The organism is Agrococcus sp. ARC_14 (assembly GCF_022436485.1).
GTDB lineage: Bacteria > Actinomycetota > Actinomycetes > Actinomycetales > Microbacteriaceae > Agrococcus.
Genome location: NZ_JAKUDO010000001.1, coordinates 2,409,957 through 2,639,144, shown reverse-complemented (window position 1 = coordinate 2,639,144; position 229,188 = coordinate 2,409,957). Strand labels below are relative to the sequence as shown.

Sequence of the window (229,188 nt, the reverse complement as noted above, 5' to 3'; positions counted from 1 at the left end):
CGCGTGGCGCTCGCCCAGCTGCTCGCCGGCGACTGGGATGTGCTCTTCCTCGACGAGCCCACCAACCACCTCGACGTGCAGGGCATCGCCTGGCTCGCCGACCACCTGAACGCCCGCTACGTAGGCGGCCGCGGCGCCTTCGTGGCCGTCACGCACGACCGGTGGTTCCTGGATGCGGTCTGCACGGGCACGTGGGAGGTGCACGACCAGCTCGTCGAGCCCTTCGACGGCGGCTACGCGGCCTACATCCTGCAGCGCGTCGAGCGCGATCGGATGGCCGCCGCGTCCGAGTCGAAGCGCCAGAACCTCATGAAGAAGGAGCTCGCCTGGCTGCGCCGCGGCGCGCCGGCGCGCACGGCGAAGCCGAAGTTCCGCATCGACGCCGCCAACCAGCTGATCGAGGACGAGCCGCCCGCCCGCGACCCGATCCAGCTCGCGCAGCTCGCCGCCACCCGGCTCGGCAAGGACGTCGTCGACGTGCTCGACGCCTCGGTCGAGCTCGGCGGCCGCACGATCCTCGACGACGTCACCTGGCGCATCGCTCCCGGCGAGCGCGCCGGCATCCTGGGTCGCAACGGCGCGGGCAAGTCGACCCTGCTCGCCCTCATCGCCGGCCGCATCCGCCCCACCTCCGGCCGCGTCAAGACCGGCAAGACGGTGAAGATCGCCGAGCTCACGCAGGAGCTCGCCGAGCTGGCCGAGCACGAGAACGACCCCGTGCGCGTGGTCGTCAGCCAGCTGAAGTCGAGCTACGAGACCGGCGGCAAGGAGCTCACGCCCGGCCAGCTGCTCGAGCGCCTCGGCTTCCGCACCGGCGAGCTCTCGACGCTCGTGAAGGATCTCTCGGGCGGCCAGCGCCGCCGCCTGCAGCTGCTGCTCATCCTGCTCGACGAGCCCAACGTGCTGATCCTCGATGAGCCCACCAACGACCTCGACACCGACATGCTCGCCGCCATGGAGGACGTGCTCGACTCCTGGGCCGGCTGCCTGATCGTCGTCAGCCACGACCGCTACCTGATCGAGCGCGTCACCGACCACCAATTCGCCATCGTCGACGGCGGGCTTCGGCACATGCCGGGTGGGGTGGATGCGTATCTGGCGCTCTCGGGGAAGGGCTCGGTCGCGCGCACGGCCGCTCGCGCGACGCAGCCGCAGCATGCGTCGGGGGCGGCACCCGAGGCATCCGCCGCCGGGGCGGCCGCGCCCTCGGCGCTCTCGGGTGCCGAGCGCCGCGCGCTCGAGAAGGAGGCCGCGAGCCTGGACCGCAGGCTCGAGAAGTCTGCCAAGGAGCGCGAGTCGGTGCTCGAGCGCTTCGAGACCGTCGACCACAGCGACTTCGACGCGCTCGCAGCGCTGCAGGCGCAGCTCGCCGCGCTCGACGAGCGCCTCGCGTCGCTCGAGGAGGCATGGCTCGAAGCCCACGAGGGCCTGGAGGGCTGAGCGCCCTTCGACACGCTCCGTCGCCTTCGGGGGCGGAGCGGCTCAGCCAGCGGGGAAGCCGCTCGGATACAGTGGCGAGAGCCGCGCAGACGCGGCATCCGGGGCAGACCCGGGGCCCGCACGAAGGGAGCGCCCATGTCGGAGCAGACGATCCTCGTCGTCGACGATGACCCTGCGCTCGCCGAGATGATCGGTATCGTGCTCGCGGGCGAGGGATACGCGCTCGAGTACTGCGCCGACGGCGGGCAGGCGATGGGCCGCTTCCATGAGGTGCGCCCCGATCTCGTGCTGCTCGACCTCATGCTGCCCGGCAAGGACGGCATCCAGATCTGCACCGAGATCCGCGCCGAGTCCGGCGTTCCCATCATCATGCTCACCGCGAAGGGCGACCCGACCGACATCGTGGTCGGCCTCGAGTCCGGTGCCGACGACTACGTCGTGAAGCCCTTCAACCCGAAGGAGCTCATCGCTCGCGTGCGCACCCGCCTGCGCCCGCAGCGGGCGGCGGACACGGGCACGCTGAAGGTCGCTGACCTCGAGATCGACGTCGATGGCCACCAGGTCGCGCGCGCCGGTGCGCCGATCGCGCTCACGCCGCTCGAGTTCGAGCTGCTGGTGACGCTCGCCTCCAAGCCCACGCAGGTGTTCTCGCGCGAGATGCTGCTCGAGCAGGTCTGGGGCTACCACTACAAGGCCGACACGCGCCTCGTGAACGTGCACGTGCAGCGGCTGCGCTCCAAGGTCGAGCGCGATGTCGACAACCCCGTGGTCGTGACGACCGTGCGCGGGGTCGGCTATCGCGCCGGCGCGCCACAGGGCTGAGCCAGCGGTGGCCGCACGACGCCTCCCGCTGTGGGAGCAGGCGACCGGCATGCTCCGCCGCTCGCTGCAGGCGCGTGTCGTCGCCGCCAGCATGGTGCTCTCGACGCTCGCCCTCGTCGGCGTCTTCGGCTACATGTCGGCATCCGTCGGGCAGAACCTGTTCGAGACCCGCCGCGACGATGCCCTCGTCGAGGCGGCGCAGGCGACCGGCCAGATGCAGCAGATCTTCCTCGAGGCCGTGACCGAGAACCTCACGAGCGGTGAGGTGGATGCGCTGCAGGAGACGGCGCTCGACGCGATCTCCGACATCATCTCGACCCGCTCCACGACCGAGTACGCGATGCTGCGCACCGATGGCCAGGTGGAGACGCTGCTGTCGATGAACGACGTGCAGTCGCAGGCCTTCGGTGCCGACCTCCTCACCCCCGAGCTGCGCACGGCCGTGGCCGACGCATCCGAGAGCCCGCACTACCAATCGGTGCGGATCCCGACCGCGAACGGCGGCGAACCGGGGCTCATCGTCGGCACGGTCGTCGACGTGCCGCTCACCGGGCAGTACGAGCTCTATCTGATGACGAGCCTGCAGTCGACGCAGGAGACGCTCGACTTCATGCAGCTGACGATGGTGCTCGGGGGTCTCGCGCTCATCGCGCTCATCGGCCTCATCACCTGGATGGTCGCGCGGCTCATCGTCGGTCCCGTGCAGACTGCCGCCGAGTCGAGCGCGCGCATCGCCGCCGGCGAGCTCGACGTGCGGATCCCGGTGCGCGGCGACGACGAGCTGGCGAAGCTGGGCCGCTCGTTCAACGACATGGCCGACTCGATCTCGCGGCAGATCAACGAGCTGGCGACGCTCTCGACGGTGCAGCAGCGCTTCGTCTCGGATGTGTCGCACGAGCTGCGCACGCCCCTCACGACCATCCGGCTCGCGGGCGACGTGCTGCACGACCGGCGCGCGTCGTTCGACCCGGTCTCGAGTCGCACCGTCGAGCTGCTGCACGCGCAGATCGAGCGCTTCGAGCAGCTGCTGGCCGACCTGCTCGAGCTCAGCCGCTTCGACGCGGGAGCCGCGCAGCTCGAGATCGAGCCCACCAACCTCGTACGGCTCGCCGAGCGCGAGATCGCCGCGGTCGAGCCGCTCGCCGCCGAGCGCGGCACCGAACTGCGACTGGTGGCGCCGGGCGGGCACTTCGAGGCGGAGGTCGACCCGCGCCGCATCCGCCGGATCCTGCAGAACCTGCTCGGCAACGCCATCGACCACGGCGAGGGCAGGCCCGTCGTGGTGATCGTCGACTCGTCGACGGATGCGGCGGCGATCGCCGTGCGCGACAACGGCGTCGGCATGACCGAGGAGGAGGTGGGCCGCGTGTTCGACCGCTTCTGGCGGGCGGATCCGTCGCGACAGCGCCGCACGGGCGGCACCGGCCTCGGGCTCTCGATCAGCCGCGACGACGCGGCGCTGCACGGCGGCTGGATCGACGTGTGGTCGCTGCCCGGCGAGGGCACGCAGTTCCGGCTCACGCTGCCGCGCGCGGGGGCGCGGGCGGTCGCCTCGCCGATCGAGCTGGCGCCCGACGACACCCAGCCGCTCGTGCTGCCGGTCGCGATGCCGAACCAGCGCCAGGAGTCAGCGCCCGAGCCCGAGCCCGAGGGCGCGCCGATCGCGCTCGTCGATCCCACCGTCGAGACCACCACAGAGGAGGTCGACCGATGAAGCGCACCGCGCTCGCGCTCCTGGCAGTGCTCGCCCTGGTCGGCTGCGTCGCCATCCCCGACGCCGGACCCGTCGTCGAGGGGCAGGTCGACACGAGCGAGCAGACGAACGACCTGGTCTTCCTGGCGCCGGAGCCGCAGCCCGGCGCCACGCAGGAGGAGATCATCCTCGGCTTCCTCGCGGCCGCCATCACTCCGGGAGAGGACTACGCGATCGCTCGCGAGTACCTCTCTGAGGAGGCGGCTGACGGCTGGGATCCCAGCGCGCGCGTGATCGTGCGCTCTGGCGCACCGCCGGAGCTCTCGCTCACCGGCGACACCGCGGCGAACGCGGTGGTGTCGGGCCTCTCGGAGGTCGACGCGAGAGGCGCGCTGCAGCTCACGGGTGACGACCGCATGCTGGAGTTCGCGCTCGAGATGGTCGACGGCGAGTGGCGCATCGCCGAGGCGCCGGACGGCATCGTGCTCACCGCCTACTACTTCAACGCGCTCTTCCGTGCGCACACGCTGCACTGGCTCACCCAGGACGGCACCCGCACGGTGCCGGAGGTGCGGTGGTTCGCGCGCACCGCCACGACGCTCTCCGAGCGCATCATCGACGCGCTGCTGGCAGGGCCGTCCACCTGGCTCTCGCCCGCAGTCTCGACCTTCGGCGCGGTGGAGGCGTCGCGCGTCGGTCAGTCGCGCGTCGACGGCACCACCATGACGATCACGCTCAACAGCCCACAGGTCGACCAGCTGGGGCCAGGCAGCCTCTCGCCGCTCGCCGCGCAGCTGGCGCTGTCGCTGCGCGAGGTCGGTGTCCGCGAGGTGCTGGTCGAGGTCGAGGGACGCGAGGGGCTCGTCGCCTCGAGCGCCGACGCCGCGATCATTGACGAAGGCGACGTCGACCCGCAGCCGCTCGTGCTCGAGGGCACGAGCCTGCACCCGGTCGGTGGCAGCGCCCCCGTGCCAGACGACGTGGGCGCAACGCTCGCCGCGATCGGGGCGACGAGCTACACGGTCGGCGCAGAGGGCGGCGTGGCGCACACCGGCACGACGGCTGCCTGGATCCTGCCAGGAGCAGAGCCCGTCGTCATCTCGACGGACGCGGGCGTCGCCCCGACTGTCGACGACAGCGGCTGGGTGCTGCTGCAGGAGGTCGCGGCTGCTCCGCGCCTGCTCGCCTGGCGCGGCGGTGAGCGCACCGAGCTGCCGCTGCCGCCCGGGCTCGCGCGCATCGCGGCGATGGAGCTCGCGCGCGACGGCTCCCGGCTCGCGCTCGTGACCGGCGAGGAGGGCGACAGCCGGGCCTGGGTGCTGGCGGTCGTGCGAGACGCGAGCGGCAGGCCCGTCGCGCTCGGCGAGCCCTACCCGCTGCCGGCGATCGAGGGCGCGGCCAGCGACGTCACATGGGTGAGCCCGACGCAGGTCGCGGTGCTCTCGAGCGCCGACGACCAGGCGCAGATCGCCATGCTCGCCGTGGGCGGCGTGTCCGAGCAGCTGCCTGCACCGGGCGAGCCGGTGCAGGCGATCGCCGGCGGCAGCCAGGGCATCTCGACGCTCAGGGCGCTCAGTGCCGACGGCGCGCTGCTGTCGCTGCAGGGTCGCGTCTGGAGCCCAGCCGCAGGGCTCGAGCCGCTCCGGCTCATCGCCACCCAGCAGTAGCCAGGCGGGCTTCTCCACAGGCGGGGTCTGTGCTCGAGCGCGCCCGCGCATCCGCCCGGCATGCTCCCGACATGGAGCTCACCGCGGCGCTGCGCGAGGCGGCGAGCGTGCTGTGGCCGGTCGCGTGCGCCGGCTGCGACGCGCTCGACGTCGCCGTGTGCGCAGCATGCAGGGCGCTGCTGCTGGCCGGTCCGGTGCGCGAGGTGCTCGACGGGCTGCCGCTCGTGGCCGCCGCCGAGTACGCGGGGCCGGTGCGCTCGCTGGTGGTCGCGTGCAAGGAGCACGGCGCGCGAGCGGAGGCGCGGGCGCTCGCGGCGGGGCTGCAGCTGGTGCTGGCCGTGCTGCCGGAGGCCGAGCTCGTGCGCGTGCCGTCGAGTCGGGCGGGGATGCGTCGGCGCGGGTTCGACCCTGTCGCGCTCGTCGTGCGGGCGGCCGGGCTGCGTTCGATCGCACTCAGGAGGGGAGGCGCTGCGCGGCGGAGCGGCGCGCAGAAGGAGCGCACGGTCGCGGAGCGCGCGCTGGCGGCGCAGGGCTCGCTCGTGCTGCCTCCGCGCGCAGTGCGGGCGCTCGGCGGGCGACCGGTCGTGGTGGTCGACGACGTCGTGACGAGCGGGGCGACCGTGCGCGAGGCGGTGCGTGCGCTGCGTGCGGCTGGGTGCGAGCCGGTCGGGATCGCCGCCGTCGCGAGGACACAGCGAAGGGTGGTGGAACCGCTGGCGTGAGCCAAGGTCGGCGGGGGTAGAGTGACGGCACGCAAGTCGGCCCAGCAGCCACTGCGCCGACGCCGATCATTCCGGGAGGCCACGATGGACATCACGTTCGGCGCCAAGGGCGCAGACATCACAGACCGATTCCGTGCGTACGCCGAGGAGAAGCTGACGAAGGTCACCCAGCTCTTGCCGCGCGCCACCGCTCTCGATGTCAAGCTCACCCGGCACGCGGTTCCTCATACGTCGGTCGCCGGCGGCCGCGTGGAGATCACCGTCCACGGTCCTGGCTCCATCATCCGCGCTGAATCCGATGGACCCGACAAGTACATGGCGTTCGACTCCGCCTTCCACCGCGTCATGGAGCGCGCGCGCCGCGTGCACGACAAGCGCACCGACCACAGCGCCCGCCGCCGCACGCCGCTCCACGATGCCGTCGCGAACGGCTTCGACCAGGTCGACATCACGCCTGCAGACCCCGCGGTCGTCGAGGCCGTCCGCACCGGATCGATCCCCACCGTCGAGGCGCAGCACGAGGCCGAGAACGAGTGGTCGCCCGTCGTGATCCGCCAGAAGCGCTTCCCCGCGAAGCGCATGAGCGTGCGCGATGCCGTCGATCAGATGGAGCTCGTCGGCCACCCCTTCTACCTCTTCATCGACGATGCCAACGGTGAGTGCGCCGTCGTCTACCGTCGCAAGGGCTGGTCCTACGGCGTCATCACCCTCGACGACGAGGTGTCCGAGCCGGTCGTCGAAGCCGAGCGCGCTGCGTCCTGAACCCCTCCCAGCTGGGCCCTGGACGCATCCGGGGCCCCGCTGGGTTTGCGTTGTTAGGATGAGCAGTCGGTTACCGAACCGTCATCTTTTCCCCTGAACACGGGAGGCACTGCACCGTGGCCAATATCTTCGAGAACATGCTGCGAGCCGGCGAGGGCCGGCTCCGGCGCCGACTTGAGCGCATCGCCAAGGACGTCACCGCGCTCGAGGACGCCTTCGAAGAGCTGTCCGACGACGAGCTCGCCGGCGAGACCGACGAGTTCCGCCAGCGCTTCGCCGACGGCGAGACCCTCGAGGATCTGCTGCCCGAGGCCTTCGCGGCCGTGCGCGAGGCCGCCAAGCGTACCCTCGGCATGCGGCCGTACGAGGTGCAGGTCATGGGCGCCGCGGCACTGCACCTCGGCAACATCGCCGAGATGAAGACCGGTGAGGGCAAGACGCTCGTCGCGCCGATCGCCGCCTACCTCAACGCCATCTCCGGCAAGGGCGTGCACGTCATCACGGTCAACGACTACCTCGCGAGCTACCAGTCGGAGCTCATGGGCCGCGTCTTCCGCGCGCTCGGCATGACCACCGGCTGCATCCTCGCCGGTCAGACGCCCGAGGTGCGGCGCGAGCAGTACGCCGCCGACGTCACCTACGGCACGAACAACGAGTTCGGCTTCGACTACCTGCGCGACAACATGGCGCACTCGAAGGAGGCGATGGTGCAGCGCGGCCACGGCTTCGCCATCGTCGACGAGGTCGACTCGATCCTCATCGACGAGGCCCGCACGCCGCTCATCATCTCCGGTCCCGCCGCGGGAGAGGCCAACCGCTGGTTCGCCGAGTTCGCGCGCATCGCCAAGCGGCTGCGGCCGGAGGTCGACTACGAGGTCGACGAGAAGAAGCGCACGGTCGGCGTGCTCGAGCCCGGCATCGAGCGGGTCGAGGATCTGCTCGGCATCGACAGCCTCTACGAGTCGGCGAACACGCCGCTCATCTCCTTCCTCAACACCGCGCTCAAGGCGAAGGCGCTCTTCAAGCGCGACTCCGACTACGTGGTGATGAACGGCGAAGTGCTCATCGTCGACGAGCACACCGGCCGCATCATGCAGGGACGCCGCTTTAACGAAGGCATCCACCAGGCGATCGAGGCGAAGGAAGGGGTGCAGATCAAGGCCGAGAACCAGACGGTCGCGACGGTCACCCTGCAGAACTACTTCCGCCTCTACGAGAAGCTCTCGGGCATGACGGGCACCGCCGACACCGAGGCCGCCGAGTTCATGGCGACCTACAAGCTTGGCGTGGTGCCCATCCCGACCAACAAGCCGCTCGTGCGCATCGACAACTCCGACCTCGTCTACGCGACGGTCGAGGGCAAGTTCAAGCACGTGGTCGACGACATCGTCGAGCGCCATGAGAAGGGCCAGCCCGTGCTCGTCGGCACGACGAGCGTCGAGAAGAGCGAGTACCTCTCGACGCAGCTCGCCAAGCGCGGCGTGAAGCACGAGGTGCTGAACGCCAAGAACCACGCGCGCGAGGCCGCGATCATCGCGCAGGCCGGTGGCCTCGGCGCCGTGACCGTCGCCACCAACATGGCCGGCCGAGGCACCGACATCATGCTGGGCGGCAACGCCGAGCACCTGGCGGTCACCCAGATGCAGGAGCTCGGCCTCAGCCCCTCTGAGACCCCTGACGAGTACGAGGAGCGCTGGGACGCGGTCTTCGCCGAGGTCAAGGAAGCCGTGGCCGAGGAGGCCGCGAAGGTCATCGAGGCAGGCGGCCTCTACGTGCTCGGCACCGAGCGCCACGAGTCGCGCCGCATCGACAACCAGCTGCGCGGTCGCTCCGGCCGCCAGGGCGACCCGGGCGAGAGCCGCTTCTACCTCTCGATGCAGGACGACCTGCTGCGCCTGTTCGGCGGTTCGGTCGCCCAGCGATTCCTGGCAGCGGATGCGGAAGAGGACGAGATCCCGCTGGAGTCGAAGATCTTCTCCCGCACGATCCGCTCCGCACAGGCGCAGATCGAGTCGCGCAACGCCGAGATGCGCAAGAACGTGTTGAAGTACGACGACGTCATGAACCGCCAGCGCGAGGCGATCTACTCCGACCGCAGGCACATCCTGGACGGCGACGAGCTCGACGCCAGGGTGCAGGGATTCCTCGAGGGCACGATCCGGGAGATCGTCGACGTGCACGCGGTCGGCAACGACAGCGACGACTGGAACCTCGAGTCGCTCTGGAACGACGCCAAGCAGGTCTTCCCCGTCAGCATCGCGATCGACGAGGTCGTCGCAGAGGCGCAGCCGCGGCTCACCGCCGACTTCGTCTACGAGCAGCTGCTCTCGGACGCCAGGATCGCCTACGGCAAGCGCGAGGAGGAGCTCGGCTCGCCGGCCATGCGGCTGCTCGAGCGACGCGTCGTGCTGTCGGTCATCGACCGCAAGTGGCGCGACCACCTGTACGAGATGGACTACCTGCGCGAGGGCATCGGCCTGCGCAGCATGGCGCAGCGCGACCCGGTGGTCGAGTACCAGAACGAGGGCTTCGCGCTCTATCAGCAGATGATGTCGGCGATCCGCGAGGAGTCGGTGACGTTCCTGTTCAACCTCGAGGTCAAGGTGCAGCAGGGCACGACCGCTGCAGCGCCTGCGCTCGAGGGTGGCGGGCTCGAGCAGGTCGAGGAGGACACCTCGAAGCTGACCTACTCGGCGCCCGACGAGGACGGCGAGGCCTCGGTGCACGACGACAAGGGTGCAGAGCTCGGCGCCGCGACCGGCAAGGCGCGAGCGAAGAGCGGCAACCCGGCCGTCGCTGCGAAGGCGAAGGCGCAGGGCGCGGGCGGCAACCGCCAGCAGCGTCGTGCTGCTGCGAAGCAGCCGCAGGCCGCGCCGAAGCAGGTCGGTGCGTTCGGCCAGGTGCAGGACGCGGACGACAAGGGCTGAGCCTCCCACCTCGAGGGCAAGCCCTCAGTGGCTGGTCTCGTGATGCGTGCCTGCTGCGCAGGCGCGCTCCTCGACCTTGAGCCGTCCGGGCGCAACGCGGCTCTGCCGCATGCGCCCTCCCTGCTCAACCGTCGAGCGACTGCAGGCCGTTCCAGGCGGTGATGCCCAGCGGCGGGCCGTAGGCCCCGCTCGATCCACCGTTCGAGTAGACGGCCGTGATGTGGCCCGCGCCGCTGGACTCCTCGAGGTTCGAGACCCAGCCGGAGCCTGATGCGCCGTCGCCCATGGCGCAGTCGGCGCCGTAGTTGGCGTCGCCGCCCGCGCCGTAGTTCACCGCGTCCTCCGCGCAGTAGCGCAGCACCTCCGCGTTGAAGTCGTCGTTGCCGGGATAGCCGGCGATCACGACGCCGTTGGTCTCGGCGGTGAAGCTCACGCCCTGGCCGCCGGCGGCATCCTCGAGTGTCTGTCCGTCCTGCGGGGCGAAGCGGATGAACCCGAAGTCGAAGCCCATCCATCCGTCGTCGTCGGCACCGTCGAGCCAGCGGGTGTTGGCCTCGAGGTACTGCTCCGGCACCCAGAGCTCCTCGGCCTCCCAGGTGCCGAAGGGTGCTTCGCCGTTCTCGTAGCCGGGGGAGAAGGAGATGCTGTCGAAGTAGTCGCGGGAGTCGTCGTCCCAGACGCAGTGCGCCGCGGTGACGACGATCAGGCCTGAATCGCTGTTGATGACGGTGCCGCTGCAGGTGAACTGCCCGGCCTCCGACTCCATCTCGATCCGCCCGATCGAGGTCAGCAGCAGGTTCGCGTCAGCGGTGTGCGGCTCGCCCGCGAAGAGCTCGTCGCCATTCTCGCTCACCGGCAGCGCGATGCCCGGCGCCACCGCAGGGGTGCCGCGCGTCGGCTCGAGCACCATGTCGGTTGCCGCGTCTGGCCAGTAGCCGTCGACCGTCTCGCCCTGGCTGCCCGCGTAGAGCTCGCCGGTGTCGGCGGTCGTCTCGTCGGTGGTCGTGACGGGGCCGTCGGGCTCCACAGGCACCACCTCGACCTGCGGCGCCCCGGAGGCCTGGGGCGTCTGGGTCGGCTGCGGCACAGGCGTGACCGTCTGCCGGGGCGGCGCGGTCGGCAGCGGCGGTGGCAGGATGCAGCCCGAGACGGTGAGCACGGCGGCGGCAGCGGCGACGATGGCTGCGGTTCGAGCGAGGCGCATGGTTCCTCACGCTAGGCCTGCCCGCCGAGCGAAGGCTGGGAGCCGCTGCGCCCTAGGCGGGCGGGTCGAGCGCGACGAGCAGGATGCCCGTCCAGTGGCACAGGAAGGCGATCACGGTGCAGACGTGGAACAGCTCGTGGAAGCCGAAGTGGCCGGGGAACGGGTTGGGCTTCTTGGTGCCGTAGAAGATCGCGCCGACCGTGTAGGCGACGCCTCCGGCGATGACGAGGGTCGCGGTCACGGCGTTCGCCGCCCAGATGTCGCCCATGAAGGCGACCGCTGCCCAGCCGAGCGCCAGGTAGATCGGCACGTAGAGCCAGCGCGGTGCTGTGAGCCAGAAGACGCGGAAGGCGATGCCCAGCAGCGCGCCGCCCCAGATGACCGACAGCAGGATCCAGTCGGTGGGGGAGGTGAGCGTCAGCATCGCGATGGGCGTGTAGCTGCCGGCGATCAGCAGGAAGATGTTGGCGTGGTCGAGCCGCTTGAGCACGACCCGCGTGTGCTCCTGCCAGTGGAAGCGGTGGTAGACGGCGGAGATGCCGAACAGCAGCACGCCGGAGAGCGCGAACACCGCGGTCGACCAGGTCGCGACCACGCCGTCGGCGAGCACGACCAACACGATGCCGGCGATGAGCGCCAGGGGAGCGGTGGCGGCGTGGATCCAGCCGCGCCAGGTGGGCTTGCCCTCGGCCTGCGCCTCGGCGATCGCCTCGCCTGCGGCCTCGATGAACGGGAGGTGTGCGGCGGCGGCGCCGCCGGCGGCGCCGCCGAGCGGGCCGTCGTCAGACGAGTCGTCGTCCTGCGCGCGGTCGTGTGCACGTGCTGCCATGCCTATAGCGTAGGGCGTACGCAGTGGCGCGGCACGCATGCTTCTGCGAGCGCCCGATAGATTCGTCAGCGTGCGACTGCGCAGTGCTCCGGGCTCACGGCTCGTCTACCGCTACTACGAGCGGCGACTCCGCCGCGACCTCGAGCGCGCCCCGGTGCCCAGGCACATCGCGATGATCATCGATGGCAATCGCCGCTGGGCGCGCGAGCAGAACCTCGCGACGGCCGGCCACGGCCACCGTGCGGGCGCGGCGAGACTGCGAGAGTTCGTCGACTGGTGCGCCGAGATCGACGTCGAGGTCGTCACGCTCTACCTGCTCTCCAGGGACAACCTCTACGGCCGAGCCACCGACGAGCTCGGCGAGCTGTGCGAGATCATCGCCGAGCTGGCAGACGACCTCTCCCGTCAGCCCGGCCGGCGCATCCGCCACGTCGGCGACGTGCAGGGCCTGCCGGCGCCGCTGGTGGGCGCGATCGAGGCGGCCGTCGCTCGCACCGCAGAGAATGTCGGCATCCAGGTGAACCTCGCGGTCGGCTACGGCGGGCGGCACGAGCTCGTCGAGGCGGTGCGACGGATCCTGGCGAAGTCCGACACGGTCAGCCCGGCGGAGCTCGCGGAGCGGCTGACGCCGGAGCTCATCGCCGAGCACCTCTCGACCGCGGGTCAGCCGGATCCCGACCTCGTCATCCGCACCTCCGGAGAGCAGCGACTGAGCGACTTCATGCTGTGGCAGAGCGCGCACAGCGAGTTCTACTTCGTCGAGGCGCTCGGCCCCGACCTGCGCGAGGTCGACTTCCTGCGCGCCGTCCGCGCCTACGGGTTGCGGCACCGCCGCTACGGGAAGTGACCGCCGACCCGCGAGGTTTCGTGCAGGTGAACAGTCCCTGGGCATCCGTGTGTCGTCGCAGGCCAAGCGCGTGCCGCGAGCGTAGATTCGGCCTTGTCGGGCAGATCCGCCCGGCGAGCGAGCGGCCATCGCGCCTGCGAGCACCACGGGAGGCGACGGCCGCGTGATCCGACCCTAGGTCGGAAGGGAGCGCCTCGTGCCTGAACTCGCCACCACCCCCGCAGCCGGAGCCTTCGAGGTCGACACCACGGAGACTCGCCAGCGCACATACGTGATCGACACGAGCGTGCTGCTGTCGGACCCGGGGGCGATGCACCGCTTCGCAGAGCACCAGGTCGTGATCCCCGTGGTCGTGATCGCCGAGCTCGAGAAGAAGCGGCACGACCCCGAGATCGGCTACTTCGCCCGCAGAGCACTGCGCAACCTCGACGACCTGCGCACCGCGCACGAGCGGCTCGACTTCCCCGTGCCGACCGAGGGCGGCGGCAGCCTGCGCGTCGAGCTGAACCACACCAACCAGGGCGTGCTGCCGAGCGGCCTGCAGCTGGGCGACAACGACTCGCGCATCCTCGCGGTCGCCTCGAACCTCGCGGCCGACGGGCTCGACGTCTGCGTGGTCTCGAAGGACATGCCGATGCGCGTGAAGGCCGCCTCGATCGGCCTCCCCGCGGAGGAGTACCTCGCCGAGCAGGCGGTCGACTCGGGCTGGACCGGCATGGCAGAGATCGCGCTCTCGGGCGAGCAGATCAACGTGCTCTACGAGGAGGAGCGCCTCGAGACGCGGCTGGTCGCCGAGATGCCGCTCAACACCGGCTTGGTGATCACCTCCGAGCGTGGCTCTGCGCTGGGCCGGGTGACGCGCAAGGGCGAGATCTCGCTGGTGCGCGGCGACCGCGAGGTCTTCGGCGTGCACGGGCGATCGGCCGAGCAGCGGCTCGCGATCGACCTGCTGCTCGACGACGAGGTGGGCATCGTGTCGCTCGGCGGCTCTGCGGGCACCGGCAAGTCGGCGCTCGCGCTGGCCGCTGGGCTCGAGGCAGTGCTCGAGCGCCGCATGCACAAGAAGGTGATCGTCTTCCGCCCCCTCTACGCCGTGGGCGGCCAGGAGCTCGGCTACCTGCCGGGCGACAAGGACGAGAAGATGAACCCCTGGGGCCAGGCGATCTACGACACGCTCGGCGCTCTGGTGGGCGACAACGTGCTCGACGAGGTCGCCGACCGAGGGCTGCTCGAGGTGCTGCCGCTCACCCACATCCGAGGCCGCTCGCTGCACGATGCCTTCGTGATCGTCGACGAGGCGCAGTCGCTCGAGCGCAACGTGCTGCTGACCGTGCTGTCGCGCATCGGCCAGAACTCGCGCGTGGTGCTCACGCACGACGTGGCGCAGCGCGACAACCTGCGCGTGGGCCGCCACGACGGCGTCGCGAGCGTGATCGAGACGCTCAAGGGCAACGATCTGTTCGGCCACATCACGCTGATGCGCTCGGAGCGCTCGCGCATCGCTGCCCTCGTGACGAGCCTGCTGGAGGGCTGAGGCGGGGCGGCTCGACGACTGCGATCGAGGCCGCTCGTGCGACGGCTGCGCGGTGCGTGGCGGACCCCTTCCACCGAACCCGACCTGGTGCACCAGGTCGGGTTCGGTGAGCGGGGTCGCGTTCGTGTGGTGGGCGGGCTGCGGCGTCGGCGTGAACGGGCGCAGTGGATGGGCGAGGCTGGCGTTGGCGGGCGGCGCTAGCGTGAGCGCATGCTCGAGCTGACCACCGCAGGTGCCAGACGGATGCGGCTGGTCGCGCAGGGCTTGCGCGGCACGGTGGCGTCGGGGGCGAGCGCAGCCGGCGCTCCGGCGCCAGGCGCGACGCCGCTCGGCGCCGCGGCTGGCGAGACGCCCGCGGACCCAGCGTCCGACGCGGCGCCCGCTGGCCCGACTCCCGCCGGCGCGACTCCTGCCGGCCCGACTCCCGCCGAGGTCGTGCGCCGCATGGTCGCGATGCAGGGCCAGGATCTGGCGCAGGTGCTGCGGGCCATCGCAATCCGCTCGGCGCCCGGCACCACGATCGCGCAGGTGCGCGCGGCATTCGACCGCGGCGAGATCGTGCGCTCCTGGCCGATGCGCGGCACGCTGTTCGCCATCGCCCCCGACGACCTGGCTGTGCTGCTCGCCTGGACGGCCGAGCGCATCCGTCGCGCATCCGCCCCGCAGCGCCGCGAGCGCGGTCTCGACGACGCGACGATCGATCGCGCGCGGGACATCGCGGTGGCCGCGGTCGCCGAGGCGCCCCGCACTCGCGCCGCGCTGCTCGAGGTGTGGGAAGCGGCTGGCATCGAGACCGGCCGCGGCCGCGGATACATGCTCATCAGCCAGCTCGCGATGGAGCGCCGCATGCACTGGGGTCCGTTCGCGGGCACGCAGCAGACGCTCGTGCCGAGCGCACCCATCGCCGTCGACGACCCGGAGGCTGGCCTCGCCGGCATCGCCCGGCGCTACGTCGCCGCGCGCGGCCCGGTCACGACCGACGACTTCGCCTGGTGGACGGGCCTGACGAAGACGGATGCGCGGGCCGCGGTCGCGCGCGCCGGAGGGCTGGTCGAGGTGCTCGTCGAGGGCGTGCCGATGTGGATCGCCTCGGAGCAGGAGGCGGCGGGCCGATCGGGTGTGCTGCTGGTGCCGGGCTTCGACGAGTGGGTGCTGGGGTATCGCGATCGCGCGCTGATCGCGAGTGCCGCGATGCGCGAGGCGCTCGTGCCCGGCAGCAACGGGGTGTTCAAGCCGGCGGTGCTCGTCGACGGTCGGGCGGTGGGCACCTGGCGGTGGCCGCCGCAGCCGGGCAGGCGGCCGGTCGAGCCCGAGCTCGCGCTGGTCGAGCGGGTGTCGCCGACGGTGCGCGCCCGCATCGAGCGCGCGCTGGAGGCCTGGCCGCACCGCTGAGCGACGGCGCTGCCCTCCACCCGGGCTGTGGACAGCGATCCCGCCACCGGCCCGCCCCTCACTACGGTTGCGGCCATGACAGCACTCGCGGAGGCGACGGCGGGCGAGCTCGCCGGCCCGCGTCCGCCCCTGCGGATTCGGCCGCTCGATCTGCTCGGACTGCCGCTTGCAGCGGCGGTCGCGTGGCTGCTCTTCGCGCAGGGCTGGGACGGGGTCGCGATCGTGCCGCTCACGGCCGCCGCAGCGGCCGCGCCTGCGCTGGCACGCATCGACGCGACGGAGCGGCGGCTGCCCAATGCGCTGACGCTGCCGCTGCTGCTCGTGGCAGCGCTCGCCTGCGGGGTGCGGGTGCTCACCGGCGAGCCGGCGCCGCTGACCGCGCTCGCCTGCGGTGCCGTGCTGCTGCTCATGGCGATCACCGGCGGCATGGGCATGGGCGATGTGAAGCTCGGCGGGGCGCTGGCGCTCGCGACCGCGACGCTCGGGTGGGCCGTCCCGCTCGCGGGTCTGGCCGCATCCGTGGTCGTTGGCGGGATGGCCGGTGCGGTGGCGCTGGCGCTCGGTCGTCGCACGCTCGCCTTCGGGCCCTGGCTGCTGATCGGTCATGCGCTCGTGGCGGTGATCGCCGCGCTCCGCGCTGTGTGACGATGCGTGACAGCGCGATTGCTGGATCGAGGCGCGCGCTTCCTACCGTGGTGGCATCCCCGCACTTGAAGGAGCCACCATGTCCATCCGCATCTCACGTTCTGCCGCCCTCGTCGGCGCACTCGGAGTCTCCGTCGCGCTCGCCGGCTGCAGCGCGACCGCCGGAGCCGGCGACGCCGAGCTCGGCACCGCCGAGAATCCTGTGCAGCTGGGCGTGGTTGGAGCCGCCGAGCCGTACTGGGGCGTGTACGAGGAGGCGGTCGAGGCCGAGGGCATCCAGCTCGACATCGTCGACTTCACCGACTACAACCAGCCCAACCCGGCGACGAGCGAAGGCGAGCTGGACATCAACCAGTTCCAGCACATCATCTATCTCGCCAACTACAACGTGCAGGCAGGCGACGACCTCCAGCCCATCGGCTCGACCGCGACCTACCCGATCGGCCTCTACTCGTCGCAGTACGACGACATCGAGCAGATCCCCGACGGCGGCGAGGTCATCGTGCCGAACGATGACACGAACCAGGCACGCGGTCTGCTCGTGCTGCAGGCGGCCGGCCTGATCGCCCTCGAGAACGGCGGCAGCCCCTACTCGACCGTCGATGACGTCATCGAGGCCGAGTCGCGCGTGACCGTCAGCGCTGTCGACGCCGCGATCACCGCCACCTCGCTGCCGGATGTCGCCGCCGCGGTCATCAACAACGACTTCCTGACCGACGCCGGCATCGACCCGGCCGACGCGCTCGCGCAGGACGACCCGACCGACCCGGCCGCGCAGCCGTACATCAACATCTTCGCGACGACGGCCGAGAACGCCGACGACGAGGTGCTCAACCGCCTGGTCGAGATCTTCCAGACGAACGAGGAGGTCCAGGCCGGTGCGCTCGAGTCCTCCGGCGGCACTGGTGTGTTCGTGCAGACGCCGAAGGACGAGCTCGTCGCTTCGCTCGAGGCCGTGCAGGAGGCCCTCCAAGCGCAGTGACATCGCCAGCGACCGGCCAGCGCTGCGCGCTCCCTGCGGCATCGAGAGGAACGACCATGGCACAGCACATCGTGATCGACCGGGTGAGCAAGCGGTTCCCGCCCGCGAAGCGCGGCGGCGACGAGATCGTCGCTGTCGATGAGGTCTCGCTCGAGATCGAGCAGGGCGAGATCTTCGGCATCATCGGCTACTCGGGCGCCGGCAAGTCGACGCTCGTGCGCCTCATCAACCAGCTGGAGCCCCTCACCTCGGGCTCGATCACGGTCGGCGACGTGCAGATCAGCGGATTGCGCGGCAAGCGCCTGCGCGAGCAGCAGACTCGCATCGGCATGATCTTCCAGCGCTTCAACCTGCTGACCTCGCGCACGGTCGCGGGCAACGTCGCCTACCCGCTCGAGGTGATCGGCGTCGGCAGGGCAGAGCGCAGGCGCCGAGTCGAGGAACTGCTCGAGTTCGTCGGCCTCGGCGGCCGCGCCGGCGCCTACCCCGAGCAGCTCTCCGGCGGGCAGCAGCAGCGCGTCGGCATCGCCCGCGCGCTCGCCGCGAACCCGCAGATCCTGCTCGCCGACGAAGCCACATCCGCCCTCGACCCCGAGACGACGGCAGAGGTGCTCGACCTGCTGGCCCGCGTGAACCGCGAGCTCGGCGTCACCATCGTCGTGATCACGCACGAGATGGAGGTGACCACGCGCATCGCCGACCGCGTGGCGGTGATGGATGCGGGGCGGGTGGTCGAGACGGGCGCCACCTATGACGTGTTCACGAGTCCGCAGACCGACACCGCGAAGCGCTTCGTGCAGACCGTGGTGCGGGCGCTGCCCGAGGGCGACGAGCTCGCGCAGCTGCGCGCCAAGCACGAGGGCCGCTTCTTCACGATCTCGTTCACGGACGAGGGCGTGAGCGAGGCCCGCGTCTTCTCGGCGCTCGCGGGCGCGGGCGTCGACTTCAACCTCGTGCACGGCGGCGTCGACGACATCCAGGGGCGCGTCTACGGGCTGCTGACGATCGCGGTGCGCGGCAGCGACGACGCGGTCGAGCGCGCACTCGCCGGCATCGGCGCAGGCGTGCGCGTGGAGGAGCAGCGATGAACGAGATCACAGAGATCCTGCCCGACCTGCTCGAGCAGACCGGGATCATGCTGTGGATGGTCGCGGTCTCGCTCGTCCTCGGCGGCATCGGCGGTCTCATCATCGGCACCGGTCTCTACGTCACCCGGCACGGCGGCATCCTGCAGCAGCGCGTCGTCTGGTGGGTGTTGAACATCCTGGTGAACACGTTCCGACCCATCCCGTTCATCATCCTGCTCGCGGCGCTGCAGCCGATCGGCCGCCTGGTCGTGGGCAAGGGCATCGGCACCGAGTACGCGCTGTTCGCGATCGCGTTCGCCGCGACCTTCGGCATCGCACGCATCGTCGAGCAGAACCTCGTCGCGCTGCCCGCCGGCGTCATCGAGGCGGCACGGGCGACCGGTGCGAGCCCGTGGCGCATCATCCGCACGGTCGTCATCCCCGAGACGCTCGGCCCGCTCGTGCTCGGCTTCACCTTCGCGGTGATCGCGATCGTCGACATGTCGGCCGTCGCCGGGCTGGTCGGCGGCGAGGGCCTGGGCAACTGGGCGATCACCTACGGCTACCGGCAGTTCGACGAGGTCATCACCTGGTCGGCGCTCGTCGTGGTGGTGCTCGTGGTGCAGGTGATCCAGGCGCTCGGCAACGGGCTGGCGCGCCGCATCATGCGCCGCTGACGCGTGGCGGCGAGATGCCTCGACGTGCTGAGGCATCTCGCCGCGACACCGGTCTTGCCGCCGCACAGACGTGCGGTTGCCCTAGGTCAAGGCGCCGTGGACTTCGCATGCTCCTTGGTCCCGATGGTCGCGAGGTCGGCGCCACGAGTCTCTGTGGCGAAGAAGACCGCGATCGTGGAGATGACTGCAGCGATCGAGAGATAGATCGCGATGGGCCACCAGGTCTCGTGCTCGCGCAGCAAGGAGGTCGCGATGAACGGTGAGAGTGAACCAGCGAAGATGGACGTCACTTGGTACCCAAGGGAGACGCCCGTGTATCGGACCCGGGTCGGGAACATCTCGGCCATGAGCGCAGGCTGAGGCGCATACATCAGACCGTGCACGATGAGGCCGAGCACGATCCCGAGCAGGATCAGGATGTCCTCACCGGTCGACATGAGGGGGAAGCCCACGAAGCCCCATCCGATGGCGAGCAGCGACCCGGTGAGGAAGACGGGCTTTCGGCCGAATCGATCGGTCAGGTGTCCGAAGAATGGGATCGTCACGAAGTGCACGGCGTGGGCGCCGAGCAGCAGGACAAGGATCTCCAGAGTCGTGCTGCCGATCGTGAAGGCGAGGTAGGTGATCGAGAACGTCACGACAAGCTGGTACATGATGTTCTCGGCGACTCGAGCGCCCATCGCGATGAGGATCTGGCGCGGGTAGGTGCGGATGATCTGCACGAGCGTCGGCTGCTGCTCAGCGCTCGCCTCAGCCTGTTCCCTCGCCTCGATGAAAACCGGCGCCTCATCGACGCGCGTCCGAATGTAATAGCCGACGATGACGATCACGGCGGAGAGCCAGAAGGAGACTCGCCAGCCCCAAGACAGGAATGACTGCTCCGGAAGGACGGCTGCCAGCGTCGCCAGCACGGCCGTGGCGAGGAGGTTTCCGAGGGGCAGCCCCGCCTGCGGCCAGCTGGTCCAGAAGCCTCGGCTTGCGTTGGGGCTGTGCTCGCCGACCAGCAGCACCGCTCCGCCCCACTCACCTCCGACACCGATGCCCTGCAAGATTCGGGCGGTGACGAGCAGGATCGGTGCCGCGTAGCCGATCGTCTCGAAACTCGGGATGCAGCCGATCGCGAAGGTCGATGCACCGACGAGGAGCAGGCTCGCCTGCAGCAACTTCTTGCGGCCGAGCCTGTCGCCGAGCCGACCGAAGATGATGCCGCCGAGCGGTCGCGCGATGAAGCCCACGGCGTAGATGAGCAGGGCGCTGATGACCCCGTCGAGCGCGTTGCCGGTCTGGGGGAAGAAGATCACGCCGAAGACCAGGGCCGACGCGGCCGAGTAGAGCAGGAACTCGTACCACTCGATGACGGTGCCGGCCATCGACGCCGCGACGACTCGGCGAAGCACCGAAGCTGGTTGCGAAGGCCGCTGGGTCTGCTGGGTCTGCTGGGTCACGGAGGCTCCTTTGTCTCGTGCTGACGCTTGAGAGTTGTTCGTGGGAACACAGGATTGTCCTGCGCCTCCACCGTCTTCGTCGACGACGGCATGCGCCGTCGCTCATCGAGGTGCCGGGCCTCGGGCAGAAGTCCGACCGCGATTTCGGGCATTCAAGCACGCGGCAGACGTGCAGCGCAACCGATTGTTCAAATTTGCTCGCGCCGGTGGACAATCGGTTGCGCACGTGCTGTACTGAGTCGCAGACGACAGGCATGCCCCACCGGATCATGCTCCACGTCTCCACGACATCGAGAGAGGAGGCGCTTGTGCTCGAGGGCATTCGCGTACTGAGCTTCACCCATTTCCTGCAGGGCCCATCCGCCACGCAGACGCTCGCGGATCTTGGTGCGGAGGTGATCAAGGTCGAGCCTCCGCAAGGGGCGTTCGAGCGCTCGTGGTCTGGCCCCGACGCCTACCTCGGCGACACGAGCGTGTTCTTCCTGCTAGGCAATCGCAACGTCCGCAGCATCCGCGCGGACCTCAAGGATCCCAAATGGCGAGAGACGATCCGAGAACTCGTCACGCGCGCCGACGTACTGATCGAGAGCTTCAGGCCTGGCGCGATGGCGCGACTGGGCCTGGGATGGGACGAGCTGCACGCGCTGAATCCGCGACTGGTGTACTGCTCGCTGTCCGGATACGGCCCGGACGGCCCCTACCGTGATCGGCCGGGCCAGGACGTCCTGCTGCAGTCGCTCTCAGGATTGGCTGCTGCGACGGGAGCCGGCGACCAGCCGCCGACGCCGACCGGGGCGTCGATCGTGGACCAGCATGGTGCGACGCTCGGCGCGCTCGGCATCCTTGCGGCGCTGCATGGCCGCGAGCGCACCGGCGTGGGCACGCTCGTCGAGAGCAATCTCCTCAACGCCGCGCTCGACCTCCAGATCGAGCCGCTCTCGTACCACCTCAACGGCTTCGCCGGCCAGCGCAGTCCCAGCGGCGTCTCGTCCGGGTACTACAAGGCGCCCTACGGAGTCTTCCCCACCGCTGACCGGCACGTCACGCTCTCTCTGAACTCACTCGCGACGCTGACAGAGCTCTTCGGGGATCCTTGGTTCGTCGCAGTCGGTGAGGAGCACTCGTACGAGCGTCGGGACGAGGTCAACCGCCGCGTGGCAGTGCACCTTGCCGGCCGGCCGCTCGCCGAATGGGAGGCCCGCTTTGCGGAGCACCGCGTCTGGTACGCGCCCGTCCATGACTACGCCGATGTGGAGATCGATCCGCAGGTGCTGCACAACGAGTCGATCATCGAGTTCGAGCATCCGCAGGCCGGGCGCGTGCGCACGATCGGGCACCCCGTCACCTACGACGGCGTGCGCCCGGGTGTCCGCACCCTGCCGCCCGCGCTTGGCGCCGATACGCACGCGGTGCTCGCCGAGCTCGGCATCGACGGCGAGACGATCGACGCACTGACCGGGGAGGTCGCGGCATGAGCGTCGTCACGCTGGCGCAAGACGCCCCTGCGGAGGGCCGCGTGGTCACCGAGTGGCACGGCGAGATCGCCGTCGTCTCTCTGGATCGACCAGCGAAGCGCAACGCGCTCACGATGGCGATGGCGACCGCGTGCATCGCAGCCCTGACCGACGCCGCGTCGCGGGCGCGCGTCATCGTGCTCCGCGGCACCGATGCCGTGTTCTGCGCAGGCGCCGACATCGCGACCTACGCGCGCGGCGACGACGAGGAGGTGCGTGCGCTCACCGATGCTGCCAACGCTCTCGTCGATCTGATCGAGAGCACACCCGTCCCGATCGTCGCGGCCGTCGAAGGGATGGCGCTGGGTGGGGGGATGGAGCTCGCCCTCGCCGCAGACCTGGTGGTCGCATCCGAATCTGCCCGGTTCGGATTGCCTGAGGTCACGCTCGGCCTGATACCCGGTTGGGGTGGCACCCAGCGGCTGACATCGCTCATCGGGCGACGTCGCACCAAGGAAGTCGTCCTGCTGGGCCGTGTCCTCAGCGCTGCGGAGGGCGACGAGGTGGGTCTCGTCACGCGGCTCTGCGCGCCGGGCGCTGCGGCGTCGACGGCGCTCGAGGTCGCGAGCCAGATCGCCGCACGGGCGCCGCTAGCGGTGCGCGAGGCCTGTCGCGTCATCGACTTGGCCCCGGCTGGGCGAACTGAGGAGCGTGCCGCGCTGGATCTGCTGTTTGCGTCGCACGACGGCAGAGAAGGTGTCGCTGCGTTCGTCGAGAAGCGGCAGCCCGAATTCCGGGGCGAATGATGGAGGAGCACACGATGACCGCTGGCACGACCCCTCGATTGGCCATCTGGCAGTTGGACGCCGTCTCCGACGGATCCGATCTTCCTGTGCTCGCGGAGGTGGACGTCTGCATCGTCGGTGCCGGCGCTGCCGGCGTCGCGGCAGCCGTCACATGCGCCGAGGCGGGGCTCTCGAGCGTGGTGATCGAGAAGTACGGATTCGCGGGTGGCGCCGCGGTGGCTGGGATGTCCGGCACTATCTGCGGCCTGTTCCAAGCAAGCGACCGCAGCTCGACACCCGTGCAGGTCGTCCGCGGCTTCACCGAACGGTTCATGGTCGGGCTCGAGCAGCGTCACGGGTTGACGGCACCGCAGCCGTACGGCAAGACCTGGACGGTCGCCCACGATCCCCTCGTCTGGCGCGAGACCGCCGACGACATGCTGACGCGAGCTGGCGTCCGCGTGCTGTTCCACACGGCGGTCACCGGCGTCGTCCTCGACGGCGATCGCCATCGCGGCGTGGTGATCGAGTCGAACGCAGGCCGCGCGGTCGTGCTGGCACGGCGCACCATCGATGCGTCGGGCGATGGCGCGGTTGCCGTGCGTGCCGGTCTGGACTACACCTTCGGTGACGAGGGCGCCATCCAGAACCCGACGATGTTCTTCCGGCTGGGCGGAGTCGACGCAGCGGCGTTCTGGCAGGAATGGGGCGCAGACACCATCTGCTCCGAGGCCACGACCCATCGCATCGCAGCGGCGAGCGATGCAGGCCTGGACCTGCCCCGGAAGAAGATCTGGGCGTTCGCGACGCCGCAGCCGGGCCAGCTGCTCGTCAACGCGACTCGCCTCAGCGGCGCCGACGGGCGGATGCTCAACGTCATCGATCCCGAAGACTTCACGGAGGCCGAGATCCTCGGGCGCCGGCAGGTGCGCGAATACGAGAGATTCTTCCGAGATGCCTTCGACAGCTGCCGTGGCGCCTACGTCATCGACACCGGAGTGGAGGCTGGCATCCGTCAGACCCGGACCATCACCGGTGTCGAGACGCTCACCAACGACGACGTGATCGGTCTCCGCAAGAGACCCGACGGGATCGCCAGGTCGCCGTGGCCCATCGAGCTGCACGTCGGCGAGCGTCCGAAGCTGCACTGGCTGCTCGATGACTTCTACGAGGTTCCGTACTTGGCACTCGTTCCAGAGCGGGGCGAGGACATCATCGTGGCGGGACGATGCCTCAGCGCGGAGCACGAGGCGCTCGCATCCTGTCGAGTGACGGCCCAATGCTTCGAGTACGGCCAGGCTGCGGCGGTCGCGACTGTGCTGTCCCTGCAGAGCAGCAGCGCGTATCGGGAGCTCGCTGGGGAACGGATCCGGTCGGAGATGATCGGGTTGGGATCAGAGCTCTAGGCGGTCGCTCAGGCATACGCGGGCCGCTGCTACGGTTGCAGGCCATGGCCAGCCTTCAGGACGTCGCGGATGCGGCCGGTGTCTCGCGCTCCGTCGCGTCGCGAGTCCTGAGCGGCGATGCCCGAGCACGGATCAGCGAGACCACTCGCGAGCGAGTCCGCGAAGCAGCCACGCGATTGCGCTACGCCCCAGATCACCAGGCGCGGGGACTGCGCACGCGCCGCGCTGGCGCGGTCGCGCTGCTCGTCCCCGACGTCAACAACGCCATCTTCGCGGAGCTGCTCGCCGGCGTCGAAGCCACCGCCGACGAGCACGGTTCTGTCGTCATCGTCGGCTCAGTAGGAGACGAGCGCGACGTCGCGTCGATCGTCGGCCGAGGCCGCGTGGACGGGGCAATCCTGCAGCGGCCCGAGTCGATGACCGACAACGAGCTGCGGGCCAGCCTGCAGCTCGAGGTTCCCACCGTGCTGTTCAATTCCCGAATCGATGGCTACACAGGTTCCGTCATCCTCGACGATGCCGTCGGCGTGGCCATAGCCGCGCGCCATCTGGTCGAGCGTGGCCATCGCGACATCGGGTTCGTCGGTGGCCGTCCGTTGCACGATGCTGCCGGGCGGCGCCGCGATGCCTTCCTCGCGGCCATGGCGAATCACGGGCTCGTCTGCCTCGACGGATGGGTGCAAGAAGGCGGCTGGGAGGCTGAGGACGGGGCGGCCGCAATGCGCCGTCTGCTCGACCACGATCGACGCCCCTCAGCCGTGGTGGTGGCGAGCGCAAACGCCGCCTTTGGAGCCGCCTCGGCGGCACACGATCGTGGCATAGACATCCCCTCGGATCTCTCTCTCGTCACGCTTCAGGACCCCTGGCTCGCGCGTTTCGCGGTGCCGGCACTCACTGTGGTGAGGATGCCGATGCGCGAGGCAGGAGCGGCGAGCACCGAGATGATCTATGACCATCTCCTCGGCCAGCCGCTGACTGATGTCGTCATCGATACCCCTGCCCCCATCCTCGTCGAGCGGGGATCAGTGCGGGGTCGTCCGCAGGGCTCCTGAGACGAGTGCTACACACGGACGACAGGTGAAGGATGGTCGTCCGTGTGCCGCCGACGCGCGTGCCAACTTCGTCAAGGCGTGCACGAAGGCTGACGACGCAGGCGCGGCGCAGGGCTGGGTCGCAGAGCAGGAGCGCCTCACGCTGGCGGAGACCGATCTCGAGTAGTGGGAGCAGACCGGTGCCGTGCGCGATCGTTCCGATTCGGCCTCGCACTGCTGATCACCGGCGTCGAGGCGCTGGTGACCGCCCGCTAGGCTCCCGACCGTGCTCGATGACGCCGCCCTGTTCGCCATGGCGAGCGACCTCTGCCGCATCGATGGCGTCGAGGGCGTCATGCTGGGCGGCTCGCGCGCCCGCGGCGCTGCGGCGCCAGGCTCCGATGCCGACCTCGGCATCTATCTGCGCGGTGCCGTCGACGAGGAGGCGATCGCGGCGCTCGCCGAGGGGTGGTCGGATGCCTCGGCGCCGCCCGCGCGCTGGACGCAGTCGGGCGCGTGGGGCCCGTGGGTGGACGGCGGCGCCTGGCTCGTGGTCGACGGCACCGCGGTCGACTGGATCCGCCGCGACCTCGAACGGGTCGAGGCGCAGTGGGAGCGAGCGCGACGCGGCGAGTTCGCCTTCCACGCCCAGCCCGGGCACCCGCACGGCTTCCTCGACGCCGGCTACTGCGCGGAGCTGGCGCTCGGCCGGATGCTCGCGGATCCGAGCGGGGCGCTGAACGAGCGCCGGGAGCGCATGCAGGAGATGCCCGCGGCGCTCGGATCCGCGCTCGCCGACCGCATCTGGGAGGCGAGCTTCTCGGTCGACGCGGCCGCCAAGGCCGCGGCTCGCGGCGACGCCGCCTACGTCGCGCTCTGCCTCGCGCACGCCGCGCTGATCTCGGCGCACGCGATCCACGGGCGCGACCTCCGATGGTCGACGAACGAGAAGGGGCTGGTGGCCGCTGCGGCGCGGCTGCCGAGCGCGCCAACGGGCTTCGCGGCGAGCGTGACCGACGCGCTCGCGCTCGGGGACGCATCCGGAACCGCTCTCTCCGACGCGGTCGAGCGGGCTCGGCGGCTGGTCGACCGGGTGGAGGCTGCCCTCGCCGTGCCGGAAGGCGGATCCGAGGCCCGACGCGCGCCGTCGCGCTGAGCCCGAGCGTCACGGGGCGTCACGGGCAAGCGGGCGCGGGCCGGTTGCGCGCATGATGGACGCATGACCGCAGCCACTCCCACGCACCTCGTCGGCAGCATCAACCAGCCCGACGCCGAATCCGTCTTCCGCGTCGTCGCCGATCGGCTCGGCGACGTGCCGCGCATCCCCGACGGCGAGGTCGGCGAGCGCTTCTACTGGATCCAGTTCCAGACGCTGCGCTTCGACCAGACGCCCGGTCTCGAGCGCGTCGGCGAGCCGGGGTACCGCATCCGCGACACCTTCGATGTGCGGCAGTTCCGCGTCACGGGTGACGTGGTGCTGCCGGAGCTGGGCTACGCGAACGCGGCGATCGAGTCCTACGAGCGCTTCGCCGCGCTCAAGGAGGGCGGCGTCATCGGCACAGCGATCCGCTTCCAGGTGTCGCTGCCGACGCCCATCGCGATCGTCGGCGCGTTCATCGAGGCCGGCAGCCGCGCGGCCTTCGAGCCCATCTACCGCGATGCGCTGCAGGCAGAGCTGGACCGCATCCTCGAGGCGATCCCGCACGACCAGCTGGCGATCCAGTTCGATGCGGCCGTCGAGTTCGCCATCCTCGAGCACGATCGCCGCCCCGCGTTCGCGGTCGGGCCATGGTGGGAGGGCGGCGCCCTCGAAGGTGTCGTCGAGCGGCTGGTGGAGGTCGGCGCATGGGTGCCGGAGGGCGTCGAGCAGGGCTACCACCTCTGCTACGGCGACGTCGAGGAGGCGCACTTCGTGCAGCCGGCCGATGCGGGCCAGCTCGCTGCCGTGAGTCGCGAGGTGCTCGCCCATGCTCGGCGACGCGTCGACTTCATCCACCTGCCGGTGCCGATCGAGCGCGACGATGCCGAGTACTTCGCGTCGCTCGCCGGCGTCGAATGGGGCGAGACCCAGGTCTTCCTCGGCCTGGTGCACCACGAGGACGGCGTTGCGGGAGCGCTGCGCCGTGCGGAGGCTGCGCGCACTGCCGTGGCATCGTTCGGCATCGCCACCGAGTGCGGCTTCGGCCGCGGCCCCGAGGAGCGCACAGCGCCGCTGCTCGACCTGCACCGCGAGGTGGCGGAGCGGCTCTCGGCGTGACCAGCGCCGTTCGGCTGCGCTGGGCGCACAGCGTGTCGGGTTCGAGCTCGATTGTCGCGACAGACGAGCGCCGACCTGACACTCTGTCGGCGCGCCGGCAGCCGGGTCAGGAGGGGTCGGGCTCGGGCTCGGTCAGGGCTGCTGCGTAGGCGCGCAGCGAGCGGTTGTAGCGCGGCAGGCTGGGCTCGATCGCCTCGACGGCGACGCGCATCGCCTCGTCGTGGCGGCCCGCCGAGTGCAGCGCGAGCGCGAGGAACACGCGCGGCGCAGCACCGGTCGACGGATGCGTCGGCGCGGCCTCGAGCACAGCGATCGCGTCGGCGACGCGGCCGGTGTTGCGCAGCGTCGAGCCGTACTGCACGGCCAGCTGGGCGTGCTGCTCGGGTTCGAGCCCCAGCGCCAGCGCGCGCTCGTACTCGCGCTCAGCCTCGTGCTCGTGCCCGTGGGAGTCGAGCATGCCCGCGAGCTCGAACGCGGCACGACCGTCGGCGCCCGGGTACGCATCCGTCAGCGCGCGCATCGCCGCGATCGCCTCGTCGGCAGGCGTCTCGTCGAAGCGCCCCCAGAGCCCGTCGACCTGCGCGTGCCAGCGCTCGGCCGCGCTCACGACGGCTCCTCGGTGAGCAGCGCCGCATACTCCGTGAGCGCCCGTCGGTAGAGCGGCATCGTGGGCACGAGCGCTTCGATCGCGACGCGCAGCGCCTCGTCGTGCCTGCCCGCGTCGTGGAGAGCCAGCGCCAGGAACGCGTCGCGCGCCGCACCCACCTGCGGATGGTCGGGCGCCGCGCGCAGCATGGCGATCGCCTCCTCGTTGCGGCCGACGTTGCGCAGGGTCGATGCATGCTGGATCTGCCGGTGCGCGTCGAGGTCGGGGTCGACGTCGGCAAGGCCGGCCACCGCAGCCTGCTCGTAGAGCGCTGCGGCCTCAGTCTCGAGCCCGGCGCTGTCGTGCGCGCTCGCGAGCTCGAACAGGCCGATCGCCTGGTGCGGCGCCGCCTCGGCGAGCGGATGCATGCGGGCGACGCGCTCATGCTCGTCGATCGAGGCGTCGTCCCAGAGCGCCGCGAGCTCGTCCTGCCAGCTCATGCGCGCGGCTCCGGGCCGGCCTCGGGTGCCGCAGCGACCAGCCCTGCGCCGGCCTGCCGGCTGCTTCCCGCACCGTCGGTCGCCGCGACCACCAGCCCCGTGTGGCGCGCCGCGAAGGCCAGCTGGTCAGCGAACTCCAGCGCAGCGGCGTCCTTCGGCTTTCCCATGCCGTGCCCGGCCCGCGTGTCGATCGAGAGCAGCACGGGAGCATCCGCGCCCTCGCCCGTCTGGCCCGCCGCCTGCGCGCGCTGCAGCTCGGCCGCGAACTTGAACGAGTGCGCGGGCACCACGCGGTCGTCGTGGTCGCCGGTGGTGATGAGCGTCGGCGGGTATGCCACGCCCGTCGGAACGTTGTGCAGCGGCGAGTACGCGCGCAGGTAGCGATGCGCGTCCGCCTCGTCGGGGTCGCCGTAGTCGCTCGCCCACGCCCAGCCGATCGTGAAGCGGTGGTAGCGCAGCATGTCGAGCACGCCGACGCCCGGCAGCACCGCGGCCCACAGCTCCGGTCGCTGGGTGAGCGCGGCACCCGCGAGCAGGCCGCCGTTTGAGCGGCCGTGCAGGGCGAGCTGCGTCACGCTCGTCACGCCCGTCGCGATGAGGTGCTCGGCGATCGCGAAGAGGTCGTCGAAGACCTGCTGCTTGCGCTCCTTGGTGCCGCCCTTGTGCCACTCGGAGCCGAACTCGCCGCCGCCCCGCAGGTTGGGCACCACCAGCACGCCGCCCGCTGCCACCCATGCGGCGAGCACCGCGCGGAACCCCGGATTCATCGGGATGTTGAAGCCGCCGTAGCCCCAGATGAGGGTCGGGCGGGCCGCATCGCCCGGGTCGTCGGCCGGGCGCACCAGGAAGGCAGGCACCTCGACGCCGTCGGTCGAGACGGTGCGGATGCGGTGCGTCACCGCCGCGGGCGCTGCCGGCCCCGGGGTGGGCAGCGTGCGGTGCGAGACGAGGCGCGCGCCGTCGACCTCGATGACGTGCCGGGTGCCGCGGTCGACGAAGCTCTGCGTCGACACGAGCACGGTGTCGGAATCCTTGCCGGCGTCGGAGCCGATGATCGAGACGCCGTCGCCGAGCGGCACGGCGTCGCCGAGCTCGCCGTCGAAGGTGGCCAGCTGCATGCGGTGGCTCGCGTCGTGCGAGTACTCCAGCACGAGGCCGGATGCGGTGAGCGAGGCGTCGAGCAGCACGTCCTCGGGGTGCTCGGGAACGATCGTCGATTCGCGCCCGGTCTCGAGGTCGAAGACGGCCAGCCGGTAGCGGGCGGCGCCCTCGTCGGTGACCGCGTACAGGCGACCCTGCCGGACGCCGATCGCGTTCCACTCGTGCTCGTGGCCGTCCACGAGCTGTGTCAGCCCGTCATCCCCGTGCCGCGCGACGGCGAGGTCGTTGCCGCTCGACGAGCCGGTGTCGGTCGAGAGCACGAGCCACGTGTCGTCGCGCGGCCAGTGCCGGGCGAACATGCGCGGCTCGTCAGGGCGGGCGAAGAGCACGGCGTCGTCAGCCACATCGGCACCGGTCTCGTGCCGCATGAGACGGCCGGCGCCCATCTCGTCGGTGAGGGCGTCGCCGGTCGGCGCGTCGTACGCCCAGTAGCTGAAGGCGCGCGCTCCCGGCAGCCAGACGGCGCTGTTCCACTTCGTCCACGGGATCTCGTCGGCGAGATCGTCGCCGGTGGCGATGTCTCGGATGCGGATGGTGCGCCAGTCGGAGCCGCCGTCGGCCGCGCCGTAGGCGAGCAGCGCGCCGTCGGGGGAGACGCTCGCCATCGTGACCGCGACCGTGCCGTCGGCCGACAGCACGTTCGGGTCGAGCAGCACGCGAGGTGCCGCATCCCCGCTTCCCTCGAGCCCGTCGACGGAGTCGGCGACCACGAGCACCGGCTGGTTCTGCCCGTCGGAGTGCCACGCGAAGGCTCGGCCGCCGCGCACCCAAGGGCAGCCGCGGGTGGGCGCCTCGAGCAGGGCGGTCAACCGCTCGCGGAAGGCGGCACGGGCCGGCAGCTGCGCCAGCACAGGCTCTGCGAACGCGTTCTGCGCCTCGATGAAGGCGCGCGTCTCGGCGGAGTCGCCGTCCTCGAGCCAGCGGTACGGATCGGCGACCTCCTCCCCGTGGATCGTCTCGACCGTGTCGTCTCTTCGCACCTCGGGATACCGCATCCGACCACCCTAGGCCGAGCGGCTGGAGGAGCGGCCCGGGTGGCGGTCAGCGGTTCGTGGCAGCGGATCGACGACGCACAACGCAAGCCGCTCGCCCCGATCCCGCGGCCCGACGGCGGATCGCGGTCGATCGGCCACGAGCTGACGGCCGGCAGCTTGCGTTGTGCGAGCGGCCGAGGCACGATCGCGAGAGGGGCGCCCGCCGCAGCGGACGCCCCTCTGCGAGGTCGCTGTCAGCGAGCTACTTCGCGACGCCCGGGTGCGTCATCGAGAGCAGGTCGAGCGCCTTGTCCATGTCGGCCTCCGTCAGCTCGCCGCGCTCGACGTAGCCGAGGTCGATGACGGCCTCGCGCACCGTGATGCCCTGCGCGACCGAGTGCTTGGCGATCTTCGCGGCGGCCTCGTAGCCGATCAGGCGATTGAGCGGCGTCACGATGGACGGGCTCATGCCGGCCAGCGCCGCGGCCCGCTCGATGTTGGCCGTCAGACCCGCGACGGTCTTGTCTGCCAGCACCCGCGAGGCGTTCGAGAGCAGCCGGATCGACTCGAGCAGCGCAGTGCCCATGACGGGGATCTGCACGTTGAGCTCGAAGGCGCCCGAGGCGCCAGCCCACGCGACGGTCGCGTCGTTGCCGATCACCCGGGAGGCGACCATGAGCACGGCCTCGGGCACGACCGGGTTGACCTTGCCGGGCATGATCGACGAGCCCGGCTGCAGGTCGGGGATCGACAGCTCGCCGAGGCCGGTGTTGGGGCCCGAGCCCATCCAGCGCAGGTCGTTGTTGATCTTGGTGAGCGAGACCGCGATCGTGCGCAGGGCGCCGGATGCCTCGACCAGGCCGTCGCGGTTGGCCTGCGCCTCGAAGTGGTTGCGCGCCTCGGTGATGGGCAGCCCCGAGGATGCGGCGATCTCGGCGATGACCTGCTCGGGGAAGCCGAGCGGCGTGTTGATGCCGGTGCCGACGGCGGTGCCGCCCTGCGGCACCTCTGCGACGCGGGGGAGCGCAGCCTCGATGCGCTCGATGCCGTAGCGCACCTGTGCGGCGTAGCCGCCGAACACCTGGCCGAGCGTGACGGGCGTGGCATCCATGAGGTGCGTGCGGCCGGGCTTGACGGCGTCGGCCCAGAGCGCGGCCTTCTCCTCGAGCGCGGCGGCGAGGTGGTCGAGCGCGGGGATGGCCTGCTCGATGAGCGCACCGGTGACGGCGATGTGCACCGAGGTCGGGAAGACGTCGTTCGACGACTGCGATGCGTTCACGTGGTCGTTCGGGTGCACGCCGCTGTCGGCATGCCCTGCGTCGGCGCGATGCTTCGTCGCGAGCGCCGCGAGCACCTCGTTCATGTTCATGTTCGACGAGGTGCCGGAGCCCGTCTGGTAGGTGTCCACCGGGAACTGGTCGTGGTGCGCGCCCCCGATGATCTCCTCTGCCGCCGCGACGATCGCGTCGGCGATCGGCGCTGCCAGGACGCCCAGCTCGCGGTTGGCGATCGCCGCCGCACGCTTGATGCGGGCGAGCGCCACGATCTGCGCGGGCTCGAGGCCCGAGCCCGAGATCGGGAAGTTCTCGACCGCGCGCTGCGTCTGCGCGCCGTAGAGCGCGTTCTTGGGCACGCGCACCTCGCCCATCGTGTCGTGCTCGATCCGGAAGTCGACGTCGCTCACTGCACTTGCCCTTCGTTTGGCTGGATTCGTGTCTGGGTGTCTACTCGCCGCCCGTGAGCTGTGCGCTCACGGCTTCGGCGAAGGCCTGGAGTTCCGCATCGTCGGCTGTGCCGCCGACGATGACGGTGGATGCGCCGTGCTCGGTCGTGAGCACGTACGCGAGGTTGCCGGGGTCCTCGGTGTCGCGCTGGTCGTGCTCGATCCACGTGACGCCGTCGATCGTCCGCTCGCCGGTGGGCGTCGCGTCCTCGATCGCCGTGACGAGCCACGTGGGGTTCGCGTCGACAGCCTGGCGGAGGAACAGGAACTGCTCGCCGGGTGTCACGTAGCCGGCGTACCAGCTGATGATGTCGTCGGCGCCCGTGCGGATCTCTGCGACGTTCGCCGCCCACTCCTCAGGCAGCGCCGGCACGAGCAGCGGCTCATCGGTGACGACCTGCGCGCCCGCGGCCGCCGCCGCGACATCGACCGGCTCGCGCTCTGGCACGCCGGGTCGCACGACCACGAGCACCATGACGAGCACGACCGCGAGGCACACGACCACAGCGGCGATCAGATTGACCACGTTGCGGTTCTCGCGATGCCGACGCGACGATGCCGCCTTGCGCGCAGCGGTCTCGTCTGGCGTCTCAGGCCTGCCGAGCTCTGCGACGATGCGGGGCTCCTTGGGGCTCATGCCTCGTCGGCCTCCGCGGGTGCGCTCGCTGCGCCTGTCGCCGCACCGCGTGCTGCGTCGAGCCGCTGCTTCGCGCCCTGCAGCCACTGCTCGCAGCGGTCGGCGAGCGCGTTGCCCCGCTCCCACAGCGCGAGCGACTCCTCGAGCGATGCCCCGCCCGACTCGAGCGCCGTCACCACACGCACGAGCTCGTCTCGTGCCGCTTCATAGGAGAGCTCTGCGACGTCGCTGTTCTCGGGGGTGCTCACGGGCTCCAGCCTACCGCCCGGGCCCGACATGCGAGCCCTCGCCTCGAGCCTGTGGAAGCATGTCAGACAGCGCACCCGCCGAACGTCAGGAGCATCCGTGCCCATCTCGCCCGCCGCATCCACCATGGCCGAGATCACCGAGCTCATCCGCTTCGACACCACGAGCCGCGAGTCGAACCTCGCGCTCGTCGACCGCACGGTCGCGCTGCTGCGCGCCGCCGGCGTCGAGCCGGTGCTGGTGCTGAACGCCGACGGCACGAAGGCGAACGTGCTCGCGAGCTTCCCAGCGGCGGATGGCACGACCACCGGCGGCATCGTGCTCTCGGCACACACGGATGTGGTGCCCGTCGACGGGCAGGCATGGGGCAGCGCGCCGTTCGAGCCCGAGCTCCGCGACGGCAGGCTCTACGCCCGCGGCAGCGCCGACATGAAGTCGTTCCTCGGCGTGCTGCTCGCCAAGGCGCCGCAGATCGCGGCGGCGCAGCTGGCCGAGCCCATCCACTTCGCCTTCTCCTACGACGAGGAGGTCGGATGCGTCGGCGCCGTCGACCTCGTCGACGAGATCGTGCGTCGTGGCATCGGCCCGCGCGGCTGCATCGTGGGGGAGCCGTCGAGCATGCAGGTCGTGCGCGGCCACAAGTCGATGAACGTCTTCCGCGCCCACGTGCGCGGCGTCGCGATCCACTCCTCGCTCGCCCCGCACGGCGTCAACGCCATCAGCGCTGCCACCGAGCTCGTGCGCTTCGTCGAGGGCGTCGCCGACGAGATGCGCGAGGGGGGCCCGTTCGACGAGGGCTACCTCGTGCCGTACACGACCGTGAGCGTCAACCGCATCGACGGCGGCATCGCCATCAACACGGTGCCGGCCGAGTGCACCGTGCACTTCGAGTTCCGCGGGCTCACCACGCTCGACCACGACGCGCTCTCCGAGCGCTTCGCCGCCGAGTGTCGCCGCATCGAGGCCGCCATGCGCGAGCAGGACGACGCGTGCCGCGTCGAGCTCGCCGTCACGGCAGCCGCCCCCGGCGTCGACACACACGGCGACGCCGACATCGTCGCGCTCGCGGCCGAATGGGGCGGCGCTCCCAGCGACCGCAAGGTGACCTACGGCACCGAGGCTGGCATCTTCGCCCGTGCGGGCATCCCCACCGTCGTGTGCGGTCCTGGCGACATCGCCCAGGCCCACGCCCCAGACGAGTTCATCGAGCTCGAGCAGATCGTGCAGTGCGAGGCGTTCGTCGACCGGCTCATCGCCGGCCTGAGCGCATAGCGAGGAGAACACCATGACCACCAGCACTCCGCAGTCCACGCCCGGGGCAGCGCCGCCGGCGAGCCCAGAGCGGCTCCGGGCAGCCCGCAAGGCGGTGATCTCGAGCTCGATCGGCGCCGCGCTCGAGTGGTTCGACATCATCGTCTACGCCTCCTTCGCGGTCGTGATCTCCGAGGTCTTCTTCCCGGAGGCGGAGGGCGCCTACGGCCTCATCCTCACGTTCGCGACCTTCGCGACGACCTACCTCATCCGGCCGCTCGGTGGCATGGTGCTCGGCAGCTACGCCGACCGCAGCAGTCGCAAGAACGCGCTGACGCTCACGCTCCTGCTCATGATGGTCGGCACGCTGCTCATGGCGGTCGCGCCGACGTACGCGATGGTCGGCGTGTGGGGCGGCATCATCATCCTGCTCTCGCGCCTCATCCAGGGCTTCTCGGCCGGCGGTGAGTTCGGCACGGCGACGACCTTCCTGATCGAGACAGCGCCGCACAGGAAGATGTTCTACGCCTCGTGGCAGGTCGCGGCGCAGGGCGGTTCGATGCTGCTCGCGTCGGCATTCGGGTTCGGGCTCAACACGTGGCTCTCCGAGGCAGACCTCTACGCGTGGGGCTGGCGGGTGCCGTTCTTCGTCGGCCTGCTGATCGGGCCGGTCGGGCTCTACATCCGCGCCAAGCTGGCGGAGCCAGAGGAGCTCGTCGACTCGGCGCGGCAGAAGTCGCCGCTGGGCACCCTGTTCCGCCGGCACTACGGCCGATTGCTCGCGGGCTCCGCCGTCGTCGGCGTCGCGACCATCTCGGTCTACATGATCCTGTACATGCCGACCTTCGCCGTCACGAACCTCGACATCCCGCCGACCGCCGCCTACCTCGGCGGCATCGTGGCGGGCACGATCGCGCTGATCGGCTCGCCCTACGTCGGGCACTTCGCCGACCGCGTCGGTCCCGCGAAGGTGATGACCTGGGCAGCGGTCGCCGCCCTGGTGCTCGCCTGGCCGCTGTTCCAGCTCATGGTCACGCAGCGCACCGTGCTCACGTTCGTCGTGGTGATCGCGATCCTCGGCCTCATCATGACCTTCTACTTCGCACCGCTGCCCGGCCTGCTCTCGAACATGTTCCCCGCCGAGATCCGCGGCACGGGGCTCTCGGTGACGTACAACGTCGGCGTCACGCTGCTGGGCGGCATCGCGCCGCTCGTGCTCACCTGGCTGCTCGCCATCACGGGCTCGCTGCAGGCGCCCAGCATCTACTACATGGTGATCGCGGTGCTGTCGCTCGTCGGCCTGTACTTCGCACGCAAGCGGTACGAGCTGCGCTGAGCCGAGCGCGTCGCGCCCCGGGTTCCGGATGCGCGGCGCGCGGATGCGCTGGACGCGCCGCGCTACGGATGCGCTGCCGTCACCTCGGCGTCGAGGGTGCCGGCAGCGAGGGTGACGAGCAGGGCGTCGCCGGCGGCGACATCCTGCGCATCGCGCGCGACGGAGCCCGCGGCAGTCTGCACCACCGCGTAGCCGCGATCGAGGGTCGCCTGCGGACTGAGCGCGCGCAGGGTCTGCCGCAGGTGGTCGAGCCGTTGCGCGCCGAGATCGACGACGCGCGCGGCGAGCTCGTCGGTGCGGGCCGTGAGGCGGGCGAGATCCTGGCTGAGCGAGTCGAGCATCGTCTCGGGGCGTGCGAGCGCCGGGCGGGTGCGGAAGGCCTCGAGCCGCTCGGCCTCGCGCTGCACGTGCTGCGTGACCCGAGCGCGCAGCTGGGCGCGCGCCTGCGTGATGCGGTTGAGCTCCTCCACGACATCCGGCACGATCCGCTTCGCCGCATCCGTGGGCGTCGAGGCCCGCAGATCGGCGACGTCGTCGAGCAGTGGCCGGTCGGCCTCGTGGCCGATGGCGGAGACGATCGGGGTGGTCGCCGCGGCCACGGCGCGCACGAGCGACTCGTCGCTGAAGCCGAGCAGATTCTGGAAGTCGCCGCCGCCGCGCGCGATCACGATCACGTCGACCTCGGGGTCGGCATCGAGCTTGGCGAGCGCCGCGAGCACCGTCGGCACGGTCTGGTCGCCCTGCACGGCGGCGTGCTCCACCCGGAACTCCACACCCGGCCAGCGCAGCTGCGCGTTGCGCAGCACATCCTTCTCGGCATCGGAGTCGCGGCCGGTGATGAGCCCGATGCGGTTCGGCAGGAACGGCAGCGGCCGCTTGCGCGCCGCGTCGAAGATGCCCTCCGCCGCGAGCGCGCGGCGCAGCGCCTCGAGCCGGGCGAGCAGGTCGCCGAGCCCGACGTGGCGGATCTGCTGCGTGACCATCGAGAGCGTGCCGCCACGCGGCCAGTAGTCGGGCTTCACCAGCAGCACGGCGCGGTCGCCCTGCTTGAACTCGCCCTCGATGCGGCTGAGCGTCGAGCTCCAGACGTTGAACGAGATCGTCGCGTCGACCGAGACGTCCTTGAGCTTGCCGAAGACATTGCCGCGCGAGTTCGACCACTGCGTGATCTCGCCCTCGACCCACAGATGGCCGAGCTTGCCGATGTAGCCCTTGAGCTCTGCACCGAGCCGCTCGACGCTCCACGGCTCGTCGGGCGTGCCGGTGATGCGCTCGGCCATGGTGCTCCTCGGTGTCGGTCTGTCGCGGTGTGCGGTCGGGCGGCGTTCGCTCTCGGCGGTCGGCCGGTGGTCCTCCGGCCCGGGTGCCGCGTGGCTCCAACGGTAGACTGGACAGGTGACGATCACGAACGGAAGAGTCCCGCTCGACGACCCGCGTCCTGCACTCCGCCGGGGTCGGCTGCTCGATCACCCCGTCGGCGGTCCCAAGCGCATCCTGCTCGCAACCCCGCGGGGCTACTGCGCCGGCGTCGACCGCGCGGTGCTGGCGGTCGAGAAGGCGCTCGAGCAGTATGAGGGCCCGATCTACGTGCGCAAGGAGATCGTCCACAACAAGCACGTCGTCTCGCAGCTGAGCGAGCAGGGCGCGATCTTCGTCGACGAGGTCGACGAGGTGCCGCCGGGGGAGCGCGTCATCTTCAGCGCCCACGGCGTCAGCCCCGCCGTCGTGCAGGCCGCGGCAGACCGCGGCCTCGACGCGATCGACGCCACCTGCCCGCTGGTCACGAAGGTGCACAAGGAGGCGGTGCGCTTCGCGCGCGACGACTTCGAGATCCTGCTCATCGGCCACGAGGGCCACGAGGAGGTCGAGGGCACCGCGGGGCACGCTCCCGATCGCGTGACGATCGTCAACAACCCCGACGAGGCCGACACCGTGCAGGTGAGCAATCCCGACAAGCTCGTCTGGCTCAGCCAGACGACGCTGTCGGTCGACGAGGCGATGGAGACCGTGCGCCGCCTGCGCGTGCGCTTCCCCAATCTGCAGGATCCCCCCAGCGACGACATCTGCTACGCCACGCAGAACCGCCAGGTGGCCATCAAGAAGGTGGCGGCGGATGTCGATCTCGTGATCGTGGTCGGCAGCGCCAACTCGTCGAACTCGGTGCGCCTGGTCGAGGTGGCGCTGGAGTACGGCGCGAAGGCCGCGTACCGCGTCGACTACTCGACCGAGATCCAGCAGGCGTGGCTCGACGGCGTCGAGTCCGTCGGCGTGACGAGCGGCGCGAGCGTGCCCGAGGGCCTCGTGCGCGAGGTGCTGCAGGAGCTCGAGGATGCCGGCTACAGCGACGTCGCAGAGGTGCGCACTGCCGAGGAGGACCTCATCTTCTCGCTGCCCAAGGAGCTGCGCCCCAGCCGCAAGCGCTGACACGCGCCGCCCCCCTGGCGAGGCTGCTGCGGCCTCGATACGCTCGAGTCATGACTGACGCACAGCCCAAGGACGAGGCGCCGCAGGACGACCAGTGGGCCGACCAGATGGCCGACGGCGAGGACTTCGACGAGTCGATGGGGGAGAGCGCCGACTCCGACCGTGTGCTCGCGACCGACGAGCTCGACGAGATCGACGCCGACGACGCGCCGGAGGGCTCCGAGGGCCACGATGAGGAGTGGGAGGGCGATGACCCTGCCGACATCCCCGACGAGCACGGCGGCACCCAGGCGGGCATCGACACCGACGACAACGGCGTCGACGACACCACGCTGCCCGAAGGCACCGACAGCATCATCGACTCCGGCGACTGGGAGTAGCTCGCCGAACGCAGAGACGGGCACCCCGAAGCGGGGTGCCGTCTCGCGTGCTCCGCTACTTGGTCGACCAGCCCGCCGAGCCCAGCTGCTGCGTCGCCGAGACGACGCGGGCAGCCATCGCGGTCTCCGCGGCCTTGCCCCACGCACGCGGGTCGTAGACCTTCTTGTTGCCGACCTCGCCGTCGACCTTGAGCACGCCGTCGTAGTTGCCGAACATGCTCGCGGCGACCGAGCGCGTGTAGGTGTACTGCGTGTCGGTGTCGATGTTCATCTTGATGACGCCGTTGGCGACGGCCTGCGCGATCTCGTCGTCGGTCGAGCCGGAGCCGCCGTGGAAGACGAGGTCGAGCGGCTTCGCCTCGGTGCCGTACTTCGCGGCGAGGCCCTGCTGGATCTCGCCCAGCAGCTCCGGCCGCAGCTGCACGTTGCCCGGCTTGTAGACACCGTGCACGTTGCCGAAGGTGAGCGCCGCCATGTAGCGGCCGTGCTCGCCCAGGCCGAGCGCCTCGACGGTCGCGATCGCGTCGTCGAGCGTCGTGTAGAGCTGGTCGTTGATCTCGTGGCTGACGCCGTCCTCCTCGCCGCCGACGACGCCGATCTCGACCTCGAGCACCTGGTTGAGGGCGTGCGTGCGAGGCAGGATCTGCTTCGCGATCTCGAGGTTCTCCTCGAGCGGCACGGCAGAGCCATCCCACATGTGCGACTGGAAGAGCGGCGCGCGGCCGGCCTTGACCTCCTGCTCGCTCGCCTCCAGCAGCGGGAAGACGAAGCCGTCGAGCGCGTCCTTCGGGCAGTGGTCGGTGTGCAGCGCGACCTTGATCGGGTAGGCCTTGGCGACCTCGGTCGCGAAGCGCGCGAAGGCGATCGCGCCACCTGCGCGGTTCTTCACGCTCTGGCCGGCGAAGAAGTCGGCGCCGCCCGTCGTCACCTGGATGATGCCGTCGGAGCCGGCCTCGGCCAGGCCCTGCAGCACGGCGTTGATCGTCGACGATGACGAGACGTTGATGGCGGGGTAGGCGAAGGCGTTCTTCTTCGCCTTGTCGAGCATCTCTGCGTACTCTTCTGGCGTTGCGACGGGCATGGCAGCTCCTGACTCGTCATGGGCGCGGCAGCCATGGCGCGGGCCGCGCGGGAACAGGTTCAGTCTAGGTCGCAGGGCGTGCGGATGGGTCGGGTCACGTGGGTGTGGACGAATGGGTGCAGTCTGCACCCACTGAGCGTAGACTGCGCGGCATGGCCAAGGTGATCCACATTCGGAACGTGCCGGACGACGTGCATGCCGCGTTGACCGAGGCGGCGGAGGCCCGCGGCCTCTCACTCACGAAGTACGTGCAGCGCGAGCTCGAGCAGGTTGCGAGAGCTGACTTCGCGGTGCAGCACAATCTGGCGGTCATCCGAGAGGTGCAGGCTCAGATGCCGCCCGATATGGATCCGGAGCTGACTCTCGAACTGCTCCATGAGGGACGGCGCGAGTGAAGGTCGTCGACGCCGGGGTGGTGGTCGACGTGCTCAACGGCATCATCGACCCAGCGCGCCTGGGTCGCGAGCCTCTGGCGGCTCCGCACCTGATGGACAGTGCAGTGATGCACGTGCTGCGTGGCAAGGTCATGCGCGGCGCGCTGTCCGAGGAGCAGGGGGCGGGGGCTGTCGACGCCTTTCTGCGGCTGGTGATCGCTCGATATCCCGCCGAGCCGCTCCGCCCGCGCATGTGGGAGCTGCGGCACAACCTCACCGCCTACGACGCCACCTACGTCGCGCTGGCTGAGCGAGTTGGAGCGACCGCCCTTCTGACGACTGACGCTCGTCTCGCATCAGCACCCGGCCTGAGGTGCGCCATCGAGCTGCTCCGGTGAGCCGCGCGACGCGACAGAGGAACCAACTTCCTATAGGATTTACGCGAGGCCCGCCGCAAGCGGGAATCCGATCCGAGGAGACCGCGATGACGCGACTGTTCAATGACCCCAGCCGGTTCGCCGACGAGATGATCGAGGGCTTCGTCGCCGCGGCATCGCGCTGGGTGCAGGCTGCGCCCGGGGGCGTCGTCCGATCCACCCAGGCGGACGAACCCACGGTCGTTCTCGTCATCGGCGGCGGCAGCGGCCACTACCCCGCGTTCGGCGGCCTCGTCGGCCCCGGCATCGCGCACGGCGCAGCGATGGGCAACCTGTTCGCATCGCCCTCCGCGCAGCAGGTGCACGCGATCGCGACGGCGGCCGATCGGGGACGCGGCGTGCTGCTGAGCTACGGCAACTACGCCGGCGACGTGCTGCACTTCGACCAGGCGCAGGAGAAGCTGCGGGCCGAGGGGATCGACGTGCGCACCGTCACGGTCACCGACGACATCTGGAGCGCTCCGAAGCACGAGCAGCACAAGCGCCGCGGCATCGCTGGCGATCTCGCCGTCTTCAAGACCGCCGGCGCCGCGGCCGCCGCGGGCTACGACCTCGACGGCGTCGAGCGCATCGCCCAGCTCGCCAACGCCCGCACCCGCTCGTTCGGCGTCGCCTTCACCGGCTGCACGCTGCCGGGCGCGAGCGAGCCGCTGTTCACGGTGCCTGCGGGCAAGATGGCCGTCGGCCTCGGCATCCACGGCGAGCCCGGCATCGACGAGGTCGACGTGCCGACGGCCGACGAGCTCGCCGAGCTCTTCGTCGAGAAGCTGCTCGACGAGGTGCCGGAGGGCGTCTCGCTCGAGGGCGCTCGCGTCGTGCCGCTGCTCAACGGCCTCGGCAACCTCAAGTACGAGGAGATGTTCGTCGTCTATCGCCGCGTCGCGCAGCTGCTCGACGAGCGCGGCATCGCGATCGTCGAGCCAGAGGTGGGCGAGCTCTGCACGAGCTTCGACATGTCGGGCGTCTCGCTGACGCTTCTGTGGCTCGACGACGAGCTCGAGACGCTCTGGGCGGCCCCCGCCGACACACCCGGCTTCAAGAAGGGCTCGGTGGCGCCGCAGCGCGCGGCCGCGGCCGTCGTCGCGACCGCGGTCGACGCATCCGTGCCCGACGCCGGCGACGCATCGCGCGAAGGCGCGCGCCTGATCGAGGCCGCGCTCGCGGCCGTCGCCACCGCCATCGACGCGGCGGCCGACGAGCTGGGTCGCATGGACGCCGTCGCCGGCGACGGCGACCACGGCATCGGCATGCAGCGCGGCTCGCGAGCGGGCGCCGACGCCGCGACGGTCGCGGCCGAGGCGGGCGCGGGTGCGCAGACGACGCTCGTGCGGGCTGCGGATGCGTGGAGCGACCGTGCCGGCGGCACGAGCGGGGCGCTGTGGGGGGAGATGCTGCGGGCCGTCGGCGCTCGCCTGGGCGACACCGACGCGCTCGAGGCCGCTGCGGTGGCCGACGGCGTCGTGCAGGCCAAGGACGCCGTGATGGCCTTCGGCAAGGCAGAGGTGGGCGACAAGACCATGGTCGACGCGATCGTGCCCTTCGCCGAGGAGCTCGCGCGCGGCGTGGCCGCAGGCGAGCCGCTGCTCGAGGCCTGGGGCCGGGCCTCGGAGGTCGGCGAGGTGGCTGCGCAGGCCACCGCGGCGCTCGCCGCGACGCTGGGCCGCGCCCGCTCGCACGGCGACAAGTCGATCGGCACACCCGACCCCGGCGCGATCTCGTTCGCGCTCATCACCAGGACCATCCACCGCGTGCTCACGCAAAGCACGCGCGAGCAGAGCAAGGAGCAGTGACCATGGGCATCCGCCTGATCATCGGCAGCGACAAGGCCGGATTCGACTACAAGGAGATCCTGAAGCGCGACATGGAGGCGAGCGAGCTCGTCGACTCGCTCGTGGATGTGGGCGTCGACGACGCGGACGGCGCGACCTCCTACCCGAAGGTCGCGATCGAGGCCGCGGAGCGCATCGCGCGCGGCGAGGCCGACCGGGCGCTGCTCTTCTGCGGCACGGGCCTCGGCGTGGCGATCGCGGCCAACAAGGTCACCGGCATCCGCGCCGTCACCGCGCACGACTCGTTCTCGGTCGAGCGCTCGGTGCTCTCGAACGATGCGCAGGTGCTGTGCATGGGTCAGCGCGTCGTCGGCATCGAGCTCGCCCGCAGGCTCGCGAAGGAGTGGCTGACCTACACGTTCGACCCCTCGAGCCACTCGCAGGCGAACGTCGACGACATCTGCGCCTACGAGGGCTGAGCAGGCCATGCTCATCGGGTCGAGCCTGAAGATGTACTTCGGGCGCGCGCGCACGCTCGAATGGACGCGCGCCGTCGCCGCGATCTGCGCCGAGCACCCCGCCGTCCGGCAGGGGCTCGTGGAGCCGTTCGTGATCCCGACGTTTCCGTCGATCCCCGATGTCGTAGCGGTGGCGACGGATGCCGGGATGCTGGTGGGCGCGCAGGATCTGCATTGGGAGGACACCGGCGCCTTCACCGGAGAGGTCTCGGCCGCGGAGCTCGCCGAGCACGGCGTGACGCTGGCGGAGATCGGCCACGCCGAGCGCCGCAGGCTGTTCGGCGAGACCGATGAGACCGTCGCGCTGAAGGTCGCGGCCGCGCTCCGCAACGGCATCGCGCCGGTGCTGTGCATCGGCGAGGAGATCGAGGTCGAGCCCGCCGCCGCCGCGGCCGCCTGCATCGCGCAGCTCGACGCATCCCTCGCCGTGGCCCGCGAGCAGGAGCGCATCGGTCGACTGATCGTGGCCTACGAGCCCGTCTGGGCCATCGGCGCGCCGCAGCCCGCCGGTGACGACCACATCCGCGCCGTCGGCACGGCGCTGCGCGCACGCCTGGCCGAGCTGCCGTTCGACGCGCAGGTGATCTACGGCGGGAGCGCGGGCCCCGGCCTGCTGCCGCGCATCGCCGACTCCGTCGACGGGATGTTCCTCGGCCGCTTCGCGCACGAGCCGGCCGCCTTCGGGGCGATCCTCGACGAGGCGCTGGCGCTGGAGGGGCAGCGATGACCGCGACCGGGCCGCTGCGCGTGAGCGAGCTGGAGCGCAGGGGCCTGCGCGACCGCGTCTACGACCGCATCCTCGACATGCTGCTCGAGGGCTCGGCCGAGCCCGAGTCGCGGCTGTCGATCGACACGCTCGCGAAGCAGCTCGACGTCTCGCCGACGCCGGTGCGCGAGGCGATGGTGCAGCTCGAGCGCACGGGTCTCGTCACGCGCGAGGCGCTCAAGGGCTACCGCGTCGCGCCGCCGCTGGGGCCCGAGCAGCTGACCGAGCTGTTCGACGCCCGCGTCATGCTCGAGGCGGAGGCCACCAGGCTCGCCACCCCGCACGCGGCGACGCTGCTGCCGGAGCTGCGCGAGGCGCACCGCACCCACGAGGCGTGCGCGGAGCGGGTGGTGGCCGCGATGCGCTCCGGCGAGGGCAGCGTGCGCGCCACGCAGGAGTACTTCGCCGCCGACGCCGGCTTCCACCGCGTCGTGCTGCAGGCGGCCCAGAACCGCTACATCGCCTCGATGCACGACGACCTGGGTGCGCTGACGCACCGGATGCGACAGGCCGTCATCCGGGGCGTCAACGACGTCGAGGAGGCGCACGCAGAGCACAGCGCGGTGCTCGAGGCCTTCGAGTCGGGCGACCCGCAGGCGCCGGAGACGGCGATGCGCGCGCATATCAACGGCGTGCGAGCCCGCTCGCTGCGGGAGACGCAGGACTGACCACCGCTGCGCTGCGGCACGAGCCGGCCCGACGCCTGGGGCGCGGGCCGACTCGCGTCTGGAAGCGCTATCGCTCGAGGATGGCCGGATCGAGCCGGTAGCGCTCGATCGCATTCCCGGCGAACAGCGCCAGCTGCGCATCCGGCGGGAGATCGGCGAAGATCTCGGCGAAGCCGCCCATGATCTCGGCGTAGCTGCCCGTGAGGCTGTCGACGGGGAAGTTGCTGGCGACCATCACGCGATCGGGTCCGAACGCGTCGAGCGTGCGCAGCGCGATCTCGCGGTTGCCCTCGGCCGTCCAGGGCGTGCCCTCGAGGCCGATGCCGGAGAGCTTGATCCACACCTGCGGCAGCCGGGCGATGCGTGCGATCGCCGCTGCCCAGCCCTCGATCGCCGCGGGTGAGCGGTCGGAGGGCAGCGCCGTGTGGTTGATGGTGAGCGCGACGCCCGGGTGCGCCTGCACGAGGTCGATCGCCTCGTCGAGGTGCCACCAGGCGGTCTGCAGCTCGAAGTCGAGCCCGAGCGCCTCGAGCGAGGCGTAGCGCTCGCGCCACCTCGGCTCGCTCAGCAGCGTCGGCTCCGCGGCCGCGCGCGCGGGGCTGGCGGCCTGTCCGGGCTTGTGGCGGATGCCGCGCACGATCGGGCGCGCCGCCATCTGCTCGAGCAGCGCGGGTGCGTCGTCGCGGTCGAGCTCGACCCTGCCGATCGCGGCGTCCGGGCCGCCGAAGCGCGCCAGCACGCCCTCGATGTGGTCGATCTCGCCCAGCGGATCCGACGCATCCCACTCGGTCTCCATCGTGACGCTGCCCACCAGGCGCAGGCCTGCGCTCTCGGCGTCGCGCCGCAGGTCGGCGGGCAGGTAGTCGCGCTTGATCGCCTCGTAGTCGCCGTAGCGGAAGGGGATGGCCGCCTCGGGTCGGAGCCACGGCTGGTGCCCGTCGCCGGGCTCCCAGTAGTGGTGGTGCGCGTCGACGAGGGGGCCGGCATAGCGGCTCACGCCGATGCCTTGCGGCGGGCGAGCGGGCGCTCGAAGTCGATGATGAGCGAGCCCACCAGGTAGACGACCGCGCAGACGCCGAGGAAGGTGAAGGCGCCGCCGTAGGCACCGCCCGAGGCGCCGATGGCGAAGCCCATCGCGATCGGCGCGATCGCGCCGCCGCCGGAGGAGGCCACGTTCATCACGCCGCCGACCATGCCCACCTGCTCCTTGGGGGCGAGCAGGGCGGGGATCGACCAGTAGAGGCCACCGAAGTTGATGAAGAACACCGCGATCGAGAGCAGCGTCAGGGCGATGGCGCCGTCGGTGACCGGCGGGATGAGGAAGATCGCCACGGCCGTGCCGACGCCGGAGACAGCCAGGATCGTGCGCATCACGACGCTGTGGCGCGGGTTCGTGGAGCGCCAGCGGTCGGACCAGAAGCCGGCGACGAGCTGGCCGACGACGCCGGCTCCGTAGACCAGGAAGGTGCCCCAGCCGAGCGCGGCGAGGTCGAAGCCGAGCGCCTCATCGAGGTAGGACGGCGTCCAGGAGATGATGCCCCACCAGATGGTCGCCCAGCCGAGGCGGCCGAACATCATGCCCCAGAAGGATCGCGAGCGCAGGTAGTCGACGGCGCGGGGGAGCGGCCCGGTCTCGGGGCGGGCCTCGGGGGCGCGGTCGTCGCTCGTGGTGATGTGGTCGAGCTCTGCCTTGTTGACGCGCGGGTGCTTGCCGGGCTCGTCGCGCAGGTACATCCAGTAGAGGACGGCGACCACGATCGTGACGGCGCCCGTGATGATGAACGCCCAGCGCCAGCCGCCTGTCATGACGATGAGCGCGGTGACGAGCAGGCCGCCGACGGCGGAGCCGAAGGGGCCAGCGGCATCGATGAAGGTGGCGCCGCGGGCGCGCTCCTTGCGGGGCAGCCAGTTGGCGTTGAGCTTCGCGCCGGCGGGGAAGACGGGCGCTTCGGTCGCGCCGAGGCCCAATCGCGTCACGGTGAGCATGCCGGCGCCGGGCACGAGGCCGCCGAGCAGCTGGAAGACGCCCCAGATGGCGCCGGCGCTGCCGACGACGTGGCGCGGGCCGAAGCGGTCGAGCAGCCAGCCGCCGGGGATCTGGAAGAGCAGGTAGGTCCAGAAGAAGGAGCCGAGGATGACGCCCTTGAGCTCTGGCGTGAGGTCGAACTCCTCGGAGATCATCGGCATCGCGATCGACAGCGTGGCGCGGTCGATGAAGTTGAGCAGCACCAGGATCCAGAGGATGCCGAAGATCTGCCATCGCACCCAGGTGCGGCGTCCTGCCGACTTCGCCTGCGCGGCGGCGGTGGTGGTGGCGGCGGCCTGCTGGCCGTTCGACGGTGCCATGGCGACTCCTTCGTCAGCACAGAGCGTGACTTGCGCTCTGATGGGATATTTCCTATAGGATTCTCTCGACGGGTTCGAAAGTCAAGCGACGGACCCCCGACACGATGGAGTGGACATGCGTGCGTACCCCGCAGCCGAGTGGCCGATCGCGGCCTGCCTGCACGGCGTGCCCAGCGTGCTGCCGGACGGCACCAGCCTGCACGATGCAGGCCCCATCGCGTGGGACGCAGCGCTGGCGCAGGTCGCCGCCGTCGACTTCTCGCTCGCGGAGCTCGCCGACAGCCACATCCGCCCCGCCGACCTCGACGCATCCGCTCGTGCAGAGCTCGTCGCCATCGCCGCCGCCCGCGGCCTCGCCATCCCCTCGGTGCACGTGCAGCGCCAGAGCGTCATCGACCCGGTCAACTGGGAGCGCAACCTCGACTACGCGCACCGCACGATCGACGCGGCCGCAGAGATGGGCATGAGCGTCTTCTCGACCGGCCTCCACCAGCCGTTCAGCGAGGCGCAGCGCCGCGCGCTGTGGTTCTGGACGGCGGAGGGCGCCAAGGATCCGGATGACCGCGAGACCTGGGATGCGGCCGTCACCCGCCTGCGCGAGCTCGGCACGCACGCGCAGCAGGTCGGCATGCGGATGTCGCTCGAGCTCTATGAGGACACCCTGCTCGGCACCGCCGACTCGGCGGTGCGCCTGGTCGAGGAGATCGGCGTCGACGCCGTCGGCCTCAATCCCGACGTCGGCAACCTCATCCGCCTGCATCGTCCGGTCGAGGACTGGCGCGAGCTCTTCGCCAAGACGCTGCCGCACGCGAACTACTGGCACGTCAAGAACTACGCGCGCGACGAGGCGGCCGACGGCAGCTGGGCGACGAGCACCCCGTCGACCATGGAGGCGGGCCTCATCAACTACCGGCAGGTGCTGCGCGACGCCGTCGAGCTCGGCTTCGACGGGATCATCCTCACCGAGCACTACGGCGGCGACAGCCTCGGCATGTGCTCCACCAACCAGCGCTACATCCGCGACCTGCTCGCGGCTGACGAGCGCACCGCTGCCACGGCAGTCATCGACTGAGTCGAAGGGAACCGACACCATGACCACCGCACCCGCGACCACCACAGCCCGGCCGCGCATCGCGCTCACCCTGGGCGACCCTGCCGGCGTCGGCCCCGAGCTCGTCGCGCGCCAGCTCGCCGACCCGGCGACCACCGCTGCCGCTGAGATCCTCATCATCGGCGACGAGCAGGAGCTCGTCGACGCCATGGCGGATGCCGGCGTCGAGTTCGCCTGGACGCGCGAGGCGGGCACCGGCGTGCCGCAGCTCGTCGAGAACGACGGCGAGCGCCCCGAAGGGGGCTTCGTGCGCCAGCAGGCCACCCGAGAGGGCGGGCTGTGGGCGATGGCGAGCCTGCGCCGCGCGCTCGAGCTGTCGAAGGCCGGCGAGGTCGACGCGATCGTCTTCGCGCCGCTCAACAAGTCGTCGCTGCACCTGGCCGGCATGGCCGAGAACGACGAGATGTCGTGGTTCGAGACCGTGCTCGCCGACGGCACGAGCGCCACCGAGCTCAACATCCTGCCCGAGCTCGTCACCGCGCGCGTCACGAGCCACTGCTCGATCGCCCAGGTCGCGAGCCTCATCGACCACGACCTGGTGGTCGAGCGCGGCGAGCTGCTCAAGGCCGTGCTGCAGGCGCGCGGCATCGAGCAGCCGCGCATCGGCGTCTGCGCCCTCAACCCGCACGCGGGGGAGTCGGGGAAGTTCGGCCGCGAGGAGATCGACATCATCGCGCCTGCCATCGAGGAGCTCCAGCGCCGCGGCGTCGACGCCGCCGGCCCGTTCCCGAGCGACACGATCTTCCTCAAGGCCCGCGACGGCGCCTTCGACGGCGTGCTGACGATGTACCACGACCAGGGCCAGATCGCCGTGAAGCTCCTCGGCTTCGACCGCGGCGTCACGATGGCCGGCGGCCTGAGCGTCGCCGTCTGCACCCCGGCCCACGGCACCGCCTTCGACGTGGTCGGCAAGCGCATCGCCAACACCGGCGCCTACGAGCACGCCTTCGCCACCGCCGTCGGCGTCGGCGCGCAGGCGCGCGAGGCGCGCGCGGCCGACTGACCACCTCCATCCTCACCACCGACAGCCTCATCACCGACAGCCTCATCACCGAAAGCAAGGATCCGACAATGAAGTCACGCATCACCACGGCGGCCATCGGTGCCGTCGCCATCGCGGCCCTCGCGGGCTGCTCCAGCGCGGCGCCGGCCGGCCAGGAGGGCCCCTTCGAGCCCTCCGACGTCCGCATGACCGTGCCGTTCTCTGCGGGCGGCGGCTCCGACGCATCCGGCCGCGCCATCGCGAGCGGTCTCGAGGCCGCCACCGGCACCACCATCACGGTCGAGAACCGCGAGGGTGGCTCCGGCGCCGTCGGCTACTCGCACCTGTTCGCGCAGGAGGGCAACGCCAGCCAGCTGCTCGCCGCGGAGACGACGCTGCTGTCGCTGCCGATCACGACCGAGGTCGACTACGACTACACGTCGTTCACGCCGATCATGAAGCTCGGCGACGACTACACGCTCGTCGTCGTCCCGGCCGACAGCCCGTTCCAGACCTGCACCGACGTCGTGGATGCGGCGGGCGGCGAGGGTGTCGTCGTCGCCGTCTCGGGCGCGATCAGCCTCGACGAGATCGTCTTCACCCTCATCGAGCAGGACCAGGGCGTCGAGTTCGACCGCGTGCCGTTCGAGAGCGGCAGCGAGGTCATCGCGGGCCTGCTCGGCGGCACGGTCGAGGTCGGCTCGCTCAACCCGGGCGAGGTGCTCGGCCAGCTCGAGTCCGGTGACCTGCGCGCGCTCTGCTCGCTCTCGGAGGAGCGCTACGAGTACGAGCAGATCGCCGACGTGCCCACCGCCATCGAGGAGGGCATCGACGTGTCGTTCGCCCAGTGGCGCGGCTTCATCGCACCGGGCGGCATCACCGAGGAGGCTCGCCAGTACTGGATCGACGCCGCCGAGGCCTACGTCGCCTCCGATGCGTACACGCAGTACATCGAGGACAACCTCATGCAGCCGAACGCGGTCTACGGCGACGAGTTCGTCGAGTACCTCGCGCAGAACTCGGCCGACCTCGAAGCGGCGCTCGCGCCGTGACCCTCACCCCCCGGATCGCCAGGGTCGCGTTCAGCGCGGCCCTGGCCCTCCTGGGCCTTGGCGCCGCCATCATCGGATGGGGCTACGGCGTCACCCAGGACAACGGCCAGGTCGGCGCGGGCTTCCTGCCCGTCGCCCTCGGCGTGATCATGGCGCTGCTCGCCGGCGCCGACGCCGTCATCGCGCTGCTGCAGCGCGAGCGGCGCCCGGCCGACGAGCCAGGCTCGCTCGCCGCAGAGGTCGACGCGGCCGCCATCGACCACGTCGAGGAGTCGCCCGACATCGACGCGCTGGGCCGCTCGCAGCGCCAGCGCAACCGCATGCTCGCGATCGTCGCCGCCATGCTGCTCGGCGCGCTGCTGCTCGTGCCCGTGCTCGGGCTGCTCCTCTCGCTCGGCGTGCTCATGCTCGCCGTGGCGATCGTCGTCGAGCGCCGACCCATCCTCTCCTCCGTGATCATCACGGTCGTCGTGGTCGGCGTCTTCCACCTCGTCTTCGGCGTGCTGCTGCGCGTGCCGATGCCGACCGGCATGATCGGACTCATCTGATGCTCGAGAACCTGCTGCTCGGCTTCCAGACAGCGCTGACGCTCGAGAACGTGATCTGGTGCTTCGTCGGCGTCTTCCTCGGCACCGTCATCGGCCTGCTGCCGGGCCTCGGCTCCACCACGGGCGTCGCCATCCTGCTGCCGATCACCTTCGCGCTCGAGCCCGTCACGGCACTCATCATGCTCGCCGGCATCTACTACGGCGCGCAGTACGGCGGCACCATCACCTCGGTGCTCATCTCGACGCCCGGCGAGGCGGCGAGCGTCGTCACGACGATCGACGGCTACCAGATGGCGAAGCGCGGCAGGGCGGGCGCCGCGCTGGCGATCAGCGCGATCGGCTCGTTCATCGCCGCGATCATCTCGCTCGCGCTGCTCATCGCGATCGCGCCGCCGCTCGCCGAGATCGCGCTCGAGTTCGGGCCGGTGGAGATGTTCGCGGTCATGATCCTCGGCCTCGTGATCGTCGTCACCTTCCAGGGCGGCGCCTTCATCCGCGGCGCCATGATGGCGGTCGCGGGCCTGCTCGTCGCGACCGTCGGCATCGCCCCCGGCACGGGTGAGGAGCGCTTCACCTTCGGCAACATCAACCTGCTCTCGGGCATCCCGTTCGTCGAGGTCATGATCGGCGTCTTCGCGCTCGGCGAGGTGTTCTACCAGATCCGGGTCGGGGCGGCGAAGCCGATCAAGGCGCGCTTCAAGGACATGGTGATCAAGCGCAAGGACATCACCGACTCGATGCCCGCGATCCTGCGCGGCTCCGGCATCGGCTTCGCGCTCGGCGTGCTGCCGGGCGCCGGCTCGACCCTCGCATCCTTCATGTCGTACGGCATCGAGCGCCGCGTCAGCAAGAACAAGGCCAACTTCGGCAAGGGCGCCATCGAGGGCGTCGCGAGCCCTGAGAGCGCGAACAACGCCGCCGCGAACGCCAACTTCGTGCCGACGCTCGCCCTCGGCATCCCCGGTGGTGCGACCACGGCCGTGCTGCTCGGCGCGTTCACGATCTTCGGCCTGCAGCCCGGGCCGCTGCTGTTCGAGCAGCAGCCAGAGCTCGTCTGGGGCCTGCTGGTGTCGTTCTTCATCGGCAACGTGCTGCTGCTGGTGCTGAACCTGCCGCTCGCCCCGGTGTTCGCGCAGATGCTCCGCATCCCGTACGGCTACCTGTACCCGATCATCCTGCTGACGTCGCTCATCGGTGCCTACGCGGTGAGCAACAACATGTTCAGCGTGTGGCTCGTGCTCGTCTTCGGCGTGCTCGGCTACCTCATGAAGGAGCTCGACCTGCCGATGGCCCCGTTCGTGCTGGGCCTCGTGCTGGGGCCGCTGTTCGAGAAGGCGCTCGTGCAGACGAGCGCCATCGGGCAGGGCGACCTGGGTGTCGTGTTCGCGAGCCCGATCGCCGTCGGCGTGCTGGTGCTGGTGGTGGCGATGATCGTGCTGCCGAAGGTCATCGGGCCGCTGCGCCGGGTGATCACCGCCAGGCTCGCCGAGCGCAAGGAGCGTGCGGCGAAGGAGCACACCGGCGTCTGACTCCGCGAGAGACGTGCACCTCCGGGTGCACCTGCAGGCCGGATCGGGAACCGCGACACCCGATCCGGCCTGTTCCTCTGTTCGCGCGCGATTCGCCTGCCGTTCGGCCGCGCGGTCTAGGCTTCTGGCACGTGCCCGGGACACCGGGTGCCAGGGAGGCACGACATGCAGACGCACGACGGGCAGCAGCACGACGCGATCGTCCGCACCGCGCTCGAGCGCATCGTCGCCGCGCTCGCAGAGGCTCAGCAAGAGCTCGACGAGCTCGACGCCGTCGCCGACGACGGCAACCACGGCACGAACATCCTCGCCGGCGCGACCGCCGCCCAGGCCGCCGCAGCCACCGCACCAGACGGGACCGCTCTCGCGGCCGCCGCCGAGGCGTGGGCCGCCCAGGAGGGAGGCGCCAACTCGCTCTGGGGCGCGATGGGCACGGCAGCCGCGGCTGCGCTCGATCGGGGCCCGATCGCGCTCGTCGACGCCGCGCTGCATGCCCTCGAGTCCTCGACCGACGCCCACATCGGCGACAAGTCGATCGTCGACACGCTCGCACCGGCGCTCGGCGACGCCCACGTGCACCTCGAGCGCGGGGAGGCCGGCGCGGACGCCGCAGCCCACGCGGCAGGCGTCGCAGAGGAGGCGGCGGTCGAGACGGCAGCCTTCGAGGATCGCTTCGACGCCTCCACGCCCGACCTCGGCTACCCCGATCCGGGCGCCACCTCGTCGGCCGTCATCCTGGCCGCGATCGCCGACGTCATCGCCGAGCTGTGACCGCAGGTCACGAGGTCGAGTAGTCGCGCGTCGCGCGGACCGCGACCCCGACTATCGCCCGCGAAGGAACCGCGGGACTTTCACCCGACACCGCGCCGAGCCGAATGCATCCGCTCACTAGGCTCGGAGCAACCCCTGATCCGATGGAGGACACCCCGTGCCGCAGAGCGACTCGCAGAAGGCCCCGGTCTTCGACAACCCCGACCGCAACCTCGCCATGGAGCTGGTGCGCGCAACCGAGGCTGCGGCGATCCGCGCGGTGCCCTACATCGGCCGCGGCGACAAGAACGCCGCTGACGGCGCTGCGGTCGACGCGATGCGCACCTTCCTCGCCACGGTCGCCTTCGACGGCGTCATCGTCATCGGCGAGGGCGAGAAGGACGAGGCGCCGATGCTCTTCAACGGCGAGCACGTCGGCAACGGCCGCGGCCCGTCCGCCGACATCGCGGTCGACCCGATCGACGGCACCTCGCTCACGGCCGCGGGCAGGCAGAACGCGCTGAGCGTCATCGCCGTCGCCGATCGCGGCACGATGTACGACCCGGTCGACGCCTTCTACATGGACAAGCTCGTCGCCGGTCCCGAGGCGCACGGCATCATCTCGCTCGAGCAGTCGATGGGCGACAACATCCGCGAGCTCGCGCGCGCGACGGGCAAGGACGTCGAGGACATCGTCGTCGCCGTGCTCGACCGCCCGCGCCACGCGGAGCTCATCGACGAGATCCGCTCGGCGGGCGCAGGCACGCGCCTGATGCGCGACGGCGACGTCGCCGGCGGCATCAACGCCGCGCGCTGGGAGAGCCGCATCGACATGTGCGCGGGCGCCGGCGGCACGCCGGAGGGCGTCATCACCGCGTGCGCGATCAAGGCCCTCGGCGGGTTCATGGAGGGGCGCCTGTCGCCGCAGAGCGACGAGGAGCACCGCAAGGTCATCGCCGCCGGCCACGACCTCACGCGCGTGCTGGCGCTCAACGACCTGGTCTCGAGCGACAACACCTACTTCGTCGCCACCGGCGTCACCGACGGGCAGCTGCTGGACGGCGTGCGCCGCAAGGGGCCGCTCATCCGCACCGAGTCGCTCGTGCTGCGCTCCAAGACCGGCACCGCCCGCCGCGTGATCGCCGAGCACCGGGCTGAGAAGTGGCTCGAGCGGGACTCCGCGCGAGCCTGAGCGGAGTCGCCGCGCGGCGCGGCCGCGAGCGCGCGTGCCGTGCCAGCAGACATGTGGGCATCGGTCGCCACGGGAGGCGCGAACGAGCCGATCGTCACATCTCTGCGGCAGGTGAGGCGGCGGGGCGTCACGCTGAGGCGCGAGGGGGCGCGAGGAGATGCGTGGGATGCGCGGGCGAGCGGCCCGCGTGCGGCACGATGGGTGCGTGAGCGGCACCGCACGCCTCGTCGGCATCGACCTCGCGCGGTTGGTCGCCGTCGCGGGGATGATGGCCGCGCACACGCTCAGCTGGGGCGAGCCGCCGCCCGCCGCGGTCGTCGCGCTCACTGAGGGCCCGCCCTCGACGCTGTTCGCGGTGCTCGGCGGCGTGAGCGTGGTGCTGGCGGCGCGCTCGCGGCTCGCGGCCGGCGACCGCTGGGGCGCGGTGCGCTCGACGATCGCGCGCGGCGCCGTCGTGGCGCTGCTGGGCCTGCTCGTCGCGCCGTTCGCCACCGCCGTCTTCGTCGTGCTGGTGCCGTTCGGCGTGACGATCGCGGTCGCGGGCCTGCTGCTGCTCGCGCCGTCCTGGCTGCTGCTCGTGCTCGCCGCCGGGATCGGGCTCTTCGGCGGCACGGTCGTGGCGATCGCCGGCACCGCGCTGCCGTCGCTGCGGCGCATGTCGAGCCAGCTGAGCCCGGCCGACGCGGTCGTGCCCGCGGTCAACGATGTGCTGCTCACCGGCGTGTATCCGGCACTGATCTGGCTCGCCTACCTGCTGATCGGGATGCTCGTGGCGCGGGCATTGCTCGCTGCCGCGGCGACCGGCGGCGAGCGCGCGATGCTGACGCGGCTGGCCGGCCTCGGCGCGCTGCTCACCGGCCTCGGCATCGCCGCCAGCGAGGTGGGCGTGCTGCTGCTGAGCGAGCAGGTCGCACCAGGCGATCCCGCGCTGGCCCGCGACCAGCTGCTCGCCAACGGCTACGGCTCGGCACCCGGCGTGAGCCCGCTGTGGCAGCTGCTGGCCGCGCCGCACACCGGCACACCCGCCGACGTCGCTCGCACCGCGGGCATCGCGCTGCTGGTGATCGCCCTCCTCGGGCTGCTGGCGCGGCGCCTGTCGCCGACCGCACTGCGCGCCATCGCGCCGCTGCGCGCGGCCGGCGGTGCCCCGCTGACGATCTACATCGTGCACGTGGTGCTGCTCACGCTGCTGGGCGGCCTGCTCTTCGAGTCCGCTCCGGGCGTGGTGGGCGGATGGGGCGGCTGGGCGCTGCAGGTCCTGGTCGCGCTGGGGATCGGCGCGGTGCTGGCGCTGACCGGGATGCGCGGACCGTTCGAGCGGCTGGTGGGCGTCGCAGCCGAAGCGGCCGGCGGGCGACGCGAGCCCGCGTCGTCGGCATGACCCGGGCATCCGTCGCCGCCCCGTCGTGACGCTCATGGGCGCAGCCACGACGTTCGCGCGCGGGGGTTGACATGCCGACCAGTCGTGCGTACATTGCTGAGTGGTTATAGAACCGAACGGTGATGGAAGCGGAGCGCAGCATGGACAAGAGCACGGTCGACGACGAGACGCTCGACCGCATCTTCGCCGCGCTCTCCGATCGCACGCGCCGCCGCATCCTGCTGCGGCTGCGATCGGGGCCCGCGACCGTCACCGAGCTCACCGCGCTCGCGGGCCTCAGCCAGCCAGCCGTCTCCAAGCACCTCAAGGTGCTGGGGGAGGCCGGGCTGGTGCGGGCCGAGCGCGATGCGCAGCGCATCCACCGCATGATCGAGCTCGCGCCGCTCATCCGCGCTGCCGTCTTCGTCTCGCAGTTCGAAGGGGAGGTCGACGCCCGACTCGACCGCCTCGAGGCGCACCTCACGTCGGGAACCAGGCCGGATGCATCCGGTCGCAACCCCAAGGAGTGATCATGAAGACCCGATTCAGCCTGCCCGACGACACCTCCATCGCCTACGAGCGCGACTTCAGCGCCCCGGCGACCGAGGTGTGGAAGGCGTACACCGAGCCCGAGATCGTGCGCACCTGGATGCTCGGCCCCAACCCCGACACCGAGTTCCCGACCTGCGAGATGGACATGCGCACCGGCGGCTCGTTCCGCTGGGTGTGGGTCGACGAGGGCGGCGAGCTCATCATCGCCGGCGACGTGCTCGAGGCCGACGAGCCCCACCGCATCGTCACCACCGAGACGATGAGCGGCTCTGCCATGCAGGGCATGGAGTTCCCGCCCACGACGAACACCACCACGCTCACCGAGGCCGACGGCATCACCACCCTGCGCACCGTCACGGTCTACGACTCGAAGGAGAGCCGCGACGGCGCCTACGCGAGCGGCATGGACGCCGGCATCGAGGCGGGCTACGAGCGGCTGGCGGCTCGCTTCGCCTGACGGCCACGCGGCCGCGGCTCGCTTCGCCTGACGGCCACGCGGCCGCGCCTCGCCGAGAGGGAGTGCTGCGCGCGGGAGGTGCCGTTGCGCCGCTACCTCCTGCGCGCAGCACTCCCTCTCGCGTGCCGGCGGGCCGTCAGGCGGGCCGTCAGGCGGGCGCTCAGCGGGCCGTCACCCGCTGGGGGAGCGGCGGGCGTGCCTGGGCTCCGCCGAACAGCCGCGCCGTCGGTCCGTCGCCCGTCAGCAGCGCGTGCGGCGCGCCGACCTCCACGAGGCGACCGGCGTCCAGATGCCAGACGACGTCGGCGGATGCGACCATGTCGGCGTCGTGGGTGATCACGATCGTGGTGCCGGGTCGGCCGCGCACGACCCCGCGCAGCGTCTCGCGCGTCTGCGCGTCCAGGTGGGCATCGGCCTCGTCGAGCACCAGGATGCGGGGGTCTCCCAGCATCGCGCGGGCAAGGGCGACGCGGGTGCGCTGCCCGGCGGAGAGCCGCCTGCCCGACTCGCCGACATCCGAGTCCCAACCGTCTGCCAGCTCATCCGCCAGCGCATCCACGCCCGTGACGGCGGCGATGCGCGCCACCTCCTCGTCGCTCGCGCGCGGGATGCGGTAGCGCACGTTGCGCTCGAGGGTGCCGCGCATGAGCGGCAGGTCGGGCCCGACGACCCCGATGGCGCGCCGCACCGAGCGCAGCCGCACGCCGCGCAGGTCGGCGCCGTCGAGCACGACCGCACCGGACTCCGGGTCGACCAGCCGCGCCGCGATGGTGCCGAGCGTCGACTTGCCCGCGCCGTTGCCGCCCACGACCGCCACGGTCTGGCCGGCCTCGGCGCGGGCGGTGACGCCGCGCAGGCCCGGCTCGAGCGCGACGCCGCGCAGCTCGAGCACCCCGGGGCCGTCGGGCAGCTCTGGCTGCCCGGCGGGATCCGGCAGCGGCTCGAGCTGCAGGAAGCGGATCGCCGCCTGCCGGGCGACGCCGGCGCGCGCGTGATACTCGGCGACGCGACCGAGGTCGCGCAGGTGCGTGGCGAGGAAGCCGACGACCGTGATGGCGCCGACGATCGCGGCGGGCGAGGTGTCGCCCATCCGCACGTCGAGCGCGCCGGCGATGAGCACGGCGATCGTCGCGATGCCGCCGGTCGCCTCGGCGACGCCGCGCGCGGTGCCCGCGGCACGCGCCTGGCGGATCATGGCGCTCGCGACGAGTGCTCCCTTGCGGCCGATCCGCCGCCGCTCGCGCAGCTCCTGCCCGGAGGCCTGCAGCACGCCGACGTTCGTGAGGCGCTCCGCGACCTCTCCCGAGAGCCTCGCCTGCCGGTTCCTGGCCGACCGCGACGCATCCGCGAGGCTCATGCCGACGGCGATCGTGCAGATCGTGCCGGTGAGCAGTGCGACCGTGACGGCCGCCGTCAGCCGTGGCGCGATCGTCACGAGCACCGCCAGCACGAGCACGACGGCCACGCCGCTCACGACCAGCCGCGCCAGCCCCAGGCTCACCCACGAGCGCAGCGCCGAGAGGTCGCCCGCGAACCGCAGCAGCAGCGAGCCGCTCGCCTTGCGGCCCAGCACGCGTGCCGGCACGCGGGTGAGGTGGCGGAAGAGCCGGTCGCGCACCTGCTGCACGTAGTGCTGGCCCATCCGCTCCGCGACGCTGCGCTCGGCGGCGCGGCAGATCGCCGTGATCGCGACCGCCCCGCCCAGCAGCGCCACGACCCCGATCAGCCGGGCCGCATCCGGGTCGTCCGCCGGGTCTGGGCTCGCCCAGCTGGTGACGATCACCTCGAACGCGAGCTGCACGAGCATCGCGAGGCCGATCGCCCCCACCGCCTGCCCGACGCCGATGGCGACGAGCAGCACGAAGGAGCCGATCCTGCCGCGCTCGATCGGTCGCGGCAGCCCGCCGCGGCTCATCGGTCGCGCAGCTCGCGAGCGGTGACGAGCACGCCCTTGGCGTGGCCGGCATCGGCGAGCGTGTCGATGTCCCAGATGGGCGTCGACGTCTGTCCGGCGAGCTCGCGGATCGCGAGCGGCGATGCCGTCAGCACGCCGGAGACCGCCAGCGGTGCGTGGCCGCGCCGCTCGAGCCAGTCGATGCCCGCGACGCCGCACAGCGCATCCGTCGCCGCGAACAGCACGGCGTCGACGTGTTCGGCGAACGCCGGGTGCTCGACGAGCTCGCCCGTCTCGCGCTGGAAGACGCCGTCGGCGACCTCGACGACGATGGCGGTGCAGCCATCGGCCGTGAGCCGTGCGATGCCCCGGCGCAGGATCTCGGCGACCGCCGCGACCCCGATGCCGGCGGTGGTCGCCCAGCCGAAGTCGGTGAAGTCGTAGCCGACATGCGCGCCGTGGTCGCGGAACGACCAGACGTCACCGCCGGAGCCCGTGCCCGTCACCTTGATCGCACCGACGCGCTCGCCAGCGGTCGCGAGGCCCTGGACGAGCTTCGCGACGGTGGTGGTCTTGCCCGAGTTCATCGCGGCGCCGACCACGGCGACGACGGGCGGCCGAGGGAGCACCGCCGCCTCGCCGATCGCGCCGTCCGCCACGTTGAGCACGCGGCCGTCTGCGTCGGCGAGGAGGCCGATCGGGAGGAGCTCGGTGGCGTCCTCCATGCGTGCGTGCTGCGCGATGACACGGCCCGCGATGCCGCCGCCTGCCACGAGGCTCGTGGGGCCGAGGTCGTCGGGCACGACGGCCTCGAACTGGTCGGGGGCGTAGCGGTTGGAGAACGCGACGACGACTCGCTCGCCCTCGCGCATCGGCGCGCGGCGACCGGTGGGCAGCTCGATGCGTGCGTGCTGGCCGATCGTGCCGACCGTGGCGAGCACGAGGTCGCCGTTCGCGGGTGCGATGTCGGTGCGTGCCATGGCGGCGCGGTCGAGGTCGACGCGACGGGTGGAGTAGGCGCGCTTCACGCCCTGCATGGCGCCGGGCGCGAGTGCGACGGCGGTGCGGATGTCGGCAGTGGCCTGGTGCTGGCCGGTGGCGGTGGTCAAGGTCATGATCGGCTCTCCTCGCTGGTCGGTACGAGACCGAGTCCAACGGCTGCGGATGAGTCGGCGATGGGCGTCGGATGAGACGGCTCTCACCGGACGTCGGAGACCCGCGCGGCGAGGCTCCGATGGTCACGATCCGGTCACGGTGAGAACGCCCGTTTGACATTTCTCAGAGCGGCTCGCATGATGAAACCTGAAACCTGAACCAGTCGTCAGGTTCAAGACACCGTGAAGCCGCACGAGGGAGTGCTCGCCTTGCCGAGCAGCTCCCTTGCGGGCTCGCACAGCTCGAAAGGCAACTCCATGCGCAGGACAACGAAGTTCGCCGGGGTGGGCGTCGCCATCGCCGCGCTCGCGCTCACGGCGTGCGCGCCGACCACCGCTGGCCCCGCCGCTTCCGAGGGCGCCGACGGCACCGAGTCCGTGGCTGTCAGCGCCGCGATGATCACCTCCATCACCGGCCCGCTCGCCGCCTACGGCGCCAGCTACCAGCAGGGCTTCGAAGCGGGCCTCGACTACGCCACCGAGGGCACGGGCGAGATCGAGGGCATCGACCTCACCATCGAGTGGATCGACGACCAGGGCAACCCCGACACCGCCGTCACGCAGGCCAAGGACGTCATCGGCCAGGGCTTCCAGATCATCGGCGGCTCAGCGGCGTCCGGCGTCGCGCTCGCGGTCGCCGAGCAGGCGGCGCAGAACAACGTGCTGTTCCTCTCCGGCCCGGCAGCGGCGGACGCCATCACCGGCGTCAACGAGCAGACCTTCCGCTCGGGTCGCCAGACGTTGCAGGATGTCGCGACCGCCGCCACGTTCCTCGACAGCGTCGAGGGCTCGAACATCGTGGTCTTCGCGCAGGACAACGCCTTCGGCCAGGGCAACGTCGCCTCGGTCGAGGCCGTGCTCGGCGCCGAGGGCGCGACCGTCACGCCCATCCTCGTCGCCGAGGACGCCACGGAGTTCACGCCCTTCGCGCAGCAGATCTCGGCCGCCAGCCCCGACCTCGTCTTCGTGGCGTGGGCCGGCGCGACCACCGGCGCCATGTGGGAGGCGCTCGCGCAGCAGCAGGTGCTCGCGGACACCACCGTCGTCACCGGCCTCGCCGACCGCGCCTCGTACCAGGCCTACGGTCCCGGCTCCGCCGACATCCAGTTCCTCAACCACTACTTCCCGGGCGCCACCGACACCGAGGCCGCGCAGGCGATGGACGCCTACCTCGCGGAGCACGACCACGAGGCCGACCTGTTCACCGTCGACGGCTTCGTCGGCGCGCAGATGCTCGTCCAGGCCATCACCGAGGGCCGGGGCGACGTCGACGCGATGATCGGGGCGCTCGAGGGCTGGACCTTCGAGTCGGTCAAGGGCGAGCTCACCATCCGTGCCGAGGACCACGCGCTCATCCAGCCGATGTTCCAGGTGGCACTGGTGGATGACGGCGGCACCTGGGTGCCCGAGCTGGTCGAGGTCGTCGACGGCGAGTCGGTAGCTCCCGCGATCGCTGCCGAGTGATGCAGCGACCCGCGCTCGCGCTCAGCGCCGTAGGCCTCCAGATCGGAGGCGCGCGCATCCTGCACGACGTCTCCTTCGAGGTCGCGACCGGCGAGATGGTCGGGGTCATCGGCCCCAACGGCGCTGGCAAGACCACGCTGTTCAACATCATCTCCGGCGTCTCCGTCCCCACCAGCGGCACGGTGCTGCTGGCCGGGAACGACGTCACCGGTCGCAAGGTGCATCAGCGGGCGCGGGTCGGTCTCGGCCGCACGTTCCAGACCTCCAGCGTCTTCCCCGGGCTCACGGCCGGCGAGAACGTGCGCATGGCAGCGCAGTCGAAGCTCGGGGGAGCCACCAGCCCGTGGCGGTTCCCGCGGCCGGGTGACGAGGCGGCGGGCGTCGCGCTGCGGTGCCTCGAGGAGGTCGGCCTTGGCCATCACCTCGAGACGACGGCCGGCGTGCTCTCGCACGGCGACAAGCGCAAGCTCGAGATCGCCATGCTGCTCGCCACCGAGCCCGAGGTCGTGCTGCTCGACGAGCCCATGGCGGGCGTCGGCTCCGGCGATGTCGCGGGCCTCGTCGAGGTCATCCGCCGGCTCCACGCATCCGGCCGCACCGTGCTGATGGTCGAGCACCACATGGAGGTGCTGCTCGGCCTCGTCGACCGCGTCGCCGTCATGCACCACGGCGAGCTGCTCGCGATCGACTCGCCCAAGGCCGTCATGGCCGACCCCGCGGTGCAGCGGGCCTACCTCGGAGAGACCGTATGAGCGCCATCCTCGCTGTGCGCGGGCTCAGCGCGCGGATCGCCGGCCAGCAGGTCGTCGAGCACGCCTCGTTCGAGGTCGCCGACCACGGCGTCACCGCGCTGCTGGGCCGCAACGGCGTCGGCAAGTCGTCGACCATCAAGGCGCTGCTCGGCCTCTACGAGCGCACGGGCGAGGTGACGTTCGCCGGCACCCGCATCGACAAGCTCATGACGCATCGCATCGTGCAGCAGGGCATCGCCTACGTGCCGGAGGACCGCGAGGTCTTCGGGCAGCTCACGGTCGAGGAGAACCTGCGACTCGCCGAGCGCGGCGGTGCGCCCAACCGCTCGATCGTCGCCGAGCTCTTCCCCGAGCTCATCGAGCGCGCCAAGCAGCAGGCCGGCACGCTCTCCGGCGGTCAGCAGCAGATGGTCTCGCTCTCGCGCGCGCTCATGAACGACAACCGGCTGCTGCTCGTCGACGAGCCGACGAAGGGCCTCGCGCCCCTCATCGTCGGCACCGTCACGAAGGCGCTCGAGGCCGCGGCGGAGCGCACCCCCATGCTGCTCGTCGAGCAGAACCTGCAGGTCGTGCGCGACCTCGCGCACACCGTCATCGTGCTCTCCGGCGGCACCGTGGTGCACACGGGCCCCGCGGGCGAGTTCCTCGACTCCGAGCTGGTGCACCGGCACCTCGGCGTCTCGACCGAGGAGGAGGCCGCGTGAGCACCGTGCTGCTGCTGCTCATCACCGGTGTCGGCCTCGGCGCCCTCTACTTCCTGGTCGCGAGCGGCCTCTCGCTCATCTACGGCCTGATGGGCGTGCTGAACTTCGCCCACGGCTCGTTCCTCACCCTCGCAGGCTTCCTCGGCTGGGAGGTCGGCCGCCGCATCGGCGACGGCTCCTGGGCCGGCCTGCTGGTCGGGATGCTCGTCGGCCTCGTGGTCGGCGCCCTCGTGGCGGCCATCACCGAGCTGGTCTTCATCCGGCCGCTCTACAACCGCCACATCGAGCAGGTGCTCGTCACGGTCGGCCTGGGCCTCGCATCCGTCGCCCTCTTCGAGGGCATCTGGGGCACCGACCCGATCCAGATCCGGCTGCCGGAGTGGCTCGGCCAGACGACGGATGTGCTCGGCGCGCACATCCCGAACGACCGCTGGCTGCTGATCGGCACCGCCGTGGCCGTGCTGCTGCTCATCGTGCTCTTCCTGCAGAAGACGAGCTTCGGCCTCGTCATCCGCGCGGGCGTCGAGAACCGCACGATGGTGACGGCGCTCGGCATCGACGTGCGCCGCGCGTTCACGATCGTCTTCGCGATCGGCGGGGCGGCTGCGGGCCTCGGCGGCGTGCTCGCCTCGGTCTACTACGGGCAGGTGGCCGCGCACCAGGGCACGTCGCTGCTCATCTACGCCTTCATCGTCACCGTCATCGGCGGCCTCGGCTCCCTCACAGGCGCCGCCATCGCATCCGTGCTCGTCGCCGTCATCCAGCAGTTCGCGAACTTCTACCTCGGCGGCACGGGCGATCTCGCGATCGTGCTCGCGCTCGCTGCTGTGCTGCTGGTCAGACCGACCGGCCTCATGGGCAAGGTCAAGCACTAGGAGATGACGATGCGCACCTTCATGCAATCGATCTGGGGCAAGCTCGCCCTCGGCGTCGCCATCGTGGCGCTCGCCGCCATCCTGCCGCTGCTCGCCATCGACATCCCGGGCGTGCTCCCCGGCCCGACCTACACGCCCGGCACGCTGACGGTGCTCGCCTACGCGATGCTCATCTCGGCGCTCGCCCTCAGCTACCACCTGATCTTCGGCGTCGCCGGGCTGCTGTCGTTCGGCCATGCGATGTTCTTCGCAGCGGGCGCCTACGGCCTCGGCATCATCCTGCGGCTGCTGGCACCGAGCGGCATGCCGGAGGAGGCGGTCTTCCTCATCGCGATCGTGCTCACGCTCGTGCTGGCGCTCGTGCTCGGCAACCTCGTCGGCGCGCTCGCGCTGCGAGTGACCGGCATCTCGTTCGCGATGGTGACGCTCGCCGTGGCGCAGGCCATGAACGTGCTGATCCGCCGCAACGTGGGCGGGCTGACCGGCGGCGAGGAGGGCGTGCGGCTCGAGGTCGACATGGTGCCCGACTTCCTCGTCGGCGTCGTCAACACCCGCAACCTCTACTGGCTGGCGCTTGCGATCCTGGTGCTCGTCTACCTCGCGTGCGTGTGGGTGGAGCACTCGCGCCTCGGCCACGTGGTCGCGGCCTCGCGTGAGAACGAGCTGCGCGTGACCGTGCTGGGGCTGCGGCCCTACTTCGTGCGCCTGTTCCTGTTCGCGACCGCCGCCGTGCTCGCGGCCGTGGCCGGCATCGGCTTCATGCTGCTGCAGTCGGCCGCCACCCCGCGCATCTCCACGAGCGACTTCACGCTCACGCTGCTCGTGATCGTCGTGCTGGGCGGCGTCGGCTACCGCTGGGGCGCCATCGTCGGCGGCATCATCTACACGCTGCTCGACCAGCGGCTCTCGGCGCTCGCGTCTGCCGAGTGGATCCAGCAGCTGCCCGACGTCCTGCGCATCCCGCTGTCGGAGCCGCTGTTCATCCTCGGCATGCTCTTCGTGCTGGTCGTGATGTTCGCCCCGGGTGGCATCGTCGGCCTCTCGCACCGCATCGCGAGACCGCGCCGCGGCAAGCAGGCAGCCGAGGAGCCCGCCGTGCTGCAGGATCTGGAAGCCTAGGGCGATGGCAGAGGCAGCGCAGACGGCCGGCCCACTGACACTGGGCCGCTGGACGACCGACCGCGCAGCGACCGACCCGGCTCGGCCCGCGATCGTCGACCGCGGCGTCGTGGTCACCTACGGCGAGCTCGAGGCGCGCGCCACCGCGCTCGCGCACGCGCTCGGCGATGCAGGGCACGGGCGCGGCGCTCGCATCGCGACCGTCACGGGCTCCACCGCCGATCAGGTGGTGCTGCTGTTCGCCTGCGCGAAGGCCGGTGCCACGCTCGTGCCGCTCTCCTGGCGCCTCACCGCGGGCGAGCTCGCAGCGCAGCTGGCGATCGCCGACCCCTCGCTGCTGCTCGTCGAGGACGACCACCGGCCCGTCGCCGAGGCCGCGCTCGCCCGCATGGCCGAGGGCGGCATCCCCACCACCGCCCCGCAGCTGCCGATCACGGCGCTCGGTGCGGCCGGGGTCGAGAGCGCGGTGCCGAGAGCGACGCACCCGGTCGGGCACGGCGCCCCGCTCGACGACGACGGGCTGCTCATGCTGTTCACCTCCGGCACCACCAGCGCGCCGAAGGCCGTCGTGCTCACGCACGCCAACTGCGCGTGGGCCAACCTGTCGCTCTCGCGCGCGACGCCGCTGACGCCCGACGACGTCGTGCTGCAGGTGCTGCCGCAGCACCACGTGGCGGGCTGGAACGTGCAGCCGCTGCTGGCCTGGTGGGTCGGTGCCCGCGTGGTGCTCGAGCGCACCTTCGACGCCGGCCGCGCGCTCGCCCTCATCGAGCGCCACCGAGTGACCGCGACCATGGGCGTGCCGACCACCTATCGTGCCCTCATCCAGCATCCCGACTTCGCCGCCCGAGACCTGACGAGCATCCGCTCCGCCATCGTCGGCGGGGGCATGCTCGACCCGCGCGCGGCCGAGCAGCTCATGCGCCGCGGCATGCTCGTGCAGCAGGGCTACGGGCTCACGGAGGCCGCGCCCAACGTGACCATCTGCCACGACGACACCGATGCGGGCACGGTCGGCCGCGCCTACCCGCACGTCGATCTCGCACTGCTCGTCGACGGGCAGGTCGTGCACGGCCCCGGCACGGGCGAGCTGCTCGTGCGCGGCCCGGCGGTCTTCCAGGGCTACTTCCGCGATCCCGAGGCGACGGCGGCGGCACACCACGGCGCCTGGCTGCGCACCGGCGACCTCGTCTCGCGGGACGCGGCAGGCCGGGTGCGCATCGTCGACAGGATGAAGGACATCGTGCGCTCCGGCGGCGAGTCGATCGCGCCGATCGAGGTCGAGCTGGCGCTGCTGGAGCATCCGGCCGTGGACGACGCGGCTGTCGCAGGCGTGCCGAGCGAGCACTGGGGCGAGCAGCTCGTCGCATGGCTGGTGCTGGCAGAGCCGGTCGACGATGCCGCGCTGCGCGATCACCTCGACGGACGCATCGCCGACTTCAAGCATCCGAAGCGCTACCTGCGCATCGACGCGATCCCGCGCACCACGAGCGGCAAGCCGCTGCGTCGGGCACTGACCGCCGCCTATGCGGCAGAGGGGGCGGATGCATCGTGAACGAGCCGAGGACGAAGCGCGGCGAGCAGACCAAGGCCAAGCTGCTGGCCGCCGCAGAGGAGGTCTTCGCCGAGCAGGGCTATCAGGCGGCGTCGATCTCGCGCATCACCGAGCGCGCGAGCGTCGCGCAGGGCACCTTCTACCTCTACTTCGCCTCGAAGCTCGACCTGTTCGAGCAGCTCGTGGAGGATCTCAACCGGCGCGTGCGCAAGGCCATGAGCGACGGCGCGGCGCGCGGCAGCAACCGCGCCGAGGCAGAGGCCGAGGGCTTCCGGGAGTTCTTCGCCTTCACGGCCGAGCACCCCGCGCTCTACCGCGTGGTGCGCGAGGCGGAGTACGTCTCCCCGGGTGCCATGCGCAACCACTACGAGCGCATCGTCGAGGGCTACCGCGACGGCCTGACGCGCGCGAAGGCGAACGGCGAGGTCGGCGACATCGACCCGGAGGTCGCCGCCTGGGCGCTGATGGGCGTCGGCGAGATGATCGGCATGCGCTACGTGCTGTGGCCGACGGGGGACACCGGGCCCTACGGCACCGGCGCCACCCCGGTGCCCGACCACGTGTTCGACGAGATGGTCGCGTTCGTGCGGCGCGCGCTCGGCACGGCAGACACCCCGACGACGTCACCCACCGCATCCACTCGAACCACCGCATCCAAGGAGGACGCATGAGCACGCTCGCAGGCCGCAGGGCCGTCATCACCGGCGGGGCCGCCGGCATCGGTGCGGCGATCGCCCGCTCGTTCGCCGCGGAGGGCGCGGAGGTGGTGATCGCCGATCGCGACGGCGCGGCAGCCGAGGCGCTCGCGGCTGAGCTGGGCGGCGAGTCGTGGGAGGTCGACCTGCTCGACGTCGGCGCGCTCGAGTCGCTCGAGCTGCGCGCCGACATCCTCGTGAACAACGCCGGCATCCAGCGCGTCGCGCCGATCGCCGAGTACGAGCCCGAGATGTGGCGCAGGATCCACACGCTCATGCTCGAGTCGCCGTTCCTGCTGATCCGCGCGGCGCTGCCGGGCATGGTCGAGCGCGGCTTCGGGCGCGTCATCAACCTCTCGAGCGTGCACGGCCTCCGCGCATCCGCCTTCAAATCTGCCTACGTCGCCGCCAAGCACGGCCTCGAGGGGCTCTCGAAGGTGACGGCGCTCGAGGGCGCCCCGCATGGCGTCACCTCGAACTGCATCAACCCCGGCTACGTGCGGACGGCGCTCGTGGAGGCGCAGATCGCCGACCAGGCGGCCACCCACGGGATCCCCGAGGACGAGGTGCTCGAGAAGGTCATGCTCACCGAGGCGGCGATCAAGCGGCTGGTCGAGCCCGAGGAGGTCGCGTCGCTCGCGACCTGGCTCGCCGGCCCGCACGCGGGCATGGTGACCGGCAGCTCGTACGTGATGGATGGCGGATGGAGCGCCCGATGACCGAGGGGACGACGCACGTGACGACCGAGCACGGGGGAGCGCTGGCCGAGACTCGGCTGCGCGTGCCGGTGGACGGCGGCGAGCTCGTCGCGACGGTGTGGAACGCGGATGCGGCGGGGATCCCGGTCGTCGCGATCCACGGCATCACGGCCAACCACCGCTCGTTCTCGCCGCTGGTCGCGCGCCTCGACGTGCCCGTGCTCGCGGTCGACCTGCGCGGCCGCGGCGGCTCGCGCGCGCTGCCCGGCCCCTACGGGCTCGAGCAGCATGCCGAGGATCTCGCCGCCGCCATCCGGGCCGCCGGCTTCGGGCGGGCGCGCATCGTCGGGCACTCGATGGGCGGCTTCGTCGGCGTGCGGCTCGCGCACGCGCATCCGGAGCTCGTGGCCTCGCTCGTGCTGGTCGACGGCGGCGTGCCGCTGCGGCCGGTGCCGGAGAGCAGCGGACTGACGCCGGCGGATGTGCTGGGCCCGGCCATCGAGCGGCTCGGGATGACCTTCCCCTCCCACGCCGCCTACCGCGACTACTGGCGCGCGCATCCGGCGTTCGGGCCCTACTGGAGCGCCGCGATCGAGGAGTACGTCGACTACGACCTGGTCAGCGTCGACGGCGCGCTCCGCCCCTCCGCCATCCCCGACGCGGTGCTCACCAACCTCGTCGAGCTCGACGGCCGCGCCGGCTACCTGGAGGCGCTTGCCTCGCTCACGGTGCCGATGGCGCTGCTGCGCAGCCCCCGCGGCCTGTTCGACGAGACCCCCGGCCTCTACGATGACGAGTGGCTCGCGACGTGGACGTCGCGCCTGCCTGCGCTCGCCGTGACCGACGTCGAGCACACGAACCACTACACGATCCTCATGGGTCAGGGGGTGGGAGCGGTCGCCGAGGCGGTCGCCCTGCTCGCCCCCGCCGAAGAGAAGGAGGCACGCTGATGCCGATCGACAAGACCGTAGCGAGCGCAGCCGAGGCGGTCGCAGACATCGGTGATGGCGCGACGCTCGCAGTGGGGGGCTTCGGCCTCTCCGGCAACCCGATGGCGCTCATCCAGGCGCTCGAGGCGCGCGGCGTGACGGGCCTCAAGGTGGTGTCGAACAACTGCGGCGTCGACGACTGGGGCCTCGGGCTGCTGCTGCGCAACGGGCAGATCGACAAGATGACCTCCTCCTACGTGGGCGAGAACAAGGAGTTCGAGCGCCGCTACCTCACGGGCGAGCTCGAGCTCGAGCTCACGCCGCAGGGCACGCTCGCCGAGAAGCTGCGCGCGGGCGGTTCGGGCATCGGCGCCTTCTACACGCGCACGGGCGTCGGCACGCAGGTGGCCGAGGGCGGGCTGCCGCAGCGCTACAACGCAGACGGCTCGGTGGCCAAGGCCTCCGAGCCCAAGCCCACGGCCACGTTCGATGTCAACGGCGAGCCGCTGGAGTTCGTGCTCGAGGAGGCCATCACCACCGACTTCTCGCTCGTGCACGCGCTGCGCGGCGACCGCCACGGCAACCTGGTCTTCAACAAGGCCGCCCGGCAGTTCTCGCCGCCCGCGGCGATGGCGGGCCGCATCTGCATCGCGCAGGTGGAGGAGCTCGTCGAGCCCGGCGAGATCGACCCGGATGCGGTGCACCTGCCGGGCGTGTTCGTGCACCGAGTCATCGAGGTCGGCAGCGACATCGAGAAGCGCATCGAGCGCCGCACGGTGACCGAAGCAGCAGGCGCAGAGGAGAACTGACATGGCACTGACCCGCAACGAGATGGCCGCGCGAGCCGCGCAGGAGCTCGAGGACGGCATGTACGTCAACCTCGGCATCGGCCTGCCCACGCTGGTGCCCAACTACGTGCCCGACGACGTGACCGTCGTGCTCCAGAGCGAGAACGGCATCCTCGGTGTCGGGCCGTATCCCACTGAGGAGAACGTCGACCCCGACCTCATCAACGCCGGCAAGGAGACCGTCACGACGCTGCCTGGCACGTCGTTCTTCGACTCCGCCACGTCGTTCGCGATGATCCGCGGCGGCAAGATCGACGCCGCCATCCTGGGCGCGATGCAGGTCTCGGTCGCCGGCGACATCGCCAACTGGATGATCCCCGGCAAGATGGTCAAGGGGCCAGGCGGCGCGATGGATCTCGTGCACGGCGCCGCCCGGGTGATCGTGCTCATGGAGCACGTCGCGAAGGACGGCTCGGCGAAGATCCTGAACGAGTGCTCGCTGCCGCTCACCGGCAAGGCCGTCGTCGACCGCATCGTCACCGACCTGGCCGTGCTCGACGTGACGCCGGAGGGCCTGCGGCTCGTCGAGCTGGCGCCGGGCGTCACGCTCGAGGAGGTCCGCGAGAAGACCGAGCCGGAGATCCTGGCGTGACCCGGCTCCTGGCATGACGACGCTGCTGGACGGCATCGAGCAGTCCTTCGTCGAGACCGAGCGCCTCCGGGCATCCGTGCTGCGCCACACGCCCGCAGAGGGCGGCGACGCAGCGCCCGTCGTGCTCATCCACGGCAACGTCTCCTCCTCGCTGTTCTGGCAGCCGCTCATGCTGGCGCTGCCGCGGCCGACGATCGCGATCGACCTGCGCGGATTCGGTGACAGCGAGACCCTGCCCGTCGACGCCACCCGCGGCATGCGCGACTTCTCGGACGACGTCGCGTCGGTCATGGATGCCCTGGGCGTCTCGGGCGCGCACGTGGCCGGCTGGTCGATGGGCGGCGGCGTCGTCATGCAGCTGCTGCTCGACCGGCCAGAGCTGGTGCGCTCGCTGACGCTGCAGGCGCCGCTGCCGCCGCAGGGCTTCGGCACCCGGCTCGACGGCTCGCTCTGCACGCCGGATGCGGCGGGCACGGGCGGCGGGGGAGCGAACGCCGACTTCGTGGCGCGGCTCGCGGCTGGCGACACCTCCGCCGACGAGCCGACGAGCCCGCGCAGCGTCTACCGCTCGAGCTATGTGGCGCCGGGCTTCGCCGACGAGCACGAGGATCTGTGGGTCGAGTCGATGCTGTCGACGAAGACCGGAGTCGGCAACTACCCGGGGGACGGCGTGGCTTCGGATTCGTGGCCTGGCTTCGCGGCCGGTGACCACGGCATCCTCAATGCCATGTCGGCGAAGCACCTCGACCTGACGGGCATCGTCGACGTGGCCTCGAAGCCCGCGATCCTGTGGATCCGCGGCGCGCACGATGCGATCGTGGGCGACGAGTCGTTCTTCGACTTCCACACGCTCGGCAAGCACGGCGTCGTGCCCGGCTGGCCCGGCGAGGAGGCCGCGCCGCCGCAGCAGATGGTGGCGCAGACGCGCGCGGTGCTCGAGGCGTATGCCGCTGCCGGCGGCGCCTACGAGGAGGTCGTCTTCGAGAACGCCGGCCACTCGCCGCACCTCGAGGACCCCACCCGCTTCGCCACCCTCCTCGAGGCGCACGCCGCGGCGGCAGACCCCACGCAGGTCGAGTAGGCCGCGCAGCGGCCGTATCGAGACCCAACCCCCGCTGGTCGAGTAGCCGACGCAGTCGGCGTATCGAGACGGGTTGGTTGTCGTCTCGATACGGCCTGCGGCCTACTCGACGACCGGCTGCTCTCGCTGGTCGAGTAGCCGACGCAGTCGGCGTATCGAGAGCGGTTGGTTGTCGTCTCGATACGACCTGCGGCCTACTCGACGACCGGCGGGGGTGGGAGCTCGACGACCGGCTGCTCTCGCTGGTCGAGTAGCCGACGCAGTCGGCGTATCGAGACCGGTCGGTTGTCGTCTCGATGCGACCTGCGGCCTACTCGACGACCGGCGGAGGTGGCGGCTCGACGACCGGCTGCTCTCGCCGGTCGAGTAGCCGACTCAGTCGGCGTATCGAGACCGGTTGGTTGTCGTCTCGATGCGACCTGCGGCCTACTCGACGACCGGCGGAGGTGGCGGCTCGACGACCGGTGCATCGGAGCCCTCGGCCGCGCGCCGCCGCGCTCGGTGCCCCGCCCAATCCCGCTTCTTCCCCGCGGCAGCGATCGCCGCGAAGTCGCCTCGGATGAGCGCCTCTCGCTTCGCGCGACTCCACCCTTGGATCTGCTTCTCAAGCGCGAACGCCGCCGCGACAGAGTCGTCGTGGTGCGCGAAGACGAGCTCGACCGGGAGCCGGCGCTTCGTGTAGACAGCGCCGGCGCCGGACTGGTGCTGATCGAGTCGTCGCTCGATGTCGCGTGTGCTGCCGACGTAGAAGGAGCCGTCGGCGCAGCGGAGCATGTAGACCCAGGGCATGGCGGCATCATGCTGTGGTTCGCGGGTGGCCGTGGAGGATTCGACGGAAGTTGTGGAGAGGGCGATCGTCGTCTCGATACGGCCCTGCGGGCCTACTCGACGACCGTAGAGGAGGCACTACTCGACGAGCGTGGGCTGAAGTCCGACAGAGGTACGCGCACGCGCTCGTCGTCTGACGGACGACGGCGCCCCCGCATACGGGTGGATGCGGGGGCGGCGTCTTGGTGCGGGGAGTGCCTACTCGGCGCTTGCCGTCAGCCCGTCGACGTACTCCTGGTTCTCAGAGATCCAGGTCTGCACGATCTCGGGGTAGTCGCTGGCCTCAGCGTCGCTGTTGAACATCGCGTTCTCGAGCGAGAAGAGCAGCTCGGAGTCCATCGTGAACGCCGACAGCCACTCCTTCAGCTGCGGGAAGTCCTCCTCGAAGCCGGTGCGGGCGATCGAGTGGATGCCCTCAGCCTCGCCGAGCGTGCCTTCCGGGTCCTCGAGGTCGCGGATGGCGAACTCGTCGTATGCCCAGTGGGGACGCCACAGCGTGACGGCGATGTTCTCGCCCGACTCGATCGCGCCGCTCAGCTCTGCGAGCATCGCGGGGGTCGAGGAGGTCTGGAACTCCATGCCCTCCAGGCCGTAGGTCGGGATGACCTGGTCCTGCGTGGCGGCGGTGAGGCCCGCGCCGGGCTCGATGCCGACGATGCGGTTGCCGAAGGCGTCCGCGTTGGCGGCGAGCTCCTCGATCGAGGTGATCGGAGCATCCTCGTTGACCGCCATCGTGAGCACGGCCTCGTCGTTCCAGGAGCCCAGGTCGACGACGTCCTCGCCGTACTGGTCGAGGTACTCGGCGTGGGTCATCGGCAGCCAGGCGTCGAGGTTGACGTCGTAGTCGCCGCTCGCGACCGCAGCCCAGACCGGGCCGGCGTCGGCGTACTCGAGCTCGACGTCATAGCCCTGCTCCTCGAGGATGGCCTCCCAGAGGTAGGAGACGGCCTCGCCCTCGGGCCAGCCGTTGAAGACGCCGATCGTGAGGTCGGTCTGGTCGCCGCTCGCGGCGCCATCTCCTCCGTCGCCGCCGGCTGCTGAGCAGCCAGCCAGGGCGAGGGTGCCGACGGCTGCGATGGCAGCGCCGCGAATGAATCGCTTGTTCATGCTGTGTCCTCTCTCGTTTCGTATCGTGTGGCTCATGAGCGGCCGCTGGTGGCGGTCGCTTCGGTCTCTGCTTCGGCTTCGGGAACGCCTGTCGGCGAGACCGACGGCATCCCCGTGCCGGTGATCTGACGCGCGCCCCAGGCACGCGCGCGGTACTTCGCGATCGGGCTGTGATCCTGCAGGCTGCCCAGCGCGCTCGTCATGCGGTCGAGCACGATCGCGAGGATCACGACCGACAGGCCAGCTTCGGCGCCCAGGCCGATGTCGATGCGCTGCAGCGCCTGCACGATCGGCTGGCCGAGGCCGCCGGCGCCGACCATCGCCGCGATGACGACCATCGACAGCGAGAGCATGATGATCTGGTTGACGCCGGTCATGATGGTCGGCAGCGCGAGCGGCAGCTGGATCTGCCGCAGGATGCGCCGCGGCGAGGCGCCGAATGCGGTGCCAGCCTCGACGATCTCGCGGTTCACACCGCGGATGCCGAGCTCGGTCAGGCGCACGCCCGGTGCCATCGCGAACGCGATCGTGGCGATGATGCCGGGCACGACGCCGATGTTGAACAGCACGATCGCGGGGATCAGGTAGACGAAGGCAGGCATCGTCTGGAGGAAGTCGAGCACCGGTCGCACGATGGCGGAGACGGTGTCGTTGCGGGCCGTCCAGATGCCGAGCGGGATCGCGATGAGCAGCGCGAGCACCGCCGCGACGAGCGTCAGTGCGAGCGTCGCCATGGCGTTCTCCCACTGGTTGACCAGCACGATCACGAACAGGCCGACGACGGTGCCGATGCCCATCTTCCATCCCCGCACCGCGAACGCGAGCAGCGCGAGCACGAGGATGATCAGCAGCGCGGGCGGCTCGACGAGCACCCATTCGATCGCGTCGTACATCCCGGAGACGATCGTCTTGATGACGTCGAAGAGCAACGCCAGGTTGTCGGTGATCCAGTCGACGCCGGCCTCGATCCATCGGCCGAGCGGCAGGCGAAGATCATCGAGCATCGGACACCTCCTGGGTGGCGTCGAGGGTCTGGGTCACGATCGAGGCGTCGACCGCCGGCGGCAGGTCGACGACGTTGAGCTCGCTCGTGTCGGTGGAGACGTTGCCGAGCGCGGCCAGCAGCAGCACTCGGGGGATGACGCCCAGCAGGCGGTCGTCGTCGCCGATGACGGCGATCGGGAGCCCGCTGTTCACGGCGATCTCCGGCAGGTCGGCGAGGCTGGTGTCGGGGGTCACGCGCGGCACCTCGGCATCGACGAGGGCCGCGAGATCGCGCTTGCCCTGCTGCACGGCGCGCAGCACCTCGCGGTCGGTGACGGCTCCGAGCACCTTCCTGCCGGGGCCGACCACGAGCAGCGTCGAAGTCTGCAGGTCGCGCATGATCTTGAGCGCCCCGCGGGGGCCGACGGTGAGGGGCACGGATGCCGCAGGCGGCTCCATGACGCTCGATGCGGTGAGCACGCGGGTGCGGTCGACGTCCTGCACGAACTGGGCAACGTAGTCGTTCGCCGGGTCGGTGAGGATGTCCTCGGGCGTGCCGATCTGCACGATGCGGCCGTCGCGCATGACGGCGATGCGATCGCCGAGGAACATGGCCTCGTTGAGGTCGTGCGTGATGAAGACGATGGTCTTGCCGAGCTCGGCCTGCAGCTCGACGAGCTGCTCCTGCATCTCGCGGCGGATGAGCGGGTCGAGCGCGCTGAACGCCTCGTCCATGAGCAGCACCGGCGTGTCGGCGCACAGCGCACGGGCGATGCCGACGCGCTGCTGCATGCCGCCGGAGAGCTCGCCCGGGTAGCGCTGCTCCCAGCCGTCGAGGCCCACGCGCCGCACGATGGCGAGCGCGAGCTCGAGGCGGCGTGCGCGGTCGACGCCCTGGATCTCGAGGCCGTAGGCGACGTTCTCGAGCACGGTGCGGTGGGGCAGCAGCGCGAAGTGCTGGAACACCATCGACACCTGCGAGCGGCGCACGGCACGCAGTCGCTTCGGGTCGAGGCCGGTGACCTGCTCGTCGCCGATGGTGACGGATCCGGCAGTCGCCTCGAGCAGGCCGTTCAGCATGCGGATGAGGGTCGACTTGCCGGAGCCCGAGAGGCCCATCACGACGAAGATCTCGCCGCGCTGCACCTCGAAGGATGCGTCGATCACTGCAGCGGTGCCGAGCTTGGCCACCTCATCGCGGGTGGCGCCTGCGGTCAGCCGTTCGGCGGCCTCTCTCGCTCGTCGGCCGAACACCTTGGTGAGGTGCTCGACGCGCACGGCGACGGGCTCGACGACGGGGTCGTCTCCGGTCGCGCGGGGTTCGCTCACGTTCGCTCCTGTCGCCCCGTGTCGGGGGTCTCAGTCGTGGACGGGTGCAGCCGCGCATGCGGTGTTCGTCTGCCGTTCTCGCACGAGTCCCCTCGTTCGCGAAGCGGCACCATACGCTCGCCGGCATCATGCGGCGGCGGGCGCGTCCTGTGGAATCAGTCGACCGGGTCAGTCGACGGCTCTCCCTAGGCTACGCACAGCCAGAAGCCGGGATTCGAGGTCGCGCGCCGGATTCCGCGGAAAGACGCGGATGTCGTCCCCAGAAAACTGAGGGATCGTAACGGTTTTGTTATGGCTGAGCCCGATATGCGGCCCGAATCACTGCCACCATGGCCGTTCGCGCTGCGCCGCGCGGCGCTTCGCCTCGAGCTCCTGGACCTGCTCGTGGCGCTCGCCGATCTCGTGGATCGCCGAGACGCAGCGCGACACGAGGGCGTCGATGTCGTCGCACTCGTGGCGCTTCGCGGCACCGATCACGATGGCAGCGCACGCCTCCGCGTCGCCGGCGGCGTCATGGTGCTGGAAGTCGTCGAAGCCTGCAGCGAGGGCAGCGACCGGCAGCCGGTACGACTCGAGCGCGTAGGTCTTGCGGGCGATGCGCAGCGAGTCGGTCCAGCGCATGTCGGGCACGGGCAGCTGGGCGGCCTTCGCGGCCGCGCGCATCACGCCCTTGTCGAAGCCCGCGTTGTGGGCGACGTAGACGTCGTCACCGCCGAAGTCGAGGATCCGCTCCTGGGTCTCGCGCCAGTCAGGGGCGTCGAGCACCTGGTGCGCCTGGATGCCGTGGATGCGCGTGTTCCACTCCCAGAACTCGTGGAACGGCGACGTCGGGCGGATGAGCGTGGCCCAGCGATCGACGACCAGGCCGTCGCGCACCTTCACGAGACCCACCGCGCAGGCCGACGCCGCGTTGCCGTTCGCGGTCTCGAAATCGATCGCGGTGAAGTCGAGCGCCATGCCTGTCATCCTCCCAGAGGGCACTGACGCGCCTGACCAGCGCCGAGCATCCGCCCACCCGCGTCTGCCAGCATTGAGGCATGACCAACCCCACGCTCGACGCCCTGCAAGCCATCGCGACCAGCGACCACGCGGGCGCGTGGGAGATCGTGCGCGAGGCAGCGCTCGTGGTGCCGGCGGTGGTCGAGAACCCGCGCGACCCGGGCTCCGGGAAGTTCCTGGTGCTGCCGCACCGCGACATGCAGCTGGTGGTGGCGTTCACCGCGACGACGCGCATCGGTGGCTTCGCCACGCGCACGCGCAACCACCTGAAGCTCACGGGCGCGGAGCTCGCCGCGGGCATCCCGGCTGGGCACGCGATCGTGCTGGATCCGGGGCACGACGACGGCCGGGTGTTCCTGCCGGAGGTCTTCGCCGCCGACTCGGCGCAGTCCTAGCTAGGAGCAGGCGCCGACGCGCTCGGTGCGGTCGACCGCGCTCGAGACGCTCTCCAGCGCGGTGACGGCGCTGACGGTGTTCGTGTCGACGGCGATCTCGGTGGCGGGTGAGCGGCCGTAGGCGAGGAACGTCCAGACGTTCTCCTCCTGCGCGACCTCGAGCCAGTCGACCCCGCCCACCTCGATGCAGCGCTGCGTCGATGGCGCTGGCTGCGGCATGCCGCAGCGCAGCGTGATCGCGCTCGGGTCGCCCCAGGCCGCGGTGGCCTGCGAGGTCGTGTCGCGGCGGTCGAGCGGTGCGGTCAGGCTCTCGTCGCCGATCTGCTCTGGCAGGGAGACGACCACCTCGGCGCAACCGGGGTCGGCGGCCTCGTCGGCGGGCGGCAGGGTGACGGCTCGAGCGCAGCCGGTGAGCGCCAGCAGCGCGACGGCGGCGGCCAGGATGCGGAGGCGAGGCACCCGACGAGCCTACCTGCGCGTTCGATCGGGCTGAGCGGGGTGCCGAGCCTCCATGCGGTCCCGCGACGCGCTGTGCCCGATCGAGCGCGCCCTGCCGAGCGCACGCGGTGCCCCGTCCCGCATCCACCGGCTAGCGTTGCCGCATGGACGACCCCACGCTGCACGAGGCCGGCGAGCTCGAGGCGCTGCGCCGCTTTCTGCCGCTGCTGCCCGCAGGCGACGTCACCGAGGTGGGCCCCGGCGATGACGCGGCGGTCGTGCGCGCCGCCGACGGCCGCTTCGTGGTGACCACCGACACGATGCTCGAGGGCGCCGACTTCCGGCTCGGCTGGTCGAGCTGGCACGACCTCGGCTGGAAGGCCGTCGCCACCAACCTCATCGATGTCGCCGCGATGGGCGCCCGGCCCACCTCGCTCGTCGTGGCGCTCGCGGTCGCACCGTCCACGCGCGTCTCCGCGCTCGAGGACTTCGCGCGCGGCCTCGCCGACGCGATCGCGGCCATGGCGCCCGGCTGCGGCGTCGTCGGCGGCGACCTCGGCACCGCCCGCCACGCGACGATCGCCGTCACGGCGTTCGGCGACCTCGAGGGACGCCCCCCGGTGCTGCGCTCCGGGGCACGGGCGGGGGATGCGGTGTGGTGCGTCGGCGGGCTCGGCCTGGCCGCGACGGGGCTGCGGCTGCTCTTCGCGCAGGCCCAGGATGAGGCAGCGGAGCCGGTGCGCGCGGCGACCGAGCGGCTCCGCGCCGGAGACCACGGCCGCGCCGTCGCCGCGCAGCTCGCGCCCGTGTCGCCCGTCGCCGCTGGCACGCTGCTCGCCGATCTCGGTGCCACCGCGATGCTCGACGTCTCCGACGGCCTCGCGCTCGACGGCGCCCGCGTCGCCCGCGCATCCGGCGTGCGCATCGCGTTCGATCGGGCGGCGGTCGAAACGGCAGCGCAGGACGCCATGGCGCTCGGCGCCAGCCTCGAGGCCGCGCTCCACGGCGGCGAGGATCACGCGCTGCTGTGCGCGTTGCCCGCCGGCATCACGCCACCCGCTGAGCTCGCCGGCCACCCGGTGCACCGACTCGGCACGGTCGAGTCCCTGGCCGAGGGCGAGCCCCCGCACGTCACCCTCGACGGCGCGCCCCTCGAGCCCCGCGGCTGGGACCCCTACCGCGCGGTGGAGCTCTGAAGCGGAGACCCTTTCGGGTCTCCGCCGCGACCCCAGCGCCGTGGCCCGTCTCGGGCCGCGGTCTCCGGTGGAGCTCTGAAGCGGAGACCCTTTCGGGTCTCCGCCGCGACCCCAGCGCCGTGGCCCGTCTCGGGCCGCGTTCTCCGGTGGAGCTCTGAAGCGGAGACCCTTTCGGGTCTCCGCCTCGACCCCCGCGCCGTGGCCCGTCCCGGGCCGCGTTTCCAGCGCCTGCCAAGAACCGGTACCAAATGCACGCCTCTGCCGCCCGAATCGGTGCATTCGGTACCGGTTTTCGGGGCGAGCCCGGTCTGGCCAGCGCGCGGCGCAGCAGGCCCCGCCGAGCTTCCGGTACCGAGGGGTTGCCTCCGTGGATCTATGACAACGGTTGGGTACCGGAGGATTCGGGGCCGAGGCGCTCAGCGATGAGGGAGGCAGGCGCCGAACCGCTCAGCAGCGAGCGGAAGACAACACCGATCTCGCGCTCAGCGGTCGGCGAACGCGCCCGTCGTCGTCAGGAAGTGCAGTCGCGTGTCGCCGTAGTCGCGCGTGCGCTCCACCTCGAGGTCGCCCGGCGGGTCGAGCGGCCCGGCCCTGCGCGCCCGCTCGACGACCACGGTCGCGGGATGCATCAGCAGCGGCGCGAGGGCGATGAGCGCAGCCGTCAGCTCGTCGTCCGGCAGCTCGTAGGGCGGGTCGATGAAGACCAGGTCGAAGCTGCGCCCAGAGCGCTGCAGGAACGGCGCTGCCGCCACCTGCTCGACGAGCGCGTGCGCGGCGCCCGACTTCGCGACCGACTCGGCGTTGCGCTGCGCGACCTTCGCCGCCGCCCGATCGCGCTCGACGAGCACGACCGACTCCGCTCCGCGGCTGGCCGCCTCGAGCCCCAGGGCGCCGGAGCCCGCGAACAGATCGAGCACTCGTGCGCCGTCGCACAGGCTGCGCGCGTCGAGCGCGCCGAACATCGCCTCGCGCACGCGCTCCGAGGTGGGCCGCGTGCCACGCACCGGCACGTGCAGCCGCACGCCGCCGGCGAGACCACCGATGATCCGTGTCATGCCCACATCCTCGCGCATCCATGCTCCACAGACGACGGGCGGATGCGTCGGTGGAGTGGGAGCGAAAGCCTACGCTAGACACGTGGCGACGAAGGATGCGAGCGGCGGAGCGGTGCCCGACGGGTTCGAGCGGCCGCTCGAGCGCGTGCTCGGCAAGGCGCCTGCCGCCAAGCTCGAGCGCGCCTTCGGCATGACGACCCTCGGCGATCTCGTCTGGCACCTGCCGCGCCGCTACGCGAAGCGCGGCGAGCTCACCGACTTCGCGAGCCTCGTGCCCGGCGAGCACGTCACCGTGGTCGCGCGGGTGCGCTCCGTCGAGACGCGCGACCTGCAGCGCGACGCCAAGGGCCGCCCTCGCTCGCTCACGACCATCACGATCACCGACGGCGAGGGCACGATCGACCTCGCGTTCTTCAACCAGCGCTTCCGCCAGGAGCAGCTGCACCAGGGCGTCACCGCACTCTTCTCCGGCACCGTCGGCATCTACAAGGATCGACGGCAGCTCGCGCACCCGGACGTCGAGCTCTTCGACGAGGCCGAGGGAATCGACGCCGAGGAATGGGCCAACCAGCCCGTGCCGATCTATCCGGCCACCGCCACGCTCACCACCGTCAAGATCCAGGCGCTCGTCGCCCTGGGTCTCGACGCACTCGGCGAGGTGCCCGACCCGGTGCCGGCCGAGCTGCGCGCCGAGCACAAGCTGCTGCCGCTCACCGAGGCGCTCCGGCTCACGCACCAGCCCAAGCTCGAGCAGGACGCCTACCGCGGCCGCCACACGCTCGCCTGGCAGGAGGCCTTCCTGCTGCAGACCTATCTGCTGGCGACGCGCGACTGGTTCGACACCCTGCCGACCGCGCCAAGGCTCCCCGGCCCCATCCTCGAGCGCTTCGACGCCGCGCTGCCGTGGCAGCTCACCGACGACCAGACGGCCGCCGGCGAGGCGATCGCCGCCGACCTCGCGAGCGGCACCGCCATGCACCGGCTCGTGCAGGGCGAGGTGGGCTCCGGCAAGACGGTCGTCGCCACCCGCGCCATGCTCGCCGTCGCCGAGTCGGGCGGCCAGTCGGCGCTGCTCGCCCCCACCGAGGTGCTCGCGGTGCAGCACCTGCGCTCCATCACGCGTGCGCTCGGGCCGGAGCTCGCCGCCGAGCTGCTGCCGACGCTGCTCACCGGCCAGCTGCCCGCCGCCGAGCGCAAGCGCGCCATGCTGCGCATCGCCGCCGGGCAGGCGCGCATCGTCGTCGGCACGCACGCGCTGCTGAGCGAGAAGACCTCGTTCGCCGAGCTCGCGCTCGTCATCATCGACGAGCAGCACCGCTTCGGCGTCGCCCAGCGCGAGGCCCTGCGCGCCAAGGGCACCCACCCGCACACACTCGTGCTGACGGCCACGCCCATCCCGCGCACCATCGCGATGACCGCGTTCGGCGATCTCGACGTCTCGACGATCCGCTCGCTGCCCGCCGGCCGCAGCCCCATCCAGACCTTCGTCGTCGACAAGAGCGATCCCGTGGTGTTCAACCGCATCTGGGGCCGCATGCACGAGGAGCTCGAGCGTGGCCGCCAGGCCTTCGTCGTCTGCCCCGCCATCTCGCCCGGCACGCTCGAGGGCGTCGAGACGCAGGCAGACACGTCGGCGGATGCGTCGGCCGACGCCGGGCACGCCCCGGTCGTCGACGACGTGGTCACGACCGTCGGCCAGCTGCGGCGCAGCCCCGCGCTCGCCGGCAGGACGATCGAGCCGCTGACGGGGGCCATGTCGACGGAGGACAAGGACTCCGTCATGAGCCGGTTCCGCGCCGGCGAGATCGACGTGGTCGTCGCCACCACCGTCATCGAGGTGGGCGTCGACGTGCCGAACGCCACGATGATGGTCGTGCTCTCGGCCGACCGCTTCGGCGTCTCGCAGCTGCACCAGCTGCGTGGGCGCGTCGGGCGCGGCGAGCACGCGGGACTCTGCATGCTCGTCACCGGCGTCGACGCGTTCAGCGACGCGCGGGTGCGGCTCGACGCGGTGGCCGGCACGCTCGACGGCTTCGTGCTCGCAGAGGTCGACCTCGAGCAGCGCGGCGAGGGCGACGTGCTGGGCGTCGCGCAGTCGGGAGGCCGCAGCGGGCTGCGGGTGCTGCGGGTCGCGCGCGACGTGGCGATCATCGAGGCGGCGCGCACGGCGGCGCAGGCGGTGCTCGCCGACGATCCGACGCTCGAGCGCCACACCGCGCTGCGGCTCGCGGTGCATCGCCGTCTCGGCCCGGATGCCCGCGCGGCGCTGGTCACGGCGTAGGCACTCGCGCGCGGCCGGACTCCGCCGCGCCGGTCGCGGCGTGGCCCATCGCGCACGGCGGGGCGCACACAGGGCGACGGCAGTTAGGCTGACCCCATGCCCCGCATCGCTGTCGTGCCCGGTTCCTTCGACCCTGTGACTCTCGGTCACCTCGACGTGGTCGCGCGCGCTGCGAAGCTCTTCGACGAGGTGCACGTGGTCGTGACGCACAACCCCGACAAGCAGGCGTTCCTGCCGGTGGTCGAGCGCGAGCAGCTCATCGAGCGCTCCATCGAGGAGGCGCGGATCGAGGGCCAGATCCGCATCGCCAACTGGTCGATGGGCCTGTTGGTCGACTACTGCCAGCAGGTGGGAGCCGAGGTGCTCGTGAAGGGCATCCGCTCGTCGACCGACCTCGCATACGAGACGCCGATGACGATCGTGAACCGCAATCTCGCGGGTGTCGAGACCATCTTCATGCTTCCGAACCCAGAGAACGCGCACGTCTCCTCGAGCCTGGTGCGTCAGGTGTCCGAGCTCGGCGGCGACATCAGCCCCTACGTGCCGCGCGCGGTGGCCACCTTCCTGCAGCAGCGATGAGCGACCTGCAGCTCACCGCCGTGCGGGGGATGGGCGAGATCCGCGCGGGCGACGACCTGCCGCAGATCATCGCCGAGGCCCTGGCGCCGCTGGCGCCGCAGGACGGCGACGTCGTCGTCGTCACCAGCAAGATCGTCTCGAAGGCCGAGGGCCGCTCCCGCCCCGCCGCAGAGCGCGAGCAGGCCATCGACGAGGAGTCGGTGCGCGTCGTCGCCTCCCGCCCCTACGAGGGCGGCGTGACGCGCATCGTCGAGCACCGCACCGGCCTCGTGCTCGCGGCGGCCGGCATCGACGCGTCGAACACCGACGAGGGCACGATCCTGCTGCTGCCGGTCGACTCGGATGCGTCGGCGCGCGCGATCGCCGAGACCCTGCGGTCGCGCTTCGGGCTCGCGATCGGCGTCATCGTGAGCGACACGCTCGGTCGTGCCTGGCGCATCGGCCAGACCGACGTCGCGATCGGCGCGGCGGGGCTGCGCGTGCTCGAATCGCTCTCCGGCCAGCTGGATGCCAGCGGGCGACCGCTCGTGGTGACGGCGCCCGCCATCGCCGACGAGATCGCCGGTGCCGCAGACCTCGTCGCCGGCAAGGCCGATGGCGTGCCCGTCGTGCTCGTGCGGGGCATGGGCCGCCACGTCGCCGAGCTCGACGAGCCCGGCGCAGCGCGGCTGGTGCGGCGGCAGGCGGATGACATGTTCCGGTTGGGTGCCGACGAGGCGTATCGGGATGGCTTCGAGGCAGGCAGGCGCGAGGCAGCAGCAGCGGCAGAGGCGGGGATCTAGGCGTGAGCACCGAGGAGAGCAGCGTCGGCCGGAGCGACGTCGGCCAGAGCGACCCCGCAGAGGCCGGCACCGGCCGCCGAGCGCGTGCCGTCGAGAGCGCACCCGCTGCCGAGATGACGGCAGGCGAGCGCATCGAGGCAGCGGTCGCGAGCGTCATCTCCGGCAAGGCCGGCGAGATCCGCACGGTGCTCACCGTGCTGCTCGCCGAGGGCCACGTGCTGCTCGAGGATGTGCCGGGCGTCGGCAAGACCCAGCTCGCACGCGCCTTCGCCGCGGCCATCGGCGGCACCGTGCGCCGCATCCAATGCACCCCCGACCTGCTGCCGAGCGACATCACGGGCATGTCGGTGCTCGACCAGAAGACCGGCGAGCTGCGCTTCCAGCCCGGCCCGGTGTTCGCCAACATCGTCATCGCCGACGAGATCAATCGCGCGAGCCCGAAGACGCAGGCCGCGCTGCTCGAGTGCATGGCCGAGGGGCAGGTCACGGTGGATGGCGTGACCCACGTGCTGCCGACCCCGTTCCTCGTGGTCGCGACGCAGAACCCCATCGACATGGAGGGCACCTACGCGCTGCCGGAGGCGCAGCGCGACCGCTTCATGGCGCGGCTGGAGCTCGGCTACCCCGACGAGGATGCCGAGCACGCGATGGTGTCGGCACGCGAGACCGCGCAGCCGCTCGACGCGGTGCGTGCGGTGACGAGCGAGGGGCAGTTCCACGCCGAGATCGACGGCGCCCGCGCCGTGCGCGCACACGAGCTCGTGGAGCGCTACGCGGTGCGGCTCGCCAGGGCGACCCGCGGTCACCCCGACGTGCGGCTGGGCGCGAGCCCGCGCGCGACGCTGCAGCTGGTGCGCGCCGCGAAGGCGCACGCGCACCTGCTGGGTCGTGACTGGCTCTCGCCCGATGACGTCAAGGCGCTCGCGGTGCACGTGCTGCCGCACCACCTGGTGATGCACGACCCGCACGCGCGCTACGAGGAGGCCAGAGCGGTGGTCGCGCAAGCGCTCGCCAAGACGGTCGCCCCGATCATGCGCTGATGAGGGGCATGCGCTGATGAGGGGCTTGCGCTGATGACGGGCACGCGCTGATGACCGCCGGCGACCCACCCAGAGCGCGCGAGGCGGCGCGGGCTCGCTCGCGCTCGGCGGCTGACCGCTCGAAGGTGCGCCCGACGGCGCGCGGGGTGGTGCTGCTGCTCGTCGGCGCGCTGCTGCTCGTCGCCGCCTACTGGGAGCGGCAGGCCGTGATCCTGGTGCCAGCGGCGCTGTGCCTCGGCATCCTGCTGCTGGGCGGCTGGTGGGCGATCGGTGCCGTCGGCAGCATGCGCCTGGGGGTGCCGGGCGTCGTGTCCGAGGGGCAGGATGCGGTGCTGCGCATCGCGGGCGACCGCCGGCACGCGGGTGCCAGGTGGTCGACCTGGGGGCCGGGCCCCGAGCGCTACCTGCTGCTCGAGGGCGAGCTCGGCGCAGACGGTCGCGCCGAGGCGCCGCTCGGCCACCACCCGCGCGGTCGCTGGCGGCTCGCGCCGGTCGAGATCGTCGCGCTCGACCCGTTCCGGGTGATGCGCACCACCCGCACGGTCGATCCGCTCGCGAGCCTCGTCGTGGGGCCCGAGCTGCTCTCGGTGCCGTCGTCGTCGCTGCGGTCGAATCGCGAGGAGGGCCGGATGGCGCAGTCCCGCACGGCCGACAACGTCGACGCGATGGTGCGCGAGTGGCGGCCCGGCGACCCGCAGCGCCGCGTCCACTGGCGGCAGTCCGCCAAGCGCGGCCAGCTGATGGTGCGGCAGGAGGCCAACCCCGCGACCGACGACGACGTCGTGCTGGTCGACACCGCGGCTGCCGCCGGCACCGACCGCGCCGCGCAGGATCGGCTCGCGCGCGCCGCGTGCTCGATCGTGCGGGCGCTCGCGGGCAACGAGCGCACCGTGGTCGTGCGCGAGACGGGTGAGCCCAGCATCCTCACCGCCGACTGGCGCGACCTGCCAGCGGCGCTCGCGGCCTTCGCGTCGATGGAGGCCGAGGCTCCTGCCGAGCCCCTGCGGCGCGACGGCACGGCAGCGCACGTGGTGGCACTGGAGGAGTCGGCGCCCGAGACCTGGACGCTGCCGCCCGGCTCCACGCTCTGGCTGGTCGCCGCCCGCGACGCCGCCCCGCGCCGCATCGCGCCGGGCTCGCGCGTGCGCACGCAGCGGTGGATCGACCGCGTCGGGCCGGTCAGGGAACTGCTGTGAGCGGTGGAGCGTTGACGCGACGGCCCTTTCGGGCCGTCGCCGCGACCCCAGCTCCGGGGCCCGTCTCGGGCCCCGGGCCCCGAGGCCCTCAGCGGGCCCGCGCCGGCATCGTCGAGACCATCGCCCTCGCCCTGCTGCCGCTCGCGTGGCTGTGGTCGGCGATCTCGGTGCTGGGGGAGGCGTGGCTGTGGCCCGCGGTCGCGGCGGTCGCGTCGATGGCGATCGTTGCGGCGGTCGTGCGCTCCGTGGCTCCCGCGCTCGTCGGCACGCTCGCGGCCGCGCTCGTGGGCGTCGCCTGGGTGACGGGGCTGACCGCTCCCGATGAGGCGCTGCTCGGCTTCGTGCCGACGCCGGGGTCGCTCGAACCGACGATGCAGGCGCTCAACCAGGGCGTGATCGACATCGCGTGGGCCCTGTCGACACCGCTCGACGCCACCGGCGTGGTGCTCGCCGTGATCGTCGCGGCCGCCGTGGTGCTGAGCCTCCTGGTCGACGTGCTCGGCCACGGGCTGCGGGTGCCGGCGATCGCCGTGGTGCTCGCCGCGATGCCGCTGGTGCTGCCGATCGCCTTCCGCATCGACGTGCCGTGGGGGCACGCGCTGCCCGGCGTGATCGCTGCCGCCGCGGTGCTGGCCGCCCCCGCGATCGACGAGCGCCTGGCGCTCGGGCGCGGCTGGCTCGCCCCCGTCGCGCTCGTGGGGATCGCCGCAGTGCTCTCTGCGGCCGTGCCGCTGCTGGCGCCGGCACCGCGCGAGACCGCGTTCGACCTGCCGACGATCGACGAGCTCTTCACGCCAGCCACGCCCGTGCTCAACACCGAGATCGACCTGGGCGACCAGCTGCGCAGGCCCGCCGACCGGCCGGTGTTCACCTACTCGACGACCGACGGCGAATCGATCGTGACGCGGCTCATGACGCTGCCGCAAGCGGGAGCCGGCGGCTTCGAGTCGATCGAGCCCGAGCCCGGCAGCCCCGGTGTGCTGGTCGAGGGCGCCGACACCGGAGTCGGCATGCAGATGACGGTGCGGATGGGCAACGTGCAGGCCGAGAGCCTGCCGACGCCCGAGCGGGTGCAGAGCGTGCCGCGCGCCGAGGGCAGGAGCTGGGACGAGGCGAACGACGCGCTGCGCATCAGCGCCGACGTGGAGACGCGCGGGCTCGAGTTCACCGCATCCGGATCCCGCTCCGCGCCGCTCGACGAGATCCCCGCCGCCTCGAGCTCGAGCGGCCACGACGAGTACCTGGCGATGCCGGAGGCGGCCGCCGCGATCGCCCAGCAGGGTGCGGGCCTGGTCGACGAGGGCATGAGCGCCATGCAGCGCGTCACGGCCGTGCACGGCTACATGACCGAGGGCCTCTGGAACTACTCCGAGCAGCTCGACCTGCCCGGCTTCGGCGGCACGACCGGCGACGGCTGGGATGCGCTCGCCGGCTTCCTCGAGAATCGCAGCGGCTACTGCGTGCACTACGCGAGCGCCACCGCCGGCCTGCTGCGAGGCGCGGGAGTGCCTGCGCGCGTGGTCGTCGGCTTCCTGCCCGGGAGCGAGATCAGCGGCGGATGGGCGGTCTCGACCAACGAGATGCACGCGTGGGCGGAGGCGTGGATCGACGGCGCCGGCTGGGTGCGGGTGGAGACGACGCCCGGAGCAGGCACGGGCGTCGCGAGCCCCGAGGGCGGCGAGGTCACGCAGAGCCCCACCCCGGAGCCCACGCCGTCGGCAGCGCCCGAGGAGACACCGGTGCCGAGCGACTCGCCCGCGCCCGGCGCATCGCCCACGGCACCGACACCGACATCGAGCGCGGCGCCCGGCGCGCCGGGGGAGAGCGGTGGCCTCCCCATCGATCCGGCGGTGGTGCGGGCGATCCTCATCGCGCTCGGCGTGCTGCTGCTGCTCGCGCTGCCCGCGATCGTGCGGGCCGTGCAGCGCGCGGTGCGGCTGCGGCGCGGTGCGCCGGGCGGCTGGCTCGAGCTGCGCGCGACGCTCGCCGACCTCGGCGTGCGCCTGCCCGACTCCGCCACGCCCGGGCAGCTGCACGCGGCGATCGCCGACCGGGTGGAGCCGGATGCCGCGCAGGCGGCCGACCGCGTGCGGCTCGCAGCAGAGCGTGCCGTGTTCGACGCGGGCTCGCGCGCTGCGGGTGTCGTCGACGGCGACGTGCGGGTGGTGCGGCGGGCAGTCGTGGCGAGCGGCCCGGGCTGGCGGCGGGTGCTCGCGGCGGTGCTGCCGCCAAGCCTGCTGCGCGTGCTCGCGGTCGGCGAGGACTGAGCCGTTCCTGAGTGCTCGTGGTCGGATGCGGCATCTCGGCCGACGTAGTCTGGATCGCATGCAGTGGTCGATCGTCATCCCCGTCAAGGGGTCGATCGGCAAGTCGCGCCTCGACGCGGGCGATGCCCGTGCGGCGCTCGCCGTGGCCTTCGCCCGCGACGCCATCGCGGCCGCGCGCGCCACCCCATCCATCGATCGCGTCGTCGTCGTCACCTGCGACGGCGACGTCACGCGCGGCCTGGACGGCATCGAGGTCGTCGACGACCCGGCGGCCGGCCTGCGCGCGGCGATCAACGCCGGCATCGCGACCCTGCCAGCCGGGGCACCGACCGCCGTCATGCTCGGCGACCTGCCCGCGCTGACCCCCGAGGCGCTCGAGTCTGCGCTGCAGCTCGCCGAGCGGGAGCAGCGCTCCTACGTGCCCGACGCGATCGCCACCGGCACCACGCTGCTGGCGGCGAGGCGGGCGGATGCGCTGCGGCCGCACTTCGGGCCCGGCTCCGCGCAGCTGCACCGGCTCGCGGGCCACGTCGAGCTGCCTGTCGCGCCCGACTCGGGGCTGCGGGTCGACGTCGACGAGCTGGCCGACCTGCACATCGCGATCGACCTGGGTGTCGGCGAGCACACGCAGGCGGTGCTGCGCGGCGCGCAGCTCGCGGCTTGACCTGGCCCCGTCCCATGTCCGAGCCCCCGCAGGTCGAGGGGGGTGCCGCCGCAGGCCCGGAGTCCCGTAGGTCGAGGAGGGCGCCGCCGCAGGCGGCACCCGTCACGAGACCGCAGGGAACAGCGGTCGGCTCCGGTCTCGTGACGCGAGCGGGCCGTCTGCCCGCGCGCTCCTCGACCTACGAGCTCGCGCGCTCCTCGACCTACGAGCTGGCGAGCGCGAGCGCCTCGCGCGCGACCTGCGCCGCCGGGCCGCCCGGCGTCAGCAGCAGCGGCCGCGCTGCTGCGCGCAGCCCGAGCTCGCGGAGCCCGGCCAGCCCCGCCGCGTCCTCCTCGGCGACGAGCCAGCCGTCGAGCAGGCCGCCTCGCGACCGTGCGCCGTAGTGCGCGGCGACCGCAGCCGCATCCGCCTGCACCCCGATCGCCTCGAGGCAGGTCGCCGCCATGCCGCGCACGGCCCGTCCGCCGATGATGGGGGAGACGCCCACGATGGGTGCCGTCGCCGCCTCCAGCGACTCGCGCACGCCCGGCACGCCCAGGATCGTGCCGATCGAGACGACGGGGTTCGATGGCGCGATGAGCACCACATCGGCCTCGGCGATGGCCGTCTGCGCAGCATGCGAGATGCGGGAGCGCTCGACGCCGTGCTGCACGAAGCGCCGCACGGGTGCCGTCGCGCGCGTGCGCACCCACCACTCCTCGAAGTGGATCACGCCCTCGTCGGTCACCACGTGCGTCGGCACCTCGTCGTCGGTGACGGGCAGCAGGGTGGCGCCCAGCTGCCAGCGGGAGGCCAGCCGCGCGGTCGCCTCCGTGAGCGTCGCCCCCTCGCGCAGCAGCGCGGTGCGGGCCAGGTGGGTGCCGAGGTCGAGATCGCCGAGCGTGAACCACGGCCAGCCGACGCCGTAGGCCGTCAGCTCTGCCGCGACGCGCTCGCTCTCGCCGGCCCTGCCCCAGCCGCGCTCGGTGTCGCCGACGCCGGCGAGCGCGTACATGAGCGAGTCGAGGTCGGGGCAGACCTTCACGCCGGCGAGCCACATGTCATCGCCCACGTTGGCGACGATCGAGATGTCGGCATCCGGCGCCGCCTCGCGCAGCCCGAGCGCGAAGCGCGCGCCTCCCACGCCACCAGCCAGCACGGTGATCCTCATGAGCCCAGCCTCCTGTACCTGATGGCCACCCCGGCGGGGTCGGCGTCGATCGACGCCTCCACGCCGTAGACCGAGCGGATGCGCTCGGCCGTCAGCACCGCATCCGCAGCCCCTTCGGCGATCACCCGCCCGCCATCCACCAGCACGACGCGGTCGGCGTGCGTGGCGGCGAGGGCGAGGTCGTGCACCGTGAGCACGACGGGACGGTCTGCGGCGATGCGGCGCACGAGCTCGAGCAGGTCGAGCTGCCAGGCGACGTCGAGGTGATTGGTGGGCTCGTCGAGCAGCAGCGCAGAGCCCGCGCCGGCGTCGGACTGCTGCGCGAGCGCCCGCGCGATGTGCACGCGCTGCAGCTCACCACCGGAGAGCTCGCCCAGGCGACGCTCGGCGAGCTCGGTGGCGCCGGCGTCGGCGAGCGACGCCTCGACCACCGCGTCGTCGCCGAGCGAGAAGCCGAGCATGCGGTGGTGGGGCGTGCGGCCGAGGCGCACGGCCTCGCGCGCGGTCAGCTGCGGCACCGAGTCGGCCAGCTGCTCGACCAGCGCGACCCGACGAGCACGCACGCGAGCGGTCTGCGTGTCGAGCCGCTCGCCGCCCAGCAGCACCCGGCCAGCGCGGGTGGCGCGCTCGGGGACGACGCCGGCGATGGCGCGCAGCATCGTCGACTTGCCGGCGCCGTTCGGGCCGACGAGCGCCGTGATCCGGCCGACCGGTGCGCTCCAGGTGGCGTCGTCGACGAGGGCCCGCCCGCGCACCGCGACCGTGAGGCCCTCGATCTGCAGCCCGCTCACGTGCGCACCCGCCCCGTGAGCATGAGCGCCGCGAAGATCGGGGCGCCGATGAGCGCCGTCACGATGCCGACCGGCAGCTCGCGCGGGTCGAAGGCCGCGCGCGCCACCGTGTCGGCCACCAGCAGCACGATCGCTCCCGCGAGCCCGGAGGCGGGCAGCAGCAGCGCGTGCGCGGAGCCCACGACGAGCCGCACCGCGTGCGGCACGACGAGCCCGATGAACCCGATCGCGCCGGAGACTGACACGAGCACGCCGGTCACGAGCGCGCACGCGACGAGCAGCACCCAGCGGGTGCGGCGGACGTCGACGCCGAGCGCACCGGCGGCGCTGTCGCCGAGCGCGAGCGCGTCGAGCATCCTGCCGCTGGCGAGCAGCGGCAGCGCGAGCGCGGCGCCGACGAGCGCGATCAGGGCGCTCGGCCAGCCGATCGATGCGAGCGAGCCGAGCAGCCACGCGAGGATCTCGCGGAACGCGTCGCCATCCGCCTGCCAGAAGATCACGAGCGAGACGAGGGCAGAGGCGGCGGATGCGACCACGACGCCCGCGAGCACGGTGCGGGTGGGCGTCGCACCGCCGGCGGCACCGGCGAGCCCGAGCGTCGCGAGCAAGGCCAGCAGCGCACCGGCGAACGCCGCGACGGGCAGCAGCACGCCGAGGCCGGCGATGAGCACGAGCACGGCGCCGACGGATGCGCCGGAGGAGACGCCGAGCAGATAGGGGTCGGCGAGCGGGTTCCGCACGAGCGCCTGCATCACGGCACCCACGATCGCGAGCCCAGCGCCGACGGCGCAGGCGGCGAGCACGCGGGGAAGCCGCAGGTCGACCACGATCGCGTCGTCGATGCGGCCGAGCGGTGTGGTGCCGATGCCGAGCCTGGCGGCGAGCGATGCCAAGGCGTCGGCCGGCGCGATCCCCGCGGCGCCGAAGCAGACAGCGGCGAGCGCGACCGCGAGCAGCAGCGCGCCGAGCGCCGGCAGCGCCCAGCGGCGAGCGCGGTGTGCCCGCGGCAGGTCGCCGCTCGGCAGAGATGTGGACATCGGCCGCTCCGGAGGCGTCATAGCGGCCGATGCACGCATCTCTGTGCCGGGAGGGGTGGGGGTGGGGGTGGGGGTGGGCGGGATGGGGGAGGTGGGGGTCATCGCAGCTCCATCGCGCGCACCTCGTCGGCGACCGTCGCTGCGGCTTCGACGGTGCCGACGCCGGCCTCAGCCATCGGGAAGGGCACCACCACGAAGCGCTCCTCCTGCACCGCAGCGAGCTGCGCGGTGGCGGGATTCGCCTGCAGCCGGTCGATCTTCGACGCGGCGGTGTGCCAGGGCGCATCGACGAGCACGATCACCTCCGGCTCGCTGGCCGCGAGCGCCTCCCACGACATGGTCGTCCAGGTCTCGTCGATGTCGGCCGCGACGTTGCTGAGGCCGGCAGCGTCGAGCACCAGCTGCGGGGCGCCGGAGCCGGCGCCGACATAGGGGGCGTCCTCGCCGGAGGAGTACCAGAGCGCCGTGGGCGCGCCGCCGTCCGCCGGCTCGACCGGAGCGATCGCCTCGAGCGCGGCGCGCTGCGCGGTCGCGAGCTCCACGCCGGCTTCCGGCACGCCGAGCGCTGCGCCGGCCTGCTCGAACTCGCCCAGCAGCGCATCCCACGTCAGCGGCGCCACGTCGGTCGACCAGCAGGCGGCGGGGGAGACCCACGTCTGCACGCCCAGCTCCTGCAGCTGCGCACGGTCGCCGACCGCCTCGGGGGCGAAGGTCGACTCCCAGCCCGCCACCACCGCATCCGGGTCGAGGTCGAGCACGGCCTCGCGCGACGGCATCCCCTCGATCGTCGGTGCCTCGAGCGCTGCACCGTCGGCGCCGACCAGCGGCCCGTCGAGAAACGCCGTCGCGACGAGCGCGTCGCCCAGTCCCAGTGCCACGACGAGCTCGGCCGCCGTCGACTTGATGGCGACGATGCGCTCGGCGGGCTGCGACTGCGGGGTCACCGCGACGCCGCAGTCGTCGATCGCGGCCGCTGACTCGGCGGCGCCCGACCCGTCGCCGCCCGTCGCTGGTTCGCCCACGCCGGGACTCGTCGCGCTCGAGCAGCCGGCGAGCGCGAGCATGCCGATCGCTGCGGTCGTGGCGATGAGACGGCGGACGGGGATGAGGCCGGATGCGGGCATCGGGGGTGACTCCTGGGCAGGCTGACGCGAACGTGCACTTCTGGTTCGCGCGCGGAGGTGATGCCCGGCGCACCGACAAGTCTAGTGCGGCCCCAGTTCCCCGCGCCCCTATCGCAAAGCGGGCGTCTGAGGTTGACTGGGCGTCCGGCGACTGCCGGGCCGAGACGACGAAGTCGGAGACAGCATGACGACGGTGCGCGCAGCCATCTCGCAGACCACCTGGACGGGCGACAAGGCCTCGATGCTCGATCGCCACGAGGCGTTCCAGCGCGAGGCCGCAGCGCAGGGCGCGCAGGTGATGTGCTTCCAGGAGCTCTTCTACGGGCCCTACTTCGGCATCACGCAGGACAAGCGGTACTACGACTACGCCGAGCCGGCAGATGGCCCGATCGTGCAGCGCTTCGCGGCGCTCGCGAAGGAGCTCGGCATGGTGACGATCCTCCCGATCTACGAGGAGGAGCAGACCGGCGTCTACTACAACTCCGCCGTGATCGTCGATGCCGACGGCTCGATCCTCGGCACCTACCGCAAGCATCACCTGCCGCATCTCGACCGCTTCTGGGAGAAGTTCTACTTCCGTCCCGGCAACCTCGGCTACCCGGTCTTCGAGACGGCGGTCGGCAAGGTCGGCCTCTACATCTGCTACGACCGGCACTTCCCCGAGGGCTGGCGCGAGCTGGGCCTGAACGGCGCCCACATGGTCTTCAACCCCAACGCCACGAAGCCCGGGCTGTCGAACCGGCTGTGGGAGGTCGAAGGCCCCGCCGCGGCGGTCGCGAACGGCTACTTCGTGCTGCAGCCCAACCGGGTCGGCCGTGAGGACAACGAGTACGGCGAGCTCGCGGTCGACTTCTACGGCACCAGCCAGGTGATCGACCCGCGCGGCAACTTCGTCGGCGAGCGCGGCTCCGAGACGCACGAGGAGCTGCTGGTGCGCGACCTCGACCTCGACCTCGTCAAGCAGATGCGCGACGACTGGCAGTTCTACCGCGATCGCCGGCCCGACTCGTACACCCGGATCGCGAAGCCGTAGGGGCCAGCGATGACCACCACCCTCATCACTGGAGGCACCGTCGTCTCCGCCACCGGCCGCTCGCTCGCCGACGTGCTCGTCGACGGCGAGACCATCCGCGCGGTGCTCGCCCCCGGCAGCGAGCTGCTCGGCGTCGACCTGGCGCGCTCGGTCGACACCGTGGTGGATGCGACGGGCAAGTACGTCATCCCCGGAGGCATCGACGCCCACACCCACATGCAGATGCCCTTCGGCGGCACGGAGGCGAGCGACACCTTCGAGACGGGCACGCGCGCGGCCGCCTGGGGCGGCACGACGACGATCATCGACTTCGCGATCCAGAAGTACGGCGAGCGGGTCGAGGACGGCCTGGCGGCCTGGCACCAGAAGGCCGCGGGCAACTGCGCGGTCGACTACTCGTTCCACCAGATCATCGGCGACGTCAACGACGAGTCCCTCAAGGCCATGCGCGGGCTCGCCGACGAAGGCGTGTCGAGCTTCAAGCTCTTCATGGCCTACCCGGGCGTGTTCTACTCCGATGACGCGCAGGTGCTCAAGGCGATGCAGGTCTCGGCCGACACCGGCCTGATGACGATGATGCACGCCGAGAACGGGCCGGCGATCGACGTGCTGGCGCAGCAGCTGCTCGCGCAGGGCAAGACCGACCCCTACTTCCACGGGATCGCGCGCGCCTGGCAGATGGAGGAGGAGGCGACGCACCGCTCGATCATGCTCGCGAACCTCACGGGCGCCCCGCTCTACGTCGTGCACGTGAGCGCCAAGCAGGCGGTGGCGCAGATCGCCGCGGCCCGCGACAGCGGCCAGAACGTCTTCGGCGAGACCTGCCCGCAGTACCTCTACCTCTCGCTCGAGGATCAGCTGGGCGCCACCGGCGAAGAGTGGGGCGGCTTCGAGGGCGCGAAGTGGGTGTGCTCGACGCCGCTGCGGTCGAAGCACGAGCACCACCGCGACGAGCTCTGGACGGCGCTGCGCACCAACGACATCCAGATGGTCTCGACCGACCACTGCCCCTTCTGCATGAAGGATCAGAAGGAGCTCGGCCTCGGCGACTTCTCGAAGATCCCGAACGGCATCGGCTCGGTCGAGCACCGCATGGATCTGCTCTTCCAAGGCGTCGTCGACGGCCACATCACACCCGAGCGGTGGGTCGAGATCACCGCGACGACGCCGGCGCGGATGTTCGGCCTCTACGGCAAGAAGGGCGTCATCCAGCCCGGTGCCGACGCCGACATCGTCGTGTACGACCCGAAGGGGCACACCTCGATCGGGCTCGAGAAGACGCACCACATGAACATGGACTACTCGGCGTGGGAGGGCTTCGAGATCGACGGCCACGTCGACACGGTGATGAGCCGCGGCCGCGTGATCGTCGAAGCGGATGCGTACCTGGGCTCACCGGGGGACGGCACGTTCGTCAAGCGCGGCCTGAGCCAGTACCTGGTGTAGGGGAGCCGGACACCGTGGACTTCGGAGCCGTCTTCCAGACCAACCCGCCCGCCAGTCGCACCGTGCAGCTCGCGCAGCTGGCCGAGGTGCACGGGTTCAGCCACGTGTGGACCTTCGACAGCCACGTGCTGTGGCAGGAGCCCTACGTCATCCACTCGGCCATCCTCGCCGCCACGCGGCGGGTGACGGTCGGCCCGTTCGTGACCAACCCGGCGACGCGCGACTGGTCGGTCACCGCATCCGTCTTCGCCACCCTGAACGAGATGTACGGCAACCGCACGGTCTGCGGCATCGGCCGCGGTGACTCGGCGGTGCGCGTCGGCGGTGGCGAGCCCACCACGCTCAAGCAGCTGCGCGAGGCCGTGCACGTGATCCGCGAGCTGGGCTCCAGCCGCGCGGTCGACGTCGGCGGCGTGACGCTGCGGCTGCCGTGGTCGGAGGGCTCCGAGGTGCCCGTGTGGGTTGCCGCCTACGGCCCGCGCGCGCTGCAGCTCGCCGGCGAGGTCGGCGATGGCTTCATCCTGCAGCTGGCGGATCCTGAGATCACGAAGTGGATGATCGACCACGTGCGCAGCGCCGCCTCCGACGCCGGCCGCGACCCCATGTCGATCACGATCTGTGTTGCCGGCCCTGCCTACGTCGGCGACGACCTCGCCCATCAGCGCGACCAGTCCCGCTGGTTCGGCGGCATGGTCGGCAACCACGTGGCCGACATCGTGGCCCGCTATGGCTCCGAGGGGGCCATCCCCGCCGACCTCGCCGCCTACATCGAGCAGCGCTCAGGCTACGACTACAACTCGCACGGCCGGGTGGAGAACGACCACGTCGACTTCGTGCCCGACGCGATCGTCGATCGCTTCTGCGTGCTGGGCACCGCAGACGACCACATCGAGAAGCTCACCCGACTGCGCGAGCTCGGTGTCGACCAGTTCGCCGCCTACGTCATGCACGACGACAAGGAGGAGACGCTGCGGCAGTACGGCGAGCGCATCATCCCGGCGCTGCAGGAGCACGCGAGGGCGAGGTCGTGACACAGTCTGCTGGTCGAGGAGGCCGCGGCCGCAGGGCCGCTGCCGTCACGAGACCAGCGAGCCAGGCTCGATAGCATCCGACCATGACCGATCTGCACGCTGCCGAGCCCAACGCCGCCGCCCCCGACGCCGACCTCGACCCCGCCGACGGCGACCGCGCCCGCGCCCTCGACCGCCTCATCCTCCACTCGTGGTCGAAGCACGGCACCACCAACCCATTCACGGTCGCCCGCGGCGAGGGTGTGCGGCTGTGGGACTACGACGGCCGCGAGTACCTCGACTTCTCGAGCCAGCTCGTCAACGCCAACATCGGCCACTCGCACCCGAAGGTCGTCGCCGCCATCCAGCGGCAGGCGGCCGAGCTCGCCACCATCGCGCCCGCCACCACGAATCTGACGCGCGGCGAGGCGGCCGAGCGCATCCTGTCGAAAATCGATGACATGGCCGCCGTCTTCTTCACGAACGGTGGGGCGGATGCGGTGGAGAACGCGATCCGGATGGCCCGCGTCCACACGGGTCGGGCCAAGGTGCTCTCGCACTACCGCTCGTACCACGGCAACACCGGCGCCGCGATCAACGCCACCGGCGACCCCCGTCGCGTCGGCAACGAGTTCTCCACCGGCCACGTGCACTGCTTCGGCCCGTTCCTGTATCGCTCGGAGTTCTGGAGCGAGACCGAGGAGCAGGAGAGCGAGCGAGCGCTGCAGCACGCGCGACGCGTGATCGAGGCGGAGGGGCCGTCGACCTTCGCGGCCATCCTGGTCGAGTCGGTGCCCGGCACTGCGGGCATCCTGCTGCCGCCGGCCGGCTACCTGCAGGGGCTGCGCGAGCTCGCCGATGAGCACGGGATCGTGCTCATCCTCGACGAGGTGATGGCGGGCTTCGGCCGCACCGGCGACTGGTTCGCGCACCAGCACGATGGTGTGAAGCCCGACCTCGTCACGTTCGCGAAGGGCTCCAACTCTGGCTATGTGCCCGTCGGCGGCATCATCATCAGCGCGGAGATCCTGGCGACCTTCCAGGAGCGCGCCATCCCGGGCGGTCTCACCTACTCGGGCCACCCGCTGGCGGCGGCCTCGATCGTCGCCTCGATCGACGCGATGACCGAGGAGGGCATCGTCGAGCACGCGAAGCACCTGGGCGAGGACATCCTCGGTCCGGGCCTGCGGGCGCTGGCCGAGCGCCACCCGATCATCGGCGAGGTGCGCGGCCGCGGCTGCTTCTGGGCCCTCGACCTCGTCGCCGATCCCGTCACGCGCGAGCCGGTCGACGCATCCGTCATCGCCTCGCTCAAGAGCGCGCTGCTCGAGCGCGGCTACGTGCCCTTCGCGGCCGACAACCGCATCCACGTCGTGCCGCCGCTCGTCATCAGCGACGAGGATGCGCGCCGTGGGCTCGAGATCCTCGACGAGGTCTTCACGGCGCACCGCTGAACCGGTTGAGCGCGGCGCACTCCGCGCCGAAGGCGCCGAGCGTGTCGAAGGGTGCCAGACTTGCGGCATGAGCATTCACCTGCTGGGCGGCGGATGGGCCGAGGACGAGTCGGGCTGGACGGGGCGCTTCGTCGACGAGGCGCGGCAGCGTGCCGGTGGCCCGCCCACGATCGTCGTGGTCCTCTGGGCGAAGGATGCCGCCGAGGGCGAGTCGTGGCACGCCGACTACCGAGATGACCTCACGAAGCTCGGCGCCGGCGCCGTCACCGTCGTGCAGCTCACGGCAGAGCGCACGCTGCTGCCCACGGATCTCGGCAGTGCCGACGGCATCTTCATCGGCGGCGGCCTCACCCCCGGCTATCACGCGGCGATCATGCCGGCGGCCGACACGATTCGCGGGCTGGTCTCGACCGGCGTCCCCTACGCGGGCTTCTCGGCCGGCGCGATGATCGCCGGCGACGTCGCGCTGCTGGGCGGTTGGCGCATCGGCGGCGTGCCGGTGACGGCGGAGACGAACGGCGAGGGTCTCGACGACGTCACGCTCGATGCGGGGCTCGGCCTCGTCGACCTCGTCGTCGACGTGCACTGCGCGCAGTACGGCACGCTCTCGCGCGCTGTCGCGATCGTCGACGCGCAGCTGGCCGACCGGGTGGTCGCGATCGACGAGCGCACCTCCCTCATCGTCGGCGTGGGCGGCCTGCAGGTGGCGGGCGAGGGCAGCGTCTGGACGGTCGACGCCGCGGGCGACGAGGGCGGCCGCACCACGGTCGCGATCCTCTCGGCATGAGCGCCAAGCCGCTGGCCGAGCTCGTGGAGCCGGGCTGGGCGGATGCGCTGGCGCACGTCGAGGGGCTCGTGCACGGCCTGGGCGAGCGGCTGCGCGCCGAGACGGCCGTCGGTCGCCCGTACCTGCCGGCGGGGGAGCGCGTGCTGCGCGCCTTCACGCAGCCGCTGGCCGATGTCAAGGTGCTCATCGTCGGCCAGGATCCCTACCCGACGCCCGGGCATCCGATCGGCCTCTCGTTCGCGGTCGAGCGGCATGTGCGCCCGCTGCCGCGCTCGCTGCAGAACATCTATCGCGAGCTGCACGACGATCTCGGCATCGAGCCAGCCCCGCACGGCGACCTGAGCGCGTGGAGCGACCAGGGCGTGCTGCTGCTCAACCGCGTGCTCACGGTCGGGGCGGGCGCGCCGGCCTCGCATCGCGGCTGGGGCTGGGAGCAGGTGACGGAGGCGGCGATCAGGGCGCTCGTCGCGCGCCGCCGCGCGGATGGCTCGCGCGCGCCGCTGGTGGCGATCCTGTGGGGTGCGCAGGCGCAGTCGCTCGCCCCGCTGCTCGGCGATCTGCCGATCCTCCGCTCACCGCACCCCTCGCCGCTGAGCGCCCACCGCGGATTCTTCGGCTCTCGCCCGTTCTCTGCCGCGAACGCGGCGCTCGAAGGCCAGGGCGCGACGCCGATCGACTGGCGCATCCCGGCAGAGGAGGCCTGAGCGTGGAGCCCGACGGGCTCGCAGGCCGCCGCCGGCTGCCGCGGCACCTGCGCGAGCCAGAGCACCGCGAACCCGACTTCGCCTACGCGATCAGGCCGGCTGCGGCTCTTGACCTGCCCGCCGTGCGCGACATCTACCGCCACTACGTGCTCAACTCCACGGTCACCTTCGACGAGCGGCCCAAGACCCTCGCGCAGTGGCGGCGGATGCTGCGGGAGTCGACCGAGCTGCACCTGCCGTTCCTGGTCGCCGTCAGCGACACCGGCTCGATCCTCGGCTACGCCTACGCCCAGCCGTGGAAGCAGCGCGCGGCCTACCGGCACACGGTGGAGTCGTCGGTCTACCTCGGGCCGGCCGCCGGCGGGCGAGGACTCGGCCGTGCGCTGATGGAGGCGCTCATCACCGAGATCCGCGAGCGCGGCGTGCGCGAGGTGATCGCGGTGATCGCCGATCAGGGGGCGGATGCCTCGGTGCGGCTGCACGAGCGGCTCGGCTTCAAGGAGATCGGACGGATGGGCCGCGTGGGCGAGAAGTTCGGGCGCGAGCTGGGGATCCTGTTGTTCCAGCTGTCGCTGCGCAAGCGCCGCTGAGGGTAGCCGCAGGGTTCTGCCCGAGCGGTTGTGGACGCTCAACCGAGAGAGCACGCTGGCCCCAGCGACGACGATCGTCGCCGCGGAGAGGCCGCCATGGCCGAGGCTCAGCACCGCGCGCCGATCGCCTACGTCGTGCCGACGGCGTGGGCGGCAGCGATCGCGATCGCGCTCGGCGTCGTCGCGGGCATCGGCGTCGGGCTCGCCATGGCACCGGGCGTGCCGGGCCTGCGCACGGGCGTGCTGCTCGGCCTGGCGCTCGGCGTGCCCGCTGCCGTCGCCGTGATCTTCAGCCGCCGAGCCGTGCAGCAGGGCGCCAGGCCGCTGCTGGTGGCGCCGTTCGGTCTCGCCGGGGTCGTGCTGATGGCCGCGCTGCTGTTCGCACTCACACAGCTCGATCCACGCATGGCGGCCGTCGGCGCGGCGCTCGGGGTCGCGACCGGCTGCATCTCGCTCATGACCGGCCTCCGACCGGCGCGCCTGCGGCACGATGCCGAGCCGTCGGCGAGCCCGCCACGACCGCGGTGACGCTGCGGCCGACCCATCCAGCGCCCACATCCGCCGATCCGCGAGGATAGGCCCATGGATCGCCTCCGAACCTGGCTCGCCGCGCTCGTGCTGGCGCTGCCTCCGCTGGCGATCGCAGGCAGCTGGGCGATGCTCGCACCGCGGCTGCCGCCGACCGTCGCGACGCACTGGTCGAGCACCGATGTCGCCGACGGCTTCTCCTCGACGGTGCCCACGGCGCTCACGCTCCTCGCCGTCACGACCGCGATCCTGCTCGTCGGCCTGGCGCTCGCCGTCGTCCGCATCGCGGCGGGCACGCGCGCGACGGTGCTGTCGCTGCTCGCGGCCGTCAGCGGCGTGCTCGCCGCGGCCTGGATCGTCTCGGCTGTCACGACCGCCGAGGCGGGCTCCGCGGAGGGCGCACGGCTCGAGTGGTGGTGGCTGCTGATCGCCGGCGCCGCCGCCCTCATGCTCGTGCCCTGGTTCGTCCATCCGCGCGACGAGCCCGCGTCGCTCCGGCCCGCAGAGCCCATCCCGCTCACTCCGACCGACGCGGCATCGTGGCGTGGCGAGGCGAGCGCCACCGTGTTCCTCTGGCTCGGCATCGCGATGGCCGTCGGCGCCGTGGCGCTCATGCTCGTGCTGCCGATCGCCGACAGCGCGGCCATCGGCATCGCCGCCGGCGTCATCCTGCTCGCCGCCGCCGGCTTCCTCGTCGCGCTCTCGCGCATCCGCGTCCAGGTCGACGGCGAGGGCATGCGCGTGCGCAGCGCACTCTTCGGCATCCCGCTCCGCACGGTGCCGAGCGAGCACATCCGCGTCGTGGAGGCCATGCAGATCGCACCGCTCGAGTGGGGTGGATGGGGCTACCGCGGCACACCGGGGAGGCTCGCGATCGTGCTGCGCGCGGGCCCGGGCATCGTCGTCACGACGCGCGATGGCTCGCGCTTCGCGGTCACCGTCGACGACGCGCAGACGGGCGCGTCGACGCTCGCCGCGATCGTCGAGCGCCAGCGGGAGCAGGAGGCGCCGGCGCGGCGGTCGCTCCCCGGCGGCGAGCCGAGCAGGTGACGGTGTCAGTCTCCAGTGGCACCATGGAGGGCGTGAACTTCTTCGACGAATGGCGATCGCAGCGCGAGCGCACCGACGCGCAGGCGGCGGCAGCGGCCAGCGACGTCAGCGCGGCCGTCACCGATCTGGGGCCGGGATTCTGGATGGTGTCGGTCGCCGGCATCACGCGCGGCTTCGTGATCCAGGTGGAGGTCAAGGGCGAGGTGCGCTTCGACGCACGCCTGCGGCACCTGAACCCCGGCCAGGGCACGCGCATCGGCGAATACTGGGAGCTCGAGCGGGCCGTCGCCGCGATCGTCGCCGAGCCCTCGCGCTTCGTCGGCCGCGACCCCTTCAAGGAGCTCACGAACTACGCGACGCGCGACGAGATGCGCGAGCGCACCGAGCGCAAGCGGCTGCAGCGCGGGGCCGGGCGGTTCCTCGGTTGAGCGAGATCCACGAGATCGGCGCGCTCGAGCTGTGGCGCCTGCTGCACGCGCGCGAGCTGAGCGCCGCGCAGGTCGCCGAGCACCTGCTCGACCGGGTCGAGCGGCTCGACGCGGCGAACGCCTTCGTGCACGTCGACGCCGAGCTCGCGCTCGAGCGCGCTCGAGCCGCCGATGCGGCAGCGGATCGCACCGGCATCATCCACGGGCTGCCCTTCGCCGACAAGGACCTCACGCCGCGCGCCGGCCAGCCCGCGAGCATGGGCAGCCGCTGGCTCGACGGCACGATCGCAGCGCAGACACACCCCCTCGCGCAGGTGCTCGACGACGGGGGCGGCGTCGTGCTCGGCCGCACCGCGGCGCCCGAGTTCGGCTTCGCCGGCTACACGCGCTCCGCGCTGCACGGCGCGACCACCATGCCCGGCCACCCGGAGCTCCACGCCGGCGGCTCGTCCGGCGGGGCGGCGGCCGCCGTCGCGCAGGGCCTGCTGCCCTTCGCGCCCGGCAGCGACGGCGGCGGCTCCATCCGCATCCCCGCAGCCACCTGCGGCCTGGTCGGCCTCAAGCCCACGCGCGGCCGCATCCCCGCCCAGGGCGGCGTCGGCGTGGTCGGCGGCCTCGCGACGGCGGGCGCCATCGCGCGTTCCGTCATCGACGTCGCGCTCCTCACCGACGCGCTCATCGGCCGTGTGAACGGCGTGGCCGCGCATGCGCTCAGCCTCCGCGCCCCCGAGCATGACGAGGGCTCCCTCCTCGCCGCCGCGATGCGCGGCGAAGGCCGCTTCCGCATCGCCGTGATGACGGGCGGCACGCCCTGGGACTCGAGCGACGACATCCGCATCGCACCGGAGGCGACCGCCGCCGTCGAGGAGGCGGTGCGGGCCCTCGGAGCCCTCGGTCACGAGATCGGCGAGGTGGCGCTGCCGGATGCGGCCGGTGACCTGGGCGTTGCGGGCGTCGCCGGCTACCCGGCGGCGTTCACCGACCTGTGGCGGGGCGGGGCGGCGACCATTCCGATCCCGCGCGAGGATCGTGCGCTGCTCGAGCCGCTCGCCCGCTGGATCATCGAGACGAGCGACGGGCTCAGCGCCGGCGGGCTCGCACGCGCGCAGCTGTGGGCGACGGAGTTCGAGCGGCGCGTGCTCGCGGCGTTCTCGCCCTGGGACGCGGTGCTCACGCCGACGACGGCGCTCACGCCTCGCCCGCTCGACTGGTACCCGATCGACGACGGCGAGGCCGACTTCCGCGCGCAGGTGCTGCACACGCCGCACACCTCGTTCGCGAACCTGACGGGGCTGCCGGCGATCACGCTGCCCGTGCACCAGACCGCAGAAGGAATGCCGATGGGCGTGCAGCTCATCGGCCGCCCCGGCGAGGAAGCGACGCTGCTCGCCATCGGCCGGCAGCTCGAGCGCCGCGTGCCATGGACGCAACGCGTCGTCGACCGCATGCCGTAGCCCGCGCCCGCTCCACTCGCTCGTCGAGGAGCGCGGGACCGCAGGTCGCACGCGTCTCGAGACGCCTCAGCTCCTCCCGCGCGTCGAGGAGCGCGCGACCGCAGGTCGCACGCATCTCGAGACGCCTCAGCTCCTCCCGCTCGTCGAGGAGCGCGCGACCGCAGGTCGCACGCATCTCGAGACGCCTCAGCGCGGCGCCCGCTTCCCCGCCTTCCGCACGTATCCGCCCTTCTCCAGCCCCGCCTCGATCTCGAAGCGGTTCTTCGTAGCCTCGACGCCCGCCGCGAAGTACATCGGGATGAACCACAGCCCGTAGCGCTGCCACTGCTGCCGGTGCACGTCCTCGTGCTCGAGCACGGCGGGAGCGTCGGATGCGTGGGTCAGGTAGGTCGCGCCGACCGTCGTGCCGCCGCGGCCGAACGCCCACTTCGGCAGCCCGGTGATCACGTGCAGCTCGCCGACCTGGCGTTCGCTGCCGCCGAGCATCCGGCCCCACAGCCGAGCGGCCTGGGTCGCGAACGCGGCGCCTCCGCGAGCGATCGGCGGTGCCGTGATCGCCCGGAACGTGGGCCCGCCGGCCGTGCGGCCGAGCGATCCGAGTCGTGCGCCGAAGGCCGCGATGGGGCTGGGTCGTGAATCTGCCATGCGGCCGACGATAGCGCGCGGATACGCTGGAGGCATGCGCCCGGAGCCCTATGGCAATCCCGACGAGGCGCCCTCGCAGTCACCGCTGCGGGTCGCGGTCGTGTCGATGCACACGTCCCCAGCCGACCGCCCCGGGAAGGGCGACGCGGGCGGCCTCAATGTGCTCGTGCTCGAGAGCGCCATGGCGCTCGCAGCGCGCGGCAACCAGGTCGATATCTTCACCAGATCGATGGCCGCGCCGCGTGCTGAGTCCCTCGCGCCCGGCGTGATGCTCTACGCCCTCGAGACCGGTGGCGGCATCGTGCGCAAGCACGAGCTGCCCAACCTCGCAGACGCCTTCGGCGCTCAGCTCGAGCGCGCCGCGCTCGCCGCGAACGAGGCCTACGACGTCATCCATGCCCACTACTGGCTCTCGGGTCTCGCGGCTCTGCCGGTCTCGCTCTCGCTCGGCATGCCGATCGTGCAGTCGTTCCACACCCTCGCCGAGGAGAAGAACCGCCGCCTCGGCGCTGACGACCGGCCGGAGCCGGAGCGACGCCTGCTCACCGAGCGCTACCTCGCGGGCGAGGTGGATGCGATCGCGGCGGTCTCGCGCGCCGAGATCGACGTGCTGTGCGACGGGGTCGGTGCCCCCGCAGAGCGCGTCTGGCTCGTGCCGCCCGCGGTCGACACCCAGCTGTTCCAGCCTGCGCCGCTCGCCTCCCGCCTCGAGGTGCGCGCCAGGCTCGGGGTGCGGCAGGAGGACGGCCTGGTCGTCTGCGTCGGCCGTGTGCAGCCGCTCAAGGGGCAGGACCTCGCGGTGCGCATGCTGCAGCACCTGCCTGGCGCGGTGCTGGTGCTCGCGGGGGACGCCACGCCGGGCTCCGAGCGCTTCCTCGAGTCGCTCCACGACCTCGCACGAGAGCTCGGTGTCGAGCGGCGCGTTCGCCACATCGGTAGCCTCGAGCGCGATGCGCTCGCGCAGCTGCTCGACGCGGCCGACGTCGTGGTCGTGCCCAGCCGCAGCGAGTCATTCGGCCTCGTGCCGCTCGAGGCGGCCGCCACCGGCACCCCGGTCGTCGCCTCGCGCGTGGGCGGGCTGGTCGAGTCGGTTGTCGACGGCGAGACGGGCATCCTGGTCGACGGCCGCGACCCGATGGACTGGGCGGATGCGGTGGGCTCGATCCTGGACGACGACGACCTGCAGGTCGAGCTCGGCCTGGCGGGCCGCCGGGCCGCGAGCCGGCGGGACTGGCAGGACGTCGCGCACGAGCTCGAGACGGTCTACAGGGCGACGGTCCGCGGCCGCTCCGTGTAGCCGGCTCCCGCCCACCACCGCTGGTCGAGGAGCGCCCGGACGGAGCCCGGAGGCGCTGTCCGCAGGTCGAGGAGCGCCCGGGCGGAGCCCGGACGCGTCACGAGACCGAAGCCGATCAGAGGGCAGCTTCGAGGCTCCGCTGCACAGGCAACCGGCCTAGTCGCCCTCGAACGGCACCGGCTTCCCCGTCAGATACGACTCTGCGGAGCGCCGCGCGTCGTTCGTCGCTGCGAGTCGCTGCACGGCGGGCAGCAGCCCTGCCACCGCATCCGTCGTCTCCGGCAGCGCAGCGCGCGCCGCGGCGAGCGTCGCCTGCACCGCGAGCGGCGCCTGCGCGGCGATCTGCTCGGCGAGCGCGAAGGCGCGCTCGAGCTCGGCGCCTGCGGGCACGACCTCCTGCACCAGCCCGATGCGCAGCGCCTCGGCGGCGCCGAAGCGCTCGCCCGTCAGGATCCACCGCATCGCGTCGCCCCAGCCGAGCCGCGGGAAGCGCACCGTCGCGCCGCCGAAGGGCATGATGCCGCGCGCCACCTCGAGCTGGCCGAAGTCGGTCGTCTCGGCCGCCACCACGATGTCGCTCGCGAGCGCGAGCTCGATGCCGAGCGTGAAGCAGGTTCCCTGCACCGCGAGCAGGACGGGCTTCGAGACGGCCGGCGTCTGCAGTCCCCACGGGTCGAGGCCGCCGTCGGGCACGAGCGACAGGCGGCCGGTCGCGAGCTTCGGCGCGATGTCGGCGAGGTCGAGCCCGCCGGTGAAGTGGTCGCCGCGGGCGCTCACGACGCCGACGCGCAGCTCGGGGTCGCGGTCGAGCTCACCGTAGGCGAGCGCGAGCTCCTGCAGCATCCGCTCGTCGGCGGCGTTGCGCTTGTCGACCCGGTCGAGGGCGATGTGCAGGATGTGGCCACGGCGCTCGGTGGCGACTCGGGGCGTCTGGGCGGGCGTCTGGGCGGGCGTCGTGACTGCGTCGTTGTCTGGCACAGCGCCAACCTAACGGTGGCACGCGAAGAGGGGGCGAACCTTCGTCCGCCCCCTCCAAACGCGTCAGCGAGAAGCGTGCCTCAGCGGTCGACGACCTCAGCCTCGACGGCGTCGCCCGCGCCCTGCGCGGCCGGTGCCGAACCGGCGCCGACGGCCTTCTGGTCGTGCTTGAGCGCGGCCAGGCGCGCCTCGATCTCGGTCTGGTGACCGACATCCTCGAGCGCCTCGAACTGCGCGTCGAGGCTCGAGGCGGCGAGCTCCTGCTGGCCCATCACCTTGGCCTCCTCGCGACGGATCTTCTCCTCGAAGCGGCCGATCTCGCTCGTGGGGTCGAGGATGTCGATCGACTTCACGGCGTCGTGCACCTGCGTCTGGGCCTCGGCGACCTTCGAGCGCGCGATGAGCTCGGAGCGCTTCGACCGCAGCTCGTCGAGCTTGCCCTTCATGGTGTCGAGGCCGGTCTTCAGCTTGTTGACGACCTCGTTCTGCGACTGGATCGACGGCTCAGCGGTGCGTGCCTCCGACTCCGACTGCATCTGCTTGCCGATGGCGATCTTGGCGAGGTTGTCGAACTTCGCGGCATCGGGCGAGCCCGCGGCGCGCATCTCGTCGGCGCGCTGCGACGCGGCGAGCGCCTTGCGACCCCAGTCGTCGGCGGCGCGCACGTCCTCCTGGTAGTCCTGCTCCTGCAGGCGCAGGTTGCCGATCGTCTGCGCGATGGCGGCCTCTGCCTCTGCGATGGAGTTCGTGTAGTCCCGAACCATCTGGTCGAGCATCTTCTGGGGGTCCTCGGCCTGGTCGAGGAGCGAGTTGATGTTGGCCTTCGCGAGCTGCGCGATGCGGCCGAGGATGGACTGCTTGGACATGGTGTTCCTTCCTGCGTTGCCGCCGGAGCGGCCTCTGGGTCGAGCTGGTTCGGTTGGTGGGAGTCTGCGTTCAGGTCGTCGGATGCGTCAAGGTCGTCCCGTCGTGCGGCCGTCGGTGGTGCGGTGGTGCGGCCTCAGTCGCCGAAGCTGCCTCCGCCGCCGCCGAAGCCTCCTCCGCCGCCGCCGAAGCCGCCGCCACCGAAGAAGCCGCCGCCTCCGCCGCCTCCACCGAAGGAGCCGCCGCCGCCGGAGAAGAGGTCGCCGAGACCGCCGCCGCCACCGCCGCCGTCGCCTCCGCCAGCGAACGGGTCGGAGTACCCGCCGCCGGAGGAGCCGTGGCCGCCGCCGTTCATCATGTCGCCGAGGATGTAGCCGAGCAGGCCGCCCGTGACCATGTTGCCGATCCCATCGCCCCCGTCGCCGCGGTCATCGCGATCGCGCCGGTAGTACGGGTTGCGTGCCTGACCGCCCCAGCCGCCGATGTCGCCGGAGGCATCCTGCATCGCCTGCTCGGCGTGCTGCGAGGCCGCCTGCGCGAGCTGCGATGCCTGGCCCGGATCCTGCTGCTGCATGCGCAGCGCCTGCGCGAGCTCCTGCTGCGCGGTCGCGAGCAGCTGGCGCGCGTGCGGGCCGACGCCGATGCGGCGGGTGGCGATGAAGTCCTCGGCGCGGTCGATGTTGGCGCGCGCGGAGGCGAGCCAGCGCTCGAGCCCCGCCTGTGAGCGATGCAGCCCTGCGCCTGCCTCGCGCACCTGACCGGTCGCCTCGTCGAGGCGCTGGTTGGCGCGCTGCAGGTTGGCGAGCACGGTGAGCGTGTCGGTGGGGCGCTGCTGTGCGATGCCGACCTGCTCCTCGACGTGGCGGATGAGCGGGGCGAGGTCGGTCGTCGAGGTGCTCTTGAGCGTCTTCGCGGCCGCGATGTCGCCGACCGAGTCCTGCACGAGGTCGGCAAGCTGCCGCGAGGAGTTGTCGAGATCTCCCTGTGCGCGCTCGACCGCCGCCAGCAGGCCGCCGGCCTGGGCGAGTGCGGCTTCCGCAGCGTGCACGGTCAGCGCGGCCTCTGCGCCGTTCGAGGCCTGCACAGCCGCCCTGCCCGCAGTGATCGACTGGTCGATGTTGGGCAGCTGGCGCTCGGCGCCGGCGATGTTCTCGCGCACCGGGTCGATCGAGGCTCCCGAGTGCACGTCGTCGAGTCGGTCGAGGATCTGCTTCGCGTTCGCGATGCGGCCGTCGAGCGCTGCGCGCGACTGCGCCACCGACTCGAGCACCTGCGGCGCGTTCTGCTCGAGGTCGCGCAGCTGCTCGAACGACGTGCCGTGGCTCGCGAGCTCGTTGCCCGCGCCCTCGGCGATCTGCAGGATGCGGCTCGACCACTCGTGCCGCTCCTGGTCGGTGTCGGGGAAGGCGTCGTCGAGCTGCTGCTGCAGGCCGAATGCCTCCGTCAGCCCGCCCTTCGCCTTGTCGAGCGCCTCGCGGTAGGGACGCACCGCATCCTCGCCGAACTGCGCGTTCGCGAAGGCGAGCTCCTGCTCGCTCTGCTGCACGGTGTCGTCGAGCTGCACGAGCGCGATGTCGGCGCGCTGCTTGAGCTCGTCGAGGCTGAGCTGCTGCTGCTGCGTGACCTCGCGCTGCTCGCGCTTCGCCTTCGAGCGCTTCGCGCCGCGGTAGATGAAGTAGCCGCCACCGCCCACGACGGCCGCGCCGCCGACGAGCGCCACGACGGGCCAGACGGCCGAGCCGTCGACGTTCACCTCTGTGCCTGAGCCGCCCTCGCCGCCCAGACCGACGCCGCTTGCGAGCGCGTCGCTGTAGGACATGAGCGCGCCATCGACGTTGCCGTTGGCGAGCTCGGACGACAGCACGTCGCGCGCGAGCGCCTCTGCTTCACCGCGCGAGTAGGGGTAGCTGTCGGTGACGGCGATGCCGTACTGGCCGTCATCCATGGCGATCGCGAGCAGCATGCCGTCGCTCGGCACACCGGAGGCGTTCGCGGACTCGACCGCCCACTGGCCGTAGTCCATGCCGTCGAAGGTGTCGACGACGACGGCGTAGAGGTCGGCGTCGCCCGAGGCGTTGTTCGACTCGATGCGCTCCTGCACGCCGGCCAGGTCGTCGATGTGCTCGCCGGTGGTGTCGACGACCACCTCGCCACCCAGATCGACGGGGGCCTCGGTGCCGAGCACGCTGGTCGACAGCGCGCCGGTCGGCGGAGCATCGCTCGACAGCGCGCCGGCCGAGAGCCCCAGCAATCCGGCGGCACCAAGTGCAACCACTGCCAACGGGCGGACGATCCGGACCTGCATCTGCGCTCCCAGCCGTCGGCCTCTCGGGGTGCCGACTTGGCGCGAGTCTAGCCAGCGCACATTGCCGCGAACCTTGGAGATCGGCCGGATCCGTGCCGCTCTCAGCGAACGTCGCCGCCTCACCGCCAGGGGTCGCCGACGATCACCAGCTCGGTCGCGTCCTCCTCGCCGTTCCGCACGACCAGCACGGTCGCGACCGGCGCGATGGCGACCGGCTCACCTGCGCCCACCGCGCAGGCCTGCCGGGGCTCGAGGTCGACGGTGACGATGCCCTCCTGCGTCGGCGCGACGATGCTGCGGCCCCAGCGGCCGGGCCAGAAGCCGGCCGAGACGACCTGTCCTTCGGCGGTCACCTCGACGCTGCCGACATCGTCGAGCCGCACCTCGAGCTGCGCGTCGGTCAGGTTCGTGATGCCGAGGTCGGCGGTGCCGTCCGACGGATCGTCGAGGAAGCGCAGCGCCAGCCCCGCGTTGCCGGCGGGCATCGGCGTGCACGCGTTCGTGCCGCCGGGCGCGCCCTCGCCGCCCTCGCCGGACGCTCCCTGGTCGCCCTCGCCCGCATCCGTCTGCTCCACGGGGCCGCCCTCCTCCGTCGCCGCCGGGCTCTCGGCACCATCGCCATCCGACTCCGGAGCCGAATCCGGATACGACTCCGGCGCCGCGCCCGACTCGCTCGAGACGCCCGACATGCTCGCGGGCTCGAACGCCGTCAGCCCCGGCACCACGAGCGGCCCCACGATCAGCACGCCCGCGATCGTCGCCGCCGACGACAGCGCGATGGTCTTCGGTCGTCGCCTGCGCTTCGCGCGCGCGATCACGGCGTCCGCATCCAGCCCGGCACGCGGCCCGGGGATGCCCTGCAGCCGGCTGCGGAGCTCGTCGTCGTCGCTCACGCGAGCCCCTCCCGCTCCAGCATCCCGCGCAGCTTGCCGAGCGCATCCGACAGGTATCGCTTGACGGCGCCCGCCGAGATGCCGAGCTCGGCGGCGATCTGATCGACGGTGCGGTCCTCGTCGTAGCGCAGCACGATGCAGGCGCGCTCGCGCGGACTCAGCCGCTGCAGCCGCGCCGCCATGTCGAGCCGCTCGCCCGTCAGCGTCGAACCGGAGTCGACGCGCTCGCGCTCACCCACCAGCGGCGCGATGCGGCGCCAGCGCTGCCCGCGGCGGGCGCGATCGAGGAAGCGGTTGGCGATCGCCCTGCGCACGTAGGCCTCCGCCTGCTCGACCGCGAAGCCGTTGCGCAGCCTGCCGAACGTCGATGTCAGGGCGTCCTGCACCATGTCTCGCGCCTCCTCCTCATCTCCCGAGAGGAGGCTCGCGTACCGCACCAGCGCCTCGCCGCGCTCGGCGACGAGCTCAGCCACGACCAGCTCCCACCTGGCTGCCACGCGAGTCTCCCTCTGCTCTCTGAGACGAACGGACGCAGTCGAACGTTGGGGTCAGTCGGCGTCGCGCGTGGGCGCGGCGTCGGTCGAGGGGTCGGCGGCGCGCGTGGAAGGTGCGTCGTTGGAGGCCGCGGCGGCGCGTGTGGGCGCGGTGTCGCCGTTGAGTTCGGCGGCGCTCGCGGACGCGGTGTCGGTGCTGGGTTCGGCCGTACGCGTGCGCATGCGGTCGGCGAGACGCGGGTTGGATGCATCCAGGTGCGCGAGCACGGCGGCCCGCGACTGCGGCGACTTGTTCTGGCTCATCTTGGACTTCGCGTCGAACGACCGCACCGTCAGCCGGATGCCGATCGTGCCCATCGCCATGCCGCGATTGCCGTCGTCGTCGACGTCGAGCCGCACGCCGCCGTCGGCCGCGTAGGCCTGCTCGAAGTGGGCGACGAGTCGCTGCAGCGTCTCGAGGTTCCGCTGCGCGTCGAGCACCTCGACGTCGCACGTGAGCGTCGCCATCTCGAAGTTCCAGGTCGGGATCTGGCCGGCATCGCCGCCGACGTACCAGCTGGGGGAGACGTAGCCGTGCTCGCCCTGCGCGACCACGAGCATCCGGTGCGGCTCGCCGTCCTCGCGCGGCTGCAGCAGTCCGTGCTGGCGCGCGTCGGCGCGGCCCAGGTGCGTCTCGAGCACGATCGGCTCGGCGTCGTCGCCGCCGTCGTCGGGCGCGAAGAGCACGGGTGACGGGGATGCGACGGGCCCGGATGCGGGATGCGAGACCAGGAGCATCCAGGGCGCGCGGCCGAGGAGCTCGCGCACCTCCGGCACGCCGATCTTGTAGAGCGGGTTGGGCTGCATGCCTCCATCCTCCCTCACCCCTCTCCCTCGCTCTCCGCAGAGTTGCAGGCACTGGCTCGCAGATCCACTCCGTCTGCGCCACTCGCTGCAACTCCAGCGCGGGGCGGTGGCGGCTCTCCACAGGGGGAGGGCAAGTGGATTCGCGGCGGCGTCGCGTCGAGGCATCCTCCGGGAATGGGGACTTCGCACGAGCTGCCAGCGCCGTTCGATGCTGAGGCATTCCTGGTGCGCGATGCGATGCGCGCCGGGATCGGAAGGGGTCGCCTGCGCGGCAGTGACCTCGAGATGCCGTTTCGGCGCGTGCGATCCCGACCGATCGGTGACGCGGGCGCACTGATGCGGGCGTACGAGCCGCTCATGGCGCCTGACCACTCCTTCGGCGGTCTGACGGCAGCGCGGCATTGGGGCATGCCGATCGCGCAGGCCTGGTCACGAGATGAGCCGCTGGTGATCGCACGCCCGAGAGGCGCGACGCGGGGGATGACAGCTGGAACCCGCCACATCGCATACGACCGCGAGCGGCTCTCTGTCACCGAGGTCGATGGGCTGCGCGTGCTCGAGCCCTTGTCGGCGGCGCTGACCCTCGCCCGCGAGCTCCCGCATGAGGCGATGGTGCAGATCGTGGATGCCCTGCTCACTCCCTCGCGCTGGTATCCGGGGCTGCGACTGCCGAGAGAGCCGCGGCAGCCGTTTGCGACGCCCGAGCAGCTCGCTGCCTTCATCGCGCGGTGCCGTGGCCTCGCGGGAGCTCCGGTCCTCCGGACAGCGGCGGCGGATGCGCGGGTGGGTGTGGATTCTCGCTTCGAGACGATCACGCGGCTGCTCATCGTGGAGGCCGGACTGCCCGAGCCAGTCGTGCATCCGACGATCGTGATCGACGGCATCACCTCGAGCCCCGATCTCGGCTACCCGAAACTGAAGATCGCGATCGAGTACGAAGGCGACGGTCATCGCGACGAGAAGCAGTGGCACGTCGACATAGAGCGCTACGCGCGATTCGAAGCCGACGGCTGGATCAGCGTGCGTGTCACGCGCGACCACATGGCACGCCGCGGCGCCCACTTCGTGCAGCGCGTGCGCGACGCCCTCGCGCGACGCGACGCCGAGCGCAAAGAGTTGCAGTGAGTGGCACCGGATCGGTCGGATCCGTCGCCACTCGCTGCAACGCTGCGCTGGGGGAGGGGGGGGGGGGAGGGAGCAGGGTCAGACGGAGACGGCCTCTGTCTGCTGCACGTGCTCGAGGCGCCACCGCACGTGGTTCAGCTGGCGCACGAGCCCCGTCGGCAGCGAGCGGCCGAACTGGCCGAAGAACGCCTCGATGTCGACGAGCTCCGTGAGCCACGCACGCGGGTCGACCCGGAAGAGCTCCTCGACCACGTCGTCGTCGAGGTTGAGCCCGTCGAGATTGAGCGCGCCCGCCGCCGGCATCACGCCGATCGCGGTGTCGACGCCCGTGGCATCGCCGCTGACCCGGCCGGCGATCCACTCGAGCACGCGGGCGTTCTCGCCGAAGCCCGGCCACAGGAAGCCGCCCTCGTCATCGCGGCGGAACCAGTTGACCGAGAAGATCTTCGGCGCGTGGCGGCCGAGGCGGTGGCCCATGTCGATCCAGTGCGAGAAGTAGTCGCCCATGTTGTAGCCGCAGAAAGGCAGCATGGCGAACGGGTCGCGGCGGATGTCGCCGACGGTGCCCTCCGCAGCGGCGGTCTGCTGGCTCGAGACCGTCGAGCCGATGTAGACCCCGTGCTCCCAGTCGCGCGCCTGCATCACGAGCGGCACCTGCGTGGGGCGGCGGCCGCCGAAGATGATGGCGTCGAGCGGCACGCCGGCGGGCGCATCCCAGTCGGGCGCGATCGAGGGCGCCTGCTCGGCGCGCACCGTGAAGCGCGCGTTCGGGTGCGCTGCCGGACCGTTGGCCGGGTCGTACGGGCGGCCCTGCCAGTCGGTCAGGCCCTCTGGCGCTTCCTTCGTCATGCCTTCCCACCAGACGTCGCCGTCGTCGGTGAGCGCGACGTTCGTGAAGATCGTGTCGTGCTGCAGCATCGCCATCGCGGTGGCGTTGGTCTGCTCGCTCGTGCCGGGCGCGACGCCGAAGAAGCCGTTCTCGGGATTGATCGCCCACAGGCGGCCGTCCGGGCCGGGCCGCATCCACACGATGTCGTCGCCGAGCGTCTCGACCGTCCAGCCGGGGATGGTCGGCTGCAGCATCGCCAGGTTGGTCTTGCCGCAGGCGGAGGGGAAGGCGCCGGCGAGGTGCATCATGCGGCCGTCTTCGTGGCGCATGCGCAGCAGCAGCATGTGCTCGGCGAGCCAGCCCTCGTCACGGGCCTGCACGGATGCGATGCGGAGCGCGAAGCACTTCTTGGCGAGCAGCGCGTTGCCGCCGTAGGCGGAGCCGAACGACCAGATCTCGCGCGTCTCGGGGAAGTGCGAGATGTAGCGGGTCGAGTTGCACGGCCAGGCCACATCCTGCTCGCCCTCGGCGAGCGGCGCGCCGATCGAGTGCACGGCGGGCACCCAGTCGGTCGTGCCGTGCATCGCCTCGAGCGCCGCGGTGCCGACGCGCGTCATGGCGTGCATCGACGCCACGACGTAGGGGGAGTCGGTGATCTCGATGCCGAGCTTCGAGATGGGGCCGCCGACGGGACCCATGGAGAACGGGATGACGTACATCGTGCGGCCGCGCATCGCGCCGTCGAAGAGGCCGCCGAGCACCTGCCGCATCGAGGCCGGGTCGCGCCAGTTGTTGGTGGGGCCGGCGTCATCGGCATCCTCGGCGCAGATGAACGTGCGGCTCTCCATGCGGGCAACGTCGTCCGGGTGAGAGCGGGCGAGGTAGCTGCCGGGCCTCGCGGGCACGGGCACGATCGTGCCGGCCTCGAGCATGATGTCGACGAGGCGCTGGAACTCATCCTCCGTGCCGTCGGCCCAGACGATGTGCTTGGGCTCCGTGAGCTCGGCGATCGACGCCACCCACGAGACGACGCCCGGGTCGGCGCCGTCGGGGGCGCTGACCGATGCGGCCTTCACAGGCTTGGCGGATGAGCGGGTCGGCGCGGGAGGGAGGATCGTCATGTCTCGAGTCTCACCCCGCGCACCCGCTCGGCGGCGGCGATCCGACGGAAGATTCCGCGCATCCTTCACTTCGACGAAACTTGCGCGCTCCGGGCGCACCAAAGCGACACCGTCACACCGTTGCGGACGAACATGGCGAAGAATCGATAGAACTTTCGTACACTGTCTCTATGGTCGACGCAGCAGTCCTTGGGCACCGCATCCGTCATTTCCGCTCCGCGTCCGAGTTGACGCTCGATGCGCTGGGCGAGCAGATCGGGCTGGCGGGCAGCCAGCTGTCGCTGATCGAGAACGGCCATCGCGAGCCGAAGCTCAGTCACCTGCAGGCGATCGCCGACGTGCTGGGCGTCTCGACCTCGCAGCTGCTCGACCCTGAGCCGCCCACCGAGCGCAGCCGCATGGAGCTCGATCTGCACCGGCTGCAGGAGGGCACGAGCTACCGGCGCCTCGGCCTGCCGAGCGTGCGGCCGACCCGTGCGATGAGCGACGAGCTGCTGGGAGCACTCGTGGGCATGCACCGCGAGCTCGACCGCCGCGCCCGCGAGGCGATCGCGACACCCGAGCAGGCGCGCCGCGACGCGACGGCGCTGCGGCACGCGATGCGCGAGCAGAGCAACGCGCTGCCGGCGCTCGATGAGCTTGCCGAGGAGCAGCTGCGGGCCGTGGGCTACGAAGGCGGCAGCCTCACGCACCGCACCGTCAGCGAGATCGCCGCGCGGCTCGGCTTCGAGCTGGTGTTCGTGACCGATCTGCCGCACTCGACCCGTTCGGTCACCGACCTCGAGACCGGCCGCATCTACCTGCCGCCCGCGTCCATCCCCGGTGGCCACGGCCTGCGCTCCATGGCGCTGCAGGCGATCGCGCACCGGCTGCTCGACCACAGTGAGCCGCGCGACTACCGCCAGTTCCTGCAACAGCGCCTCGAGATCAACTACTTCGCCGCCGCGACGCTCATGCCGCGCTCGCGCGCCATCGACTACCTGCGAAGGGCGAAGAAGGAGCGCAACCTGGCGGTCGAGGACTTCCGCGACGCGTTCGGCGTCACGCACGAGACCGCCGCCATGCGATTCACCAACCTGGCGACGCGCGACCTCGACCTGCGTGTGCACTTCCTGCGCGTGCAGGAGGATGGCGCGCTCTCGCGCGTCTACGAGAACGACGGCCTGCCCATCCCGGTCGACGCATCCGGTCACGCCGAGGGACAGCTCGTCTGCCGCAAGTTCGCCGCCCGCAGCGCCTTCGAGCGCACGTCCCGGACGACCGAGTTCTACCAGTACACCGACACGCCCGCGGGCACCTACTGGTGCTCGACGCAGATCGGCTCGGGCGCCGACGGCGAGTTCTCGATCTCGTTCGGCGTGCCCTTCGACGAGGCAAAGTACTTCCGAGGCTCGCAGACGGCGTTCCGCCAGGTCTCCACCTGTCCGGACGAGCGCTGCTGCGCCCGGCCCGACGGAGCGCTCGCGAGCCGCTGGCGCAAGAAGTCGTGGGCCTCCGCGCGCATGCACCAGCACACGCTCGCGCCGCTGCCGAGCGGCACCTTCCCCGGCGTCGACGACGCGGAGCTCTACGAGTTCCTCGAGCGGCACGCCCCGGTGCTGTAGCGATGGTGCTCGGCGAGTGGATGCGTCAGTCGAGATCTCGGTTGCGGGCGGGTCTTGGCAGGCGGTCGTCGCGGTCGTACCCTGATCTCGCCACGTCGACCGAGGGAGCCGGCATGACCGAGACCGCGCAAGGACTGAACTCTCCTGAGGAGGCTCTGCGCCGAGGTGCCGCGCACCTCGCAGAGCTGCATCCGGGCCTCGACGCGAGGCTCGTGGAGCGCATCGTGTTCGAGTCGCACGCGACGCTCGCCCGCGGTGCGCGCATCAAGACGCACCTGCCGACGCTGGCGCTGAAGTTCGCGGCCGATCGCCTGCAGGCGCTCGAGCTCGGCGACCACCGCGAGGAGGGCGGTCCCGTGCGCGTCCTCGTCGAGTCCATCCGCAACGACGGCATCTCGCAGATGGCCGCCGCCTACCTCAACGCGCTCGGCGACGGCCGCGTCGAGGCGCTCTCGGCGGCGCTCAGCCCCGCAGACCAGGTGCTGCGCACGGTGACCGATGTGATGGCGGAGGACGGCGTCCCGCTGGCAGAGAGCTACCCGAAGCCCGTCACCGACGATGTCGCCCGTGCGGCTGACGTGGTCGTGACGATGCTCATCGAGCACCCGTTCGAGACCGTCGAGGGCCAGACCGTCGAGGCGTGGGACTTCGAAGACCCGGCCGGTCTCGGCACCGACGAGGTGCGACGCATCCGTGACCGCGTGCGCAAGCGGGTGCAGGAGTTCCTCGACGCGCTCGAAGCTTGAGCCGTTGCGTGTGGGCCGGCGGACGCCGGTGAGCGGGAGGCCGGACGCCGCCGCGGGTGCCCTCGAGCAGCGGCTCGCCTCGCGGGATCTGACGCTCGACCTGGCGCGCGTCGCGTGCGTGCTGCTCGTCGTCGTCATCCACCTGCTGTTCGTGGGGGTCGGCCGCGCGGCAGACGGCTCGCTCGTGATCGAGCGCACCGTCGAGGCGCAGCCCTGGTTCGCCGGCGCGACCTGGATCGGCGACATCATGCCGCTGTTCTTCGTGGTCGGCGGCTTCGCAGCGATGGCGGGCTGGCAGAGTCTCGAGCGGCGAGGTGGCGACGCCAACGCGTTCGTGCGCACCCGGCTGGCGCGGCTCGCTCGCCCCGCGCTGCCGCTGTTCGTCTTCCTCGCCGTCGCGCTCGCTGCTGCGTGGGCGGTCGGCGCCGACCCCGTGCTCGTCGACACGGTCGCGATCGGCATCGGCTCGCCGCTGTGGTTCCTGGCCGCCTACGTGCTGGTGCAGGCGCTTGCTCCGCCGATGATCCGGCTGCATCGCCTCGCCCCGACCGAGACGATGCTCGCCCTCGCGGTCGCGGTGATCGCCGTCGACGCCACCAGGCTGCTCTCGGGCGTCGAGCTGCTCGGCCTGCCCAACGTCGTGCTCGTCTGGGTGGCAGTGCAGCAGGTGGGCTTCTGGATGCACGACGGATGGTTCAGGGCGCGTTCGCCCTGGACGCTCGGGCTGATCGTCGTGGTCGGCTTCGTCTCGCTGTACACCGTCGTGCCGCTCGCGGGCTACTCGTGGAGCATGCTGTCGAACCAGTACCCGCCGACCCTGCCGATGCTCGTGCTCGGCGTCGTGCAGGCCGGACTGCTGACGCTGCTGCACCGCCCGCTCAGCGCCCTCATGCGCACGAAGGCGGCTCGCGGGGTCGTCTGGTTCGCCGGCAGCCGCCTCATGACCATCTACCTGTGGCACCTGCCGGTGATCATGATCCTGGTGGGGGTGCAGCTGCTGCTGCCGATCCCGCTGCCCGAGCCGGGAGCCGCCGCCTGGTGGCTGACGCGCATCCCGGTGTTCCTGCTCGTCCTGCTCGTGGTGTGGCTGCTCTCGCTGTGGCTGGTGCGCTACGAGCGGAGCCCCGCGCACCTGGTCGACCCCGTGCATCCGGGCATGGGCGTCACGTCCGCCGCAGTGGTGCTGTTCGCAGTCGCGCCGTTCCTCATCATGGTGTTCGGCCTCGACGCGCCGCTCGCGCTGCTCGGCGTCGTCGGCACGACGCTCGCGATCTGGATGATCCGCGGGCGACGCGCAAGCCTCGTCGCGCCCTGAACGCAGCAGAGCGCCGGCCCCGCTCGGGGACCGGCGCTCCAGACGATTCCTGCCTCAGCCCTCCACGAGCGTGTAGCCGGCCTCCGAGACCGCGGCGCGCACGTCGTCGAGGCGCAGCGGGGCGTCGGATGCCACGGTGACGCTCGAGCGACCGCCCGCGACCAGCTGCACGTCGACGGCGTCGACGCCAGCGAGGCCAGCGATCTCCTCGGTGACTGACGACACGCAGTGGCCGCAAGTCATGCCCTCGACCTCGAACGACTGCGAGATGCCGGCCTCGGTCGCGCTGGGGGCCGCCGAGGTCGAGCACGCGCCGCCGCCGCAGCAGCCGCCCGCCTGCTCGTCGATGGCGGTGGGGGTCGTGGTGATCTCGATGTTCTGCAGCAAGGAGTGCCTTCCGGTCGGGGTTCGCGTGTTCGGGGGAGTGCGTGCGGTCAGGAGCGCACGAGGCGCGCGATGGCTGCGCTGGCCTCTGCGAGCTTCTGCTGGGCGACCGGGCCGCCCTGTTCGGCCGCCTCAGCGACGCAGTGCGCGAGGTGATCCTCGAGCAGCTGCAGCGCCACGGTCTCGAGCGCCTTGGTGGCGGCGGAGACCTGCGTGAGGATGTCGATGCAGTAGGCGTCCTCGTCGACCATGCGGGCGACGCCGCGCACCTGTCCCTCGGCGCGGCGCAGGCGCTTCAGCAGCGCCTCCTTGTCGGCCGTGTAGCCGTGCTGGGGTGCTGCGGTGATCGTCTCGACGCTCATGATGATTCGATCATACCCCCGAGGGGTATCAGGGACAAGCGTCAGGCGGCGACGGCGCCGAGATGCTCCGGCGTCGCCCAGCTGCGCCAGACGGCGGCAAGCATCGCGTTGAACAGCGCGTCGGCCTCGTTGGCCGGATAGTGGCCGAGCAGCTCGAGCGAGATGAAGCCGTGCACGCCGGCAAAGATCGTGCGCATGGTGGTCTCGGGGTCGCCGTGGAGCACGCCGGCGTCGATCGCCTGGCTCACCGCTCGCTGCAGCGGCTCGGTGGTGCTCTCGCGCGCCTCGGCGATCGCGGGGGAGTCGTTCGTGCGACCGAAGACGACCTGGAACATGGGGGAGTGCTCGACGGCCCAGCCGCGGATGGCATGCGCGAGACCGAGGATGTGCTGCACCGGGTCGGGCGACTGCGCTGCCTGCTGGGCATCGACGAACGAGCGCGCAGCGCGCAGTGTGATCGCCTCGAGCAGCTCACCGCGAGAGCCGAAGAGCGAGTAGACGGCGGAGGTGGACGTACCGACGGACGCGACGAGCGGGCGCAGCGAGAAGTCGGGGCCGTCTACCGCCATCAGGTCGGTAGCAGCCTCGAGCAGCCGCTGGCGCAAGTGCTCATCGTGGAGTCGGGGTCGTCCCATGCGAGTAAGCGTACGCCGTTTCGGGAGCGCGCTCGGCAATCGCGAACAACCCGCGAGTCCTGCAACATGCGCGAATAGCCAAACACCGTTATATCAGAGGTTTGCGCCGTGCGACCTGCAGCGGCGCAGTCGTGCCTCGGCGCTGGACCGACCGCCGTGGTGGCCGTCGCAGATCCGACAGGCCTGTGGTGCCCCCAGTAGGATTCGAACCTACGGCCTTCTGCTCCGGAGGCAGACGCTCTATCCCCTGAGCTATGGGGGCCGGGCTGTGTGACAGCGCCGCCCAATCTATCACCGCGCCGGCTACCCGCTGACCGCTGCAACGGTCAGCCCGGCCGCTGCGCCGACGATCATCCACGGTCCGAAGGCCAGGTCTGCCCTCAGGGACGTGCGTCGCAGCGCCATCAGCACGAGGGCGACGACCGCGAGGGCGATGAAGCCGCCGAGGATGCCGAAGAAGACGGCCTGCCACCCGAACCATCCGAGTGCCAGTCCGAGCACGAGCGAGAGCTTCACGTCGCCGAGCCCGAGGCTGCTGGGTGCTATCCAGGCGAGCGCGAAGTAGCCGACGCCGACGACCAGCATCGCCAGCAGCGCGGTGCCGAACCTGACCCACTCGCCGGTCACGACTGCAGCGACCAGCAGCATCGCGAGCACCGCTCCCGTGGTCGGCCAGACGATCGCGTCGGGCAGCCTGAACACCGCGAGGTCGACCGCGATCAGCAGGGCGCAGCCCACGGCGAGCGCGCAGAGCGCCACGAGTGATGCCCAGTGATCGGCGACGGCACCGGCACCGGCGCCTGCGCAGGCACCCAGCACGACGGGCACCCATCGGCGCAGCCACTTCGAGCTGCTGTCGGCGAGGGTGCGCGCCCACGGCGTCAACGCCCAGGCGGCCGCGGCGCACACGGCGGCGGCAGTCGCGATCACGAGGGGTGGCATCGCGCTGATGCTACGTCAGCGGATGCTCGCTCACGCCTCGGGGCTCAGTCCCGCCTCAAGATCGACGAACGCTTGGTCGACGAGGTCGGCGATCGCGTTCGCATCGCCGCCGACGTTGTCCCACACGCGGATCGCGGTCCTGACGGCCGCAGTGGCGGCTCCGGCGATGAGTCGCGGGAACGCCTCGGTCTCAGGGTCGGTGTCGCTGCGCTCCGCGACGACGACGCGGATGGCGTCCTCGAGCGCGTCGAACTGCGCCATCCGATGCGGCAGGAGTGCTGGGTGCCGCTCGATCAGCTCGTCCTTGGCCTTGAGCGCGGCCATCTGCTCCTTCGACCAGCTGCGGATCGCGCCGGTCAGCACTGCCCGCAGCGATTGCAGCGGCGGCTCGTCGGCGGGACGCTCGGCGAGGCCGGCCAGCAGCTCGACAGGCTCGTTGTTGTGTGCGGCGACGACCGCCTCCTCCTTGGAGGAGAAGTAGTTCGAGACCGTGCGCGGCGACACGAATGCGCGCTCCGCGATCTGATCGATCGTGACGCTCTCGAGCCCGTGCTCAGAGGAGAGCGAGAAGGCCGCGTCGGCGATGGTGCGGCGGGTCAACGCCTTCTTGCGCTCGCGCAGGCCGGGCTGCGGCTGCTCGTCGGGGGCAGGGGGGGAGTCAGGCATGGTGGCTCACTGTATTGGTGCGAGGCCGAGAGTCGGCCATGCGGATGCTGTGGCCTGCGCTTCAGAGAGGCGTGGCGTGTGCTGCATGGTGACGTCCGGACTTCGAAGCGGGGCCCCGCTGTCGCGGCGCGTCCTGGTTTGGGGTCGGCGGCTGCGCGACTCCGTGCAGCAAGTTTCTACCGTAACGGCGTTTCAGTCAAGCGCTCTTGCGGGAACCGGAAGGTTGCGGTTCGTGCAACGCCGATCTTAAGCTAATCTTTAGGAAGAGGATTCTTGCGCTGCGCGCAACCAGCGTGCAAGCATCATGGCGGTCGTTCCACACGGAGCGGCTTCCCGAACAGCACCGGACTCCCCAGCCCCGGGCCTGTCACGTAAGGAACCTTCCATGTTCGCAATGCTGAGCGCTGTCAGCGCTTTCGTGTCCGACCGTTTCGACAAGAAGAACGACCGCGGCGCGACCGCAGTCGAGTACGGCCTCCTCGTGGGCCTGATGGCCGTTGCGGTCGTCGCTGCCGTCGTCCTCCTCGCTCCGATCCTCGGCGACCTCTTCGGCGCTGCTGGCGATCAGATCGGCGCGGGCACGGTGGACGTCGAGAACGGCGTCAACACCGGCACCACGCCGTAGTCGATCCCTGCCGGGCGTCGGGCGCTGTGCGCGTTCCGACGCCCGGCACTCGGACCGTGGTCGATCTCGGGAGCAGCATGCGCCATCGCCATGAACGAGGAGCCGCGACGGTCGAGTTCGCGCTCGTACTGCCGCTCCTGCTCCTCCTGACCTTCGGCATCCTCGCCTTCGGGTATGCCTTCCACGTGCAGACGGTGCTCGACAACGCCGCCCGTGACGCCGTCCGTGTCGCGGCACTGACGAGCGGCAGTCAAGCGCCCGCAGAGGCGCGTGCGGTCGCCAGGGCCTCCGCCTCCAGCGCAGTGACGCTGTCGGACGAGCAGATCGGTGTCGACCTCAGCGCCTGCGCCACCCCCGTGCCCCTGGCGAGCGATCGCCTCGCGCACGTCACCATCGAGCTCGAAGACTTCAGCCTTCTCGGCGTCTTCGGCCCCATCACCCTCACCGGTACAGGAAGCATGCGATGCAACGGATGAAGCGCGCGACGCGCGACCGCGGTGCGGTCGCAGTCTGGGTCGCCATCTTGATGGTGCCGCTGCTCATCGCTGCCGCGCTCGCGATCGACATCTCCGCGGCGCATGCCGACCGGCAGCGCCTGCAGCACGGCGCTGACGCGGCGGCACTCGCGGTGGCGCAGCAGTGCTCAGTGACGCCGTGCACCGACGCGACCGCCGACGCGGTCGCCCAGGAGCTTGCTGAGTCCAACGAGCCGCTCGGTGGTGCGCCGACAGCGAACGCCGACCTCGACGCCGGATGGGTCGAGGTTCAGAACAGCTCCGATCGGGAGTACTGGTTTGCGCCCGTGCTCGGTGTCGACGATGCCGCCATCTCGGCCGCTTCCGCTGCCTCATGGGGCTTCCCGACCGGTGGCAGCGCCGTGATGCCGTTCGCGTTCTCGTGGTGCGAGCTGGCGGTGCAGGCTGGTCTCCCCCCGATCCGGAACGACGCCGGTGCCATCGTCGGCATCCAGATTCCAGAGGCAGGAGTGACGCGCACCGTGCTCGCCTCGAAGAAGGCAGATTCAGGGTGCACCGGTCCGAGCGGCAACGTCGTGCCGGGTGGCTTCGGCTGGCTCGAGCCGACCGAGGGCTGCGGTGACACCGTGACCGACATCGACTCGTGGGCACCCTCCGACCCGGGCAATGCACCCCCCAACGGCTGCTCGCCGACCGACTTCAGCAAGTGGGTCGGTCAGACGATCCTGCTGCCCGTGTTCGACGTCGCCACAGGAAACGGCAACAACGCCGAGTACCGCATCTTCGGCTACATCGCCTTCCGGCTCGAGGCGTACTACTTCGCCGGCCAGTACGTCACGCCCGAACGCCCCTGCGATGGGAGCGAGCGCTGCCTGCGCGGCACCTTCCTGCGGTACGCCGACACGGCCTCCGACTTCGACCACAGCCCGACGGGACCTCAGATGGGCGCATCCGTCGTCGAGCTCCGACTCCCTGAGGAGCGCTGACCATGCGTCGCATCATCATCGGCGTGATCGCCGTGCTGCTCGCCGTCGGTGGCGGCACGCTCACGTTTCTCTACGCCTCGGGCGCCGACGCGCGGGCGATGGCGCAGATGACTCCGACTCAGGTGCTCGTCGTCGCAGAGACCATCCCCGCAGGGACCCCCGGCGATGCCATCGGCGCATCGCTGGTCGTGCAGGAGATCCCCGCCGCAGCGGTGGTGCCTGGTGGCGTCACCGACATCGCACAGCTCTCCGGCCTCGAAGCGAGCGCTGACCTGCAGCCCGGCGAGCAGCTGCTGGCCGCCCGATTCGAGGCACCGCAGGCCGTCGCCGAGGCAGTCGAGGTTCCCCCGGGCATGCACCAGCTCACGATCGAGCTCGAGCCGCGCCGTGTGCTCGGCGGTGAGTTGGAGGCGGGCGACACGATCGGTATCTTCGTGTCGCGTGGCAGCACGGAGGCGACACACCTGATGCTCCACAAGGTGCTCGTGCTCGCCGTCGCAGGGGGCCCGGAGGTCACCATCGACGAGAATGGCAACGAGGTCGAGCAGGCGGCCGCCTCCTCCATCCTCGTGACCGTCGCGCTGTCTGCGCCGGACGCCGAGCGTCTCGTCTTCGCGGCGGAGTACGACCGCATCTATCTCTCGCTCGAGAACGCCGACGTCTCTGAGCAGGGCACTCGCATCGTCGACGGGGAGGTGATCTTCGGATGAGCAACGTGCTGCTCGCCACGGATTCCACGGCATTGCATCAGCGCGTCCACGAGGCGTCCGGAGGCACCTGCATCGCGGTGCCCGCGCACCCGCTGCCGGCGGACCCGGCTCACCTGCTCGCGCAGCTGCAGGAGCAGTCGCTCCCTGACATCCTCGTGCTGGACGCGACGCGTTCTCCTGAGGATGCGCTGGCGCTCGCGGCGCGATTCGACCGCGAGGTGCCGGGCACGGCCATCGTGCTCATCGGCGATGCCGACACCCTCTCGCTCGACGCGATGCGTGCCGGCGTGCGCGACGTCATCGATGCCGGCACCGGCGTAGAAGAGCTGCGCGTCGCGCTCGGCCGTGTCGCGCAGAGCCTCGCGGTGCATCGTGCCCAGCCTGTCGACCCCGTGACCGCGATGCCGATCCTGCAGGCGCCCGGACGTGTGCTCAGCGTGCTCTCGCCGAAGGGCGGAGCTGGCAAGACGACGCTCGCAACCAACCTGGCGGTCGGGCTCGCGACGGCGACGCCGGGCTCCGTCGTGCTGGTCGACCTCGACGTGCAGTTCGGCGACGTCGCCACGGCACTCGGGATCAGCCCCGAGTACACGCTCGATGACGTCGTGCACGGCGCGTCGCTGCATGACCCGATCGCGCTCAAGACGCATCTGACCCTGCACCCCTCGGGTTTGTCCGTCATCTGCGCACCGGAGTCTCCCGCCTCCGCAGACGCGATCAGTGGCGATCAGGTCAGCGCGCTGCTGTCGACGCTCTCGACGCAGTTCCGCTACGTCGTCGTCGACACTGCCGCGGGGCTCGGCGCACGCACCCTCGCCGTGCTCGACCACACGACCGACCCGCTGCTGCTCTCGACGTTCGATGTCGCCGGTGCGCGTGGGCTCGCCAAGGAGATGGCGACGCTGCGAGAGCTGGGCATGCTGACGAATGCGCGGCAGGTCGTGCTCAACTTCGCCGACCCGAAGAGCGGGTTGAGCACGCAGGATGTCGAAGCAACGATCCGCTCCAAGGTCGACCTGACGATTCCGCACTCGCGCGCGGTCTCGGCGTCGCTCAACATGGGTGTGCCGCTGCTGCAGCACAAGCCGCGCGATCCAGTCTCCAAGCAGGTCGGCAAGCTGCTCGCGTACTACGCCGACGCCGCGGCGAAGCGAGGCAACGGCCGGCACCGGGCTGCAGCATGAGCAGCCTTGCGGAGCGCCTGCACGTCGCACGCGGGGACGAGGTCAAGACCGAGGAAGCGCCCCGACGACGCGCCCTGCCGGTGCAGACGGCGAAGCCGCCAGTGGCAGAGCGTGAGCTCGTGGAGCGCGCTGCACCTCTCGCGGAAGCTGCTCCGGAGGTCGATGCGCTGCTGCGTGTCAAGGAGCGAGCCGCCAACGCTCTCTTCTCGCGCATCGGCACCCGGCTCAACGATCCGACCATGAGCGAGGAGCAGCTGTACGCGCTCGTGCGCGAGGAGCTCAACGCCGTCGTCGAAGAGGAGCAGGCGCCGCTGACGCTCGATGAGCGCCAGCGGCTCATCAACGAGGTGCGCGACGACGTGCTCGGGCTCGGCCCGCTGCAGCGCCTCATCGACGACCCTACGGTCACCGAGATCATGGTCAACGGCCCTGACACCGTGTACATCGAGCAAGGCGGCAAGCTCGGGCGCGCGGGAGTTCGGTTCACCTCGGAGGATCAGCTGCGGCGGGTCATCGAGCGCATCGTCTCGCGAGTCGGTCGCCGCATCGATGAGTCGTCGCCGATGGTCGACGCACGTTTGGAGGACGGCTCGCGTGTCAACGCGGTCATCCCACCGCTGGCGTTCTCGGGTTCGACCCTCACGATCCGCAAGTTCTCGAAGGATCCCTTCAAGGTTCCTGACCTCATCCGCTTCGGCACGCTGACCCCACAGATGGCCGAGCTGCTACGGGCATGCGTGGAGGCGAAGCTCAACATCATCGTCTCTGGCGGCACGGGTACCGGCAAGACGACGCTGCTGAACGTGCTCTCCTCCTTCATCCCTTCGCAGGAGCGGATCATCACGATCGAGGACGCGGTCGAGCTGCAGCTGCAGCAGGATCACCTCGTGCGGCTGGAATCGCGCCCACCGAACACGGAAGGCAAGGGCGAGATCACCATTCGTGATCTCGTGCGCAACTCACTCCGCATGCGACCCGACCGCATCGTCGTCGGCGAGGTCCGCGGCGGCGAGACGCTCGACATGCTCCAGGCGATGAACACCGGCCACGACGGGTCGCTCTCGACGGTGCACGCCAACTCGCCGCGCGACGCGATCGCCCGACTCGAGACTCTTGTGCTCATGGCGGGCATGGATCTGCCGCTGCGAGCCATCCGAGAGCAGATCGCTTCAGCCGTCGACGTCATCGTGCAGCTCACGCGCCTCCGCGACGGCACCCGCCGCATCACCGCTGTCACGGAGGTGCAGGGCATGGAGGGGCAGACGGTGACGATGCAGGATGTGTTCCTCTTCGATTACGGCGCCGGCGTCGACGCCTCCGGGCGCTTCCTCGGGGCACCCGTCGCGACCGGCGTGCGGCCTCGGTTCGCCGAGCGGTTCCAGGACCACGGCATCGCCATTCCCGCAGGACTCTTCGACGTGGGAGCGAGTCGATGAGCTTCGCGCTGCTCGGTGCCGGTGCTGTGGCGGTTGGACTCGTCGGCGTTGTCGTCGTCACGGTCGCGCCCGGCCGTGAGCGTCTGCCTAGAGAGCGTCGGCGACCCGCGCAGGTCGACGGCGAGGGGGCATTGGCGGGAGCTGCAGAGGCTGCCAGCGGTCTGATGGGGAGGCTCATTCGGCGCCGCTCGTCACAGCTCGCCGTCAGCCTCGACCTGGCTGGCATCCGCATGCGACCCCAGGACTTCGCCGTGCTGGTCGCGATCGCCGCGATCGTCGCGATCGCGCTCGGGGTGCTGCTCGGCAGAGGACTCCTCGCCGTGCCGGCAGGCGCGAGCGCCGTCCTGCTCGCTGCCGTGATCGTGCGCTCTCGAGCAGCAAAGCGCCGGAAGCAGTTCGCCAGCCAGCTCGACGACAGCCTGCAGCTCATGGCCTCGAGCCTCCGGGCTGGGCAGAGCATGATGCAGGCGCTTGCATCGACTGCCCGGGAGTCGGAGGAGCCGAGCGCATCCGAGCTCACCCGCATCGTGAACGAGACGCGCGTCGGCCGTCCAGTGATCGACGCGCTCGAGGAAGCCGCGGATCGCATGCAGAGCGAGGACTTCCGGTGGGCGACGCAGGCGATCGCGATCAACCGCGAGGTCGGCGGCAGCCTCGCCGACGTGCTCGACGGCGTTGCCAGGACGATCCGCGAGCGTGGACAGGTTCGCCGTCAGGTCGCAGCGCTCAGCGCGGAGGGCCGTCTCTCGGGCGTCATCCTGATGCTGCTTCCGATCGTCGTCGCCGGATTCATCACTTTGACGAACCCGAGCTATCTGCTGCCGTTCATCGAGGAGCCGATCGGCCCGATCATCATCGGGTTCGCCGTCGTGCTCATGGTCGTGGGCGGGATCTGGATGAAGAAGACTGTCGAGGTCGAGTTCTGACCATGCCCGATTCCCTCCTGCTGGTCGTCCTCCTCGTCGCGCTCGCTGCTGGCGCCATCGTCCTGACCGTCGCGAGCCTGATCAAGCCTGAACGGTCGCGCATGGTCGCGAACCTCCACCGCGGCGAGCGTGCGGTGGTGGTCGACGCTCCAGAGGCGTCCCGATCCACCCTGGGATCGCTCGCGCAGCGCCTGACCCCTGCGCCGCTCATCAGCCTGCTGACTCGCCAGCACGCCCGCGCCGGGCGACCCGCGCAGTGGCCGGTCGAGCGTCTGCTGACGCTCAAGCTCGTCTGGCTCCCGGTCGGCATCGCGCTGCTGTGCCTGCTCGCGGCCGTGCAGGCGCCGCCCATCCTGACCCTGCTCATCGGGATCGCGGCGATCGTGATCTACTTCCTGCCAGAGCTGCTCCTCGTCAGTCGTGGGCAGGAGCGTGACCAGCGCATCCAGAGGCAGCTCGCCGACACGCTCGACCAGATGATGATCGCGGTCGAGGCGGGCCTGGGCTTCGACGGTGCGATGTCGCGCGCCGCAGCGAACGGCACCGGTGCGCTCTCAGAGGAGCTGACGCGCACCCTGCAGGACATGCGGATGGGGCGCTCGCGGCGCGAGGCCTTCACTGATCTGGCCGACCGCAACCAGGTCGTCGACCTGCGTCGCTTCGTGCGCGCCATCCTCCAGGCTGACGCCTATGGCATCTCCGTCAGTGACGTCCTCCGCAGTCAGGCCGACGAGATGAGGCTCAAGCGTCGCCAGCGGGCAGAGGAGAAGGCGCAGCAGGTGCCTGTGAAGGTGCTCATGCCGCTCATGCTCTGCATCCTGCCGGTGCTCTTCATCGTCGTCATGACGCCGGCCGTGCTGCAGATGATGGAGACCTTCGGCAGTCTCTAGCCGGTCGGGGCTGTTTCGGATCGGTCGAGGGCGCCCTGTGGGATGATCGAGCACGATGCGAACCGCCCGTGCAGCCTTCTCCATGTCGCTCGTGGGCGACACCGAGTTCGTGCTGCTCGCGCTCCCGGCCGCGGCCTACGCATCCGATGACCGCATCTCGATCTCGGTCGACGGCTCGCCGGTCGAGTGGAGCATCCTTCCGGCGGCGCACGACACCCGGCAGGTCGTCTTCACGGCCCCGGCGGGCACGCTCGACGTCGACATCCGATCGACCCTCACGAGCCTGCAACGGCCGGTCGACGACTCTGACGTCGAGCGCTACCTCGCAGACTCCCGCTACATAGAGGCGAGCGCGCTGCGCGGCTTCGTCGACGAGCGATTCGGCCGCGCGACCGGCTTCGAGGCGGTCGGCGCGATGCGCAACTGGATCGCGCGCGGCTTCAGCTACTCGCCCGCGCTGTCTGCGATCGACGACACCGCCGTCATGACGCTGGAGAAGGGCGGCGGCATGTGCCGCGATTACGCCCACGTCATGATCGCGCTCGCCCGCGCAGCCGGCATCCCCGCCCGCTACGTCGGCGTCTACGCGCCCGGACTCGTGCCGCCCGACTTCCACGCGGTCGCCGAGGTGCACATCGATGGCGACTGGTGGGTCGTCGACCCGACCGGGCTCGCGCCGCGCGGCAGCCTCATCCGCATCGCCACCGGCGCGGATGCGCTCGAGACGGCGTGGGCGACGACGGCCGGCAACCCCGTGCGGCTCACGCGGCTCACGGTGGAGGCGGGGGATGACTCGCTGATCGCGGGCGCCACGGACGAGCCGAGGATGCGGTACCGGATCCTGTAGGTCGGGCTTCGACGCGCTCAGCGCGCTGCGCGCGCGGAGCGGCTCAGCCAGCAGGTGGTCTCGTGACGCGAGCGGCCGGAGGCCGCGCGCTCCTCGACCAGCGAAGGGCGGGTCAGCCGAGGTTCGCGACGACCTCGTCGGTGACCGGCTGCGCGTCCTGCGCGCTCGCGAAGTAGATCGACGCCGCGGCGACGACCGCGCCGCCCGCCGGCACCGTCGAGACACCCTCGTCGCCGACGGTCTCGAAGCCGGCGCCCGAGAACCCGCCAGCGTCCTGCAGCACGGCGACCACCAGACGGTCAGAGCCCGTCACGTGCTGGTAGGCGCAGACCGTGCCGCCCGCATCCGCGATGTCGGCGATCGCGCCGGGCAACTCGCCCGGCTCGCCCGTCGGCGCGAAGTTGGGGTTGAACTCGTAGAGCTGGTCTGCCGTGAACACGTCGCTGCACGGCAGCTCGCCTGCGACCGGCGGCGTCGTCGGCTCGGCCGAGCTGCTCGGATCCGGGGTCTCGGTCGTGCCCGGGTCCTCGGTCGGCTCGGGGGTCTGCGTCGCCTCCGAGGTCGTGCTCGGCGAGGTCGAGGGCTCCGGCGACTCCGTCGGTGCGAGCACGCCGGGCTCGCAGCCCGTGAGCGCGAGCGCCGTCACCGCGGCCACGATCGTGACGGGCCACAGCCGGTGGATGCGACGACGGCGGATGCGCAGTGGGCTCGACATGGGGCCAGCGTACGTCGCACGGCCGACGATCCGGGGCAGCCGCGCGGACTAGAATCGAGGGATGCAGCCCTCCGATCTCTCTGCCGCAGTGCTCGTCGCCGTCCGCTCGGCGGTCGCGCGGCGAAGCGCAGAGGTCGAGGTGGCCGAGAGCGACATCGTGCTCGAGCGCCCGCGCAATCGCGACCACGGCGACTGGTCGACGAACGCTGCGATGCGCTTCGCCAAGAAGGCAGGCGCGAATCCGCGTGAGCTGGCCGAGGAGGTCGCCGCGACGCTGCTCGAGGTCGACGGCATCGCGAGCGCCGAGGTGGCGGGCCCCGGCTTCATCAACCTGACGCTGGCCGCCGGTGCCGCGGGCGAGCTCGCTCGCACGATCGTCGATGCCGGTGACGCGTACGGCGAAGGCGAGGCCCTCGCGGGCATCCGCATCAACCTCGAGTTCGTCTCGGCCAACCCGACCGGACCCATCCACATGGGCGGCACCCGATGGGCCGCGGTGGGCGACAGCCTGGGCCGCGTGCTCGAGCGTCAGGGCGGGCTCGTCACCCGCGAGTACTACTTCAACGACCACGGCGGCCAGATCGACCGCTTCGCGCGCAGCCTCGTCGCGGCCTTCCGCGGCGACCCCACGCCGGAGGACGGCTACGGCGGCGCCTACATCGCCGAGATCGCCCGCAAGGTCGACGACGCCTACGACGGCGACCTGCTCGACCTGGGCGACGCCGACCTGCAGGAGGCCTTCCGCGCTCGCGGTGTCGCGCTGATGTTCGAGGAGATCAAGCAGGATCTGCACGACTTCGGCGTCGACTTCGACGTGTTCTTCCACGAGCAGCAGGTGCAGTCCGACGGCTCCGTCGAGCGCGCGATCGAGACGCTGCGCGAGCGCGGCCACATCTTCGAGGAGGACGGCGCGCTCTGGCTGCGCACGACCTCCTTCGGCGACGACAAGGATCGCGTCGTCGTGCGCTCCAACGGCAAGCCCGCCTACTTCTCGGGCGACCTCGGCTACTACCAGAACAAGCGCGAGCGCGGCTTCGAGCAGAACATCATCATGCTCGGCGCCGACCACCACGGCTACGTCGGCCGCATGATGGCTATGTGCGCCGCGTTCGGTGACACGCCCCACGAGAACCTCGACATCCTCATCGGCCAGCTGGTCAACCTGATGCGCGACGGCCATCCCGTGCGCATGTCGAAGCGCGCCGGCACCGTCGTGACGATGGAGGACCTGGTGGATGCGGTGGGTGTCGACGCCGCGCGCTACGCCCTGGTGCGCTCGAGTGCAGACTCGCCGCTCGACATCGACCTGGCGCTGCTGACCCAGCGCACGAACGACAATCCGGTCTACTACGTGCAGTACGCGCACGCCCGCATGTCGGCCGTCGGCCGCAACGCCGCAGCTGCCGGCATCGAGCGCAGCGAGTTCGACCCGTCGTTGCTCGAGCACCCGAGCGAGTCGGCGCTGCTGGGTGCCCTCGCCGACTTCCCGCGCGTGCTCGCACAGGCGGCCGAGCTGCGCGAGCCGCACCGCGTCGCGCGCTTCGCGGAGGAGCTGGCCGGTCTCTACCACCGCTGGTACGACGCCTGCCGCGTCACGCCGATCGGCGACGAGCCGATCACGGCCGTGCACCGCACGCGCCTGTGGCTGAACGACGCCGCGGGCCAGGTGCTGCGCACGGCGCTCAGGACGGTGGGCGTCAGCGCGCCGGAGCGCATGTAGCGATCGACGCGCGACCCGCGGCCTCCTCGAGCTACGGGGTTGGCGGCGCCGTGCGCTTGCGCGGCGTCGCTGGCCGGTATGCCGAGACGCTCGGCTCGCCGGGGATCCAGAAGCGCCAGGGGTAGGCGGATGCGTCGCCACCAGGGCCGCTGACGCCGACGCGGGGGCCGGTGTGGTGCGCGGCGCGCTCTGGCGAGGGTTCGAAGGACCAGACGGGTCTCGAGACGGGTGCGCCGTCGGCGCGCCCTCCTCGACCAACGGAGCAAGCGAAGGCGGCGCCGTCGTCGGCGAGGGTGGCACCGAGCGACTGCGCCACGTTGCCGGGGCCGCGCGCGAGCTCGCCGGTCGGGGGAGCGGCCCGCCGCGTCGAGCGGCGCTCGAGCGCCAGCGCGTGCCCGTCGACGACCTCGCCCGCCCGGATCAGCACACCCCATCCGGATCCCTCGGGCCCCGCCACGATGTTCACCGCGTGGTGCATGCCGTAGGTGAAGTAGCAGTAGACGTGCCCACCCGGCCCGAACATGGTCGCGTTGCGCGCCGTCTTGCCCCGGAAGGAGTGCGCGCCCGGGTCGTCGTTGCCGCGGTAGGCCTCCACCTCGGTGAGGCGCAGCGCGACCGCGCCCGATGCATCCGCTCGTGTCAGCACACCACCGAGCAGCAGCGGAGCCAGCTCGAGGGGGTCGCGCTCGAACCAGGCGGGGTCGAAGGTGGGCACCATCGCACGCTACCGTCGCGCGCGTCCGGCGCGGAATGTGTCCGCGGGCGTCTGCGCGGGGCGGGCGGCGCATGCGGATTCCGTAGGATGGAGGGCAGCGCCACAAGCGCCGACACCGCCTGCACCCGGAGCGATCCGCCGCGGGCAGAGAACCGACACCCGGACGGAGTTCCGTGCCGCATCCGCTCGCCCCCCAGCTGCTCGACGTGCGCGACGCGAACGCGCTCGTCGAGGGCGTCTGGCCCGCCGGTGCCGAGCGCGTCGAGGGTGCCCTGCACATCGGCGGAGCATCGCTCACCGAGATCGCCGCACAGCACGGCACCCCCTTCCTGCTCGTCGACGAGACGGTCGTGCGCGAGCGCGCCAGGCGCATCCGCACCGCCTTCGAAGCCGCGTTCGCCGCCGTCGATGTCTACTACGCCGGCAAGGCGCTGCTGACCGCCGACGTCGCTCGCTGGATGCGCGAGGAAGGGCTGCGCATCGACGTCTGCACCGGCGGCGAGCTCGCCGTCGCGCTGCGCGCGGGCGTCGATCCGGCGGCGATCGGCTTCCACGGCAATAACAAGAGCGAGGCCGAGATCGAGGCGGGCGTCGTCGCGGGCGTCGGCACCTTCGTCATCGACTCGCCTGTCGAGGCCGAGCGCATCGCCGCCGCTGCCGCCCGCGCCGACCGCGTGCAGCGCGTGCGCCTGCGCATCTCCGTGGGCGTGCACGCCTCGACCCACGAGTTCCTCGCCACCAGCCACGAGGATCAGAAGTTCGGCATCCCCGTCGCCGACGCGCCTGCGCTCGTCGCGCGCATCCGCGAGCTGCCCAGCCTCGACCTGGTGGGTCTGCACACGCACATCGGCTCGCAGATCTTCGACGCCGAGGGATTCTCCGAGTCGGCCAGGCGCATGCTCGCCCTGCACGCCTCGCTCGGCGGCAGCGAGGCGCTGCCAGAGCTCAACCTCGGCGGTGGCTTCGGCATCGCCTACACCGCCGCTGACAGCCCCGAGCCGATCGAGACCATCGCGGGCAGGCTCGCGGATGCGGTGCTCGCGGCCGCAGACGAGCTCGGCATCGCGGTCCCCAGGATCGCGATCGAACCGGGCCGCTGGATCGTCGGGCCCGCGGGCGTCACCGTCTACACGGTCGGCACCGTCAAGCCTGTCGCGCTCGAGCAGGGCACCCGCACCTACGTCTCCGTCGACGGCGGCATGGGCGACAACGCCCGGCCCGCGCTGTACGGCGCGCAGTACGCCGCGCGCATCGCGAGCCGCGCATCCGCCGCCGAACCCACGCTCGCGCGCGTCGCCGGCCGCCACTGCGAGTCGGGCGACATCGTGGTCGACGCCGAGTGGCTGCCCGCCGACGTCCAGCCCGGCGACCTGCTCGCCGTCGCCGCGACCGGCGCCTACTGCCACTCGCTCGCCTCCAACTACAACGCGGCGCCACGACCGCCGGTGCTCGCCGTGCGCGATGGCGCCGTGCGCCCGCTCGTGCGCCGCGAATCCATCGACGACCTCCTCGCACGCGACGCCGGCCTCGACGCCGGCCTGGCCGCGAGCGCCGACGCCGGCATCGACGCCGCGCACCCCGACGACGACAGCTACGGAGCCGCATCCGCATGAACTCCTACCCCACGGACTCCTACCGCTCGCTGCGCATCGCGCTGCTGGGCGCCGGCAGCGTCGGCTCGCAGGTCGCGCGCCTGCTGCTCGAGCAGCACGAAGAGCTCGCCGCTCGCGTGGGCGCGCCGCTCGAGCTGGTCGGCATCGGCGTGCGCGACCTCGACGCGCAGCGCGATGTCGAGCTGCCGCGCGAGCTGCTGACCACCGACCTCGACACGCTCGTCGCCGGCGCCGACATCGTGGTCGAGCTGCTGGGTGGCATCGAGCCGGCTCGCACCCTGCTGCTCGACGCGCTCGCCGCGGGCGCCGATGTCGTCACCGCCAACAAGGCGCTCGTCGCCGCGCACGGGCCGGAGCTCTTCCAGGCTGCCGAGACGGTCGGCGCGCAGGTCGCCTACGAGGCGGCGGTGGGCGGGGCCATCCCGATCATCCGGCCGCTCGAGCAGTCGCTCGCCGGCGACCGCGTCACGCGCGTCATGGGCATCGTCAACGGCACCACGAACTTCATCCTCGACCGCATGCACACCCAGGGCGCGTCGCTCGAGGACGCCCTCGCGACCGCCACCGAGCTCGGCTACGCAGAGGCCGACCCCACCGCCGACATCGAGGGCTTCGACGCCGCGAGCAAGGCGACGATCCTGGCATCGCTCGCCTTCCACACCGAGGTGCCGATGACCGAGGTGCACCGCGAGGGCATCACGGGTGTGACGGATGCCATGGTCGCGCAGGCGGAGCGCAGCGGCCGGGTGCTCAAGCTCGTCGCGATCTGCGAGCGGATGCCCGCCGGCGACGGTGCCGACGGCGGTGCCGGCGACCGCGTCTCCGCACGCGTGCATCCTGTCTCGCTGCCGGGCACCCATCCGCTCGCCGCCGTGCACGAGGCGATGAACGCCATCTTCGTGACCGCCGAGGCTGCGGGCGACCTGATGTTCTACGGTGCCGGCGCCGGTGGCCCCGAGACCGCATCTGCGGTGCTCGGCGACCTCGTCTCGATCGCTCGCAGGCACGTGGCGGGCGGCCCCGGCATGGCGGCCTCGTCGCACGCGAACCTCGGGCTGGCGCCGTTCAGCGACGTGCTCGCGCGGCACGAGATCGCGCTCACCGTCGCCGACAAGCCGGGCGTGCTCTCGGTCATCGCGGGCCTCGTGGCCCTGCACGGCGTGTCGGTGGAGTCGGTGCGCCAGGATGCCAGCGGCACCGCCGCCAGCCTCGTGCTCGGCACGCATGAGACGACCGAGGGGCGCATCGCGGGCGTGCTCGCCGCGCTCGAGGAGCAGGACGACGTGGAGCGGATCGACAGCGTGATCCGTCTCATCGACTAGGAGGACAAGATGGCGAACCAGTGGCAGGGCGTGCTGCGCGAGTGGGCAGATGTGCTCGACGTGACGGATGGGTCGACGGTCGTGACGCTCGGAGAGGGCGGCACGCCGCTCATCGAGTCCAGGGCGCTGTCGCAGCTCACCGACGCGCGCGTGCTCGTGAAGTTCGAGGGGCTCAACCCCACGGGCTCGTTCAAGGACCGCGGCATGACGGTGGCGGTCTCTCGTGCCGTCGAGCGCGGTGCGACCGCGATCGCGTGCGCGTCGACCGGCAACACCTCGGCGTCGGCCGCCGCCTACGCGGCAGCCGCGGGCATCCAGGCGATCGTGCTGGTGCCGGAGGGCAAGATCTCGATGGGCAAGCTCGCGCAGTCGGTCGTGCACGGCGCCCGCATCGTGCAGGTGCGCGGCAACTTCGACGACTGCCTCGAGATCTCGAAGGAGCTCGCGGAGCGCTACCCGGTGCACCTCGTGAACTCGGTGAACGACGACCGCATCGAGGGGCAGAAGACCGCAGCGCTCGAGATCGTCGACGTGCTCGGTGACGCCCCCGACATCCACTGCATCCCGGTGGGCAACGCGGGCAACATCACGAGCTACTGGCGCGGCTACTCGCTCGCGGAGACCAGCGGCATGGCCACGAAGCGCCCGCGCATGCTCGGCTTCCAGGCCGCGGGCGCCGCACCCATCGTCAACGGCGAGATCGTGCGCGAGCCCGACACGGTCGCGACCGCCATCCGCATCGGCAACCCGGCGTCGTGGCAGCAGGCGCTCGACGCCCGCGACGAGTCGGGCGGCTTCATCGGTGCGATCGACGACGTGGCGATCCTGCGCGCGCAGCGACTGCTGGCCTCGTCGACCGGCGTCTTCGTCGAGCCGGCCTCGGCGATCTCGGTCGCCGGCCTGCTCGAGCGGCACGCGGCGGGGGAGATCCCTGCGGGCTCCACCATCGCGCTGACCGTCACCGGCCACGGCCTGAAGGATGCCCAGTGGGGCCTGAAGCTCGAGGACGGCTCGGATGCCTCGCCCGAGTCGGCCGACGCCGACACCGTGCAGGTCGCCCAGCTGCTGGGGCTCGCATGACGGGCGACACGCCCCCGGCACAGGCCGCCACCGGCGTGCCGATCGGCCGCCGCGTGCGGGTGCGGGTGCCAGCCACCTCCGCCAACCTCGGCCCCGGCTTCGACACGCTCGGCCTGGCGCTCAACGTGCACGACGAGCTCGAGGTCGTCACGACCGCGTCCGGCGTGCGCGTGAGCGTGACGGGCGTGGGTGAGGCGGGGAGCGAGCTCAGCGTGCCCACCGATGAGACCAACCTCGTCGCGCACTCGATCCTGCACGTGTTCGACCGGGTGGGCGTCGAGGCTCCCGGCCTCGCGCTCACGGCGACCAACAGCATCCCCCACGGCCGCGGCATGGGCTCGTCGGGCGCGGCGATCGTGGCCGGCGTGCTCGCCGCCAAGGGACTCCTCGCCGGCATCGTCGAGCTGAGCGACGACGACGTGCTGCGCTTCGCGACCGAGCTCGAGGGCCACCCCGACAACGTGGCGCCGGCGATCTTCGGCGGCCTCACCATCGCGTGGGTCGACGAGAGCGGCCCGCGGCACAAGCAGCTGGCGGTGCACCGCGGGGTCTCGCTGCTGGTGGCCGTGCCCGAGGCGACGATGTCGACGAAGCTCGCGCGCAGCCTGCAGCCGGAGGCCGTGCCGCACGCCGACGCCGTCTTCAACCTGTCGCGGTCCGCGTTGCTCGTCGCCGCGCTCACGCAGAGCCCCGAGCTGCTGCTCGACGCCACCGAGGATCGCCTGCACCAGACCTATCGGGCCAGCGCGATGCCGCTCACGAGCGCGCTCGTCGGCGACCTGCGCGCCGCCGGCCACGCGGCCGTCGTCTCGGGCGCGGGACCCTCCGTGCTCGTGCTCGCCTCCGACCCGGCTGCCAGGCTCGAGGCCGCGAAGATCGTGGAGGATCGGCCGGAGGCGTGGACTGCGCGCCTGCTCGCCGTCGACATCCGCGGTGGTACAGTGGAGGCCATCCCCACCAGCGCCGCGGCCTAGCCCGGCTCGGGGTGAATCTGACTCCACTCTCTGCATCTCTGATGCGCTCGACCGCCGCACAGCTCTGATCGCTGGCACGGCCGTGGGCGCAGCGGGAGACAAGGTCCCATGCCCGCGGCATCGCGCGCGGGCCGATATATAAGGAGCACTCGCCTCATGACTCGCGAGACGATCAACAGCACCCCGGCAGCAGACGCTGCCGACCCCACGACCACTGCCGCCGAGCAGTCCGCGGCCCCGGCCGACGCGCAGCCGGCCCCCCAGACCGAGGCGCCGGACGCCTCGGCCCCCGCAGCGCCGAAGCGCCGCTCGCGCCGCGCGACGACGTCGTCGGTGGCCGAGAAGGCCGAAGCGGCAGCCGAGGCACCCGCCGACGCGCCCGCCGCAGCTTCGGCCGAGGCTGCGCCCGCTGACGGCGCCGCAGAGGCACCGGCCGAGAAGCCCGCGGCGAAGCGCCGCACGGGCACTCGCCGCACCGCCGCCGAGAAGCGTGCCGACGAGGCCGCCGCCGACAGCACCGAGGCTTCCGCCGACGCGCCCGTCGCCGAGGCCGCGCCGGCGCAGCCCGAGCAGACGGAGGGCGAGCAGGCGCAGGCCGAGCCCACCGCCAAGCGCCCCGCACGCCGCACGAGCCGTTCGCGCAAGGCCGCCGACGAGGCTGCTGCCGCCGACAGCACGAGCACCGAGCAGGCCGACGCCACGGACGCCACGCGCGCAGACGCCGAGCAGGCCAGCGCCGAGCAGGACAGCACTGAGCAGGCCAGCGCCGCGCAGGCCAGCACCGAGCAGGCCAGCACCGCCGAGGCGCAGGACATGACGGATGCGTCCACGGAGGACGCCGGCACGTCGGCTCCGCAGCGCGGCCGCGGCCGCGCATCCGCACCCAAGGCCACGCAGAGCGACCAGTCTGGCGACGACAGCGCCGACGACAGCCAGGACGACCAGAGCCAGGACGACCAGCAGCAGGGCAGCTCGCGCCGCCGCCGCAGCCGCGGCAAGGGCAACCAGAACGGCGACCAGCAGGGCGGGCAGCAGCGCGGCCAGCAGGGCGGCCAGCAGCAGGATGACGACTCGGACGACGAGGGCGGCTCGCGCCGCGGCCGTGGCCGTGGCCGCAACCAGGGCGGCAGCCAGGGCAACCAGCAGCAGGAGCAGCAGTCCGACCAGGACGGCGGCTCGCGCCGCAACCGTGGCCGCGACCGCACCCGCACCCGCGGTGCCGAGAGCGAGACCGAGATCCACGAGGACGACGTGCTGCTGCCCGTGGCCGGCATCCTCGACGTGCTCGACAACTACGCCTTCGTGCGCACCTCCGGCTACCTCCCGGGCTCGAACGACGTGTACGTCTCGCTCGCCCAGGTCAAGAAGCACGGCCTGCGCAAGGGCGACGCGGTCGTCGGCGCCATCAAGCAGCCGCGCGAGAGCGACCAGCAGTCGAACCGTCAGAAGTACAACGCGCTCGTGCGCGTCGACTCCGTCAACGGGCAGTCGGCAGAGGACTCGCTGAACCGCGTCGAGTTCTCGAAGCTCACGCCGCTCTACCCGCAGGAGCGCCTGCGCCTCGAGACGACCTCCAACAAGCTCTCGACCCGCGTCATCGACCTGGTCGCGCCGATCGGCAAGGGCCAGCGAGGCCTCATCGTCTCGCCGCCCAAGGCCGGCAAGACGCTCGTGATGCAGGCCATCGCGAACGCGATCGCCGAGAACAACCCCGAGGTCCACCTCATGATCGTGCTCGTCGACGAGCGCCCCGAGGAGGTCACCGACTTCCAGCGCACCGTCAAGGGCGAGGTCATCGCGTCGACCTTCGACCGGCCCGCCGAGGATCACACGATCGTCGCCGAGCTCGCGATCGAGCGCGCTAAGCGCCTGGTCGAGCTCGGTCACGACGTGGTCGTGCTGCTCGACGGCATCACGCGCCTGGGTCGTGCCTACAACCTCTCCGCCCCGCCCTCTGGTCGCATCCTCTCGGGTGGCGTCGACTCGAGCGCGCTCTACCCGCCGAAGAAGTTCTTCGGTGCGGCGCGCAACATCGAGCACGGCGGCTCGCTCACCATCCTCGCCACCGCGCTCGTCGAGACGGGCTCGAAGATGGATGAGGTGATCTTCGAGGAGTTCAAGGGCACCGGCAACATGGAGCTGCGCCTCTCGCGCCACATGGCCGACAAGCGCATCTTCCCCGCCGTCGACGTCAACGCATCCGGCACGCGTCGTGAGGAGATGCTCATGGGCGTCGAGGAGACGAAGGTCATGTGGAAGCTCCGCAGGGCCCTCGCCGGACTCGAGACCCAGCAGGCGCTCGAGCTCGTGCTCAAGCAGCTCAAGGAGACGCAGTCGAACGTCGAGTTCCTGATGAAGGTCTCGAAGTCGATGCCCGGCCAGCACGACAAGGACTGACATGTTCGAGTCGGTCTCCGGGCTTCTCGCCGAGCACGCCGACCTCGAGCAGCAGCTCGCCGACCCGGCGCTTCACGCCGACGCGGTGCGTGCTCGCCGGGTGAACCGGCGCTACGCCGAGCTCAACCGCATCAAGGCAGCGCACGAGCGCTGGCAGACTGCGGGCGAGGATCTCGAGGCCGCGCGCGAGCTCGCCCGCGAGGATGACGCGTTCGCCGAGGAGGTTCCCGGTCTCGAGCAGACCGCGCACGAGGCCGAGGAGAAGCTGCGCAGGCTGCTGATCCCGCGCGACCCGGATGACGGCCGTGACGTGATCATGGAGGTCAAGGGCGGCGAGGGCGGCGAGGAGTCGGCGCTGTTCGCCGCAGACCTCGTGCGCATGTACTCGCACTACGCCGCCAGCCGTGGCTGGAAGGTGGAGATGCTCGAGTCGACACCATCGGACATGGGCGGGTTCAAGGATGTGCAGATCGCGCTCAAGTCGTCGTCGAACGACCCCTCGGAGGGCGTCTGGGCCTCGCTGAAGTACGAGGGCGGCGTGCACCGCGTCCAGCGTGTGCCGGCCACCGAGTCGCAGGGGCGCATCCACACCTCCACCACCGGCGTGCTGGTCTTCCCCGAGGTCGACGCGCCGGATGAGATCCAGATCGACCAGAACGATCTGAAGATCGACGTGTACCGCTCGTCCGGCCCCGGCGGCCAGAGCGTCAACACGACCGACTCGGCGGTGCGCATCACGCACGTGCCGACCGGCATCACGGTCTCGATGCAGAACGAGAAGAGCCAGCTGCAGAACCGCGAGGCCGGCATGCGTGTGCTGCGCGCGCGGCTGCTCGCGCGCCAGCAGGAGGAGATCGAGGCGGCGGCATCCGATGCCCGCCGCTCGCAGATCCGCGGCATGGACCGCTCGGAGCGCATCCGCACCTACAACTTCCCCGAGAACCGCATCGCCGATCACCGCACCGGGTTCAAGGCCTACAACCTCGACAGCGTGATGGACGGCGCGCTGCAGCCCGTGATCGACTCCTGCATCGTGGCGGATGAGACGGCTCGGCTCGAGGCGCTCGCGGGCGACGAGGGCTGACCCTGCGATGAGCGAGGGACCTGGGCGGATGCGTCCTGGTCGCGGGCGTGCTGCCGCGCCCCCGATGGGTGGCGCCTTCTGGCGCTTCTGGAGCGTCGAGGTCGCCACCGAGACCGGCATCGGGCTGGCGGTCATCGCCCTGCAGACGATGGTCGTGCTCGACCTCGGCGGGGGAGCGACCGAGGTCGGCTGGCTGTCGTCGGCGCGCTGGCTGCCCTATGTGGTGCTGGGCCTGCTCGTCGGGGCGCTCGTCGAGGGGATGCGACGGCGCACGGTGATGATCGTGAGCGACCTGGTGCGCGCGGCCGTGCTGGGCGGGCTCGCGATCGTGTGGCTCGCGGGCGGCGGAGCGCTCTGGGTGCTGCTGCTGGCCGTCGTGCTGCTCGGCACCGCGAGCCTCGTGAACGATGCGGCGTCGCAGGCGTTCGTGCCGCGACTCGTCGACCGCGACCGGCTGCTGCCGGCGCACCAGCGGCTGGACGCCGGCTCGAACGCTGCGCAGTCCGCCGGGCCGGCTGCCTCTGGCGCGGTGATCGCGTGGCTGGGCGCGCCGTTCTCGCTGCTGCTGGCCGCTGGCGCGCACCTGGTCTCGGCCATCGTGCTCTGGACGCTGCCTACCGACCACCGCTCACCGCGGCGATCCGGGGGTGTGGGGCGCTCGATCGTGCGCGGTCTGCGCTTCGTGCACCGGCATCCGCGCCTCGGGCCCTTCGCGCGCTGGACGCACGTGTGGTTCCTCTGCAACGGTGCCGCGATGACGCTGCTGGTGCCGCTGGTGCTGCTCGAGCTCGACGCCGGGCCGGCCGGGCTGGGCCTCGCGCTCGGCGTGCTCGGCGGCGCGACGCTCGTGGGCACCGCGCTCGCCGGGGTCGTCGCCGCGCGGATCGGGTCGGTGCGCACGATCGTGCTGGAGCACGCCTCGATGCCGATCGCGTGGGGGATCGTCGCGCTGGCGGGCTTCCTGGAGCTGCCGACGGGTGGTGGGCTGGTGCTCGTGCTGGCCGGGCTGGCGCTGGCGGGCGTCGTGATGGGGATGTCGAACCCGAGCGAGATGGCGCTACGGCAGCGGGCGACGCCCGATGGCATGCAGGCGCGCATGAACGCGACGATGCGCACCGTCAATCGGGCGATGATCGTGGTGTCGGCACCGCTGGCCGGATTGCTCGGCGACGCGATCGGACTGGGGCCGGCGCTGGCGATCGTGTGCGTGGGCTTCGCGCTGGGCGCCGTGGGGCTTGCGCTGTCGCCGCTGGTGCGCGACCGGCGGGCGCGCGAGCGCTGATCTTTCGGGACTGCCGCCTGCCGTCCGCCGCTCGCCGCTCGCCGCTCGCCGCTCGCTAGGGTTGCGGCATGCGCATCGTGCTGGCCGAGCTGCCGAACCCGCTGCTGCCCGCGACCTACGACATCGTGTGGTCGCTGATCGTCGTCGCGGTGCTCGCGCTGATGCTGACGGCGCTGTGGCAGGCGTTGCGCTCGAAGGCGCACACGGGCGGTCAGCAGCTGCTGTGGGCGCTGCTGATCGTGCTCGCGCCTGTGCTCGGTGCGCTCGCCTGGTTCGTGCTGGGCCGCCAGCACTCCGCGGCGGGACCTGCCGCCTGATCCCTCGCTGCCCCCGCACCGCCCCCGAGCGACCGGATGCGCGCGCCGAGAGGTAGCCGGCCGCGCTGCGGGTGGTCGCGTGCCGGCACCCTCGGGGCGCCCGACTACCTCTCGCGGGTTCGCTCGGCGCAGGGCAGGCGGCGGGCGACCGGGCGTAGGCTCCCGCCATGGCCGAGGTGACGCTGCTGTGCGGGCCCGCGGGCGCGGGCAAGACCACCCTCGCGCGCGAGCTCGAGGCGTCCGGCGCGCTCGTGCTCAGCTATGACCGTGAGGCCTGGGCGCGCGGCGTGCGCGACGGCCGGCCCACGCAGGCGCTCATGCACGAGATCGACGACGACTTCCACCGGCAGATCGCCGATGCCGTCGCCGCCGACCGCCACGTCGTGCTCGACGCCTCGCTCTCCACCCGCGCGGTGCGTGATCGGTGGCGGATGCGCTGCGGTGCCATGGGCGTGCCCGTCACCCTGGTCGTGGTGCGCGCGCCGCTCGAGACGCTGGCGCAGCGGGTCGCCGAGCGCGAGCCCGGGCCCGAGTCGGTGGTCGTCGACCCGCAGCGGCTGCGCGACTACGTCGCCGGCTTCGAATGGCCGGGCGCGCACGAGGTGCACCGCACGGTCGACACCGCCTGACTCCGGCGACGCGGCCTGGACGACGCATCCGCCCGGGTCTACGCTGACGCCGAGCAGGGAGGCCCACCATGGCCGACGCAGGATTCCTCACCGAGCCGCAGCCGAGCGCGGCGGTCGACGCGATGTACGCCGCCGATGGAGAGGATCCCGGCTACGTCATGAACCTCACACGGGTGTGGGCGATCGAGCCGGAGGTCTACGACGCCTGGTCGGCCTTCGCGGTCGCGACCGCGGAGGCTGCGGGGCTCAGCTTCCGCCGCAAGGGCCTGGTGGTGAGCGCGCTCGCATCCGAGCTGGGCGACAGCTACTGCTCGCTCGCGTGGGGCACGAGGCTCGCGAGCGCCTCTGACCCCGGCACCGCGGCGGCGGTGCTCGGCAGCGGCGAGGCCGGGCCAGACGCAGCGCTCGATGATGCAGAGCGCACCATCGCGGCGTGGGCGCGCAAGCTCGTCCGCGATCCCAACGGCACCACCTCCGCCGATGTCGCGGCGCTCCGGGACGCCGGCCTCGATGACCGCGCGATCCTTGGCCTGACCGCCTACATCGCCGCACGCATCGCCTTCTCCACCGTCAACGACGCCCTCGGAGCCGCGCCCGACGCTGCGCTCCACGCATCCGCGCCCGACGCCGTGCGCGAGGTCGTCACCTGGGGCCGGGCGGCCGCGCGCTGACGTGCCAGGATGAGCGCATGGACCTCATGGCGATGGTGCTCGGCTCTGCGGTGCTGGTCGCCGGCTCGCTCGGGATCGGCGTCGTCGTGCACCTGATCGGCATCGGGCGCATCGCGCCGAGCGCATGGCTGGGGCTGCCCGGTGGGCGACTGCGGACGGATGCGCCGACGTATCGGGGCACCCATCGGGCCGCGACGCCGCTCACCTGGCTGGGCTCGACGATCGCCGCGGTGGCCGCGTTCGGCTCGCTGGTCGCCGCGCTGCAGGCGGGCGCGAAGGAGTGGGCGATCCTCGCCGTGCTCGCGGCCGTCGTGCTCGCGATCGGGCTCACGCTCGCGACCTGGCGGGCGCACACCGCGCTGGGCGATGACGCGCTGCGCGACGATCGCGCGGCTGACTGAACCGAGCCGGCCGGGCGATGCTGGCCCGCGGTCGGGCGGGTGGCAGCGCTCGCGCTGGAGCCCGAGGCGTCAGGCCTGCAGCGTCCACGGGAAGGCGCGCGCCTTCTCGCTCAGCGCCCCACCGAGCACGCGGGCGCGGTCGGGCTCGTCGAGCGACCCGGTGATCTCCTGACCGAGCCGCACGAGGCTCGCGAACGCATCCGGACTCGCCCATGACGGTCGCAGCGTGAAGGCGAGATCCTCGGTGGCGGTGTTGCCGGAGGCTCCCGGCGCGAAGGGGCAGCCGCCGAGACCGCCGAGCGCGCCGTCGACGACGCCGGCGCCGGCCTGCCCTGCGGCGAGCGCGTTCGCGACGCCCGCCCCCCAGGTGTCGTGGCCGTGGAAGACCAGGCCCGCTTCGGGGCGCCGAGCCGCGGCGAGGCCGACGCGCTCGCGCACGCTGGCCGGATGCGCCTGGCCGAGCGTGTCGCAGATGACGACGTCGCTGGCGCCCGCGGTGCGCTCGTCGCCGAGGATGCCCTCGAGCCGGGCGAGCGGCACCTCGCCCTCGAAGGGGCAGGTGAACGAGGTCGCGATGCACAGCTGCAGCTCGCCGTCGACGGCTCGGGCGGCGGCGAGGGCATCGGGCATCGCTGCGATCGACGTCTCGGTATCGCGGCCGATGTTCGCCAGGTTGTGGCTGTCGCTGGCGGAGAAGCAGTACTGGAAGCGCGTCACGCCAGCGGCGGCGGCACGCTCGACGTGCCGTGGTGTCGCGACCCACACCCAGCAGCGCTCGAGCTCTGCGGGCGTGAGCGCCGCGACGACGTCGAGCGTGTCGGCGACGGCCGGCACGAGGTCCGGCCGCGCCATCGAGCCGATCTCGATGTGCTCCACGCCGAGCGCGAGCAGCTCGCGCACCAGCTGCACCTTGCGCTGGGTGGGCAGCGGCTTGCCGGTCAGCTGCAGGCCGTCCCGCAGCGTGACGTCTCTGATCTGCACGGTCATGCCGGCACTCCCTCTTCGTGCGCGGCGATCCGCGCCTCGTCCCAGCCCAGCCATCCGGCGAGCACGTCGTGCGTGTCGGCACCGAGATCAGGGCCCGGATGCGTGATGGCGAGACTGCGCCCGCCCACCACCGGCACGATGCCCGGCATGGCGACCGACTGCCGCACCGAGGCGCCGTCGTCGATGTCGAAGCGCTGGATCATGTCGCGCGCGGCGTACTGCTCGTCGGCGATGACGTCTTCGGCGGTGTAGATCGGGCCGGCGGGCACGCCCGCGACGTCGAGCGCCTCGAGCGCCTCGCCGCTCGAGCGCTGGCGCGTCCAGTCGCCGATGGCGTCGTCGAGCTCGTCGCGGCGCTGCCAGCGCAGCTCGTTGGAGGTGAGCTGCGGGTCGCTGCCGAGATCGGGGCGGCCGATCGCCTCCATGTAGCGCTTGAAGATGCCATCGCCGTTGCCTGCCACGACGATGCTCTTGCCGTCACCGCACAGGTAGGCGTTCGAGGGCGCGATGCCCTCCATGCGGCCACCGGTGCGCTCGCGGCGCCGGCCGTATGCCGAGAACTCGGGCACGAGCGACTCGGTCACCGAGAGCATCGCCTCGTTGAGCGCGACGTCGATCGTGCGCTGATCGAGGGAGATGCGGGGCTCACCGCCGTCGGCGACGCGGGCGCGCTCGCGCTCGAACAGCCGCATGACGGCACCGAATGCGGCGTAGAGGCCGGCGATCGAGTCGCCGATGGAGAAGCCCGTGCGGCTCGGCGGCCTGCCCGGCTCGCCGACCATCTCGCGGAAGCCGCCGTATGCCTCGGCCACCGCCGCGAACCCGGGCCTGGCCGACATCGGCCCGGTCTGCCCGAAGGCCGAGACGCGCACGAGCACGAGCTCGGGGTTCACAGCCTCGAGCTCTGCCGGCCCGATGCCCCAGCGCTCGAGCGTGCCGGGACGGAAGTTCTCGAGCAGCACATCGGCCTGCGCGGCCAGCTCGAGCACAGCCTCCCTGCCCGCATCGCTGTGCAGGTCGAGCACGACCGATCGCTTGCCGCGGTTGATGGTGCGATAGAGCATCGAGGTGTCGCCCTCGGTGAGCCGCCAGCGACGCAGCTCGTCGCCCGTGCCGGGTCGCTCGACCTTCACGACCTCGGCGCCGAAGTCGGCGAGCAGTCGGCCGGCGGTCGGCGCCGCGATGTAGTTGCCGAGCTCGACGACCCGCACGCCCTCGAGCGGCTTCTGCGCGCTCACAGGAACACCGACAGCACGAGCACCATGCCCAGCGCCACGATCGAGGCCACGGAGACGCCGACCGTGACGGTCTTCAGCGCCCCGCGCACCGACTGGCCGAGGAACATCTGCAGCAGCCAGAACGTGTTCGAGGTCACGTGGATGCAGAACAGGGCTCCGGCGCCGGCGGCGAGACCGATGAGGATGGGGTTGAGGCCCAGCGTCGCCGCGACGGGCGCCAGGATGCCGGCCGCCGTCATCGCCGAGAGCGTCACCGAGCCGACCGCGACGTGCAGGATCGCGGCGATGACCCAGACCAGCAGGATCGGTGCGAAGGCGGATGCGCCGAAGTAGCCGGTGAGGAGGTCGCCGAGCTCGCCGGCGGCGATGATCGCGGCGAGCGCACCGCCGACGCCCGTGAGGGCGAAGATCTGGCCGGCGTCCTTGAAGCCGTGCACGAGCGCGCGCTCGAGATCCTTGCCGCCGATGGCCCAGCGGCCGACGAGCGCGGTGCCGATGACGCCCAGCAGCAGCGCGATGTTGGGGGACCCGAGGAACTGCATGGCAGGCACCTCGATCTCGACGACATCGAGGATGGCGCCGGCCGCGATGAGCAGGAGTGCGAACAGCAGCGGCGCGAAGAGCACGATGAGCGGCAGCTGGCCCTTGCGGTCGGGGGTCGGCCCGGCGTTCGTCTCGACCGCGGCCTCCGCCTGCAGGACGGTGCCGTCCTTGCCGCGGCCGCCGCCCTGCACCGGCACCGCGGATGTGGCGCCCGCCACAGAGCGGGCTGCGTCACCGGCGTTGGAGTCGTCGATGACCTCCTGCTCGTCGCGCTCGGGGTTCCAGAAGCCGGCGCGCAGCGCGATCGTCATGATGAAGATCGAGATGGCGACCGTGGGGATGACGACGATGAGGCCGAACAGCATCATCTGGCCGAGCGGGATGCCGAGGCTCGCGGCGATCATGACGGCGCCGATGCCGGGCACCATGAGCGCGATGCCCGTCTCGAGGCTGATGGCGAACATCGTCGCCATGATGCCGGTGCCGGCCTTGCCCAGGCGCGGCGCGATGCGGCGGGCCAGGGGGGCGGCGATCACGATCATCACGTCGACGAAGATGGTCTGCAGGTAGGTCGCGAACGACAGGCCGATCGCGTAGGGAACGCCCTTGGGGCCGAACGCCTTGAGCAGCGCGTGCACGAGCCGTTCGACGGCGCCCATGCGGTTGAGCAGCGAGCCGATCAGCACACCCCAGGCGATCAGCAGCCCGGCTTCCGCCATGGTCTCGCCGAACCCGCTCGCCATGGTCTCGACGGTGCCGACGGCCCCGAGTCCGCTGCCGAGGCCGATGCCTGCGGCGCCGAGGGCGAGCGCGATCACCGGGTTCACGTGGAATCGCACGATGAGCAGCACGACGACGACGATCGCCACTCCCACCACCACGAGGATGGACCAGTCAGCCATGGGGTTCCTCTCCGTTGAGGCCGTGCGCACGCGCGACACGGATTCCCACATCGTAGGGCAATGTCCACGATGCGGAACAGCCCGGCGTGTCGTGGCCGTAGGATCGACGCGTGTCCGACGCACCGCTGCTCGTCCTCGCCAAGATCACGGCCATCCTCGACGCCTTCACGCTCGAGCATCCGAGCCTGACCGCCGCCGACATCCGCCGCGCCACCGGCATCCCCGCCTCCACGGCGCACCGGCTGCTCGGCAACCTCGTCGAGCACGGCTTCCTCGATCGCTCCGGCGACGACTACTCGATCGGTGCGCGCATGGCCTTCTGGGCTGGCCCCGCCGTGCGCGCCAGCGCGCTGGGCGACCTGCTGCCGCCGCAGCTCGTCGCGCTGCGCGACGCGACGGGGGAGACCTCGTGCTTCTTCATCGCCGAGCGCGGCTCGCGCGTCTGCGTCGGCGTCGCCGAGACGCTGCACGGGCTCAAGCGCGAGATGTACGTCGGCCGCATCCAGCCGCTCCACGTCGGTGGAGCCGGCCGCGTGCTGCTCGCCTGGCGCGACGATCTGCTCGAAGCGGTGCTGTCGTCGCCGCTGCCGGCGCTGACGGGCTCCACCATCACGGATCCAGAGGAGCTGCGCGCCGTGGTCGCCGCGACGCGCGCCGACGGCTACGCGATCACGACGGGCGAGCGCGTCGAGGCCTCGAGCGGCGTCTCGGCGCCGGTCTTCGACGCGCACGGAGCGCTCGCGGGTGCGCTCACGCTCATGGGTCCGACGCTGCGGCTGACTCCGGAGCGGTGCGAGGAGCTCATCGACGACGTGGTCGCGGCGGCCGATCGGCTCACGACCTCGATCGGCGGTCGGCGCCCGCAGGGACTGGCCGGTGCGAGCGGTGTCGGATAGCCTGGTGGTTGAATCCGGCGCAGGATCCGCGGACGAGGGAGCCGTACCCGCATCGCGACAAGACGGCCGGAAGGACTCGTCATGTCTTGGGTGATCCTCGTCGCCTCCGGCCTCCTCGAGGCCGTCTGGGCGACCGCGCTCGGCCGCTCGAAGGGCTTCTCGAAGTGGAAGCCGACGGTCGTGTTCGCGATCGCGCTCGTGCTCTCGATGGTGGGTCTTGCCATCGCCATGCAGGAGATCCCGACCGGCACCGCCTACGCCGTCTGGGTCGGCATCGGCGCGGGCGTCACGGCGCTCTGGGCGATCGTGACGAAGGCAGAGCGCGCCACCTGGATCCGAGTCGGGCTGATCGCGCTGCTCATCGCGTCGGTCGTCGGGCTGAAGGTGTTCGCATGACCCGGCGCGGCCTGTTGACGCGGCCCGGCCTGGCATGGCCGCTGCTGCTGGTCTCCGCCGTGCTCGAGGCCGTCTGGGCGACAGCGCTCTCGGCTTCGGCGGGCTTCACGCTCGTCGCGCCCACCGTCGTCTTCCTGGTGGCGCTCTGCCTCAGCATGGTGGGGCTGGCGCTGGCCGCCAACACCATCCCGATCGGCACCGCCTACGCGGTGTGGGCGGGCATCGGCGCTGCGCTCACGGTCGCGTGGTCGATGCTGACGGGCGTGCAGGCGCTCAGCTGGCCCGTGGTGCTCTGCGTCGCGGGCATCATCGTCGCGGTGGTGGGCCTCAAGCTCACGACCCCGCACGACGAGCCCGCGGGGCAACCCGACGTCACCGCATCCGCGACCTGACGCCCGAGCACGATCCGCCGCCGACCTCGAGTGGCGACGTTCGTTCGCGGGAGGCGCCACTCGGCGGCAGGAGACGCGCCTAGATCGAGTACTCGATGTGGGGAAGCTCGGCGGGCGAGGTCTGCGCGACCGGGCGGGCGGGGATGCCGACCAGGGTCGTGCCGGAGGGCGCGTCATGCAGCACGACGGCATTGGCTCCGACCTTGACGTCGTCGCCGAGCGCGACGGGGCCGAGGATCTTCGCTCCAGCCCCGACGAGCACGCGGTGCCCGAGCGTCGGATGCCGCTTGACGGCGGCGTTCGCCGTGCCGCCGAGCGTGACGCCGTGATAGAGCATCACGTCGTCACCGGTCTCGGCGGTCTCGCCGATGACGACGCCCATCCCGTGGTCGATGAAGAAGCGCCGCCCGAGGCGCGCCCCCGGGTGGATCTCGACGCCGGTCAGGAAGCGCATCCACTGACTGCCGGCGCGCGCGAGCGAGCGCGCGCCGGCGTTCCAGAGTCGGTGCTGGATGCGGTGGGCCCACACCGCGTGGAGGGTCGAGTAGGTGAGCGTGATCGTCAGCGCTCCGCGCGCGGCCGGATCGTGCCGCTTCGCGTTCTCGATGTCCTCGCGGATGTTGAGCAGACCCACTGTCGCTCCTCCTTGCTCGTGCTCGGCCGTCAGACCAGGTCGGCGTAGATCGGCATCGACAGGTAGCGCTCTCCCGTGTCGGGCACGATCGTCACGATCGTCTTGCCTGCCGACTCGGGGCGGCGAGCGACCTGGAGCGCGCTCCAGACGGCCGCTCCGGCCGAGATGCCGGCGAAGATGCCCTCGCGCGCTGCGAGGTCGCGCGCGGTGGCGATCGAGTCGTCGAGCGTGACGTCGATGACCTCGTCGTAGACCTCGCGGTCGAGGATGGCGGGCACGAAGTTCGCCCCCAGCCCCTGGATCTTGTGCGGGCCGGCGGTGCCCTGCGTGAGCAGCGGCGAGTCGATGGGCTCGACCGCGACGACCTGGAGGCCCGGCTTCTGCTCCTTGAGGAAGTTGCCGGCGCCGGTGATGGTGCCGCCCGTGCCGATGCCGGCGACGAAGATGTCGACGGCGCCGTCGGTGTCGTCCCAGATCTCCGGGCCGGTGGTCTCGCGGTGCACGGCGACGTTGGCCTCGTTCTCGAACTGGCGCGCGAGCACGGCACCGGGGGTCTCCGAGACGATCTGCTCCGCGCGCTCGACCGCACCGCGCATGCCGTCAGGGCCGGGCGTCAGCACGAGCTGCGCGCCGTATGCCTTGAGGATCGCGCGACGCTCGACCGACATGGTCTCGGGCATCGACAGGATCACCGTGTAGCCGCGGGCAGCGCCGACGAGCGCGAGCGCGATGCCGGTGTTGCCGCTCGTGCCCTCGACGATCGTGCCGCCGGGCTGCAGGTCACCCGAGGCCTCGGCCGCATCGATGATCGCCTTGCCGATGCGGTCCTTGACCGATGCCGCCGGGTTGAACGACTCGAGCTTGACCAGCACGGTCGCGTCGGAGTCGTTGATGCGCTGCAGGCGCACGAGGGGTGTGCCGCCGATGGTGGCCGTGATGTCGTCGAAGATGCGCGCCATGCTGTGTCCTTTCAGAGGGTGGAAGCTCGGCTTCTACTCTACGGGACGCCCCGCCGTGCATCCGCAGGCGCTGCCCGCAGCATTCCTCGTGCATCCGCGTGCCCGCGCTGGCATTAGCGTGAGGACCGTGATGCAACAGGCCGTGGCAGACGTCGTGCGCGATGCGCGTGGGCGCTTGGCAGCGGTCGGCATCGACGGCCCCGACGCAGAGCTGCTCGCGGCATGGGCCGCAGGCAGCAGCCTGGGCGAGCTCCGCGTCGACATGGCGATGGGCCGCGCGTTCGAAGCGGATGCGCTGGCGCGCTTCCTCGCAGCCGTCGCGCGGCGAGAGGGGCGCGAGCCGCTGCAGCACATCACCGGGCTCGCGCCGTTCCGGCACGTCGAGCTGGCCGTCGGCCCCGGCGTCTTCACGCCGCGGCCCGAGACCGAGCTGCTGGTCGAGGTCGCGCTCGAGCACCTGCGCCGCCGGGTCGGCACCGCGCTGGTGCTCGACGTCGGCACTGGCACAGGTGCGGTGGCGATCGCGATCGCTCGTGAGTCGGATGCGCGGGTGATCGCCGTCGAGGCGAGCCCGGCGGCCTACGTGTGGGCCCGCCGCAACCTCGATGCGCTGTCGCCGGAGACCGTGCTGCTGCACGCGGACGCGCGCGACGTCGCTGCGCTCGCGGCGGTCGGGATCGTGCCGGGCTCGCTCGCGGCGCTCGTCTCCAACCCGCCCTATGTGCCCCACGCATCCGTGCCCGCCGACCACGAGGTCCGCGACTTCGACCCTGCCGCCGCCCTCTACTCCGGCGCTGATGGTCTCGACTTCATCCGCGACCTCGTCTCGCTCGCCGCCGACCTCGTCGAGCCGACCGGCCTGGTCGCCTTCGAGCACACCGAGGAGCAGGGGCCGGCGGTGCGAGCGATGCTCGAGGACGCCGGGTTCCGCGATGCCCGCACGCGCCAGGACCTGACAGGCCGCGATCGGGTGACGGCTGCGATCCGCTGACAGCGGCCCGGTGGATGGGGGACGACCCGCCCATGCCGACGGTACGCTGGGGCGGTGCCCGCCATCCACGACTGCGCTGATCCCGCCTCCCTGCTCGCCGGGGTGCGCGCGGCTCGCACGGCCATCGCGGCGGGGCAGTGCATCGTCATCCCCACCGACACGGTCTATGGCATCGCCGCCGACGCGTTCTCGCACGCCGCCGTCGCCGGGCTGCTCGCAGCGAAGGGTCGCGACCGCGGCTTCCCGCCGCCCGTGCTGGTCGCCGATCGCCACATGGCGTCCGCGCTCGCCGAGCGCGTCCCGGCCGAGCTCGAGCCGCTGCTCGACGCGCACTGGCCGGGCCCGCTCACCGTCATCCTGCGCGCGCAGCCGTCGCTGACGTGGGATCTGGGCGACACCGGCGGCACCGTCGCGATCCGCGTGCCTGACCACCCCATCGCCATCGAGCTGCTGCGTGAGACGGGCCCGCTCGCGGTCTCGAGCGCCAACACGCACGGGATGCCCGCCGCCACCGAGGCCGAGGCCGCCGCCGAGATGCTGGGCGAGAGCGTCGTGGTCGTGCTTGATGCGGGCCCGGTCGGCGGCACCGCTGCGCCCGGCGAGCAGAGCGGCTCGACGATCCTCGACTGCTCGACCGACGGCGTCATGCGCATCGTCCGTCAGGGCGTGCTGCCGCGTGCGACGATCGCTGCGGCGCTCGGCGACCTGCTCGTCGACGGATGACGCCGTGACCTTCCTCCTGATCACCCTCGTGGCGGCGGTCATCACCTTCGTCGCCTCCCAGATCGTGCTGCGCCTCGCGCTCAAGCACGGCATCCACCCGCCCGTGCGCGAGCGCGACGTGCACTCCCGGCCGACGCCGCGACTCGGCGGCGTCGCGATGTGCATCGGTCTGTTCGGCGCCTTCGGCGTCGCGGCGCTGGTGCCAGAGCTCTCCGGCGTCTTCGCCGAGCCGAGCCGCATCTGGGCGCTGCTGGCCGGGGCCATCGCGATCTGCGGCATCGGCGTGCTCGACGACCTGTTCGACCTCGACTGGATGCTGAAGCTCGGCGCGCAGATCCTGGTCGCGGCGGGCGTCGCCTTCTTCGGCGTGCAGATCGTCAGCCTGCCGATCGCCGGCCTCACCGTGCCCTCGGCGACGATGGCGATCAGCCTCACCGTGCTCATCATCGTGCTGGTGATGAACGCGGTGAACTTCATCGACGGCCTCGACGGCCTGGTCGCCGGCACCACGATCATCGGCTCTGCCGCCTTCTTCGGCTACATCTGGATGATCAGCCAGAACCTCGGCCAGGACAACGCCTACTTCTCGCTCGCGAGCCTGATCACCTCGGTCATCGTCGGCGTCTGCCTCGGCTTCCTGCCGGTCAACTGGCATCCGGCGCGCATGTTCATGGGCGACGGCGGCGCGCTCATGCTCGGCCTGCTGACGGCGACCAGCGCCATCGCCGTCACGGGCCAGATCGACCTCGGCACCATGGGCGGCCGCAGCCAGATCCTGCCGGCGTTCATCCCGGTGCTGCTGCCCCTGGCGATCCTGCTGCTGCCCATGACCGACTTCGTGCTCGCAGTGGTGCGCCGCGTCGTCAACGGCAACAGCCCGTTCGCGGCCGACCGCAAGCATCTGCACCATCGGCTGCTCGACATGGGCCACTCGCACCTGGGCGCCGTGCTCATCTTCTATGCGTGGACGGCGGTCGTCTCGGTGGGCTGCCTGCTCTTCCTCATCTGGCCGTGGTGGGTCGCGGTCGGCGTGATGGTGGTGGGCTTCCTGCTCTGCGCGCTGCTCACGGCGGCGCCCGTGAGCCGGCGCATCTGGCGCACCTTCCTGCGGGTGATGCGTGAGCGGCGCGCCCAGCGTGGGAAGATGGAGCCGACAGCCATCGACACGCGCGTCGACTCTCGCGTCGACTCTCAGGGGGACAGCCGGTGACCACCACCCAGATCATGCAGCGCATCCTGCTGTGGGGCGGCATCCTGGCCGCCGCCGTCGCCGTCATCGGCGGACTGGTCGGATGGTTCCTGGCCGCGGGTGCGGGCGTCGCCTCCGCGCTGGTCGGCACGGCGCTCGCGATCATCTTCTGCATGCTCACGGCGGGCAGCATCCTGCTGGCGCTCAAGGTGTCGAAGGGCGAGATGGTCTCCGGTGCGTTCTTCGGCATCGTGCTGGGCGGATGGCTGCTGAAGTTCGCGCTGTTCATCGTGCTGGTCTTCGTGCTCGGCGACCAGGACTGGCTGCACCGCGGCGTCGCCTTCGGCTCGCTCGTCGTCGCGGTCATCGGCTCGCTCGCCATCGACTGCGTCGTGATCGCGACGAGCCGTCAGCCGACGGTCGACAGCGATGCAGACGACGAGACGCAGGGCCGCCCGGCATCGGGCGCGCGCGCCTGAAATCTGCGCCGCTGATGGTCTGAGCGGAGGTTTCCGCTCTGATAGAGTTCTGAGTGTTCCCCCCGCTGCACCGCTCGTATCCCGAGCGCGATTGCGTGAGGGGTGCACCGACGTCGAACCGGCGCCAGGCGCCATGAGGTTGAGGAAGACACGCTGAACGCCTTGCTGCCGCTGCTGGCCTCCGCTGGAACTGAGCCCGAGCCGTTCCATCCGCCGAGCCTGGCCGACTTCTTCCCGCAGGTCTTCCTGTTCGCCGAGCCGACGATCCCGTGGTTCGAGGACGACTCGCCCATCTTCGGCATCAACCGCATCATGCTCGTCCGCTTCATCGCGGCGGCCGTCGTGATCCTCGTGTTCGTGCTCGGCACCCGCAAGCTGAAGCTCATCCCGACGCGCGGCCAGAGCCTCATCGAGATGGGCCTCGGCTTCGTGCGCGACGGCATCGCCATCGACCTGCTCGGCGAGAAGGACGGCAAGCGATTCCTGCCGCTCATCACGACGATCTTCTTCATGGTGCTCGCGATGAACCTGACGGGCATCGTCCCGTTCCTGAACATCGCAGGCACATCCGTCATCGGCGTGCCGCTGGTGCTCGCACTCGTCTCCTACGGGGCGTTCATCTACGCGGGCATCAAGAAGCACCCTGGGACGTTCTTCAAGAACTCGCTGGCACCCGCGGGCGTGCCGTGGCCGCTCTACATCATCGTCACGCCGCTGGAGTTCATCTCCACCTTCGTGCTGCGTCCCATCACGCTGACGCTCCGACTGATGATGAACCTGCTCGTCGGCCACCTCATGCTCGTGCTGTTCTTCGCTGCGACGCACTTCTTCCTCTTCAGCGCAGGCGGCTTCTTCCCGCTGCTCGGCGTCGGCACGCTCGCGTTCGGCTTCGCCTTCACGATCTTCGAGCTGCTCGTCGCTGTGCTGCAGGCCTACGTCTTCGCAATTCTCACCGCTATCTACATCCAGCTCGCGCTGGCTGAAGAGCACTGACCAACCCCCGGACTCCCGGAACACAACGGAAGGAAACACCGTGGACAACGCCACGACCATTCTCGCCGAGATCAACGGCAACATCGGCACGGTCGGCTACGGCCTCGCCGCGATCGGCCCGGCCATCGGTGTCGGCATCGTCGTCGGCAAGACCATCGAGGGTGTTGCGCGCCAGCCCGAGCTGCAGGGACGTCTGACGGTCCTGATGTTCATCGGCATCGCGTTCACCGAGGCGCTGGCCTTCATCGGCATCGCCACGTTCTTCTTCATGGTCTGAGCCCTTGATGCTTTCATCTGCACTCCGCATGGCGGACGAGGAGCATCTGCCGAATCCGCTGCTCCCCGCCTTCTACGACATTCTCTGGTCGGCGGTCGTCTTCGTCGTCCTCCTGCTGATCTTCTGGAAGGTCGTCCTGCCTCGCATGCAGGCACTGCTCGACGAGCGGTCCGCTGCGATCGAGGGCGGCATCAAGAAGGCCGAGGAGGCGCAGGCGGAAGCCGCTGCCGCACTGGAGTCGTACAACACCCAGCTCGCGGAGGCCCGCGCCGAGGCTTCGGTCATCAAGGAGAAGGCTCGCGCCGACGCCTCCAAGATCGAGGCAGACCTCAAGGCACGTGCCACCGAGGACGCCGCGCGCATCACGGCGCAGGCGCAGCAGCGCATCGAGCAGGAGCGCCAGGCGGCGTTCTCCTCGCTGAAGTCCGAGGTCGGCACGCTCGCCCTCGACCTCAGCGAGAAGGTCGTCGGCGAGTCGATGGACGACTCGCGCTCCGCGGGCATCGTCGACCGCTTCCTCGCTGACCTCGAGCGTGAAGGGGCCAACCGCTAGTGGGCAGCGCGACCAGCCAGGCGCGAGCCGGCATCGACGAAGCGCTTCTGGCGCAGCCCCAGGCGGGGCTCGACGACGCACGGGAGCTCTTCCGAGCCTCGCGCGCCATCGAGCGCAGCCCACAGGTGCTCGCCTCGCTCGCCGACGCGGTCTCGACACCCGATTCGCGTGCGGCGCTCGCGCAGCGCGTGCTCGGGCAGCTCGGTGCACCGGCGGTCTCGATCGTCGCGCACCTGGCCCGCCAGCGCTGGTCGAGCGCTGCCGACATCCTCGCAGCCATCGACAGCGCGGGCATCCGCGTCGCCGTCCGGGCTGCGGGGGAGGCAGACGTCGCCGGCGAGATCGCATCGTTCCAGCGGATCGTGGCCTCCGACGCCGAGCTCGAGCTCGCGCTCGGCGGTCTGCGCGGCAGCGCCGATGACAAGGCGCGTCTCGTCGAGCGCCTGCTCGCCGGCCGGTCGAGCGAGGCCACAGCGGTGATCCTCGATCACCTCGTGCGCGCCCCGCGCGGTCGTCGCATCGGCCAGCTGGTGCGTGGCGCGGCGACGGAGGTGGCCTCGGCCGCCGGCCGCTCGCTCGCCACCGTCACCACGGCTCGCGAGATCCCCGCCGCACAGCTCGACCGACTCCGCGTCGGCCTCGAGAGCCAGTACGGCCGCTCGCTGCAGCTGCAGCAGATCGTCGACCCGGCAGTCCTTGGCGGACTCCGCGTCTCGATCGGCGACGACATCATCGACGGCACCGTCCGTTCCAAGTTCACCGACCTTCGCCTGCAGCTCGGCTAGGTCGAAAGCCCCGAAGAGGAAGACACATGTCAGAGCTCACCATCAGCCCCGACGAGATCAAGGGCGCCCTCGCCGACTTCGTCTCGTCCTACGAGGCTTCGACCTCGACGACGGCCGAGGTCGGCCACGTCATCGACGCCGCGGACGGCATCGCCCACGTCGAGGGCCTCCCCGGTGTCATGGCGAACGAGCTCGTCCGCTTCGCGGACGGCACGCTCGGCCTGGCGCAGAACCTCGACGAGGCCGAGATCGGCGTCGTCGTGCTCGGTGAGTTCGACGGCATCGTGGCCGGCATGGAGGTCACCCGCACGGGTGAGGTCCTCTCCGTCCCCGTCGGCGAGGGCTACCTCGGGCGCGTCGTCGACCCGCTCGGCGTCCCGATCGACGGTCTGGGCGACATCGCGACGAGCGGCCGCCGCGCCCTCGAGCTGCAGGCGCCCGGCGTGATGCAGCGCAAGTCGGTGCACGAGCCGCTCCAGACCGGCATCAAGGCGATCGACGCCATGATCCCCGTCGGCCGCGGTCAGCGCCAGCTGATCATCGGCGACCGCCAGACCGGCAAGACGGCACTGGCGATCGACACGATCATCAACCAGAAGGCCAACTGGGACTCGGGCGACGTCAACAAGCAGGTCCGCTGCATCTACGTCGCCGTCGGCCAGAAGGGCTCGACCATCGCCTCGGTGAAGGGCGCGCTCGAGGACGCCGGTGCGATGGAGTACACGACCATCGTCGCCTCGCCCGCCTCCGACCCGGCCGGCTTCAAGTACCTCGCTCCGTACACGGGCTCGGCCATCGGCCAGCACTGGATGTACGAGGGCAAGCACGTCCTGATCATCTTCGACGACCTGTCGAAGCAGGCAGAGGCCTACCGCGCCGTCTCGCTGCTGCTGCGCCGCCCGCCGGGCCGCGAGGCATACCCGGGCGACGTCTTCTACCTGCACTCGCGTCTGCTCGAGCGCTGCGCGAAGCTCTCGGATGAGCTCGGCGCCGGATCGATGACGGGTCTGCCGATCATCGAGACGAAGGCCAACGACGTCTCGGCCTACATCCCGACCAACGTGATCTCGATCACCGACGGCCAGATCTTCCTGCAGTCCGACCTGTTCAACGCCAACCAGCGCCCCGCTGTCGACGTCGGCATCTCGGTCTCGCGAGTCGGCGGCGACGCACAGGTGAAGTCGATCAAGTCGGTCTCCGGCACGCTCAAGCTCGAGCTCGCCCAGTACCGCTCGCTCGAGGCCTTCGCGATGTTCGCGTCCGACCTCGACGCCACCTCGCGCCGTCAGCTCGCCCGAGGCGCCCGTCTCACCGAGCTGCTGAAGCAGCCGCAGTACTCGCCGTACCCGGTGGAGGAGCAGGTCGTCTCGATCTGGGCCGGCACCAACGGCAAGTTCGACGACGTCGAGGTCAGCCAGGTGCTGCAGTTCGAGTCGGAGCTCCTCGAGCACCTGCGCAACAACAGCACGCTGCTCACCACGATCCGCGACGCCAGCAAGCTGGACGACGAGACGAAGGCTCAGCTCGAGTCCGAGGTCGACGCGTTCGCCGCCAACTGGCAGGGCAAGGCATCGTCCAGCATCACCGACCCGGGAACCGAGTCGAACAACCCGATGCTCGAGGATGTCAACCAGGAGCAGATCGTCAAGGGCCGTCGCTGATCGGTCGCTGAGGAGGCGAAATGGGAGCCCAGCTCCGGGTCTACACGCAGAAGATCAAGTCTGCGCAGTCGACCAAGAAGATCACGAAGGCGATGGAGCTCATCGCTGCATCGCGCATCCAGAAGGCGCTCGTGCGCGTCAAGGCGTCGAACCCCTACGCCAGGGCGCTCACGCGCGCCGTGAGCGCGGTGGCGACGTACTCGAACGAGGCGCACCCGCTCACGGTCGAGCGAGACGAGCTCAAGCGGGCGGCGATCGTCGTGCTGACGAGCGACCGCGGCCTGGCCGGCGCGTTCAACTCGCAGATCATCCGCGAGGTGGGCGAGCTGCGGGCGAAGCTCGAGTCCGAGGGCAAGGAGGTCGATCACTACCTGATCGGCAACAAGGCCGTCGGCTACTTCAAGTTCCGCCAGCGCCCCTACATCAAGGAGTGGACGGGCATCTCTGATGTCCCGACGCCCGAGGTCGCGCAGGAGATCGCGGAGGCCGTGCTCGAGGCGTATGTCTCAGAGCAGGTCGACGAGATCCACGTCGTCTACAACCGCTTCGTCAGCATGATGACGCAGGATCCGACGACGGTCCGGCTGCTGCCGCTCGAGATCGTGGAGGCGGAGGACGCCGGCACCGCCGAGCACCTCCCGCTGTACGAGTTCGAGCCCGAGCCCGCTCGCGTGCTCGACGCCCTGCTGCCGGTCTACGTCGAGAGCCGCATCTTCAATGCGCTGCTGCAATCGGCTGCTTCCAAGCAGGCCGCCACGCAGAAGGCGATGAAGTCGGCTTCCGACAATGCCGACAAGCTCATCACCGACTACACCCGCCTGCGCAACAACGCGCGTCAGGCCGAGATCACGACGCAGATCTCCGAGATCGTGGGCGGCGCGGACGCCCTCGCCTCGGCGAAGTAGCCACGAAAGGCAATCACCATGACCATCACTGACACCCCCGCTGCCTCGCAGACGCAGGCCGGCGTCGGTCGCGTCGCTCGCGTGACCGGGCCCGTCGTCGACATCGAGTTCCCGCACGACGCGATCCCAGGCATCTACAACGCACTCAAGACGACCGTCGACTTCGGCGACGGCACGCCGGCACAGGAGATCACGCTCGAGGTCGCTCAGCACCTCGGCGACGACCTCGTGCGCGCCATCGCGCTGAAGCCGACGGACGGCCTCGTCCGCGGCCAGGAGGTGCGCGACACCGGCGAGTCGATCACGGTTCCCGTCGGCGACATCACCAAGGGCAAGGTCTTCAACGTCATCGGTGAGGCCCTGAACCTCGCGGAGGGCGAGACCCTCGAGGTCTCCGAGCGCTGGGGCATCCACCGCAAGGCGCCCTCGTTCGACCAGCTCGAGTCGAAGACCGAGCTGTTCGAGACTGGCATCAAGTCGATCGACCTGCTGACGCCCTACGTGCTCGGCGGCAAGATCGGCCTGTTCGGCGGTGCCGGTGTCGGCAAGACCGTCCTCATCCAGGAGATGATCCAGCGCGTGGCGTCCGACCACGGCGGTGTCTCGGTGTTCGCCGGTGTCGGCGAGCGCACCCGTGAGGGCAACGACCTCATCCACGAGATGGAGGAGGCGGGCGTCTTCGACAAGACCGCCCTCGTCTTCGGCCAGATGGATGAGCCCCCGGGCACGCGCCTCCGCGTCGCGCTGAGCGCGCTGACGATGGCGGAGTACTTCCGCGACGTCCAGAAGCAGGACGTGCTGCTCTTCATCGACAACATCTTCCGCTTCACGCAGGCGGGCTCGGAGGTCTCGACGCTGCTCGGCCGCATGCCCAGCGCCGTCGGCTACCAGCCGAACCTCGCCGACGAGATGGGTGTGCTCCAGGAGCGCATCACGTCGACCCGCGGCCACTCGATCACCTCGCTGCAGGCCATCTACGTGCCCGCCGACGACTACACCGACCCGGCCCCGGCCACGACGTTCGCGCACCTCGACGCCACGACGGAGCTCTCGCGCGAGATCGCGTCGAAGGGCCTCTACCCGGCCATCGACCCGCTCACGTCGACCAGCCGCATCCTCGACCCCCGCTACCTGGGCGATGACCACTACCGCGTCGCCACGACGGTCAAGCAGATCCTCCAGAAGAACAAGGAGCTGCAGGAGATCATCGCCATCCTCGGTGTCGACGAGCTGTCCGAGGAGGACAAGATCGTCGTGAACCGCGCGCGTCGCATCCAGCAGTTCCTCTCGCAGAACACCTACATGGCGAAGAAGTTCACGGGTGTCGAGGGCTCCACGGTGCCGCTCAAGGAGACGATCGAGTCGTTCGACGCGATCGCCAAGGGCGAGTTCGACCACGTCGCCGAGCAGGCGTTCTTCAACGTCGGCGGCATCTCGGACGTCGAGGAGAAGTGGGCGCAGATCCAGAAGGACAACGGCTGATGGCTCTGACCGTCAGCATCGTCTCCGCTGCAGAAGAGGTGTGGTCGGGCGAGGCCTCGCAGGTCATCGCCAAGACCACCGAGGGCGAGATCGGCATCCTGCGGGGCCACGAGCCCGTGCTCGCGGTGCTCGCCGCGGAGGGTCAGGTGCGCGTCACCGACGCATCCGGCACCGTGCACACGGTCGAGGCCGCTGACGGCTTCCTCTCGGTCGACCACGACCGCGTCGAGATCGTCGCTCGGAACGCCAAGCTCGCGTGATCGTCCTGCTGCCGCCCAGCGAGACGAAGGCGGCAGGCGGGACAGGCGCCAGCCTCACGACGGCCAGGCCGGGTCTCCCTCAACTGGGATTCCCCGGCCTGGCCGTCGCCCGTTCCAGGGCACTGGCAGCGCTCGACCGCCTCGTCGCCGCGGGCCAGGATGTCTCGACGCCCGCGAAGGCCCGCGCCGCCGCCGACAACGCTGCAGTGCTGCACGCACCCACGATGCCGGCGATCGACCGCTACACGGGCGTGCTCTACGACGCGCTCGACGCGGCCTCGCTCGACGACGCCGCGCGCGCCTGGGTCGAGGCCCACGTCGTCATCCAGTCGGCCTTGCTCGGCTTCGTGCGCGCATCCGACCCCATCCCCTCCTACAAGGTGTCGGAGCACACGCGGCTGCCGGGGGAGCGGATGCGCGCGCTCTGGTCGGGCGCCGGTGCCGTCATCGAGGGCTTCGCGCTCGACCTGCGGTCGAAGGCCTACGCGAGCCTCGCGCCGGTCGCAGGAGCCGTGCCGGTCGAGATCGTCTCACCCGAGGGGAAGGCCCTCAACCACTGGAACAAGGCAGGCAAGGGCGCGCTCGTGCGCTCGCTCGCGCTGGCGGGGGCCGACGTCGATTCAGCGGATGCGCTGGTGTCGTGGGCGGCATCGGCCGACGTGCCGCTGACCCGCACCGACACGGGCATGCGCCTGGTGGTGCAGGACCCGAGGCTGGCTCCCGTGCGCTGAGCGCGGCGCGCCCTAGCATCGAGCTGTGCCCAACCGACCAGAGACGCTCGAGCGCATCCGCGCCGTCTTCGAGCCGCTGCCCATCAGGCTGCAGCCGATGTTCGGCGAGCAGGCGATCTATTGCGACGATCGCATCTTCGGCTTCGTCTGCGACGACATCCTGCTGCTGAAGCTCGTGCTGGAGGCGACCGAGCTCACCGAGCACCTGCCGCGCGGCGAGGCCTACCCGGGCTCGAAGCCCTATGGGATCGTCGACGACGATGCGCTCGACGACATCGACTGGCTGCACGAGGTGGCGCAGACGATCGCCGCGACGCAGCCGCACAAGCCTGCGAAGCAGCCCAAGCCGCGCAAGCCGCCGCAGTCGCGCCGCTAGCCTTGGCAGCATGACGCGCACTCTTGGCACCTCTGGCATCGAGGTCTCGCCCATCGGCCTCGGCTGCAACAACTTCGGACGCAGGGGCACCCGCACGGAGGATCAGTCGGGCACCGACGCGGTCATCCACGCGGCGATCGACCACGGCATCACGCTGTTCGACACCGCCGACATGTATGGCCAGCCGCCCACCACCTCCGAGACGCTCATGGGCGTCGCGCTCGCCAAGGCAGGCAGCACCGCCCGCGACAAGGTCGTGCTCGCCACGAAGTGGGGCCACCAGGGCGTCGAGATCGAAGGCGCGGAGGACTGGGGCCCGAAGGGTGCGCGGGGCTACATCCGCAACGCCGTCGAGGCATCGCTGCGCCGTCTGCAGACCGACCGCATCGAGCTGTACCAGCTGCACACCCCGGACCCCGAGACGCCGATCGAAGAGACCGTCCGCGCCCTCGACGAGCTCATGGCCGAGGGCAAGATCCGCGCGTACGGCCATTCCAACTTCACGCCGGATCAGATCGGCGCCGCCGCAGAGGTCGAATCGCCCAACGGCTTCGTCTCGGCCCAGGACGAGTACTCGCTCGTGGCTCGCGACGTCGAGAAGGAGGTGCTGCCTGCAGTGCTCGAGACCGGCATCGGCTTCCTGCCCTACTTCCCGCTCGGCAACGGCCTGCTCTCGGGCAAGTACTCCGGAGGCACGGGCCCGGCGGATGCGCGGCTCACCGCCTTGAAGCCGCAGCTGCTCGAGGGTGTCGACTGGGCGCGCATCGAGCAGTACGAGCGCATCGCCCGAGACGCAGGCCGCTCGATGCTCGAGACCACCTTCCAGTGGCTGCTCGCGCAGCCGGCGGTCTCGAGCGTCATCGCTGGCGCCACCCGCCCCGAGCAGGTCGTGCAGAACGCGGCGGCAGGGCAGGGCGCGCTCGACGCGGCCACGGTCCAAGAGATCTCGGACCTCTTCGCCTAGGGGTAGTCGGTGCCGTAGCGGTCGACGTACGACTGCACATCGCCAGCCCGCAGCGCCTCGCCCAGCTCGGCGCTGCGCGCGGCATCGACGACGTTGACGGATGCGCCGGCCCGACCGGTCGAGCCCTCGATCGGCGCCATCAGGCTGAGGATGTCGTCGCGCTGCAGCGTGCCGCTCAGCTCGGTCAGCGCCACCAGGTCGGCGACCTGCAGCTCGCCGGTGATGCGCAGCTGGGCCATGATGTGCACGAGCGCTGCGGTGAGAGCCGGCGGGTCCGCCGCCAGCTCGTCGAGCCGCTCGAGCAGCCCGATGATCGTCGCGCGCGTGCGCTCGGTGCGGTCGAGGTCGCCATAGGGCAGGCCGTAGCGCTGCCGCACGAACAGGATGCTCTCCTGGTCGACGAGATCGATGGGATCGGCCGTGAAGTCGTAGGCGATGCCCGTCTCGCTCACCTCTCCACGGGTGCTGTAGCGGGCGATGGCGGGCGTGGCGTTGTCGACCGTGACGCCGTCGACAGCCTCGATCAGCCCGACGAAGCCGTCGAATCCGGTCTGGAGCACGTAGTCGAACTCGAGCCCGCCGAGCAGCTCGGAGAGCGTCGCCTGCATGAGCTCGGCGCCGCCGCGCGCGAATGCTGCATTGATTTTCGACTCGCCGACGCCGGGGATCGTCACCCACGAGTCACGGGTGACGGAGATCAGGGCGAGCGTCTCGCGATCGGCCGAGAGCTGCACGATCACGATGGCGTCGGCATTGCCCTCGAAGCTGTCGGGCGTGCGGGAGTCGGTGCCGAGCAGCAGCGCGGTGACGGCGCCCTCGGGGAGTGGGCCCGCATCCGGGGCCGGCGTGGGCGTGGGTGTGGGTGTGGCCGCGGGTGTGGGTGTGGGTGCTGTCGTCGGTGTGCTCGTCGCGAGCGAGGCGGGCGACGGCGACGGCGACGACGGGGGAGGCGACGGGCTGCACCCGACGAGCGCGACCAGCACGACGGCCGGCACCGCGGCGCGGCGCATCCACGAGCCTGCTCCGGTCGCTGCACGCATCGCGACCTCCTGTCGCCCGCGCTCAGGCTAGCGGCGGAGGAGTGGTTTGGGAACAGTGTTGTGAATCATGCTTCGAGACGCGAGCGCCGCTGCCGTGAGCGCTCCAGACTCAATACCCCGTGCCGTGCTGCTCCACATAGGGGTGGATGTCGCCGGCGCGCAGCGCCTCGCCCAGGGCTGCCGTCTGTGCCTCGTCGACCACATTGACCGACTGGCCGCCCTGATTGCCGAAGCCGGTGATGGGCGACATCAGGCTCACGACGTCGTCGCGCTCGAGGTTCTGACTGAGCGACGCGAGCGCGATCATGTCGTCGATCGAGAGCTCGCCGGTGATCTTCAGCCGTTCGGCGAAGTGGCCGAAGACGTTCACGAGCTCCGCCGGGTTCTCGGTCGCGATCTCGTCGATGCGCTCGAGCATGCCAGCCACCGCGGCGCGCTGTCGCTCGGCACGGTCGAGGTCGCCCTGCGGCAGCCCCTTGCGCTGGCGCACGTAGATGAGGCCGTCGGTGCCCGAGAGGTGCACCGAGTCTGCCGTGAAGTCGAGCACGCGACCGGTGCTGTTGACCGTCACCTGCGTCGGGTGCTGGTTGGCGGCGTCGAAGCCGTCGAGCGCGCGCGTCATGGCGATGAAGCCCTCGAAGTCGGCCTGCACGACGTAGTCGATCTCGAGGCCGCCGTACATCGCCGAGATGGTGTCGACCATGACGGAGGTGCCGCCGCGCGCGAACGCCGAGTTGATCTTCCCCGCGCCGTAGCCGGGGATCGACACCCAGGAGTCGCGGGTGATCGAGACGAGCGAGAGCGTCTCGCGGTCGGCGGAGATCTGCGCGAGCATGATCGCGTCTGCCTGCCCGGTCATGCTGCCGGGCGTGCGGGAGTCGGTGCCGAGCAGCAGCGCCGTCACGGCGCCCTCCGGCAGCGGGTCGGCCGGGGCCGTCGGCGTCGGGGTCGGCGTCGCCGTCGGGGATGGCGCAGCCGCGGTCGGGGTGGACGTGGCGGTCGGCGTGGGCTCGCTCTGCGGCCCGCAGCCGGTGATCGCCAGCGCGGCCACCACCGCCAGCGCCGTGAACCGCGCCGTGCGCGTCCTGCTTCGCTTCCCTGCCTGCATCCCTGGCGACCCTTCGTCGGCGTACCCGACGAGGCTAGCGGCACCCGGTGGCGCCGTCCTGGGTCAGCGCAGCGCGGCGTAGCCCTGCTCGCCCCGCGGGTTCGCCGCCGCACGGATCGTCCCGTCGGGCTCGCGCGACGCGAACGAGAGGCGTCCCAGCGACCACGGCCCCGCATCCGTCACGACGTGACCGCGACGGCGCAGCTCGGCGATCGTCGCCTCGCCCAGTCGCGACTCCACGTGCAGGCCGCCCGGCTCCCACACGCGCGGCTCGAACGACGAGACGAGGTGCGTGGTGTGCCAGGCGGGCGCATCGATCGCCGCCTGCGGCGTGAGCCCGAGCACGCGCATCCCCAGCAGCATCGAGACCTGCCACTGATCCTGCTGGTCGCCGCCGGGCGTGCCGAGCGCGGCGACCGCGCCGTCATCGTCGACGAGCATCGTCGGAGACAGGGTGGTGCGGGGGCGGATGCGCGGGGCGAGGCTCGTGGGCAGCCCCGGTTCCAGCCACAGCATCTGGGCACGCGTGCCGAGGCAGAAGCCGAGCTCGGCGATCGTCGGGCTCGACTGCAGCCAGCCGCCGGAGGGCGTCGCAGAGATCACGCACCCGAAGCGGTCGACGACGTCGATGTGGCACGTGTCGCCGCGAGTGGGCTCGCCCGTGCCTTCGGGCCGCGCCGCGTCGCCGGCGGCCTCGACGCGCGCGAGCCGAGGCTCGCCGCGCAGGGCGCCAGGCCGCAACTCGAGCGAGGCCGACTCGCCGATGAGCGCGCGCCGCTCTGCGAGATAGTCGGATGCGAGCAGTCGCGAGAGATCTGCGCCGTCGCCGAACCAGGCGTCGCGGTCTGCGAAGGCCAGTTTCGCCGCCTCTGCCGCGGCGTGCACGAGGTCGGCGTCGAACGCATCCGCCCTCGACGGCAGCAGCGGCTCGAGCATCGCGAGCTGGGCGAGCAGCGCCGGGCCCTGCGACCACGCGCCCGCCTTGTGCACGGTGGTGCCGCGCCACGGCATCGAGAGCGTGTCCTCCCAGGTGGGGCGCCAGGCGGCGAGGTCGTCGCCGGTGAGCAGCCCGGCGTGCGCGGTGCCGGAGGAGTCCATCGCCGGCTCGCGGCTGTGCCGGTCGATCGCCTCGGCGACGAAGCCCTCGCTCCAGGCGGCGATGGCGGCGTCGCAGGCGGCCTCGCGCGGTCTGCCGCTGCCGGCGTCGGCGAGCCGTCGATAGGTCTCGGCGAGTGCCGGGTTGCGGATGATCGCCCAGTCCTCCGGCGCGGGGTCTGCCCAGAGCGCCGCGGAGGAGGGCCAGTGCTCGCGGAAGAAGTCGGCACGGCCCGCGATGGTGCGGGCGACGCGCGGCAGCACGCGATGGCCGCGGTCGGCGAGCTCGATCGCGAACGCCAGCACCTCGGCGGGCGCCCACGTGCCGTGATCGCGCAGCAGCGTGAGCCAGGCGGGCACGGCGCCCGGCACGACCGCCGCGAGCAGCCCGGTGCCGGGGATGTGCTCGACGCCCTCCGCGCGCATCCGCTCGATCGTGGCGGTCGCGGGCGTGACGCCCTGGCCGCTGAGCACGCGCGGCTCGGTGCCTGGCACGCGCACGATGAGCGGCAGGTCGCCGCCGGGGCCGTTGAGGTGCGGCTCGACCACGTGCAGCACGAAGCCGGCGGCGACGGCCGCGTCGGCGGCGTTGCCACCGCGCTCCAGCACCGCCATGCCGCTCGAGGAGGCGAGCCAGTGCGTGGAGGCGACAGCGCCGAACGATCCTGTGAGCTCTGGCCGCGTGCGCATCATGCCGCCACGCTATCGAGGCGGCCGGCCGCCCGCGCCATCCTCGCTGCACAACGCAAGCCCTGCGGGCGAGTGCGGGGCCTGATCGTGCCCGCAGCGGCCCTCCGCCGCGGTGTGCTGCCGGCGGGCTTGCGTTGTGCGCGGTGCGGTCAGGGCAGTCGCTCAGCGCGCGGCGCGCTGGGCCGAGCGTGCCGGATCGAGGTCGAGGCGGCGGAGCAGCTGCGCGTTGAGCGCCACGACCACGGTCGAGATCGACATGAGCACCGCGCCCACCGACATCGGCAGCACGAAGCCGATCGGCGCCAGCACGCCGGCCGCGAGCGGCACCGACAGCAGGTTGTAGCCCGCCGCCCACCACAGGTTCTGCACCATCTTCCTGGCGCTCGCGCGCGAGAGCTGCACGACCGACACGACGCTGCGCGGGTCGGAGCTCGCCAGGATCACATCGGCGGAGGCGATCGCCACATCCGTGCCCGCTCCGATCGCGAGCCCCACGTCGGCACGCGCGAGCGCCGGCGCATCGTTCACGCCGTCGCCGACGAATGCGACCGTGCGGCCCTCGCTCTGCAGCCGCGCGACCTCGCGCTCCTTGTGCTCCGGTCGCACATTCGCGGCCACCCGATCGATGCCGAGCTCGCGTGCGACCGACTGCGCGACAGCCTCGGCGTCGCCCGTGATCATCGCGACCTCGATGCCGAGCCGGTGCAGCGCATCCACAGCCTGCTTCGACTCCGCACGGACGGCATCCGCCAGCCGCAGGGCCCCCGCGACGGTGCCGTCGATGACGACGTGCAGGATGATGGCGCCCTCAGCGCGCCAGGGCTCGACCTCGGCGAGCTCGCTCGCGCCCTCCTCCTCGAGCATGTGCGGCCCGCCGACCCGCACGCGCAGGCCGTCGACCGTCGCGGTGACGCCGACCGCCGGGGAGGAGGTGAAGTCGGATGCGTCCGGCACGGAGAGTTCGGCGGCCTCGGCCGCGCGCACGATCGCCTTCGCGAGCGGGTGCTCGCTGGCCGCCTCGGCCGCAGCCGCGAGGGCGAGCATGCGGTCGGCCTCGATGCCGCCGTCGACGGCGACGTGCTCGAGGACGGCGGGCTCGCCGGCAGTCAGCGTGCCCGTCTTGTCGAACAGCACCACGTCGACCGTGCGCATCGTCTCGAGGGCGACGCGGTCGGCGATGAGCACGCCGCCGCGGGCCGCGCGCTCGGTGGCGATCGAGACCACGAGCGGGATCGCGAGGCCCAGCGCGTGGGGGCAGGCGATCACGAGCACCGTCACGGCGCGCACGACCGCGTCGTCCGGTAGGCCGACGATCGACCAGATGATCGCGGTGATCGCCGCCGCGCCGAGCGCGAACCAGAACAGCCAGCCGGCAGCGCGGTCGGCAAGGCGCTGCGCCTTCGAGGTGGAGGCCTGTGCCTCTGCCACGAGGCGGCGGATGCCGGCGAGCGTGGTCTCCTCGCCCACGGCATCGATGCGCAGGCGAACGCCGGAGTCGGTCGCCACCGTGCCGGCGACGACGCGATCGCCCGCGCTGCGCGCGACCGGGCGCGACTCGCCCGTGATCATCGACTCGTCGAAGCTCGCGCTGCCCTCGACGACGACGCCGTCTGCGGGAACGCGACCGCCGGGGCGCACGACGACCGTGTCGCCGAGCCGCAGCGCCTCGGGGGAGACGCGCTCGGTGCCGCCGTCGACGACGCGCTCGGCCTCGTCGGGCAGCAGCGCGGCGAGCGAGTCGAGCGCCGAGGAGGTCTGGGCGAGCGAGCGCATCTCGATCCAGTGGCCCAGCAGCATGATGACGACCAGCAGCGCCAGCTCCCACCAGAAGTCGAGCTGGTGGTCGGCGAGCCCGAGCGATGAGGCCCAGGACGCGACGAACGCCACCGTGATCGCGAGCGCGATGAGCAGCATCATGCCGGGCTTCCGCGCCCGCAGCTCGTCGACGGCGCCGGTGAGGAACGGCCTGCCGCCCACGACGAACATCACGGTGCCGAGCACGGGGGAGACCCACGGCAGCCACGGCCAGTCGGGCAGCGCGTAGCCGACGATCATCGAGAACATGCCGCTCAGCAGCACCGTCGGCACCGCGAGGGCGAGCATCCACCAGAAGAGCCCGCGGAAGATCGCGACGTGGTCGCCGTGGTCGCCGTGGCCGCCATGGCCGCCGTTGCCGTGGTCGCCGTGCGAAGCCGTAGGCGCGGATGCGTCGTGCGGCACACGAGCGTCGTGGTGCGCGTGCGCGTCGTGGTCGGTGGCGTGCTCCATGGCTCGAACATATACCCCCTAGGGGTATGCAGCAAGGTGCGAGTCCGCGTGCGTCGGGGACCCCTGCGAAGTCCGCCATCCACAGCGGCGCGAATCATGGCGACGCGCAACAGCGCGATGCCGCACAGTGCGCTCATGGAGACCGTCACGATCCGCACACCCCAATCCCTGCTCAGGCTGCTGCCCCGACTCGTCGGCGAGACCGGTGCGCCGTCGCTCGTGGTGCTGCCGTTCTCCGGCGGCCGCTCCGGCATGCCGATGGTGCTCGACCTGCCGGATCGCCGCGGCTGCGCGGCTGCCGCCCAGGCGATCCGTGCCGGTGCGCTCGGCGCCGACGCCGTCGTGCTCATCGCCTGCCTGCGGGATCCGCTCGCCACCGGCCCGTTGCCGCTGCGCACCGAGCTCGTGCGGGTCGCTGAACGGCTCGAACGCTGGCGCATCCGCACGCTCGAGCTGTTGGCCCTCGCGCCCGATGCGTGGGGCGACTACGCGCATCCCGATGCCGCGCGCGGCCCGCTCGCGGAGCTCGACCTGCTCGAGGACCCTGCGCCCGACGCGCCGGAGCCCGCGCCGATCCCCGGGGTGCCGGAGGGCGTCGACAGCGCGGGCGCCGCGGCCGTGGCGCGCTGGCTCGAGCAGCTCGAGCCCGGCGACATCGGCGCGGCCGGGGCCGACCCCGTCGCCGCGCTCGAGCTCGCCGTCGCGCTCGCCCCCAAGCTCACCGATGGGCCGGGCGCCGTCGGCGACGCTCCCGCGCGCGCCGCGGCGCTCGCGATCGCGCTCGTCGGCAGCCCGGCCGTGCGCGACCTCGCGATCGAGCTGGCCATCGACGGGCCGGAGGCCGCCGCGACCACGCTCGCCGCCATCGATGATGACGACGCGCTGGCCGGCGACACGGCCGCCCATCGCTTCATGGGGGTCGGTCCGACACCGGATGCCGAGCGGCTCCACGACCGTCTCCGCCGCTGGAGCACGATCGCCGAGGCCACGCCGCTCGAGGCGCGTGCACCGCTGCTCGTGATCGCCGGCTTCCTCCACTTCTTCGTGGGCCGCGGCCGCACCGCCGGCCGCTGCGCGGAGCTCGCGATGGCGATCGACCCCGCGCTCTCGATGGCCCCGCTGCTGCGCGACATCGTCGATGCGAAGGGTGCTCCCGACTGGGTGCTGCGGTCGGGAGGCGACGCCCAGCTCGGGCGTTGAAGGGCGTGGTGCAACGGCCAGCGCCGAGGCGTGGGAGACTGGAGGACGTGACCCACATCGGAGCGGCGACCGGCGAGCACGCGACACAGGGCCCGGAAGGGCGTCGATTCGCAGTGCGCTGGGCCGGCCTGACCGACACCGGCTTCCGCCGCCAGCACAACGAGGACTCCCTCGTCACGCAGCCGCCGATCTTCGCCGTCGCTGACGGCATGGGCGGCCATTCGCACGGCGACCTGGCCAGCAAGGCCGTCGCCGAGCAGCTCGGAGCGCTCGGCGGGCTCGAGACGGTCGAGCCGATCGACGTCGTCGACGCGCTCCGCCACGCGACCGACATCATCGAGAAGCTGGGCGACGGCGAGGGCGCCGCGGGCACCACGGTCACGGGCTGCGCGTTCGCCATGCACGACGACGCCCCGCACTTCGCCGTCTTCAACGTCGGCGACTCCCGCACCTACGCGATGCTCGGCGAGCGCCTCACGCGCATCACCATCGACCACTCGGTCGTCCAGGAGCTCATCGACGCCGGACTCCTCACCGAGGAGGAGGCCGAGACCCACCCCGAGGCCAACGTCGTCACCCGCGGCGTCGGCGCGGGCATAGACCCGGTGCCCGACTACTTCCTGCTGCCGATCATGCCCCAGCTGCGCCTGCTGGTCTGCTCCGACGGTCTCACCAAGGAGGTGCCCGACATCGAGATCGAGCGCCTGCTGTGGGAGCACGACGAGCCGGCAGCCGCCGCCAGCGCGCTCGTCGCCGCTGCGCTCGACAACGGTGGTCGCGACAACGTGTCGGTCATCGTCGTCGACGTCACGAAGGCACCCGTCGTCGACGACGTCGACCGCACGGTGCCGCGGACGACGCTGCGCGACGAGGAGACCAGGCGACCCTGATGGCCAGGCGGCTCCCCTCCGCGCCGCCGGTCCTGCCCGGCTACTCGCACCTCCACGTGCTCGGCACCGGTGGGTACGCCGATGTCTTCCTGTACGAGCAGGCGCTGCCGCGCCGCCCCGTCGCCGTGAAGGTGCTGCTCGCCGAGCTGGTCGACGAGGATGTGCGCCGCTCCTTCCGCACCGAGGTCAACCTGATGGGCCGCCTCTCATCGCACCCCGGCATCCTCACCGTCTACGGCGCGAGCGTCGCGAGCGATGGCCGCCCCTACCTCGTCATGGAACTCGCGAGCCCCGAGCTCGGCGAGCGCTTCCGCACCGAGCCGCTGGCCCCGGAGGCCGCGATGCGCGTGGGGATCCGCATCGGCGCTGCCATCGAGACCGCGCATCGCGCCGGCGTGCTGCACCGCGACATCAAGCCCGCGAACATCCTCACCACCTCCTTCGGCCATCCCGTGCTGAGCGACTTCGGCATCGCGGGCCTGCAGCACGACGCCACGGAGGCGGCCGGCGTCTCGATCCCGTGGGCCGCCCCGGAGGTGCTGCGCGGCAGCACCGGCGGCACGGTCGCCACCGAGGTGTGGTCGCTCGGCGCGACGCTCTTCTCGCTCATCGCCGGCCGCAGCCCCGCGGAGCACCCCGGCAGGGCCAACGACCACGACGCGCTCAGCAGCCGCATCATCAACCACGAGCTGCTGCCCTCGCGCGCCATCCCGCTGCCGCTGCGCGCGGTGCTCGACAAGGCGCTCTCTGCCAAGCCCTCCGACCGCTACGCGAGCGTCGAGGCGATGCTGCACGAGCTGCAGTCCGTGCAGCGCGAGCTCGGGTTCGACGAGACGCCCATCGAGGTGCAGGTCGACGCCTGGGCGGCGGCCCCCGCACCGGAGCTCGAGGATGAGAAGCCCGCGGATGCGCTGCGGCTGCGTCAGCGCCGCTCGCGTCGGTCGGTGGGCATCACGGGCAGCCGCGTCGACATCTCGCAGTCGACCGGCAGACGACAGCCCCAGAAGCCCAAGCGGTTCGCGATCGGCGTCGGCATCGGCGTCGCGAGCGTGGTCGTGCTCGGCATCGTCGCCGTCGCTGCGATCGCGCTCTCCACCGTCTCCCAGCAGATCCCTGTGGTCGCCGACATCCAGGCCGTCCCCGAGTCGGGGCGCGTGCACTTCACGTGGCCAGACCCCGGCCTGGTCGACCCCGACACCTATCACGTGCGCACCTCGACGGGCGATGCGCTCATCCAGGGCGGGAACGAGTTCACCCTCACGGGCGAGGCTGGCGAGCGACTGTGCATCAACGTCGCCGTCAACCGCGATGGCTCCACCGGTGAGCCGACCGAGTCGTGCGCGGAGCCCTTGCCGTGAAGCGCCGCATCGCAGGCGTCGCCGTCGGCACCCTCCTCGTCGCCGGCGTCATCGCCGGCGCGGTGCTGACCCCCGGCTACGCGTCGATCGAGCCGCAGCTCGACGGCTCGAGCGTCTGGATCGCCAACGGCGAGGCCGGCGCCATCGGCCTTGCGAACACGGCCAACAGCACGATCGAGCGCGTGGTGCAGGTCGGCAGCGCCGATGAGGCGCACCAGGCGGCCAGCGGCACGGTCGTCGTGGACCGCGACGCCTCCACCGCGCGGGTGGTGCGCGAGGGCGCGGTGCAGGCCGGCCCAGCCGTGCCGATCCGTCCAGGCGCTGTGGTCGGCGTGCGCGGCGATCGCATCGTGATCACCTCGCCGACCACCGGCGATGTCTGGCGCACCACCACGGGAGCGCTCGCGGAGGGCGCGCCGCTCGGCGACCCGGTCGTCGCGCTCGGCCAGGGCGGCGTCGCCGTGCTCGGCGAGCACGACCTGCTGGCGGCATCGCCGGGCCTCGGTCGCGTCCTGCGCGTCGACCAGGCCGGAGAGGTCGCCTCGAGCGACCGCGCGCCCCTCTCGCCCTCGACGCCGGCGCTGCAGCTCACCGCGCTGGGCGACGACTGGGTGCTCTTCGATGCGGGCTCGGGCGTGCTCTCCACCAGCACGTGGCAGACCACGCTGGATGCCACCGGTGTGCGCCTGCAGGAGCCCGGCGACGCGGCCGCTGCGGTGCTCTACGCGACCGACGACTCGCTCGTCCGGCAGCAGCTCGGCGTCACGAGCTCCAGCGTGCTCGCCTCCGGCGCCGCGGGCGTGGCCGCAGCCCCGGTCACGAACGAGCGGTGCACGTTCGCCGTCTGGCGCGACGGCACCGCCTGGCGCGCCTGCGAGGGCGCCGAGCCGGTCGTGCTCTCGCTCGACGGCGTCGCGAACGATGCCGATCTGCGCATCCTGCAGCGGGGCAGCGCCACCGCCGCCGTCGACGCCGGCACGGGCGACGCGTGGGCGATCGATGGGAACGGCGGCCGCATCGAGGGCTGGCAGATCGACGACGAGCAGCCGGAGCCGGAGATCCCCGCAGACGGCGAGACGGTCGAGGAGACGGTGGAGGCCGACCCCGAGCCGCCGGTCGCAGTCGACGACGAGCTGGGCGCGCGTTCCGGCACGGTCACGGTGCTGCCGGTGCTGCTCAACGACACCGATGCCAACGGCGACCCCATCGTCATCACCGAGGCCAGCGTCGACCGTGACGACGCATCCGTCAGCATCACGCCCGATGGTCGCGGCATCCGCTTCGAGGCGCCGGAGTCCGGGCAGTCCAGCGTCGCGTACGAGATCTCTGACGGCACGGCGACCGCGGTGGCGACCGCGATCGTCGACGTCCGCGAGGGCGACGAGCCGCCGACCCTCGTGCGCCCGCAGCAGGCCACGCTCGAGGCAGGCGGCTCGATCACGCTCGATGCGCTCGACGGCTGGGTCGATCCGGAGGGCGACCCGCTCGCCGTGGTCCGCGCGGAGGCAGAGGCGCCCGACCGCGTCACCGTCCGCCCGGACGGCAGGCTCGAGTTCCGCGACGGCAGAGCCGGCGCGCAGCGCGAGGTGCTCGTCACCGTCACCGACGGCACAACGGAGACGACCGAGCCGATCGCCCTCACCGTGCACGCCGGCACCGTGCCGATCACGGCCCAGCCCGTCACCGCCGTCACCCGTGTCGGCCAGGAGCTCGTGCTCGAGCCGCTGCTGTCGGCGCGCGGAGGCGCCGGCGAGCTCAGCCTCCACAACGTCGTCGACAACGGCGAGCCGGTGACGGCCGACTTCTCCGACGGCACGATCCGCGTCAACCCCAGCGAAGCGGGGCTGCTGCGCTTCACCTACGTCGTGACCGATGGGGCCGCGACCAGGAACGGCCAGGTCGTCGTACGCGTGCTCGAGGGCGCGGATGCGTCGTCGGCGCCCATCACGCGGCCGGCGCGCGCCGCAGTCCCGTCGATCAGCGCGATCGAGCTCGACGCCGAGGATCTCGCGTACGATCCCGCCGGCGGCGTGGTGGCGATCACGAGCGCGACCTCCGACAGCCCCGGTGTGCGCGCCGAGGTGATCGACGGTGAGCGGCTGCGGCTCGCGCTCGCCGACGACCTCGACGAGCAGGCCAGCGTCGAGTACGTGGTCACGAACGGCATCTCCAGCTCCACCGGCGTGCTCCGCGTCTCGCAGACGGGCTCGGCAGCGATCCAGCCCCCGATCGCGCGGGACGACGTGGTCTCGGTGCGCCCCGGCGGCCTGGTCGAGATCCCCGTGCTCGCCAACGACGAGCAGCCCGACGGTCTCCCGATCGCGCTCGAGACGCAGCTCGTGGCCGCGCCGGAGGCGGGGCTCCTCTTCGTCGACGGAGATCGGATGCGCTACATCGCCGCGGGCGAGCCCGGCACATTCACGGCGGCATACTCCGTGCGCGGCCCAGACGGCCAGACCGCGAGCGCCGACGTGACGATCCGCGTCGTCGCGGCTGCGCAGACGACGAACGCGGCACCGGTCGCGCCGACCGTCGAGGCGCGCGTGGTCGCGGGCGCGAGCGTCGACCTGGCGCTGCCGCTCTCGCACGCTGACCCCAACGGCGATCCGGTGCAGCTGCTCGGCCCCTCGTCGGCGCCGGCGCTCGGCTTCGTGACGCAGTCGGGCCGCTCGACGCTGCGCTACCAGGCGGGGGAGTACTCGCCCGGTACCGACGAGTTCCGCTACCGCGTGGTCGACGACCTCGGCGCGGTCGCCGAGGGGCTCGTGCGCGTCGCCGTCGTCGAGCCCGGCCCGGCGCTGCCGCCCGTGCTGGGCGCCGACGAGGCACAGATGCGGCCCGACTCGACGCTCGTGGTCCCCGTGCTCGAGAACGACAGCGACCCCGCGGGGCTGCCGCTCGAGATCGTCTCGATCGAGACCGTCACGCGCGGTTCGTCCGCCCAGCTGCGCGACGGCGCCGTGCTCGTGACCGCGGGCGCCCAGACGAACGACATCGGCGTGCTCGTCACGGTCGAGAACGCCGCCGGCTCGAGCGCGACGAGCTGGCTGCGCGTCGACGTCGACCCGGAGGCCCCGCCGCCGGCGCCCGACGTCGAGGATGTGCAGGTCTCGATCCAGTCGATCGCCGACGCCGACGCGGTCGTCATCGACCCGCTCGCGCACGCCTCCGTGCGTGACGGCCGCGCCGACGTGCTGGAGGCGAGCCTGCCGCTGGCGACGCCCGGCGTCGAGCTGCGGGACGACGGCGCGATCGAGATCGCCGTGGCCGACCGCACCCGCTTCGTGCCGTACACGGTCGCCCGCACCGACGACCCATCCGCCGTCTCCACTGCGGTGCTCGCCGTGCCGGGCAGGCTCGACGCGCTGCCGCAGCTGAAGCCCGACGTCGCGCCGCTCACCGTGGCGTCCGGCGAGACGCTCGTGATCGCGATCGACGACGTCGTCGACACGGTCGACGGCGAGGGCGCGCTCATCACCGACGCGAGCGCCGTCACCGCGGCTCCCACCGACGGCACGAATCCCGTGATCGACCTGCGCACCCTGCGCTATGTGCCGCCCGACGGCTACTACGGGCCGGCGAGCATCAGCTTCGAGGTGACCGACGGCGACAGCGCCACCGACCCGGAGGGCCGCGTCGGCACGATCGTGCTGCCGATCGAGGTCGTGCCGGGCGACGACGTGCCGCTGAGCGTGCTCGGCGCGTTCGTGCAGCTCGAGCAGGGCGCGGAGCGCGAGATCGACCTCTCGCGCATCACCCGCACCCCCGATGCCGCTCGGCTCACGAGCGCCACCTGGTCGATCTCCGGCGCGGTGCCGCCGGGGTTCCAGGCCGCGATCGAGGGATCGATGCTCACGGTGCGCGCCCTCAGCGACACCGCGGTGGGCACGAGCGAGCAGCTGCAGATCGGCGTCAGCGACGACGCGGGACAGGGGGAGACCGGGGCGGTTCAGCTCGCCGTCATCACCTCGACGAAACCGCTCGTCGCGCCGGCCGCCGACGCCGTCACCGTGCAGCGCGGCTCCAGTGCGCAGGTGTCGCCGCTCGCGAACGACGAGGCCTCCAACCCCTTCCCGAACACGCCGCTGCGCATCGCCGCGATCAGCGAGGAGGGCGCGGCCGAGCGAGGCATCAGCGCATCGCTCGATGGCGGCACGGTGACGGTCGAGGTCGACGGCTCTGCGGTGATCGGCACCACCATCGTGCGCGTGCTGGTGCTCGACGCGACCGACGATCCCAGGCGCGGCGTGTGGAGCCCGATCACCGTCACGGTGCAGGATGTGCCGGATGCCCCAGCGCCACCGGTGCAGGCGTTCGACGAGCACATCGACGGCGTCGTGACGATGATGATCGATCCGCCTGCCGAGAACGGCAGCCCGATCACGGGCTACCGCATCGACGGTGGCAACGGCGTCTCCTACGACTGTGGCGCCGAGCCGCGCTGCCGCATCGAGGGCCTGCCCGCCGGGGTCGAGCTGCGGCTGCGCGCCGCCGCGATCAACGCTCTCGGTGAGAGCGATCTCTCCGCGCCGTCGGAGCCGGTGCACGCCGACCGCCGGCCCGCCACCGTGCGGGGCGTCGAGGCGATCCCCTCGATCGAGCCCGGCTCCGTGCGCATCGCCTGGCAGGGCGTGCAGCAGCCGCAGGGCGGCACGCCGATCGAGGGCTATCTCGTGCGCATCACCGGCAACGGGGCCGACCGGATCATCCGGGCAGGTGCGAGCGAGCGGGGAACGGTCGTGTCCGACCTCACGCCCGGCCAGGCCTACGACGTCGCGGTCGCCGCGACGAACGCCGCTGGCGTCCCGGATGAGGGATGGCGCTGGCCGGCGGCACCCGTGCCGTTCACGGCCGTCGGCGAGCCCGCGACCACCCCCGTCCTCATCACCGACCGCACCGCCGGCACGGTCACCGCGACGTGGTCGCGCGTCGACGCCGGAGGCGCGTCGCGCGTCGCCTACAGCGCGCGCATCGTGCCGGTCGCCGATCTGGGCTCGATCTCCTGCGACAGCACCGGCACCGGCGAGCCGGCCGGCAGCACCGCCACATCGGCCTCGCTGGCGGTCGCGGAGGGATCGAGGGTGGTGGTCGCCGTGGTCGCCGACAACGGCTGGCACTGCTCCGTCTCCACCTCCGAGCCCGTCTTCGGCAAGCCCGCTCCCGTCAACGCATCCGCCGTCACCATCGCCCCGCAGGTGCGCGACGACGCCCGCGACCTGCGGCTGACCGCTGTGCCGACGCTCCCGCAGGACATGTGGTTCGAGGCCAGGGTGCGCCAGTCGCCGCAGGCCACTGAGCCGGTGTGGGTGCGCGTCAGCCAGGGCTCGTGGCTCACCCCGACGACCACCTCCTTCGCCTACGGCCGGGCGGCAGCCGTCGACCTGCGCGTCTGCGCCCCCTCTGGGGCGCGCGCCGACAAGGTGTGCTCCGATGCCACCGCCGTCGGCAGCGGCATGCCGCTGAGCCTGCGCGCGACCGTCGACGCCTGCACGCCGCTCGCGCCGCTGCGTGCGACACCGCCGGCGAACGCCTCCGCAGCCGTCCAGAGCGAGGTCGTGGCCTCGTACCGGGTCAGTGGTGGCGCCTGGACGCCCGAGCAGCCATCGACCGAGCCGGTACCGGCGGGGGCGACGCAGGTGCGTGCCCGAGGCGTCGTAACCTATCTGGAGTCCGGGCCCCTTCGGGATCCCGAGCCGACGGTCGCGGGATGCGGGCTGTGAGCGCAGAGCGATGACGAGAGAGGAACCGCCCGTGGGAGTCGATGTCTCGAGCATCCAGCAGCTGGCCGAGCAGGTCGTCGAGCGCGTCGAGCGCGTGCTGGTCGGCAAGCCGCTGGCCGTGCAGCTCTCGCTCACCGCGATGCTCAGCCACGGCCACCTGCTGATCGAGGACAACCCCGGCACCGGCAAGACCTCGCTCGCCAGGGCGCTCGCGGCCACCATCGACGGCACGGCCAGTCGCATCCAGTTCACCCCCGACCTGCTGCCGGGCGACATCACGGGCGTCAGCGTCTGGAACCAGGGTCGCGGCGAGTTCGAGTACCGCCAGGGACCGGTGTTCGCCAACGTCGTGCTCGCCGACGAGATCAACCGGGCGAGCCCGAAGACCCAGTCTGCGCTGCTCGAGGTCATGCAGGAGGGCAACGTCACCGTCGACGGCATCGCCCACGCGGTGCCGCAGCCGTTCATGGTGATCGCCACGCAGAACCCGATCGAGCACGCCGGCACCTACCAGTTGCCGGAGGCGCAGCTCGACCGCTTCGCCCTCAAGGCCTCGATCGGCTACCCCGACCACGCCTCGACGCTCCGCATCCTGACCGACTCCGGCGAGGAGCACTCGCCAGAGGACATCAGGCCGGTGACGGATGCGCGCACGGTGCAGGCGATGGCCGCCATGATCCGCAAGGTCCACGTCGAGGCGTCGATCGTCGACTACGTCGCCCGGCTGGTGGAGGCGACCCGCGAGGCCGACGAGGTGCGCCTGGGCGTCTCGGTGCGCGGCGCGCTCGCGCTCGTGCGCACCTCCAGGGCGTGGGCGGCGATCCACGGCCGCGACTACGTCACCCCCGACGATGTCAAGGCGCTCACCGTGCCCGCGCTCGCGCACCGGCTTGTGCTGCAGCCGGAGGCGGAGTTCGACGACGTGCGCCCCGAGAGCATCGTGCAGCAGCTCATGCTGACCGTGGCGCCGCCCAGGCGCTGACATGCCCGGACGCTGAGATGCACCGACTCGACGCCGTCGTTCGCGCGATCACCCCGTGGGGGTGGACGCTGATCGCGGTCGTCGTCGTCGGGCTCGCGATCGCTCGCACGCTGGGCTGGACCGAGGCGCTCGTCGCCGCAGTGGCCGCCGGCGTGCTCGTGCTGGCGGCCGTGCCGTGGATCGTCGGCGAGCGCTGGGCGCGCGCCCGCATCGGGCTGAGCGCCGAGCGCGTGCCGGTGGGCGCCGACGCGCTCGCCCTCGTGGAGGTCTCGCGGCCCACGCGCGCCGCGACCCCCAGCCAGGTCGACCTCGACGTCGGCGACATGGAGGTGGTGCTCGAGATCCCGCCCATCGATGTCGGCGGTCGCGTCGTGCGCTCCGTGCCGCTCGACACCTCGCGGCGCGGGCTGCGCACGATCGGGCCTGCGACGATCCTGCGCACCGACCCCTTCGGCGTGCTCGAGCGGCGCCACCGCCTGACCGAGTCGCGCACGCTCGTCGTGCACCCGCGCGTGGTGCGGCTGCCCGGCGGTGCCGGCGGCATCGTCCGCGACCTCGACGGTGAGGCGGCCGCCGAGCGCACCGCCGACGACGTCTCGTTCCACAGCCTGCGCGAGTACGCGCCCGGCGACGACCGGCGCCTGGTGCACTGGCGCTCGAGCGCCCGCTACGGCTCGCTGCTCGTGCGGCAGTTCGAGCCGTCCAGGCGCGCCGACTCGCTCATCGTGCTCTCCACCGCGCCCGACGAGTACGACGGCGACGACTTCGAGCTCGCGCTCTCGCTCGTCGGCACGCTCGGCCTCGCCGCGATGTCGGACCGGCGCAAGCTTCGCATCGTCGAGAGCCCCCGCACCGAGCGGGGCGAGGCGCACGCCATCGACGCCGCCAGCCGCGACCGGCTCCTCGACGCGCTCGCCGTCATCCAGCCCAGGCAGCAGCTCGGCATCGCCGCTGCCGCACGTGCCTCCCGCCGCGCGTCGCCCGGCAGTCTCGCGTGGCTCATCACGGGCTCGACCGTGTCGCCGCGCACGCTCCGCACGGCGGCGAACGGCATGCCGGCCGGCGTCGTGTCGGTGGTGGTGCGGGCCGCCGTCGGCGCGCTGCCATCGCGCGCCAGGCTCGGCGACGCGGATGTCGTGACGGTCGGGGCCATCGAGGATCTCTCGCGCGGCATCGGGCAGTCGAGGCAGCGATGATTCAGCGCGCGCCCGCCGTCGCGGTGCTGCTGCTGGCGATCGCCGCGGCCTGTGCCCCCATGTGGTGGATCTTCGGCACCCTGCAGCTCGTCGTGGCGCTCGCCGTCAGCGTGCTCGTGGGCGCCGCCATCGCGTGGCTGGCCGCCGTCCGCAGGTGGACGGCGATCTCGATCATCGGCACCGGGGTCGCCGCGCTCGCGATCCTCGCGGTGCCGCTGACCGCGCCGCAGCGCATCCCGCGCGGGGAGTGGCTGCCGGCCTTCGGCGAGGCGATGGCGGCCATCGTGCTGTCGTGGCGGCGGCTGCTGACGATCGGGCTGCCGGTCGGCACGGGCGACTCGCTGCTCATGGCCCCCGTCGTGCTCGTGCTCGTCGGCAGCGTCGTCGGCGTCTCGATCGCGCTGCGCTCCAAGCGCGCGGAGACGGCGGCGCTCGTGCCTGCGCTGATCGGCATCTGGTCGATCCTGTGGGGTCCGCGCGAGCTGCCGGAGGCATGGCTGACCGGTCTCATCGCGCTCGTGCCCATCGGCGGCTACGTGGCCGTCGTGCGACAGGCACGACGCCGCAGCCGCGCGCCGCGCGCGCTCTCGTCGCTCGCGCGCCGCGTCGGCGCCGGTGTCGCCGTCGCCGCGATCGCAGCCGGGGCCGCCGGCACGGCCGGCGCGCTGCTGGATGTGCCGCAGCGCACGGTGCTGCGCGGCGAAAGCCCCTCGTCGATCGAGCTGCAGGGCGCGTCGCCGCTCTCGGGCTATCGCGCGTTCTGGTCTGCCGAGGCCCGCACCGCCCCGCAGCTGGCAGCCACCGGCCTGGAGCCGGGACAACGCATCCGCACCGCCGTCCTCGACAGCTACGACGGCGAGGTGCTGGGCGTCGGCCGCGCGACCTTCGAGCGCGTCCCGAGCTCCGAGCCGGGCGAGGGCAGCGTGGTCGGGATCACGATCGACGAGCTCTCGTCAGCGTGGCTGCCGGTGGTCGGCACGCCATCGGCCATCCGCTTCGTGGGCGATCGCTCCGAGCAGCTGGCATCGGGGCTGCACCGCAGCGACGCGCTCGGCGCCTATGTCGTCGAGCCCGACATCACCACCGGCGACGGCTACCAGATGCTCTCGGAGCCCGCTGGCGCGGTCATCCCACCGGAGGGCGTCGCGGCGCTCGTGCCGGAGGATCCGCGGCAGGGGTCGCAGGCGCTGCCAGATGCGATGCTCACGACGCTCGCCGCCTGGACCGGCGGCGCGACGAGCCCCGGCGAGCGGCTTGCCGCCATGCTCGAGGGGCTCCGCGCCGACGGCTACGTGAGCCACGGCGTGCTCGACGACGAGGCGCCGTCGCGCCCCGGGCACTCGCTCGAGCGGCTCGAGGCCATGTTCGCCGAGCCGATGATCGGCGACGCCGAGCAGTACGCCACCGCTGCGATGCTGCTCGCGCGGCAGCTGGGCTTCGACTCGCGCGTGGTCGTGGGCTTCACGCCCGACGCGATCGAGCAGGGCGCTCCGACGATCGTGCTCGGGTCCGACGCGGATGCGTGGATCGAGGTGCGCGCGGAGTCCGGCTGGGTGGGGATCGACGTGATGCCGGATGTGCGGCCGATCCCCGAGCAGGAGGAGGGCTCGCCGACGGTCGTCGAGGAGCCGCCGATGCAGCAGGCACCCGCGCCGGCGCCGGGCGGGCAGGTCGAGGGTGCAGACCCCGCAGCTCCCAGCGCCCCGCAGGACACCGACGACAGCGCATCGCGACTGCTGCAGGCGCTCGCTGCCATCGGCGCCGTGCTCGGCCTCGTCGCGCTGATCGCCGCCATCCCCGTCGGCCTCGTGATCGCGAAGGTGATCCGTCGCAGGCGCAGGCGCAGGGCCGACGCGCCGCGCGACCGCGCCGAGGGTGCGTGGGCTGAGGTCGTCGACGGGCTGCGCGACCGCGGCGAGCTGCTGACGTCCTCCGGCACCCGCCTCGAGCAGGCGGGCGAGCACGCCCCGATGCGCGAGCTCGCCCACCGCGTCGACCGTGCGGTGTTCGCGGCCGAGCCTCCGAGCGCGCCAGAGGTCACCGAGACCTGGCGGCTCGGCGCCGTCGTGCTCGCGGAGCGCGATGCGGGCGAAGGCAGGCTGCGTCCGCTGCTCGCGCGGCTGAACCCGGCGTCGCTCACGCGGCGCTGACGGCGGAGGGCGTCGCGGGCTCTGCTCCTGCACGTGCAGACCGGTACCAAGTGGCCGCGAATCCTCGCCCTGGCGCACACCTGGTACCGGTTTGTCGCGGAGCACCGCCACCGCGATCGTGTCGGGCGGATGCTTTCCACAGGGACGGGTCTGCGCGGCCCGCGCCCCGGGTCAGGTCACGCATCCTGCCCCCATGCAGACGCGCATCGACCTGCCGAGGCCGCCCACGGATCCAGAGCCCTCGCCGTTCCCGCTGCTCGCGAGCCTCGCGCCCGTGCTCGGTGCCGGCGCGCTCTGGCTCGTGCTGCAGACCCCGACGGTGCTCGTGTTCGCGCTGCTCGGGCCGATCATCGCGGTGGCCAGCATGGGCGACGGTCGGCGCACCCGCCGCAAGCGCCGCAAGCGCGAGGCCGAGCGCTGGCGGGTCGAGCTCGCGGCGGTCGCCGACCGCATCGACGCCGCCCTCGACGAGCGCCGTGCCGAGCTGCTCGCCGCGCATCCGGGGCCACGCGCGGTCGCGGCGCGGCCGCCGCACGACCCGCATCGATGGCGGCGCGCGGCGGATGCGCCGGTGCCGGTCGTGCTCGGAGCCGGGCCGCTGCCGTCGGGTGTCGCGGTCGAGGGCACGGTGCCGGCGACCGATCCGGCGGTGCAGCGGCTCGATGCCGCAGCTGCGGCCGAGCGGTTGCGCTCCGCCGCCGCGATCGTCGACGGTCCGGTCGTCGTCGACGCACGCGAGGGGATCGGCATCGTCGGCCCGCCGCTCGTGGCGCTCGCGCTCGCGCGCTCGGCTGTCATTCAGGTGGTGGATGCCGTGCCACCCGATGCCGCGGAGGCCATCGTCCCCGACGATCCCGCGTGGGACTGGCTCGACGACCTGCCGCATCCGCTCCACCGGGAGCCTGGCTCGGCTGTGCGGCTCGTGGGCGACGGCGTGGAGGTGACGGTCGCTGTGGCCGAGCATGCCTCGCAGCTGCCGCGCGAGTGTCGCATCGTCGTCCATGCGGCGCTCGACGGTGCCCGCGTGGGCGAGCGCTCGTGCGCGCCGGCGGCGATCTCAGAGCGCGAGGCGCTCGCCGCGGTCGAGACGCTCGCCGGCGCCGCCGCGCACGCGGGGATCCGGCGGGAGGGCTCGCTGCCCTCGCACGTCGACCTCGACGCGCTGCCGGTCGCGAGCGGCGGCCTCGCTGCCGTGTTCCTGGCAGACGAGGCGCCCATCGAGCTCGACCTCGTGCGCGACGGCCCGCATGCGGTCGTCGGCGGCACGACGGGCTCCGGCAAGAGCGAGCTGCTCATCGCCTGGGTCGCCGCCATCGCCGCTGGGCGTGAGACCTCGGACGTCTCGTTCCTGCTGGTCGACTTCAAGGGCGGCGCCTCCTTCGCGCCGCTGCTGGGCCTGGCGCACTGCGTGGGCGTCATGACCGACCTCGACGAGGCCGGGGCGCGACGCGCGATCGAGAGCCTGCGCGCCGAGCTGCGGCGCCGCGAGCGACTGCTGGCTGCACAGGGCGCGCGATCGATCGAGGAGGCGAGCGGCATCTCGCGGCTCGTGATCGTCGTCGACGAGTTCGCCGCCATGCTGCACGAGCTGCCCGACCTGCACCGGCTGTTCGTCGACCTCGCTGCCCGGGGCCGCTCGCTGGGCGTGCACCTTGTGCTCTGCACGCAGCGGCCGGCAGAGGCGGTGCGCGACTCGCTGCTGGCCAACTGCGGCATCCGCATCTCGCTGCGCGTCACCGATGAGCACGACGCGGTCGCGGTCACCGGCGGCGCAGAGGCGGCGTCGATCCCGCTCGCCGCCCGCGGCCGCTGCGTCGTGCGCGTGAGCGGCGGCGCCACGCGCACGGCACAGGCGGCCCTCGCGAGCCCCGAGCACCTCGCCGCGCTCGTGGCCGCCACTGCGGGGCAGTCCCGCGCGGCCAGGCCCTGGCGGGAGCCGCTGCCCGAGTCGCTGCCGCTCGCGGCGATCGAGGGCGAGGGCATCCGGCTGGGGCTCGTCGACCGGCCGTCGGAGCAGCTCGTCGCCCCGGTGCTGTGGCGGCCGACCGTCGACGGACCGCTGCTGGCCATAGGGGGAGCGGCGAGCGGGCGCACGAGCCTCGCCGACCTCGTGGCCGGGCAGCTCGGCACGCCGGTCGTCGATCGCGAGGACGCGCTCTGGGACGCGTTGCAGCAGCCGGGCCCGCTCGTGGTCGACGACCTCGACCTGCAGCTGGCGAGGCTCACCGACGAGCAGCAGGCCACGGTCGCCCAGGCGATCGCGCGACGGATGCGGGAGAGCGCGCCGGTCGCGCTCACCGCACGCCGCGTCTCGACTGCGATGGGGCAGCTCGCGCCGCTCGCCGAGCTGCGCATCCTGCTGCGGATCGCGAGCCGCCAGGAGCACATCGTCGCCGGCGGCGACGGCCACCTGCACGACGCCTCGCTGCCGCCGGGCGCAGGCTGGCTGCGTGACGAGCGCGTGCAGCTCGCGCTGCCCGAGGGAGTCGCGCCGCGGCGTGAGCCGCGCGCGGTCACGCTGCCGCGCGGGCCGGCGGCAGTCGTGCTGGGCGTCGGGGCGCAGCTGCCTGCCGCGCTCTCGGGGCCGGCGGCGAGACCCGGCCAAGCTCGAACCGGCCCTGATCGAACAGGCCCCGATCGAACAGGCCCTGATCGAGTGGGTCGGGATGACGCCGCCGGGCTCGTCGTCGGCACCGTCGCCGAGTGGGAGGCCGCGTGGGGCGAGCTCGACCGGCTGCGCGCCGACCGCCCCGTGGTGGTGCTGGGCGTCGACGAGCGACAGCTGCGGCAGGTGCTGCGGCACGCGCCGCCTCCGCCGCCCATGCGCGCCGCGCCCGCCTGGGTGCTGCTCGAGGGTCGCTTCGAGCGACTTCGGTAGCTAGCCGAGCAGCGTGGCGAGCGGCGTCGCCTGCGTCTCGAGCGCCGCGGCGACCGCAGCATTGGCCACGTGCCCACCCGAGGTGTTCAGGCCCGCCGCAAGCCCCGCATCCGCCGTCAGCGCCGCTCGCCAGCCGAGATCGGCCAGCCGGGTCGTGGCGTGCAGGGTCGCGTTCGTGAGCGCCTCGGTCGAGGTGCGGGGCACGGCACCCGGCAGGTTCGCGACGCACGCGAACACGGTCTCGTGCACGCGGAACGTGGGTTCGCGGTGCGTGGTCGGCCGCGAGTCGGCGAAGCATCCGCCCTGATCGATCGCGATGTCGACGAGCACCGAGCCTGGACGCATGCCGGCGACCATCTCGTTCGTGACGAGCTTCGGCGCCTTCGCACCGGGGATGAGCACCGAGCCGATCACCAGATCGGCGTCGCGCACCGACTCCTCGACCGTGACGCGGTTCGAGTGCAGCGTCTGCACGCGACCGCCGTAGATCGTGTCGAACTGCCGCAGCCGAGGCAGCGAGACGTCGAGCACCGTCACACGCGAACCGAGCCCGACGGCCATCTCGACCGCCGCGGTGCCGGCGACGCCGCCGCCCAGCACGACCGTGTGGCCGGCGCGGGTGCCCGGCACGCCGCCGAGCAGCAGGCCCGCGCCCCCTTGCGGTGCCGTGAGGAGCGAGGCGCCCTGCGTCACCGACAGTCGTCCAGCGACCTCGCTCATGGGTGCGAGCATCGGCAGCGAGCCGTCGGGCGCGCGCACGGTCTCGTAGGCGATCGCCGTGGTGCCGCGCTCGATGAGCGCCTGCGCGAGCTCCGGCGCCGCTGCGAGGTGCAGGTAGGCGAAGAGCGTGAGGTCGTCGCGCAGGAAGTCGAGCTCTGCGGCGATCGGCTCCTTCACCTTGAGCACCAGCTGCGCAGCCCAGGCCTCGGCCGCCGACGCGACGATCCTTGCGCCGGCAGCCTCGTAGGCCGCATCCGGGATCCCGCTGCCGACGCCAGCGCCGGTCTCGATCAAGACCTCGTGGCCGTGGGCGACGAGCTCGGTCGCCCCCGTGGCCGTCAGCGCGACCCGCGCCTCGTCTGTCTTGATCTCGCGCGGGACCCCGATGAGCATCAGGCCGCGCTCTTCACCGACTCGATCGCGCGGCCGATGACCTCGATCGCCTCACGGATCTGGTCATCCGTGATCTGCAGGCTCGGCAGGAAGCGCAGCACGTTGTAGTCGGTGCCTGCCGTCAGCACGAGCACGCCGTCGTTGCCGGCCGCCGCGGAGATCGGAGCGGTCGGGATCGGAGCGCCGGTCTCGGGGTCGATGAACTCGATCGCGAGCATCGCGCCCTTGCCGCGCACCTCGATGATCTCCGGGTGCTGCTCGGCGAGCTCGTCGAGCAGCGGGCGCAGGACGCGCTCGATGCGCTGCGCCTCGCCGTTCAGGTCTGCCGCCTCGATCTGCTCGAAGACGGCGACCGCCGCGGCGCAGGCGACGGGGTTGCCGCCGAAGGTGCCGCCGATGCCGCCCACGTGCACGGAGTCCATGATCTCGGCGCGCGCCGTGACGCCCGCGAGCGGCAGGCCGCCGGCGATGCCCTTCGCAGAGAGCACCATGTCTGGCACCCAGCCGAAGTGCTCGGAGGCGAAGGTCTTGCCGGTGCGGCAGATGCCCGACTGCACCTCGTCGGCGACCATGACGACGCCGTTGGCGGTGCACCACTCCTGCATCGCCGGCAGGTAGCCGTCGGCGGGCACGATGAAGCCGCCCTCACCCTGGATGGGCTCGATCACGAGGCACGAGAGGTCCTCGACCCCGACGTGCTTCTCGAGGTAGTACTGGGTGCGCTCTGCGGCCTCTGCGCCGTTCAGGCCGTCCTGCAGCGGGTAGGAGCCCGGTGCGTGGAAGACGTCGGACGCCAGCGGTCCCATGCCGGTCGCGTACGGCGCCGGCTTGTAGTTCATGGTCATCGTCAGGTTGGTGCGGCCGTGGTAGCCGTGCTCGACGACGGCCACCGCGCGGCGGCCCGTGAACTTGCGGGCGATCTTCACGCCGTTCTCGACGGCCTCTGAGCCGGAGTTCACGAAGAACGACTTCTTGTGGTGGTCGCCGGGCGTGTGCTGCTGGAGGTACTCGGCGACGCGCACGTAGGGCTCGTACGGCGTCGTGCCGAACAGCGAGTGGGTGAGCTTGCCGACCTGCTCGCGCACGGCCGCGACGACCGCGTCGTTCGTGTGGCCGACGGTGGTGACGCCGATGCCGCAGCCGAGGTCGATGAAGCGATTGCCGTCCACGTCGGTGATGATCGCGTCGTGCGCCTCGGCGATGAAGACCGGCAGCTGGCTCGGGATGCCCTGCGGCACCGCCTGCGCCTTGCGCTCGAGGAGCGCTCGCGAGTTCGGACCGGGGATCTCGGTGACGATCGAGCGGGAGACGGCGGGGGCAGCGGTGTCAGTCATGCTGGAATCCTACGCCGGGCACCGTGCTCCTCGACAGCCGGAGGCCTAGGCTGGCCGCATGCCGATGCAGCACGCGTACGCCGTCGAAGTCGAATGGACCGGAGCGGGTGAGGCGGGCACCAGCAGCTATCGCTCCTACACGCGCGATCACGTCGTGCGCATCGAGGGCCTGCCCGACATCCTGGGTTCGGCAGACAAGACGTTCCGCGGCGACGCCGCGCGCCACAACCCCGAGCTGCTGCTGCTGACGGCGCTCGCGCAGTGCCACATGCTCAGCTACCTGCACCAGGCGGTCAGCCGCGGCATCGTCGTCACCGCCTACCGCGATGCCGCCACCGCCACGATGGAGACCGCAGGCACCGGCGGCCGCTTCACCGAGGCCGTGCTGCACCCGGTGGTGACGATCACGGATGCGTCCCAGGCGGCAGACGCGCTGGACGCGCACGTGCAGGCGTCCAAGGACTGCTTCATCGCCGCATCCGTCGCCTTCCCTGTGCTCCACGCGCCCACGATCGTGGTCGACGGCGAGACGGTCGCGCAGGGCGAGGCCCACGCGTGAGCGCGCCGCGCCGCGTCATCATCCTCGGCTCGACCGGCTCGGTCGGCACGCAGACCCTCGACGTCATCCGCGCGAACCCCGGCCGCTTCCAGGTCGTCGGGCTCGTCGCCGGCCGCGACCGCGCCGGTCTCGACGCGCAGCAGGCCGAGTTCGGCGGCGAGGCCGCGCTCGGCGCCGACGCGGCCGTCACGATGATCGAGTCCGTCGAGGCCGACGTGGTGGTCAACGGCATCACCGGCTCCGTCGGGCTCGCGCCCACGCTCGCGGCGCTCGACGCCGGCCGCACGCTCGCGCTCGCCAACAAGGAGTCGCTCATCGCCGGCGGCGATCTCGTCATGCAGCGTGCGCAGCCCGGCCAGATCGTGCCGGTCGACTCCGAGCACTCGGCCATCGCGCAGTGCTTGCGATCCGGCGACCACGGCGAGATCCGCAGGCTCGTGCTCACCGCATCCGGCGGCCCCTTCCGCGGCTGGAGCCGCGAACAGATGGCGGATGTGTCACCGGCGGATGCGCTGGCCCATCCGACGTGGGACATGGGCCCGATGGTCACCACCAACTCCGCGACGCTCGTGAACAAGGGCCTCGAGGTGATCGAGGCGCATCTGCTCTTCGACGTGCCGTTCGAGCAGATCGACGTGACGGTGCACCCGCAGTCGATCGTGCACTCGATGGTGGAGTTCGTCGACGGCTCGACGATCGCGCAGGCCTCGCCGCCCGACATGCGCCTGCCGCTCTCGCTCGGCCTCGACTGGCCGCACCGCATCCCCGGCGTCGGGGCGCCGCTCGACTGGACGACTGCGTCGAGCTGGACCTTCGAGCCGCTCGACGACGAGGCCTTCCCGGCGGTGGCGCTCGCGAAGCGCGTCGGGCAGGCGGGCTCGACCTACCCGGCCGTGTTCAACGCGGCCAACGAGCAGGCGGTGCACGCCTTCCACCGCGGCGACATCGGCTACCTCGACATCATCCCGACCATCGAGCGGGTGCTCGAGCAGCATGAGCCCGGCGAGCTGACGCTCGAGCGCGTGCTCGACGCCGAGCGCTGGGCGCGTCGCGTCGCCGACGAGGCGGCCGGCGTGAACCGCTAGCGGCCCGCATCTCGGTCATCGAGGAGGCGCCGCAGGCGCCGTATCGAGATGGCGACCCGCGTGACCTCGATACGCGCTGCGCGCTCCTCGATCAGCGTGGTGTGACGACCACTTCGACACCGGCCGCATCGACAGCCTCCACCACCGCGCCCGCGTCCTCCCACCATCGCGCATAGTGATCGGGGTCCCGGTTGATCTGCACCGCGTGCGCGACCCTGGTCGGGGCGAGCTCGTCGCGGCCGTCGAGCCGATCGAGCGCCCGGTAGAAGAGCACGGCCGAGCCGTACGCATCCATGCGGACCTCATAGGCCCCCCAACCGGTGCGCTGCTGGAACAGCCCGCGCGAGTCGGGCCCCGCGTCGTCGCCGTGATCGACGACCCGCAGGCTCGACTCGCCCATCGCGGTCATGACGCCGATGCGCACGTCGCGCTCCGAGAGGCCGAGGTCGCGGCCCGCCTGGATGACGATCGCGGCGTTCGCGAGCTGCTGCCCGCTCCAGCTGCCCACCGAGCGAGGCAGCTCGCCCTCGACATGGGCCGTCTGCGCCACCGGATCGGGCTCCGGTCGCGAGACGATCCAGACGAGCACCACCACCAGCAGCAGCCCGAGCACGCCGAGCACGATCGTGCGGCCGTCGGAGGCGGCACGCGGCACGCGCTCGGCGACGGCGTGCTGCGATCTCGGGTGAGCGGCCATGGGCGTCAGCGTAAGCACGCTCCCTATGAGGAGTGCAGGGCAGATGGGGCTAGCCTTGACCGCTGATGGAAGCCGTCCTCCTCTACATCGTGGGCGTGCTCGTCGTCGTCGTCGGCCTGGCCGTCTCGATCGGCCTGCACGAGCTCGGGCACCTGTGGCCCGCGAAGCTCTTCGGCGTGCGCGTCGGCCAGTGGATGATCGGCTTCGGGCCGACGATCTTCTCGTTCCGCAAGGGCGAGACCGAGTACGGCATGAAGTGGATCCCGCTCGGCGGCTACATCTCCATGTCGGGCATGTTCCCGCCATTGAAGCCCGGCGGGGAGTCGAGGGATGCGTCCACGGGCTTCCTCGACACGCTCGTGCAGGATGCGCGCGACTCGAGCGCAGACACGATCCACGAGGGCGAGGAGGAGCGGGCGTTCTGGCGGCTCGCCTTCTGGAAGCGCATCGTCATCATGCTCGGCGGGCCGTTCATGAACCTCGTGATCGCCGTCGTGCTCTACGGCGTCGTGCTGTGCGGATTCGGCATCGCCGTGCCATCGACCACGATCGCGAGCGTCTCGGAGTGCGTCATCGCCGCATCCGACGACCGCACCGAGTGCGAGGCCACCGACCCGCTCGCGCCGGCAGCAGAGGCGGGCATCGAGCCCGGCGACACCATCGTGTCGATCGCCGGGCAGCCGATCGGCGAGTGGACCGAGATCCAGGCCGCCATCCGTGAGCTCGCCGGGCAGCAGGTGCCGTTCGTCGTGGAGCGCGACGGCGAGCAGCGCACCGTGCAGGTGACGCCGCTCGAGAGCGAGCGCTACGTCTTCGACGACACCGGGCAGATGATCGAGGCGGGCGGCGAGCCTGTCACCGAGACGATCGGATTCGTCGGGGTCGGCCCGCAGTACGTCATCGAGCAGCAGCCGGTGACGTCGGTGCTGCCGGCTGTCGGCGACAACGTGCTGCGGGTCGGCGAGCTCATCATCAACCTGCCGCAGCGCCTCGTCGACGTGGCGGAAGCCGCGTTCGGCCCGGGGGAGCGCGACCCGAACGGCCCGATGTCGGTCGTCGGCGTCGGCCGGATGGCGGGCGAGATCGCCGCGCTCGACCAGGTGCCGGTGCTCGAGCGCATCAGCGCCATGCTGCAGCTGATGGCGAGCCTCAACGTGGCGCTGTTCGTGTTCAACCTCATCCCGCTCATGCCGCTCGACGGCGGTCATGTGCTCGGCGCCCTCGTCGATGCGGTGCGCCGCGGCTGGGCGAAGCTGCGCGGCAAGGTCGCGACCCCGCTCGACACCGCCAAGTGGGTGCCGGTCACGCTCGTGGTGACCGCGGTGCTCGGCGTCATGAGCGCGCTGCTCATCTATGCCGACATCGTGAAGCCGATCAGCCTGTTCGGCGGGTAGTCGTTCCTGCTGGCTGAGCTGCCGCGACGAAGGCACGGCGTGTCGAAGCCTCGCGCCTTCAGGCTTCTGCCGTCCCCTGGTGGAAGCGCTGCCTCCACCGACCGCCGACACGCACCCACAACGACGAGCGCAGCGCCGGCCCCGCGCCGACCGAGCGCCAGACGATGAGCAGCGTGTCATCGGCGAGCTCGTGCGTCGCGAGCAGCTCGAGCTCCACCCGCTCCGGCAGCGGCGCGATCTCGGCCAGCAGCTCGTCGCGGCTCCAGCGTCGGCCTGAGGCCCCGATCTCCTCCCATTCGGGGTGCAGCAGCGCCGCGACCGAGGCGGGGTCAGCGCGCACCTCGTCGGTCAGCAGCGAGCGCTCGAGCCGCACGACCTCGGCCTCGGCAGGCTGATCCGCGAGGAAGTCGAAGCCGTCGAAGAGGTCGACATCGACCTGTGGTGCATCGACCTGAGGTGCATCGACCTGCGGTGCCTCAACCGGCGGTGCTGCGACCGGCGGGGCCTCGACCGGCGTCGGTGTGACCCCACCGAACCCGGGCCCCGCATCCGGCACCTTGCCCTGCTGGTAGGCGGTCGCGGCCCCATTCGCGAGCCGATCGGCAGCCTCGTTCAGCGCGTGGCCCGCGTGCCCCTTCACCCACTCGAACCGCACGACGCCGCCCGCCGCCCTGCGCGCCGACATGAGCCCGTCGAGCTCCTCCATGAGCTCGCGGTTCATGACCGGCTTGCCGTCGGCTTTCTTCCAGCCCTTCCGCTTCCAGCCGGGCATCCACTTGGTGATCGAGTCGATCACGTACTTGCTGTCGCAGAGGATGTGCAGCTCGTCGACGCCCGCGGTCTGCTGCAGCAGATCGAGCACGGCGGTGAGCTCGCCGATGTTGTTGGTGCCCAGTCGCTGCCCGCCTGCCGCCCAGCGCTGCTCGTCGATGTACCAGCCCCAGCCGGTGGGGCCGGGGTTGCCGAGGGAGGAGCCGTCTGCCGCTGCGGTGATCACCCGACGAGTCTGCCATCGGCGAACACCCCCGAGCAGCAGCGCCAAGTAGGCTGGCACCCATGGCAGCCATCAATCTCGGCAAGCCCGAGCCGCTCACGCTCGCGCCCCGTCGCAAGAGCAGGCAGATCAAGGTCGGCAAGGTGCTCGTCGGCGGCGACGCACCGGTCTCCGTGCAGTCGATGACCACGACGAAGACGACCGACATCAACGCGACGCTCCAGCAGATCGCAGAGCTCACGGCCACCGGCTGCGACATCGTGCGCGTCGCCGTGCCGACCCAGGACGACGCCGATGTGCTGCACATCATCGCCCAGAAGAGCCAGATCCCGGTGATCGCCGACATCCACTTCCAGCCGAAGTACGTCTTCGCGGCGATCGACGCCGGCTGCGCCGCCGTGCGCGTCAACCCCGGCAACATCCGCAAGTTCGACGACCAGGTGGGCGCGATCGCGAAGGCCGCCCAGGCCGCGGGCACGTCCCTGCGCATCGGCGTCAACGCCGGCAGCCTCGACCCCCGCCTGCTCGAGAAGTACGGCAAGGCCACGCCGGAGGCCCTCGTCGAGTCGGCCGTCTGGGAGGCGAGCCTGTTCGAGGAGCACGACTTCCACGACTTCAAGATCTCGGTGAAGCACAACGACCCGGTCGTGATGGTGAAGACCTACCGGATGCTCGCCGAGCGCGGAGACTGGCCGCTGCACCTCGGCGTCACCGAGGCAGGCCCCGCCTTCCAGGGCACGATCAAGTCGGCGACGGCGTTCGGCATCCTGCTCTCCGAGGGCATCGGCGACACCATCCGCGTCTCGCTCTCGGCCCCGCCGGTCGAGGAGATCAAGGTCGGCATGCAGATCCTGCAGTCGCTGAACCTGCGCGAGCGCAAGCTCGAGATCGTCTCCTGCCCGTCCTGCGGCCGCGCGCAGGTCGACGTCTACTCGTTGGCGGATGCGGTGACCGAGGGCCTCAAGGACGTGCAGGTGCCGCTGCGGGTCGCGGTCATGGGATGCGTCGTCAACGGGCCCGGCGAGGCGCGCGAGGCCGACCTCGGGGTCGCCTCGGGCAACGGCAAGGGGCAGATCTTCATCAAGGGCGAGGTCGTCAAGACCGTGCCGGAGGCCGACATCGTCGCCACGCTCATCGAGGAGGCTCGTCGCATCGCCGACGAGGAGAACCTCCCCGCCGGCGAGGCAGAGGTCGTCACGGCCTGACCGGCCGAGGCGCCGACCAGAGCCCGATGATGCGCTCGTGACCACGGCGCCCTCCGTCGCGGTGCGCGCGGTCCAGCGCCGCACCCTGACCGTGCTCTCCGCCGGGCAGGCGCTCGGCGGACTCTCGAACGGCGTCGCGCTCGGCGTCGGCTCGCTGCTCGTCGAGCAGGTGACGGGCGATCCGGCGCTCGCCGGGCTGGCCGCGACCATGCTCACCCTCGGCGGGGCGCTGCTCGCGGTGCCGCTCGCTCGGCTCGCCGACCGCCGCGGTCGCCGCGTGTCGCTCTCGACCGGTGCGCTCATCGCGCTGGTCGGTGCCCTGACGCTCGCGCTGGGCGGCTCGCTGAACAGCGCGTGGATCGTGCTGCCGGGCTTCGCGATCCTCGGCGCCAGCACTGCCATCAACCTGCAGTCGCGCTTCGCGGCCACCGATCTCTCATCGCCGCAGCGTCGCGGCCGCGACCTCTCGCTCGTCGTGTGGATGACGACGATCGGCGTCATCGTCGGCCCGAACCTCATTCCCGCGGGCGACGCGCTCGGCACGGCCATGGGGCTGCCGCACCTGGTGGGTGCCTACCTGATCTCGGCGGCGTCGCTGCTCGTCGCCGCCGTGCTGCTGTGGCTGGGCCTGCGGCCCGATCCGCTGCTGACCGCGCGCGGCCTGCTGGAGGCGACCGAGCGCGTCATCCCGCGGCTGCGACTGCGCCAGCACCCGCGCGCGCTCGCTGCGGTGATCACGATCGCCTGCGGTCAGGCGGTGATGGTCGGCGTGATGGCGCTCACGCCCGTGCACCTGGGCCACCACGGCCACGGCCTGACGATGATCGGGCTCACGATGAGCGCGCACACCGCCGGCATGTACGCACTCTCACCCGTGTTCGGCTGGCTCACCGACCGCTTCGGCGGGCGCAGCGTCGCCATCGGGGGAGCGGCGCTGCTCTGCGCCGCCGTGCTCACCGGTGTCGTGGTCGACTCGCACCTCGCGCCGATCCCGCTCGCGCTGCTCGGCCTCGGCTGGAGCGCCACGACCGTCGCAGGCTCCACGCTCGTCGCCGGCGCGGTGCCCGCTGACCTGCGGCCCGCGCTGCAGGGGCGCAGCGACCTCATCATGGGGCTCGCCGGTGCCGCTGCCGGCGCGCTGGCAGGGCCCGTGCTGGGTCTGTTCGGCTACGCGGGGCTCAACGTCGCGATGCTGCCGGTGATCGCGGCGCTCGTCGTCGCGGCCGTGCTGGCCACCCGCGTGCGCGACCGCTCCGCGTGAGCGACGCGACGCATCCGCCTGCAGGCCTCACGCTCAGGCACCCCCCAGCGAGCGCATCCGGCGAGCAGATACCGTGACCGAGGCGAGAGCCAGTCAGACCCGTTGCGGCGCGTGCCGCAGCGACCGAGCGCAAGGAGCGACGCGTGACCACTGCAGTCCCCGGTAGGGACCCCATCACGCCTGAGGAGCTGGAGCGTGCCAAGCGCATCATCCGCGCCATCGAGCAGTCGTTCCAGTCGACGGTGGTCGGTCAGCACCAGCTGCTGCGCTCGCTGCTGGTCGCGCTGATGACCGGCGGGCACGTGCTCATGGAGTCGGTGCCCGGCCTGGCGAAGACGACGGCGGCCGCGACGCTCGCGCGCTCCGTCGCTGCCTCGTTCCACCGCATCCAATGCACGCCCGACCTGCTGCCGAGCGACATCGTCGGCACGCAGATCTACGACCAGCACACGGCCGAGTTCCGCACCCAGCTGGGCCCCGTGCACGCCAACTTCGTGCTGCTCGACGAGATCAACCGCTCGAGCGCCAAGACGCAGTCGGCCATGCTCGAGGCGATGCAGGAGCGCCAGACCTCGATCGGCGGCGAGACGCACGCGCTGCCGTCGCCGTTCATCGTGCTCGCGACGCAGAACCCCATCGAGCAGGAGGGCACGTACACGCTGCCGGAGGCGCAGCTCGACCGCTTCCTGCTGAAAGAGATCCTGAGCTACCCGTCGCCGACGGAGGAGGCCGAGATCGTGCGTCGCGCCGAGGCGGGCGTCTTCGACGACGGCCACGATCAGCCGGTCGCCACGCTCGACGATGTGCGCTTCCTGCAGCAGCTCGTGAAGCGCGTCTACGTCGACCAGGCGATCACCAACTACGTGGTGCAGCTCATGTATGTGACGCGGCACGCCGAGGAGTACATCGGCGCCCAGCTCGCCGGCTACATCGAGTACGGCGCGAGCCCTCGCGGCTCGCTCTCGTTCTCGCAGGCCTCGCGTGCGCTCGCGCTCGTGCAGGGCCGCGACTGGGTGATCCCGGAGGATGTCAAGGATCTCCGGCACGCCGTGCTGCGCCACCGCATCATCCTCGGCTACGAGGCAGAGGCCGACGGCGTCACGAGCGAGCAGATCGTCGACGCCATCTTCGGCGCCGTTCGGACCCCGTAGGACCTGACGATGGAGCGACGGCTGCGCAAGGTGAAGACGACCATGTCGATTCACGCGCATCGTCGCACCCTCGAGCTGCTCGACGGCGAGTACGCCTCGATCCACCACGGCCGCAGCCACGACTTCGACGACCTGCGCGAATACCAGCCTGGGGATGACGTCAAGGACATCGACTGGAAGGCCACGGCGCGCAGCCACGTGCCGCTCATCAAGCGCTACATCGCCTCCCGGCAGCACAACGTGCTGCTCGTCGTGGACTCGGGCCGCAACATGGCGGCGACGGCCGAGTCGGGGGAGTCGAAGCGCGAGCTCGCGATCCTCGTCGGCGGCGTGCTCGGCTACCTCGCGACCAGGCACGGTGACCGGGTCGCGCTGCTGATGGGCGATGATGAGCGGCGGCAGGACATGCCGGAGGGCGGCTCGGAGTCGCACCTCGAGCGCATGCTGCGGCGCATCGACGAGGCGATCGCCGTCGACGGCCCACGATCGAACCTCGAGTCGGTGCTCGAGCACGCGGTGCGGCGGATGCGGCGGCGCTCGCTCATCATCGTGATCGCCGACGACCTCGCCTACACGCATGACCTCGACGTGCACCTCGGCAGGCTCCACACCCGCCACGAGGTGCTCTGGGTGTCGATCGGCGACGCCGACCTCATGTCGCGCCGCGGCGACCATCGCGAGCTCGTCGGCGTCGACACCGGCGTCGGCCTGCCCGCATTCCTGCGCCGTGACCGGGGCCTCCGCCGGGCGTTCGACGGCGCGAGCGCCGAGCGCCGCGAGCGGCTCGAGACCGGTCTGCGCTCCCTCGGCATCGCATCCGTGCGCATCGGCTCGACTCGGACGGCGATCGGGGCGCTCTTCACGCTGCTCGAGAGGCATCGCCGTGCGCGCCGCTGACCGCCTCGGCGGCCTGGCGCAGCTGCCCGCACCGGACACCTACGGCCCCTTCGGCTACGGACCGTGGTGGGTGCTGGGTGCGAGCGCGATCCTGCTCGTGCTCGCGGCGTACGCCTTCGCCTGGCTGTGGACCCGGCCGCGCGGCATCCTCACGCCGCCGCCCCCGCCGCCCGTGCCGATCGACGTGCGCAGCGTCAAGGAGAAGTACCTCGGCATGATCGAGGAGGTCGCCGTCGAGCACGCGGCGGGCGAGCTCGATCCGCGCCAGCTCTCGCAGCGGCTGAGCCTCGTGCTGCGCTTCTTCGCCCACGAGTCGACCGGCGTCATGGCGGAGGTCATGACGCTGCGCGACCTGGGAGACGCCGACCTGCCGTCGGTCGAGGGCGCCGTCTCGCAGTACTACCCCTCGTCGTTCCGCCGTGCAGCCAAGCACGATCCTGATGCGGCGATCGCGGCCGCCAGGCAGGTGGTGGCGACGTGGATGTGATGCTCCTGTGGCCCTGGGCGCTCGGCGCGCTGGTGATCGTCGCGATCGTGCTCGCGGCGCTCGGCCTGCTGCTGGCGCGGCGCAAGCGCGATCGCGGGCTGCCGGTCGCTCACGTCGACCGCATGACGGGCCTTGCGGCCTTCCGCAGCGCGCTGCTGCGCTATCGGCTGTGGATCGCCGGTGCGCTGCTGCTGGCGATCGCCGGCGCCGGGGTCGCGGGCACCGTCGCGGCCAGGCCCTCCGGCATCCATGCCAATCAGGAGGACGACTACAAGCGCGACATCGTGCTGTGCCTGGATGTGTCGGGCTCGATGGTCGACGTCGATGCCGAGATCCTCGGGGTCTACCAGCAGATCGCCGCAGAGCTCGACGGTGAGCGCATCGGCATGCGCATCTTCGACGCCTCCAGCGTCATGTCGTTCCCGCTCACGAGCGACTACGACTACATCGCCGACCAGCTCGGCCGCTACGAGCGGGCGCTCAACGGCACGCTCGGGCCCGACGAGCAGTTCAACTACCTCGCGGGCACCGCGAACGGCCTGGGCGCCTCGCTCGTCGGCGACGGCCTCGCCTCGTGCGTGCTCGACTTCGCCGACCTGGAGGCAAGCGAGCGACCGCGCTCGATCATCCTCGCCACCGACAACGTCGTGAACGGCCAGCAGATCTTCACGCTCCCGCAGGCGGGGCAGCTCGCCGTCGACCACGAGGTGCGCGTCTACGCCATCAACCCCTTCGACTGGGGCGGCGACATGGCATCGCAGGAGCTGCGCGAGACGGCCGAGGGCAGCGGCGGCGCCTACTTCGCGCTCGACTTCGCGCAGACGGTGCCGCAGATCGTCGACCGCGTCAACGCCATCGAGGCCGGTTACATCGAGACGCCGCCGCAGATCCAAGTGGTCGACAGGCCGGGAGCCCTGCCCCTGGTCGTGCTCGTGATCGTCGCCGCGATGTGCGCGGTCGCCTGGAGGGTGCGCCTCTGATGCTGAGCTTCCACCCCACCCTCCCGATCGTCGTGATCGTCGTCGGCGTGCTCGCGCTCGGCCTGTGCGTCTGGCAGCTCGTGACCGCCCGCGGTCGCAGGCTCGCCTGGATCCGTCGCTCGCTGCTCGTGCTGCTGGCGGTCGCCATGGCGTTCCGGCCAGCCCTGCCGGGCGGCGAGGTGCCGACGGCGTCGATCCAGGCCCGCGTGTTCGTCATGGTCGACACCTCGCAGTCCGTCGCCGCCGAGGACTGGGGCACCGATCCGCGGCTCACCGGCATGCAGGACGACATCGTCGAGATCGCCCGCTCGTTCGCCGGCGCCGACATCTCGGTCATCTCCTTCGACTCGCAGGCGAGCCTGCGCGTTCCCCTCACCGACGACGGCTCCGCCGTGATCGAGATGGTGCGCGCGCTCAAGCCAGAGATCGCCCAGCAATCCCGCGGCACCTCCATCTCGATCGCGCACGACCTGCTGCTGACGGAGCTCGAGCGCAGCGAGGCCGAGGACCCGAGCTCGCCGGCGATCGTCTTCTACCTGGGCGACGGCGAGCACACCGCTGAGGACGAGCCGCAGTCGTTCAGCGACGTCGCCGGCCACGTCGATCGCGGCCTCGTGCTCGGGTACGGCACCGAGCAGGGCGGCCGCATGCGCATCTCGAGCTTCGACCCTGCGGAGCAGGAGCAGTACCTGCAGGATCCGGCCGGTGGCGATGCGATCAGCCGCATCGACGAGGGCAGGCTGCGCGGGGTCGCCGACCAGCTCGGCATCACCTACCTGCACCGTGCGCCAGGACTGCCGATCGAGGATGCGCTGGGCCCGATGGCCGCGCTCGACGGCGAGGCCGATCTGAACCAGACCGAGGAGGCGCGCCTCGAGGTCGCCTGGATCCTGGGCATCCCGATCGCGCTGCTGCTCGCTGCTGAGGGCTTCAGCCTCGCCCGCTCGCTCCGCACGACGCGCGGCATCCTGCCGAAGGAGGCCGGCCGATGAAGGGCCTGGGTCTGCGTCGCCGCGTGCTCACCGACGACCAGCGCCGCACCCTGCGCTGGTGGCTGATGCTCGGGCTCATCCCCGTGGCGATCGCCGCGCTGGTCCTGGGCGGCAAGCTCATCAGCATCAACGTGCTCTCGCAGACGGCGACCGACCGCTTCGAGTCGCGCGCCTACGCGCAGGGCGCCGACGCCGCACGCGGTCTCGAGACCTGGAACTGGGTCGAGACCTGGAAGGCGCCCTTCGCGCTCGGCGTCAACCTCACGATGGCCGGCACGCTCGAGGAGGGCAGGGCGAAGCTCGAGGAGGCGCTCGAGCTCCACGGCGAGCCAGAGACGGCCATCGAGATGCACGAGCACTGCGTGATCGTCGCCTCCTTGGTGACGGCGATCGAGAAGCAGGGCGACGTCGAGCGCGAGGCGGAGAACACGCAGGGCGCCAACGCCTTCTACACCGAGGCCCTCGCGCTCATCGAGGCGCAGCCGGAGGGCTGCTTCGACGAGCCCCGCCCGGGCGAGGCCGACACGGCGGCGCAGTACGAGGCCGCTGTGCCGCGCATCGAGGAGAAGATCGAGGAGGAGTCCGGCGAGGGCGAGGGTGAGGGCGAGTCCGGCGAGGACGGCGAGGGCGAGGGCGACGGCGAGCAGACCCCGCAGGAGCAGCTCGAGGATCAGAACCAGGAAGCGCAGGAGCAGCAGCAGCAGCAGGATCAGTACGACGAGGGCGAGCAGGGCGGCGGGGGAGGCCCGAGCGTCGACCAGCCCTGGTAGACCTAGACTCGCAAGGGTGATCCGCCTCTCCCAGCTCTTCTTCACCACGCTCCGCGAGGACCCGGCCGAGGCCGAGGTCGCGAGCCACCGCCTGCTGCTGCGCGCCGGCTACATCCGCCGCGCCGGCGCCGGCCTCTACTCGTGGCTGCCGCTCGGCCTGCGTGTGCGTCGCAACATCGAGCGCATCGTCCGCGAGGAGATGGAGGCGGCCGGCGCCCAGGAGGTGCTCTTCCCCGGGCTGCTGCCCCGCGAGCCCTACGAGCGCAGCGGCCGCTGGACGGAGTACGGCGATGGGATCTTCCGCCTGCAGGACCGCAAGGGTGCCGACCACCTGCTCGCGCCCACCCACGAGGAGGTCTTCACGCTGCTCGTGCAGGATCTCGTCTCGAGCTACAAGTCGCTGCCGCTGACGATCTATCAGATCCAGGACAAGTACCGCGACGAGGCCCGCCCTCGCGCCGGCCTGTTGCGCGCCCGCGAGTTCACGATGAAGGACGCCTACTCCTTCGACGCCACCGATGCCGGCCTCGCGGCCTCCTACCAGCGCCAGCGCGACGCCTACGAGCGCATCTTCGCCCGCCTCGGCCTCGAGTACGTCATCGTCGCGGCCGACGCGGGTGCCATGGGTGGCTCGAAGTCGGAGGAGTTCATGCACCCGACGCCGGTCGGCGAAGACACCATCGTGCGCTCCGCGGGGGGCTATGCGGCCAACGTCGAGGCGTTCGAGACGGTCGCGCCCGAGCCGCTGCCGATCGACGGGCAGGAGATCGCGGCACTGCCGGATGCGGCGGTGCAGCAGACCCCGGACACGCCCACGATCGAGACGCTCGTGGCCGACGCCAACGCGCGCTTCCCCCGTGAGGATGGCCGCGCGTGGACGGCGGCCGACACGCTCAAGAACGTCGTGCTCCGCCTCACGCACCTCGACGGCAGCCGCGAGCTGGTCGTCATCGGTCTGCCCGGCGACCGTGAGGTCGACGAGAAGCGCGTCGAGGTCGCCTTCCAGCCCGCGCAGGCCACGGCCGCCGACGAGGAGGACTTCAAGGCCAACCCCGGCCTCGTCAAGGGCTACATCGGCCCGTGGACGGCATCCGGCCCCGTACTCGGGGAGGAGTCGGCCACCGGCATCCGCTACCTGCTCGACAAGCGCGTCGTGACCGGCACGAGCTGGATCACGGGCGCGAACGAGCCCGGCAGGCACGTCTTCGGGCTGGTCGCCGGTCGCGACTTCGTCGGCGACGGATGGGTCGAGGCGGGCGATGTGCGCAGCGGTGACCCCGCGCCAGACGGGTCTGGCCCCGTGACGCTCGAGCGCGGCATGGAGGTCGGCCACGTCTTCCAGCTGGGCCGCAAGTACGCGGAGGCGCTGGGGCTGAAGGTGCTGGACGAGAACGGCAAGCTCGTCACGGTCACGATGGGCTCCTACGGCATCGGCGTGACGCGCAACTTGGCGGCGATCGCCGAGATCGCGCACGACGACAAGGGCCTCGTGTGGCCGCGCGAGGTCGCACCGTTCGACGTGCACGTCGTCGCCACCGGTCGCGACGAGGCCATCTTCGCGATCGCGGAATCGGTCGTCGCCGAGCTGGAGGCGCGCGGCCTCGAGGTGGTCCTCGACGACCGTCCCAAGGTCTCGCCGGGCGTGAAGTTCGGCGATGCAGAGCTGATCGGCGTGCCGCAGATCGTGATCGTCGGCCGCGACGCCGTCGAGGGCTCCGTCGAGGTCTGGGACCGCGCGACGGGTGAGCGCTCGAAGGTCGAGATCGCCGACATCCAGGCTGCGCTGGGACGGTAGACTGTCCGGTCGGCATTCATTGCCGCACGAACCGCAGGATAAGAGGAGCCCACAAGTGAAGATCGATCTGAGCGTGCTGAAGACCGTCGAGCGCGAGCGGGAGATCTCCCAGGACGACCTCATCCGCGTCATCGAGCAGGCGATCCTGCAGGCGCACATCCGTTCCGGCGAGAAGGCAGAGGCTGACGCCCCGCAGCCGCGCGTCGAGGTCGACCGCAGGACCGGAGAGGTCACGCTCTACGAGCCCGAGCTCGACGAGGACGGCAATCGCATCGGCGAGTCGATCGCGACGACCGACGACTTCAGCCGTGTCGCCGCCTCCGCCGCGAAGCAGGTCATCTTCCAGGCGCTGCGCGACAAGAGCGACGAGACCGTGCTGGGCGCCTACAAGGACCGCGAGGGCGACATCATCGCCGGCGTCGTGCAGCAGGGCACCAACCCGCGCATGGTGCAGGTGAAGCTCGGCGACGACATGGAGGCGCTGCTGCCGCCCGAGGAGCAGGTGCCGGGCGAGGAGTACAAGCACGGCAAGCGGATGCGTGTCTTCATCACCAAGGTGGAGCGCGGCCAGCGCGGCCCGCAGGTCACGGTGAGCCGCACGCACCCCTCGCTCGTGCGCAGGCTGTTCGCCCTCGAGGTGCCGGAGATCGCATCCGGCGCTGTCGAGATCGTGGCGATCGCCCGCGAGGCGGGTCACCGCTCGAAGATCGCGGTGCGCGCCACGCAGCCCGGCATCAACGCCAAGGGCGCGTGCATCGGCGAGATGGGCTCGCGCGTGCGTGCCGTGCAGGCGGAGCTCGGCGAGGAGAAGGTCGACATCGTCGACTTCTCCGAAGAGTTGCCCGCGTTCGTCGCGAGCGCGCTCAGCCCCGCACGGGTGTCGGATGCGTTCATGATCGACGAGAAGACCAAGGCCGTGCGCGCGCTCGTGCCCGACTTCCAACTCTCGCTCGCCATCGGCCGCGAGGGGCAGAACGCCCGGCTGGCGGCGAAGCTGACGGGGGCGAAGATCGACATCCAGCCCGACTCCGTCATGGAGGACTGAGCGCGCTTCGCCGGTCGAGGAACGCCGCCGGCAGCGGCGACGCGTCTCGAGACCCGGGTCCCGCTCTGCAGTTCCGACGCCCAAGACGGGCGTCGGGGCCGGGGTCGCGGCGTCGACCCGAAAGGGTCGCCGCTTTGGAGCTCCACCGCCCGGGCGTGTCGTGCGCTAGACTTGACGACATCCGTACGTGTCTTGGCTGTCGCGCGCGCACCGAACCCGCACTGCTTGTGCGAATCGCTGCGCGGGGCGGCGAGGCGGTCGTCGATCTGCATCGACGACTTCCAGGCAGGGGCGCGTGGGTGCATCCGACGCAGCAGTGCGCGGAACGCGCGTTGCGCGCGATCCCGCGGGCCCTGCGCCAGCACGTGGATACCTCGCCCATCGCACGGTGGGCACAGGACGGGCTCGACCCGAGCCCCGACCGAAGGAACGAAACGCACATGGACAACTGATGAGCAGCTCGAAATGAGACCCGTCAGCTATTGACGTCCGCCCTGTTCTGGGTGGACCAGGACAGGAGAGATGTGGCAAACCCACGCGTTCACGAGATCGCCGCCGAAGTCGGCGTCGAGAGCAAGGTCGCTCTGGCCAAGCTCAAGGAGATGGGCGAGTTCGTCAAGGGACCCGCCTCGGCGGTCGCGCCCCCGGTCGCCCGCAAGCTCAAGGCCGCCCTCGAGGCTGAAGGCCTCAGCGGCGGAGCGGCTGCACCCAAGGAGGCCGACAAGGCCCCCGCCAAGACGCCTGCCCAGGCGTCCCCCAAGTCGCCCGCTGCACGCAAGCCCGCGCCGGCTGCCAAGCCCGACGCGGCTCCGACTCCGGCTCCGGCCGAGTCCGCAGCGGCTCCCGCGCCGGCACCGGCTGCGAAGCCCGCCGCCGAGGCGGCTCCCGCTGCGCCCGACGCTGCCCCGGCCCCCGCGGCAGCGCAGCAGCAGGCACCTGCCGAGACGCCGAAGACCGAGGGCGACGGCTCCGCGGCGACCCCCAACGCCATCCCGCGTCCGATGGCGCGCCCCGGCGCGCCCCGGCCCGGCAACAACCCCTTCGCCTCCAGCCAGGGCATGGGTCGTCCGCGCGGCGGCAACAACCCGTTCACTGCCAAGCAGGGCGGCGCCCCGCATCCGGCGGCACCGCGCCCCGGTGCTCCGCGCCCCGGTGCTCCCCGTCCCGGCGCTCCGCGCCCCGGTGGCCCCGGCGGTCCCCGCGGTGGCGGCGCAGGCCGTCCGGGCGGCGCCGGTGGTGGCCCCGGTGGCTTCCAGCGTCCCGGCCAGGGCGCGCCCAGCCGTGGCGCTCCCGGTCGCGGCGGCCCCGCATTCGCGGGCCGTGGTGGCGGCCGTGGTCGCGGCGGCACTGCCGGCGCGTTCGGCAAGGGCGGCGCCAAGGGCAAGTCGCGCAAGTCGAAGCGCACGAAGCGTCTCGAGTTCGAGATGCGGGAGGCGCCGTCGATCGGTGGCGTGAAGGTTCGCCGCGGTGATGGCACGACCATCGTCCGCATGCGCCGCGGTGCATCGATTGCCGACTTCGCAGAGAAGATCGATGCGAGCCCCGGCGACCTCGTGACCGTGCTGTTCCACCTCGGTGAGATGGCGACGGCGACGGAGTCGCTCGACGAGACCACCTTCGAGCTGCTCGGTGAGGAGCTCGGCTACCGCATCCAGATCGTCAGCCCCGAGGACGAGGACAAGGAGCTCCTGGAGGGCTTCGACATCGACCTCGCGCAGGAGCTCGAGGACGAGACGGATGAGGATCTCGAGTACCGCTCGCCGGTCGTCACGGTCATGGGTCACGTCGACCACGGCAAGACCCGTCTGCTCGACGCCATCCGTGGCGCGAACGTCATCGACGGCGAGGCCGGCGGCATCACCCAGCACATCGGCGCCTACCAGGTCTGGCAGGAGCACGAGGGCGAGGACCGCGCGATCACCTTCATCGACACCCCTGGTCACGAGGCGTTCACCGCCATGCGTGCTCGTGGTGCGCAGGTGACCGACATCGCGATCCTGGTGGTCGCGGCCGACGACGGCATCATGCCGCAGACGATCGAGGCGCTGAACCACGCGCAGGCCGCAGGCGTGCCGATCGTGGTCGCAGTGAACAAGGTCGACAAGGAGGGCGCGAACCCGGCGAAGGTGCGTCAGCAGCTCACCGAGTACGGCCTCGTCACCGAGGAGTACGGCGGCGACACGATGTTCGTCGACGTCTCGGCGCTCGCTCGCACCGGTATCGAGGATCTCCTGGAGGCCGTGCTGCTCACGGCCGACGCCGGTCTCGACCTGCGTGCGAACCCGAACAAGGTGGCGCGCGGCGTGGCGATCGAGGCGAGGCTCGACAAGGGCCGCGGCTCGATGGCGACCGTGCTCATCCAGTCCGGAACGCTCCGCGTCGGCGACGCGATCGTGGCAGGCACGGCCTATGGCCGCGTCCGCGCGATGGTCGACGACCGTGGCGAGCTGGTCGAGGAGGCCGGTCCTTCGATGCCCGTGCAGGTGCAGGGCCTCTCGAGCGTTCCCCGCGCCGGTGACACCTTCATCTCCACGGATGAGGATCGCACCGCCCGCCAGATCGCTGAGAAGCGTGAGGCCGTCGAGCGCAACGCCCAGCTGGCCAAGGCGCGCAAGCGCCTCTCGCTCGAGGACTTCAAGACCGCGCTCGAGCAGGGCAAGGTCGAGACGCTCAACCTCATCATCAAGGGCGACGTGTCGGGTGCCGTCGAGGCGCTCGAGGAGTCGCTCCTGAAGATCGAGGTGGACGACACCGTCGACCTGCGGATCATCCACCGCGGCGTCGGTGCCGTCACCGAGTCCGACGTGAACCTGGCGACGGTCGACAACGCCGTCATCATCGGCTTCAACGTCCGTCCAGACCCGAAGGCCCGTGAGCGCGCCGCCCGCGAGGGTGTCGACATCCGGTTCTACAACGTCATCTACGGTGCGATCGATGACATCGAGAACTCGCTCAAGGGCATGCTCAAGCCTGAGTTCGAAGAGGTCCAGTCGGGCGTGGCGGAGATCCGCGAGGTCTTCCGCTCGTCGAAGTTCGGCAACATCGCAGGCTGCATCGTCCGCTCCGGCACGATCACCCGCAACGCGAAGGCCCGCGTCATCCGCGACGGCGTCGTGCTGGCCGATGGCCTGGCCATCGAGTCGCTGCGTCGCTTCAAGGACGACGTCACCGAGGTGAAGACGGACTTCGAGTGCGGCATCGGGCTCGGCAAGTTCAACGACCTGCAGCCCGGCGACGAGATCGAGACCATCGAGATGGTCGAGAAGCCGCGCGTCTGATCGCACGGTTGGTATGGGGCGGCTTCGGTCGCCCCATACTCGTCTGAAGAACCAAGGAGGAACGACATGGGCGAGAACCCAAGGGCCAGGAAGATCGCCGACCGGATCCGCGAGATCACGGTCAACGCGCTCGAGCGCGAGGTCAAGGATCCCCGGCTGGGCTTCGTGACGGTCACGGATGTGCGGGTCACGGGTGACCTGCAGCACGCGTCGATCTTCTACACGGTGTACGGCACCGATGAGGAGCGCGAGGACACCGCGACGGCGCTCTCGAGCGCGAAGGGCCTCGTGCGGCGAGAGATCGGCAAGGGCCTCAGCCTGCGCCTCACGCCATCGATCGAGTTCTTCCTCGACGCGCTGCCTGAGAACGCGACGACCATCGAGCACCTGCTCGACGAGGCGCGCGTGCGCGACCTCGAGACGCAGAAGGCGCACGAGAGCGCGCAGTACGCCGGCGACGCCGACCCGTACCGCAAGCCGCGCGAGCTTGAGGACGACGAGGACTGATGCGCGGGCGTGCCGTTGCCGCGATCGCGTTGGTGATCGCGGTCGGCGGCTGCGCCAGTGCAACTGACGGGCAGATCGAGCTGACAGCGGAGCAGGCGGGCGACGCCTATCGGTCGGCGATCTGCCGCATCATCGAGACCGACGGCACCCTCGACGCGGCGCTGGCGTCCGGTGACACGGACGACATCTTCGAAGCGGCGCGAGCACGCGCCCAGCTGCTCTCGGGGCGCGCGCTCACGATCTCCGAGCAGCACGTCTGGCCGGCAGGTGCTGAGGCGGTGTGGCGGGTCGACGAGGCGTTCGCGGCCGAGCTCAGCTGGGTGCTGGAGGTCGCCGATGCACCCACCGCCACCGCAGCTCGGGGCATCGCCCGACCGGACCTCGACGCGCGCGCCGCTCTCGACCGCGAGGTGCGGACCGCGCTGGCGCTGCCGACCGAGGACGCGCAGCTCTGCAGCTGACCGCGCCACGCCGACAGTTGTGCAGGGATCTGAGGCTTCGCGCTTCTCAGAGCCGCAGTGCCGTGCACACCTGGCGGGCCGGGCCGCGTCAGGCCTGAGAGAAGCGCAGCGCTCGGGTTGCGAGGTCGGCCTCCGTGAGGCGCACCCTGATGCGCTCGCCCGGCTCCGCCTGCGTGTCGCACGCCGCCTCGGTGGGCGGGTCGATCAGCTGGATGGTCGCGCCCTCCTTGCGGGTCTCGACGACCACCGCGTCGAACTGCTCGCCGATGCGCTCGCGCAGCACCGCGATCTCGACCGCGTCGATCGACTCGCGCTCCAGCCTGCCGGCCAGCTGCCCAGAGGACTGCATGATCTCGGGTAGCCCCTGAAGCCCATCCGCCGCCCACTGCGGGATCTCGCGACCGTTCGCGATCGCCTCGCAGTGCACGAGCACGTAGCGGTCGACGAGCCTGCGCAGCGGCGCCGTCGTGTGCGCGTAGGCCGCACCGATCGCCGCCTGCTCGAGCCGCGCGGGGTCTGAGCTGTCGTCGAGCACCTTGTAGGAGGCGCCGCGGAACAGCCGCCTCGCGGCCTGCAGGATGGCGAGCGTCGTCGGCTTCTCGCGGTCGAGGCGGCGCAGGAATGCGCCGTAGTGCTCGCCAGCCGCCCACTCCTCGCCGATCGCGCGCACCTCCTTGCGGAAGCGGTTGACGTCGCCCTCCGGCGGCTGGGGCATGGTGCGCAGGATGCCGCGCTTGACGCTGAGCATCAGGTTCGCCGCCTCCATGCCGGTCATGAGCGAGATCTGCGCGTTCCAGCGCTCCACCGGCAGCAGCACGCGCCGCTCGATGACGTAGTGCTCGCCCTCCTTGGCGATCTGCTCCTCGGGCATGTCGAGGCTCGCCCCCTCGCGCGCCTCCTCGAGCGCGATCCGCAGCTCGCCGACCTCCTTGAGCAGGCCCAGCATGGCGTCGCCCGCGTCGATGCGCTGCTGCGCCTCGTCATAGGTGAGCTGCTCGCGCGAGCGCACCCGCGCGCGCTCGAGCGCCGTCCCGGTGACGTCGCCGGCCGCATCCAGCTGCATCGTCCACACGTAGGCGGCGCGCTCCTGCTCTGCCAGCAGGCTCGCGGCGCCCTCGCTCACGATCGGCGGATGCAGCGGCACCCGGCCGTCGGGCGCGTACATCGTCTGGCCGCGCCTGCGGGCTTCGACGTCGATCGCGCCGCCGGGGGAGACGAAGGCGGGCACGTCGGCGATCGCGTACCGCACCGTGAAGCCATCGCCGGCGCGCTCGATGTGGAGCGCCTGGTCGAGGTCGGTGGAGCCGCGCGGGTCGATCGTGACGAGCTCGATGCCCGTCTGGTCGGCCTCGGGCAGCTGCGGATCGGCGGCGAACGCGGCGGCCTCGGCCTCTGCCTCCGGTGGGAACTCGGGCGTCAGCTCGAGCTCCTGCCTGATCGCCGCGAGCGCCGCAGTGAGCTCGTCGGTGGGCTGCGCCTTCTCGGCCGTCTGGGTCAGTCGCTGGTGTCGTGCCGGCATGCGCCCCAACCTATGCCCGCTCGCCTCCCTGTCCGCCGCATCCGCCGCATCCGCTCGCACAACGCAAGCCACAGATCGCCACCGAGCGGACCAATCGGTGATCGTGCCGGCAGGGCCCGCTGAACGCGACACTCCGGCTTGCGTTGTGGCCCCGGCCTGGGCCCGGCGCACAGAGGGCGTCAGTCGGGCAGCCGCACCGAGCCGTCGTCGCGCACGATCAGGCCGTCGGCCGCCAGCGAGGCGATGGCCCGCTCGAGCTGCTCGGCGTCGGGCCACAGCGGCGCGAGCACCGCCTCCGTGAGCGGCAGGTCGACGGCCCGCAGTGCCCGCAGCACCGTGCCGCGAGCCTGCCGGTCACTGCCGGCGAAGCTCGACTGCCGTGGCGCCCGCTTGCCCTCGTAGGCCGGGTAGCCCGTCGCACGCCACGCGCACGCATCGGCGATCGGGCACGCCTCGCAGGCCGGTCGCTGCGCGGTGCAGACGAGTGCCCCGAGCTCCATCAGGGCGATGGAGACGACGGATGCCGCGGTCGCGTCTGCGGGAAGCAGCGCGTCGACGTCGCTCAGGTCGCGCCGCTTGGCAGGCCCCGCCTCGCCCTGCCCGTGCACCGCGCGCGCGACGACGCGGCGCACGTTGGTATCGACCACCGGGTGGCGGTCGCCGTAGTGGAAGACCGCGACGGCCCGCGCCGTGTAGTCGCCGATCCCCGGGAGCGCGAGCAGCGCATCCACGTCTCTCGGCACGAGACCGCCGTGCAGCTCGACGATGGCGCGGGCGGTGTCCTGCAGTCGCAGCGCGCGACGCGGATAGCCCAACGTGCCCCACTGCCGCAGCACCTCGTGGGTTGGGGCATCGGCGAGGTCGGCGGCGGTCGGCCAGCGTTGGAGCCAGCGGTCGATCTCGACCGCGACGCGGGCCGCCTGCGTCTGCTGCAGCATGATCTCGCTCACGAGCGTGCCCCACGCGTCGAACTCCGGGCGGCGCCACGGGAGGTCGCGGGCGCTCTCGCGGTACCAGGCCGCGAGCGCGTTCAGCGGCTGTTCACCGAGCATCCAGCCAGCGTAGACGGCCGCTCGGTAGCGTCGAGCGGGTGACCGACCCTCAGCCGCCGTTCCCGCAGCCGTACCTCCCAGGATCGTTCGAGGGGCAGGAGCAACCGGCGGCGCAGCCGCACGTCCAGCAGCAGCAGCAGCAGTGGGCACCGCTCGAGGCCGAGGTCGATCACGCCGCGGCCGCCACCGCCGCGAAGGGCCGCAGCCTCGCGCCCGATCTCGCGCGCGGGCTCATGCTGCTGCTCATCGCTCTCGCGAACGTGCCCTGGTGGGTCTATGCCGCAGAGCACGGCGTCACGAACGCGCACGGCATCGGCTACGAGGGCGCCGACCTCGGCTACCAGCTGTTCTCGCTCGTCGCGATCGACGGCCGGGCCTATCCGCTCTTCGCGTTCCTGTTCGGCTACGGCATCTGGCAGATGTACAGCAGGCAGGCGGCCGCCGGCACGCCTTGGCGGGAGGCCCGCCGGGTGCTGCAGATCCGGCACGGCTGGATGGTCGCGTTCGGTGCGGTGCACGCGCTGCTGCTGTGGTTCGGCGACATCGTCGGCGCCTACGGGCTCGTCGGGCTCCTCGTGGCCTGGCTGCTGCTGCGGCGATCCGACCGCACGCTCGCCGTCGTCGCCTGGATCATGGCCGGGCTGCTCGGGGTGGCCGGTGTGATGGGGCTCATCAGCGGCTTGGTGCTCGGCTCCGGTGCCATCGGGGATCCTTCGCTGTTCGCCGGCTCCAGCCTCCCGGCGGTGGCCGCCGAATCGAGCTACCTGATCTTCATGGCCGCGAGCCTCGGCACCTGGCTCCTGGTGACGCCCGGGCAGATCATCATGCTCACCGTGCCACTCGCCGTCGTGCTGGGCATCCTCGCGGCCCGTCGCGGCCTGCTCGACCGACCGCAGGAGCACCGCGCGCTGCTCACGCGCATCGCGATCGGCGGCATCCTGATCGGCTGGGCCGGCGGCGCTGTCGCGGCGCTGCAATTCGCCGGAGTGCTGTTCGACCCGGCCGTCTCCTTCGCGACGATGGGCATCACCGGGCTCGCAGGCGTCGCGGGCGGCATCGGCTACGCCGCGCTCTTCGGGCTCATCGCCGCGGCGATCGCCAGGCGCGGTGAGGCACGACCTCGCGGCATCGTCACGCGCACCATCACCGCCGTCGGCAAGCGCTCGCTCTCGAGCTATCTGCTGCAGTCGGTGCTGTTCGCGCCGCTGCTCGCGGCGTGGGGCTTCGGCCTGGGCGCCACGCTCACGCCGCTCGGTGCAGCCGGCCTCGCGATCGGCGTCTGGCTGGTGACCGCCGTGGTCGCGCTCCTGCTCGACCTGCGCGGCAAGCGCGGCCCCGCCGAGACGCTGCTGCGCAAGCTCTCCTACGGCAAGCGCACGGTCGCCGCACCGACGCCGGTCGGCTGACGGCGAACGGCATGCGGGTGCCGCGCTGCGCGGCCTAGGCTGGCGGCATGGCAGACAGCGCACTCCTCATGCGGGCGGCCTCGTGGACGCCCGAGCAGAAGGAGCTCTACACGCGGCTGGCCGAGCTGATGGTGCGGCGCAACCCCAGCGGCCGCAGACTGGTCGCCGTCGAGGGGCGCGACGGCGCGGGCAAGACGCAGTTCGCGGATGCGCTGCAGGTCGCCTTCGCGCGCGCCGGTGTCGAGGCGTTCCGCGCGAGCGTCGACGACTTCCATCGCGCGCAGGCGTTCCGCTACCGGCAGGGCCGCGACTCGTCGAAGGGCTACTACGAGGACGCCTTCGACATCGAGCTGCTCGACCGCGTGCTGCTGCACCCCTTCCGCATGGGTGGCTCCACGGGCTTCATGACTCGAGCGTTCGACTTGCGCAGGGATGCATCGGTCGAGATGGAGTGGCAGAGCGCGGGCCCGGATGCGGTGCTGATCGTCGACGGCGTGTTCCTGCAGCGTCCTGCGCTGGCGGGCAAGTGGCACTCGGTCATCTACCTCGAGGCGGAGGATCGGGTGCGCGGTGAGCGGATGCGCGCCCGAGATGGCGCGCATCCGGACGTCAATCACGCCTCGCATGCCCGCTACCGCGAGGCGCACGACCACTACGAGCGCACGTCGAGCCCGCGCCGCACGGCCACCTTCATCGTCGACAACACCGACTGGCGCAAGCCCTTCCAATCGTTCGCCGATTCCTGCTGAGCGTCCCCGCCGTAGGTCGAGGAGCGCACGACCGCAGGTCGTACGCGTCACGAGACCCCGTCACGCCAACCCCCGCACCACGCTCGGCGCCAGGAACTGCCCGCTCCGCTCCACCTCGTGCACGAGCTCGACCAGCGCAGCGTTCACCGGCGCCTCACGCCCGATCCGCGCCGCCTCGGCCACCACGGCCCCGTTGATCGCATCCACCTCGGTCGGCTGACCGCGTCGGATCGACTGCTGCGTCGAACCCTGGTTCGGCACGTCGCCGAGCCTCGCCCTGATGCGCAGCGGCACCTGCTCGGCGATGCGCCGCGGCGCGAAGGCGACGACCCGCACGAGCAGGGGAGTGAGCCCCTGTAGCGGCTGGAATCGCACGCCGGCAGCGAGCCCGATGCTGGCCGTCTCCCGCATCGAGGCGAGCAGGACGTGCCGCAGCCCGCGGTCGCTGATGACGTCCTGCACCGAGTGCCCGATGATCGCCGGGATGGCGTTGACCATGTTGATGAGCAGCTTCGTCCACTGCGCGCCCTCGATCGATGGCGTCTCGCTCGTCGGCAGCGCCTCACCGAGCAGCGCGGCGAATCGCGCCCCCTCCGCGCCGCCCACGATGGTGTCGCCGGCCGCCGTCACCGTCACGATGCCGGGCTCGAGCGAGTTCGCCGCCATGAGCGCGATGCCGCCGGCGACCCGCTCGTGACCCAGCATCCGAGCCGCGGCTCGCTCGCCTCCCAGCCCGTTCTGCACCACCAGCAGCGGCACGCCCTCGAGCGCGTCCCTGTTCGCCTCGAGCGCCTCGACCGCGCCGGTCGCCTTCACCGCCAGGATCGCCGCATCGGGTGCCTGGGTCAGCGTCTCGAGCGCCGTCACGGGCGCGGTGTGGGCGCCGAAGCCGCCCTTGATGCGCAGGCCGTGCTCGCGGATCGCCTCGAGGTTCTCGCCCCGCGCGGTCACGGTCACGTCGTGACCCACCGCATCCAGCCGAGCCGCGATCACGCCGCCGATCGCGCCCGCCCCGATCACCGCGATGCGCTGCCGTGCAGGGTGCTCTTCGCTGGTCGGCGTCATGCCCGCCAGGCTAGCCGCCGCTAGGCTCGCAGGGTGCCAGCAGCCTCCTCCAGCCCCGACGGCATCCTGCTCGTCGACAAGCCGCAGGGCATCACGAGCCACACCGCCGTGAGTCGCGCGCGCAAGGCGCTCGGCACCCGCAAGGTCGGCCACGCAGGCACGCTCGACCCGATGGCGACGGGCCTGCTGATCCTGGGCATCGGCCCCTCCACGCGCCTGCTCACGCACATGGTCGGCCTCGACAAGACGTACACGGCGACCATCGCGCTCGGCGCCGCCACGACCACCGACGACGCCGAGGGCGAGGAGACGACGGCAGCGGATGCGTCGCACCTGTCGGGCGCAGACCTCACGGCGCCGATCGCGGCCCTCACGGGCGACATCGAGCAGGTGCCGAGCGCCGTCAGCGCCATCAAGGTCGACGGCGAGCGGGCCTACAACCTGGTGCGGGCGGGGGAGCAGGTCGAGCTCAAGCCCCGCCCCGTGACCGTCGCCCGCTTCGACGTGCTCGCGTTCCGGGCAGGCGAGCGCGCCGAGGTCGACGTCGTGATCGACTGCTCGAGCGGCACCTACATCCGGGCCCTCGCGCGCGACCTGGGCGCCGCGCTCGGCGTCGGTGGGCACCTGACGGCGCTGCGGCGCACCCGGGTCGGCCCCTTCGAGGTCGACGGCGCGCCCATCGCCGACGCGCTGCCCCAGGAGGGCGCCGCCGAGCTGCTGCTGCCGCCCGCCCGGGCCGCCGCGCGCATCCTGCCCGTCGCGCAGCTCGACGACGAGCGCACCGCGAACCTCACGCACGGCCGCCGGACGGCGTCGCTCGAGGGTGAGGAGGGCATCGTCGCCGCCATCCACGGCGAGCGGCTCATCGGCATCGCTCGGGTCTCGGGCAACCGCCTGCTGCCGGTGACGAACTTCCCGACCGCGTGAGCATCCTGGAGGACGAGTGATCGACTGGCTCATGATCGCGCAGGCCATCGCGCTCGCGGCGATCGGACTGGGCATCGCGATCGTGGGGCTGCTGCGCAAGCCCTTCAACGACTGGGTGCTCGGCGCGGCCGCGCTCGTGCTGCTGACGCTCGTCGTGCAGGCCGTGGCCTCGTTCATCGCGCCCTTCGCGGGCGCCGGCCCCACCGGCGATCTGCTGGAGTACTGGGTCTACCTGATCTCGGCCCTCCTCATCCCGCCCGCCGCCGTGCTGTGGGCGCTCATCGACAAGAAGGGTGAGTGGGCCACGCTCGTGGTGGGCATCGGCATGCTCGCCTGCGCCGTGATGGTGTACCGGATGCATCAGATCTGGTTCGTGCAGGTGGCGTAGCGACCGCCCCGGGCGGCTCGCACTCAGCCGGCGGACTAGAATCGACCGAGTGAGCGAGCGCAGGCATGCAGGGATCGGACGCGTCCTCATCGCGGTGTACGCGGTGCTGGCGCTGGCAGCGACGGGCCGCTCGTTAGTGCAGATCGTCCAGCGCTTCGACGAGGCGCCCTTCGCCTACGCGCTGAGCGCTGTGGCCGCCGTCGTCTACATCGTGGCGACCGTCGCGCTCGCGATGCGCAGCGACGCAGCCCGCGCAGTGGCGCTCGCCGCCGTCTGCTTCGAGCTGGTCGGCGTCGTCGTGGTCGGCACGCTCTCGCTGGTCTCTCCGGAGCTCTTCGCGCACGACACCGTCTGGAGCCGATTCGGGATGGGGTACCTCTTCATCCCCGCGGTGCTGCCGTTCCTCGGCCTGTGGTGGCTGCGCGCCAGCCGCGAGCGGGTCGCCGCATGAGCGCGCGCATCCCCGACCCCGTGCCCGCTGACGCGGCGCCGGCTGACCCCATGCACTGGATCGACGAGCTCGAGGCCGTTCCGAGCGCCGTCACCATCGGCAAGTTCGACGGCGTGCACATCGGCCACCAGCGCATCATCGAGCAGCTTCGCGCGATCGCCGAGCCGCAGGGCCTGGCGACCACCGTCGTCACCTTCGACCGCAATCCGCTCGAGGTCGTGCGGCCCGACGTTGCGCCGCTGCCCCTCGTCTCGCTCGATCACAAGCTCGAGCTGCTCGCCGCCGCAGGCGCCGACCGCGTCATCGTGATCCCGTTCACCAAGGCGGCGGCGGCGCAGCCCGCAGACGAGTTCGCCACCCGCGTGCTCTTCGACGGCCTGGGTGCCCGCGTGCTGTTGGTCGGCGACGACTTCCGCTTCGGCTTCCGGGGTGCGGGCACGCCGGAGCTGCTGCGCGAGCTCGCCGAGCCGCGCGACGTGCGCGTCGAGTCGATCGACGACATCTGCTTCACCGACGGCCGCCGTGTCTCCTCCACCTGGATCCGCGAGGCCCTCGACCTGGGCCGCATCCGCGAGGCGAACGAGATGCTCGGCCGCCGCCACCTGCTGCGCGGCGACGTCGTGCGCGGCTTCCAGCGCGGCCGCGCGCTCGGCTTCCCGACCGCCAACCTGGGCGCTCCCGTCGAGGGCTTCATCCCCGCCGACGGCGTCTACGCAGGCGTCGCGCACGTCGACGCCGGCACCTTCGCCGCCGCCGTCTCGATCGGCGACAACCCCACCTTCGACGGCGTGCAGGCCAAGACCGTCGAGGCCTACCTGCTCGACGTCGACCTCGATCTCTACGACCGGCCGATCGCACTCGAGCTGGTCGACTTCGTGCGCCCCATGCACCGCTTCGAGGGGCTCGACCAGCTCATCGCGCAGATGCATCGCGACGTCGAGGTCACGCGCGAGACGATCGCCCCGCTGCTCGCCGCCGAGGCCTGAGCGCGCGCGTCGCCGCTCCGAGAGCGCCTTCCGCGCCGCTCGACCGGGCTCGGTAGACTGCCCTGCACCAGCAAGCCGCGAACCACCTGGCGGAGACCCGCACCGCAGCTTCAGCAGAAGGATCAGCGTGACCACATCCAGTCAAGCGCTCGCTCCCGCAGAGCGCGCCGTCCAGCTGCTCGGCGGCGACCTCTCCGAGGTCGCGCTCCGCCGGCACCTCGAGGGCCTGCCGACCGTCGACGCCGTCGGGCTCGAGGCTCGTGCTGCCAAGTTCGGCACCCGCTCCATCAAGACCACCTCCAAGGCGGCCGCGCTCGACCTGGTCATCCGCATGATCGACCTCACGACGCTGCAGGGCTCCGACACCCGAGGCAAGGTGCGCTCGCTGGTGGCGAAGGCACTCGTGCCCGACGCATCCGACCCCTCGACCCCGCGGCCCGCCGCCGTGTGCGTCTACGGCGACATGGTCGGCAACGCAGTCGCGGCGCTGGGCTCGGCCTGGAGCGCCGGCAAGGACGACGGCATCAACGTGGCCGCCGTCGCCACCGCCTTCCCGTCCGGCCGCGCCAGCATCACCGTCAAGCTGCAGGACACCCGCGACGCCGTCGCCGCCGGCGCCGACGAGATCGACATGGTGATCGACCGCGGCGCCTTCCTCGAGGGCAACTACGGCAAGGTCTTCGACGAGATCGTGCAGACCAAGGACGCCTGCCGCCGCGACGACGGCACCTACGCCCACCTCAAGGTCATCCTCGAGACCGGCGAGCTCGTCACCTACGACAACGTGCGCCGCGCCTCCTGGCTCTCGATCCTCGCCGGCGGCGACTTCATCAAGACCTCCACCGGCAAGGTGCAGCCGGCCGCGACGCTGCCGGTGACCACTCTGATGCTGCAGGTCGTGCGCGACTGGGAGCGACTGACGGGGGAGCGCATCGGCGTGAAGCCCGCCGGCGGCATCTCCACCTCGAAGGACGCCATCAAGTACCTCATCGCGGTCGCAGAGACCTGCGGCGAGGCCTGGCTCGACCCGCACCTGTTCCGATTCGGCGCATCCAGCCTCCTGAACGACGTGCTGCTGCAGCGCCAGAAGCTCACCACCGGCCGCTACTCCGGCCCCGACTACGTGACGATCGACTGAGGCACGCCATGACTTTCCTCGAATACGCGCCGGCCCCCGAGTCGACCTCCATCCTCAGCCTCCGCGACGACTACAGCCTCTTCATCGGTGGCGAGTGGGTGGCAGGCGGCGGCGAGCGCTTCGCCTCCATCTCCCCGTCGACCGAGCAGCAGATCGCCACCTTCTCGAGCGCCGACGAGGGCGACGTGGATGCGGCGGTGCGGGCAGCGCGCACGGCCTTCCGTGAGACGTGGGGCCCGATGTCGGGCCGCGACCGCGGCAAGTACCTCTTCCGCATCGCGCGCATCCTGCAGGAGCGCGCCCGCGAGCTCGCCGTCGCCGAGTCGCTCGACAACGGCAAGCCGATCAGGGAGACGCGCGACGCCGATGTGCCGCTCGTCGCCCAGTGGTTCTTCCACTGCGCGGGCTGGGCCGACAAGCTCGACTGGGTGGGCCTGGGCGCCAATCCGCAGCCGCACGGCGTCGCCGCGCAGGTCATTCCGTGGAACTTCCCGCTGCTCATGCTGTCGTGGAAGGTCGCACCGGCGCTCGCGGCCGGCAACACCGTGGTGCTGAAGCCCGCCGAGACGACGCCGCTGACCGCCATGCTGTTCGCCGAGATCTGCGAGCAGGCGGGCCTGCCCGCCGGCGTCGTCAACCTCGTCACCGGCGCGGGCGAGACGGGCGCGGCGCTCGTGCGCCACCCGGATGTCGACAAGGTCGCCTTCACGGGCTCGACCGCCGTCGGCCGCGAGATCGCCAAGGCGCTCGCCGGCACGGAGAAGAAGCTCACCCTCGAGCTCGGCGGCAAGGGCGCCAACATCGTCTTCGACGACGCCCCGCTCGACCAGGCCATCGAGGGCATCGTCGACGGCATCTTCTTCAACCAGGGCCAGGTCTGCTGCGCCGGCAGCCGACTGCTGGTGCAGGAGAGCATCCACGACGAGGTCATGGATCGCCTCAAGGAGCGCATGTCGACCCTGCGCGTCGGCGACCCGCTCGACAAGAACACCGACGTCGGCGCCATCAACTCCTCCGAGCAGCTCGAGCGCATCACGCGCCTCGTGGCGACCGGCATCGCCGAGGGTGGGGAGGCATGGAGCCCCGCGTGCGAGCTGCCCAAGGAGGGCTATTGGTTCGTGCCCACCGTGGTCACCGGCGTCGAGGCGTCGTCGACGATCGCCCGCGAGGAGATCTTCGGGCCAGTGCTGTCGGTGCTCACCTTCCGCACGCCCGACGAGGCGATCGCGAAGGCCAACAACAGCCCATACGGCCTCTCGGCAGGCGTCTGGACCGACAAGGGCAGCCGTGCGCTCGCCGTCGCCGACAAGCTGCGCGCCGGCGTGGTCTGGACGAACACGTTCAACAAGTTCGACCCGACGAGCCCCTTCGGCGGCTACAAGGAGTCGGGCTACGGCCGCGAGGGCGGCCGCCAGGGCATGCAGGCATACCTGAAGGCAGGCAAGTGATGGCGACCACGAAGACGCAGACCAAGGCCGCGACCCGCACAAGCAGCCGCCTCGACGTGCCGAAGACCTACAAGCTCTTCATCGGCGGCGCCTTCCCGCGCTCCGAGTCGGGCCGCGTGACCGAGGTGACGGATGCGCGAGGCCGCTTCGTCGCGAACGTCGCGAAGGCCTCGCGCAAGGATGCGCGTGACGCCGTGCGCGCCGCCCGCAAGGCGCAGTCGGGCTGGGCGGGTGCGACCGCCTACAACCGCGGCCAGGTGCTCTACCGCGTCGCCGAGGTGCTCGAGGGCAGGAAGGCGCAGTTCGTCGACGAGCTGCGGCTGACCGAGGGCCTCACGGCCGCTCGTGCGCTCACGCAGGTCGAGGACGCCATCGACCTGTGGGTGTGGCACGCGGGCTGGACCGACAAGATCGCCCAGATCGGCGGCAACGCCAACCCGGTCGCCGGCCCCTACTTCAACCTCTCGGTGCCGGAGCCCACGGGCGTCGTCGCGATCGTCGCGCCGCAGTCGAGCGCGCTGCTGGGCCTCACCTCGGTGATCGCCCCCGCGCTCGTCACCGGCAACGCCGTCGTCGTGGTGCCCGCCGCATCCGCGCCCCTCTCGGCGATCTCGCTCGGCGAGGTGCTCGCCACCAGCGATCTGCCGGGCGGCGTCGTCAACGTGCTCACCGGTGACCCGGCAGAGCTGGCGCCGTGGCTCGCGGGCCACGCCGATGTCAACGCGCTCGATCTCACGGGCGCGGGCGACCTCGACTGGGTCGAGCTCGAGCAGATCGCCGCCGACACGCTCAAGCGCGTCATCCGCCCGGAGCCGGGCCTGCCGCCCGAGACGCCGCAGCGCATCCTCGCCCTCACCGAGACGAAGACGGTCTGGCACACGAAGTCGCGCCTGTAGCGCCGCGGTCACGATGTCGGGAGGTCACGCGCACGCGCACGGTGCAGGGCACGCGGATGCGTCGAGCACCGTGCGCATCGCCGTCGCGTTCGGCATCACCGCGGTGCTGCTGCTCGCCCAGATCGTCGGTTCGATCCTCACCGGCTCGCTCGCGCTGCTGGTCGACACCGTGCACATGCTCACGGATGTCGCGGGGCTCGGCGTCGCGCTGACGGCGCAGTGGCTGCTGCGGCGCCCGCCGAAGGGGCGCCGCACCTGGGGGCTCGTGCGCGTCGAGGTGCTCGCGGCCGCGGCGCAGGCTGCCGCGCTGCTGGTCGTGGCGCTCGTCGTGGTGATCGAGGGCGTGCGCCGGCTCGGCGAGCCGACCGACGTGCCGGGGCCGCTGCTGCTGGTGTTCGGCATCGTGGGACTCGCCGGCAACCTCGTCTCGCTCGCCGTGCTCGCCGGCGGCAGGGGAGCGAGCCTCAACATGCGCGCGGCGTTCCTCGAGGTGCTCAACGACGCGATCGGCTCGATCGCGGTGATCGCCGCGGCCGTCGCGATCTGGCTCTGGGGCTTCCAACAGGCCGACCTGATCGCGAGCGCGCTCGTGGCGGCGCTCATCGTGCCGCGCTCGATCGTGCTGCTGCGGGACACCGGACGCATCCTGCTCGAGTCGGCGCCGGAGGAGCTCGACCTCGACGACGTGCGAGCGCACCTGCTCGAGATCGAGCACGTCGTGGGCGTGCACGACCTGCACGCCTCGACGCTCGGCACCGGGCTGCACCAGCTGACGGCGCACGTGGTCGTCGAGCCGCGCTGCTTCGCAGACGGGCACGCGCCGCGCATCCTCGACGCCCTGCAGGAGTGCGCCGCCGAGCACTTCCCGCTCGCGCTCGAGCACGCGACCTTCCAGCTCGAGCCGCCCGGCCACGCGGCCCACGAGCCGCAGACGCACGCCTGACCGCCGCACCCACCCGCCTGGGCCCCGACCCTCGGCAGATGTGCGCCTGAGCGGTGGGTCGGCTGCATATCGCGCTCGACCACCCGCTCAGGCGTACAACTGCCGAAGCGCCCGGAGGATTTCAGCTTCTCAGCACTGCCGGCTGGATTATCCAACCGGAGGCTCCCAGCATCCGAGATCTTGCGGTGACGCGCGGGTCAGCAGGCCGGTTCGAGGCTCAGCAGTTGCGCTCGATCAGGTCCGCATACCAGCGGCACCCGGCCAGCCAGGTGTCGATGCGGATGCGCTCGTCGCGCGCGTGCAGGGTGAGCCGTTCCTCGCGGGTCATCTCGAACGGCGCGAAGCGGTAGACGCGGTCGGTGATGCGGTAGGCATGTCGCCCGTCGGTGCCGCCGAGCACCACGTACGGCACCGTCAGCACATCGGGCCGCGCCCGTGCGATCGCCGCCTCGATGGCGTCCCAGCCCGCACCCGCGGATGGGCTCTCGGGACTCGGCCCGTGCCCGTGCAGCACCTCGAGCTCGACCGCATCGTCGGCGATCGCGCGCCGCATGTGCGCGACGGTCTCCTCGACGCTCGAGCCCACAGCGATGCGCGCATTCACGAACGCGCTCGCCTCCTCGGCCAGCGCGTTCGCCGCCGCCGCCCCGCTCAGCTGCGTCACCACCGCCGTGGTCGCCAGCATCGCCCGCGTCTCGTCGCCGCGCGCAAGGATCCGCTCCACCAGCGGCCGCGCCCGTCGCACGTTGCGCAGCACCGCGCCCTGCGCGCCAGAGGCCTCGGCGCCCAGCAGCTCGAGCATCCGCAGCGCGGGCTCCGGCAGCGACCTCGGCCACCTCGCGAAGTCGAGCCGCCGGATCGCCCGCGCCAGCCGCGAGGTCGCCGGCAGCAGCGGCGGCGTCGACGCGTGCCCGCCCACCTGCGCCACGCGCATCCGCACGTTCACGAAGCCCTTCTCGGCGACGCCCACGACGGCCACGTCGCGCGTGACGCCCGCGATCGGAGGCTCGATGATCGCGCCGCCCTCGTCGAGCGCCCACGCCGGCCGCACGCCGCGGCGGTCGAGCTCGGCGATCGCCTCCGCGGCGCCCGTGCCCATCGTCTCCTCGTCGTGCCCGAACACGAGCCACACATCCCGCTGCGGCCGGAAGCCCGACTCGAGCAGCGCCTCGATCGCCACGCAGATGCCCACGAGCGAGCCCTTGTCGTCGAGCGTGCCGCGGCCCCAGATGTGCGTCTCGTCGCGGTGACCGGAGTAGGGCGGATGCGTCCACCCGGCATCCGAGTCAGGTTCGTCGGGGGCGGGCACGACATCCTGGTGCGCCATCAGCAGCGCCGGCGCACCCTGGCCCGATCCGGCCCAACGCGCCAACAGGGTGTCGCCGATCGTCTCGACCTCGAGGGCGGCGAACAGCCGCGAGAAGCGCTCCTCCAGCGCGGCGCGGAAGGCAGGCAGCTGCGACGGCTCCTCGGTGGGCACGCGGACGAGCGCGATCAGGTGGTCGAGAGCGTCATCGGCGATCTGCACGCGCGCAGGCTATCGTCGCGAGCGATGGGTGCGTGCGACGACGAACCAGCGGCGGGGCCGGCAGACGAAGCGATGCCCGAGCTCGATCACGATGCGCTGATCGCGCAGCTGCGGGCATCGGGCAGCGTGTTCGCCGAGGAGGAGCTCGCGGTGCTGCATGAGCACGCGGAGCGCGTCGGCCCTGACCTCCGTGGCGACGCGGCCGAGATCCTCGAGCTCCTGGTCGACCGGCGCGTGCACGGCGAGCGGATCGAGCACATCGTCGAGCGTGCGCAGTTCGCCGAGCTGAGCGTGCACGTCGACTTCGGCGTGTTCGTCCCGCGCAATCGCACGGTGTTGCTCGCGACGATCGTCGCCGACCACCTGCGTGCGCTGCGCGACGCGCACGGCACCGAAGGACCGCCGCGCCTGCTCGATTTCGGTTGCGGCTCGGGAGCCATCGCGGCGCTCGCGGCGCACCGGGTGCCGGGCATCGAGGTGGTCGCGGTCGATAGCGATCGGCGCGCCGTCGCGTGCGCCGAGCACAACCTTCCCCAAGCGCGGGTCGTGCGAGCGAGCAGCATCCTCGCGCTGGTCGCCGCCGATGCAACGGCCACTGGCGTCGCAGGCGCAGCCGCCGCTGCCGACGCGACCGAGCCGACCGCCACGAGCCGCATCAGCGCATCCGCCCCCTTCGACGTCATCGCGGCCAACCTGCCCTACGTGCCCACCTCGCAGCTGCAGCTGCTGCCGCACGGCACGCTCGAGTCGGAGCCGCTGACCGCGCTCGACGGCGGCGAGGACGGGCTCGAGCCGCTGGGCGAGCACGCGCTCTCGATGGGAGCGCTCCTGCGCACCGGCGGCATCCTCGTCACCGAGGTCGCACCGCACCAGATCGAGCGAGCCACCGAGATCCTCATGCTCTCCGGCTTCTCGAGCGTCGAGCTGCGCAGCGACGACGAGATCGGCGCGACCGCGCTCGTCGCAATGCGCTGACGCCCGTCCCGCCGCGCGCGTTACCGTGGAGGCCCCAGCAGCAAGGAGACGCCGTGCCCGTCGAGGACAACACCCGCGAGATCGAGTCGACCATCGTCACCGATCTCAGCGAGCGCATGACGTACGGCAGCTATCTGGGCCTCGACACGCTGCTCGACTCGCAGCATCCCAAGAGCCGCCCCGAGCACCACGACGAGCTGCTCTTCATCATCCAGCACCAGACGACAGAGCTGTGGCTGAAGCTCGTCATCCACGAGCTCGACGACGCCCGCGCGCTGCTCGCCGCCGACGACCTGGGCGCCGCGCTCAAGCGCATCGCGCGCGTCAAGCACATCCAGGAGGTGCTGACGCAGCAGTGGTCGGTGCTCGCCACGCTCACGCCCACCGAGTACGCGCAGTTCCGCGGCTCGCTCGCCAGCGCATCCGGGTTCCAGAGCGCGCAGTACCGCATGGTCGAGTTCGCGCTCGGCAACAAGCACGCTCGCATGCTGCAGGTCTTCGAGTCGAACCCGGCAGACCACGCAGCGCTCGAGGCCGAGCTGCACCGGCCCAGCCTGTACGACGAGTTCCTGCGGCACCTCGCCCGCCGCGGTCACGCCGTGCCGAGGGCGCTGCTCGAGCGCGACGTCACGAAGGCGCACGTCTACACCGAGGAGCTCGTTCCCGTCTTCCAGGCGATCTACGAGGATGCCGGCCGACCCGATGGCGGCGAGGACTGGCGTGCCTACGAGGCCTGCGAAGAGCTGGTCGACCTCGAGGACAACTTCCAGTTCTGGCGCTTCCGGCACCTCCGCACCGTCACGCGCACGATCGGGATGAAGCACGGCACCGGCGGCTCGAGCGGCGTCGACTTCCTCAAGCGCGCGCTCGAGCTCACGTTCTTCCCGGAGCTCTACGCCGTGCGCACGCGGATCAAGGAGTGAGCCTGCCGATCATCGCCCTCGTCGAGCGGGCGCGCATCGCGGGTCACTGGGTGTCGGATGCGGTGGTCGAGCTCAGCGAGACCGGCATGCGTCTGGTGCAGGAGGGCGCGACGCCGCAGCGGGTGCGCACGCGCATCCAGGGCGCTGTGCTGCCGCCCATCACGGACGCCCATGTGCACCTCGGGCTGACCGACGTGGGCCGTCGGGACCCGAGGCGCGGCGCATTCACCGCGCTCGGCCGCGTGCTGGATCTCGGCTGGGCACCGGGTGCGCTGCCGGCGATCGTGGACGCGGCGCGTGCCGCGCACCGCGGGCTCGACGTGCGCGTCGCCGGGCCGCTGCACACGGCGGTCGGCGGCTATCCGGCCCGCAGCGGCTGGGCACCGCCGGGTGCTGCCGCCGAGCTCGGCGACGCGACCGACGCGGCGCGCTCGATCCGCGCTCAGGCCGCCGCCGGCGCATCCGTCGTCAAGGTCGCCCTCAACGCAGAGGCCGGCCCGGTGCCCGACGACGCGCTGCTCGCCGCCATCGCGGCAGGGGCGCGCGATGCGGGCCTGCCGCTCGTGGCCCACGTGCAGGGCGCCGGGCAGGCGGCGCGGGCACTCGCGGCGGGCGTCGACGTGCTCGCGCACACGCCCTGGACGGAGCGGCTCGGCGACGACCTCATCCACGCGGCGGCCGCGAGCCAGACCTGGATCTCGACGCTCGCGATGCACGCCCGCAACGGCGACGAGCTCGCCTTCGCGCGCGCCACCGACAACCTGGCGCGCTTCGCTGCCAGCGGGGGAGCGGTCGCCTACGGCACCGACCTCGGCAACGGCATCGCCAGCTTCGACCTCGACCCGAATGAGCTCGCCGCCCTGCGGCAGGCGGGCATCGAGGGCAGCGCGCTCGTCGACGCGCTGCTGGCCGAGTGGCTGCTGCCACCTGGGCCGACGGTCACGAGCTGCTCGGCAGCGGTGCACGACGACGCATCGCTCATCGACAGCCTGCTCGGCCCGCCGCGGCACAGGCCTCGTCCGCGACCGATCAGCTGGTACGACCTGGAGGACGCATGACCACCGCCGACCGCAGCACCGCCGCCCTGGCCGCCGAGCTCGACGCCGCCGACCCGCTCGCCGCCCACACCAGCGCCTTCGTGCGCAGCGACGACGTCGTCGCCTACCTGGACGGCAACTCGCTCGGCCGCCCGCTCGCCGCGCTCCCAGAGCGCTTCGCCAGCTTCATCGCCGACGACTGGGGCACGCGCCTCATCCGCGCCTGGGACGAGCAGTGGATGCGTCGCCCCTACGCGCTGGGGGATCGCATCGGTGCGCTGGTGGGCGCTGCTGCGGGGCAGGCCTTCGTGGGCGACTCCACCACGGTGCTGCTGTACAAGCTGGTGCGGGCGGCCGTCGACGCGCAGCTCGCGGCGGACCCCGCGCGGCGCGAGATCGTCATCGATGACGACAACTTCCCGACCGATCGCTACATCGTCGAGGGCGTCGCCGCCGAGCGCGGCCTCGAGATCCGCTGGATCGCCGCAGACCCCGCGAGCGGCGTCACCCTCGAGCAGGTGGAGGCTGCGGTGAGCGAGCGCACGGCGCTCGTGCTGCTGAGCCACGTCGCCTACCGCTCCGGCTTCGTCGCCGACATGGCAGGCATCACCGCCACCGCCCACGCCGTGGGCGCCCTGGCGCTCTGGGATCTGTGCCACTCGGTGGGCGTCATCCCCGCGCAGCTCGACGCGTGCGGCGTCGACCTGGCGGTGGGGTGCACCTACAAGTACCTGAACGGCGGGCCCGGCTCGCCCGCCTTCGGCTACGTCGCCGAGCGGCTGCACGGGCAGCTCGCGCAGCCCATCCAGGGCTGGATGGGCGCGGCCGACGTCTTCGCGATGGGCCCGCGCTACGAACCGGCGGGCGACCTGCGCCGCTTCGTCAGCGGCACGCCGCCCGTGCTCGCGACCGTCGCCCTCGAGGCGATGCTCGAGCTGCTCGAGCAGGTCGGCATCGCCGCGGTGCGCGAGAAGTCGGTCGCGCTCACCGACTTCGCGGAGGCCGCGCTCGCCGAGCACGTGCTGCCGCACCGCGTCGACGGTCGGCACGCCGTGCTCGCCAGCCCTCCCGCCGGGCCGCACCGAGGCAGTCATCTGACGCTCACGCATCCGTCGTTCTCCGCCGTCAACGCGCGGCTCTGGGAGCAGGGCGTGATCGGCGACTTCCGCGCTCCCGACGGCATCCGCATCGGCCTCTCGCCGCTGTCGACGACATTCGCGGAGGTCGAGCTCGGCATCGCCGCGCTCGGCGAGGAGCTGCGGCGCGCGGCGTGATGCGCCCTTGGCTAGGCTCGTGGCGCGGGTCCACCCAGCCGCACGCAGCGCACGACGCCCACAAGGCACTCGAAAGGCAATGGAGCCAGCAATGACCGACGTTCCCTCCTACAAGCTCGACCCGGCCCCGCAGGGCGAGCGCACCTACACCGGCCCCACGCGCATCGAGCGCGACTCGCTCGGTGAGCTGCCCGTGCCTGCCGAGGCCTACTGGGGCATCCACACCGAGCGCGCGCTCAACAACTTCCCCATCACGGGCCGCTCCATCTCGGTCTACTCCGACCTCGTGAACGCGCTCGCGGTCGTCAAGCAGGCGTGCGCGCGCGCCAACAAGGAGATCGGCTCGCTCGACGCCGACAAGGCCGACCTCATCGACCACGTCTGCCGCCGCATCCGTGCTGGCGAGCTGCACGACCAGTTCAAGGTGGGCGTCATCCAGGGCGGCGCAGGCACCTCGACGAACATGAACACCAACGAGGTGATCGCCAACGCGGCCCTCGTCGAGCTCGGCCACCCCAAGGGCGCCTACGAGCACTTCAGCCCCATCGACGACGTCAACCGCTCGCAGTCGACGAACGACACGTACCCGACCTCGATCAAGGTCGCGATGGCGTTCACCCTGCGCCGCCTGCTCGACGAGCTGGCGAGGCTGACGGATGCGTTCGACGCGAAGGGCGTCGAGTTCCGGGATGTGCTCAAGGTCGGCCGCACGCAGCTGCAGGACGCGGTGCCGATGACGCTCGGCCAGGAGTTCCGCGGCTTCGCCGTCACGCTGCGTGAGGACTACGACCGGCTCGAGGAGACCATCAAGTGGCTCGCGGAGGTCAACCTCGGGGCCACCGCGATCGGCACCGGCATCACCGCCGACCCGCGCTACGCCGAGGCCGCCAGCAGGCACCTCGCCGAGCTCACGGGCCTTCCCATCGTCACGGCGAGCGACCTCATCGAGGCGACGAGCGACACCGGCGTGTTCATGACCCTCTCCGGCGCGCTCAAGCGCTGCGCCGTGAAGCTCTCGAAGATCTGCAACGACCTCCGCCTGCTCTCCTCCGGCCCGCAGGCCGGCTTCGGCGAGATCTCGCTGCCCGCGAAGCAGGCGGGCTCGTCGATCATGCCCGGCAAGGTCAACCCGGTCATCCCCGAGGTCGTGAACCAGGTCGCGTTCGCCGTCATCGGCTCGGATGCCACGGTCACCGCGGCCTCGGAGGCCGGCCAGCTGCAGCTCAACGCCTTCGAGCCGGTCATCACCCACCAGATCCTGCAGAGCCTGCACTGGATGACGCAGGCATGTCTGACGCTGCGCGTGAACTGCGTCGACGGCATCGAGGCCAACCATGAGCGCCTCGGCCTCATGGTCGGCAGCTCCGTCGGCGTCGTCACCGCGCTCACGCCCTACCTCGGCTACGCCGACTCGGCGAAGCTCGCGCACGAGGCGCTGATCGGGCACAAGTCGATCGCCGATCTGGTGGTCGAGAGCGGTCTGATGGAGCGCGAGCGGGTCGAGAAGCTGCTGCAGCCCGCCCGTCTGTCGGGCCTGGAGCCGGTGACGCAGGCGATCCCCGTGATCGTCCTCGACGACAAGGACTGAGCCAGCGCTCGCACCGATCCGCGTCGCGGTGCGGCGGGGGAGGCCGCTCCTCGATACGATCCCTGGGTGAGTGCCCCCGTCCAGCTGTCTCCCCTCGCCCGCAAGCGAGGCCCGAACGTCGGGTTCATCCTCGGCGTGATCGGCATCGTCGTGCTCGGGCTCGCCTCGTTCTACGTCATCTACATCCTCGACGGCGCCATCGGTGACTCGGCCCTCGTCGCCAGCTCCGGCCTCATGGCGCTGTTTCCGCTCGCGTTCGTCGTCTGGGCAGTGATGGCGATCGATCGCTGGGAGCCGGAGCCGCGCATCGCGCTGTGGTTCGCCGCGCTGTGGGGCGGCATCGCGGCGGTGCTGCTCACGCTCTGGCTGAACGAGAACGTGCTGGAGCCGCTGATCGTGCCGTTCCTGCAGTCGCAGGAGCAGTACGAGTTCTACGCCACGGTCATCCAGGCGCCCATCGTCGAGGAGCTGTGGAAGGCCATCCCGGTGGTCATCATGTTCCTGTTCTTCCGCAAGGCCTTCGACGGCCCGGTCGACGGGATCGTGTTCGCGGCGCTGTCGGCCGCGGGCTTCGCCTTCACCGAGAACATCCTCTACTTCGGCACGTCGATCAGCGAGAACGGCGACGGCTCCTTCATCTTCTTCATGCGCGGCATCATGAGCCCGCTCACGCACGCGATCTTCACCGCCGTCGGCATCGGGCTCGCGCTCGGCTTCGCCGCCAGGCTGCGCAGCCGGTGGTGGATCCTGCTGGCGTTCCCTGTCGGCCACCTGGTCTCGGCGCTGCTGCACGCGCTCTGGAACTCGGCCAGCTGGTGGGTGCCGGGCGGCACGGTCGGCTTCTTCGTCTACTACCTGGTGGTGCAGGTGCCGCTGTGCATCCTCGCCGCTGGGCTCGTGTGGCTGCTGCTGCGGCAGGAGATCAAGATCACGCGCGTGCGGCTGCACGACTACGGCCGCGCCGGATGGTTCAGCCATGAGGAGGTCGAGCGACTCTCCTCCGGTGACGGCCGCGCGGTGCTGCTCGACTGGGCGCGCCCGAAGGGGCTGCGCAAAGAGATGCAGCAGTACATCCAGACGGCCACGCGCTTGGCCAATCACCGGCAGCAGGCGCTCGTCGGGCGCGACAAGGCTCGCCACGTCGCCGACGAGGCAGGCCTGCTCGCCAAGCTCATGCACCTCCGACGAGCCATGGCCACGCGGGCGATCGGGCAGCCGGTGCAGATGCAGCAGGGCGCGCCCGTCGCCACCCTCGCGGGCGTGCGCGTGCAGCGCTTCGGCGACCTCGATCCGGCGTGGCCGCCGCGCCGCTGACGTCATCCCGCATCGCTCGCGATCGGCCACTCAGCGGCCGCGATACCTGGTAGTCTTGGCCGGTTGCCGTGAATCGGCCGCGGACAAAGAGCGCTTGTGCACTGTGCACAGGCACCGCGCTGCGAGGAGAGAGGGGCCCCACACATGAGCCTGAACGCAGAGATCAAGAAGGCCATCATCGAGGAGTACGCCACGCATGAGGGCGACACCGGGAGCCCCGAAGTGCAGATCGCGCTGATGTCGCGTCGCA

Annotated in this window: 216 protein-coding genes, 1 tRNA gene and 1 riboswitch (2 of these 218 running past the window's edge); of the genes, 158 read left to right on the top strand and 59 right to left on the bottom strand. The window is 71.6% G+C overall.

Annotated features, from left to right (window positions below):
- From MKD51_RS12975 to secA, 7 genes are all read left to right on the top strand, one after another.
- On the top strand, positions 1–1,440 hold the 3' portion of the coding sequence (locus MKD51_RS12975) for an ABC-F family ATP-binding cassette domain-containing protein (protein ID WP_240240716.1). 387 nt of this gene lie to the left of the window's left edge; the window shows 1,440 of its 1,827 coding nt (coding positions 388–1,827); its start codon lies beyond the left edge, outside the window; its stop codon occupies positions 1,438–1,440.
- 135 nt (positions 1,441–1,575) lie between these two features.
- Entirely contained in the window at positions 1,576–2,262 is a 687-nt protein-coding gene (gene mtrA, locus MKD51_RS12970; protein WP_240240715.1) for an MtrAB system response regulator MtrA, read from the top strand.
- Between the two features lie 7 nt (positions 2,263–2,269).
- Positions 2,270–3,976 (top strand): MtrAB system histidine kinase MtrB, encoded by a 1,707-nt coding sequence (mtrB, locus tag MKD51_RS12965; protein WP_240240714.1) that lies wholly within the window; start codon positions 2,270–2,272, stop codon positions 3,974–3,976.
- A complete protein-coding gene (locus tag MKD51_RS12960) occupies positions 3,973–5,622 on the top strand; it encodes an LpqB family beta-propeller domain-containing protein (protein ID WP_240240713.1) in 1,650 nt (549 codons plus the stop codon). Before mtrB ends, MKD51_RS12960 begins: the two co-directional genes overlap by 4 nt.
- A gap of 71 nt (positions 5,623–5,693) precedes the next feature.
- The gene (locus tag MKD51_RS12955) at positions 5,694–6,344 is read left to right on the top strand and encodes a phosphoribosyltransferase family protein (RefSeq protein ID WP_240240712.1); all 651 of its coding nucleotides are present in this window, start codon (positions 5,694–5,696) and stop codon (positions 6,342–6,344) included.
- 84 nt (positions 6,345–6,428) lie between these two features.
- Positions 6,429–7,106, top strand: a complete 678-nt coding sequence (raiA, locus tag MKD51_RS12950; RefSeq protein WP_240240711.1) for a ribosome-associated translation inhibitor RaiA — start codon at positions 6,429–6,431, stop codon at positions 7,104–7,106.
- 116 nt (positions 7,107–7,222) lie between these two features.
- On the top strand, positions 7,223–10,033 hold the full coding sequence (secA, locus tag MKD51_RS12945; protein WP_240240710.1) for a preprotein translocase subunit SecA: 2,811 nt from the start codon (positions 7,223–7,225) through the stop codon (positions 10,031–10,033).
- A 124-nt stretch (positions 10,034–10,157) separates the two neighbouring features.
- On the opposite strand, the gene MKD51_RS12940 is transcribed toward secA, so the two are convergent.
- Both MKD51_RS12940 and MKD51_RS12935 read right to left on the bottom strand, forming a co-directional pair.
- Positions 10,158–11,237, bottom strand: a complete 1,080-nt coding sequence (locus MKD51_RS12940; RefSeq protein WP_240240709.1) for a hypothetical protein — start codon at positions 11,235–11,237, stop codon at positions 10,158–10,160.
- Positions 11,238–11,289: 52 nt separating this feature from the next.
- On the bottom strand, positions 11,290–12,066 hold the full coding sequence (locus tag MKD51_RS12935) for a hemolysin III family protein (protein ID WP_240240708.1): 777 nt from the start codon (positions 12,064–12,066) through the stop codon (positions 11,290–11,292).
- 70 nt (positions 12,067–12,136) lie between these two features.
- On the opposite strand from MKD51_RS12935, the gene uppS reads away from it, so the two are divergent.
- The 7 genes from uppS to MKD51_RS12900 all read left to right on the top strand — a co-directional run bounded on the left by uppS (position 12,137) and on the right by MKD51_RS12900 (position 19,210).
- Positions 12,137–12,913 (top strand): polyprenyl diphosphate synthase, encoded by a 777-nt coding sequence (gene uppS / locus MKD51_RS12930; RefSeq protein WP_240240707.1) that lies wholly within the window; start codon positions 12,137–12,139, stop codon positions 12,911–12,913.
- A gap of 196 nt (positions 12,914–13,109) precedes the next feature.
- The gene (locus MKD51_RS12925; protein WP_240240706.1) at positions 13,110–14,447 is read left to right on the top strand and encodes a PhoH family protein; all 1,338 of its coding nucleotides are present in this window, start codon (positions 13,110–13,112) and stop codon (positions 14,445–14,447) included.
- A 210-nt stretch (positions 14,448–14,657) separates the two neighbouring features.
- Entirely contained in the window at positions 14,658–15,839 is a 1,182-nt protein-coding gene (locus tag MKD51_RS12920; protein ID WP_240240705.1) for a winged helix DNA-binding domain-containing protein, read from the top strand.
- 75 nt (positions 15,840–15,914) lie between these two features.
- Positions 15,915–16,484: a prepilin peptidase gene (locus tag MKD51_RS12915; RefSeq protein WP_240240704.1), complete on the top strand. Its 570-nt coding sequence runs from the start codon at positions 15,915–15,917 to the stop codon at positions 16,482–16,484.
- 79 nt (positions 16,485–16,563) lie between these two features.
- A complete protein-coding gene (locus MKD51_RS12910; RefSeq protein WP_240240703.1) occupies positions 16,564–17,466 on the top strand; it encodes a MetQ/NlpA family ABC transporter substrate-binding protein in 903 nt (300 codons plus the stop codon).
- A gap of 56 nt (positions 17,467–17,522) precedes the next feature.
- Positions 17,523–18,554, top strand: coding sequence for an ATP-binding cassette domain-containing protein (locus tag MKD51_RS12905; RefSeq protein ID WP_240240702.1), 1,032 nt, complete (start codon positions 17,523–17,525; stop codon positions 18,552–18,554).
- Positions 18,551–19,210: a methionine ABC transporter permease gene (locus tag MKD51_RS12900; RefSeq protein ID WP_240240701.1), complete on the top strand. Its 660-nt coding sequence runs from the start codon at positions 18,551–18,553 to the stop codon at positions 19,208–19,210. Before MKD51_RS12905 ends, MKD51_RS12900 begins: the two co-directional genes overlap by 4 nt.
- Before the next feature lie 86 nt (positions 19,211–19,296).
- Here MKD51_RS12900 and MKD51_RS12895 read toward each other — a convergent pair whose 3' ends face one another.
- Positions 19,297–20,655, bottom strand: coding sequence for an MFS transporter (locus MKD51_RS12895; protein WP_346986717.1), 1,359 nt, complete (start codon positions 20,653–20,655; stop codon positions 19,297–19,299).
- A 254-nt stretch (positions 20,656–20,909) separates the two neighbouring features.
- Here MKD51_RS12895 and MKD51_RS12890 point away from each other — a divergent pair, with 254 nt between their 5' ends.
- The 7 genes from MKD51_RS12890 to MKD51_RS12860 all read left to right on the top strand — a co-directional run bounded on the left by MKD51_RS12890 (position 20,910) and on the right by MKD51_RS12860 (position 27,588).
- Entirely contained in the window at positions 20,910–22,130 is a 1,221-nt protein-coding gene (locus tag MKD51_RS12890; RefSeq protein ID WP_240240700.1) for a CaiB/BaiF CoA-transferase family protein, read from the top strand.
- Positions 22,127–22,915 carry an enoyl-CoA hydratase-related protein gene (locus MKD51_RS12885; protein ID WP_240240699.1) on the top strand — a complete coding sequence of 263 codons (789 nt, stop codon included), beginning with the start codon at positions 22,127–22,129 and terminating at the stop codon, positions 22,913–22,915. The genes MKD51_RS12890 and MKD51_RS12885 overlap by 4 nt, the downstream gene beginning before the upstream one ends.
- Positions 22,916–22,929: 14 nt before the next feature.
- A complete protein-coding gene (locus tag MKD51_RS12880) occupies positions 22,930–24,300 on the top strand; it encodes an FAD-dependent oxidoreductase (RefSeq protein WP_240240698.1) in 1,371 nt (456 codons plus the stop codon).
- Between the two features lie 44 nt (positions 24,301–24,344).
- Positions 24,345–25,352: a LacI family DNA-binding transcriptional regulator gene (locus MKD51_RS12875; RefSeq protein ID WP_240240697.1), complete on the top strand. Its 1,008-nt coding sequence runs from the start codon at positions 24,345–24,347 to the stop codon at positions 25,350–25,352.
- A gap of 25 nt (positions 25,353–25,377) precedes the next feature.
- The gene (locus MKD51_RS12870) at positions 25,378–25,518 is read left to right on the top strand and encodes a hypothetical protein (RefSeq protein ID WP_240240696.1); all 141 of its coding nucleotides are present in this window, start codon (positions 25,378–25,380) and stop codon (positions 25,516–25,518) included.
- Between the two features lie 99 nt (positions 25,519–25,617).
- Positions 25,618–26,487 carry a nucleotidyltransferase domain-containing protein gene (locus MKD51_RS12865; RefSeq protein WP_240240695.1) on the top strand — a complete coding sequence of 290 codons (870 nt, stop codon included), beginning with the start codon at positions 25,618–25,620 and terminating at the stop codon, positions 26,485–26,487.
- A 63-nt stretch (positions 26,488–26,550) separates the two neighbouring features.
- Positions 26,551–27,588: a hypothetical protein gene (locus tag MKD51_RS12860; RefSeq protein ID WP_240240694.1), complete on the top strand. Its 1,038-nt coding sequence runs from the start codon at positions 26,551–26,553 to the stop codon at positions 27,586–27,588.
- Positions 27,589–27,694: 106 nt separating this feature from the next.
- On the opposite strand, the gene MKD51_RS12855 is transcribed toward MKD51_RS12860, so the two are convergent.
- The 6 genes from MKD51_RS12855 to MKD51_RS12830 all read right to left on the bottom strand — a co-directional run bounded on the left by MKD51_RS12855 (position 27,695) and on the right by MKD51_RS12830 (position 33,447).
- Complete coding sequence (locus MKD51_RS12855; protein ID WP_240240693.1) at positions 27,695–28,195, bottom strand: tetratricopeptide repeat protein; 501 nt, start codon at positions 28,193–28,195, stop codon at positions 27,695–27,697.
- Positions 28,192–28,674: a tetratricopeptide repeat protein gene (locus tag MKD51_RS12850; RefSeq protein WP_240240692.1), complete on the bottom strand. Its 483-nt coding sequence runs from the start codon at positions 28,672–28,674 to the stop codon at positions 28,192–28,194. The genes MKD51_RS12855 and MKD51_RS12850 overlap by 4 nt, the downstream gene beginning before the upstream one ends.
- Entirely contained in the window at positions 28,671–30,830 is a 2,160-nt protein-coding gene (locus MKD51_RS12845; protein ID WP_240240691.1) for a prolyl oligopeptidase family serine peptidase, read from the bottom strand. The genes MKD51_RS12850 and MKD51_RS12845 overlap by 4 nt, the downstream gene beginning before the upstream one ends.
- A 241-nt stretch (positions 30,831–31,071) precedes the next feature.
- Complete coding sequence (locus tag MKD51_RS12840; RefSeq protein WP_346986716.1) at positions 31,072–32,493, bottom strand: class II fumarate hydratase; 1,422 nt, start codon at positions 32,491–32,493, stop codon at positions 31,072–31,074.
- Positions 32,494–32,533: 40 nt separating this feature from the next.
- Positions 32,534–33,169, bottom strand: a complete 636-nt coding sequence (locus tag MKD51_RS12835; RefSeq protein ID WP_240240690.1) for a DUF4245 family protein — start codon at positions 33,167–33,169, stop codon at positions 32,534–32,536.
- Entirely contained in the window at positions 33,166–33,447 is a 282-nt protein-coding gene (locus MKD51_RS12830; protein ID WP_240240689.1) for an exodeoxyribonuclease VII small subunit, read from the bottom strand. Before MKD51_RS12830 ends, MKD51_RS12835 begins: the two co-directional genes overlap by 4 nt.
- A 67-nt stretch (positions 33,448–33,514) precedes the next feature.
- Between MKD51_RS12830 and argE the strand changes: the two genes are divergently transcribed.
- Together argE and MKD51_RS12820 are read left to right on the top strand one after the other, a co-directional pair.
- Positions 33,515–34,687, top strand: coding sequence for an acetylornithine deacetylase (argE, locus tag MKD51_RS12825; protein ID WP_240240688.1), 1,173 nt, complete (start codon positions 33,515–33,517; stop codon positions 34,685–34,687).
- A gap of 13 nt (positions 34,688–34,700) precedes the next feature.
- Complete coding sequence (locus MKD51_RS12820; RefSeq protein WP_240240687.1) at positions 34,701–36,002, top strand: MFS transporter; 1,302 nt, start codon at positions 34,701–34,703, stop codon at positions 36,000–36,002.
- 62 nt (positions 36,003–36,064) lie between these two features.
- Here the strand turns inward: MKD51_RS12820 and xseA are convergent, their stop codons facing one another.
- Entirely contained in the window at positions 36,065–37,282 is a 1,218-nt protein-coding gene (gene xseA, locus MKD51_RS12815; protein WP_240240686.1) for an exodeoxyribonuclease VII large subunit, read from the bottom strand.
- Between the two features lie 211 nt (positions 37,283–37,493).
- Between xseA and MKD51_RS12810 the strand changes: the two genes are divergently transcribed.
- Complete coding sequence (locus MKD51_RS12810; protein WP_240240953.1) at positions 37,494–38,426, top strand: 4-hydroxy-3-methylbut-2-enyl diphosphate reductase; 933 nt, start codon at positions 37,494–37,496, stop codon at positions 38,424–38,426.
- A gap of 50 nt (positions 38,427–38,476) precedes the next feature.
- The gene (locus MKD51_RS12805; RefSeq protein WP_240240685.1) at positions 38,477–38,806 is read left to right on the top strand and encodes a hypothetical protein; all 330 of its coding nucleotides are present in this window, start codon (positions 38,477–38,479) and stop codon (positions 38,804–38,806) included.
- A gap of 55 nt (positions 38,807–38,861) precedes the next feature.
- On the opposite strand, the gene fbaA is transcribed toward MKD51_RS12805, so the two are convergent.
- Positions 38,862–39,887, bottom strand: a complete 1,026-nt coding sequence (gene fbaA, locus MKD51_RS12800) for a class II fructose-bisphosphate aldolase (protein WP_240240684.1) — start codon at positions 39,885–39,887, stop codon at positions 38,862–38,864.
- A gap of 152 nt (positions 39,888–40,039) precedes the next feature.
- Here fbaA and MKD51_RS12795 point away from each other — a divergent pair, with 152 nt between their 5' ends.
- The 6 genes from MKD51_RS12795 (at position 40,040) to MKD51_RS12770 (ending at position 44,419) form a co-directional block, all read left to right on the top strand.
- On the top strand, positions 40,040–40,282 hold the full coding sequence (locus MKD51_RS12795) for a hypothetical protein (RefSeq protein WP_240240683.1): 243 nt from the start codon (positions 40,040–40,042) through the stop codon (positions 40,280–40,282).
- On the top strand, positions 40,279–40,659 hold the full coding sequence (locus MKD51_RS12790; RefSeq protein WP_346986715.1) for a type II toxin-antitoxin system VapC family toxin: 381 nt from the start codon (positions 40,279–40,281) through the stop codon (positions 40,657–40,659). Before MKD51_RS12795 ends, MKD51_RS12790 begins: the two co-directional genes overlap by 4 nt.
- Positions 40,660–40,745: 86 nt before the next feature.
- Positions 40,746–42,488 (top strand): dihydroxyacetone kinase family protein, encoded by a 1,743-nt coding sequence (locus MKD51_RS12785; RefSeq protein ID WP_240240681.1) that lies wholly within the window; start codon positions 40,746–40,748, stop codon positions 42,486–42,488.
- Between the two features lie 2 nt (positions 42,489–42,490).
- The gene (locus MKD51_RS12780; protein WP_240240680.1) at positions 42,491–42,946 is read left to right on the top strand and encodes a ribose-5-phosphate isomerase; all 456 of its coding nucleotides are present in this window, start codon (positions 42,491–42,493) and stop codon (positions 42,944–42,946) included.
- Between the two features lie 7 nt (positions 42,947–42,953).
- Positions 42,954–43,712 (top strand): triose-phosphate isomerase family protein, encoded by a 759-nt coding sequence (locus MKD51_RS12775; RefSeq protein ID WP_240240679.1) that lies wholly within the window; start codon positions 42,954–42,956, stop codon positions 43,710–43,712.
- Complete coding sequence (locus tag MKD51_RS12770) at positions 43,709–44,419, top strand: GntR family transcriptional regulator (RefSeq protein WP_240240678.1); 711 nt, start codon at positions 43,709–43,711, stop codon at positions 44,417–44,419. The genes MKD51_RS12775 and MKD51_RS12770 overlap by 4 nt, the downstream gene beginning before the upstream one ends.
- Before the next feature lie 67 nt (positions 44,420–44,486).
- On the opposite strand, the gene MKD51_RS12765 is transcribed toward MKD51_RS12770, so the two are convergent.
- Positions 44,487–45,416 (bottom strand): amidohydrolase family protein, encoded by a 930-nt coding sequence (locus tag MKD51_RS12765; protein ID WP_240240677.1) that lies wholly within the window; start codon positions 45,414–45,416, stop codon positions 44,487–44,489.
- Positions 45,413–46,765 carry an MFS transporter gene (locus MKD51_RS12760; RefSeq protein ID WP_240240676.1) on the bottom strand — a complete coding sequence of 451 codons (1,353 nt, stop codon included), beginning with the start codon at positions 46,763–46,765 and terminating at the stop codon, positions 45,413–45,415. Before MKD51_RS12760 ends, MKD51_RS12765 begins: the two co-directional genes overlap by 4 nt.
- A 115-nt stretch (positions 46,766–46,880) precedes the next feature.
- Between MKD51_RS12760 and MKD51_RS12755 the strand changes: the two genes are divergently transcribed.
- The 10 genes from MKD51_RS12755 (at position 46,881) to MKD51_RS12710 (ending at position 56,298) form a co-directional block, all read left to right on the top strand.
- The gene (locus MKD51_RS12755; protein WP_240240675.1) at positions 46,881–47,837 is read left to right on the top strand and encodes a TIM barrel protein; all 957 of its coding nucleotides are present in this window, start codon (positions 46,881–46,883) and stop codon (positions 47,835–47,837) included.
- Positions 47,838–47,856: 19 nt separating this feature from the next.
- On the top strand, positions 47,857–48,879 hold the full coding sequence (locus MKD51_RS12750) for a 4-hydroxythreonine-4-phosphate dehydrogenase PdxA (RefSeq protein WP_240240674.1): 1,023 nt from the start codon (positions 47,857–47,859) through the stop codon (positions 48,877–48,879).
- A gap of 68 nt (positions 48,880–48,947) precedes the next feature.
- Positions 48,948–49,910 carry a tripartite tricarboxylate transporter substrate binding protein gene (locus MKD51_RS12745; protein ID WP_240240673.1) on the top strand — a complete coding sequence of 321 codons (963 nt, stop codon included), beginning with the start codon at positions 48,948–48,950 and terminating at the stop codon, positions 49,908–49,910.
- Positions 49,907–50,458, top strand: a complete 552-nt coding sequence (locus MKD51_RS12740; RefSeq protein WP_240240672.1) for a tripartite tricarboxylate transporter TctB family protein — start codon at positions 49,907–49,909, stop codon at positions 50,456–50,458. The genes MKD51_RS12745 and MKD51_RS12740 overlap by 4 nt, the downstream gene beginning before the upstream one ends.
- Positions 50,458–51,987 (top strand): tripartite tricarboxylate transporter permease, encoded by a 1,530-nt coding sequence (locus MKD51_RS12735; protein WP_240240671.1) that lies wholly within the window; start codon positions 50,458–50,460, stop codon positions 51,985–51,987. Before MKD51_RS12740 ends, MKD51_RS12735 begins: the two co-directional genes overlap by 1 nt.
- Positions 51,988–52,152: 165 nt before the next feature.
- Entirely contained in the window at positions 52,153–52,758 is a 606-nt protein-coding gene (locus MKD51_RS12730; protein WP_240240670.1) for a DAK2 domain-containing protein, read from the top strand.
- A gap of 217 nt (positions 52,759–52,975) precedes the next feature.
- Positions 52,976–53,929, top strand: coding sequence for a class II fructose-bisphosphatase (glpX, locus tag MKD51_RS12725; protein ID WP_240240952.1), 954 nt, complete (start codon positions 52,976–52,978; stop codon positions 53,927–53,929).
- 205 nt (positions 53,930–54,134) lie between these two features.
- A complete protein-coding gene (locus tag MKD51_RS12720; RefSeq protein WP_240240669.1) occupies positions 54,135–55,310 on the top strand; it encodes a hypothetical protein in 1,176 nt (391 codons plus the stop codon).
- A 140-nt stretch (positions 55,311–55,450) separates the two neighbouring features.
- Positions 55,451–55,819 (top strand): metalloregulator ArsR/SmtB family transcription factor, encoded by a 369-nt coding sequence (locus MKD51_RS12715; RefSeq protein WP_240240668.1) that lies wholly within the window; start codon positions 55,451–55,453, stop codon positions 55,817–55,819.
- Between the two features lie 2 nt (positions 55,820–55,821).
- Positions 55,822–56,298 (top strand): SRPBCC domain-containing protein, encoded by a 477-nt coding sequence (locus tag MKD51_RS12710; RefSeq protein WP_240240667.1) that lies wholly within the window; start codon positions 55,822–55,824, stop codon positions 56,296–56,298.
- Positions 56,299–56,458: 160 nt separating this feature from the next.
- On the opposite strand, the gene MKD51_RS12705 is transcribed toward MKD51_RS12710, so the two are convergent.
- Positions 56,459–58,213, bottom strand: a complete 1,755-nt coding sequence (locus tag MKD51_RS12705) for an ABC transporter ATP-binding protein (RefSeq protein WP_240240666.1) — start codon at positions 58,211–58,213, stop codon at positions 56,459–56,461.
- Positions 58,210–59,307 carry a DUF1611 domain-containing protein gene (locus MKD51_RS12700; protein ID WP_240240665.1) on the bottom strand — a complete coding sequence of 366 codons (1,098 nt, stop codon included), beginning with the start codon at positions 59,305–59,307 and terminating at the stop codon, positions 58,210–58,212. Before MKD51_RS12700 ends, MKD51_RS12705 begins: the two co-directional genes overlap by 4 nt.
- A gap of 297 nt (positions 59,308–59,604) precedes the next feature.
- Between MKD51_RS12700 and MKD51_RS12695 the strand changes: the two genes are divergently transcribed.
- From MKD51_RS12695 to MKD51_RS12640, 12 genes are read left to right on the top strand one after another with little or no spacing between them, the layout of a single operon-like run.
- On the top strand, positions 59,605–60,810 hold the full coding sequence (locus MKD51_RS12695; RefSeq protein ID WP_240240664.1) for a substrate-binding domain-containing protein: 1,206 nt from the start codon (positions 59,605–59,607) through the stop codon (positions 60,808–60,810).
- Positions 60,810–61,562: an ABC transporter ATP-binding protein gene (locus MKD51_RS12690; RefSeq protein WP_240240663.1), complete on the top strand. Its 753-nt coding sequence runs from the start codon at positions 60,810–60,812 to the stop codon at positions 61,560–61,562. The genes MKD51_RS12695 and MKD51_RS12690 overlap by 1 nt, the downstream gene beginning before the upstream one ends.
- Positions 61,559–62,266, top strand: coding sequence for an ATP-binding cassette domain-containing protein (locus MKD51_RS12685; protein ID WP_240240662.1), 708 nt, complete (start codon positions 61,559–61,561; stop codon positions 62,264–62,266). The genes MKD51_RS12690 and MKD51_RS12685 overlap by 4 nt, the downstream gene beginning before the upstream one ends.
- Positions 62,263–63,141 (top strand): branched-chain amino acid ABC transporter permease, encoded by an 879-nt coding sequence (locus tag MKD51_RS12680; protein WP_240240661.1) that lies wholly within the window; start codon positions 62,263–62,265, stop codon positions 63,139–63,141. The genes MKD51_RS12685 and MKD51_RS12680 overlap by 4 nt, the downstream gene beginning before the upstream one ends.
- Positions 63,142–63,150: 9 nt before the next feature.
- Entirely contained in the window at positions 63,151–64,260 is a 1,110-nt protein-coding gene (locus tag MKD51_RS12675; protein ID WP_240240660.1) for a branched-chain amino acid ABC transporter permease, read from the top strand.
- 4 nt (positions 64,261–64,264) lie between these two features.
- Positions 64,265–65,815, top strand: a complete 1,551-nt coding sequence (locus tag MKD51_RS12670; RefSeq protein WP_240240659.1) for an AMP-binding protein — start codon at positions 64,265–64,267, stop codon at positions 65,813–65,815.
- Positions 65,812–66,486: a TetR/AcrR family transcriptional regulator gene (locus tag MKD51_RS12665; protein WP_240240658.1), complete on the top strand. Its 675-nt coding sequence runs from the start codon at positions 65,812–65,814 to the stop codon at positions 66,484–66,486. Before MKD51_RS12670 ends, MKD51_RS12665 begins: the two co-directional genes overlap by 4 nt.
- Positions 66,483–67,229: a 3-hydroxybutyrate dehydrogenase gene (locus MKD51_RS12660; protein ID WP_240240657.1), complete on the top strand. Its 747-nt coding sequence runs from the start codon at positions 66,483–66,485 to the stop codon at positions 67,227–67,229. The genes MKD51_RS12665 and MKD51_RS12660 overlap by 4 nt, the downstream gene beginning before the upstream one ends.
- Positions 67,226–68,158, top strand: coding sequence for an alpha/beta fold hydrolase (locus MKD51_RS12655; RefSeq protein ID WP_240240656.1), 933 nt, complete (start codon positions 67,226–67,228; stop codon positions 68,156–68,158). Before MKD51_RS12660 ends, MKD51_RS12655 begins: the two co-directional genes overlap by 4 nt.
- Entirely contained in the window at positions 68,158–68,946 is a 789-nt protein-coding gene (locus MKD51_RS12650) for a CoA transferase subunit A (RefSeq protein ID WP_240240655.1), read from the top strand. Before MKD51_RS12655 ends, MKD51_RS12650 begins: the two co-directional genes overlap by 1 nt.
- Before the next feature lies 1 nt (position 68,947).
- On the top strand, positions 68,948–69,577 hold the full coding sequence (locus tag MKD51_RS12645) for a CoA transferase subunit B (RefSeq protein WP_240240654.1): 630 nt from the start codon (positions 68,948–68,950) through the stop codon (positions 69,575–69,577).
- A gap of 13 nt (positions 69,578–69,590) precedes the next feature.
- Positions 69,591–70,658, top strand: a complete 1,068-nt coding sequence (locus MKD51_RS12640; RefSeq protein WP_240240653.1) for an alpha/beta hydrolase — start codon at positions 69,591–69,593, stop codon at positions 70,656–70,658.
- A gap of 426 nt (positions 70,659–71,084) precedes the next feature.
- Here MKD51_RS12640 and MKD51_RS12635 read toward each other — a convergent pair whose 3' ends face one another.
- From MKD51_RS12635 to MKD51_RS12615, 5 genes are all read right to left on the bottom strand, one after another.
- Positions 71,085–71,447, bottom strand: coding sequence for a GIY-YIG nuclease family protein (locus MKD51_RS12635; RefSeq protein WP_240240652.1), 363 nt, complete (start codon positions 71,445–71,447; stop codon positions 71,085–71,087).
- Between the two features lie 237 nt (positions 71,448–71,684).
- Entirely contained in the window at positions 71,685–72,593 is a 909-nt protein-coding gene (locus MKD51_RS12630; protein ID WP_240240651.1) for a glycine betaine ABC transporter substrate-binding protein, read from the bottom strand.
- A gap of 32 nt (positions 72,594–72,625) precedes the next feature.
- A complete protein-coding gene (locus MKD51_RS12625; protein ID WP_240240650.1) occupies positions 72,626–73,597 on the bottom strand; it encodes a proline/glycine betaine ABC transporter permease in 972 nt (323 codons plus the stop codon).
- Positions 73,587–74,906, bottom strand: coding sequence for a glycine betaine/L-proline ABC transporter ATP-binding protein (locus MKD51_RS12620; protein ID WP_240240649.1), 1,320 nt, complete (start codon positions 74,904–74,906; stop codon positions 73,587–73,589). Before MKD51_RS12620 ends, MKD51_RS12625 begins: the two co-directional genes overlap by 11 nt.
- Positions 74,907–75,224: 318 nt before the next feature.
- Positions 75,225–75,863 (bottom strand): exonuclease domain-containing protein, encoded by a 639-nt coding sequence (locus MKD51_RS12615; protein WP_240240648.1) that lies wholly within the window; start codon positions 75,861–75,863, stop codon positions 75,225–75,227.
- Positions 75,864–75,943: 80 nt separating this feature from the next.
- Here MKD51_RS12615 and MKD51_RS12610 point away from each other — a divergent pair, with 80 nt between their 5' ends.
- Positions 75,944–76,300: an SseB family protein gene (locus tag MKD51_RS12610; RefSeq protein WP_240240647.1), complete on the top strand. Its 357-nt coding sequence runs from the start codon at positions 75,944–75,946 to the stop codon at positions 76,298–76,300.
- Here MKD51_RS12610 and MKD51_RS12605 read toward each other — a convergent pair whose 3' ends face one another.
- The gene (locus MKD51_RS12605; RefSeq protein ID WP_240240646.1) at positions 76,301–76,759 is read right to left on the bottom strand and encodes a DUF3515 domain-containing protein; all 459 of its coding nucleotides are present in this window, start codon (positions 76,757–76,759) and stop codon (positions 76,301–76,303) included. It lies immediately after the preceding gene.
- Between the two features lie 143 nt (positions 76,760–76,902).
- Here MKD51_RS12605 and thiL point away from each other — a divergent pair, with 143 nt between their 5' ends.
- Complete coding sequence (gene thiL / locus MKD51_RS12600; protein WP_240240645.1) at positions 76,903–77,934, top strand: thiamine-phosphate kinase; 1,032 nt, start codon at positions 76,903–76,905, stop codon at positions 77,932–77,934.
- Positions 77,935–78,416: 482 nt separating this feature from the next.
- Here thiL and rsmD read toward each other — a convergent pair whose 3' ends face one another.
- On the bottom strand, positions 78,417–78,989 hold the full coding sequence (gene rsmD, locus MKD51_RS12595; RefSeq protein ID WP_240240644.1) for a 16S rRNA (guanine(966)-N(2))-methyltransferase RsmD: 573 nt from the start codon (positions 78,987–78,989) through the stop codon (positions 78,417–78,419).
- An 82-nt stretch (positions 78,990–79,071) separates the two neighbouring features.
- Between rsmD and MKD51_RS12590 the strand changes: the two genes are divergently transcribed.
- The 7 genes from MKD51_RS12590 (at position 79,072) to cofC (ending at position 87,798) form a co-directional block, all read left to right on the top strand.
- On the top strand, positions 79,072–81,270 hold the full coding sequence (locus MKD51_RS12590) for an ATP-dependent DNA helicase RecG (protein WP_346986714.1): 2,199 nt from the start codon (positions 79,072–79,074) through the stop codon (positions 81,268–81,270).
- A gap of 96 nt (positions 81,271–81,366) precedes the next feature.
- On the top strand, positions 81,367–81,849 hold the full coding sequence (gene coaD, locus MKD51_RS12585; RefSeq protein WP_240240643.1) for a pantetheine-phosphate adenylyltransferase: 483 nt from the start codon (positions 81,367–81,369) through the stop codon (positions 81,847–81,849).
- Positions 81,846–82,631 (top strand): coenzyme F420-0:L-glutamate ligase, encoded by a 786-nt coding sequence (gene cofE / locus MKD51_RS12580; protein WP_240240642.1) that lies wholly within the window; start codon positions 81,846–81,848, stop codon positions 82,629–82,631. The genes coaD and cofE overlap by 4 nt, the downstream gene beginning before the upstream one ends.
- 113 nt (positions 82,632–82,744) lie before the next feature.
- Positions 82,745–83,671, top strand: a complete 927-nt coding sequence (locus tag MKD51_RS12575; RefSeq protein WP_240240950.1) for an AAA family ATPase — start codon at positions 82,745–82,747, stop codon at positions 83,669–83,671.
- Positions 83,672–83,721: 50 nt separating this feature from the next.
- Entirely contained in the window at positions 83,722–84,867 is a 1,146-nt protein-coding gene (locus tag MKD51_RS12570) for a DUF58 domain-containing protein (protein WP_240240641.1), read from the top strand.
- An 11-nt stretch (positions 84,868–84,878) separates the two neighbouring features.
- Complete coding sequence (locus MKD51_RS12565; protein ID WP_241428882.1) at positions 84,879–87,134, top strand: transglutaminase domain-containing protein; 2,256 nt, start codon at positions 84,879–84,881, stop codon at positions 87,132–87,134.
- Positions 87,135–87,192: 58 nt separating this feature from the next.
- Positions 87,193–87,798 (top strand): 2-phospho-L-lactate guanylyltransferase, encoded by a 606-nt coding sequence (gene cofC / locus MKD51_RS12560; RefSeq protein WP_240240640.1) that lies wholly within the window; start codon positions 87,193–87,195, stop codon positions 87,796–87,798.
- Between the two features lie 202 nt (positions 87,799–88,000).
- On the opposite strand, the gene cofD is transcribed toward cofC, so the two are convergent.
- From cofD to MKD51_RS12540, 4 genes are all read right to left on the bottom strand, one after another.
- Positions 88,001–88,948 carry a 2-phospho-L-lactate transferase gene (cofD, locus tag MKD51_RS12555; RefSeq protein WP_240240639.1) on the bottom strand — a complete coding sequence of 316 codons (948 nt, stop codon included), beginning with the start codon at positions 88,946–88,948 and terminating at the stop codon, positions 88,001–88,003.
- The gene (locus tag MKD51_RS12550) at positions 88,945–89,739 is read right to left on the bottom strand and encodes an ABC transporter ATP-binding protein (RefSeq protein ID WP_240240638.1); all 795 of its coding nucleotides are present in this window, start codon (positions 89,737–89,739) and stop codon (positions 88,945–88,947) included. Before MKD51_RS12550 ends, cofD begins: the two co-directional genes overlap by 4 nt.
- Complete coding sequence (locus tag MKD51_RS12545) at positions 89,736–90,776, bottom strand: iron chelate uptake ABC transporter family permease subunit (RefSeq protein WP_240240637.1); 1,041 nt, start codon at positions 90,774–90,776, stop codon at positions 89,736–89,738. Before MKD51_RS12545 ends, MKD51_RS12550 begins: the two co-directional genes overlap by 4 nt.
- 98 nt (positions 90,777–90,874) lie before the next feature.
- Positions 90,875–91,900: an ABC transporter substrate-binding protein gene (locus MKD51_RS12540; RefSeq protein ID WP_240240636.1), complete on the bottom strand. Its 1,026-nt coding sequence runs from the start codon at positions 91,898–91,900 to the stop codon at positions 90,875–90,877.
- 184 nt (positions 91,901–92,084) lie between these two features.
- On the opposite strand from MKD51_RS12540, the gene MKD51_RS12535 reads away from it, so the two are divergent.
- The 11 genes from MKD51_RS12535 (at position 92,085) to MKD51_RS12485 (ending at position 102,384) form a co-directional block, all read left to right on the top strand.
- A complete protein-coding gene (locus MKD51_RS12535; protein WP_240240635.1) occupies positions 92,085–92,933 on the top strand; it encodes a nitrilase-related carbon-nitrogen hydrolase in 849 nt (282 codons plus the stop codon).
- 9 nt (positions 92,934–92,942) lie between these two features.
- Positions 92,943–94,379, top strand: a complete 1,437-nt coding sequence (gene hydA / locus MKD51_RS12530; RefSeq protein WP_240240634.1) for a dihydropyrimidinase — start codon at positions 92,943–92,945, stop codon at positions 94,377–94,379.
- A 14-nt stretch (positions 94,380–94,393) separates the two neighbouring features.
- Positions 94,394–95,410 (top strand): TIGR03842 family LLM class F420-dependent oxidoreductase, encoded by a 1,017-nt coding sequence (locus MKD51_RS12525; protein WP_240240633.1) that lies wholly within the window; start codon positions 94,394–94,396, stop codon positions 95,408–95,410.
- Between the two features lie 83 nt (positions 95,411–95,493).
- Positions 95,494–96,843 carry an aspartate aminotransferase family protein gene (locus tag MKD51_RS12520; protein WP_240240632.1) on the top strand — a complete coding sequence of 450 codons (1,350 nt, stop codon included), beginning with the start codon at positions 95,494–95,496 and terminating at the stop codon, positions 96,841–96,843.
- A 67-nt stretch (positions 96,844–96,910) separates the two neighbouring features.
- Positions 96,911–97,630, top strand: coding sequence for a Type 1 glutamine amidotransferase-like domain-containing protein (locus MKD51_RS12515; RefSeq protein ID WP_240240631.1), 720 nt, complete (start codon positions 96,911–96,913; stop codon positions 97,628–97,630).
- Positions 97,627–98,334 carry a uracil-DNA glycosylase gene (locus MKD51_RS12510; RefSeq protein WP_240240630.1) on the top strand — a complete coding sequence of 236 codons (708 nt, stop codon included), beginning with the start codon at positions 97,627–97,629 and terminating at the stop codon, positions 98,332–98,334. Before MKD51_RS12515 ends, MKD51_RS12510 begins: the two co-directional genes overlap by 4 nt.
- Before the next feature lie 2 nt (positions 98,335–98,336).
- Positions 98,337–98,924, top strand: coding sequence for a GNAT family N-acetyltransferase (locus tag MKD51_RS12505; protein ID WP_240240629.1), 588 nt, complete (start codon positions 98,337–98,339; stop codon positions 98,922–98,924).
- A gap of 96 nt (positions 98,925–99,020) precedes the next feature.
- Entirely contained in the window at positions 99,021–99,452 is a 432-nt protein-coding gene (locus MKD51_RS12500) for a hypothetical protein (RefSeq protein ID WP_240240628.1), read from the top strand.
- A gap of 54 nt (positions 99,453–99,506) precedes the next feature.
- On the top strand, positions 99,507–100,502 hold the full coding sequence (locus MKD51_RS12495; RefSeq protein WP_240240627.1) for a hypothetical protein: 996 nt from the start codon (positions 99,507–99,509) through the stop codon (positions 100,500–100,502).
- Positions 100,503–100,504: 2 nt separating this feature from the next.
- Entirely contained in the window at positions 100,505–100,930 is a 426-nt protein-coding gene (locus MKD51_RS12490) for a hypothetical protein (protein ID WP_240240626.1), read from the top strand.
- A complete protein-coding gene (locus MKD51_RS12485; protein WP_240240625.1) occupies positions 100,927–102,384 on the top strand; it encodes an amidase in 1,458 nt (485 codons plus the stop codon). The genes MKD51_RS12490 and MKD51_RS12485 overlap by 4 nt, the downstream gene beginning before the upstream one ends.
- A 186-nt stretch (positions 102,385–102,570) precedes the next feature.
- Here MKD51_RS12485 and MKD51_RS12480 read toward each other — a convergent pair whose 3' ends face one another.
- Positions 102,571–103,029, bottom strand: coding sequence for a hypothetical protein (locus MKD51_RS12480; RefSeq protein WP_240240624.1), 459 nt, complete (start codon positions 103,027–103,029; stop codon positions 102,571–102,573).
- A 34-nt stretch (positions 103,030–103,063) separates the two neighbouring features.
- Between MKD51_RS12480 and MKD51_RS12475 the strand changes: the two genes are divergently transcribed.
- Complete coding sequence (locus MKD51_RS12475; protein WP_240240623.1) at positions 103,064–104,326, top strand: glycosyltransferase; 1,263 nt, start codon at positions 103,064–103,066, stop codon at positions 104,324–104,326.
- 156 nt (positions 104,327–104,482) lie between these two features.
- On the opposite strand, the gene MKD51_RS12470 is transcribed toward MKD51_RS12475, so the two are convergent.
- From MKD51_RS12470 to MKD51_RS12445, 6 genes are all read right to left on the bottom strand, one after another.
- The gene (locus MKD51_RS12470) at positions 104,483–105,304 is read right to left on the bottom strand and encodes a crotonase/enoyl-CoA hydratase family protein (protein ID WP_240240622.1); all 822 of its coding nucleotides are present in this window, start codon (positions 105,302–105,304) and stop codon (positions 104,483–104,485) included.
- Between the two features lie 80 nt (positions 105,305–105,384).
- Positions 105,385–106,170, bottom strand: coding sequence for a PspA/IM30 family protein (locus MKD51_RS12465; protein ID WP_240240621.1), 786 nt, complete (start codon positions 106,168–106,170; stop codon positions 105,385–105,387).
- Positions 106,171–106,304: 134 nt separating this feature from the next.
- Complete coding sequence (locus MKD51_RS12460) at positions 106,305–108,443, bottom strand: TPM domain-containing protein (RefSeq protein ID WP_240240948.1); 2,139 nt, start codon at positions 108,441–108,443, stop codon at positions 106,305–106,307.
- Between the two features lie 149 nt (positions 108,444–108,592).
- The gene (locus MKD51_RS12455; RefSeq protein WP_240240620.1) at positions 108,593–109,366 is read right to left on the bottom strand and encodes a hypothetical protein; all 774 of its coding nucleotides are present in this window, start codon (positions 109,364–109,366) and stop codon (positions 108,593–108,595) included.
- A complete protein-coding gene (locus tag MKD51_RS12450) occupies positions 109,363–109,863 on the bottom strand; it encodes a sigma-70 family RNA polymerase sigma factor (protein WP_240240619.1) in 501 nt (166 codons plus the stop codon). The genes MKD51_RS12455 and MKD51_RS12450 overlap by 4 nt, the downstream gene beginning before the upstream one ends.
- Before the next feature lie 51 nt (positions 109,864–109,914).
- Positions 109,915–110,706 (bottom strand): FMN-binding negative transcriptional regulator, encoded by a 792-nt coding sequence (locus MKD51_RS12445; RefSeq protein WP_240240618.1) that lies wholly within the window; start codon positions 110,704–110,706, stop codon positions 109,915–109,917.
- Positions 110,707–111,186: 480 nt separating this feature from the next.
- Between MKD51_RS12445 and MKD51_RS12440 the strand changes: the two genes are divergently transcribed.
- Positions 111,187–111,831, top strand: coding sequence for a hypothetical protein (locus MKD51_RS12440; protein WP_240240617.1), 645 nt, complete (start codon positions 111,187–111,189; stop codon positions 111,829–111,831).
- Positions 111,832–111,909: 78 nt separating this feature from the next.
- Here MKD51_RS12440 and MKD51_RS12435 read toward each other — a convergent pair whose 3' ends face one another.
- The gene (locus MKD51_RS12435) at positions 111,910–113,781 is read right to left on the bottom strand and encodes a phosphoenolpyruvate carboxykinase (GTP) (RefSeq protein WP_240240616.1); all 1,872 of its coding nucleotides are present in this window, start codon (positions 113,779–113,781) and stop codon (positions 111,910–111,912) included.
- 170 nt (positions 113,782–113,951) lie between these two features.
- Here MKD51_RS12435 and MKD51_RS12430 point away from each other — a divergent pair, with 170 nt between their 5' ends.
- The 3 genes from MKD51_RS12430 to MKD51_RS12420 all read left to right on the top strand — a co-directional run bounded on the left by MKD51_RS12430 (position 113,952) and on the right by MKD51_RS12420 (position 117,446).
- Positions 113,952–115,385, top strand: a complete 1,434-nt coding sequence (locus tag MKD51_RS12430) for an XRE family transcriptional regulator (protein ID WP_240240615.1) — start codon at positions 113,952–113,954, stop codon at positions 115,383–115,385.
- A 113-nt stretch (positions 115,386–115,498) separates the two neighbouring features.
- A complete protein-coding gene (locus tag MKD51_RS12425; RefSeq protein WP_240240614.1) occupies positions 115,499–116,131 on the top strand; it encodes an arsenate reductase ArsC in 633 nt (210 codons plus the stop codon).
- A gap of 28 nt (positions 116,132–116,159) precedes the next feature.
- Entirely contained in the window at positions 116,160–117,446 is a 1,287-nt protein-coding gene (locus MKD51_RS12420) for an acyltransferase (protein ID WP_240240613.1), read from the top strand.
- Between the two features lie 54 nt (positions 117,447–117,500).
- On the opposite strand, the gene MKD51_RS12415 is transcribed toward MKD51_RS12420, so the two are convergent.
- The 6 genes from MKD51_RS12415 to MKD51_RS12390 form a co-directional block, all read right to left on the bottom strand.
- The gene (locus MKD51_RS12415) at positions 117,501–117,833 is read right to left on the bottom strand and encodes a cation transporter (protein WP_240240612.1); all 333 of its coding nucleotides are present in this window, start codon (positions 117,831–117,833) and stop codon (positions 117,501–117,503) included.
- Positions 117,834–117,880: 47 nt separating this feature from the next.
- Entirely contained in the window at positions 117,881–118,192 is a 312-nt protein-coding gene (locus tag MKD51_RS12410) for a metal-sensitive transcriptional regulator (protein WP_240240611.1), read from the bottom strand.
- A 41-nt stretch (positions 118,193–118,233) separates the two neighbouring features.
- Positions 118,234–118,827: a TetR/AcrR family transcriptional regulator gene (locus tag MKD51_RS12405; RefSeq protein ID WP_240240610.1), complete on the bottom strand. Its 594-nt coding sequence runs from the start codon at positions 118,825–118,827 to the stop codon at positions 118,234–118,236.
- A gap of 186 nt (positions 118,828–119,013) precedes the next feature.
- A tRNA-Arg gene (locus tag MKD51_RS12400) sits at positions 119,014–119,089 on the bottom strand.
- Positions 119,090–119,130: 41 nt separating this feature from the next.
- Positions 119,131–119,769 (bottom strand): prepilin peptidase, encoded by a 639-nt coding sequence (locus tag MKD51_RS12395; RefSeq protein ID WP_240240609.1) that lies wholly within the window; start codon positions 119,767–119,769, stop codon positions 119,131–119,133.
- Between the two features lie 30 nt (positions 119,770–119,799).
- Positions 119,800–120,435, bottom strand: a complete 636-nt coding sequence (locus MKD51_RS12390; RefSeq protein ID WP_240240608.1) for a TetR family transcriptional regulator — start codon at positions 120,433–120,435, stop codon at positions 119,800–119,802.
- A gap of 385 nt (positions 120,436–120,820) precedes the next feature.
- Between MKD51_RS12390 and MKD51_RS12385 the strand changes: the two genes are divergently transcribed.
- The 9 genes from MKD51_RS12385 to MKD51_RS12345 all read left to right on the top strand — a co-directional run bounded on the left by MKD51_RS12385 (position 120,821) and on the right by MKD51_RS12345 (position 128,515).
- Positions 120,821–121,060: a Flp family type IVb pilin gene (locus MKD51_RS12385; protein WP_240240607.1), complete on the top strand. Its 240-nt coding sequence runs from the start codon at positions 120,821–120,823 to the stop codon at positions 121,058–121,060.
- A gap of 77 nt (positions 121,061–121,137) precedes the next feature.
- Entirely contained in the window at positions 121,138–121,536 is a 399-nt protein-coding gene (locus MKD51_RS12380; RefSeq protein ID WP_240240606.1) for a TadE/TadG family type IV pilus assembly protein, read from the top strand.
- Positions 121,524–122,522: a TadE/TadG family type IV pilus assembly protein gene (locus tag MKD51_RS12375; protein WP_240240605.1), complete on the top strand. Its 999-nt coding sequence runs from the start codon at positions 121,524–121,526 to the stop codon at positions 122,520–122,522. Before MKD51_RS12380 ends, MKD51_RS12375 begins: the two co-directional genes overlap by 13 nt.
- Before the next feature lie 2 nt (positions 122,523–122,524).
- Positions 122,525–123,232 (top strand): RcpC/CpaB family pilus assembly protein, encoded by a 708-nt coding sequence (locus MKD51_RS12370; protein WP_240240604.1) that lies wholly within the window; start codon positions 122,525–122,527, stop codon positions 123,230–123,232.
- On the top strand, positions 123,229–124,416 hold the full coding sequence (locus MKD51_RS12365) for an AAA family ATPase (RefSeq protein WP_240240603.1): 1,188 nt from the start codon (positions 123,229–123,231) through the stop codon (positions 124,414–124,416). Before MKD51_RS12370 ends, MKD51_RS12365 begins: the two co-directional genes overlap by 4 nt.
- A complete protein-coding gene (locus MKD51_RS12360; protein WP_240240602.1) occupies positions 124,413–125,852 on the top strand; it encodes a CpaF family protein in 1,440 nt (479 codons plus the stop codon). Before MKD51_RS12365 ends, MKD51_RS12360 begins: the two co-directional genes overlap by 4 nt.
- Positions 125,849–126,778, top strand: coding sequence for a type II secretion system F family protein (locus MKD51_RS12355; RefSeq protein WP_240240601.1), 930 nt, complete (start codon positions 125,849–125,851; stop codon positions 126,776–126,778). The genes MKD51_RS12360 and MKD51_RS12355 overlap by 4 nt, the downstream gene beginning before the upstream one ends.
- A 2-nt stretch (positions 126,779–126,780) precedes the next feature.
- Positions 126,781–127,668 (top strand): type II secretion system F family protein, encoded by an 888-nt coding sequence (locus MKD51_RS12350; RefSeq protein WP_240240600.1) that lies wholly within the window; start codon positions 126,781–126,783, stop codon positions 127,666–127,668.
- Positions 127,669–127,723: 55 nt separating this feature from the next.
- Positions 127,724–128,515 carry a transglutaminase family protein gene (locus MKD51_RS12345; protein ID WP_240240599.1) on the top strand — a complete coding sequence of 264 codons (792 nt, stop codon included), beginning with the start codon at positions 127,724–127,726 and terminating at the stop codon, positions 128,513–128,515.
- A 112-nt stretch (positions 128,516–128,627) separates the two neighbouring features.
- Here the strand turns inward: MKD51_RS12345 and MKD51_RS12340 are convergent, their stop codons facing one another.
- Positions 128,628–129,230, bottom strand: a complete 603-nt coding sequence (locus MKD51_RS12340; RefSeq protein WP_240240598.1) for a hypothetical protein — start codon at positions 129,228–129,230, stop codon at positions 128,628–128,630.
- 61 nt (positions 129,231–129,291) lie between these two features.
- On the opposite strand from MKD51_RS12340, the gene argS reads away from it, so the two are divergent.
- Positions 129,292–130,950 carry an arginine--tRNA ligase gene (argS, locus tag MKD51_RS12335; RefSeq protein ID WP_240240597.1) on the top strand — a complete coding sequence of 553 codons (1,659 nt, stop codon included), beginning with the start codon at positions 129,292–129,294 and terminating at the stop codon, positions 130,948–130,950.
- Positions 130,951–130,981: 31 nt separating this feature from the next.
- Here argS and MKD51_RS12330 read toward each other — a convergent pair whose 3' ends face one another.
- Positions 130,982–131,665, bottom strand: coding sequence for a DNA-3-methyladenine glycosylase (locus MKD51_RS12330; protein WP_240240596.1), 684 nt, complete (start codon positions 131,663–131,665; stop codon positions 130,982–130,984).
- 173 nt (positions 131,666–131,838) lie between these two features.
- On the opposite strand from MKD51_RS12330, the gene lysA reads away from it, so the two are divergent.
- The 11 genes from lysA to MKD51_RS12275 all read left to right on the top strand — a co-directional run bounded on the left by lysA (position 131,839) and on the right by MKD51_RS12275 (position 143,435).
- Complete coding sequence (gene lysA, locus MKD51_RS12325) at positions 131,839–133,278, top strand: diaminopimelate decarboxylase (RefSeq protein ID WP_240240595.1); 1,440 nt, start codon at positions 131,839–131,841, stop codon at positions 133,276–133,278.
- A complete protein-coding gene (locus MKD51_RS12320) occupies positions 133,275–134,600 on the top strand; it encodes a homoserine dehydrogenase (RefSeq protein ID WP_240240594.1) in 1,326 nt (441 codons plus the stop codon). The genes lysA and MKD51_RS12320 overlap by 4 nt, the downstream gene beginning before the upstream one ends.
- 9 nt (positions 134,601–134,609) lie before the next feature.
- Entirely contained in the window at positions 134,610–135,680 is a 1,071-nt protein-coding gene (thrC, locus tag MKD51_RS12315) for a threonine synthase (protein ID WP_240240593.1), read from the top strand.
- Positions 135,677–136,654 carry a homoserine kinase gene (gene thrB / locus MKD51_RS12310; RefSeq protein WP_240240592.1) on the top strand — a complete coding sequence of 326 codons (978 nt, stop codon included), beginning with the start codon at positions 135,677–135,679 and terminating at the stop codon, positions 136,652–136,654. Before thrC ends, thrB begins: the two co-directional genes overlap by 4 nt.
- A 156-nt stretch (positions 136,655–136,810) precedes the next feature.
- Positions 136,811–139,051: a transcription termination factor Rho gene (gene rho / locus MKD51_RS12305; protein ID WP_240240591.1), complete on the top strand. Its 2,241-nt coding sequence runs from the start codon at positions 136,811–136,813 to the stop codon at positions 139,049–139,051.
- Between the two features lies 1 nt (position 139,052).
- Positions 139,053–140,135, top strand: a complete 1,083-nt coding sequence (gene prfA, locus MKD51_RS12300) for a peptide chain release factor 1 (protein ID WP_240240590.1) — start codon at positions 139,053–139,055, stop codon at positions 140,133–140,135.
- Between the two features lie 7 nt (positions 140,136–140,142).
- Positions 140,143–141,417, top strand: a complete 1,275-nt coding sequence (locus tag MKD51_RS12295; RefSeq protein ID WP_240240589.1) for an MFS transporter — start codon at positions 140,143–140,145, stop codon at positions 141,415–141,417.
- A gap of 68 nt (positions 141,418–141,485) precedes the next feature.
- The gene (locus MKD51_RS12290; RefSeq protein ID WP_240240588.1) at positions 141,486–141,734 is read left to right on the top strand and encodes a PLDc N-terminal domain-containing protein; all 249 of its coding nucleotides are present in this window, start codon (positions 141,486–141,488) and stop codon (positions 141,732–141,734) included.
- A gap of 167 nt (positions 141,735–141,901) precedes the next feature.
- A complete protein-coding gene (locus MKD51_RS12285) occupies positions 141,902–142,363 on the top strand; it encodes an ATP-binding protein (RefSeq protein ID WP_240240587.1) in 462 nt (153 codons plus the stop codon).
- Between the two features lie 68 nt (positions 142,364–142,431).
- Positions 142,432–143,034, top strand: coding sequence for a hypothetical protein (locus MKD51_RS12280; RefSeq protein ID WP_240240586.1), 603 nt, complete (start codon positions 142,432–142,434; stop codon positions 143,032–143,034).
- A gap of 17 nt (positions 143,035–143,051) precedes the next feature.
- A complete protein-coding gene (locus tag MKD51_RS12275) occupies positions 143,052–143,435 on the top strand; it encodes a hypothetical protein (protein WP_240240585.1) in 384 nt (127 codons plus the stop codon).
- A 69-nt stretch (positions 143,436–143,504) separates the two neighbouring features.
- Here MKD51_RS12275 and MKD51_RS12270 read toward each other — a convergent pair whose 3' ends face one another.
- The 3 genes from MKD51_RS12270 to MKD51_RS12260 are packed head-to-tail and all read right to left on the bottom strand — an operon-like array spanning position 143,505 to position 147,105.
- Complete coding sequence (locus MKD51_RS12270; protein ID WP_240240584.1) at positions 143,505–144,422, bottom strand: hydroxymethylglutaryl-CoA lyase; 918 nt, start codon at positions 144,420–144,422, stop codon at positions 143,505–143,507.
- Complete coding sequence (locus MKD51_RS12265) at positions 144,419–145,660, bottom strand: CaiB/BaiF CoA-transferase family protein (protein ID WP_240240583.1); 1,242 nt, start codon at positions 145,658–145,660, stop codon at positions 144,419–144,421. Before MKD51_RS12265 ends, MKD51_RS12270 begins: the two co-directional genes overlap by 4 nt.
- Positions 145,657–147,105: a GntP family permease gene (locus MKD51_RS12260; RefSeq protein WP_240240582.1), complete on the bottom strand. Its 1,449-nt coding sequence runs from the start codon at positions 147,103–147,105 to the stop codon at positions 145,657–145,659. Before MKD51_RS12260 ends, MKD51_RS12265 begins: the two co-directional genes overlap by 4 nt.
- A 110-nt stretch (positions 147,106–147,215) precedes the next feature.
- On the opposite strand from MKD51_RS12260, the gene MKD51_RS12255 reads away from it, so the two are divergent.
- The 3 genes from MKD51_RS12255 (at position 147,216) to MKD51_RS12245 (ending at position 148,789) form a co-directional block, all read left to right on the top strand.
- Positions 147,216–148,001, top strand: a complete 786-nt coding sequence (locus MKD51_RS12255) for an IclR family transcriptional regulator (protein ID WP_240240581.1) — start codon at positions 147,216–147,218, stop codon at positions 147,999–148,001.
- A gap of 7 nt (positions 148,002–148,008) precedes the next feature.
- Positions 148,009–148,072, top strand: a riboswitch (guanidine-III (ykkC-III) riboswitch).
- A gap of 10 nt (positions 148,073–148,082) precedes the next feature.
- On the top strand, positions 148,083–148,397 hold the full coding sequence (locus MKD51_RS12250; protein WP_240240580.1) for a multidrug efflux SMR transporter: 315 nt from the start codon (positions 148,083–148,085) through the stop codon (positions 148,395–148,397).
- Positions 148,394–148,789, top strand: a complete 396-nt coding sequence (locus tag MKD51_RS12245) for a multidrug efflux SMR transporter (RefSeq protein ID WP_240240579.1) — start codon at positions 148,394–148,396, stop codon at positions 148,787–148,789. Before MKD51_RS12250 ends, MKD51_RS12245 begins: the two co-directional genes overlap by 4 nt.
- 79 nt (positions 148,790–148,868) lie before the next feature.
- On the opposite strand, the gene epsC is transcribed toward MKD51_RS12245, so the two are convergent.
- Entirely contained in the window at positions 148,869–149,423 is a 555-nt protein-coding gene (epsC, locus tag MKD51_RS12240) for a serine O-acetyltransferase EpsC (protein ID WP_240240578.1), read from the bottom strand.
- Positions 149,424–149,452: 29 nt separating this feature from the next.
- Positions 149,453–150,382, bottom strand: coding sequence for a cysteine synthase A (gene cysK, locus MKD51_RS12235; protein WP_240240577.1), 930 nt, complete (start codon positions 150,380–150,382; stop codon positions 149,453–149,455).
- Positions 150,383–150,512: 130 nt separating this feature from the next.
- Between cysK and prmC the strand changes: the two genes are divergently transcribed.
- From prmC to MKD51_RS12160, 15 genes are all read left to right on the top strand, one after another.
- Positions 150,513–151,373: a peptide chain release factor N(5)-glutamine methyltransferase gene (prmC, locus tag MKD51_RS12230; RefSeq protein ID WP_240240947.1), complete on the top strand. Its 861-nt coding sequence runs from the start codon at positions 150,513–150,515 to the stop codon at positions 151,371–151,373.
- 54 nt (positions 151,374–151,427) lie between these two features.
- Positions 151,428–152,096, top strand: a complete 669-nt coding sequence (locus MKD51_RS12225) for an L-threonylcarbamoyladenylate synthase (protein ID WP_240240576.1) — start codon at positions 151,428–151,430, stop codon at positions 152,094–152,096.
- A gap of 4 nt (positions 152,097–152,100) precedes the next feature.
- Positions 152,101–153,306: an MraY family glycosyltransferase gene (locus MKD51_RS12220; protein WP_240240575.1), complete on the top strand. Its 1,206-nt coding sequence runs from the start codon at positions 152,101–152,103 to the stop codon at positions 153,304–153,306.
- Entirely contained in the window at positions 153,303–153,764 is a 462-nt protein-coding gene (locus MKD51_RS12215; protein ID WP_240240574.1) for a hypothetical protein, read from the top strand. The genes MKD51_RS12220 and MKD51_RS12215 overlap by 4 nt, the downstream gene beginning before the upstream one ends.
- 162 nt (positions 153,765–153,926) lie before the next feature.
- The gene (atpB, locus tag MKD51_RS12210) at positions 153,927–154,757 is read left to right on the top strand and encodes a F0F1 ATP synthase subunit A (RefSeq protein WP_240240573.1); all 831 of its coding nucleotides are present in this window, start codon (positions 153,927–153,929) and stop codon (positions 154,755–154,757) included.
- Between the two features lie 40 nt (positions 154,758–154,797).
- Positions 154,798–155,034 carry an ATP synthase F0 subunit C gene (gene atpE, locus MKD51_RS12205; RefSeq protein ID WP_092667153.1) on the top strand — a complete coding sequence of 79 codons (237 nt, stop codon included), beginning with the start codon at positions 154,798–154,800 and terminating at the stop codon, positions 155,032–155,034.
- Between the two features lie 7 nt (positions 155,035–155,041).
- Positions 155,042–155,587 (top strand): F0F1 ATP synthase subunit B, encoded by a 546-nt coding sequence (locus MKD51_RS12200; protein WP_240240572.1) that lies wholly within the window; start codon positions 155,042–155,044, stop codon positions 155,585–155,587.
- Positions 155,587–156,372 carry a F0F1 ATP synthase subunit delta gene (locus MKD51_RS12195; protein ID WP_240240571.1) on the top strand — a complete coding sequence of 262 codons (786 nt, stop codon included), beginning with the start codon at positions 155,587–155,589 and terminating at the stop codon, positions 156,370–156,372. The genes MKD51_RS12200 and MKD51_RS12195 overlap by 1 nt, the downstream gene beginning before the upstream one ends.
- Positions 156,373–156,398: 26 nt before the next feature.
- A complete protein-coding gene (atpA, locus tag MKD51_RS12190) occupies positions 156,399–158,033 on the top strand; it encodes a F0F1 ATP synthase subunit alpha (protein WP_240240570.1) in 1,635 nt (544 codons plus the stop codon).
- A 20-nt stretch (positions 158,034–158,053) separates the two neighbouring features.
- Positions 158,054–158,938 carry a F0F1 ATP synthase subunit gamma gene (locus MKD51_RS12185; protein WP_240240569.1) on the top strand — a complete coding sequence of 295 codons (885 nt, stop codon included), beginning with the start codon at positions 158,054–158,056 and terminating at the stop codon, positions 158,936–158,938.
- Positions 158,939–158,956: 18 nt separating this feature from the next.
- Positions 158,957–160,420: a F0F1 ATP synthase subunit beta gene (gene atpD, locus MKD51_RS12180; protein WP_240240568.1), complete on the top strand. Its 1,464-nt coding sequence runs from the start codon at positions 158,957–158,959 to the stop codon at positions 160,418–160,420.
- Positions 160,420–160,680 (top strand): F0F1 ATP synthase subunit epsilon, encoded by a 261-nt coding sequence (locus MKD51_RS12175; protein ID WP_240240567.1) that lies wholly within the window; start codon positions 160,420–160,422, stop codon positions 160,678–160,680. The genes atpD and MKD51_RS12175 overlap by 1 nt, the downstream gene beginning before the upstream one ends.
- Positions 160,677–161,411: a peroxide stress protein YaaA gene (gene yaaA / locus MKD51_RS12170; RefSeq protein ID WP_240240566.1), complete on the top strand. Its 735-nt coding sequence runs from the start codon at positions 160,677–160,679 to the stop codon at positions 161,409–161,411. The genes MKD51_RS12175 and yaaA overlap by 4 nt, the downstream gene beginning before the upstream one ends.
- 25 nt (positions 161,412–161,436) lie before the next feature.
- Positions 161,437–161,787, top strand: coding sequence for a TfoX/Sxy family protein (locus tag MKD51_RS12165; RefSeq protein WP_240240565.1), 351 nt, complete (start codon positions 161,437–161,439; stop codon positions 161,785–161,787).
- Positions 161,788–161,797: 10 nt separating this feature from the next.
- Entirely contained in the window at positions 161,798–162,751 is a 954-nt protein-coding gene (locus MKD51_RS12160) for an aldo/keto reductase (RefSeq protein WP_240240564.1), read from the top strand.
- Here MKD51_RS12160 and MKD51_RS12155 read toward each other — a convergent pair.
- The 4 genes from MKD51_RS12155 to MKD51_RS12140 form a co-directional block, all read right to left on the bottom strand.
- Positions 162,748–163,791: an LCP family protein gene (locus MKD51_RS12155; RefSeq protein WP_240240563.1), complete on the bottom strand. Its 1,044-nt coding sequence runs from the start codon at positions 163,789–163,791 to the stop codon at positions 162,748–162,750. The genes MKD51_RS12160 and MKD51_RS12155 overlap by 4 nt on opposite strands.
- Before the next feature lie 109 nt (positions 163,792–163,900).
- On the bottom strand, positions 163,901–164,899 hold the full coding sequence (locus MKD51_RS12150; RefSeq protein WP_240240562.1) for an LCP family protein: 999 nt from the start codon (positions 164,897–164,899) through the stop codon (positions 163,901–163,903).
- Positions 164,900–164,962: 63 nt separating this feature from the next.
- Complete coding sequence (locus tag MKD51_RS12145; protein ID WP_240240561.1) at positions 164,963–166,687, bottom strand: gamma-glutamyltransferase; 1,725 nt, start codon at positions 166,685–166,687, stop codon at positions 164,963–164,965.
- A gap of 159 nt (positions 166,688–166,846) precedes the next feature.
- The gene (locus tag MKD51_RS12140; protein ID WP_240240560.1) at positions 166,847–168,952 is read right to left on the bottom strand and encodes a heavy metal translocating P-type ATPase; all 2,106 of its coding nucleotides are present in this window, start codon (positions 168,950–168,952) and stop codon (positions 166,847–166,849) included.
- A gap of 96 nt (positions 168,953–169,048) precedes the next feature.
- Here MKD51_RS12140 and MKD51_RS12135 point away from each other — a divergent pair, with 96 nt between their 5' ends.
- The 8 genes from MKD51_RS12135 (at position 169,049) to MKD51_RS12100 (ending at position 185,326) form a co-directional block, all read left to right on the top strand.
- Complete coding sequence (locus MKD51_RS12135) at positions 169,049–170,152, top strand: hypothetical protein (protein WP_240240559.1); 1,104 nt, start codon at positions 169,049–169,051, stop codon at positions 170,150–170,152.
- 47 nt (positions 170,153–170,199) lie between these two features.
- Complete coding sequence (locus MKD51_RS12130) at positions 170,200–171,042, top strand: serine/threonine-protein phosphatase (protein ID WP_240240558.1); 843 nt, start codon at positions 170,200–170,202, stop codon at positions 171,040–171,042.
- On the top strand, positions 171,042–172,400 hold the full coding sequence (locus MKD51_RS12125; protein ID WP_240240557.1) for a serine/threonine-protein kinase: 1,359 nt from the start codon (positions 171,042–171,044) through the stop codon (positions 172,398–172,400). The genes MKD51_RS12130 and MKD51_RS12125 overlap by 1 nt, the downstream gene beginning before the upstream one ends.
- Positions 172,397–178,120: an Ig-like domain-containing protein gene (locus MKD51_RS12120; RefSeq protein ID WP_240240556.1), complete on the top strand. Its 5,724-nt coding sequence runs from the start codon at positions 172,397–172,399 to the stop codon at positions 178,118–178,120. Before MKD51_RS12125 ends, MKD51_RS12120 begins: the two co-directional genes overlap by 4 nt.
- Before the next feature lie 31 nt (positions 178,121–178,151).
- Positions 178,152–179,102, top strand: a complete 951-nt coding sequence (locus MKD51_RS12115) for a MoxR family ATPase (protein WP_240240555.1) — start codon at positions 178,152–178,154, stop codon at positions 179,100–179,102.
- 17 nt (positions 179,103–179,119) lie between these two features.
- Complete coding sequence (locus tag MKD51_RS12110; RefSeq protein WP_240240554.1) at positions 179,120–180,298, top strand: DUF58 domain-containing protein; 1,179 nt, start codon at positions 179,120–179,122, stop codon at positions 180,296–180,298.
- Complete coding sequence (locus MKD51_RS12105) at positions 180,295–182,448, top strand: transglutaminase domain-containing protein (RefSeq protein ID WP_240240553.1); 2,154 nt, start codon at positions 180,295–180,297, stop codon at positions 182,446–182,448. The genes MKD51_RS12110 and MKD51_RS12105 overlap by 4 nt, the downstream gene beginning before the upstream one ends.
- Positions 182,449–182,641: 193 nt before the next feature.
- The gene (locus tag MKD51_RS12100; protein ID WP_240240552.1) at positions 182,642–185,326 is read left to right on the top strand and encodes an FtsK/SpoIIIE domain-containing protein; all 2,685 of its coding nucleotides are present in this window, start codon (positions 182,642–182,644) and stop codon (positions 185,324–185,326) included.
- Here MKD51_RS12100 and ald read toward each other — a convergent pair whose 3' ends face one another.
- Both ald and MKD51_RS12090 read right to left on the bottom strand, forming a co-directional pair.
- The gene (gene ald / locus MKD51_RS12095; RefSeq protein ID WP_240240551.1) at positions 185,327–186,439 is read right to left on the bottom strand and encodes an alanine dehydrogenase; all 1,113 of its coding nucleotides are present in this window, start codon (positions 186,437–186,439) and stop codon (positions 185,327–185,329) included.
- Complete coding sequence (locus MKD51_RS12090; RefSeq protein ID WP_240240550.1) at positions 186,439–187,773, bottom strand: aminotransferase class III-fold pyridoxal phosphate-dependent enzyme; 1,335 nt, start codon at positions 187,771–187,773, stop codon at positions 186,439–186,441. The genes ald and MKD51_RS12090 overlap by 1 nt, the downstream gene beginning before the upstream one ends.
- Positions 187,774–187,831: 58 nt before the next feature.
- Here MKD51_RS12090 and MKD51_RS12085 point away from each other — a divergent pair, with 58 nt between their 5' ends.
- Together MKD51_RS12085 and dxr are read left to right on the top strand one after the other, a co-directional pair.
- Positions 187,832–188,332, top strand: a complete 501-nt coding sequence (locus MKD51_RS12085; protein WP_240240549.1) for an OsmC family protein — start codon at positions 187,832–187,834, stop codon at positions 188,330–188,332.
- A complete protein-coding gene (gene dxr, locus MKD51_RS12080) occupies positions 188,329–189,417 on the top strand; it encodes a 1-deoxy-D-xylulose-5-phosphate reductoisomerase (protein ID WP_240240548.1) in 1,089 nt (362 codons plus the stop codon). Before MKD51_RS12085 ends, dxr begins: the two co-directional genes overlap by 4 nt.
- A 91-nt stretch (positions 189,418–189,508) precedes the next feature.
- Here dxr and MKD51_RS12075 read toward each other — a convergent pair whose 3' ends face one another.
- Complete coding sequence (locus MKD51_RS12075) at positions 189,509–190,114, bottom strand: hypothetical protein (RefSeq protein WP_240240547.1); 606 nt, start codon at positions 190,112–190,114, stop codon at positions 189,509–189,511.
- A gap of 65 nt (positions 190,115–190,179) precedes the next feature.
- On the opposite strand from MKD51_RS12075, the gene MKD51_RS12070 reads away from it, so the two are divergent.
- Positions 190,180–191,508, top strand: a complete 1,329-nt coding sequence (locus tag MKD51_RS12070) for a site-2 protease family protein (protein ID WP_240240546.1) — start codon at positions 190,180–190,182, stop codon at positions 191,506–191,508.
- A gap of 58 nt (positions 191,509–191,566) precedes the next feature.
- On the opposite strand, the gene MKD51_RS12065 is transcribed toward MKD51_RS12070, so the two are convergent.
- Positions 191,567–192,505 (bottom strand): ribonuclease HI family protein, encoded by a 939-nt coding sequence (locus MKD51_RS12065; RefSeq protein WP_240240545.1) that lies wholly within the window; start codon positions 192,503–192,505, stop codon positions 191,567–191,569.
- A gap of 59 nt (positions 192,506–192,564) precedes the next feature.
- Here MKD51_RS12065 and ispG point away from each other — a divergent pair, with 59 nt between their 5' ends.
- The 13 genes from ispG to MKD51_RS12000 all read left to right on the top strand — a co-directional run bounded on the left by ispG (position 192,565) and on the right by MKD51_RS12000 (position 207,331).
- The gene (gene ispG, locus MKD51_RS12060) at positions 192,565–193,707 is read left to right on the top strand and encodes a flavodoxin-dependent (E)-4-hydroxy-3-methylbut-2-enyl-diphosphate synthase (RefSeq protein ID WP_240240544.1); all 1,143 of its coding nucleotides are present in this window, start codon (positions 192,565–192,567) and stop codon (positions 193,705–193,707) included.
- A 37-nt stretch (positions 193,708–193,744) separates the two neighbouring features.
- Positions 193,745–194,968 carry an MFS transporter gene (locus MKD51_RS12055; protein WP_240240543.1) on the top strand — a complete coding sequence of 408 codons (1,224 nt, stop codon included), beginning with the start codon at positions 193,745–193,747 and terminating at the stop codon, positions 194,966–194,968.
- 143 nt (positions 194,969–195,111) lie between these two features.
- On the top strand, positions 195,112–196,119 hold the full coding sequence (locus MKD51_RS12050; RefSeq protein ID WP_240240542.1) for a MoxR family ATPase: 1,008 nt from the start codon (positions 195,112–195,114) through the stop codon (positions 196,117–196,119).
- 9 nt (positions 196,120–196,128) lie between these two features.
- Complete coding sequence (locus MKD51_RS12045) at positions 196,129–197,016, top strand: DUF58 domain-containing protein (protein ID WP_240240541.1); 888 nt, start codon at positions 196,129–196,131, stop codon at positions 197,014–197,016.
- Positions 197,003–197,503, top strand: a complete 501-nt coding sequence (locus MKD51_RS12040; RefSeq protein WP_240240540.1) for a hypothetical protein — start codon at positions 197,003–197,005, stop codon at positions 197,501–197,503. The genes MKD51_RS12045 and MKD51_RS12040 overlap by 14 nt, the downstream gene beginning before the upstream one ends.
- Positions 197,494–198,483 (top strand): hypothetical protein, encoded by a 990-nt coding sequence (locus MKD51_RS12035; protein ID WP_346986713.1) that lies wholly within the window; start codon positions 197,494–197,496, stop codon positions 198,481–198,483. The genes MKD51_RS12040 and MKD51_RS12035 overlap by 10 nt, the downstream gene beginning before the upstream one ends.
- Complete coding sequence (locus tag MKD51_RS12030; RefSeq protein ID WP_240240539.1) at positions 198,483–199,475, top strand: VWA domain-containing protein; 993 nt, start codon at positions 198,483–198,485, stop codon at positions 199,473–199,475. The genes MKD51_RS12035 and MKD51_RS12030 overlap by 1 nt, the downstream gene beginning before the upstream one ends.
- Positions 199,472–200,245: a hypothetical protein gene (locus MKD51_RS12025; RefSeq protein WP_240240538.1), complete on the top strand. Its 774-nt coding sequence runs from the start codon at positions 199,472–199,474 to the stop codon at positions 200,243–200,245. Before MKD51_RS12030 ends, MKD51_RS12025 begins: the two co-directional genes overlap by 4 nt.
- A gap of 16 nt (positions 200,246–200,261) precedes the next feature.
- On the top strand, positions 200,262–202,040 hold the full coding sequence (locus tag MKD51_RS12020) for a proline--tRNA ligase (RefSeq protein WP_240240537.1): 1,779 nt from the start codon (positions 200,262–200,264) through the stop codon (positions 202,038–202,040).
- Between the two features lie 55 nt (positions 202,041–202,095).
- The gene (nusA, locus tag MKD51_RS12015; RefSeq protein ID WP_240240536.1) at positions 202,096–203,085 is read left to right on the top strand and encodes a transcription termination factor NusA; all 990 of its coding nucleotides are present in this window, start codon (positions 202,096–202,098) and stop codon (positions 203,083–203,085) included.
- A 524-nt stretch (positions 203,086–203,609) separates the two neighbouring features.
- Positions 203,610–206,363: a translation initiation factor IF-2 gene (infB, locus tag MKD51_RS12010; RefSeq protein WP_240240535.1), complete on the top strand. Its 2,754-nt coding sequence runs from the start codon at positions 203,610–203,612 to the stop codon at positions 206,361–206,363.
- 66 nt (positions 206,364–206,429) lie between these two features.
- Complete coding sequence (rbfA, locus tag MKD51_RS12005; protein ID WP_240240534.1) at positions 206,430–206,870, top strand: 30S ribosome-binding factor RbfA; 441 nt, start codon at positions 206,430–206,432, stop codon at positions 206,868–206,870.
- Entirely contained in the window at positions 206,870–207,331 is a 462-nt protein-coding gene (locus MKD51_RS12000; protein ID WP_240240533.1) for a hypothetical protein, read from the top strand. The genes rbfA and MKD51_RS12000 overlap by 1 nt, the downstream gene beginning before the upstream one ends.
- A gap of 88 nt (positions 207,332–207,419) precedes the next feature.
- On the opposite strand, the gene MKD51_RS11995 is transcribed toward MKD51_RS12000, so the two are convergent.
- Positions 207,420–208,850, bottom strand: a complete 1,431-nt coding sequence (locus tag MKD51_RS11995) for an RNB domain-containing ribonuclease (protein ID WP_240240532.1) — start codon at positions 208,848–208,850, stop codon at positions 207,420–207,422.
- A gap of 179 nt (positions 208,851–209,029) precedes the next feature.
- Positions 209,030–209,902 carry an A/G-specific adenine glycosylase gene (locus MKD51_RS11990; protein WP_240240531.1) on the bottom strand — a complete coding sequence of 291 codons (873 nt, stop codon included), beginning with the start codon at positions 209,900–209,902 and terminating at the stop codon, positions 209,030–209,032.
- Between the two features lie 38 nt (positions 209,903–209,940).
- Here MKD51_RS11990 and MKD51_RS16380 point away from each other — a divergent pair, with 38 nt between their 5' ends.
- Together MKD51_RS16380 and MKD51_RS11980 are read left to right on the top strand one after the other, a co-directional pair.
- The gene (locus tag MKD51_RS16380; RefSeq protein ID WP_240240530.1) at positions 209,941–211,308 is read left to right on the top strand and encodes a DUF418 domain-containing protein; all 1,368 of its coding nucleotides are present in this window, start codon (positions 209,941–209,943) and stop codon (positions 211,306–211,308) included.
- 47 nt (positions 211,309–211,355) lie between these two features.
- Positions 211,356–212,057 carry a uridine kinase gene (locus MKD51_RS11980; RefSeq protein ID WP_240240529.1) on the top strand — a complete coding sequence of 234 codons (702 nt, stop codon included), beginning with the start codon at positions 211,356–211,358 and terminating at the stop codon, positions 212,055–212,057.
- Between the two features lie 60 nt (positions 212,058–212,117).
- Here the strand turns inward: MKD51_RS11980 and MKD51_RS11975 are convergent, their stop codons facing one another.
- Positions 212,118–213,122, bottom strand: coding sequence for a 2-dehydropantoate 2-reductase (locus tag MKD51_RS11975; RefSeq protein ID WP_240240528.1), 1,005 nt, complete (start codon positions 213,120–213,122; stop codon positions 212,118–212,120).
- A 33-nt stretch (positions 213,123–213,155) separates the two neighbouring features.
- Here MKD51_RS11975 and truB point away from each other — a divergent pair, with 33 nt between their 5' ends.
- The 8 genes from truB (at position 213,156) to MKD51_RS11935 (ending at position 220,299) form a co-directional block, all read left to right on the top strand.
- On the top strand, positions 213,156–214,049 hold the full coding sequence (gene truB, locus MKD51_RS11970; RefSeq protein WP_240240527.1) for a tRNA pseudouridine(55) synthase TruB: 894 nt from the start codon (positions 213,156–213,158) through the stop codon (positions 214,047–214,049).
- A 16-nt stretch (positions 214,050–214,065) separates the two neighbouring features.
- A complete protein-coding gene (locus tag MKD51_RS11965) occupies positions 214,066–214,437 on the top strand; it encodes a hypothetical protein (protein WP_240240526.1) in 372 nt (123 codons plus the stop codon).
- Between the two features lie 49 nt (positions 214,438–214,486).
- Positions 214,487–214,888: a hypothetical protein gene (locus tag MKD51_RS11960; RefSeq protein WP_240240525.1), complete on the top strand. Its 402-nt coding sequence runs from the start codon at positions 214,487–214,489 to the stop codon at positions 214,886–214,888.
- Complete coding sequence (locus MKD51_RS11955; protein WP_240240524.1) at positions 214,885–215,874, top strand: bifunctional riboflavin kinase/FAD synthetase; 990 nt, start codon at positions 214,885–214,887, stop codon at positions 215,872–215,874. Before MKD51_RS11960 ends, MKD51_RS11955 begins: the two co-directional genes overlap by 4 nt.
- 121 nt (positions 215,875–215,995) lie before the next feature.
- A complete protein-coding gene (gene deoC, locus MKD51_RS11950) occupies positions 215,996–217,012 on the top strand; it encodes a deoxyribose-phosphate aldolase (protein WP_240240945.1) in 1,017 nt (338 codons plus the stop codon).
- A gap of 8 nt (positions 217,013–217,020) precedes the next feature.
- Positions 217,021–218,460, top strand: coding sequence for an aldehyde dehydrogenase family protein (locus MKD51_RS11945; protein ID WP_240240523.1), 1,440 nt, complete (start codon positions 217,021–217,023; stop codon positions 218,458–218,460).
- A complete protein-coding gene (locus MKD51_RS11940) occupies positions 218,460–219,356 on the top strand; it encodes an aldehyde dehydrogenase family protein (protein ID WP_240240522.1) in 897 nt (298 codons plus the stop codon). The genes MKD51_RS11945 and MKD51_RS11940 overlap by 1 nt, the downstream gene beginning before the upstream one ends.
- A 13-nt stretch (positions 219,357–219,369) precedes the next feature.
- Complete coding sequence (locus tag MKD51_RS11935) at positions 219,370–220,299, top strand: cation diffusion facilitator family transporter (protein ID WP_240240521.1); 930 nt, start codon at positions 219,370–219,372, stop codon at positions 220,297–220,299.
- A gap of 217 nt (positions 220,300–220,516) precedes the next feature.
- Here MKD51_RS11935 and MKD51_RS11930 read toward each other — a convergent pair whose 3' ends face one another.
- On the bottom strand, positions 220,517–221,827 hold the full coding sequence (locus tag MKD51_RS11930) for a M20/M25/M40 family metallo-hydrolase (protein ID WP_240240520.1): 1,311 nt from the start codon (positions 221,825–221,827) through the stop codon (positions 220,517–220,519).
- 72 nt (positions 221,828–221,899) lie between these two features.
- Between MKD51_RS11930 and MKD51_RS11925 the strand changes: the two genes are divergently transcribed.
- From MKD51_RS11925 to rpsO, 7 genes are all read left to right on the top strand, one after another.
- Entirely contained in the window at positions 221,900–222,802 is a 903-nt protein-coding gene (locus MKD51_RS11925; protein ID WP_240240519.1) for a methyltransferase, read from the top strand.
- 53 nt (positions 222,803–222,855) lie between these two features.
- Positions 222,856–223,725 carry a tryptophan 2,3-dioxygenase family protein gene (locus MKD51_RS11920; RefSeq protein ID WP_240240518.1) on the top strand — a complete coding sequence of 290 codons (870 nt, stop codon included), beginning with the start codon at positions 222,856–222,858 and terminating at the stop codon, positions 223,723–223,725.
- The gene (locus MKD51_RS11915) at positions 223,722–224,783 is read left to right on the top strand and encodes a hydrolase (RefSeq protein WP_240240517.1); all 1,062 of its coding nucleotides are present in this window, start codon (positions 223,722–223,724) and stop codon (positions 224,781–224,783) included. The genes MKD51_RS11920 and MKD51_RS11915 overlap by 4 nt, the downstream gene beginning before the upstream one ends.
- A complete protein-coding gene (locus MKD51_RS11910) occupies positions 224,780–226,036 on the top strand; it encodes an aminotransferase class V-fold PLP-dependent enzyme (RefSeq protein ID WP_240240516.1) in 1,257 nt (418 codons plus the stop codon). Before MKD51_RS11915 ends, MKD51_RS11910 begins: the two co-directional genes overlap by 4 nt.
- A 91-nt stretch (positions 226,037–226,127) precedes the next feature.
- Positions 226,128–227,624: an aspartate ammonia-lyase gene (locus tag MKD51_RS11905; protein ID WP_240240515.1), complete on the top strand. Its 1,497-nt coding sequence runs from the start codon at positions 226,128–226,130 to the stop codon at positions 227,622–227,624.
- Between the two features lie 66 nt (positions 227,625–227,690).
- Positions 227,691–228,938, top strand: a complete 1,248-nt coding sequence (locus tag MKD51_RS11900) for a PrsW family intramembrane metalloprotease (protein ID WP_240240514.1) — start codon at positions 227,691–227,693, stop codon at positions 228,936–228,938.
- Between the two features lie 144 nt (positions 228,939–229,082).
- On the top strand, positions 229,083–229,188 hold the beginning of the coding sequence (gene rpsO / locus MKD51_RS11895; RefSeq protein ID WP_240240513.1) for a 30S ribosomal protein S15. 164 nt of this gene lie beyond the right edge of the window; only the first 106 of its 270 coding nucleotides appear in the window; the start codon lies at positions 229,083–229,085; the stop codon falls past the right edge of the window.

Coding starts and splice junctions, on each gene's coding strand:
- mtrA (WP_240240715.1), top strand. CDS start 1,576: ATGTCGGAGCAGACGATCCTCGTCGTCGACGATGACCCTGCGCTCGCC.
- MKD51_RS12960 (WP_240240713.1), top strand. CDS start 3,973: ATGAAGCGCACCGCGCTCGCGCTCCTGGCAGTGCTCGCCCTGGTCGGC.
- MKD51_RS12955 (WP_240240712.1), top strand. CDS start 5,694: ATGGAGCTCACCGCGGCGCTGCGCGAGGCGGCGAGCGTGCTGTGGCCG.
- raiA (WP_240240711.1), top strand. CDS start 6,429: ATGGACATCACGTTCGGCGCCAAGGGCGCAGACATCACAGACCGATTC.
- MKD51_RS12940 (WP_240240709.1), bottom strand. CDS start 11,237: ATGCGCCTCGCTCGAACCGCAGCCATCGTCGCCGCTGCCGCCGCCGTG.
- MKD51_RS12935 (WP_240240708.1), bottom strand. CDS start 12,066: ATGGCAGCACGTGCACACGACCGCGCGCAGGACGACGACTCGTCTGAC.
- MKD51_RS12920 (WP_240240705.1), top strand. CDS start 14,658: ATGCTCGAGCTGACCACCGCAGGTGCCAGACGGATGCGGCTGGTCGCG.
- MKD51_RS12915 (WP_240240704.1), top strand. CDS start 15,915: ATGACAGCACTCGCGGAGGCGACGGCGGGCGAGCTCGCCGGCCCGCGT.
- MKD51_RS12910 (WP_240240703.1), top strand. CDS start 16,564: ATGTCCATCCGCATCTCACGTTCTGCCGCCCTCGTCGGCGCACTCGGA.
- MKD51_RS12905 (WP_240240702.1), top strand. CDS start 17,523: ATGGCACAGCACATCGTGATCGACCGGGTGAGCAAGCGGTTCCCGCCC.
- MKD51_RS12900 (WP_240240701.1), top strand. CDS start 18,551: ATGAACGAGATCACAGAGATCCTGCCCGACCTGCTCGAGCAGACCGGG.
- MKD51_RS12890 (WP_240240700.1), top strand. CDS start 20,910: ATGCCCCACCGGATCATGCTCCACGTCTCCACGACATCGAGAGAGGAG.
- MKD51_RS12885 (WP_240240699.1), top strand. CDS start 22,127: ATGAGCGTCGTCACGCTGGCGCAAGACGCCCCTGCGGAGGGCCGCGTG.
- MKD51_RS12880 (WP_240240698.1), top strand. CDS start 22,930: ATGACCGCTGGCACGACCCCTCGATTGGCCATCTGGCAGTTGGACGCC.
- MKD51_RS12875 (WP_240240697.1), top strand. CDS start 24,345: ATGGCCAGCCTTCAGGACGTCGCGGATGCGGCCGGTGTCTCGCGCTCC.
- MKD51_RS12860 (WP_240240694.1), top strand. CDS start 26,551: ATGACCGCAGCCACTCCCACGCACCTCGTCGGCAGCATCAACCAGCCC.
- MKD51_RS12850 (WP_240240692.1), bottom strand. CDS start 28,674: ATGAGCTGGCAGGACGAGCTCGCGGCGCTCTGGGACGACGCCTCGATC.
- MKD51_RS12845 (WP_240240691.1), bottom strand. CDS start 30,830: ATGCGGTATCCCGAGGTGCGAAGAGACGACACGGTCGAGACGATCCAC.
- MKD51_RS12835 (WP_240240690.1), bottom strand. CDS start 33,169: ATGAGCCCCAAGGAGCCCCGCATCGTCGCAGAGCTCGGCAGGCCTGAG.
- MKD51_RS12830 (WP_240240689.1), bottom strand. CDS start 33,447: ATGTCGGGCCCGGGCGGTAGGCTGGAGCCCGTGAGCACCCCCGAGAAC.
- MKD51_RS12820 (WP_240240687.1), top strand. CDS start 34,701: ATGACCACCAGCACTCCGCAGTCCACGCCCGGGGCAGCGCCGCCGGCG.
- xseA (WP_240240686.1), bottom strand. CDS start 37,282: ATGGCCGAGCGCATCACCGGCACGCCCGACGAGCCGTGGAGCGTCGAG.
- MKD51_RS12805 (WP_240240685.1), top strand. CDS start 38,477: ATGACTGACGCACAGCCCAAGGACGAGGCGCCGCAGGACGACCAGTGG.
- fbaA (WP_240240684.1), bottom strand. CDS start 39,887: ATGCCCGTCGCAACGCCAGAAGAGTACGCAGAGATGCTCGACAAGGCG.
- MKD51_RS12795 (WP_240240683.1), top strand. CDS start 40,040: ATGGCCAAGGTGATCCACATTCGGAACGTGCCGGACGACGTGCATGCC.
- MKD51_RS12785 (WP_240240681.1), top strand. CDS start 40,746: ATGACGCGACTGTTCAATGACCCCAGCCGGTTCGCCGACGAGATGATC.
- MKD51_RS12780 (WP_240240680.1), top strand. CDS start 42,491: ATGGGCATCCGCCTGATCATCGGCAGCGACAAGGCCGGATTCGACTAC.
- MKD51_RS12775 (WP_240240679.1), top strand. CDS start 42,954: ATGCTCATCGGGTCGAGCCTGAAGATGTACTTCGGGCGCGCGCGCACG.
- MKD51_RS12770 (WP_240240678.1), top strand. CDS start 43,709: ATGACCGCGACCGGGCCGCTGCGCGTGAGCGAGCTGGAGCGCAGGGGC.
- MKD51_RS12760 (WP_240240676.1), bottom strand. CDS start 46,765: ATGGCACCGTCGAACGGCCAGCAGGCCGCCGCCACCACCACCGCCGCC.
- MKD51_RS12755 (WP_240240675.1), top strand. CDS start 46,881: ATGCGTGCGTACCCCGCAGCCGAGTGGCCGATCGCGGCCTGCCTGCAC.
- MKD51_RS12750 (WP_240240674.1), top strand. CDS start 47,857: ATGACCACCGCACCCGCGACCACCACAGCCCGGCCGCGCATCGCGCTC.
- MKD51_RS12745 (WP_240240673.1), top strand. CDS start 48,948: ATGAAGTCACGCATCACCACGGCGGCCATCGGTGCCGTCGCCATCGCG.
- MKD51_RS12735 (WP_240240671.1), top strand. CDS start 50,458: ATGCTCGAGAACCTGCTGCTCGGCTTCCAGACAGCGCTGACGCTCGAG.
- MKD51_RS12730 (WP_240240670.1), top strand. CDS start 52,153: ATGCAGACGCACGACGGGCAGCAGCACGACGCGATCGTCCGCACCGCG.
- glpX (WP_240240952.1), top strand. CDS start 52,976: ATGGAGCTGGTGCGCGCAACCGAGGCTGCGGCGATCCGCGCGGTGCCC.
- MKD51_RS12715 (WP_240240668.1), top strand. CDS start 55,451: ATGGACAAGAGCACGGTCGACGACGAGACGCTCGACCGCATCTTCGCC.
- MKD51_RS12710 (WP_240240667.1), top strand. CDS start 55,822: ATGAAGACCCGATTCAGCCTGCCCGACGACACCTCCATCGCCTACGAG.
- MKD51_RS12705 (WP_240240666.1), bottom strand. CDS start 58,213: ATGAGCCGCGGCGGGCTGCCGCGACCGATCGAGCGCGGCAGGATCGGC.
- MKD51_RS12700 (WP_240240665.1), bottom strand. CDS start 59,307: ATGACCTTGACCACCGCCACCGGCCAGCACCAGGCCACTGCCGACATC.
- MKD51_RS12695 (WP_240240664.1), top strand. CDS start 59,605: ATGCGCAGGACAACGAAGTTCGCCGGGGTGGGCGTCGCCATCGCCGCG.
- MKD51_RS12690 (WP_240240663.1), top strand. CDS start 60,810: ATGCAGCGACCCGCGCTCGCGCTCAGCGCCGTAGGCCTCCAGATCGGA.
- MKD51_RS12685 (WP_240240662.1), top strand. CDS start 61,559: ATGAGCGCCATCCTCGCTGTGCGCGGGCTCAGCGCGCGGATCGCCGGC.
- MKD51_RS12675 (WP_240240660.1), top strand. CDS start 63,151: ATGCGCACCTTCATGCAATCGATCTGGGGCAAGCTCGCCCTCGGCGTC.
- MKD51_RS12670 (WP_240240659.1), top strand. CDS start 64,265: ATGGCAGAGGCAGCGCAGACGGCCGGCCCACTGACACTGGGCCGCTGG.
- MKD51_RS12660 (WP_240240657.1), top strand. CDS start 66,483: ATGAGCACGCTCGCAGGCCGCAGGGCCGTCATCACCGGCGGGGCCGCC.
- MKD51_RS12655 (WP_240240656.1), top strand. CDS start 67,226: ATGACCGAGGGGACGACGCACGTGACGACCGAGCACGGGGGAGCGCTG.
- MKD51_RS12650 (WP_240240655.1), top strand. CDS start 68,158: ATGCCGATCGACAAGACCGTAGCGAGCGCAGCCGAGGCGGTCGCAGAC.
- MKD51_RS12645 (WP_240240654.1), top strand. CDS start 68,948: ATGGCACTGACCCGCAACGAGATGGCCGCGCGAGCCGCGCAGGAGCTC.
- MKD51_RS12640 (WP_240240653.1), top strand. CDS start 69,591: ATGACGACGCTGCTGGACGGCATCGAGCAGTCCTTCGTCGAGACCGAG.
- MKD51_RS12635 (WP_240240652.1), bottom strand. CDS start 71,447: ATGCCCTGGGTCTACATGCTCCGCTGCGCCGACGGCTCCTTCTACGTC.
- MKD51_RS12630 (WP_240240651.1), bottom strand. CDS start 72,593: ATGAACAAGCGATTCATTCGCGGCGCTGCCATCGCAGCCGTCGGCACC.
- MKD51_RS12625 (WP_240240650.1), bottom strand. CDS start 73,597: ATGCTCGATGATCTTCGCCTGCCGCTCGGCCGATGGATCGAGGCCGGC.
- MKD51_RS12615 (WP_240240648.1), bottom strand. CDS start 75,863: ATGGCGCTCGACTTCACCGCGATCGATTTCGAGACCGCGAACGGCAAC.
- MKD51_RS12610 (WP_240240647.1), top strand. CDS start 75,944: ATGACCAACCCCACGCTCGACGCCCTGCAAGCCATCGCGACCAGCGAC.
- thiL (WP_240240645.1), top strand. CDS start 76,903: ATGGACGACCCCACGCTGCACGAGGCCGGCGAGCTCGAGGCGCTGCGC.
- rsmD (WP_240240644.1), bottom strand. CDS start 78,989: ATGACACGGATCATCGGTGGTCTCGCCGGCGGCGTGCGGCTGCACGTG.
- coaD (WP_240240643.1), top strand. CDS start 81,367: ATGCCCCGCATCGCTGTCGTGCCCGGTTCCTTCGACCCTGTGACTCTC.
- cofE (WP_240240642.1), top strand. CDS start 81,846: ATGAGCGACCTGCAGCTCACCGCCGTGCGGGGGATGGGCGAGATCCGC.
- MKD51_RS12575 (WP_240240950.1), top strand. CDS start 82,745: ATGACGGCAGGCGAGCGCATCGAGGCAGCGGTCGCGAGCGTCATCTCC.
- MKD51_RS12570 (WP_240240641.1), top strand. CDS start 83,722: ATGACCGCCGGCGACCCACCCAGAGCGCGCGAGGCGGCGCGGGCTCGC.
- cofC (WP_240240640.1), top strand. CDS start 87,193: ATGCAGTGGTCGATCGTCATCCCCGTCAAGGGGTCGATCGGCAAGTCG.
- cofD (WP_240240639.1), bottom strand. CDS start 88,948: ATGAGGATCACCGTGCTGGCTGGTGGCGTGGGAGGCGCGCGCTTCGCG.
- MKD51_RS12545 (WP_240240637.1), bottom strand. CDS start 90,776: ATGTCCACATCTCTGCCGAGCGGCGACCTGCCGCGGGCACACCGCGCT.
- MKD51_RS12540 (WP_240240636.1), bottom strand. CDS start 91,900: ATGCCCGCATCCGGCCTCATCCCCGTCCGCCGTCTCATCGCCACGACC.
- MKD51_RS12535 (WP_240240635.1), top strand. CDS start 92,085: ATGACGACGGTGCGCGCAGCCATCTCGCAGACCACCTGGACGGGCGAC.
- hydA (WP_240240634.1), top strand. CDS start 92,943: ATGACCACCACCCTCATCACTGGAGGCACCGTCGTCTCCGCCACCGGC.
- MKD51_RS12520 (WP_240240632.1), top strand. CDS start 95,494: ATGACCGATCTGCACGCTGCCGAGCCCAACGCCGCCGCCCCCGACGCC.
- MKD51_RS12515 (WP_240240631.1), top strand. CDS start 96,911: ATGAGCATTCACCTGCTGGGCGGCGGATGGGCCGAGGACGAGTCGGGC.
- MKD51_RS12510 (WP_240240630.1), top strand. CDS start 97,627: ATGAGCGCCAAGCCGCTGGCCGAGCTCGTGGAGCCGGGCTGGGCGGAT.
- MKD51_RS12500 (WP_240240628.1), top strand. CDS start 99,021: ATGGCCGAGGCTCAGCACCGCGCGCCGATCGCCTACGTCGTGCCGACG.
- MKD51_RS12495 (WP_240240627.1), top strand. CDS start 99,507: ATGGATCGCCTCCGAACCTGGCTCGCCGCGCTCGTGCTGGCGCTGCCT.
- MKD51_RS12480 (WP_240240624.1), bottom strand. CDS start 103,029: ATGGCAGATTCACGACCCAGCCCCATCGCGGCCTTCGGCGCACGACTC.
- MKD51_RS12475 (WP_240240623.1), top strand. CDS start 103,064: ATGCGCCCGGAGCCCTATGGCAATCCCGACGAGGCGCCCTCGCAGTCA.
- MKD51_RS12465 (WP_240240621.1), bottom strand. CDS start 106,170: ATGTCCAAGCAGTCCATCCTCGGCCGCATCGCGCAGCTCGCGAAGGCC.
- MKD51_RS12445 (WP_240240618.1), bottom strand. CDS start 110,706: ATGCAGCCCAACCCGCTCTACAAGATCGGCGTGCCGGAGGTGCGCGAG.
- MKD51_RS12440 (WP_240240617.1), top strand. CDS start 111,187: ATGACAGCTGGAACCCGCCACATCGCATACGACCGCGAGCGGCTCTCT.
- MKD51_RS12435 (WP_240240616.1), bottom strand. CDS start 113,781: ATGACGATCCTCCCTCCCGCGCCGACCCGCTCATCCGCCAAGCCTGTG.
- MKD51_RS12430 (WP_240240615.1), top strand. CDS start 113,952: ATGGTCGACGCAGCAGTCCTTGGGCACCGCATCCGTCATTTCCGCTCC.
- MKD51_RS12425 (WP_240240614.1), top strand. CDS start 115,499: ATGACCGAGACCGCGCAAGGACTGAACTCTCCTGAGGAGGCTCTGCGC.
- MKD51_RS12410 (WP_240240611.1), bottom strand. CDS start 118,192: ATGAGCGTCGAGACGATCACCGCAGCACCCCAGCACGGCTACACGGCC.
- MKD51_RS12405 (WP_240240610.1), bottom strand. CDS start 118,827: ATGGGACGACCCCGACTCCACGATGAGCACTTGCGCCAGCGGCTGCTC.
- MKD51_RS12395 (WP_240240609.1), bottom strand. CDS start 119,769: ATGCCACCCCTCGTGATCGCGACTGCCGCCGCCGTGTGCGCCGCGGCC.
- MKD51_RS12390 (WP_240240608.1), bottom strand. CDS start 120,435: ATGCCTGACTCCCCCCCTGCCCCCGACGAGCAGCCGCAGCCCGGCCTG.
- MKD51_RS12385 (WP_240240607.1), top strand. CDS start 120,821: ATGTTCGCAATGCTGAGCGCTGTCAGCGCTTTCGTGTCCGACCGTTTC.
- MKD51_RS12380 (WP_240240606.1), top strand. CDS start 121,138: ATGCGCCATCGCCATGAACGAGGAGCCGCGACGGTCGAGTTCGCGCTC.
- MKD51_RS12375 (WP_240240605.1), top strand. CDS start 121,524: ATGCAACGGATGAAGCGCGCGACGCGCGACCGCGGTGCGGTCGCAGTC.
- MKD51_RS12370 (WP_240240604.1), top strand. CDS start 122,525: ATGCGTCGCATCATCATCGGCGTGATCGCCGTGCTGCTCGCCGTCGGT.
- MKD51_RS12365 (WP_240240603.1), top strand. CDS start 123,229: ATGAGCAACGTGCTGCTCGCCACGGATTCCACGGCATTGCATCAGCGC.
- MKD51_RS12360 (WP_240240602.1), top strand. CDS start 124,413: ATGAGCAGCCTTGCGGAGCGCCTGCACGTCGCACGCGGGGACGAGGTC.
- MKD51_RS12355 (WP_240240601.1), top strand. CDS start 125,849: ATGAGCTTCGCGCTGCTCGGTGCCGGTGCTGTGGCGGTTGGACTCGTC.
- MKD51_RS12350 (WP_240240600.1), top strand. CDS start 126,781: ATGCCCGATTCCCTCCTGCTGGTCGTCCTCCTCGTCGCGCTCGCTGCT.
- MKD51_RS12345 (WP_240240599.1), top strand. CDS start 127,724: ATGCGAACCGCCCGTGCAGCCTTCTCCATGTCGCTCGTGGGCGACACC.
- MKD51_RS12340 (WP_240240598.1), bottom strand. CDS start 129,230: ATGTCGAGCCCACTGCGCATCCGCCGTCGTCGCATCCACCGGCTGTGG.
- argS (WP_240240597.1), top strand. CDS start 129,292: ATGCAGCCCTCCGATCTCTCTGCCGCAGTGCTCGTCGCCGTCCGCTCG.
- MKD51_RS12320 (WP_240240594.1), top strand. CDS start 133,275: ATGAACTCCTACCCCACGGACTCCTACCGCTCGCTGCGCATCGCGCTG.
- thrC (WP_240240593.1), top strand. CDS start 134,610: ATGGCGAACCAGTGGCAGGGCGTGCTGCGCGAGTGGGCAGATGTGCTC.
- thrB (WP_240240592.1), top strand. CDS start 135,677: ATGACGGGCGACACGCCCCCGGCACAGGCCGCCACCGGCGTGCCGATC.
- rho (WP_240240591.1), top strand. CDS start 136,811: ATGACTCGCGAGACGATCAACAGCACCCCGGCAGCAGACGCTGCCGAC.
- prfA (WP_240240590.1), top strand. CDS start 139,053: ATGTTCGAGTCGGTCTCCGGGCTTCTCGCCGAGCACGCCGACCTCGAG.
- MKD51_RS12295 (WP_240240589.1), top strand. CDS start 140,143: ATGAGCGAGGGACCTGGGCGGATGCGTCCTGGTCGCGGGCGTGCTGCC.
- MKD51_RS12290 (WP_240240588.1), top strand. CDS start 141,486: ATGCGCATCGTGCTGGCCGAGCTGCCGAACCCGCTGCTGCCCGCGACC.
- MKD51_RS12285 (WP_240240587.1), top strand. CDS start 141,902: ATGGCCGAGGTGACGCTGCTGTGCGGGCCCGCGGGCGCGGGCAAGACC.
- MKD51_RS12280 (WP_240240586.1), top strand. CDS start 142,432: ATGGCCGACGCAGGATTCCTCACCGAGCCGCAGCCGAGCGCGGCGGTC.
- MKD51_RS12275 (WP_240240585.1), top strand. CDS start 143,052: ATGGACCTCATGGCGATGGTGCTCGGCTCTGCGGTGCTGGTCGCCGGC.
- MKD51_RS12270 (WP_240240584.1), bottom strand. CDS start 144,422: ATGACCGTGCAGATCAGAGACGTCACGCTGCGGGACGGCCTGCAGCTG.
- MKD51_RS12260 (WP_240240582.1), bottom strand. CDS start 147,105: ATGGCTGACTGGTCCATCCTCGTGGTGGTGGGAGTGGCGATCGTCGTC.
- MKD51_RS12250 (WP_240240580.1), top strand. CDS start 148,083: ATGTCTTGGGTGATCCTCGTCGCCTCCGGCCTCCTCGAGGCCGTCTGG.
- MKD51_RS12245 (WP_240240579.1), top strand. CDS start 148,394: ATGACCCGGCGCGGCCTGTTGACGCGGCCCGGCCTGGCATGGCCGCTG.
- cysK (WP_240240577.1), bottom strand. CDS start 150,382: ATGGCGCGCATCTTCGACGACATCACGGCCACCATCGGCGGCACACCC.
- prmC (WP_240240947.1), top strand. CDS start 150,513: ATGCAACAGGCCGTGGCAGACGTCGTGCGCGATGCGCGTGGGCGCTTG.
- MKD51_RS12200 (WP_240240572.1), top strand. CDS start 155,042: ATGCTTTCATCTGCACTCCGCATGGCGGACGAGGAGCATCTGCCGAAT.
- atpA (WP_240240570.1), top strand. CDS start 156,399: ATGTCAGAGCTCACCATCAGCCCCGACGAGATCAAGGGCGCCCTCGCC.
- MKD51_RS12185 (WP_240240569.1), top strand. CDS start 158,054: ATGGGAGCCCAGCTCCGGGTCTACACGCAGAAGATCAAGTCTGCGCAG.
- atpD (WP_240240568.1), top strand. CDS start 158,957: ATGACCATCACTGACACCCCCGCTGCCTCGCAGACGCAGGCCGGCGTC.
- MKD51_RS12175 (WP_240240567.1), top strand. CDS start 160,420: ATGGCTCTGACCGTCAGCATCGTCTCCGCTGCAGAAGAGGTGTGGTCG.
- MKD51_RS12160 (WP_240240564.1), top strand. CDS start 161,798: ATGACGCGCACTCTTGGCACCTCTGGCATCGAGGTCTCGCCCATCGGC.
- MKD51_RS12155 (WP_240240563.1), bottom strand. CDS start 163,791: ATGCGTGCAGCGACCGGAGCAGGCTCGTGGATGCGCCGCGCCGCGGTG.
- MKD51_RS12150 (WP_240240562.1), bottom strand. CDS start 164,899: ATGCAGGCAGGGAAGCGAAGCAGGACGCGCACGGCGCGGTTCACGGCG.
- MKD51_RS12145 (WP_240240561.1), bottom strand. CDS start 166,687: ATGATGCGCACGCGGCCAGAGCTCACAGGATCGTTCGGCGCTGTCGCC.
- MKD51_RS12140 (WP_240240560.1), bottom strand. CDS start 168,952: ATGGAGCACGCCACCGACCACGACGCGCACGCGCACCACGACGCTCGT.
- MKD51_RS12135 (WP_240240559.1), top strand. CDS start 169,049: ATGGCGACGCGCAACAGCGCGATGCCGCACAGTGCGCTCATGGAGACC.
- MKD51_RS12125 (WP_240240557.1), top strand. CDS start 171,042: ATGGCCAGGCGGCTCCCCTCCGCGCCGCCGGTCCTGCCCGGCTACTCG.
- MKD51_RS12110 (WP_240240554.1), top strand. CDS start 179,120: ATGCACCGACTCGACGCCGTCGTTCGCGCGATCACCCCGTGGGGGTGG.
- MKD51_RS12105 (WP_240240553.1), top strand. CDS start 180,295: ATGATTCAGCGCGCGCCCGCCGTCGCGGTGCTGCTGCTGGCGATCGCC.
- MKD51_RS12100 (WP_240240552.1), top strand. CDS start 182,642: ATGCAGACGCGCATCGACCTGCCGAGGCCGCCCACGGATCCAGAGCCC.
- ald (WP_240240551.1), bottom strand. CDS start 186,439: ATGCTCATCGGGGTCCCGCGCGAGATCAAGACAGACGAGGCGCGGGTC.
- MKD51_RS12090 (WP_240240550.1), bottom strand. CDS start 187,773: ATGACTGACACCGCTGCCCCCGCCGTCTCCCGCTCGATCGTCACCGAG.
- MKD51_RS12085 (WP_240240549.1), top strand. CDS start 187,832: ATGCCGATGCAGCACGCGTACGCCGTCGAAGTCGAATGGACCGGAGCG.
- MKD51_RS12075 (WP_240240547.1), bottom strand. CDS start 190,114: ATGGCCGCTCACCCGAGATCGCAGCACGCCGTCGCCGAGCGCGTGCCG.
- MKD51_RS12070 (WP_240240546.1), top strand. CDS start 190,180: ATGGAAGCCGTCCTCCTCTACATCGTGGGCGTGCTCGTCGTCGTCGTC.
- ispG (WP_240240544.1), top strand. CDS start 192,565: ATGGCAGCCATCAATCTCGGCAAGCCCGAGCCGCTCACGCTCGCGCCC.
- MKD51_RS12045 (WP_240240541.1), top strand. CDS start 196,129: ATGGAGCGACGGCTGCGCAAGGTGAAGACGACCATGTCGATTCACGCG.
- MKD51_RS12030 (WP_240240539.1), top strand. CDS start 198,483: ATGCTGAGCTTCCACCCCACCCTCCCGATCGTCGTGATCGTCGTCGGC.
- MKD51_RS12025 (WP_240240538.1), top strand. CDS start 199,472: ATGAAGGGCCTGGGTCTGCGTCGCCGCGTGCTCACCGACGACCAGCGC.
- rbfA (WP_240240534.1), top strand. CDS start 206,430: ATGGGCGAGAACCCAAGGGCCAGGAAGATCGCCGACCGGATCCGCGAG.
- MKD51_RS12000 (WP_240240533.1), top strand. CDS start 206,870: ATGCGCGGGCGTGCCGTTGCCGCGATCGCGTTGGTGATCGCGGTCGGC.
- MKD51_RS11995 (WP_240240532.1), bottom strand. CDS start 208,850: ATGCCGGCACGACACCAGCGACTGACCCAGACGGCCGAGAAGGCGCAG.
- MKD51_RS11990 (WP_240240531.1), bottom strand. CDS start 209,902: ATGCTCGGTGAACAGCCGCTGAACGCGCTCGCGGCCTGGTACCGCGAG.
- MKD51_RS11980 (WP_240240529.1), top strand. CDS start 211,356: ATGGCAGACAGCGCACTCCTCATGCGGGCGGCCTCGTGGACGCCCGAG.
- MKD51_RS11975 (WP_240240528.1), bottom strand. CDS start 213,122: ATGACGCCGACCAGCGAAGAGCACCCTGCACGGCAGCGCATCGCGGTG.
- MKD51_RS11955 (WP_240240524.1), top strand. CDS start 214,885: ATGAGCGCGCGCATCCCCGACCCCGTGCCCGCTGACGCGGCGCCGGCT.
- MKD51_RS11945 (WP_240240523.1), top strand. CDS start 217,021: ATGACTTTCCTCGAATACGCGCCGGCCCCCGAGTCGACCTCCATCCTC.
- MKD51_RS11940 (WP_240240522.1), top strand. CDS start 218,460: ATGGCGACCACGAAGACGCAGACCAAGGCCGCGACCCGCACAAGCAGC.
- MKD51_RS11935 (WP_240240521.1), top strand. CDS start 219,370: ATGTCGGGAGGTCACGCGCACGCGCACGGTGCAGGGCACGCGGATGCG.
- MKD51_RS11925 (WP_240240519.1), top strand. CDS start 221,900: ATGCCCGAGCTCGATCACGATGCGCTGATCGCGCAGCTGCGGGCATCG.
- MKD51_RS11910 (WP_240240516.1), top strand. CDS start 224,780: ATGACCACCGCCGACCGCAGCACCGCCGCCCTGGCCGCCGAGCTCGAC.
- MKD51_RS11905 (WP_240240515.1), top strand. CDS start 226,128: ATGACCGACGTTCCCTCCTACAAGCTCGACCCGGCCCCGCAGGGCGAG.